This is a genomic window from Acidovorax sp. Leaf160, assembly GCF_001424265.1.
GTDB lineage: Bacteria > Pseudomonadota > Gammaproteobacteria > Burkholderiales > Burkholderiaceae_C > Paracidovorax.
Genome location: NZ_LMOV01000012.1, coordinates 453,337 through 670,038 on the forward strand (window position 1 = coordinate 453,337; position 216,702 = coordinate 670,038).

The window sequence follows — 216,702 nt, forward strand, 5'->3', positions numbered from 1 at the left end:
AGGAAGACGAGCGGCACCTTGGCCACCAGGGTGACGCCCTGCAGGTCCTTGCGGGGGTCGAAGTTGACCTTGCGGTACAGCGTCTGGTTGACGGCCATGGCACTGCCCGCCATCACCAGGGTATAGCCGTCGGCCTTGGCGCGGACCGCCTGCTCGGTGCCGATGTTGCTGCCGGCGCCGGCCTTGTTGTCCACCACGATGGGCTGGCCCAGGCGCGGCCCGAGCTTCTCCGCCAGGGCGCGGGCGAAGATGTCGGTGGCCTGCCCCGGCGGGAACGGCACGACCAAGGTGATGGGCTTGTCGGGCCAGGCGGCCAGGGCGGCGCCGGACAGGGCCAGCAGCGCGGCCGGCAGGCAGAACTTCAATCGCATAGGAAATGTCTCCGTTATCGGGGTCCTGCACTCTGGCATGCGCAGCCGGGTGGCGCAGATGGACGGGTGGATCTTAGGAGGGCTTGGGAAACCTCTGCGCGATTGGAGTGGAAAGTGAGCGCTGAGGGCCTGAAAGCGTCTGCAGCGCGCAGAGGCCCCGGGCCCCCACAGATGGACAGGGCGCGGCGACCCGTGCAGACGGTCGCCAGCCCGAGACCACAAGAAAAAAAGCCGCGCAGCCCTTCCGGTACCTGCGCGGCCCGCTACTGATTCAGTAGCAAGTTGAGTTGATCAACTCATTTCTTCTGCGGCGGAACGTCCGTGCAGCTGCCGTGCGCGATCTCCGCCGCCATGCCGATGCTTTCGCCCAGCGTGGGGTGCGGGTGGATGGTCTTGCCGATGTCCACCGCGTCGGCGCCCATCTCGATCGCCAGGGCGATCTCGCCGATCATGTCGCCGGCGTGGGTGCCCACGATGCCGCCGCCCAGGATCTTGCCGTGGCCATGGGCCTCGGGCGAATCGTCGAAGAGCAGCTTGGTCACGCCTTCGTCGCGGCCGTTGGCGATGGCGCGGCCGGAGGCGGTCCAGGGGAACAGGCCCTTCTTGACCTTGATGCCTTGCGACTTGGCCTGGTCTTCGGTCAGGCCCACCCATGCCACTTCGGGGTCGGTGTAGGCCACGCTCGGGATCACGCGGGCGTTGAAGGCGGCCAAGGCCAGTTCCTTGTTGCCCTGCAGTTCACCGGCGATGACCTCGGCGGCCACATGCGCTTCATGCACCGCCTTGTGCGCCAGCATGGGCTGGCCCACGATGTCGCCGATGGCGAAGATGTGCGGCACGTTGGTGCGCATCTGCACGTCCACGTTGATGAAGCCGCGGTCGGTCACGGCCACGCCGGCCTTGTCGGCGGCGATCTTCTTGCCGTTGGGCGTGCGGCCGACGGCCTGCAGCACCAGGTCGTAGACCTGCGGCGCTGGCGCGGTGCCGCCCTCTTCCGCCGCGGCGAACGTCACCTCGATGCCTTCGGGCGTGGCCTTGGCCCCCACCGTCTTGGTCTTGAGCATGATGTTGTCGAAGCGCTTGGCGTTCATCTTCTGCCAGACCTTGACCAGGTCGCGGTCGGCGCCCTGCATCAGGCCGTCCATCATCTCGACCACATCGAGACGCGCGCCCAGCGTGGAATACACGGTGCCCATTTCCAGGCCGATGATGCCGCCGCCCAGGATCAGCATGCGCTTGGGGACTTCCTTGAGCGCCAGGGCGCCGGTGGAATCCACCACGCGGGGATCGTCGGGCATGAAGGGCAGGCGCACTGCCTGCGAGCCGGCGGCGATGATGGCCTTCTTGAAGGCAATGACCTTCTTGGTGCCCGTCTTCTCCTGGCCCCCGCCGGTGGTTTCCTCCACTTCCAGGTGGTTGGCGCCCACGAACGCGCCGTAGCCGCGCACGGTGGTCACCTTGCGCATCTTGGCCATGGCGGCCAGGCCGCCGGTCAGCTTGCCGATGACCTTTTCCTTGTGGCCGCGCAGCGTGTCGATGTCGACCTTGGGTGTGCCGAAGTCGATGCCGGCTGCCTTGAGATGGCTGGCTTCGTCGATCACGGCCGCCACGTGCAGCAGCGCCTTGGACGGGATGCAGCCCACGTTCAGGCAGACGCCGCCCAGCGTCGAATAACGTTCGACGATGACGACCTTCAGCCCCAGGTCGGCCGCGCGGAAGGCGGCGCTGTAGCCGCCGGGGCCACCGCCGAGCACGAGCACGTCGCACTCGATGTCGGCGCTGCCGCCGAAGCTGGCCGCTTCCACTTTAGGAGCGTCAGGCGCAGAGCTGGCGGGCGCCGCAGCCTGTTTTGGCTCGGAAGCCGCAGCAGGCGCGGGGGCCGGCGCAGCCGGGGCGCTGGCCGCGTCGGCCGCCTCCAGCGTCAGCACGACACCGCCTTCGGCGATCTTGTCGCCGACCTTCACCTTTACCTCCTTGACCACGCCGGCATGGCTCGAGGGGATTTCCATCGATGCCTTGTCGGATTCGACGGTGATGAGGCTCTGTTCCACCTTGATGGTGTCGCCGGCTTTCACCAGCACTTCGATCACGCCCACTTCGGCGAAGTCGCCGATGTCGGGCACCTTGATGTCGATCACTGCCATGTCAGTTTCCCCTTCACAGCACGATGCGGCGGTAGTCCGCCAGAACCTGGCCCAGGAACGCGTTGAAGCGCGCGGCAGCGGCGCCGTCGATCACGCGGTGGTCGTACGACAGCGACAGCGGCAGCATCAGGCGCGGCACGAACTGCTTGCCGTCCCACACCGGCTTCATCTGGCCCTTGGAGAGGCCCAGGATGGCCACTTCGGGCGCATTGACGATGGGGGTGAAGTGCGTGCCGCCGATGCCGCCCAGCGAAGAGATCGAGATGCAGCCGCCCTGCATGTCCGCCGCGCCCAGCTTGCCGTCGCGCGCCTTCTTGGCGAGTTCGCCCATCTCCTGGCTGATCTGCATGATGCCCTTCTTGTCGGCATCCTTGAGCACCGGCACCACCAGGCCATTGGGCGTGTCCGCCGCGAAGCCGATGTTGAAGTACTGCTTGTAGACCAGGGTGTCGCCGTCCAGGCTAGTGTTGAACTCGGGGAACTTTTTCAGCGCCGCGACCAGGGCCTTGATGACGAAGGCCAGCATGGTCACCTTGACGCCGGACTTCTCGTTCTCCTTGTTGGTGGATACGCGGAAGGCTTCCAGCTCGGTGATGTCGGCCTCGTCGTTGTTGGTGACGTGGGGGATCATCACCCAGTTGCGGTGCAGGTTCGCGCCGCTGATCTTCTTGATCCGCGACAGGTCCTTGCGCTCGACGGTGCCGAACTTGGCGAAGTCCACCTTCGGCCAGGGCAGCAGGTCCATGCCCACGCCCGAACCACCGCTGGCGGCCGGAGCCTTGGCGGCCTGCGCCTTGGTCTGTACGCCGCCCGCCATCACCTGCTTGGTGAATGCCTGCACGTCGTCCTGTGTGATGCGGCCCTTGGGGCCGGTGCCCTTGATCTCTTCCAGCGGCACACCCAGTTCGCGAGCGAACTTGCGCACCGAGGGCGATGCGTGCGGCAGGCCGACGGGCGCGGCGCCAGGAGCGTGCGGCGCGGGTGCCGCGGCGGTGGCGCTGGCCGGCGCCGAGGCGGGCGCAGCAGCCGGTGCCGGGGCGGGCGCCTGCGATTCCGTCGGGGCCTGGGGCGCAGGAGCGGCCGCAGGCTGGGCGGCCGGTGCGGCGCCTTCCAGCACGGCCACGAAGTCGCCCACGTTGACCGTGTCACCGACCTTGATCTTCAGTTCCTTGACCACGCCGGCAGCGGGCGACGGGATCTCCATCGACGCCTTGTCGGACTCGACGGTGAAGAGCGACTGCTCCTCCTTCACCGTGTCGCCCACCTTCACCAGCATCTCGATGACGGCGACGTCCTTGAAGTCGCCGATGTCGGGCACGCGCACTTCCAGCGGGCCGGCCGCGGCCGGTGCTGCGGCGGGTGCGGGTGCGGCAGCAGCGGGTGCTTCCGATTTGGTAGCGGCAGGCGCTGCTTCCGCTGGCGCCGCTGCCGGTTTGGGCTCCGCAGAGGCGCCGGCGTCGGCCGACTCCAGCACCACGATCACTGAACCCTGCTTGACCTTGTCGCCGATGGCGACCTTGATCTCCTTGACGGTGCCGGCGTGGCTCGATGGAATCTCCATCGATGCCTTGTCCGACTCGACCGTGATCAGCGATTGTTCGGCCTTGACCGTGTCACCGGCCTTGACCAGCAGCTCGATCACGCCCACTTCGTCGAAATCCCCGATGTCCGGGACCTTGATGTCTACCAATGCCATGTCTGTCTCCGGCTCGGGTTATGCGTACAGCGGGTTGATCTTGTCGGCGTTGATGCCGTACTTCTGGATGGCTTCGGCCACCTTGGTGGCGGGCAGCACGCCGTCTTCGGCCAGGCCCTTGAGCGCGGCCACCACGATGTAGTGGCGGTTGATCTCGAAGTGCTCGCGCAGCTTGCTGCGGAAGTCGCTGCGGCCGAAGCCGTCGGTGCCCAGCACCTTGTACGTGCGGCCCTTGGGCACGAACGGACGGATCTGCTCGGCGTAGGCCTTCATGTAGTCGGTGGACGCCACCACCGGGCCGCTGGTCTTGGACAGCTGCTCTTCGACGTAGGACACGCGCGGTGCATCGGTCGGGTGCAGCAGGTTCCAGCGCTCGGCTTCCTGGCCGTCGCGGGTCAGCTCGTTGAAGCTCGGGCAGCTCCACACCGAAGCGGCCACGCCCCAGTCCTTCTCCAGCAGTTCCTGGGCGAAGAACGATTCGCGCAGGATGGTGCCGCTGCCCAGCAGCTGCACGGTGGGCGCATCCTTGGGCAAGGCAGGCGCCTGCTTGCAGATGTACATGCCCTTGATGATCTGCTCTTCGGTGCCGGGCTGCAGGCCGGGCATGGCGTAGTTCTCGTTGAGCAGCGTCAGGTAATAGAAGACGTTCTCCTGCCGCTCGACCATGCGCTTCATGCCGTCGTGCATGATCACCGCCACTTCGTGCGCGAAGGTGGGGTCGTAGCTGATGCAGTTCGGGATGGTGCCCGCCAGGATGTGGCTGTGGCCGTCTTCGTGCTGCAGGCCTTCGCCGTTCAGCGTGGTGCGGCCCGAGGTGCCGCCCAGGAGGAAGCCGCGCGCCTGCATGTCGCCGGCGGCCCAGGCCAGGTCGCCGATGCGCTGGAAACCGAACATCGAGTAGTACACGTAGAACGGCACCATGATGCGGTTGTTCGTGCTGTACGACGTGGCGGCCGCGATCCAGCTGCTCATGCCGCCGGCTTCGTTGATGCCTTCCTGCAGGATCTGGCCGGCCTTGTCTTCCTTGTAATACATGACCTGGTCCTTGTCGACCGGGGTGTACTGCTGACCGTGCGGGTTGTAGATGCCGATCTGGCGGAAGAGGCCTTCCATGCCGAAGGTGCGGGCTTCGTCCACCAGGATGGGCACGACGCGCGGGCCCAGCGCCTGGTCGCGCAGCAGCTGCGTCAGGAAGCGCACGTAGGCCTGGGTGGTCGAGATCTCGCGGCCTTCGGGCGTGGGCTCCAGGATGGCCTTGAACGTCTCGAGCGCGGGCATCGTGAAGCTCTCGTCGGCCTTGGTGCGGCGGTGCGGCAGGTAGCCGCCCAGGGCCTTGCGGCGCTCGTGCAGGTACTTCATTTCCGGCGTGTCGTCGGCCGGTTTGTAGAACGGCAGCTCGGCGATCTGGCTGTCGGGGATCGGGATGTTGAAGCGGTCGCGGAAGGCCTTGATGTCCTCGTCGCTCAGCTTCTTGGTCTGGTGGACGGTGTTCTTGCCCTCACCGATCTTGCCCATGCCGAAGCCCTTGACGGTCTTGACCAGCAGCACGGTGGGCTGGCCCTTGTGCTCGTTGGCGGCGGAGAAGGCTGCATAGACCTTCTGCGCGTCGTGGCCGCCGCGGCGCAGGTTCCAGATCTCGTCGTCGCTCATGTGCTCGACCATCTTCAGCGTGCGCGGATCGCGGCCGAAGAAGTTCTTGCGCACGTAGGCGCCGTCGTTGGCCTTGAACGACTGGTAGTCCCCGTCGTTGCACTCCATCATGATCTTGCGCAGCGCGCCATCCTTGTCGCGCGCCAGCAGGTCGTCCCAGCCCTTGCCCCAGAGCAGCTTGATGACGTTCCAGCCGGAGCCGCGGAATTCGCTTTCCAGCTCCTGGATGATCTTGCCGTTGCCGCGCACCGGGCCGTCCAGGCGCTGCAGGTTGCAGTTGATGACGAAGATCAGGTTGTCGAGGTTCTCGCGGGCGGCCAGGCCGATGGCGCCCAGCGATTCGACTTCGTCCATCTCGCCGTCGCCGCAGAACACCCACACCTTGCGGTTTTCGGTGTTGGCGATGCCGCGGGCATGCAGGTATTTCAGGAAGCGGGCCTGGTAGATGGCCATCAGCGGGCCCAGGCCCATCGAGACCGTGGGGAACTGCCAGAACTCGGGCATCAGCTTGGGGTGCGGATAGCTCGACAGGCCCTTGCCGTCCACTTCCTGGCGGAAGTTCAGCAGCTGCTCTTCGGACAGGCGCCCTTCCAGGTAGGCGCGGGCGTAGATGCCGGGCGACACGTGGCCCTGGATGTACAGCAGGTCGCCGCCGTGGTTCTCGCTCTCGGCGTGCCAGAAGTGGTTGAAGCCGGCGCCGAACATGTTGGCCAGCGAGGCGAAGGAGCCGATGTGGCCGCCCAGGTCGCCACCCTCGGGCGGGTGGTGGCGGTTGGCCTTGACCACCATGGCCATGGCGTTCCAGCGCATGTAGGCGCGCAGGCGGGCTTCGATTTCCAGATTGCCGGGGCAGCGCGCTTCCTGGCTGGTTTCCAGCGTGTTGACGTAGCCGGTGTTGGCGGAAAACGGCGTGTCGATGCTGCTCTGGCGGGCGTGCTCCAGCAGCTGCTCGATCAGGAAGTGCGCGCGCTCGGCACCCTCCTTGTCGATCACCGCCGTGAGCGCGTCCATCCACTCACGGGTTTCCTGCTGGTCGGTATCTGCGGGGGTCGAAGCGGCGCTGGCCGCTTGCTGCTCGGTCTTTCCTGACATGCCTTGTCTCCTCTGGGATGGTGCGACGGTGATTAACGATCGGCGCGGAGTTTCTCATAAATCAAACCGATTTCAAATCGTGCTTTTCATTTTCATGATGCGATATTTTGCTGCAGGCGCACATATTTTCTTGTCGTGAAATTCGCCTTCGGCATGCCCAGCGTCGTCCCGGAAGAACGGCTGCGCGACACGCGACCTACACTCCCGGGATGGATCCCTCGGCCCTTCACGTCAGCCCCGTCGCCGCCATCAAAACCCCTGCCCGCTGGTGGCGCAAATGGTGGCGCAGCCTTTCGCCCACCCGGCAGGACCGCTATGCCGCCGTGGCGCCGCTTGCGGCGGTGATGATGTTCCTGGCGGCCATCGTCGCGGCTTTCTGGTATTTGCGCATGGAGGAGGTGGAACGCGAAAAGGAAGCCCTCAAGCGTGACGTGGAATATGCCCAGCAGCGCGTGCGGCTGCGGCTGTTGGAGCGGCAGGAGCAGATCATGCGCATCGCGCGCGACCTCTCCAACCAGGACATGGAACGCGCGGACTTCTCCGCGCGGGCGGAGGCGCTGATCAGCCAGTACCCGGAGCTGCAGGTCATCACCTGGGTGGACGAGCGCCGCCGCATCCGTGCCAGCCATTCGGCGCCCACCGTGCCCACCAGCCAGTTGCGCGTGGCCGGCGAGGTGCTGAAGACCGGCGACGCCGCCGACACCTTCAGCCTGGCCCGCGACCTCCAGCAGCCGGTGTATTCGCAGCCCGCCAGCGCCGACGGCGAAAGCGCCCCGTTGCTGCAGTTGCAGGTGCCCCTGGCCGTGCAGGGCAAATTCACCGGCGTCGTGATGAGCGAGTATTCGGTCGACAGCCTGCTGCGCTACGGCACCCCGACCGAGGTGCTGGCCCGGTACGCGGTCACCCTGCTGGACGGCAACAACAAGGTGCTTGCGGGCACGCCGCTGGCGCCGCGCAGCGCCGGCCTGCTGCCCTGGCCGACCCGCGCCAACGAATACGAGGTGCCGGTGTCGCCGGTGGGCAACGGGCTGGTGCTGCGCGCGCAGGCCTACCGCACGTCGCTGGGCCTGGTGGGCAGCGGGCTCTTCTGGCTGGTGGGCACGCTGAGCGCCATGACGGCCTGGCTGCTGATCGCCACCTGGCGCCACACCCGCCGCCGCATGCAGGCGCAGCAGGCGCTGGTGGCGGAAACCAACTTCCGGCGGGCGATGGAGAACTCCATCCTGACCGGCATGCGGGCTCTGGACATGCAGGGCCGCATCACCTACGTGAATGCCGCGTTCTGCCAGATGACCGGCTGGAGCGAAGCCGAACTGGTGGGCCAGCTGCCTCCCTATACCTACTGGCCCGAATCCGACCACGAGGCCCTCCGGGCCAAGCTGCGCGACGAAATGTCGGGCAAGCACTTCGCCGGGGGCTTCCAGGTGCGGGTCAAGCGCCGCAGCGGGACGCTCTTCGACGCGCGGCTCTACGTGTCGCCGCTGATCGACGCCCACGGCGTGCAGACCGGGTGGATGACGTCGATGACCGACATCACCGAGCCCAACCGCGTGCGCGAGCAGCTCTCCGCATCGCACGAGCGCTTCACCATCGTGCTGGAGTCGCTCGATGCCTCGGTGTCGGTGGCGCCGCTCGGCAGCGAGGAATTGCTCTTCGCCAACAAGCTCTACCGCCAGTGGTTCGGCTCGCAAACCGCAGGGCACCTGCAATTGGTGGCGCAGGCCGGCGTGCTGCCGGGCGCCGACCCGCACCACTCGTCGGGCATGGACGACGAGGACGGCCTGATGGGCCTGCCGACCGATCCGCTGACCACCGCCCGGTCGGAAAACGCCGAGATCTACCTGCCCGATCTCGGCAAATGGCTGGAGGTGCGCTCGCGCTACCTGAACTGGGTGGACGGCCGGCTGGCGCAGATGGTGATTGCCACCGACATCACCCCGCGCCGCCAGGCGGAGGAACAGGCCGCCCGCCAGGCGGAGCGGGCCCAGTCCGTCAGCCGGCTGATCACCATGGGCGAAATGGCATCCAGCGTGGCCCATGAACTGAACCAGCCGCTGACCGCCATCAGCAACTACTGCAGCGGCATGGTGTCGCGCATCCAGAACGGGCAGATCACCGAAGAGGCGCTCCTGTCGGCGCTGCAGAAGACGGCCCACCAGGCGCAGCGTGCCGGGCAGATCATCCAGCGCATCCGCGCCTTCGTGAAACGCAGCGAGCCCAACCGCGCGCTCGCCGACGTGCCGGGCATGGTGGGCGAAGCGGTGGAACTGGCCGATATCGAGCTGCGGCGGCACAACGTGCGGCTGTCGCACTACGTGGCGGCCCGCCTGCCCAAGGTGATGGCGGACACCATCCTGATCGAGCAGGTGCTGGTGAACCTGATGAAGAACGGTGCCGAGTCCATCGCCCACGCCCAGCGCCCGCCTTCGCGCCGCAGCGTGGAGCTGCGCGTGGTCCCGCGCAACGTGGAAGGCCGGGACGTGATCGAGTTCTCCGTGCAGGACACGGGCAAGGGCCTGGCCCCGGAGGTGCTCGAACACCTGTTCGAAGCGTTCTATTCGACCAAGCAGGAAGGCATGGGCATGGGGCTCAACCTCTGCCGGAGCATCGTCGAGTCGCACCAGGGCCGGATGCAGGCGGAGAACATCTACAATGGGACGGATATCGCCGGCTGCCGGTTCTCCTTCTGGCTACCTCTCGCCCAGCCTGCGGATGCCACTACGAATTCAATAGCAAACACGCCCAACCCAAGGACGACTGCATGAGCTTGATTCCGAAAAAAGGCACGGTCTACGTCGTTGACGACGACGAGGCCGTCCGCGACTCCCTGCAATGGCTGCTGGAAGGCAAGGACTATCGCGTACGCTGCTTTGATTCGGCCGAATCGTTTCTGTCGCGCTACGACCCGCGCGAAGTGGCCTGCCTCATCGTGGACATCCGCATGGGCGGCATGACCGGGCTCGAACTGCAGGACCGCCTGCTGGAGCGCAAGTCGCCGCTGCCCGTCGTCTTCATCACCGGCCACGGCGATGTGCCGATGGCGGTGAACACCATGAAGAAGGGTGCGCTCGACTTCATCCAGAAGCCGTTCAACGAGGAAGAACTCGTCGGTCTGGTCGAACGCATGCTCGAACATGCTCGCGAAGCCTTCGCCGGCTACCAGCAGGCCGCAAGCCGCGACGCCCTGCTCTCCAAGCTCACCAGCCGCGAAGCGCAGGTGCTCGAGCGCATCGTCGCCGGCCGCCTGAACAAGCAGATCGCCGACGACCTGGGCATCAGCATCAAGACGGTCGAGGCGCACCGCGCCAACATCATGGAAAAGCTCGGTGCCAATACCGTGGCCGACCTGCTGAAGATCGCCCTGGGGCAGAACGCACCGAAGGCTTGACGCGTCGAGCCTTCCCTTGCTCACTTTCCGATAGCTGTCAGCGCTTATACACCGGGCGCTAGACAGCTTTTTTACTTGTAAATTCCATTCCTACGATGACTGCCCAACTGATCGATGGCAACGCCCTTTCCCGCCAACTGCGCACCGACGTGGCCCAGCGTGCCGCTGCCTTGAAGGCGCGGGGCGTCACCCCCGGCCTGGCCGTGGTGCTGGTGGGCGACAACGCCGCCAGCCAGGTGTATGTGCGCAACAAGGTCAAGGCCTGCGAAGACAGCGGCCTGCATTCGGTGCTGGAGAAGTACGACGCGGGCATGACCGAAGCCGAACTGCTGGCGCGGGTGGAGGCGCTGAACAACGATCCGGCGATCCACGGCATCCTCGTGCAGCTGCCGCTGCCCGCGCACATCGACGCCCAGAAAGTGATCGAGGCCATCTCGCCTGCCAAGGACGTGGACGGTTTCCACATCGCCAGCGCCGGCGCGCTCATGACGGGCTCGGCGGGCTTCTGGCCCTGCACGCCTTACGGCTGCATGAAGATGCTCGAATCCATCGGCTACGACCTGCGCGGCAAGCATGCGGTGGTGATCGGCCGCAGCAACATCGTGGGCAAGCCCATGGCGCTGATGCTGCTGGGGCAGGACGCGACCGTCACGGTGTGCCATTCCCGCACGGCGGACCTGAAGGCGCAGACCCTGCAGGCCGACGTCATCGTCGCCGCCGTGGGCCGGCAGAACGTGCTGACGGCCGACATGGTCAAGCCCGGCGCGGTCGTGATCGACGTGGGAATGAACCGCAACGCAGAAGGCAAGCTCTGCGGCGACGTGGACTTCGCCGGCGTCAAGGAAGTCGCTGGATGGATCACGCCGGTGCCCGGCGGCGTGGGCCCCATGACCATCACGATGCTGCTGGTGAACACGCTGGAGGCGGCCGAGCGCGCAGCCACGGGCGCCTGACCGCGCGCCGCCGCGGCTTGGCGGATCGCCGTCATTGCAAGGTTCTATCGTTCCCTCATTGAAACCGGACAGCCCGGCCGCAAAATGATTCGCATGAGCAACCCCCTTCTCGAATTCACCGACCTCCCCCTTTTCGACCGTATCGCACCGTCCGACGTGGCGCCTGCCATGGACGTGCTGCTCGCCCGGGCCAAGACCGCGCTGGAGACAGTCACTGCGCCGGCCTTCCCGGCGCAGTGGGACGCCATCTCGCGCGTGCTCGACGTGGCGACCGAGGAGTTGGGCCGCTCGTGGGGTGCCGTGAGCCATCTCAACAGCGTGGCCGACACGCCGGAACTGCGCGCCGCGTACAACGAAGCGCTGCCCCGCGTGACCGAGTTCTGGACGCGCCTCGGTGCGGACGAGCGCCTCTATGCCAAGTACAAGGCGATCGACCCGGCGGCCCTCAGCGCCGAGCAACGCAGGGCCTGGGACAACGCGATCCGCAACTTCGTGCTGTCGGGCGCCGAACTGCAGGGCGGAGCCAAGGAGCGTTTCGCGCAGATCCAGGAACGCCAGGCCGAGCTGAGCCAGAAGTTCAGTGAAAACGCCCTGGACGCGACCGACGCCTTCGTCTACTACGCCAAGGCAGAGGAGCTGGATGGCGTGCCGGCCGACGTGCAGCAGGCAGCACGCGCGGCGGCCCAGGCCGAGGGCAAGGACGGCTTCAAGCTCACGCTGAAGATGCCCTGCTACCTGCCGGTCATGCAGTTCGCCCGCAGCAGCGCGCTGCGCGAGACCCTCTACCGCGCCTATGTGACCCGCGCTTCCGACCAGGCCGGCGGTGACGCGACGCGCTTCGACAACGGTGCGCTCATCCGAGAGATTCTGGCGCTGCGCAAGGAAGAGGCGCAGTTGCTGGGCTACGCCAACTTCGGTGAGGTCTCCGTCGTGCCGAAGATGGCCGATTCGCCTGCGCAGGTGGTCAGCTTCCTGCGCGACCTGGCCGTGCGCGCCCGTCCCTACGCCGAGAAAGACGTGGCCGACCTGCGCGCCTTCGCCGCCGATCATCTGGGCCTCACCGCGCCTCAGGCCTGGGACTGGCCTTACGTGTCGGAGAAGCTCAAGGAAGCGCGCTATGCCTTCAGCGAGCAGGAGGTGAAGGAATACTTCACGGCGCCGAAGGTGCTGGCGGGGCTCTTCAAGATCATCGAAACCCTGTTTGACGTCGCCATCCGTCGTGATGCCGCGCCTGTCTGGAATCCTGCGGTCGAATTCTTCCGCATCGAGCGCGATGGCCAATTGGTGGGGCAGTTCTATCTGGACCAGCCCGCGCGGGTCGGCAAGCGGGGCGGCGCCTGGATGGACGACGTGCGTGCCCGCTGGCTGCGACCCGACACGGGCGCACTGCAGACGCCGGTCGCCCATCTGGTCTGCAACTTTGCCGAAGGTGTCGACGGCAAGCCGCCGCTGCTGACGCACGACGACGTCATCACGCTGTTCCATGAATTCGGCCACGGCCTGCACCACATGCTGACCCGCGTCAACGAGCGCGACGTGTCCGGCATCAGCGGCGTGGAATGGGATGCGGTCGAACTGCCCAGCCAGTTCATGGAGAACTTCTGCTGGGAATGGGACGTGCTCAAGCACATGACTGCCCATGTGGAAACGGGCGAGCCCTTGCCGCGCGCGCTGTTCGACAAGATGATTGCCGCGAAGAACTTCCAGAGCGGCATGGCCACCCTGCGGCAGATCGAATTCTCGCTGTTCGACATGCTGCTGCATACCGACCACGACCCGGCCGCGGACTTTATGCCGCTGCTGGAGCAGGTGCGCGCCGAAATCGCCGTGCTGCAGCCGCCGGCCTTCAGCCGCACCGCCCATACCTTCAGCCACATTTTTGCCGGCGGGTACGCGGCCGGTTACTACAGCTACAAGTGGGCTGAAGTGCTGAGCGCCGACGCCTATGCCGCCTTCGAGGAATCGGCCGGCGCCGACGGGCTCCCCGACCCGGCGGTGGGCCGTCGGTACCGGGAAGCGATTCTGGAGGCGGGCGGAAGCCGGCCTGCGATGGAATCCTTCAAGGCCTTCCGGGGGCGCGAGCCTCAGCTGGACGCACTGCTGCGCCACCAGGGCATGAGCTCCCCTGCCGCCTGAGCCCCCGCGCCCTTTGCATCTGCCGAAGCCGACCGACGCAGTACCCGACAGCCCACAGGGAGAATCCAAGCATGAACACAGCCATTGCCCCGGCCCTTGCCGTTTCGTTCGCTGCGCTGGCCCTGATCGGTGCGCCGGTGCAGGCGCAGCAGGTCTACAAGTCCGTGGGGCCCGACGGGCGGGTGACTTTCTCCGATCGCTCGCCGGTGGATTCCCTTGCCCCACCCACCGGCGCACGCACCACGACGTCGGTCAGTGGAGGCCCGGCCCTCCCCTACGAGCTGCGTCAGGTGGCTGCGCGTTTTCCGGTCACGCTCTACACCGGCGGCGACTGCGCGCCCTGCGCCAGCGCACGGAATCTGCTGGTCGCCCGGGGCGTGCCGTTCACGGAACGCACGGTCAACACTAACGAGGACATCGACGCGCTCAAGCGCCTGAGCGGTGCCACCAGCCTGCCCTTCGGAACGATCGGAGGCCAGCAGCTCAGCGGTTTCTCGGACGTGGAATGGACTCAGTACCTGGATGCGGCGGGGTACCCCAAGCAGTCTGCGCTGCCCGCCGGGTACCGCCAGCCCGTTGCCGCACCGCTGGTGGTCGTGCAGCCGACCGCACCCGCGCCCCGGGCTGACGTGGGCGCCGCGCCGCGCGCACGCGCGGCATCACGCCCGGCCTCGCCGCCCGCCAACCGGGCCAGCAACCCGGCCGGTATCGTGTTCTGACGCGTCCGCCCGCAACCGGCTGCAAAGGCTCCCGCAGCCTGGTCCGCATGCGAACCCTGCGGCGAAGGGCCCTGCGGGATCAGAACTTCAAAGTTTCCACACCCTGAGCGGTGCCCAGCAGGCAGATGTGGGCCCGCTGGTGCGCGAAGACGCCGACGGTGACGACACCGGGCCACTGGTTCACTGCGGTTTCGAACGCGAGCGGATCCTTGATCGCCAGGCCCTTCACGTCCAGGATGTGCTGGCCGTTGTCGGTCACCAACGGGGCGCCGCCCTGCATGCGCAGGCTCACCTCGCCACCCTGCGCCTGAAACCGCCGTTGGATGTGCTCGGCGGCCATCGGGATGACCTCCACCGGCAGCGGGAAAGCGCCCAGCACGTCCACGCGCTTGGAGGCATCGGCGATGCACACGAACCGCGTTGCCAGCGCCGCCACGATCTTCTCGCGAGTGAGCGCTGCGCCGCCGCCCTTGATCATGTAGCCGCTGCGGTCGATCTCGTCGGCACCGTCGATGTACACCGCAAGCGAAGTCACTTCATTCGCATCGAACACCGGAATGCCGAGCTGCTTCAAGCGCTCGGTGCTGGCTACCGAACTGGATACGGCGCCCTTGATCTGGTCCTTCATCGTGGCGAGCGCGTCGATGAATTTGTTGACCGTGGAGCCGGTGCCCACCCCCACGATCTCGCCAGGAACCACGTATTGCAGCGCGGCTTGGCCCACCAGGGTCTTGAGTTCGTCTTGCGTGAGAGAGGCAGGTGTCGTCATGGGAGAGAATCGGAGTGAATCCCGGATTATCTCCATGCCGCTCATTCCCTATTCGATCGCCCGCCCCTTTCTTTTCAGCCTCGACGCGGAGGCCGCCCACGACCTGACCATGGACATGCTGGCACGCGGCCAGCGCACGCCGCTGCAGCATGCGTGGAGCGGGCCGCTGATCCAGGATCCGATCGAGCTGGCTGGCCTCACGTTTCCGAACCGGGTGGGCATGGCGGCAGGTCTCGACAAGAACGCCCGCTGCATCGACGGGCTGGCTGCGATGGGTTTCGGTTTCGTCGAAGTGGGCACCGTGACACCCAAGGCGCAGCCGGGCAACCCCAAGCCGCGCATGTTCCGCCTGCCCGAGGCGCGCGGGCTGATCAACCGCCTGGGGTTCAACAACGAAGGGCTGGACGCATTCGTCCGCAACGTGCAAAAGGCCCGCTTTCGCGACAGCGCAGGCGCGAATCCCATGCTGCTCGGGCTCAACATCGGCAAGAACGCCACCACGCCGATAGAGAACGCCACCAGCGACTACCTGACCTGCCTGGATGGCGTGTACCCCTACGCCGATTACGTGACGGTGAACATCAGCTCACCCAATACGCAGAACCTGCGCGCGCTGCAGAGCGACGAGGCGCTGGATGGCCTGCTGGGCGCCATTGCCGAACGCCGTGAGCAGCTGTCGAGCAGCCACCGCGGCCCGGGCGGTGCCGCCAGGCGGGTGCCCGTGTTCGTGAAGATCGCGCCGGACCTGGACGAAGCGCAGGTGGAGGTGATTGCCGCCACCCTCCGGCGCCACGGCATGGACGGCGTCATCGCCACCAACACGACCATCGCGCGGGATGCCGTGCAGGGCCTGAAACACGGCGCCGAGACGGGGGGCTTGAGCGGCGCGCCGGTACTCGCGGCGAGCAACCGGGTCATCTCGCAGTTGCGCGGCTCGCTGGGGCCTGCGTTCCCGATCATCGGCGTGGGGGGCATCCTGAGCGCCGACGATGCGGTCAGCAAGATTCGCGCGGGCGCCGACGTGGTGCAGATCTACACCGGTCTCATCTACCAAGGCCCGGGCTTGGTGGGCGAGTGCGCGCGGGCTATCCGCGATCTGCGGTCGAAGCGTTGAAACCCCGAAGCGCTGGAGCGCTGAAGCGGTGCACTAAAAACAAAAAGGGCTGAACAGCCCTTTTTTGTTGGATGGAGAGCGCAGCGCCGGCAGCCGGCGACGCGCACAGGATCGGCTTCGCTGACCTATCGCCGCAACCGGCTCACCAGCGGCATCACCACTCCGGCCCACCGCACCAGGCGCGACGGTCCTGCGACCATCGCCACGGCTGCGGCAGCGGCAACCGCCATCGGATGCATGCGGGCAAAAGCCAGCAGCCGCACGGGCAGCGGCGCGTCGGGGTCGATCGCCTGGTTCTCTTCCCGCAATGCAACAACCTGTCGGTAGGCCGCACTGCGGGCGTGGATGCGCTCGCGCTGCTGCGCTATACGCTCCAGAATCTTTTGCTGCTCCGCACTCGGGGCGGGCACGTTGTCTGGAAGATCTACGGGCTTGGGCATGTTCACAGCCGCTCCTTGATGGCGCGCCAGTCCTGCGCCAGTTCGCGCCGCGTCAGAGCGAATGCATTGCCGGCCTTCTTGCCGACCGAAATGATCGCGGCCAACACGATGCCCCAGACCAGCAGCCAGCCGCCAGCGACCAGCCACGCCACCATGGCCCGCTTCGGGGAATCCCAGAATTGGACAATGATGGCGAGGGACAACAGGGTGAGCGCCACGATGGTGATGCCCAACAGCGCCACCGCAAAAACGGCCATCATGCCGACCAGGCGTTTCTCGTCGGCCCACTCCAGGCGCGCCAACTCGATGCGGTCTTCGGCAGCGATGGCCCCTTCGATGATGTTGGCGCGCCACCGCGAAATCCAGCCTTCGATTCCCAGAAGGGAGATCCAGTTCATGCGGTGGGCTCCTGATTCATCGTGTGGCGCTTTCTAAAGTCGTTGCGCAATCTTGCGATCAACGGCGAGCCAGCAGAAAGCCCACCAGTGCGCCCGCAGCCAGTGCAGCGCTGGCAACGCGCCAGGGTTCGTCGTGCGCGTAGCGGTCTGCAGCCCGCGCGGCTTCCTTGGCCTGGTACGAAGCGTCCTGCGCGACGCGCACGGCGGAATCACGGACCGAGTGGATGCCGTCGTCCAGGCGCTGGCGCAGGGCCTTGATTTCGGGCACGCTGTCCAGATCCTTGCTCGAAAGCAGACCCTTCAGGTCGTTGACGAGCTTGTCCAGTTCACGTTGAGCGTTCGAGACGGTTGCGGAAGCAGAAGACATAAACAAACCCTTTCTTTTAGTAGGCGCCAACGGTAACCCGCCACCGGGCCGGGCCCTGTAGGCGGAGGTCCTATCTTAGCCACGGGAGACCTTCATCACGCCTTCAGCCGCGCGGCCTGGGGAATGTTCACAAGGCGCTTCGGGTGCTCATGCTGAGGCCGGCACTCCATCTGCGACCAGCGCTCCCAACGCAAGCGCGCTCGTCAGGCCAGGGGACTCGATGCCAAACAGATTGATCAGTCCCTTCACTCCATGCACCTCCGGTCCCTGGACCACGAAATCAGCCGCCGGCTCGGCCGGGCCATGGATTTTGGGCCGCATTCCGGCGTAGCCCGGTGTCAGTGCGCCGTCTCGCAACGCGGGCCAGTACTTGCGCACCTCGGCGTAGAAGCTGTCGCCCCGCGCGGGGTTCACGACGAGGTCGGTGGGGTCGTCGACCCATTCCACGTCCGGGCCGAACTTCGCCTGGCCACCCATGTCGAGCGTCAGGTGCACGCCGAGCCCGGCCGCCTCCGGCACCGGGTAGATGAGCCGCGAGAACGGCGCGGCTCCGGACAGCATGAAGTAGTTGCCCTTGGCGTAGCGCGGCGTCGGCACGTGGCGAGGGTCGAGCCCCAGGCACTCGCGCGCCAGTTGGGGCGCCGCGAGGCCGGCGGAATTGACCACCAGCCCTGCCAGTAACTCAGTGCCGTCCTGCGTCTCCACCACGATGCCGCCGTCCGCCACCCGCATCGACCGGACGGGCGAATGCAGGGCCACCATGCCTCCAGCGTGTTCCAGATCACCCTGGAGCGACAGCATGAACGCATGGCTGTCGATGATCCCTGTGCTGGGGGACAACAACGCGGCGCTGCAATGCAGGGCCGGTTCCAGCGCGCGGGCCTGCTCGCCGTCGAGCCACTGCAGATCCGTCACGCCGTTGGCGGCGGCATGCTGCTGTACACGGCGCAAGGCGCCCGATTGATCTTCCGAGGTGGCCACCACCAGCTTGCCGCAGCGGCGGTGCGCGACATGCCGTTCTTCGCAATACGCATAGAGCTGCTGTCTGCCTTGCACGCACAGCTGCGCTTTCAACGAGCCTGCGGGGTAATAAAGCCCCGCATGAATGACTTCGCTGTTGCGCGAACTCGTGCCGGTCCCGATGGCGCCGGCTGCTTCGAGCACGAGCACTTCCCGCCCGCGCAGCGCCAGGGCCCGCGCCACCGCCAGCCCCACCACCCCCGCGCCCATCACAACGACATCACAACGTTCCATCTGCTCCATCTCCGAAGGGTTGAGCAGGCATTGTCGCTGCGGCCATCACCACGATGCAGCAGAGGCCGAAAAGCAAAAAAGCCCTTGCAGGCAGAACCTGCAAGGGCTTTGATATCTGGTGGGTGATGCAGGGTTTGAACCTGCGACCCCTGCCGTGTGAAGGCAGTGCTCTACCGCTGAGCTAATCACCCGAAAACTGAACGCTGACCTGAAAACCAGCCAGCGTTGTGAAAACTGGTGGGTGATGCAGGGTTTGAACCTGCGACCCCTGCCGTGTGAAGGCAGTGCTCTACCGCTGAGCTAATCACCCGATTTGTCTTGCTGACAAGCCCATGATTATGGCACAGCTTTTCACACCGCCGATTCAGCTTTCCAGATTGTTTTTCCGCCGCTCGCCTTGTCGATCTGCGCGAGCGTGGCTTGGTGCTCGGCCAGTTCCTCGTCACTGGCGCGCAGCACCTGCAGCACGATACGGCTGAGGTCGATGGCCGGGATCGCCACACCCCCCTCGTCGGACTGCGATTCGTCGGCGATCAGCAGCGCGTCCTGCCCGCGCGTCAGGTTGATGTAGACATCGGCCAGCAGCTCGGCGTCGAGCAAGGCGCCGTGCAGCGTACGGCCAGAGTTGTCCACGCCCAGGCGGTCGCACAGCGCGTCGAGCGAGTTGCGCTTGCCCGGGTACATCTCCTTGGCCATCGCGAGCGTGTCGGTCACGCTGCTGACAAAGCTGCGGAACGGCGGCTGGCCCACCAGCTCGAGTTCCTTGTTCAGAAAGCCGACGTCGAAGGCCGCGTTGTGGATGATGATCTCGGCGCCCTGCAGGTACTGCAGGATGTCGTTCACCACATCAGCGAACTTCGGCTTGTCGCGCAGGAATTCGTTGCTGATGCCGTGCACCTTCAGCGCGTCTTCATGGCTGTCCCGTCCGGGATTGAAATACAGGTGCAGGTTGTTGCCAGTGAGCTTGCGGTTGAGCAGTTCCACGCAGCCCAGTTCGATGATGCGGTCGCCGCCCTCGGCTGACAGGCCGGTGGTTTCCGTATCCAGAACGATCTGGCGCGACATCAGTGGTTTTCCTTGGCGTGGTTGATGGTGTATTTCGGAATTTCCACCGTCACGTCGGTCTGCGCCAGGATGGCCTGGCACGAGAGACGGGACTGCGGCTCCAGGCCCCAGGCCCGGTCCAGCAGGTCTTCCTCTTCCTCTTCCGCTTCGTTGAGCGATGCAAGCCCTTCGCGCACGATCACGTGGCAGGTCGTGCAGGCGCAGCTCATGTCGCAGGCGTGCTCGATCTTGATGCCGTTGTCCAGCAGCGCTTCGCAGATCGAAGTGCCTGCGGGTGCAGAAATCTCGGTGCCGGAAGGGCAGTACTCGGCGTGGGGAAGGATCTTGATGACGGGCATGGGTCGAAAGTGGGGGCGTTGTAGGTGGGGAATGCGCGTGCCGGTTGCCGGCGCCGTTCAGAAGCTCTGCACGTTCTTGCCGGCGAGGGCCTCGCGAATGCCGCGATTCATGCGCTGGGCCGCGAAGCTCTCCGTGCCCTTGGCCAGGGCCTGGGTCGCTGCTTCCAGGGCGGCTGCGTCGTCGGACGTGGCATGCAGCGACCGCAGACTCTGCACAAGCGCGTCGATGCTGGCGCGCTCGTCCGCCATCAGCACGTCTCCGTCGGCCGCGAGAGCCGTGTCGGTGGCCATCAGCATCCGCTCAGCATCCACCCGCGCTTCCACCAGCGCGCGGCTGCGCATGTCCTGCTGCGCGGTCGCGAAGCCGTCCTGCAGCATGCGGGCGATATGGTCGTCCGACAGGCCGTAGCTCGGCTTGACGTCGATGCGGGCCTGCACACCGCTCGTCTGCTCCTTGGCTTCCACGCTCAGCAGCCCGTCTGCATCCACCGTGAAGGTCACCCGGATGCGCGCCGCGCCGGCGGCCATGGGGGGAATGCCGCGCAGCTCGAAGCGCGCCAAGCTGCGGCAATCGGCCACCAGATCGCGTTCGCCCTGGACGACGTGCACGGCCAGGGCGGTCTGGCCATCCTTGAAGGTGGTGAAGTCCTGCGCCTTGGCCGTGGGAATGGTTTCGTTGCGCCCCACAATGCGCTCGACCAGGCCGCCCATAGTCTCGATGCCCAGCGACAGCGGAATCACATCCAGCAGCAACAGGTCGCCGTCGGCATTGTTTCCGGCCAGCTGGTTGGCCTGAATGGCAGCTCCCAGCGCGACGACTTCGTCGGGGTTGAGATTCGTCAGCGGCTCGCGGCCGAAAAACTCCGCCACCGCATGCCGGATCTGGGGCATGCGGGTCGAACCGCCCACTAGAACCACGCCCTGCACGTCCTCTCGCTGCAGCTGCGCATCGCGCAACGCCCGGCGCACCGCGCCCATGGATCGGGCAGTGAGCGCCGCCGTGGCAGCGTTGAAGTCATCGCGGCTCACGCCAAAATCGACGCTGGCGCCTGCGATATCTGCGATGAATGCTGCAGTTTCGGTAGCGGTCAACGCCTCCTTGCAGCGGCGGGCCGCCATGCGCGCGCTGGCTTTGTCCTGGGGCGTGAGCGTCTGGATACCCACTTGCGCGAGTACCCAGTCCGCCAGCGCAGCGTCGTAGTCGTCACCGCCCAGGGCGGAATCCCCGCCCGTGGCGATCACTTCGAACACACCCTGCGTCAGCCGCAGGATGGAGATGTCGAACGTGCCACCACCCAGGTCGTAGATCGCGTAGACCCCTTCCGACGCGTTGTCGAGCCCGTAGGCGATCGCTGCGGCGGTGGGTTCGTTGATCAGGCGCAGCAGGTTCAACCCCGCCAGGCGGGCCGCGTCCTTGGTGGCCTGGCGCTGCGCGTCGTCGAAATAGGCCGGCACGGTGATGACGGCACCGTACAAATCGTCGTTGAAGGTGTCTTCCGCACGGTAGCGCAGCGTGGCCAGGATCTCCGCGCTCACTTCCACCGGCGACTTGGTGCCGCCTGCCGTGGCCAGGGCCACCATGCCCCCGCTCGCAGGTTGTGCAGCGCCTTCCTGCGACATGCCGTCCACGAGGGTATAGGGCAGCTGGTCGCGTCCCGCGATGTCCTGCAGACCCCGGCCCATGAAGCGCTTGACGGACGCGATGGTGTTCACCGGATCCTGGGCTTGCGCGGCCAGGGCGTCCGCGCCGATCTGCCGCTTGCCGTTCTCGAGATAACGCACCACGGAGGGCAGCAGCACGCGGCCTGCGTCGTCCGGCAGGCATTCGGCGACGCCATTGCGTACCGAGGCCACCAGCGAGTGGGTGGTGCCCAGGTCGATGCCGACGGCGATGCGCCGTTGGTGCGGGTCAGGGGATTGGCCGGGTTCGGAGATCTGCAGCAGCGCCATGGAATCTTTGGGTAATGGAGTAAGCAAGCCGCCCGCAGCGGGCGGCCGTTCGAACGGCGGGTGCGGGGGGTGCCCGGCCCGCCACGCTCGCGCCGAGAGCGGAGGCGCTATTGTCCCAGCGCGTCCCGCCGGGCTTCAACGTCCTGGGCAAAACGCTCGATGAACATGAGGCCTCTCACCTCGTGCGAAGCCGCCGGGAAATCGGCCTGCGCGTCGATCAGCCGTTCGATGCGCGCCAGCGCAGCCACGCGCGCAGCTTGCACTTCGTCGGCCAGCGCCTGGAGCGCGGCGTCGCTCTGCGCATCATCGAGCGACTCCCGCCATTCCATCTGCTGCATCAAGAAAGCAGCCGGCATGGCGGTGTTGTCCTCGGCGCGGATCGGCGCGCCGTGCAGCTCGCACAGATAGGACGCCCGGCGCAGCGGGTCTTTCAGGCGCTGGTACGCCTCGTTGATGCGGACCGACCATTGCATCGCCACCCTCTGCGCAGCGCCGGCCTGCCCCGCGAACCGGTCGGGATGGGCTTCGCGCTGCAGCGCCTTCCACCGCGCATCCAGCGCGGCACGATCCTGGGCGAACCGGCGCGGTACGTCGAACAGTTCGAAGTCGTCGGATTGAAGATTCATGGCATCAAGAAAAAACCGCCAGCGCGGCGGGCGTTGGCGGTCGCAGGGGTGAGCGGCCCGGTCGCGGTCAGACCCGGAAGCTTTCACCGCAACCGCAGCGGTCGCGCTCGTTGGGGTTGTTGAACCGGAAGCCCTCGTTCAGCCCTTCGCGCACGAAGTCGAGCTCGGTGCCGTCGATGTAGGCGAGGCTCTTCGGGTCGATGAGCACCTTCACGCCATGGTTTTCAAAGACCACGTCTTCCGGCTCTTCGGCATCGACGTATTCCAGCTTGTAGGCCAGACCGGAGCACCCCGTGGTCTTCACGCCCAGCCGCACGCCCACGCCCTTCCCGCGCCGAGACAGGTAGCGGTTCACATGCCGGGCAGCGGCTTCCGTCAGGGTGATGGCCATGGCGTCAGGCCGCCTGCGCGTCGGCAGCCACTGCCGCGTGCTTGGTCTTGTAGTCCAGCACGGCGGCCTTGATGGCGTCTTCCGCGAGGATGGAGCAATGCACCTTGACGGGCGGCAGGGCGAGTTCCTGGGCGATCTCGCTGTTCTTGAGCGCAGCGGCTTCGTCGAGCGTCTTGCCCTTGACCCATTCCGTCACCAGCGACGACGACGCGATGGCCGAGCCGCAGCCGTAGGTCTTGAACCGGGCGTCTTCGATCACGCCGGTCTGCGGGTTCACCTTGATCTGCAGCTTCATCACGTCGCCGCAGGCGGGAGCGCCGACCATGCCGGTGCCCACCGATTCATCGCCCTTGTCGAACGAACCCACGTTGCGGGGGTTTTCGTAATGGTCGATCACTTTGTCTGAATAAGCCATGATGTTTACCTCTTCAATTCTTCAGTGTGCAGCCCACTGGATGGCGCTGATGTCGATGCCATCCTTGTACATGTCCCACAGCGGGCTCAGCTCGCGCAGCTTGGCCACGTTGTGCCGGATGGTGGAGATGGCGTAGTCGATCTCTTCTTCGGTCGTGAAGCGACCGATGGTCATGCGCAGGCTGCTGTGCGCCAGCTCGTCGCTGCGGCCCAGGGCGCGCAGCACATAGCTGGGCTCCAGGCTGGCGGACGTGCAGGCTGAGCCGGACGACACGGCCAGGCCCTTGATGCCCATGATCAGCGACTCGCCTTCCACATAGTTGAAGCTGATGTTCAGGTTGTGGGGCACGCGCTGCTCGAGGTCGCCGTTGATGAACACCTGCTCGATGTCCTTGAAGCCGTCCAGCATGCGCTTTTGCAGGGCGACGGCCTTGGCCCGGTCCTGCGCCATCTCTTCGCGGGCGATGCGGAAGGCTTCGCCCATGCCGACGATCTGGTGCGTGGGCAGCGTGCCGGAACGCATGCCCCGTTCATGGCCGCCGCCGTGCATCTGCGCTTCGAGGCGAACGCGCGGCTTGCGGCGCACATACAGGGCGCCGATGCCCTTCGGACCGTAGGTCTTGTGCGAGGCCAGGCTCATCAGGTCGATGGGCATGGTGGCCATGTCGAGTTCGATCTTGCCGGTGGCCTGAGCCGCGTCGACATGGAAGATCACACCCTTTTCGCGGCACAGGTTGCCGATGGCAGGGATGTCCTGGATCACGCCGATCTCGTTGTTCACGAACATCACGCTCAGCAGGATGGTGTCGGGACGGATGGCTGCCTTCAGCACCTCGAAATCGAGCAAGCCGTTTTCCAGCACGTCGAGGTACGTGACCTCAAAACCCTGGCGCTCCAGCTCGCGCATGGTGTCGAGCACGGCCTTGTGCTCGGTCTTCACCGTGATCAGGTGCTTGCCCTTGCCTTTGTAGAACTGCGCGGCGCCCTTCAGCGCCAGGTTGTTCGATTCGGTGGCGCCGCTGGTCCAGACGATCTCGCGCGGATCGGCGCCGATGAGTTCCGCCACTTGCGTGCGCGCCTTCTCCACCGCCTCTTCCGCCTCCCAGCCCCAGGCGTGGCTGCGCGAAGCGGGGTTGCCGAAATGCTCGCGCAGCCACGGAATCATGGCGTCGACCACGCGCGGGTCGACGGGCGTGGTGGCGCCGTAGTCGAGATAGATGGGGAAATGCGGTGTCATGTCCATGGCTGGCTCAATCAAGGATTCGGGCTGGCAAGGTCAGCGTTCGGTCGATGGTGGTGGCGAAGGGCGGGCCGGGTGTCTCTCCCTGCCCCGCCTGGGTTCAGGATGTGGCGAAGGCGTTGCAGGGCATCACGACTTGGCGAATGCATTGCCCAGGGCGAACACCGAGTTGGGTGCGTTCACGCGGATCGGTTTGACCACCGGCGTGGTGGAAATGGCGCGGCGCACGACCGGTTTGTCTTCGATCTGCACACCCTTGGCCAACTGGTCGTCCACCAGCTTCTGCAGGGTGACGGAGTCGAGGAACTCCACCATGCGCTGGTTGAGCGACGCCCACAGCTCGTGCGTCATGCAGCGGCCGGCTTCGCCCAGACAGTTTTCCTTGCCACCGCACTGGGTGGCGTCGATGGGTTCGTCCACCGACACGATGATGTCGGCGACGGTGATGTCGGCCGCCTTGCGGGCCAGCGTGTAGCCGCCGCCGGGGCCGCGGGTGGATTCCACCAGCTCGTGGCGGCGCAGCTTGCCGAACAGCTGTTCCAGATAGGACAGCGAGATCTGCTGGCGCTGGCTGATGGCCGCCAGGGTGACAGGACCATTGTTCTGGCGCAGGGCCAGATCGATCATGGCGGTTACCGCAAAACGGCCTTTGGTAGTGAGACGCATCGCAAGCTCCTAAAATTCAGGCTTGTTCGTTGTAGAAACACCGAAGGGTTTTACGAAAAACCGACCTCGGCACCGTCTCCGCCCCCTGCCCCGACACAGGCACCTGAACCCGGTGGAGCCCCTGTTTCATCCTGGGCTTTATTAGTTGACTCTTTCAGGAGAGTATAGCACAAATCCCTATTGTTTTTGTCGGGTAACAATACCACGCACTTCCCTTTGTGCATGTCTGCTAGCGGCCGCGTTGAGACCGGCACCCGCTGACAGCTACAGGGAGACCCGGTCACCCCCGGATGCGCCAAAGGCCTGGTCTTTGAGCCGGGTCAGCTGATCGCGGGTGCGGGCCGCCTGCTCGAATTCCAGGTTGCGCGCGTGATCGAGCATGAGCTTTTCCAGTCGCTTGATCTCGCGTGCCACGTCCTTTTCCGACATGTCTTCCACTTCAGCGCGACGCATAGACTCCATTTCCAGCCGCTCGGCTTCCTTGCCGGTCTTTTCGCTGTAGACGCCGTCGATCAGGTCTCTCACCTGCTTGACGATGCTGCGGGGCGTAATGCCCTCGGCCGCGTTGTGTGCGATCTGTTTGGCGCGGCGGCGTTCCGTTTCATCGATGGCTTTTTTCATCGAATCGGTGATCCGGTCGGCGTACAGGATGGCCATGCCGTTCATGTTGCGGGCCGCCCGGCCGATGGTCTGGATCAGGCTTCGCTCGGCGCGCAGGAAGCCTTCCTTGTCCGCGTCCAGGATGGCCACGAGGGAGACTTCCGGAATGTCCAGGCCCTCGCGCAGCAGGTTGATGCCGACCAGCACGTCGAAGGCGCCCAGCCGCAGGTCGCGCAAAATTTCCACCCGCTCGACCGTGTCGATGTCCGAGTGCAGGTAGCGCACCTTCACGCCGTTGTCGGTCAGGTAATCGGTCAGCTGCTCGGCCATGCGCTTGGTCAGGGTGGTGATCAGCACACGCTCGTTCTTCTCGACGCGGATGCGGATCTCCTGCAGCACGTCGTCCACCTGGTGGGTCGCCGGGCGCACCTCGACAATGGGGTCAACCAGGCCGGTGGGCCGCACCAGCTGCTCGACCACCTTGCTCGCATGCGTCTTCTCGTAGTCCGCAGGCGTGGCGGACACAAAGACCACCTGCCGCATGCGCTTCTCGAACTCGTCGAACTTGAGCGGCCGGTTGTCCAGCGCCGAGGGCAGGCGGAAGCCATAGTCCACCAAGGTGGTCTTGCGCGCCCGGTCGCCGTTGTACATAGCGCTCAGCTGGCCGATCATCTGATGGCTCTCGTCCAGGAACATGACCGAGTCGGGCGGCAGGTAATTGGTCAGCGTCGGCGGCGGATCGCCCGGCTGCGCACCGGAGAGGTGCCGGGTGTAGTTCTCGATGCCCTTGCAGTGGCCCACCTCGCTCAGCATCTCCAGGTCGAACCGGGTGCGCTGCTCCAGGCGCTGGGCTTCCACCAGCTTGCCTTCCGAGACGAACTGCTGGAGGCGGTCTGCCAGTTCCAGCTTGATGCTTTCCACCGCGGCGACCACCTTGTCGCGCGGCGTCACGTAGTGGCTGCTGGGGTAGATGGTGAAGCGGGGAATCTTCTGCCGAACCCGTCCGGTGAGCGGGTCGAAGAGCGAGAGCGACTCCACCTCGTCGTCGAACAGCTCAATGCGGATGGCCAGTTCGCTGTGCTCGGAAGGAAACACGTCGATCGTGTCGCCCCGCACGCGGAACGCCCCGCGCGAGAAATCCTGCTCGTTGCGGGTGTACTGCATGCGGATCAGCCGGCCGATCACGTCGCGCTGGCTCAGCTCGTCGCCCACGCGCAGGATGAACCGCATCTGGGTGTAATCCTCGGGGGCTCCGATGCCGTAGATGGCGCTCACCGTCGCCACGATCACCACGTCGCGCCGCTCCAGCACGCTCTTGGTGGCCGACAGGCGCATCTGCTCGATGTGCTCGTTGATGGCCGAGTCCTTCTCGATGAACAGGTCGCGCTGCGGAACGTAGGCCTCGGGCTGGTAGTAGTCGTAGTAGCTGACGAAGTACTCCACCGCATTCTTCGGAAAGAACTCCCGGAATTCGCTGTAGAGCTGTGCGGCCAGCGTCTTGTTGGGTGCGAACACGATGGCCGGGCGGCCCAGGCGGGCAATCACGTTGGCCATGGTGTAGGTCTTGCCCGAACCCGTCACACCCAGCAGCGTCTGGAAGACCTCGCCGTCTTCCACGCCTTCCACCAGCTGCTCGATGGCCGCGGGCTGGTCGCCCGCCGGCGGGTACGGCTGGAAGAGCTCGAACGGCGAGCCGGGAAAACGCACGAACGTGCCCTCTTGCGAGGACGGCATGGCTTCAATGGGTTTTGGCATGGGTGGGCGGAGAGTGGAACCCTTAAACTCGGGCCGACCCGGCAGACTACAACAGCCCGGTCGTTCGCTTTGACATCCTTTGTCGCTATTGCTCTAGGAAAGAACTCCATGTCTCTCTTCACCGCCGTCGAAATGGCACCGCGCGACCCGATCCTGGGTCTGAACGATCAGTTTGCTGCTGATACCAACCCGAACAAGGTCAACCTGGGCGTGGGCGTGTATTTCGACGACAACGGCAAGCTGCCTTTGCTGCAGTGCGTGCAGGCCGCTGAAAAGGCCCTGATGGAGAAGCCGACCGCTCGCGGCTATCTGCCGATCGACGGTATCGCCGCCTACGACAACGCCGTGAAGACGCTGGTGTTCGGCGAGGGCAGCGAGCCGCTGACCTCCGGCCGCGTCGCCACGGTGCAGGCCATTGGCGGCACGGGCGGGCTGAAGGTCGGCGCCGACTTCCTGAAGAAGATCAGCCCCGATGCCAAGGTGCTGATCTCCGACCCCAGCTGGGAGAACCACCGCGCCCTGTTCACCAACGCCGGCTTCACGGTGGACACCTACGCCTATTACGACGCGGCCAAGCGCGGCGTGAACTTCGAAGGCATGTTCGCCAGCCTGAAGGCTGCCGCGCCCGGCACCATCGTCGTGCTGCATGCCTGCTGCCACAACCCCACCGGCTACGACATCACGCCCGAACAGTGGGACCAGGTCATCGCGGTCGTCAAGGCCCAGGGCCTGACGCCGTTCCTCGACATGGCTTACCAGGGCTTCGGCCACGGCATCCAGGAAGACGGCGCCGTGATCCAGAAATTCGTCGCCGCTGGCTTGAACTTCTTCGTCTCGACGTCGTTCAGCAAGAGCTTCAGCCTGTACGGCGAGCGTGTGGGCGGCCTGTCGGTGCTGTGCAGCGACAAGGAAGAAGCGGCCCGCGTGCTGAGCCAGTTGAAGATCGCCATCCGCACCAACTATTCCAACCCGCCCACGCACGGTGGCGCGGTGGTGGCGGCGGTGCTGGGCAACGCTGAGTTGCGTTCGCTGTGGGAGAAGGAACTGGGCGAGATGCGCGTGCGCATCAAGGCCATGCGCCAGAAGCTGGTGGACGGCCTCAAGGCGGCGGGGGTGAAGCAGGACATGTCGTTCATCACCGACCAGATCGGCATGTTCAGCTACTCCGGCCTCTCCAAGGACCAGATGGTGCGCCTGCGCAATGAGTTCGGCGTGTACGGCACCGACACCGGCCGCATGTGCGTGGCCGCGCTCAACAGCAAGAACATCGACTACGTCTGCCAGTCGATCGCCAAGGTGGTGTGACGGGGCCCTGCCCCTTGGAGCAACCACCCGTGGGCGCAATGCCGCTCAGTGGACTCGTTCGCCCTGAGCCTGCCGAAGGGCTACGCCATTGGCGTGCCCTGGCTTCTGCAAGCTCAGCCCGAACGGTGTCGGATGGACTGGCGGTCAGGGGCTCAAGGGACTTTTCTTGAAGTCTTTTTGGCCTGCGGCGCTGGATACATCTGGGCGGGCAGCTATCGTTTGGATAGCGTAGCCCTTCAACTCGGCGCTGGCTCGCGGTTCGTGTAGCTGGCGTTGCCCAGGCCCGTACCCACCGTCAGCACGGCCCAGCGCTTCACATCCTGTGTGAACGGCAGTTCCGACAAACCCTGCACCACCGCGTCGTTGTGCAGGCACACCTGGGTGCGCCCTCCGCTGATGGTCGGCAGCCGCTCTGCCAGGTCGCGCGGCAGGTGGAAGCGGGTGCTTTCCCAGTTGCCGGGCAGGTTCTGCGTGCCTCCGGCAATCGAGCCGTCCTCGCAGATCAGCCCAGGGCAGGCCACGCCGATGAAGGGCGCCACGCGGATGCCCTTCTTCTCGGCATACTCCAGCAGCTTCTCCAGCATGGCGGCGATGCCTTCCACCAGTTCGTCGCGCTTGGGCTCATCGCCCGCGTGGCTCCATTTGTCCCGCCGCACCACCTCGGCGCACGACATGTCGGGCGTTTTGTGCAGGTGGGTGAGGACGATGCCGCAGCGCGCATTCGTGCCGCCGATGTCCACCGCCAGGATGGCGTCGTAGCTCTGCAGCAGCGCCGTCGGCGCCAGATGCACCCAGCCGATCAGACCGCCCTCATCGGCATGGTGGTGCAGCGTACGCAGCTCCACCGCCACCTTGTCCTTGACCAGCAGCTCGGCCGCGCGCCCGATGGCGCCCTCGCCCACCTCGCTCTGGTGAAAGCCGCCGCCCACGATCACCCGCTTGACGCCCTTCCAGCTCTTTTCCTTCAGGAAGCGCTGAACCACGTGCGACAACTGGAGCGCATAGTCTTCCTGCGCCGCGCGGATGGCGGCCGCGGCCGGTCCGTCTTTCTCCAGCAGCTCGTCCAGCCGGTGCTTGCCGATGTCCTGCGTCGGCTTGGCGCCCAGGGGGTCCTTGCCCGCCATCTCGAAGAACACCTCGCGCCAGGCGTGCAGCATCTTGCGGAACGCGGTACGGCTGGCGGTGTCGCCGATGAACTGGTCGTCCTCACGCAATTCGAGGCTGTATCCGTCGATGGTGACCGAGGGCAGCTCCAGTTCCCCGTGCGGGCCGAGCGTGGCCAATTCCAGCTGGGCGCGTTGCTCGCGCTCGCTGGGCGTGTTGGTTTTGGCGTTCTTGGAGCGGGTGTCTTCAGAATCGTCGTGCTTGTCGGCCATGCAATCCTTCGTAGCGAGCCCACCTCGGGCGATGCGCGGATGATGGAGTGGACTGCGTCGGCTGCGCGTCAGCCAAAGCCCTGTCCTGGGTGGATCCGTAGTCGGCGCGGGGGCTTTATGCTATAAATATAATAGCAAAAGGTGCGAGAAAACCGGGCGCAGGACGGCGAAAAGGCTTGAAGTGACAAGGCTTCAGGTGATCGAGGCCGCGCCTCGGTCGGCGTGCCAGCGCACTGCAGCCAGGCCGATGCCCACCGCCGTGAACACTGCGGCCCCGAACACCCAGCCCGACAGCGCCCCCACCATGCCGCCCGACAGCAGCGTGCCGATGGTGCAGCCCAGACCGGTCATCGCGCCCCAACCCAGCAGTACACCGCCGCCCAACCCCCGGGCAGCATCGCGCCAGGTGGGCCACCGTGGGGCGAACTGCCGGCTGGCCAAAGCCGCCGCGAAGGAGCCGGCCACGATACCCGCCAGCAGCAGGGCATTGGGCGTGAGCCAGCTGGCCGGCACCGCAGTGGCGCAGCCCGCGAAGCCGTCCAGCCCGTTCAAGCGATCCGGGATCCATCCCTGCCGCTCGGCGGCGGACCGCGCTGCGCTGCCCAGCGTGGCGGTCACGCCCAGGGGACGCATGCGCACGATGACCAGAGCGCCGATGAGCCCTACCGCCCACCCGCCCACCCAGTAAGGCCAACGCCCGGTCCAGAGCCTGCGCCAAACGGCGCCCAAGGTCGGCACGCGGCCGTCGCTCGTCGCTGGAGCCGAGCCGGACTGGTGGCTGAAGCCGCGCCACAGCCAGGTGGACAGCGCAGCCAGCAGGCCAAGCTGCAGCGCCAGCGCGCCGCCGTACCCCAGATGCGCCGGCAGCCAGATGACGGGCGCATCCGCCACCTGCCAGCTGTAGAGCGCGTTCCAGGTCTTGAAGCCCAGTACGAAGCCCAGGGCCGAACCGGCCAGGGCGAAGGGCGACACCGCTGAGCCCTCGGCCAACCGGTACCAGTGGGCGCTGATGCACGAGCCTGACACGACCATTCCTGCGCCGAAAGCCAAACCGGCGGCCACCAGCACCCAGCTGACCGGCCCGATGTGCATGTCCGGTGGCAGCTGGCCCGGTACCGGTTGCGGCACCCACCCGCCCAGCACCACGGTGGAGCCGACCGACCCCACCGCCAGCGCCAGCACGATGGCCAGCAGGCCCCGCGGGTCGCGCCGGTCGAACCAGTCGCGCGCGTGGCAGTAAAAGCAGAAGCGGGACCGCTGCAGCACCAGGCCCAGCACCGCGCCTGCCAGCAGCGCGAAGGCCAGGGTGCGGCCGCCCCCGGCTTGGGCCTGCAACCGGTAGGCGAGCCAGATCACAGCGCCGGCCAGCGACGCACCGATCCAGGGAAAAACGAAAGACATGCCGCGAACCCTTCCATCGCCGAGTCCGCTTGCCTGACCCTGCCAAGGCGAGCGGCGGCTGACCGACAAAAAACAGCCCGCGCGAAGCGGGCTGAAAACGGAGACCCCCTACCAACCAGGTGGTGCACGGCCCGCCCCGCGCGCGGCGGGCGGGCCGGCGCTCATTTGGCCGCCCAGACCGTACCCGACGGGTTGATGATGGGTACGCCGACCGCGTTGCCGTACTCGGTCCACGATCCGTCGTAGTTCTTCACCGAGTAGCCCAGGATCTTGGACAGCGCGAACCAGGTGTGGCTGGAGCGCTCGCCGATGCGGCAGTAGGTGATGACGGGCCTGGTGCCGTCGATGCCCGCAGCGGAATAGAGCTTCTTCAACTCTTCCGGCGACTTGAAGGTGCCGTCCTCCTTCACGGCCTGGCCCCAGGGCACGTTCGCAGCCCCGGGGATGTGGCCGGCGCGGATCGAAAGCTCCGGCACACCCGCCGGAGCGAAGACCTTGCCGCTGTATTCGTCGGCCGAGCGGATATCCACCAGCTTCGCGTCGCTCCGGCCCTCGGCGGCGGCCAGGGCGTCGGCCAGGCGGGCACGCAACTGGGTGTTGACGGCCTGCACCCGGTAGGTGGTGGCGGCGTAGTCCGGCGCACGGTTGTTGAGCGGCCGGTTCTCGGCCTCCCATTTCTTGCGGCCGCCGTCCAGCAGCTTGACGTTCTTCACCCCGTAGATGTCGAACACCCAGGCCCCCCATGCGGCGAACCAGTTGTTGGTGTCGCCGTACAGCACTACGGTGGTGTCGGGCGTCACGCCGGCTTTGGAGAGCAGCGCCTCGAAGGCTTCCTTGCCGACGATGTCGCGCCGCACCTTGTCGTTCAGGTCGTTGTGCCAGGACAGGTTCACCGCACCAGGGACATGGCTGCGTTCGTAGAGCCCGGGATTCACGCTGACTTCGATGACGCGCACCTTCGGATCGGCCAGGTTCTGCGCCAGCCACTCGGTGGTGACGAGGACGTTGGATGCGCCCGAGGCTGCGGCCGACGGCGCGGGGTTGGCGAACGCCGCACCGGCCCAGACCAGCGCCGCCAGCGCCAGCCCGGCTGGTACGCGGCCCGTCGCCAGCCGAATGCCTCGCGAATATCGTGTTGCTGCCATATGGATAACCCTCCGTGGATGTGTGGAACGCATGGTGAGCGTGTGGTGAAGTCACCGGCAAGGGCCCCGGCGCGGCGCCCATGGCATGCAATGTAGATAGCGCAGCGCCCGCCTCCAACTGCGGAAATCGCAGCTGCTTATGCACCGAACAACCGAGCCCGTGCCTCGTAGGCCAACACCGCAAAAGCACGGGCGACCGGTGCGATATCGGCCATGCGCGGATGCCCCGGGTAACATCCCGCACCATCCGCAGCCCGGGAACGACTCCCTACACCGCCATGCCACAGCACGCCGCTCATTCGTCCGCTACCCTGCCCCGCGCCGCCTGGCGCCTGGGCGCCGTCGCCGCCGCCGCGCTGCTCGCTGCGTGCGGCAGCACGCCGTTGCCGCCATGGCCGGCAGGCGGGCCGCAGGCCGCGCCTGCCCAGTCCACCGCCACCCGCACGGTGCCCCCGCCGCTGGGTACCCAGCGGGCCGAAGTGATCTCCACGCCGATCGCGCAGAGCCCGCTGCCGGGGACCGTGGTGGATGCCCCCTCTCCTCCCGGACCTGCCAGCTCCGCTGCGGGGGAACCGCTCCCCTACAGCGACGCTGTGGCCGCGCGGTTCCCGGCGCCCTCGGTGCGTTACGACACGCCTGGCCTGGCGGAGGGCCGCCGCGCCTTCACCACCAATGCCGAGCTGGCCGACTGGCTGCGCGGACTGGCCACCTCGGCGAAGGGCAGCACCCGCGCGGCGCTGCTGGACCTCGGCGCGTCGCAACGCGGCATGCCGCTGCATGCCCTGGTCCTGAGCCGCGCTGGCGGCACCGACGTGGCCGCGCTGGAAGCCAGCGGCCGTCCCACGGTGCTGCTGATCGGCCAGCAGCACGGCGACGAACCCGCGGCCGGCGAGGCCATGCTGGTGCTGGCCCGCGAGCTGTCGCAAGGACTGCTGGAGCCGCTGCTCGACCGCATCAACGTGATCGTCGTGCCGCGTGCCAACCCCGACGGCGCCGACGCGGGCACCCGGGTGACGGCCAACGGCATCGACATGAACCGGGATCACCTGCTGCTCAACACGCCCGAAGCGCAGGCGCTGGCCAAGCTGGTGAGCAACTACCGCCCCGTCGCGGTGCTCGACGCGCACGAATACACCGTGGTCGGCCGCTTCCTAGAGAAGTTCGGCGGCATCCAGCGCTACGACGCGCTGCTGCAGCACGCCACCACCGCCAACGTGCCGGAGTTCATCAACAAGGCCGCGCTGGAATGGTTCCACCAGCCGATGGTCGCCGCCCTCACGGCGCAGGGCCTGACCAGCGAGTGGTACTACACCACCTCGACCGACCTGAACGACCGACGCGTGTCGATGGGCGGCACGCAGCCCGACACGGGCCGGAACGTCAACGGCCTGAAGAACACCGCCAGCCTGCTGGTGGAAACCCGGGGCGTCGGCATCGGCCGCACGCACATCCAGCGCCGGGTGCACACGCAGGTGACGGCACTCACGGCCGCGCTGCGCAGTGCGGCGGAACGCGCCTCCAACCTGGAACAGGTGCGGTCCTTCGTTGCCCGTGACGTGGCGGCGCAGGCCTGCCGCGGGCAGGTGGTGATCGAGGCCGGCCCCACCGCCACGCAGCGCGACCTGATGATGATCGACCCGCAGACCGGTGCGGACCGGTCGTTGCCCGTCGAATGGAATTCGGCGCTGGAGCTGCGCTCGCTCAAGACCCGCGCCCGGCCCTGCGGCTACTGGCTGGCGGGCACGGCCGCCCCGGCGGCGGACCGGCTGCGCATGCTGGGCCTGCAGGTGATGCGGGTGGCCGAGCAGGGTTCGCTGCTGGCCGACGTCTACCAGGAGACGAGCCGGGACACGTCCGCCCGCCAGGACGTTCGCGGCACCGTCGCGGGCAGCGGCCAGATCGTGCGGGTGCAGGTGACCCCCGCCCGCAGCGCCATCGACGTGCCGGCCGGCAGCTTCTACGTGCCTCTGAACCAGCCGCTCGCGAATGTCGCGGTCGCCGCGCTGGAGCCCGACACGCAGAACAGCTATTTCGCCAACGGCGTGATCGGCGGCCTCACGGAAACCGCCCGCGTCATGGCGCCGCCATCGGTGGTGTTCGAGGAAGACTGAGCCGGGCAGGCCGAGGGCTGCGACTCTGGCTGGAGGATTCCGGGCGGCCCCTGATCAGGGACCGCACCACCCTGCAAAGCGTCGGAAGGCTGGCTGGCAGGCAAGCGATTTGCTATGTTATTAATAGCAAACCGGCAGGGCGGGACAAGCGCTAGTCGCCCAAATCGCCTTACGTCGCCGTCGACCCACTTGAATCATGCGCGGTGCTCGTGCAGAGCTCCGGGCGCCGTCGCCTGTGCGTGGCGCTGGTCGGCGCAGTCCAGCACATGGGCGGTCATGGCCACGGCGAGCGCCTCTTCGCCCAGGAAGACCTTGCCGACGCCGTCCTGCTCCAGCAGGCGCGCCTCTTCCTCGTTGTGGCTGCGCACGACGGTGGCAATGCCGGGGTTCAGGGTGCGCGCTGTCTCGACAATCTGGCGCACGTTGAGCGTGTCCGGAGTGGCGATCACCAACATGTGAGCGCGGGCGATGTGGGCCTGGATCAGCACGGAGGGCTCCACCGCATCGCCATAGACGGCGGCGATGCCCTGCTCGCGCAGCATCTCGACCAGGTCACGGTTCTGCTCGGCGACGACGAAGGGAATGTCCTGCCCGGCCAGGGCGGAGGCGATGCGTTGCCCTACACGCCCATAGCCCACCAGCACCACCTGGCGCGCCAGATAGCGTTCGTCGGTGCTCATGGGCAGCTCCGCCAGCGGGTCGTCGCGCTGCTCCAGGCTGCGCGCCCAGGCCGACTTGGCGCGCAGCCACTCCTGCAGCGGTGCGATGGCGCGGAACAGCACCGGGTTGACGGCGATGGAGATCAGCGCCCCGGCCAGTACCAGGCTCGCACCCTCGGGCGGCAACAGGCCCAGCGACGCGCCCAGCCCCACCAGAATGAACGAGAACTCGCCGATCTGCGCCAGGCTGGCCGACACCGTGAGGGCCGTGTTGAGCGGGTACCGGAACGCCAGCACCAGGGCTGCCGCCGCCAGCGTCTTGCCGAAGATGATGACCGCGACCACGGCCAGCACCTGGAAGGGCCGTTCGAGCAGCACCCAGGGGTTGAACAGCATGCCGACCGACACGAAGAAGAGCACCGCGAAGGCGTCGCGCAGCGGCAGGGATTCCTGCGCGGCGCGGTGGCTGAATTCCGATTCGCGCATCACCATGCCGGCGAAGAAGGCGCCCAGGGCGAACGACACGCCGAACAGCGCCGCCGAGCCGAAGGCAATGCTGACGGCGGCGGCCACCACGCAGAGCGTGAACAGCTCGCGCGAACCCGTGCGCGCCACCTGCCAGAGCACCCAGGGGAACACCCGGCGCCCCACCACCAGCATCAGCACCACGAAGGCCGCCACCTGCGCCAGCGTGATGCCCACCGTCCTCAGCACGCTGCTGGCGGGCTCGTGCGCTCCCGCCGAGTCCGGCCCGCCGAGCCAGCCGGCCAGCGGCGGCAGCAGCACCAGCACCAGCACCATCGCCAGGTCTTCCACCACCAGCCAGCCGACCGCGATCCGCCCGGTGTACGAATCCAGGATGCCCTGCGTCTCCAATGCGCGCAGCAGCACCACCGTGCTGGCGACCGAGAGCGACAGGCCGAACACCAGCGCCCCGCCCAGACCCCAACCCCACCAGGTGGCCAGGCCCATGCCCATCAGGGTGGCCACCACCATCTGCACCACCGCGCCAGGCAAGGCGATGCGCCGCACCGCGAGCAGGTCGCCCAGCGAAAAATGCAGGCCGACACCGAACATCAGCAGCATCACCCCGATCTCGGCCAGCTGGCTCGCCATCTCCTTATCGGCCACGAAACCGGGCGTGAACGGCCCGATCACCACGCCCGCCAGCAGATAGCCCACCAGCGCCGGCAGCTTGACGCGCGTGGCCACGAAGCCGAGCACCAGCGCCAGACCCAATGCCGCGGCGATGGTGTTGATGAGCGGCAGGCTGGCGTGCATGGGCGATGAAGGTTGAGCGTGTTTGAGAGAAAAGAGTGCGCGATACGCGCCGGCGCAGCGGCATCGGAGCCGTGGTGAACCGTTATAACCGCAACGCCCCCACCACGCAAAAACGAGGCCAGCGTATGACGCCGGCCTGCCCGACGCTCCCGGGCCGGGTATCATTCAGGCCCTCGCGCGTGCCGCGAGAATGGCGTCACAAGCACTTCCGGGCGACGGAAGCTGCCTTGGCTGGCGCCCCATCTGCCCGTAGCTCAACTGGATAGAGCAATTGCCTTCTAAGCAATAGGTCGGGGGTTCGAGTCCCTCCGGGCAGGCCATGCATCGCACGGTAAAGCCACTCGTCAGCGCAAGATCGCGCCCTCGCCTCAGGCGTTTCCGAGCACCCACCATGGGTCGACATCGATGCGGGCGGTGGGGCTCAGGCCTTGCAGTCTGCGGCGATCCGCAGCCTCCTCCCGCTGCTCGCTGCATGCAGGTGTTCCAGAGCCTTCCAGGGCACAGCGAATGGTCTGCGCCCTATCGGAAAGCCCCATGTTGGAACCCCGGCGGCTTTCTGACGCGTTGGAGCGTTCGATCGCAGTCGGTCAGCAGCTGTTCGCGCTGGGCGGCCAGCCATCCCACTGCGAACCAGGCTCTTGGATCTTCCGCAGCGATGGTCCGGTAGAGCGCCTCTGCCACCTGGTGATCGTTGAGCGCACCGAGCGCTGACTGGGCAGGCTTGAGGCGCTTGAGAAAGGACTGGTGGCCATGCTTCATCGCCGGCCCCAAAAACTCAGCGAGGTAGCGCAGCCTCTTGAGGCGCTTGCGAACCCGGTGCTGGTGTTCCGGCGCCCATTCCTGGAACCCGACGATATCGCGGGTCGCTCGCTTGAAAAGGCGCTTGACCCTTTTCGCAAGGGCGCGCCTCGTCGCGTTGGGGCTGAGGCTGGAGTCTTCTGCAATCCCTTCGTCGGTCGTTGCAGTGAAAGCCAGCAGTTGGACCAGGGTCTGCTGGAAGTCGGCGCTCCGGATGATCTCGGCTGCGGACATGTCTGCGCTTTTGAGGCGTGCCATGGGAGGCGCGCCGGCATCCCGCAACCGGTGGCCGAACCGCTCCAGCGCCTGACCCCGGTCGCGCAATTCGCCGAGACGCCTGAACACCCGCTTCAGCGGCGCTTCCCACCGCGGGTCGAAAGATCCGTCGGCCAAGCCCGCAAGCTCACGCAACGCCGTCCGCAACCTGCGCAGGCCCACCCGCAGCTGGTGAACGTGTGCATCGGTGCCTCCCCCCTCCGCCAGCTCGCTGGCGTTGCTCATGACCTGGTGGAGGCAATGGCCCACCACCAGCTTCTGCAGTTCCCGGCCGGCGGGAAGAGCGCCGTGGTCTGCAGTCAGCGGCTTTGCTTTTTCAGCGGGCCGGCCCCAGTGCGCTGCCAGCAGCCGCTCACCGCGTTCCGCCTTGGAAATGGTGCTGAGGAAGAGCCCGTGCCGGGCGATCCAGTCGATCGCCGTCTGCACAACTGCCTGGAGCTCGCCTTCCTTGACTTCCATCTCCAGCTCGCGGACGGGGGCGCTGTTTCCCTTGGACGGACCGCCGTGGGTTTGCACCAGGCCATTGTCCAGCGCAAGCTCCACGACGCCGCCCACAAGCGGAATGTCACGGGTGATGCGTTCGATCTTGGTGTGGTAAATCTCCACCAACGTTTCCGCTGACGCATCCAGCGCTTCGAGCAGGAGATCGCCCGCCACCGAGCCGTGATGCAGGCTGGTATCAGGCACGGGCCCGGTTTCGGCAAACCCGTGGACCTCCACGTTGTGCTCTTCCCGCGCCACGAGGCTGTGCCCCATGGCCTTCACGGTCTGGATCCAGCGGTCCCCTTCCTTGCGGAGCCGAAGAGCGATGCCGCGCGATGCCAGCGCCTTGCCGGGCGTGTCGAAATAGTGCGCCTGCATGGAAGTGACCTTGAACTCTCCCTGCTTGACAGCGGCCTCTACCGCATCGAAGCGCTCTTCCGGAACGACGAATTTCAGTTCTATTTCCATGCTCTCTCCCGCGATCTGGCAGGGGTGTACTTTACGTTGGCAGCATCGCTCCGCCCGGTAGGAGCGTGGCGCGCGCAGTGGTCACGTATCGGCTATCGCGCGCTACGGGTGGAGCACCGGGTGGGCTTGCGGCGCCGGCATCCCCGGTGGAATCAGATCTCCGGTGCTCTGCGGAAGCGCAGTGGGCGCAGAAAGGTCGTTGAACTGCGATCCGCTTGGTCCGCACTGCTCAAGCACCGCCCGCCTCGCTCAGGTTTTCAGCGGAAGCATTCCTTCGCGCAGCATTTCCACGCCCAGCTCATAGACGCCGTCCCAGACGATCTGAACGCCCAGGCACAGCAGGATGAAGGCGGACAGCCGCAAGAAGATCACCGAGCCGGCCTCGCCGAGGGGCTTGAGCAGTTGTTGCGCGTAACGGAAGGCGAGGTACAGCAGCACGCTGACGGCCAGGAGCGCCAGCACGCCGCCGCCCATCCGCGCCAAAGAGATCGACAGACGGGCATCGGCCAGGGACACGCCCACGGTGATGGCGGCTGCCAGCGAACCAGGCCCGCAACTGACCGGAAAGGTCAAGGGATAGAAGGCCTGGCGCCGCGCCATGTCGGGGGTGAAGCTCTCGGCCAGCTCGGTGCGGCTGTCCACGGTGGCCTGCGTGGCCGTGAGCAACCGCCAGGCCGTGGCTGCGACGATCATGCCGCCGCCCACGCGCACGATGGGCAGCGATATGCCGAAGAACTCCAGCACATAGGAGCCGACCAGCATGGCCCCCAGAAGCAGCCAGAACATATTGCGCGCGATGCGGCGCGCCAGCAGGACGCGCGTGGCCGACGACGCGCCTTCGGTCAGTCCGAGGAAGATGGGCGCCGTCGCGGCCGGATTCAGTATCGGAAGCAGCGCGGCGGTGACGAAGAGAAAGCTCTTGCCGAAAGCGCCTAGAAGTTCAAGTGTCAAGACATTCCTCTGTCATGCGGCGGCACAGCCGCGCGCATCTTTCCATGGCCGTTGCATCGGCAGCACCTGCACCGCCCGCAGCATTCGCCTGCGGGGGTCATTCGCGCAGGTCGTCATCGCTGAAACCGAATTCCGAAGGACTGCAGATGGAGGGCGTCAGAAATACCGGGCCCGTCGTCTGGCAGTGGCCGGTGTAGTACCGGGTGGGAGCGGACCCATGGTTCAAGCGGGCCGAGAACACGCCGTACTCGTCCACCTTCAGATCGGTGATGCGGTAGGCGGTCCCGGACCCCGCCCAGTCCCCGCCATTGCTGCAGGTAGCGGTGCCCGTCGAAGCGAACGTGTCGCCGGTCGCGCGCAGGTCACCGTCCAGGTTGCATGAAGTCGAATTGCCGCTGGCGTCGACCTTCGACTCTTGAATGAGCAACCTGTCTCCCTGGACCTGCAGGTACAGCCGAACCCGGGCCATGCCGCTCATATAGGGGTTGACCAGCACCTGACCCGCAAAACTGCGTCGGATCCGCACCGTGTGGTCCTCGTACTGGAAGCGCGCAAACCGCTGCGGCGCCTCGCCCGGCAACGTGATGGTGCCGGAGGTGGATGTATCGAACTCCACCCTCACCGGGCCGGCGACCTGGGCCACCTCGCCGCTTCGCGTGGGGCCGCCCAAGGCGGGCCCGTTCCTGAACTCGGTCAGGTCGCCGGAAAACGATTTGCCGTCCGTCATGGCCCCACTGGCCTGCATGAAGGTCGCGCTGCCGTCGGCGCGGTAGCCGAAGTAGGTCAGGATCAACACCCGCCCACCCTGCCGGTCGATCTGGACGCCGCGGCCTGGCCTGCCGTTCAGTTCCGATCCGATCGTCCACATCCCTTGTTGGGGAAAGAGGGCAAACGCGGGAGCGGCCCCGAAGATGGCCATGGCGGCGATGGCCGCACGGGTGGGTGTGAGCATGCTGGTCTCCTACAGGTTGGACAGCGGACGTTTCAGCCCGAAACGCCTCAATATACCCAGACGCCTGGCCACTGCCAGGTAGGTTGGCCGGGCATCACCGCCTGGGCTGTGCGTTTCGGCCCTCATCCGACGGCCCGCAGCAGATCCAGCCGGGTAGGCTTCATCCGCGCGGCTTCGGCTCGCCGCCCTCCTCCGCCATGGGCAGATTCGCGTTCGCGCCGGTGGCGTCGGCCTGGGTGGCCGTGCCGATGGCGGCGCCCCCCAGCGCGCCCGCAATGCCTCCGGTGATTCCACCCACCACCACGCCGACGGGTCCGGCTGCGGCCACGCCAAGCGCCGCCCCTGTAGCGGCGCCCGCCATCACGCCGCCGCCCATCAGAACGGATTGGGACTCGCGCCGGGCCTCGGCCGGCGTCAGCGGATCCTGCGCGGCCAGCGTGGGATCTTGTGACGGCACGCCGTGTCCCGGGTGGGCCTGCTGTGCCAGGTCCGGATCGACGGGCGCAGTAGTGATCGGGGTGGTCGCTTCGTTCGCATTCATGGGGTGCTCCTGGTTGACGGCGCCGCAACATCGCGGCCGAAGCACCGTTGTAGGTCGCGGCTCCATCAGCGTTCGGCAAGCCGATGGGCGCCCGGTCTGTCGGACAACACCCGCACCCCGCGATTTGCTTGATCGACGTCATGGGCGGGTGAGCAAGCGTTCATTCCTGCCCCGGCACCGCTGGAGCCGCCGCAGCCCGGGTCGATCCGCTGGCTGGCCCGCGCTGAAGGCCCTGCAACAACGAGAAGGCCAGCGAAGGACGGATGCCTTCGCGGGCCTGGATCTCAGTGATTCGCGGGGAACAGCCTGCGCCCGAACCGCGCGCGGCAGCGGTAAGCGACTCGCTGGCTTCTGGGTCAGCCAGCCGAGGGCGCTGCCGACGCCTCGGCAGCGGCGCGCTCGCGCACGGCGTCGGCGTGCAGCGCCTCGCTCAGCTGATCCACCGTCAGGGCCCAGGGCGCGTCCGCCTTCCACTGCTCGACCAGGAACTGGCGCTGCGCATCGTTCCAGAAAGGCGCCTCCGACAGGCTCACATCCGTCGGCAACTGATGCTCCCGGATGAACAGGTCGATAGCTTCCGCGCTTTCGTCCAGGCCCAGTTGCAGAAACAGGTTGGTCATCGTCGGGTCGGTGGTGATCATGCATGGCTCCTATGAAAGATGGAGCGGAAGGTAGCGTGTAAATCGCGCATGCCGCGTCAGACAAAGCTGCCAACACCGCCTGGGCCGGTCCACCTCGCGGCGTGGCCGCATCCAGAGACATCGGCACCCCGTGGGAAACCACCCCTCAGTTTTGAACTTGCGTCAATCCGGCGGGCCCCATCGACGGCTGCCGTTGCGACCGCGCATCAGTGCCATCCTGCCGTGCCAAGCGCGTGCTAGGCTGCGGAATCATCCAGTTACGGGAAGCAGCATGGCCATCGCAACCACCACCGCAGCAGCGCGTCAGGGCGAACTACGCGCAGCGCTACCGCGTATCCAGAGCCTTCTGCGCAGCAATCAGGCCGGCCAGATCGGCGACGACGTCATCGACGAGCTGGTGGACTGCTGCTGGATGGAGTGGGACGGCGGCGCACTGAAGCTCACGGCCACCGGGCTCAACATCTGCCGCCAGTCGGTTGTGGAGGCGCAGCAACGCGCCGTTTGAGCGGCGCGTCCGTCTCACTATCCTGCCCCTGCCCGCCTGCCAATGAGGCGGTCAGAGGCAGTCGCCAGAACAGAGCCGACGTCAGTTCGGCAGCAGCACCTTGTCGACCACGTGGATCACGCCGTTCGACTGGTACACGTCCGGGATGGTCACGGTGGCCGAGCCGCCCTTCTCATCCATCAGCATCACCTTGCCGCCCGACGACTTGGCGGTCAGCGTATTGCCCGCCACGGTCTTGATGGACGCCGAGCCCTTTCCATCGGCAATCATCTTGGAGATGGCGGCCGCATCCCACTTGCCGGCGACCACGTGGTAGGTCAGCACCTTGGTCAGCGTGGCCTTGTTTTCAGGCTTGAGCAGGGTGTCCACCGTGCCTGCGGGCAAGCCAGCAAACGCGGCGTTGGTGGGGGCGAACACCGTGAACGGTCCGGGGCCCTTCAGGGTTTCGACCAGCCCGGCGGCCTTCACGGCAGCCACCAGCGTGGTGTGGTCCTTCGAATTCACGGCGTTGTCGATGATGTCCTTGGTGGGCAGCATGGGCGCGCCGCCGACGGTGACCTGCGCCAGCGCCGGCAACGCGGCAGCGGACAGGGCGAGGGACAGGCCGGCAGCGGCCAGACGGGCAGAGATGCGGGAAGTCATGCGTATTCTCCTGAAGTGAAGGGAACCTGCGCCGCCCGACCTTCGGGCGACTGAAGGCTCATACGCCGCTGGCCCCGATCTGGATCGGCCGCCGAAGGCTTCTTGCGCGACCACCGCGCACAATCAGGTCTCCGCCTACAAGGCCGTAGCCCGTCGGCCGACCTGGGCGGCGTGATCGCCAAATCTGGATAGAATGCCGCACCGGCCTGCAGTCACAGCAGGCAAGGTGTCCGGCCCGCCTCGCTGCGCGGCTGACAACGCGGGTGTAGTTCAATGGTAGAAATCGCCTGCCTAGGGAAATGCCCTTTTCCCCGCAATACCTACGCCAAAACCTACGCTCGCTTTACCGCTGTTGCTGCGACCGATTTCGCTCGACCCTTTGACGCGGATGGATATACTGTACGCATGCACAGTGTTCCATCCATCCACGAAGTTGCATCCGCGAGTGCGTGGGTCGAACTCTTCCTGCCCCTCGCTGGATCTAGCGTACATGCCGGCTTCCCATCTCCCGCCGCTGACTTCGGTGAAACGCGCATCGATCTGGTAGCCGAACTAATCACACACCCCCAGGCCACCTATCTGCTGCGTGTGCGGGGTTTGTCCATGGTCGAGGCCGGCATCGACGATAACGACATTGTGGTGGTGAATCGCGCGCTGAAGCCAGCCAGCGGCCACATCGTGGTCGCTGTGGTGGACGGCGAGTTCACCATCAAGCATCTTCTGCTGCGAGCGGGGCGCGTAAAGCTGAAGGCGGCCAACCCCACCTTCCCCGATATCTCGTTCCGGGAAGGTCAAACGGTCGAGGTCTGGGGCGTGGTCACCTCGTGCATCAAACAGTTCGTTCGGTGAGGGCGCTGATCAGTGCACATCTATGTTCGCTCTTGTCGATGGAAACAACTTCTATGTATCGTGTGAGCGAGTCTTCCGACCAAGCCTGAACGGCCGGCCGGTCGTGGTGCTCAGTAACAACGATGGGTGCGCCATCGCGCGGTCGAACGAGGCGAAGGAACTGGGCATAAAGATGGGCGCGCCCTGGTTCCAGATTCGCCACATGGAGGAAACGCACGGGCTGGTGGCCCTGTCTGCGAACTTCGTCCTGTACGGCGACATGTCGGACAGGATGATGAGCCTGGCGGCCGGGCTGGGCCCGGCGCAGGAGATCTACAGCATCGACGAGAGCTTCGTCAGCGTGGCCGGGGTGCGCGGCGATCTTGTGAAGCGTGGCCACGCCATCCGCGCTCGCATCCTGCAGTGGACCGGCATCCCCTGCGGCATCGGCATCGGCGCTACCAAGACCCTGGCCAAGCTGGCCAACCACATCGCCAAGACCAGCGAACGCAAGCCGGGCAGCTACCCCGGCGAGCTGGCGCAGGTGTGCAACTTGGCCACCTTGCCACCGGCCGCACTGGAAAGCGTGCTGCGCGGCACTGCGGTGACCGAGGTGTGGGGCGTCGGCCGTAAGATCGGCGCCCAGCTGATCGATGCCGGCGTGCATACCGTGTGGGACTTGACCCAGATGGACCCCGCGCTGGCCCGGCGGCGCTGGAATGTGATGTTGGAACGCACCGTGCGCGAGCTGCAAGGCTTTCCGTGCATCCAGCTGGAAGACGTGCCCCCGCCGAAACAGCAGATTGCCTGCACGCGGTCGTTCGGCCGGCCGATCACCGACCTGCCGCCGCTGATCGAAGCCGTGAGTGAATACGCCACGCGCGCCGCAGAAAAGCTGCGCGAGGAACAGAGCCTGGCCGCGCAGCTGCTGGTATTTGCCCATACCTCGCCGCACCGCGAGGGCCCCAGGTTTTCGCGCTCGCTGGTGGTGCCGCTGCGCCGGCCGACCGCAGACACAGGCCAGTTGGTAGGCGCTGCTGTCGCCGGCATCCGTCGCATCTACGAACCGGGCTACCAGCTCATCAAGGCCGGCGTGATGCTACTGGACCTGCAGCCCAACACGGTGCACCAGTGCGAGCTGCCGCTGGAGGAAGAAACTGGGCGGGACAAGTCGCGGCTGATGTCGGCGCTAGACGCAATCAATGGTCGGTACGGCAAAGGCACGCTGCACGTCGGCGCTACCGGCATCGCCGACTGCCGACGCGAGTGGATGATGCGGCAAGAGCGGCGCACACCGCGATACACGACAAAGATGAACGAACTTCCAGTGGTACGAGCTTAGCCAAGCCCCTGACGCCCCACTCACACCGCAACTGACTATTGCTCCCAAGCCACCATGTTCTCCAGCGGTGGGCGTCCAGACTGGGACAGCGTCACGCGGATTTTGTGGATGTCAGGGGCGTTTTGGAACGGGCCCGACGAGTCATGCCATCGTTGAGTAAGTGTGACCGTGTCGCCACGGTCGTCGGTATAGATGCTATTGGTAAGTGTCTGAGGATCGCTGCTTTCCCGATCGACAAAACCTAAAGCCAAGGCTCTTTGGTGCGCTGCAGCATCAGACTCACACTTTCGGCATCCATCGAGTTCCGCAGATACCAATTCGAACGCTTCAGCGGCGGACAGTTTCATGACTTTGCTCCTATGGGTTGAACACCGCTTTGCAGCGTTTGCAGACAGCTGTGACCGTGATCTCATCGTACATAGCACCTAAGAATTCGCCGTCGATGCGATCTACGCGTCGGTCTGGGCTCCGCATGTATGGGTGATTGTCTTCTGAAGCATGAAACACGCCTGTCTGCCCGCATTTCGGACAGACTACATCAAAAGAGTACCGGTCTCTCGCCGCCAATTGTCTCTCCCTCGAGATGCCGCAACATGCAATGATCATAGCCCCCGTTTCGGTTTAGTCGTCCTGATCCTCCATAGCATCTTCCCTAGGTAGGACTGTATAGCTTCCAAGCTATCTTATAGTCAACGGCCCACTTGCCCGAGACGCCTTGCTACTAGGGTTAAGGTCGTTAAATTAGCTTCGCTTGGGCAAGCTAGCATTTTTACTTGATAGAGTCCATATTATGATTTATTGGGAAAGTCCAGAGTTCAGGGCTGCAGGCAACGATGTGGCTAGCACGGCTTCCAAAGAAATTAATTCCGGAAACAGAATTCTTACTATCGGCCACCTTCCGTCCTACGTCATTTGTTTGAGCGACAATTGTGGACATGAATGGTTAGGGAACAGATCAAACCCTGGGACCGTCACTACAGCATCGAATAAGGCTGTAATAATTCGCTGTCCAGTATGTGACGTACGCGCGGGAGCAGATCGCGTTGCTGCGTGGAATGATCCACAATGAATTGTGGTTTACCAACAATCGCGATGATTACAAATCATAAGGTGTGATTTATGAGCAGCGCCTCTGACTGGAAAAAATTATCAAGCCCAACTGCGTCACCATTGATAGCTGGAGGTGTCGCTGCATTGACGACAGCCGCGACGGCCGCCTCGTCGGGTGAATCTCTCGCTCTCTTAGGGATTGCCTCGTTGGTGGGTGTGCCTATGCTTGCAGACTTGGTGAAGTGCATCCCCGCGCAAAGGGCCGCTGACAGAACTGCAGAAACTTTGAAGAAACTACAGGACGATCTGGATGCACTACATGTGCAAATGGATAGATGGAGCGATCAGCAATATCAATTCGTCTCGGACATGGTAAAGAACATTATTGCCACTGGCGAAACAAAGAAGCTCGAATTCTTCAAGCGGGCGGCTTTGAACGTTGCTTTGAACGATGCACTGGTACGAGTTGGTGGTGCCTTCCTTGCGCGCACACTAAGGGACATCACAACGCCTGAGTTAATTTATCTCGTGCAAAATTTCGAACGCAAAATTCTTTTTCCCGAGCATGACGAAAACGAAGACCACTGTGCCTCCGATTTGGAGACTGCTGAACGGGAAGGAATGACGCTGGCTGGAACCGAAAATGACCGGGAGGTCGTTACCGGTCTCCGGACTTTAGGGCTTCTGCGCCGCTCTGGTCAAAGATGGGGAAAAGAAGACTTGGCTTGGACCATGACGGCGGGAAAAATACTTGCCCTGGTCCTACCTCCAGCAGCCGCACCTTCGTGATGACCGGAGCTCTACTCTCGTAGTAAGAGTTGTGCAAACACTATCTGTGGATTGGCGTCCGGCACATCTTCAGCGCAGCCAGCAGCTCCCCCTCATACCCTTCGCGCCGCTCGATCTCGGCCATCGCCGCGCGCGCAAAGTCGTCCAGCGACGCACCCGGCCGCAGGGCCTCGGTCGGCATGACCGGCCGGGCCGGGACCGGCTCGCGGCATTCCACCGGCACCGGCACGCTCACCCGCTGCACCTCGACGCGCGGCGCGGCAGCGCATCCGGCCAGCAGCAGGGCCGGCAGCAATAGCGCGGCCCTCATGGCCCCGCCCTCCCCTTCAACCACTCGTCCACCCTGACTTGCGCGCTGGCGCACGAATCGCCCGGCACGGCCGGCGGCGCGGCCAGGATCAAGTCCGCTCGTTGGTTGTGGCCCTCTGCTCGCTTGGCCGCCGCGCGCCGCGCCTCGTCGGCCTCCTTGGCTCTGCGGTCGGCGAGGGTGCGGAGATCGTCCACCGCATCGCTGCAGGCGCTGGCCGCCTCGCGCGCGCCGTCGCGCTGGCCCCGCATGTCGTGCAGCGCCGTCTCGGCCACGGCGGTGGCGTCGCGCTGACCCAGGTAGGCCCAGCCCACCAGCGCGTTCACCGCCAGGCTCGTGCCCGCCAGGATCTGGCCGGGCGTCATGGCTGCAGCCCTCGGCGGCAATAGGCCGTCTCGCTGGCGCGGCGGTTCGCCAAGCCCTGCACGTAGCGCATGCTGCCGTCCTTGTTGCGCACGAACGACCAGACCGGCCGGCCGGCATCCGACAGGCCCAGGCGGCGGCAGCCCAGCGACCAGTCGCCCACGTTGAACGCCCGCATGGCTTGGCTGCTGCACGTGGCGGCGGCGCCGTTGTTCCAGGCGTGGCTGCTCGCGGCGTCGAACACGGCCTGCGGCACGTCGGGACGCGTGAAGCACCGGGCCAGCTGCTGCTGGACCTGCACCACCGCCTGCGCTTCCTCCTGGTCGCACTTCGCGGCACTCCAGCGCTCGCCCACCACCACGGGGGTGCTGGTGACGTGCCGGGTGATGCCCTTGCAAACCGTGGGCAAGCCCGCGGCGAGCTGGTCGGCGTAGACCAGGCCCGGATCGCGCTTGTCTGGCTCCCACTGGCCGAGCAGCGCCATGACGCCGGCGGATGCTGCCAGCAGGACGGCGCCGCCGGCGGTGCGCACGGTGCGCGGCGGCACGCGGGGCAGGTTCTGGACAGCGTCAGGCGTCGGCATCGCTGTACCCCTGCTTGACGATGCGGCTCGCGGCCACGGCGAAGTTGAGCGCCACCGCCGGGATCGTGATGTAGAGCGGCGTGCCGTAGATGCGGTACGCCCACCACGACGCCCAGGCCGTGAACGCGGCGGCGAGCAGCGCCAGGCGCACGCTCCACGCCCGGCGCAGTACGGTGCGCCAGTCCTGGACGAGCTTCATTTGCGGCTCCCCGGCTCGGCTGCCCGGCCGCGCAAGATGGCCAGGGATTCTTTGATGTCCTGATTGCTCTTGGCGAGATCAGCCACCTGGCCCTCGATCTTCTTGAGCGACTCCCTGGTGCTATCGCGGTCCTTGTCGGCCAACGCTTCAACCATCGCAATGCGCCCGTCCTGCTTCACCTGGTCCTCGCGGTAGCCGCCGTAGGCCGTGGCCACGCCGATGATGAAGACCAGGGTCTGGATGATGGTCCCGGTGCTGACGGTGGGGTCGAATTTCATGAAGCGTCCGGGTTCTTTGGGGGTGGGTGTGCGGGTCATGGCAGCTCCTGCGGCAACACCGGGCCGTCCACGATGGCATCCGCGTCGATCTGGTGCCCGGCCGCCTGGATGATCGCCAGGCCCGCGGGCAGGTCGTCGTTGTCCAGGTCGATGAACTTGCGCACGCTGGCATCGCGCACCACGGCGCGGACCTGGGCGGACTCGTCGGCAAGGATGGCCCACTTAGCCGGCCCGAAGCGGTCGAAGAAGGCGCCTACGCTGATGTGACGTGGACTCTGCGGCGAAGGCGTGAGGGGAAGCTGCTCGGCCATAGGCATGCCTTTGTCATCGATGCCGAGGAATTTTTGCCCCAGGAGGTTGAAGTCAGGCGGGCCTGATAACCGGACATAGCCTTCTGCTGTAATTTCACCTGCTGCACTTTGAATGCCGCGAATGATGCTGTTGGTATCCGTGACGATGTAATGAAACCCCATGATTTTCCTTTAATAGTATTCGACTACTTCAAACGAAAGGAGCTGATTGCCACCAGTGCCAGTCGTGCCAGGCGGAAACGTGTACCGGACGACAGTGGCGGAAATAAACTGGAACATTCCAGTGATTCCAAAGTAATTTGTCCCGCCGCCGCCCTGCCCGGAATAGCCCAGCGGAACGATTACGCTTTTATTGACGTCAACGGCGGCGATGGTCGTGTCCCAGGTAGTGGCGGATGGGGCGGCTTGGAGATAGGCGCGCTGGATGCTTTTGATCGTTCCGGGCTGAAAGGCCGAAGCCTGTGCGTTAGCCATTACAGGTACTCCGTGATTTTCAGTGACATATAGATTCGATAATTGCTAGCGACGCCGAATCCGCGAGTGGCGATGCGGACAGCGCTAGCGTTTAACAAGGTCACGATCAAGCCTGAAACGTCAGACGAGCCGCCTGTGCTGGTGCTGTAGAGGCCACCTTGAAGCTCAAGCCGCGTCTTCGCGGTATTGACAGCGGAAATCGGAATATCTCGATAAAACAAATTCCCCGATGCGGCAGTCAGGGCGTAATCACCCACCAAAATCTGCTGGACGCTTTTCACACGCCCTTTGCCCATTTGTGACGCGTTTGCGTTTGGCATGAGTTACCCCGCGAACCAGTTGTTATGGTCTTTGTGGAAAGTGAACTGATAGGCTGTATAAGGCATATCCAGACCCAGCGACTCACCCTCGTTCACAATCACTTCACCAGTGCGAATTGACACACCACCGATTGGATAGAGTCGGTTGTCGGCACGAGCATTGGTGATCACGATGCAAACATCACCATCGACCGGAGGTGTGGGCATGTACTTATTGCAGGGAGCACCATTCAGGGAACCCGAAATAATATTTCTGCGATTCAGACCGCTGGCGCCACCTGTGTCATACATGTGATTGCCGTCTGTCGTGATGATGCTACTCGGCAAGCCACCGCGTGGACGCCAAGCACCCCAGGTGCCGTTTTCACATGTACGCAAGAACGACAAACCCACGCCAGAGTTATTACTGGACAGAGCCGGCGTAGCTGTCTGGGTCTTATACAGGGTGTCAAAACCAACGGTTTCAACGATCCAGGGAATGTTGAAACTCCACCCACTTGAGGCGGAATTGGCAATAAGGCAAGGCAGGTTCTTTGCAGCGTAGGTAGAGGTGACAGCGTTGATTCGCGTGATCGAGTTATTCGGCAGATCGTTGCAATTCGTGATCGTGTCGGGCGTCACAATAGAAATGCCTGGCATGCCACCCGGGGAGCCGAGCGCAAAATCCCAGTCACTGAAATTCGTAGTCGGGCCGGACACCTCGGAAACGGCAATCTTTGCCGCGCCCGTGCTGGCGCTGTATTCGGTGACATAGCCGCCGTTTTTGGCGTTCGGAGTGGCACGCGATGCGCCACGCAAAAAGGTGACGTTGGGGATGAACGCTTTTCCCGCCGTGAGGACTAGTGTCTTCACTCCCAACGAATTGGCGAACTCGGTGGAACTTGTGGCCACCAATGTCGAGCCGGCCTGAGCGGCGGCGGCAACAGCAGTGTCGCGCGCTGAAACGGCTTGATCCCGCGCCGGCACCGCCTGCTGTGCAGCGGCGACAGCTTCATTGCGCTTTGTGGTGGCGGTGCTGGCGGCGTCGGTGGCGATGCCGGCCTGCTGCCCTGCCGTGGTTGCCGCGCTGCTCGCCTGGTTGCGGTAGCCCATGGCGGCGTCGGCCTGGACGGTCGCCGCAGCAACAGCGCCATCCGTGCCGTCTTTCGCTGACTTCGCCGCCAGCGCGTTGGCTTCGACGTTTTCGGCGAGGGCATTGATCTCAGGCACGAACGGCCCGGGCCCGCCCATGTGCGCACCGAAGGCGTAGGCCTTCCCGTTGTAAGTGCCCGCTGCACGGTCTGAGAGCGCCGGGAATTCCGGGATCGGCGAGAGCTGGGCGGCTGGTTGGACTGCCATCAGATATTGCCCTTCACGTTGAGAGAGATAGAGGCCGCGCCCCAAGAATCCGGGCCGATGTCGCCCGAGACGAAGCCGAGGGTGTTGAGGTAGCCGTAGCGCGGCAGGTTGGAGGCTTCGAAGGGCACCGCCACGTCGATGATTTCGCCCAGAATGGCGTCGGCATACATGGCCTGGTCGGCGTCCAGCTTGACGGTGCAGTTGACGTCGCGGGCGTTGCCGCGGGGCAGCTGTCGGTAGGTGCCGTCGTAGTTGTATTCGCGGTAGGTGTAGGACTTGCGGGCCGCGCGGGCGCCATACTCCACGCCGCCCCAGCTGGCATCGCCGATGAGCTGGCGCCAGTCGCCGACCTTGATGTCGCCGATCGCCACCGCGCCGTTGCTGGGCGAGGTGACCGTCACGGTCACCTCGGCATTCGGCGCGATGGGGATCTCGTCCAGGCTGATCTTCTCGACCGCCGGCAGCGGACTGAAGAGCAACTCCCAGAAGCCGGCGGCTTGCTCGAACAGGTCGCCCGTCTTCTCGCGGATGACGGCTCCGCCTGGGGCCTCCCGAACCACGATGGAGTAAAAGGCCCCCTCCGGGCCGTACACACTCACCCCGTTGATAAAGCCGGGCGTGAGCACGAACTTGATCGAGCCGGTGGCGCGGGCCTTCGTGGACGAGTAGTCATCGAAGGGCGCGCGCCGGTCGCTCGGGCCATTGCGGTTCCAGTAGCCGTTGCCCGCGTCCACCTCGGGCAGCGCGCTGCGGCCGGAATGCGCCCGGGCGCACTTCCACACCGACCCATTGGACGTGCGCAGGTCACCGACGGCGTAGGTGCCGCCGGACACCCAGGCGATCTCGCCGCCGGCGGTGTTGGGCTCGGCAATGGAGGTGCCTGCGGCGATCATCGCCGGGACGATCTTGACGGGCACCATCACGCGGACGGAAGTCTTCATGCAGCGAGCTCCTCGGCCAGCGCCTTGGCGAGGGCCTTCACGTTCATGATTTCGACGCGGTTGGCGTTACCGCCTTCGGTGACGCTGTCGGTCTGCTCCGCCAGCTGGCCCGTGCTCTCTGCACTGGCTGCGGTCGATGCGCGCACGGCGGCCAGCTCGGCCTTCACTGCGCGGAGTTCGGCCACCACCTCTGCCATGGCGCTGCTGTTGCCGGCGCCCATCGCATACACACCCAGCCGGCCGCCCACGTTGGCCAGGGGCATGACGGCCTCAGGGCCCGCCTCGCCCATCTGCGCCATGGAGAAAGCCGTAGGGCGCGTGACGATCCCATTGGTGAACGCGCCGCCGTTCGCGAATGCGAAAGCGGGGGACGGCGTGCGGCGGCCGTGGTTCGGGTTGTTCTTCGCCCAGACCCAGTTGCCGTTGGCATCGACCCAGCCGTCGCGCGCTGGGCCGACGCTGCCGTCGCTGTAATAGGCGCGACCGTCGTCGTCGATGCGCAGCACCTGCAGCGGGTTGGCGGAGCCCGGGCCCATGGAGCCGCCCCAGGCCGTGCCGCCCGTGGGCGCCACATAGGCAGGGGGCACGTAGGGCGTGGTGCCGGTGCCCTTGCTGGTAGCGGTGCCACCAAAAACAGGCTGGTCACCCGAGGTGCCGGTCGCGCCCGTGCCGCTGGTCGCCGTGCCGGGCGTGTTGCCGGACAGCAGCGCGTAGATGTTGGCCAGCGCCTGCGCAACCGTGATCGCGGCGTTGTAGGTGCCGTTGGCGATATCGACCTGGCGCTGGATCAGGTCGTATTCCTTCTGCTGGTCCTTGATCAGCTTGTTGATGGCGTCGGTCTGGCTGTCCAGGGCGTCCAGCTGCTGCTGGGCGGCCGTCTTCTGCGGGCCAGCGATCTCTTCCAGCGCCTTGAGCTGGCCGGCCAGCACCAGGCGGGCGAAGTCGGCATCCACCTGGCTGCTGTACTGGGTGGCGCCCAGGCCTGCGCGCGCGCCGGTGATGGCCTGCTGCAGGGCCTCCTGCTCAGGCAGGTAGCCGGTGCGCTGCGCGGTGGCCAGCGCCTGGGCGATGAACGCGTTGCCCTGCGCGGCCTGCATAGCGGCGGTGGATTGCACCTCGCCGTACAGCTCGCGGGCGTTGCTGCGCACCAGCTCGAAGATGCCGGTGATGAGGCCGAGCGCCTCCTGCTGCACCTGGCGCTGGGTGTCGATGGCTTCGAGCTGGCCTTCCCAGATCTCACGCTGCCGGCCCATGGCGTCGGCCAAGTCGCGCATGGCGTTGCCGCGGGCCGTCTGCGCATCGGCCACAGCCTGGGCGGCGTCTTCCAGCTCCCAGACCTTGGCGATCATCTTGGCGAGCGCAGGGTCGAGTTTGTAGAGGGCGTCGTACTCCTGCTTGCGGCGCAGGTCGAGCGCCTCACGGGTGCGGCCCTGGGCGATCAGCAGGCGCTGTTCGACGTCGAATTGCTTGGAGGCAATGGCGGCGGCATCCTCGAGCGCGTAGATCTTCGCGATCAGCTTGGCGAGCTCGGGATCGAGCTTGTAGAGCGCGTCGTATTCCTGCTTGCGGCGCAGGTCCAGCGCGCCTCGGTCGTCGCCCTGGGCCACCAGCAGGCGCTGGTCCAGGTCGAGCTTTTTCGCGGCGATGGCCGATGCGTCTTCCAGCGCATAGATCTGCGCCACCAGCTTCGCCAGGGCCGGGTCGAGCTTGTAGAGCGCGTCGTACTCCTGCTTGCGGCGCAGGTCCAGCACGCCCCGGTCATTGCCCTGGGCGGCCAGCATGCGCTCGTCGAGGGTGGCGCGCTGCTCGGCCACGCGGCGGATCCGCTCGTCGGCGTCTTCCGCTGCCGGCGTGATGGCCGCGAAACTGCCGGCCAGCTGCAGCAGCATGGCAGCGAGTTTGCGGCCCTGCTCGCTCTGGTCTTCCAGGGCGGCGTTGACCAGCGCGCGGTACTGGGCCCGGGCGTCGGTGGCGTCGATGTCGGGCAGCTTGACGTTCAGTGTGCCCAGCTGCTTCTCCAGCTGGCGGCGCATCGCTTCACGCTGCTCGTCCTGGCTATAGAAATTCTGGAAGTAGGTGCCGGCCGCGGCGCCGAACTTGTCGGCCCCGCCGAACAGATCGACCAGGCTGCTGGCCATGTCTGCCCCGGCCAGACTGGACTGGTACAGCGTGACGCCGAGATTCTCGAAAACGCTGTTGACCGCCGTCAGGCTGCCCGACAGGCGGGTAAGCGCCTCGACGGAGGATTCGCCCGCGCGGGTGTATTCCGTGGTCCCCAGCGTGGCCGACGCCAGCGTTTCGGCCACCTTGTCCAGCTCTTCCTTCAGCGCCTTCTGGATGCCCGCTTCGTCCAGGCCGTTGAAGCTGACCTTGATCGATGCGGTGAAATTGTCGATCGCGTCGGTGCCCAGGCCCAGCACTTCGGCCATCGCGGCCGTGCCCACGCGCATCGTGTTGAACTGGTCGCCCAACGCCGCGCGCAGCTCTTCGTCCAGCTCGCCGTACTTGGTCTTGTTCGAACGGAACAGACCGCCCTTGTAGAACTGGTAGGTGCGCCCCTCGAAGCCGCTCTCGCCGCCGAACTCACCCTCGATGCCCATGTCCTTCAGCTTGCGGCCGAAGAGGCGGTTGATGGCGCCGGTGATGACGCCCGCGATGGGACCGATGCCGGGGATGGCCGAGGCGATGCCGCCGATGCGGTCCATCCAGGGATTGACCTGGTAGCCGTTGCTGATGAGCTTGCTGATGCCGTAGCCGCTGAAACCGTTCAGCACGGAACCTGCGATGGCGCCAGCGAACTGTGCGCCACCAGCTTCGAACGCGCCCTGGAACCCGGACCAGGTGCTCGCGTCCATCATTCCGTAGCGAAACGAATCGACCATCTGGCCGACGTTTTCGAGGCCGTATTTATAGGCCATGTCGGCCAGGCCCATGAGGCTGTTGCCCCCCATGCCCGCAACGTTCAAGCCGTTGCGGATGAGGCTGGAGGCGCCCGACACCATGTCTCCGACGCCGCCGCCTCCGCCCCCCAGCGCGCCCAGCATGCCGCCGCCGCCCGACATGCCCATGAACTGGCCCACCACCCGCACCACGAACGGCTGCAGGAACATCTTGTAGATCTGGTCCGCCACCGTGGTTTTGAACGTGGTCACCAGCGAGCGCGTGAAGCTCTTCCAGCCGGCCTGCCCGTTGTTGAGCATGTCGGCGAAGCCTTGGCGGAAGATGTCGTCGTACTGCTTGACGGACTGCTGCCACTCCTGGAGGAAGACCTTGCTGCTGGCGTTGGCCTTGGCGATGGCGGCCGCTGCGGTGAGTTTGGCAATCTCTTCGTTGCGCTGATCCTGGTTGAAGCCGCTATTCGTGTTCACTTCACGGATGCGGCGCTTCAAATCCAGCTCAATGCGGTACTGCTCGAGCGCGGTCTCGCGAGATTGCTGCGACAGGCCCATCAGCGACAGCTCGAATTCCAATGCCTGATTAGATTCCTCGATACCTTTGACGTAGTCGATGACGCCCTGGCGCCCCGCCTCGCGCAGGCGACTTTCCTCCACGTAAGCCGCATTCACCTCCGCCTGGATCTCGGCGCGCTGCTCCATGTAGACGCGCTCGGTCGCCAACAGCCTCTGCTGGCGCTCCAGCACCGCCAACTCGTCGATGGCAGCATTGACGCGCGCTTTGTCTGCGGCCGTGAGCTTGAGCTTGCCGGTGGCCAGCTCCTCCACCATCTTGATGCGGATGCGGTCGCTCTCGGCGAGCCTCGCAGCGCCGTTCAGCTCCGCCTTTTCCTGCGCGATCTTGACCCTGATCGACGTTATCAGACCTTCGTAAGCGTTCTGTTCCTCTTTCAGCGCCTTGGCGGCGCCATCGTCCTTTTTGTAATTCTTCTTCGCGAGCTCACCGACGAGCCGCTGGTATTCCGTCAGGGTAAGCCGCCCATCCTCATACTGCTTGTGCAACTTGGTGAGCGTGGGCAGGTAGTCCTTGTTGACACCGGAAAGCTCGCGGGTGATCTCAGCAATTTCCTTGTCCGCCTTGATCTGATCGCGTTTCTCCCTCGTCATCCGAGCGAGTCGCGCGTCTTCAGCCGAGGTGTCCACCACCTCACCGGACACCTCTGGCCGCTTCAAGATGTTGCCCTGAGCTGCATCCAGCCGCGCGCGAGCAGCCACCCCGTCTGCAATCAGTTCCTGGCGAATGACGCCTGCGCCCCTAAAGTCCAGACGAGCGATGGCTGCCGCCTGAGCCGCGATGCCGCCAAGTTCACGACCCATCGCAGCGAAAACGAACGCGATATCGTTGTAAAGCACCCGCAGCGTCTCTCCCGCTGTCCGCAGGATTTCGAAAACGCCCGTGTTCTCACGCAGGGCGTCGATGCCTGCCGTCACGTCGCCGATGGCACCTGCGAACAACGCCGTGGCGCCGGTCGCCGCATCGATATCTCCGACAGCCCGGACCGAAGAGTTTTTCAGGTTGGTGAAGGCCTGGCCTACGGTCATCACCGCGCCCTCGACCTCGGTGCGAAGCGCCCCTGCCTGCGACTCCAGCGCCTTGATCACCTGCTCGGCCGTGATTTCGCCCTGCGCGCCCAATGCGCGCAGCTCACCTCGGCTGATGCCCAGGCCATCCGCCAGCGCCTTCGCGAGGCGGGGCGTCTGCTCCATCACCGAATTCAGCTCTTCACCTCGCAGGGTGCCGCTGGCCAGGCCCTGGCCCAGCTGCACCAGCGCGGCCTGCGCCGCCTGCGCGCCGGTGCCGCTGATGGTCACGGCGTTGCCGATGGCTTCCGTCACGGTGAGCAGCCTCTGCTGGCTGACGCCGAGATCGGCGGCCGCAGTGCTGATGCTGGCAAAGGTGGTGCCCAGTTCGATGAAGCCGGTGCGGGAGCGCTGCGCGATGTCGTACAGCGCGGTGTAGGCAGCCGCAGCCTGCTGCGCCCCACCCGTCGCCAGCTTCAGCTGGTTCTGCAGACCGGTGACGGCGTCGGCGGCCTGCACGAATTCGCGCACGCTGATGGCGCCGGCAAAGGCCGCCCCAAGGCCGCCCACCGCGCGCTGCAACACACTGGCCGAATCGCCGACCGTGTCCATGGCACCGCTGACGCGGCGCAGGCCGGTTTCTACCTCGCGCTCGCCGTTGAGGCTGAGCCGAATGCCGATGGGGGTCATGCGGTGGTACCTGCCCTATTTCTGCTGTTCGCGCCGCCGCTCGTCGGCTGCGCGGCGCTCTTCCCAGGCTTCCAGGCTGGCGGCTTCGGCTGCGCGAATGCAGTCGAAGAGTTCGCGCCGCTCGTCGCCCGGCTCAATGCACTGTTCGTCGAGATAGGCGCGCACGCCGGCGTAGTCGAGGCCGGTGGTACCCGCCATGCCGGTGCGCCACTGGGTGCGCAGGCCTTGCCAGTGGGCCCACGCGTCAACGCAGTCGGGCCACAGGTAGACGGGGTCGCCTTCGTCGTCATCGGGGTCGCCATCGCCGCAGTCAGCCTCGGCTGACTGCGCAGAAGCAACCGCAGCGGCCCAGGGCGACGCTGCGTTCTGCGCGAAGGACTGCGTGGGTGCATGGCTCAGCTCGATGACGCTGCGGGCGACCTGGGCTAGTTTTTTGGCTTGGCGCCCGCTTCGTTCACGTACGCTGCGAAGATGACGTGGCCCACGCCCTGGATGCGGCACAGCTGGCGCAATGCCTCTTCGCTGTACGGCACCGGCTTGTTGTCCTCGTCGCGCACGCCGTCCCAGTCTTCCGTGACGCTGGCCAGGAAATCGACGATGGGCTGGCCGTTGCTCTCCTGCAGCAGGTCGCGGAAGGCGTCTTGCTCCAGGCGCTGGCACTTGATCTTGAAGTCGAACGACTCAGGCCGGCCGTCTTCCCCGTTGATGGTGCCGCGCACCTTGAATGTGACCTTGTTGGCGACGACGATCTTGATTGCCATGTTGTTACCCGATGAATGTGTGATGGGCCCGAGGAATGCAGGAGTGCGTGGCTGCCCGCTCGGGCAAAGACAGGCCGGCGCGCTCTAGAGCACGCCGTGCCACGCACAAAACCGATGGAGATGGTTGGAGGCTTACGCGCCTGCGTAAGTGATGAAGCGGCCCAGCAAGCTGATGCTGCAAGGCACGGAATTGGCCTGGCCCTTGGTGAGGTTGGGCATTTCCGAGACGGCCATGTAGCCGTAGCCGTAGCCAACGGCGCCGCCGGAAATGATGATCTTGAAGCCCACCCGGCCCAGCACCCGGCTGACGTCGAGCATCTGCTGGTACGCCGGCAGGCTGGCATCGTGACCCAGCGTCAAGGTCAGCGACATCGGGTTGAAACCCACAGGCACGTTGATCGCGTTGCGGCGCGACAGAGGGTCAACGGTGTTGAACTTCGGATCGCCACCGTTGCCCTGAATGTTCAGGACCTGAGGGATCTCGACCCAGCCGCCCACCTTCTGCAGGGTGCCCGTGCCACCACCCGCTGGGAACATGTTGGTGCTGGACGCGTTCAGGCCTTTGATGTCCACCGTGTTGGCGGCAACGGCGCCTGCACGCCAGATGGTGTCCGATGCGTCTTCCCAGCCACTGGTGAAAAGGAGCTCATCGTTCTGGGCGTAACCGTGGGCATTGCTGCTGGCCTGGGCCGGGTTGGTGTTGGTCACTGCGGAGACGCCCTTGGCCGTTTCAAACACAGTGGCGAATTGAAAGCGCGAACCCTCGGGGAAGTAGTAAGCCATGGTGAGCTCCAGTTAAAAATGGGTGCCGGCGGTGCGATGCCGGGCGATGAAAATCAGGGTGGCGCACCCCGTGGCTTCGGCGTCGATGTCGAAGTCATAGGAGGCGCCGACGAAACGCAGATGGCTGACCGCGCCGCCGAGAGTTGGGTCGGCCAGCAAGCGGGCGATCACGGATTCGGCAAGAGAGTCGACAACGACGTCGGTGGTCTCGGCAGCCGTGGCGCGCCCGTAGCACTCAATGCCGATCTGCGAGCCGTACTCGACCGGCAGACCGGCCATATCCGACTCGCCGACCTCCGTCTGCACGGGCTTCACCACCACGGCCGTGTTCTGACCCGACTGGATGGGACGCAGGCGCAGGCGCGACACTTGTGGCGAGATGCCGGCAAGGGCCAGCATCGTTGCGCTGATGGCGACATTGAGCGAACTCACAGCACGTTCTCCAGCAGCAGGCGCATGGCACCGGCTCCATCCGGCTCTGCTGCGCCGATGACGTAGGACGTGCCGTTGACCACTAGCTGCATGCCAACGGATTCATGCGGCACCAGTGCCATCGGAGCCACCACCACCGGCTGCGTGGACGCCATCCCCAGCGCTCCTACCGCGCCCGTGGCGTAGGCATCCTCGAAGATGCCGCCGAACGCGGGGCCGCCTGCGATGCTTACCTGAGCATTGGCAAGACGCGCGAACGCGACACCGTTGACGCGGGCTTCGATGGCAGCGAAGGGAGCGAGGGACATGGCCGTGCGTCGCTCAAGCGTTGAGGTGCAACCACACCGTGCTGACGCCGTTGCCCGCAGGCTTGGCGGCGTAGCCGGCCAGGACGTTGCCGCTGGCGGTGGTGGTCAGGCGGGAGTTGGTGGCGTCCCAGTACAGCAGCGCGCCCTGGGCGACCACGTCGGTGCCGAGCTTGGCCAGTTCCACCACCCCCTTGACGCGCAGCGCGCCGAGGGTGTTGGCGGGGATGTCGGCCACGACGATGCCGACGCGCGCGCCGATCACGGCGACCGCGCCGCTGACTACGGCCGCGGCGGGCGTGAAGTCGAGCACGTCGCCGATCTGAACGAAGTTTTTCATGATGACGGTTCCTAGAAGATTGAAGGTGTGGGGTGCGGGCGGGCGCGGTGGCGCCCTGCCCTGTCACATGCCGCCGATCAGGCGCCGGGGTTCTTGGCCAGCGCCTTCCAGTCGAGGGCGCTGACGCCGGCGTCGATGCGCACCTTGAATTCGGTGCCGTCCACATTCCAGCCCTGGCGCTGTTCCAGGTAGGGCTGGTCGTTGCCGTCGAGGTAGTTGACCTCCACGGTGTCATGCATCTGCGCGCCACCCGCGCCGTACCAGGCCGTGCTGGAGGCGGCGTCCAGGCGGGCATCGCTGATGACCTCGAACGTGTCGCGCACGCTGTTGGGGATGGTGTTGTTCTTGGTCGAGCCGACTTCGAACTCGCTGGCGCGCACCACGTTGGCCACGCCGCGCAGTGCACGCGGCACCAGCAGGTACTTCATGCCGATGTTCAGGATGGCCTGGCCCTGCTTCTGCAGCGCCATGGCGGATTGCATGGCGTCCACGCTGGCGGTGGTGATGGGAGCGGCTGCCAGCAAGTTGCCGTGGTCCGCATGGAACAGCGTCTTGCCGTCGGCCATGACCGGGTTGCCCGTGAGAATGGCGTACGCCAGGTCGCCCACGGTGCGGATGGCAGCGCGGCCCATGATGCGCGGCACGCGGGTGAAGGCGTCGAGGTCGTCGTTGATGATGGCCTGGCGGGTGATGGAGAACAGCTCGCCGTAGGTGGCCAGCACCACGGGCGCGCCGCGCTCGCCTACCGTGGCGTACTTGTACTCGGCGCCCTCGGCGACCTTGCGCAGGCTCGGGAACATGTTCAGGTCCACACGGCTGCCGGGCTTGAAGTCGGGCAGCGTGCCGGCGCGGGTCCAGAGCTGGAAGGTTTCTTCTGCCTCCTGGTAGCCGGTCAGCAGCGCCTTGTTGGCGACGTTGGCCAGCAGGCCGGGGAAGTCGCTGGTGCTGTGGGTGAAGGCGGCGCCGATGAAGGTCATCTTGTCCATGCCTTCGGACTTCAAGCCAGCGCGCGTCAGGCTGGCGCGGGCCAGTTCGGACAGGGTGTAGCCCCGGAAGGGGTTGGCACCTTCCGCCTTCGCCAGGCCTGCGCGGGCCATCAGCGCGCCCTCGGCCGCACGGCGGTGCTTGTCGGCTTCGTCTTCCACGGTGGTGACCACGTGGCCGCCCGCGACGGGACCGGCACCGGTTGCCAGATGAGCCAGCAGCTGCGCGCCAGCCGCTTCGACGGTGACGCTGTGGTCGTTCTGCAGGCGCGCCATCAGCTCGCCGACGCCAGGGCGGTCGGTGAACGCGCGGAAGCTGGCGGCGATGCCGTTGCGACGCGTCTGGTCTGCGGCCAGCACAGCGGCAGCATCGACGGCGGGAGCAGCAGGCGCGGCGGCGCTTCCGCCACCGCCTGCCACTGCACCAGCAGCGCCGACGGCGTTCTGCAGCACATGGGTACGGAATTTCTTCATGGAGTCCTCTTCAGCGGAAGGTGCGGCGGCGGCCGCGGGAGTGCCACCGGCCTGGGCTTGCGCCGCGGGCAGTGAGCGGTAGCGGGAAATGGGCATGTCGCGGGCGGCGGACGCGGCGACGGGGTTGGCGTCGGTGATGGCGTCGATGAACTTGGCATCGAGCGCTTCCTGCGCCGTGAAAAAGTGGTCCTTGCCGTCGGTCAGCAGAGCCAGCGCCGCGGGCTGGTCGCCCGAGCGCGCGGCATAGCTGGTGGACATGGCGGCGGCCCAGGTGTCGAGCTGGTCGGCCAGTTCGCGCAGTTCGGCGCTGTTGCCGTAGGCCACCGTCCAGGGCGCGTGGATCATCAGCAGCGCGTTGCTGGCCATGTGCACGATGTCACCGCCCATGGCGATCAGGCTGGCTATGCTGTAGGCGATGCCGTCCACCTCGACGGTGATGGTGGCGCGGTGGCGCTTCATGGCGTTGTAGATGGCCATGCCATCGGGCACGCTGCCACCCAGGCTGTTGATGCGCACCGTGATGGCATCGACGTCCAGCTCGGAGAGCTCTCGCACGAAGCTGTTGGCGCTGGTGGTTTCTTCGTACCAGCTTTCGCCGATGTCGCCGTAGATCAGGATCTCGGCGGCGGCCGCCACACCGATGGCAGCGGCTGCGATGGCGTTCTTGCGGCGGATGGCGTACCAGGGTTGTGCGGGCTTTGACATGTGCTGAGGGCTCTCGAATGGAGAGCCCTCAGTGTCTGGATTTGCCTGTCCGGTTTCTACCCAAGAAACCGGACTATCTTCACGCGCCGCCCGATTCTTCTTCCTCGCGAGCGCTGCCGCCGCGACGCGGCAGCTCATCGTCATCGGCGCCGGCCTCTGCGGCGGTACCGAAGCCCACCCCGCCCTGCGTGGCTGCGTTGCTGGAGAACACGAGCTCCTTCTCGGCGGCTTCGCGGCGGAACGACTCCACCTGCTCCAGCACGTCGCGCGGGTTGCCACCTCGGCGGCGGATCACCTCGACCTCGCTCGCGAACCCGGCCTTTACCAGCGTCTCCCACGCGTTGGCTTCGTGCACGGGGTTGATCCACGGCATGGACTGGCCGACGAAGAGCGCATCGTCTGCGCTGCCCTCGCGCAGGTCGGCTGGCATGCGGACGATGCCGCCCAGGTGAGCGGCCTGCACGAACGACTCCCAGACCGGCTGCACGAACATGCCGACGAACTCGTCGGCCAGCACAGCGTAGTGCACCCACTGCTCGACCAGCTCCTGCCGCTGCGCGCTGTAGGTGCCGTTGTAGTCGCGGCTGACACTGGAGTAGCTGGCACCGATGCCGGCAGCGAACGCCCGCAGCTGGCCCGACCGCCAGGTCACCAGGTTGGGATTGGGCCGGTTGCTGTCGATCATGCCGATCTCTTCGCCGACCTGCAGGGTGTCGATGACCATGCCGGGCTGCATGCGGAGATCGCGGGGCAGCGGGTTGCCATCGGCATCGCGTTGCGGTGTGGGACCGGCGCCTTCATAGCCGTTGGGTTCATTGCGCTTGACGAAGGCCGTCATCGAGGCCGCGACCTTCGCGGCGACACGCTCGCTTTCTTCGTAGTCCTTGAGATCCTCCAGCCGGGTGATGACGCTGGCAAATTCCGAAACGCCGCGCTGCTGGTGCAGCCGGTCGAGGGTCGCCATGTGCAGCACCCGCTCAGCGGGGATCGTCTTCAGGGCGCCCTGGTCGCGCAGCACCATGAAGTCGCGTGGGTCGCCCTTGTAGACCAGGTAGCCGGTGGCCTGGCCCCAGGCGTTGGACTGGATGCCCTGGCGGATGCCCTTCGACACGTCGTCATAGTCGAGCGGCACCAGGTCGGGCTCGAAGAGCTCGAGGGAGTAAGGCACGCGAGTGCCATGCTGCAAGTAAGGCACCGGCCCGACGAGCTCCTGGGCAAAGGCCTCGCCGTCACGCAGCCAGGTGTAGGCCATAAGCCGCTGGGCCAGCGGCCACCGGTACCGGCCGGTCACCTCGGGCTTGCGCTGCCAGTCGCGCCAGGCCTCGCGCAGCGCGGCAGCGTACTCGGCATGGATGGTGCCGTCGGCGCGGCGCGGCTGCGGCTCGATGCCGATGCCTGTGGGTCCCACCACGTTGTTCACCAGCACCCGCAGCGCGCCACGAGACAGGTCGTGGTTGCGCTCGAGATACCGGGCGTGGGCACGCAAGGCTGCGGCGCTAGATCCCACCAGCGTGTTCGGGCTGCTGTTGTCGGTGCGGTTTTTGCGCTGGCGGTTAGGCTTGGCACCTTCGTAGTGGGCCAGGGTGTGCCGGGCGTGGGCGCGGCGGAGCCCTTGCACGGGATTGGCCCAGGCAACGAGGCGATCGACGATGTTCATGGGGTAAGGCCTGCGGTGTTGGTGAATGGGCCCGGCTCAGCGGTCCAGGCCGTCGAAGCGGGCCACGGAAAAGCCGAGGCCTCCCATCGATGGGCCGGCGCTGGACTCGGCCGCCGCCCGGCGTTCCCATTCCTGCCGGCCCTTGCGGATCTCGGAGAGGTTTTCGACGGTGAGGGTGCGGCCTCCGAAGGAGACCGTTTTGCCGAGCAGGAGGTTGGTTTCGGCGTCCAGGTACTTGGCCACCATTTCAGTTGCGACAGTCATGCGCGGCACCCTACGCGGAGCGCTGTCCGGTTTCTAGGGGAAAAGGCGGATTCTTCACACCCTGGCGCGATATAGCGCCGCAGATCTCGTAGATCCGCGTGCGGCTCAGGCCGTGCTTGCGCATCACCTCGTCCATGTTGCAGCCGTTGAACTCGCGCCGGATGGCGGCGTCGCGTTCGCTGCGGTCGGGCGCCGGGATGTACAGCTCCTGCCCGCCCATGCGGCTGCGCAGACCGCTGACCAGCGCCTGGGCGAAGACGCTGGCCAGCCGGTCGTGCATGCCAATCTCCTGGCGCACGATGGCGAGGAACTCTCGCTCGAGCTGAATGGCGGCATCTTCTGCCTGGGCTGGACTCTGAGGCGTGCCCTGCAGGTCATCAAAGTGGATAGGGGTCATAGGCTGCTGCTCCATTCTTCGGACGCGAAAGATGATCGATAGGGGGTGTGGACGGGTGGCGGCGCGGGCATGGCTTCAGGCACGAGGTGCGGCGGTGCGGCCTGATCAGAGGTGCGCACTGCGGGCATGTCGGCCGCGGCGCTGAACAGGTCCACGGGCGGCTGCACCGAGGCCTCGAGGCGAGCCCATTTCTCGTCGGTGTGCTTGTGCAGGCCCAGGCCGTAGGCGGCATGCAGGGCGTAGTTGCGGTTGTCGAGCTGCTCGTTGCGCAGGCGCCGCTTGATCCAGCGGAAGGCGTCGCGGCCGTTGACCTTGGCCAGCACGCGCTGCTCGGCAGTCAGCTGCTCGAAGAACTCGCGGGGCAGCTCGTCGCTGAAGTGCACGTAGCCGGGGCCGGGGTTCTCGATGGCGAGCTGGCCCAGCAGCAGGTCCTTGGCGGCATCGACGCCGACGCGCCAGAGCTTGATGCCGCGGTTGACCTTCTTGCCGCGCCAGTTCACCTCCTGCAGGCTGCTGGCGCCCAGGATGTTGACGGCCTCGTTGCCATCGCCCTTGATGGAGCGCAGCTGCGGCAGCACATGCTGGGCCTTGGCCACCCAGTTGTAGACGGCCTGGGTCTGGTCGGACGAGTCGATGCTGATCGCGCTCAGGCCCAGGCTGCCGCCGTGCCATTCCTGGGCGTACCGGCGCTGCAGCTGCTGGGTGACGGCATCCCATTCTTCGTCGACGGCCGGGTTGCCCTCGATCACGGTGGCGTCGATGACCCAGGACTCCATGCCACGGCCCCAGGCGTAGACGGTGATTTCCCAGCGGTTGCGCTGCACGTCGACGCCGGCGGTCAGCACCAGGCCTCCCTTGGGCACGGTGCACAGCTTGTAGGGTTCGGCGCGGGCCTGCAGGGCATGCTCGTCGGTGCGCTCGCCGGCCAGCTCCCAGGTCTCGCCCAGCGTCTCGTTGACGAAGGCCTGCATGGGCCCGACGTTGCCGGCCTCGTACGCCTTCAGGGCGTTTTCGAATTCGGTGACGATGTCCGACCAGGCGCGCTGCGGGCTGTAGGCCGTCCAGACATGCACGCCCAGACGGCGCGGCGGGCTGCAGGGCATGCCCTTGCCGTCGCGCCACACCCGGTCCTGCCCCATGCGCTTCGCCGTCTTGTCGCAGACCCAGGCGCCTGGCATGGGCTCGCCACCCTTGAGGTAGTCGGCCTGGGTGATGGACTGGCGGCAGTGCGGGCAGACGTGGTGCACCGTCTCGGGCTGGCCGCGCGTCCATTTGAAGCCGTGGGCCAGTTTCTTGCCGCCCCAGATCAGGGGATGGTCGTTGCCGCAATGCGGGCAGTCGATGTGGAAGCGCACCATGCCATCGGCGTTGCCGCAGGCGGTCTCGACGTGGCACAGGCCTTTCAGGCGCGGCGTGGAGCCGCCCACGAACTTCGGGTAAGGGGCGCCCTCGAGGCGGCCCTTTGCCAGGCCGCCCGGGTCGCCAGACTTCTCGATCTGCTGGTCGAAAGCAGACCACTCGTCGAGGATGGCCACGGCCACCGTGATCCGGCGGTAGGCCCGTGCGGCCTTGCCACCCAGCAGGTGCAGCACGCTGTCGCGGAAGGGCTTGAACTTGATGGTCTCTTCGATGCCCTTGCCCTGCTTGCGCGCCTTGTGGATCGCGGCCACGCCTGTGAGTGGGTCGAGCAGCGGGTCGATCTCGCTCTTGACGTAGCTGTCGCGGTCGTCGTCGGTGGGCTGCCAGAGCGCCTGCTTGCGCCGGCGGTGGGCGATGTTGTAGGCGACGAAGGCGGTGACCATCTTCGTGTAGCCCACGCGCTTGGCTTTCATGACGTACAGATCTTCGATCCGGTCATCGCTCATGAAGTCGAGGATGCCGACCTGGAACGGCCAGGCGTGCCAGTCGCCTTTCTGGTGGCTGCTCTCGCCGGCCAGCTTGAAGTGGTCGCGGGCCCAGTCGCCCAGCCGCTGGGGTGGCTCGGCGCGCAGGCTGTCCATGCCCATGCGCACGGCGGCCTTGATGGCCTCGGCGGTTTCCCGGTGCAGTGTCGGCGGCATGGTCGTCATGGCGCGTCCGACTCCGTGAAGGCGGGCGCGTCGTCGCCCAGGCCATCGTCCTGGGCCAGGGCGTCGATGGCGTCGGACACCAGCCGGTCGGTGCCGGCGATCCACTGGTTGCGCGCCTTGGCGAGGACGGCCATCACCGTGGTCTTCGCCTCGTCGGGCAGGTCGGGGCACGCCTTCTTCAGCAGGCCCTCCAGCTGCTCGAAGCAATCGACCACGGCGCTGCCGGCTTGGCCGAGCACGTCGGCCAGCAGCCCGACCGGCGCGTATTCCTTGCGCGCCACGGCGTTCTTGATCTCCTGGCCGATGCGCTGCTCCCGGGCTAGGGCGGCGCGCTCCTGCACCAGATCCAGCCCGAGGCTATCGCCGAGGCGCCCGGCCGCTTGGTCGCGTAGGCGCTCGCAGTAACCGACCAGCCACGCATGCGCGGTGTCGCCGCGCACCATCACGCCGTCGCTGATGAGCTGCGACACGCGGGCTTCGCTGACCCCCACCATCTGCGCAAACTCTGCTTGCGAAATGATAGCGTCCAAATGAGGCAGCACCTTCACTTAACCCCCTTAGGATGGTTCGTGAACAGTTGGACATCGCGGCTCGAATTACCCGCACGCAGAGGTCGGGGGGAGGACCCGTTTCGATGTTGCATCCATGCAACACCCACCCGAAACCGTTGTGAAATGGCAACATTCTTCGAAGTCATCGAGGCACCTCACTATCGGTCACCCGACGTGCGCCAGCCGCCATGGCCCGGACGGTAGGCGACACCTGCTCGCCCCGGGCGCTGCGCGTCATCACCGCCTCGGCCCAGCCTCGGCCGCGCACACCAATGCCGCCCTGCCCTCGCAGCCGGTCCAGCAGATCACGCATCGCGGCTTTGCCCTGCGCGCTGGTGGCAGGCGCGGGCAGCGGCTGGTAGGCGGGCCGTGGGCCTGCTGCGCAGAGGTGGCGGAAGTCGTTGGCCGTCGGCACCTGGTCGGGCAGGTTGTCCAGCGCGTGCATCACGCTCGACGGGCTGTGTGCGTAGTCCCGCAGCTGGCGGCGCCAGTCGGCCCGCACCAGCTCCATGTCCAGGCCTGCCCACATGGCAAGCCACCGTCGCCCATACCGCACGGCCAGGGCCGAATGAATCTGCACCACGAAGTCTTCGTGCGTCATTGCATCACCTCCAGCGCGCGGCTCTGGCTCTCCGCGGCCCTTTGGAAAAACGTGTATCCCTCCGCCGCAGGCGGGGCAGCGCTGGCCGGGCCGCGCGAGGCAGCGAGCGGCGCCGCCTCCTGCATCCGGGCCCGAGCTGCTGCCTCCTGCCGCGACTCGGTGGCAGCGCCCGATGAGATCGACGCCAGCACCCTGTCGACGTAGGCCGGCAGGTAGACGATCACCTCCGTCGCCTCGGCCTGCGCTCGCATCACCGCTGCCCGCATCTGGCCGACCGTCAGATCCTTTTGCACCCAGCCGGCAGCCAGCGGCCAGAACTTCCTGCGGGCGTTCATGTCGCCGGGCGAGACCTCGACGCCGAACTCGTCAGCGAACACCACCGACCAGGCGGCGGGCGTGGCTGGCACCGTGCCGGCATCGGCCTTGACCACCGCATCGGTCACCAAAGCCGCTGCATCGCCGTCGCGGCTTTTGGAAGGCGAAGCCTTCTTTTCTTCTTCTTGGTTCTGGTTCTGGTTCTGGTTGGTTGAACGGTCGTTCAACGGGCGTTGCGCGGTCGATGCCTTTCCGTTCGAACGCGCACCGGTCGCCCGCCCACCTTCACCAGTACCAGAGTCGCCGCCCTCGCCCTGCCCTGATTTGCCCCTGCGTTTGGCTGCAGAGGCACGCCCGGCGCGGCTTTGCTGCTCTTGTTTTTCATGGAACGCATCGATCTCGCGGTCGCACCGGTCGTTGTGCCAGCCCGTCTCGCGCAGGTCGAAGAACTCTTCCAGCACCGTCTGCAACGCCTCGCGCTGCTCGTCGGTGTTCGCCAACACGCGGCGCGCCAGCTTCGTTGCATCGGCGTTCAACGGCCGTTCGGTGTCGTAATACAGATCCAGCAGTTCCCGGTACAACGCCCGTTCAACGAACGTTAGATGGCGGGTCGCGTTGTTGAAGTCGCCGATGTGGTGGGGGTAGTGGTTCATGGCTTACACCCCCGCCGCATCACGGATGTGCTTGCGCATGCGCTGCGCCAGGTATTCCTGCGTGGCCTGGCTCTCGCCCAACGACTTGAAGTCGAGGCGCGGCTTGTAGGTGCCGCGGAGCACGAACATCACCACCGGCTTCACCACCGCGCCCGAGGCACCCAGCACAGCCCAGATCCCCGCCGGCAGATTGCTGGCCCGCTGGTCCGGCTCTCCCTTGCGGGTCACCCGGGCACCGCCGCGCGCCTTGCCGTAGGACACGAAGTAACGGCGGCCCAGCGTGGGGCCCGCCACCTTCGCCAGGCGCGACGCCGTACCGCCCCGGGCCAGGTTGCCCCGCGTGCGGTCGGTCATGTTGGCCCGGTAGCCCTGCTCGCCGAAGGCCTGGAAGTAGCTGATGAGCTGCACAAGGAACGGCCCCCGCAGGTTGCCGTACGCATCCGCGCTGCCGGGAAATGGCGTGGCAGGAATCGCCAGCTGCATGCCTCGGGGCAGGATACCCACCCGCGCCAGCGCCACCTCGCTGCGCTTGTCGCGCCGCTGGCCGCCCAGCTCCTGCGCTTGCAGCACCTGCTGTGGGTCCACGCCTATCTTTCCGCCGACCGTGCCCAGCTCACTTCGATAGGTGGGCGCCACCGTCACCGCCAGGTTGTCCGGCGTGGCCGGGAACACCTTCGGCGCCCGGGTGATGAACGGCGTGGGCCGGTCGAACTTCTGCGCCATCTGCTGCTGCATCTGGCGCCGAACCTGAAAACCCGTGTCCGTCAGCGCCTTCGCCATGGCACCGCGCAGCTGCGGCCCACCCAGGCGGGCCATTTCGGCGCGCACTTTCTCCAGCCCGGTCACCTGGGCGCCCAGCCTCAGCATGCGTCACCTCCTGGCGCTGCCCGCATGCGGCCGCGCAGCGTGGCCAGCAGGTGGCCCACCGCTGCATGCACCTCCTGCGCGTGATACTCGACGCGGCGAATCTCGTTCCCCGTGGTCTGCTGGCCCGGGTCGGCCGCCATCTTCGCTATCGGCTCGCCCGCTGCGCGCATTAGGTCGGCCCACTGCACGCTCGCCAGCACCAGCGCCTCGGTCGGATTGCCGCCGGCCTGGTCGGGCGTGGCCTTGTGGACCACGTACCCCAGCGCCTGGGCCATGGCATGCAGGATGGCCGCGTTGCCGCTGGCCACCTGCATATCCACCGCCTCATTCAGCGTCAGGCGGTGCGTGGCGGTGTTCGGGTTGACCTTGTGCGTCAGCGTGTTCGAAGACACGCCCATGCGCAGCGCCAGCGCGGCGATGCCGCCCGGAAAGCTGTGCGCCAGGTGATAGGCCGCCAGGGCCACGTCGTGCGCCGGGCGCCTGGAGCCCAAGGCCTCATCGGCGCCATAGCCGATGCCGGCCGGAATTGAGACAGTTACCGACATGACGAATCACACCCCCTGCCGCGCAACGGCGGCCGCTGAAAACACTGCAACCCAGGCACTCACCCACCGCGTTGCCGCGCTGGAGCTGCTGGTGCAACAACTGATCTTTGTGATGGACGCCCAGGGCACGCTGGACGCCGACGCGCTCGACCGCTGGCTCACCACCTGCACCGACCGCATGCGGGCCACCGGCAGCGTGCCGCCTATCGAAGTGGCCGCCCTGCGCGCACTGCACGCCAAGGTGGCGCAGTGATCGGCGCCGTGGCATCCAGCGGCCAGAGCCGGCCCGCTGAAGAAAACCCGCGCACCACCCCGCCGGCCCAACAGCCGCGCGCCTTGTTTCACGCGGCAGGCATTGCAGGGATGGGAGACGACACCCCGAGCCAGCCGGCGGCGTGGACGGTGGTGCGCGATGGAAAAGGTCCGGCGGCGGCCATCGCCGACAGGGTGAGGGGCGGCCGGAGCACCCATGCAAGAATGGAAGTACCACCCACCACTCGCAGCACAGGGCCCGGCCAAAAATGCTTGCTGAAATTTCATCGCTCACCACCGCCCTCGCCGCTGCGAAGGAGCTCGGCGCGGCCCTGCTCAAGGAACGCGACAGCCAGAAAGCGACGACCATCCAGGTCGACCTCACGGACAAGATCGTGCAAGCTCAATTGCAGCTCACGCAGATACTCGGCAGCGTCATCGAAAAAGACGGGCGTATCCAGGCCCTTACTGAGCGAGTACGCGTACTGGAAGGCGAGCAAAGCGAGAAGGCTCGTTACCGACTTGCCAAAGTGGGAACGATCGGAGAGTTCTTCGCCTACCAACTGCGCCCTGCGGCCGAACTCACCGAGCGCGCCGACGAGCCCACACACTTCCTGTGTCAGCCGTGCTTTGATGGAGGCAAGAAGAGCGTGCTGCATAAACTCGACTTGTTGGTCAAATGCTCCGTATGCAGCAGCACCACCCAAGTCGAACCTGCCCCACCGAGTCAGCCCATCCGTAGGACGCGCGGAAGATCGGTCGGTGGCTGGTAGGTCGCTAGGCTCAACCATTGGCCACCTCGTCTTCAGTGGCAGTCACCAGCTTTGCACTAGCTTCTGCCAGGGAGAGCGCCTCGCGCAACCGCGCTACCTCATACGCGGCAACGTCTGGCGAGTGAAAGCTATGGTCGAACTCCGCGAGGAGATTGCCCTTCTTCGACCAGTACTGGTGAACAGGCCGTTGGCACACATCCCCCGGACCGACGCGGTCGAAAGAGACCACCACCACTTCCATCAGTTCGACACGCACAGGATCACTCATGACCACCTCCAAATGGACTACGGCCCTCGCAGCCTGCGACGAACTGGATGCTCTGCTCGCTACCGCTTACCCGGCGGCAAATCCTGGGCTGCTGGCCAAGATCAGAAAGGTGGTGGCCACACTGCAAGGAACCGGTCTGCCGTACGTCCAAACAAAAGCCGGAATGATCGCCAGCCGAGCAGAGATCTACCTGAGCACCCAGCGCCATACCAAAGCGCCGGGCGGAGCGGATGGCCTGATGCAGGAAATGCGATACAGGTTGTTGAGCGGCATCCGCGAGGAGTTGCGGGTTGCACAGGATCAGGGCGGCAGCTGACATCACACTACCTCCCGCCCTGTGCTTCAGTGATGGCTGACGGAATTCCAGACAGCGAACCCACCGCGAACACTGCGCCTGGCAGAGCCGCAGGGGTAGGCTCGCACTTCGGCTGCAGCACCACATCGAATCGCTCGAGCTGGGCCGACACCGCCGCGCCGTCGCCGGCACGGAGGATCCGCACCACCTTCAGCACGAGTAACTCAGCGCCCACGCAGGTCAGGGTGAAGTTGGTCACGGTTGCCGGGTCGATGCCGAGCGCACGCAGCACCTGCCCGCCCAAGTTTGGGGCTTTTTCGAGGACCGTTCGCTCAACCATGAGCTACCTCGGTCGCTTTCGAATCCATAGCGACACACACCGGAGGCTCAGCCTGCCCAATCACCTTCGACGCTGCGATCGCACCTCCGTAGCGGTAGCCGAGAACCAGCCGCCAGGGACGTGGCAAGCCACGCTTTCGCCAGTTGCTCACAACGCTCTGACGAACGCCGAGTGCTTCAGCCAGCCTGCCTACGCCGTCTTCGGCCGCGATTGCTGTGTCGAGGATGTCCATCATCCAATCATCACTCAAGTGATTGATTGAGTCAACACCTGAGTGATTCACAAAAGTGATTGAATCTGCGCCATGGAATCGATAGCAGAACGCCTCAAGCGACTTCGCGTCGCAGCAGGCTTGTCCCAGGCAGCTTTGGCCCAAAGAGTGGGCATGAGCCAAGGCACCATAGGCAACATAGAAGCTGGCACGCGAGGCTATGGCGAGAGCATCGTGGACATCGCTGCGGTGTTAAAGGTCTCGCCCGCTTACCTTAGGCTTCAAGACGAGGCGTCTGAGGCACAGGTTATTGCAGCGGAGAGCGAGCCAACGCCCTATATGTCGGCAGACTTGACCATCCATCAATATGAAACTGGCGGCTCAATGGGCCATGGTTTCAATTTGACGGACCATCCCCCAGGCCTCATAAAGAGTTGGAACGTAAGCCATGACTGGCTTAGACAAAACGTACCCGTTCATACAGGCATTCACAATCTGAAAATAGTTACCGGCTTTGGACCCTCTATGAGACCCATGTATAACCCCGGCGATCCCTTGCTTGTGGACATTGGCGTCAAACACATCGATCATGAAGGCGTTTACTTCTTTCGAGTAGGAGAAGAGGGCTACATTAAAATACTGCAGCGAATTCCTGAATTCAATGGACCAGGATTTTCATTTCGAGTCATCTCAAAGAATCCAGATTACGCACCTTACGACTTGTCCCCAAAGAATCCTCATTTCGAGGTCCTTGGTAAGGTTCTCACCGTATGGCGAAGCGAACAGTTTTAATAAATCTTCTCGACATCACTAGTGGGCTGCGTAATCTTTCACTGAGATTTATTGCAGTTAGTTGAATGATGCGCGAAGCGCCGGATGGCTGCTCTTGCGGCCCTTTCGCACCAGAAGAGTTGTCGCGTTAGATCAACAGAAGCCTGAAGTAGATGCTTCTTTGGGGTACGAGAGCTTGCGCAGGTTGACAATTGTTAACAGAATCGTAGAGCGCCTTCTCGGGCGGCCGGAGCCTACGTCTCCACCCTCTACTTTCTATGTCTGCATCTTCTATGTCCTCATCGGCTCTGCGCCAATTTCGTCGGCGTCCTCATTCCAAGAGTCGCCTCTGGGCTAGTTTTGGGTGGGCTCTGGTCGCGCTGGCGACTTGGAGCAGTCCTGCAGACGTGCTGGCCGCTTCCCAGACTTTCGAATTCACGGCCGGCGTGGATGGAAACGATGGGGGAAGCGGTTTCGCCACCACGTGGACGACATTGGGTACTCCCTCCTATACCCTGCAATTTTCCGTCAGCGGCGCCGCCCCAGGTGAAGTCTATGGAAGCGCGGGTTTCAGCGGTGACAGCTATGGCATTGGCAACAGCAGAGCTCCCGGTGGCACGATTACCGCCGTGATCTCGCTGCGGGGCTACACATTCGACCTCACATCCCTGAAGCTGGCGCAACAGGACACCGGCGGCTCGGCGTCCTACGTGATCACTACGCCGGCCTCTGGTTCCCAGTCGGGCAGCCTTACGGCCGGCGAGGGCTTCTACCAGAACATCGCCCCCAGCGGCGGTGGCTTCGCGTCGATCTCGTCCTTCACGGTCAGTTACACCGCCGGGTCCGGTTCCAGCCAAAGCGGCTTCTCCCTCGACTCGCTGGTCCTCGACAACATCGTGGCTACGAGCGCCACACCGACGGACGCCCGCATCTCCATCGCCGGCGCCACCGGCAACGGCGGCGCCTACCGCATTGGCGATACTGTCACTGCCACCTGGAACAACACGGCCGCCACGGGCGACAACCTGCCGGGCGTGACCGGCGTCACGGTCGATTTCAGCCAATTCGGTGGTGGTACGGCAGTGGCTGCCACCAATGCCGGTGGCATGTGGACGGCCAGTTACACCATCACGGCAGGCAGCATCAACGGCACGGCGGGCCGCAACGTGTCCATCACCGCCACCAACGGCACCTGGTTCGCAACCACCGCCGATTCGACCAACGCGGTGGTCGACACCATGGTGCCCACGGTGTCCTCGATCTTGCGCTCGGGGGGGACGGCCGCCATCAGTAACGCGGCGACCGCCGAATACACCGTGACTTTCGCCGAGGCCGTGACTGGCGTCGGTGCCGGCTCGTTCATCTTGACCGCCACGGGGACCACGAGCGGCACCGTCGGTACCGTTACGGCGGTCAGTTCGACGGTTTACACGGTGGCGGTAAGCGGTATCACCGGCGAGGGCACGCTGCGGCTGGACCTTAAGTCGAGTGGCTCCGGCGTGACCGACGCAGCGGGCAATGCCGCGCGCGGCTTCAGCGCTGGCAACGTCTACATCTTCGACCACACCGGCCCGGCCGTTGGCAGCACGGGCGTGCCGCCAGGCGCGACCTATGTGGCAGGCAGCGCCCTGGATTTCACGGTCACCTTCAACGAGAGCGTCACCGTTAACACTGCTGGCGGTACGCCCTCTGTGCCGGTCACCTTGAACACGGGCGGCACCGTGCAGGCGGCCTACGTGTCGGGCAGCGGCAGCAATACGCTGACTTTCCGCTACGTCGTGGCGGCAGGCAACAACGATCCGGACGGCATCGTGGTCGGCACGGCCATCAGCACCAATGGCGCAACCCTGCGCGACGCAGTCGGGAACAATGCCACGCTGAGCGGACTGTCGTTCGGCAGCACTGGCGCCGTGCGGGTCGATGCCGTAGCGCCCACGCTGGCGATTACCAGCGACGTGGCAACCCTCAAGAGCGGCCAAACCGCCACCATCACCTTCACCTTCAGCGAGGATCCTGGCAGCAGCTTCACTGCGGGCAGCGTAGCGTCCAGCGGCGGCACGCTGGGCGCCATCGTCGGCAGCGGCCTGACGCGCACGGCCACCTTCACCCCGACGCCGGCGATCAACAGCGGCACTGCCAGCATTACCGTGGCCAGCGGCGCCTACATCGATGCCGCAGGCAACAACGGCGGTGCCGGTACGACACCCATGCTGACGTTCGACACCCTGGCGCCGGCGGCGCCCGGCACCCCAGTGCTGAACACAGCCAGCGACACGGGTGTGTCCAACTCCGACAGGATTACATCGGCCACCACGCCGACGATCACCGGCACGGCCGAGGCCAACACCACCGTCACGCTGTATGACACCGACGGCACGACGTTGCTGGGGATCACCACGGCCGACGGCTCTGGCAACTGGTCCATCACCAGCAGCAGGCTAGCGCCGCGCGCCCATACTCTCACGGCCAAGGCGACCGATGCGGCCGGCAACGTGTCGCTTGCGTCTGCCGGGCTGACGGCCGTCATCGACACGACCGCGCCGCAGATTTCTTCGGTGAGTGTGCCGGCGTCGGCCACTTACGGCACGGGCAGCCCCCTGGAATTCACCGTCAGTTTTACTGAAGTCGTGACGGTCGACACCACGAGCGGCACCCCAAGTATTGCCCTGGTGGTTGGCGCTAACACCCGTTCAGCCACGTATATATCCGGGTCGCAATCGTCCAGCTTGCTCTTCCGCTACATCGTTGCGGCCAATGATGAAGACAACGACGGCATCTCTCTGGGCGCGTTGCAGGCCCCAGGCGGTGCAATGCGTGACGTCGCAGGCAATAGTGCCAACCTGGTCCTCAACGGCGTGGGCAGCACCACAGGCGTGCTGGTCGGCCGCGCGGCCGCCGTGCCTGCCGCACCAGTGCTGAACCCCGCCACGCCGGGGGACGGCCAAGTCACGCTGTCGTGGGTGGCGCCGGCTGACAACGGCAGGCCCATCACCGGCTATACCGCCATCGCGTACACCACTTCTCCGGGCGCCCCTTTGGGTACCTGCAGCACGACAGCTGCTACGGCCACCACCTGCACGGTGCTGGGGCTGGTCAACGGCACGACCCACTGGTTCACGGTAACGGCGACCAATGCGATCGGGGGCGGCGCAGCCTCCGCTGCCGTGACCGCCACCCCAGTCAAGAAGGAGGCGGTCGGCACCATTGCCGGTATGACGGGCATGGCAACGGTAGAGATAGGTGGCGGCAGCCTGACCTGCACGCTGGCGTCCTCAGACTTCAATACAGCTCTGCCGGCAGGCGCACCGGCCGGCTCCACGCAGCCTGCAGGCGTGTTTGGCTTTCGCACTACGGGGTGCCCCGGCGACCAGCTTACGGTGACCCTGAACTACCCGCAGCCTTTGCCCAGCGGTATCCGTTTCTTCAAGTTCGGGCCACGCGTTGCAGGCCAGAGCGCTGAATGGTTTGAGCTGGCGTCCGGCGCTGTCAGCCTGAGCGGGGACCGCCGCACAGTGAGCTACTCCATCACCGACAACCAGGCCGGCGATTCCAACGCTGCGGTGGGCGTCGTCGAAGACCCCTTTGCCCCCATGCTCCTGCAGGCAGTCGCGCCCGCGGGTACGACCAGCATACCCACATTGTCGGATGCGGGGCTTGCTTTGATGAGCGCGCTGGTGGGTTTGCTGGCGTGGCGCCGGAGGCGGTTTGGTGGATAGCGTGTCCAGTGTCGATATGGGTAGCAGGGCGTTACGCAGGCACAGCGTTACCGGCCCATGATGACCAGCTTGCCGTGGCTGCCTGGCGCCACGGCATGCGGCAGTCCGGCCGGCACGATGACTAGGCGGCCGGCCTCCACCCGCTGGATGCGGCCTTTCAATTCAAGCAGCAGGCAGCCGTCGATCCCCGGCTTCGTCGAATTCGTGCACTCGGTCAGGCCTGTCGTCTATGTGTAGCACCTTGACCCGCAGGCCCGCAGCGCCGCCATCGAAGGTTGACAGTCAGGAGTCGGGCACATCAAAGGCGATGCGTAGAGGTGGGTGATGCGGATGGTCGGGCGGGCGGGTTCGGCTGAGTAGCGAGAGTGAACGGTCAGGTAGGGCGGGCGATTGATTAAAACGGCAACTGCAGTTCGTTATATTCAAACACTAGTGTGTTGACAGAATCAATCACTTGAGTGATTATTCGCTTCATCGCGCCAACCGGCGCCATGGAGTGAACATGCAGATAGTTCCCGGCACAGACCGCGCCACTTTCACCCTTAAGGTCGAAACGGAAGCGGATCGAGAATTCCTCGACGCAATCGACCACCGCGGCGCACACGCCATCACCCGCACGGCGTGCAGTCGTGTTCCGGGCCAAGGCGGTTACATCAACGACAGCGCAACGCTGCTCGTCGACCGCAAGCAACCCCAGGTCTTAGAACGCGAGGCGGGCCGTCAGGTCCTGCGCGCCGCGCGCGAATTCCTCAGCCTGTGCTTGTGTGAGAACGCACTCGACCGCCATGTCGGCGCCCACGCCACCGATCCAGACGCGCAGCACAAGCTCGCCGCTCAGCTCGACAAGCTCCAGCTCGTGCTGCAGACCTTCCGTATTGCGATCACGCACCCGGAAGCTGTCCCGCAAGAAGTTGACTCCACCCATATCGACACCCCTCATGGCTGCAATTGCGCGATTGTCGCGCCCAGGGCCGAAGTGGGGGCAGCATGATGGACGGCAACATTCACCTGCTGCGCAGCTACCGCGCAACGCTGGTGCCCGAAGGCACCCCGGCTGACCAGCTCGAAGTCAAAGCCGACGAGGGCACCCTGCCCACCATCCAGGTCAAGGCGCGCAACACTGCCCGCGCCGAGGCCGCAGCCCACCACCTGACGGGCCGGCCCATCTTCCGCATCGAGCGCATCGAAGAGCAGGTGGCGGCATGAGCGCCGACGCCACCCTGACGGCACTGCGTAAGCGCCTGTCGCGCTGGGAGCTGGATCACCTGCGCAGCCACTGCGCTGAGCTGGCCACCAAACTCGATTCAGCACTCGAGCGCATCGAGCAACTCGAAGCCGAGAATGCCCGCGCCTGGGAAGTCGCCGATTCCTGGTACCGGGATGCCATGCAGTTGGTCGACGAGCTGAACGACGAGGGCAAAGCAGTCGGGCTTACGGTCTCCGGTTCTCTGGTTGTGATGCCACCCATCGAAGAGCAGGTGCCAGCGTGATCGCCAACAAGCCCACTGCCGCCGCTGTGCTGGCGCAGGCCCAGGCCGCCAGCGCAGCCCTGCAGGCCGCCATCAAAGCCGCCAACCACGCCGCCGACTCCACGCCCCTGGCCTTCCGCCAGCGCGCCGCTGAAAAAGAGGCCAGTGCCCAACACCTGCTGCGCGCCTACGAGCAGCGCTGCAAGACCTACCCGCACACCCGCTTCACGGCGCCCGTCGTAGCGCTATGGGAAGGCCACTTCGCCCTGCGGGAACAGGCCAGCGCCCTGCTCGCCCAGGCCGACCGCGCCGAGGCCAACGCTGCCGGAGGCAGCGCCGCGCCCGCCATTCACACCCTCACCCACCGCGCCACTGCGGCCGCCTGATCATGAACAGCACGCCCAACACGATGACGCCCGGCCAACTGCTGGAGCTGTTCGCGAGCCCCAATGATCTGCGACGCCAACTGCGCAAGCCCTGGCGTGAAGGCGATCACGTCTTCGCCGCCAACGGCCACTGGGTGGTGCGTGTGCCGCTCGCAGAGGTGGACCGCCCAGATCTCATTCCAGACCCCACCGGCATGCCAGTTGGTGCTCGGTTCGCATTGGCCGACTGGAGCCAATTGAAACCTATGGGATTGCTCGAGCACGCGATCTGCGACACCTGCGACGGCGCAGGACGGGTGTTCCAAAAGACCTGCGAAAGCTGCAAGGGCCAAGGCGAGTTCACACACTTCGGCCAGCAATACGAATGCCAGCTGTGCGACGCCAGCGGGTACGCGCAGCACATCGGCACCGCGGCTCATCCTACCGATGCCCAATGCGATTGCTGCAGGGGCACTGGCTTCGAGCTCAACGGCTTGGTCATGCACATCACGCCTTTCCGCGGCGCGTGGTTCCAGAAGGCCTATCTGGCGCGCCTGAGCCGCCTGCCCGGCATCGAGTTCGGCGTGAAACCCACACGCCCGTACGACCCCGAAGTCGTTGGCACGTTTCGGTTCGACGGCGGCGACGGCCTGCTCATGCCCTGCCGCGCCCCGCACGAGTCGGAGGCTTGACCATGCTGCGCACCTACATCGTCACCGCCGGCGCCCTGCAGGTCAGCCTGTTGGCCACGGGCGAATGCGACGCCATCTGCCGCGCCATGGCGCTGGGCGTCCACGCCAGCACAGCACGCAGGGCCGCCTGATGCGCCGCGCCACCGCCTTCTTCGCGCCCGTGCTGGCCGACCGCACCCGCCGCCTGCCCGCGCCTGCCGAGCTGCCACGCATCTCCGACACCGCCGCCCGCGCGTGGTCGCGCGGCTGGTGGGCCGGCATCACCGTGGGCGCCGTCAACGGCATGGCCGTGGCCGTGCTGGCCGGGTGGCTGCGATGAGCGCACGCGACTTCGCCCTGGCAGCGCTGGCCGGCGTGTGGCTCTGCCTCACCGGCCTCTGCATCGCCACCGCCTGCCAACTGGCCGCGCTCTGACGCCGCCGCACTGAAAGCCCGCCATGCCACTGCAACACACCGGCTTCCTTTTCCTGAGCAAGACCAAGCCCGAGGCGCGCACCGAGGGCGGCGAATTCCTGCTGACCCTGCGCGCCCTCGACGTGCTGGGCGCCATGAGCCGGGAGCCCTACGTGCTGACCTGGCGCGGCCCCGAGGCGCAGGCCTTCTGGGCCGCCCACCAAGCCGACCTGCAGCCCGGCGCGGTGATCGACGTGAGCCTGACCCATGTGCGTGCAGCAGCAGGCACCACCCGGCCCATCTTGCCGGTGCTGGAGGCACGCGTGCAGCGCATGGTTTTCTGCCCCAAGCGCCCGACTGATGAGCGCGGGCAGCTATGGAAACAAGAGCAACCCAACCCCCAACCTGCGGCAGCCGCCGCCTGAACCGCCACCACAGGAGCCATTCATGCCCTCGATCAGCAACACCCCCCAGCGCGCCCCCACCGGCAAGAGCGCCAAGCCTTCCGCACCCATGCTCGCAGCCGTCGCCCACGCAGCGCCCTCCAGCCGGCCCGTCACCGCGCACGACGTACTCACCGCCGCCAGCGCCACCATCAACCAGCGCGGCGCGCAGCGCGACAGCACGGGCACCAACGCCCGGCAAGAGCGCAGCATGGCCGCCACCGTGGCCGCCTTCAACGCCATTGAGGGCACCAACCTGACCGAGCGCCAGGGCTGGGCCTTCATGCAGACCCTGAAGCTGGTGCGTGGCGCAGCCACGGCGCGCAATGGCGGCCACAACCCGGACGACGCGCTGGACGGCGCGGCGTATGCGGCGCTGGGCGGCGAAGCGGCTGCTGCAGCTGCGGGGATGACGGTGCAGCCATGAGCCCAACCCCCTCCCAGCTGCCAGAGGCGCTACTGCCCTGCCCCTTTTGCAATGCTGCCGCGCACTTCGAATCGGACGCAGACGGCTGGCACTGGATCGAGTGCAAGGGCTGCGCCATGCAAGGCAATCGCTCCGCGTCGCTGATGGAAGACTGCCAGCCTAAGCTGCGCGAGGCTTGGAACACCCGGTCCGGCGCGCCGACGAGAGGCCTCACCATCGACTTCAAGCAGGCGACCGAGCTGCTGGAACTTTTCGGTGACGAGATGGGTGAAATCTCTCTCATGAAAGGCGACGGTCACTCTGGCCCTGGCCTCTATGGCGTGTGGACCGCAGACCCAGATGGTGCGTTCTACTTAGGGCAGACCGATGAAGAGGCGGTGCCGGACGCTACCCCTCAAGCAGCGCCGCCCGGCGCGGCCATGCCGAACAGCTGGAAGCTGGTACCGGTGAAGCCGACGCGCGCCATGCTGAATGCTGGCTCCGACGATCTCCGTCTTGGAGACGTGATCGGCACATTGACACGGGCGGGCGAGTGCTGGCGCGCCATGGTGGCCGCCGCCCCCGCCGCCTCCGGCGGGCAAGTCCCAGCTGATGAGGCGACGACTGCCGATTTCGAGCACCGCCGCGCTATGCGCGAAGCGCACGAGATTGGCGCCAGCGATGCCTACTTCGCTGCGCGCCCTGCGATCGACTGCAATGACCGCCGCAAGGTTTTCACCTCGGGTTTCGAGCGAGGGTGGGACGCAGCAGTCTTGGCCGATCCGCGCCACACAGGCGGTGCAGCATGAGCAACTGGATGCTTCTCTCCGACGGACGAGAGCACTACCTATCGGGCATCGACGCGCTGCAGAACACCTTCAGCCTGCCATCCATCGCCCACCACCTGTCCATCATCAACCGCTTCACGGGCGCCACCAAGCGCCCCTACAGCGTGGCCGAGCACAGCCTGCTGTGCGCCGACATCTCCGAGCAGGCCGGCCACCCGCCGCATCTGCAGCTGGCATGCCTGATGCACGACGCCCACGAAGCCATCACCGGCGACATGAGCAGCCCGGCCAAGTGGACCGTCGGCGACGCCTGGCGCGCTTTTGAGCAGCCGCAAGCCCGCGCACTGCGCCGCCACTTTGGCCTGCTGACGGCTTTCACCGCCCACGCGCCCAGCATCCACCAAGTGGACCTGATCGCCCTGGCCACCGAACGCCGCGACCTCATGCCCTACCGGGCCGGCACGCACGCGCCATGGCCCATTCTTGACACGCCCGGCAACGAGGTGCCCACCGTGTCGATCAGCCTGACCGCGCCAAAGCGAGAGCAGACGCATTGGACCGAGTGGCGCGACCTGTTTGTTCAGCGGTTCTGCAGACTTGACGAGATAACTCGAAATACCTTGCAGCAGATTAAAGGCCCGGGATCAGACGTCGTAAGCCGAAAAATTACCGGCCGCTCAGTGTTTCAGTAAATGGTGACGCCTTGAACACGCACAGCGCATTACTCACCTTCTGGTATGCCGTCGCCCTCTTCGATCTGGAAGCGAATTGGATTGTAGGTACGGCCGCCGAACGAAAACGCCATGGAAGGCATATGCCCACGCCTGGAGTGAAGCCAGTCCGAGAAAAACAGCTCAGTCAGTTCCGCCCACTCAATCAGCATTTGTACGTCTCTCGCATCGACGTGAGTCTCACCTGCCACGGGCGGAACTATGAAGCTGGCGACCCTGTCAGGGTGGAACTGATTACGACTCATGACCATTCGACCTGCGTACCCCTGAACCTTCGAAGTGGGAAACGCGAGCGGGTCAATCTTCCGAAGTTCACCGAGCCAATAGAACACTTGTTGCACGTATGGTTCGACCCCAGGGATACCCAAATATGCACGAACCTGCAGCGCCGCGATTCGGCACTGAAATACGAGCGTGCTGATCAGCTTGGCTTCGTCGATTTGCTTATCAATCGACTGTTTTCTCTGGCGGTTGAGCTGCCAAAGAAGCCCCACCACGGCAGCAACGATGGCTCCGATCGAGCCCCATGCCTGCACCCAGGCCGCGCACTCAGATCGGCTCAACCCAATGTCGACCAGCATGCATGTTTCTCTATAACCCATTTCCTCGTCTCCAGCTTTTTTGGGAGTATGGAGCATCCGGTAAGAGCTGCTAAGCGAACTCTCACGGTGGTCCGCCATGAAGCGTGACACTTTCACTCTTCCCCTTGCCTTCCCCGGCGAGCTGATCGTGGACAACTTCGCCGGCGGCGGTGGCACCAGCACCGGCCTGGAGCGCGCCTTCGGCCGCCCGGTGGATATCGCCATCAACCACGACCCCGAGGCGCTAGCCATGCACGCGCTGAACCACCCGCACACGCAGCACCTGTGCGAGTCGGTCTGGGACGTGGATCCTATCGAGGTGACCCGCAACCAGCCGGTGGCGCTGGTGTGGCTGTCGCCCGACTGCAAGCACTTCAGCAAGGCCAAGGGCGGCACGCCAGTCGCGAAGCACATCCGAGGCCTCGCCTGGGTGGGGATGCGCTGGGTGGCGCTCTGCAAGCCGCGCGTGCTGATGCTGGAGAACGTCGAGGAATTCCAGACCTGGGGCCCGCTGCTGGTGGGCGCCGACGGCCTGGCCCGGCCCGACCCCGCGCGCAAGGGCAAGACGTTCCAGTCGTTCGTGCGCCAGCTGCGCGGCCATGGCTACACGGTGGACTGGCGCGAGCTGCGCGCCTGCGACCACGGCGCACCCACGATCCGCAAGCGCCTCTTCCTGATCGCGCGCCGCGACGGCCTGCCCATCGCCTGGCCTGAGCAGACGCATGCCGAGCCCACCGACCGCCGTGTGCTGGCGGGCAAGCTGGCGCCCTACCGCACGGCGGCCGAGTGCATCGACTTCGAGCTGCCCGCAGAGAGCGTGTTCGGCCGCAAGCGCCCGCTGGTGGACAACACCATGCGCCGCGTGGCGAAGGGCCTGATGCGCCATGTGCTCANCTTCGAGCTGCCCGCAGAGAGCGTGTTCGGCCGCAAGCGCCCGCTGGTGGACAACACCATGCGCCGCGTGGCGAAGGGCCTGATGCGCCATGTGCTCACCAGCGTTAGCCCGTTCATCGTGGGCGTCGGCGGGCGCATGGGCCAGAGCCCGGCGCGCAGCGTGAACAGCCCGGCACAGACCATCACGGCCAAGGCCGACAGCTGCGTGGCCCAGCCGATCCTGACGCCATACATGGGCGCGCACCTGGTCACGGTGGGCTACGGCGAGCGCCCTGGCCAGGATCCGCGCACGCAATCCATCGAGCAGCCGTTGGGCACGGTGGTGGCGGGCGGCGTGAAGTCTGCGGTCGTGGCGGCCCACTTGACGCACCTGACTCACCACGGCGAGCGCAGCGGGCACGATCCGCGCGAGCCGCTGCGCACCGTGACAGGAGCGCACCGCGGCGAGCAGGCTCTGGTAGCGGCCCACTTGGTGGACATGGGCCACGGCGAGGGCAAGTGCGGCACCAAGCGTTTCAGCCACGGCATCCGCAGCATCGAGATGCCGCTGAACACCGTGACGGCCAGCGGAGCGACCAGCGCCCTGGTGGCCGCCTGCCTGGAGCAGGCCAACGGCGGCTTCTACGACGGCGACGGCCGCGCGGCGGATGCACCGATGTCCACGATCACCGCCGCCGGCAGCAACCAGCGCCTGATATACGCCTACCTGGTGAAGTACTACACCGAGGGCGGCACCGACAGCGCCTGCAGCGCCCCGATGCACACCATCCCCACCAAGGCGCGCATGGGCTTGGTCGAAACGGTGCAGATGCCGGCCGCCGCGCTGGCGCCCGAACACTCCGAGCGCGCCCGCCAATGCGCCGAGCTGCTGCACCAGCACCTGCCCGCCGACTTCCCCGAGCCGGCCGACATGGTGCTGATGCATCACGCGGGCCAGTGGTGGGTGCTGGTGGACATCACGCTGCGCATGCTGAAGCCGCGCGAGCTGTATCTNCCCGAGCCGGCCGACATGGTGCTGATGCATCACGCGGGCCAGTGGTGGGTGCTGGTGGACATCACGCTGCGCATGCTGAAGCCGCGCGAGCTGTATCTGGCGCAAGGCTTCCCGGCCGGCTACCAGTTTCAGGAGATCCCCGACCCTGCCCTGCTCTTCGCCGACGGCAAGCAGGCCACGGACTTACCGCTCGCCGTGCCGCGCATCCCGCTGAGCACCACCGCCCAGGTTCGGATGTGCGGTAACAGCGTCAGCCCGCCGATGTCGGAAGCGCTGGTGCGATCGAACTTCGCGCACGAGATGGCCTGGATGGCCGCCGCCTGACTTGCCAATCCTCAACAAATCACGACACCGCTACGCCGGGAGCAACCCATGACCGCCCCCAAGAAACCACGCACCATCGTCACGATCTCCCCTATGTACCTGGCCAAGCCAGACGCCGCCGCCTACCTCTCGATCTCCGAGAGCATGCTCGACACGCTGGTCAGTAGTGGCGAGCTGCCACGCCCTCGCAAGCTCAGCACGGGCCGGGTGGCGTGGCTGGTGAACGACCTGACCGAGTGGGGCCAAGCCCGGCCCGTGTCGGACCTGCTGCCGCCCATCAACTCGGGCTACGGCCGGGCCGGCGCACCGTCATCAGCGGCCGCGGTGGCCTGCGTTTCCAGGTGATCGCTCAGCCGCTGCAGCCACTGCACGCGCTCGGCGTCATAGCTGTAGGCGTTGTAGGTGTCGATGATCTCCGCCGGCATGTGGCCCACGATCGCCTCGCCGATCTCGTTCGGGCAGCCGAGGCTGGCCAGCAGCGTGCGGGCGGTGCGGCGCAGGTTGTGCGGCGTCCAGTTGGTGACGGGCAGCACCAGGCCATCGCCCTGGCGGTCGGCCACCTTGCTGGCGTAGGGCTGCAAGTTGTAGATGTAGGTCGAAAAATCGTGCTGCACGTATTGGTCACCGCGCACGTCCTCGAACAGCCAGCCTGAGCGGCCAATCGCAGCCAAGCGCCGCGCGACAACCTCCCGGGCCCGCCCGAACAGCGGCACACGCAGATCCACCGCATAGGCACGCAAATGGTTCTTCGTCTGGCTTTTCGGAACCGTCCACCATAACGCGCCCTTCTCCGCTTTCACGTTCTCGGCTCGCATCCCCAGAAACTCGACCCCGCGCGTGCCCGTCCAGAGGTACATCACGACGCTGTCCCGCCCCAGATCGTGCATGTTGGGCAACCAGGCCACCAGGCGCCCCACCTCTTCCGCCGATAGCACCCGCCGAGCGCCCGTGACGTGCTTGCCGCCCACCACCTTGCCCTTGCTCTTAAGCTGACCACGCATCACCAGGCGCCACCAGTTGGCCGCGCCGTCCGGCAGGCGGCCTGAGTCCAAGGCGTGATCCCAGGCCGTCCCCAGCATCGAGCGTAGCTTTGCAGTCGCCGTCGGCGTAGCTTTGCGTCGCGCCAGCACGTCGAACGCCTGAGCGCGCGTCACCTCGGCCGCCGGAGTGGATGCGAAGTCGGCCTCGTCGCTCAGAAGCCGCAGCAGCGCCCGCTGGGCGGCCTGCCCCCCAGCTTCCTTGCGGCTGGGAAGCAGCACCCCATCGATGTACTCCGACACGACCCGCTCGACGGTCATGACCTGCGCAGGCTTGACGACCGCGCGGCGTTCATCGCGGACTGCCTTCCGCGCGGCCGACGGGTCATTGCCGGCGGCGCGCTGCTCGCGCAGCTTTTCCCAGGCACCCACAGCCTGCTGGACGCTCACCGCGGGCCAGTGGCCGATCGCCACCTGTTTCATCCGGCCGTCGGCCACCGACTTGTAGCGGTACGTCCACGTCTTGCTGGTGGCCGTAGCCACCAGTCGCAACCCCGAACACCCGTCGATCACCATGTGCTGGCCGGCGGCCAAAAGCTTCGCAGCGCGCGCATCGAAATGCATGACCCTTATACTCGCAGCAATCGCCACCCCCACAGCGGGGGTGACCGACGAAGCGGCGGCGTAGCCTGACTCCAGACCTACGCCAAAGCTTACGCCTCGGTGCCAAGTGTATTAGGGTTCGGTTGGGTCAATGTGGGATTGACTACAACGTGTAGACAGAGCGCAAACCCGTTGCTGACAGGCACTTAGGACGGAAAAGCGTTATAGATCAACGCTGATAGTGCATGCGGGTGTAGTTCAATGGTAGAACGGCAGCTTCCCAAGCTTCATACGAGGGTTCGATTCCCTTCACCCGCTCCAGCATCCTGCAGATGTCTGGCCTCCCCCGTTTTCTGATCATCCAGACTGCGCACCCGCCTTGGCGCAAGCTCTGACAGCGCAAGCAGCTGGCGTTGGCTGTCGAAGCACCGCTCCTCGCCGGTCACGGGATCGACGAATTCGAGACGGCGCGCCAGAAGCTGCAAGGGCCGCGAATAGTCGCCGGGCGGCGGATCGTTGACTTCCGGATAGAACGCGTCGCCCCAGAGTGGCAGGCCCAGGGCAGCCATGTGTACACGCAGCTGGTGGCGCTTGCCGGTCACGGGCGCCAGCCGGTAGCGTGCCCAGCCGCCCGCTTGCTCCAGCACCTCCATGTGCGTGCGGGTGTTGGGCTCGCCCGGCACTTCGTGCATGCGAAAGAACTGCGGGCTTTCTTCCATGCGGCTGACGTGCTCCCGCGGGAACGTGATGTCGGGTCGCCAGGGCGCGTTCGCTTCGTAGACCTTGCGCACGGTCCGGTCGCGGAACAGGGCCTGGTATGCGCCCCGCGTGGCGCGCTGGGTCGAGAAAAGCACCAGCCCGGCCGTGTCCCGATCGATGCGGTGCACGGGCGACAACTCCGGCAGCCCGAGCCGGCGTTTGAGCCGCACCAGCAGCGTGTGGTGCAGATAGGCTCCGGTCGGCACCACGGGCAGGAAATGCGGCTTGTCCGCCACCAGCAGGTGCTCGTCCTGGTAGATCACCGACTCTTCGAACGGAATGGCAGGCTCGCTCGGCAGGCTGCGGTAGTAATAGAGCCGCAGACCGGGCACGAAGGGACGCTCGGCCGTGGCGGGCACGCCCCACTCGTCGACCACCTCCCCTGCCTGCATCCGCCGTTGCCAGTCGCTGCGAGGCACCAGCGGCAACCGGGCGGCGAGGAAGTCCAGCAGCGTCCCGGTGCCCTGGGAGGGCAGCACCACGCAGCTGGGCCCTACCCCGTCCCGCACGGGCAAAACCTGGGGATCCTTGCGGTTGTACATGCATGCGATTGTAGGCTGACGCCTCATCTTCTCCACTATTGAAAACGTAGCACACTCTGGCGGCCTGGCGGGCGCAAGCCGCGTTTTAAATGGGCCCGCGTCGGGATCGCAGCCGGGTTGTAGGACAACTGCGGCAAAGCCGTCTGGAGCGGCTCCAAACAGGCGCTGCAGCACTAGCATCCCTTCATCGCGCACCGCGCTCCACTCAACCGGGCCGGCCGCCATGCAATGCGCTTCGTCGTCCTGGTGATCCGATGCGCGCAGGGGGCCATGGCCTGTGCCTTCCATGCCCAGTTCCTCGATCGGCCGTCTGGCCCCAGCCGCCCCCACCACCCCTGCCCGCCGGCAATCGGGGCGCGCCCTGCGCTGGGTCCTGGCCCTCGTCGGCACCCTGGCCGCGCTGGTGATCGTGGCGCTGATCGTTCTCACGCACTGGGACTGGAATCGTCACCGGCCCTGGGTGAATGCGAAAGTCAGCGAGGCGACCGGCCGGCATTTCGCCATCGAAGGAGATCTGTCGGTGGACTGGCACTGGCCCCAGCCGCTGGAGACGGGCTGGCGGCGCTGGGTGCCGGGCGTGACCGTGCAGGCCCAGCAACTGGTAATGGACAACCCGGATGGCTTCACCTTCGCCGAAGAACCCGCGAAGGGCGACAAGACGCTACCGGCGCTGCCGCGCAAGCCGCAGCCGATGACCGAGCAACAGGTCGCGGCTGCCGAGGCCACCAGCAAGAAACTGAAGGCCGCTGCCCGCGCCGAACCCGCTTCCGCGCCCGCGACCGTCGCTTCGTCAGCCAGCGCCGCAGCACCCCGCGCGTCCGAGCCGGCCACGGCGCAGGCTGCACAGGCGCAGGCCTCGGATGCCGCCCGCGCACTGGCGCTGGAGAAGTCGAACGCGCCCACGGCGCAGGCGCCCGAGCGCGGGCCGCAGACCATGGGCACCCTCGCCAGCGCCAGCGCCACACTGCGGCTCTGGCCGCTGCTGGCGCGCAAGGTGGTGCTCGACACGGTCGTGCTCACCTCACCCGACATCGCGCTGGGCCGCAAGGCCGATGGAACCAACAACTGGACCTTCAAGCAACGTGACGACGCGAAGGACGACCCCGAGAAGTCCGACAACCCCTGGGATCTGAGCGTGGGTCAGCTCATCATCCGCGGCGGCTGGCTGGGTTACGTGGATGGCACCAAGGACCTGGCGCTGCGCGCTCGCGTGGACACGATCGACACCGACGCGGCGCCTGCAACATCCGGCCCGGGCGCAAGTCCCTATGGCGTGCGCATGGCGCTGCAGGGCCGCTACGGCAAGGCGCGCATACAGGCCACGGCCCAGGGCGGTTCCGTGCTGTCGCTGCGCGAGCAGGTGGTGAACTACCCCCTGCAGTTCAAGGCGCGGGCGGGCAGCGTCCAGGCAGAGGCCGAGGGGATTCTGGCCAATCCGGCGGCCTTGTCGGGCCTGGACTTCCAGGTGGCGCTCCAGGCGGCCAGCATGGCGGACCTGTTCGATCTGACCGGCATCGTGCTCCCCAACACCCCGCCCTTCCAGACGCGCGGCCATCTGATCGGCAGCCTGGCGCCCGAGCGCGCGACCTGGGAATACCGCGACTTCCGCGGCACCGTGGGCGAAAGCGACCTGCAGGGCAGCCTGACCTACACCTCCGCCCAACCCCGTCCGCAGCTGAAGGGCACGATGAAGTCTCGCCAGTTGCGCCTGGCCGATCTGGGGCCGGTGGTGGGTGCACCCACGGGCGATGGCGCCCAGGAAAAGGGCACGTCCAAGCGCGCCGGCAAGGTGCTGCCCGATGCCGCCTTCGCCACCGACCGCTGGAACGCGATGGACGTGGACCTGACGTTCGCCGGCGAACGCATCGTGCGGCCCGACAGCCTGCCCATCGAGAACCTGAGCGTGCATGCCAAGCTGCAGAACGCCGAGCTGACGCTCGAGCCGCTGCGTTTCGGCGTCGCGAAGGGCAAGATCGATTCGCGCGTGGTGCTGGATGCGCGCGACGGGCCGCTCAAGACGCAGTTGCGCGGTTCGGTCGAAGGACTGCAGCTGTCCGCCCTTTTCCCCAAGGTCGAGCTGATGGAGAAGAGCTTCGGCCGGCTGGATGGCGGGGTGGCTCTGTCGGCCACCGGCAACTCGGTGGCGCGCATGCTGGGCAGCAGTTCCGGCGAGGCGCGGCTCTACATCCGCGATGGCACCTTCAGCAAGCAGATGCTCGACCTGGCCGCCCTCAATGTCGGCAGCGTGGTGGTGTCGCGCCTCTTTGGCGAGAACGAGGAAGTGAAGCTGCGCTGCGCGGTGGCCGACTTCGCGGTGCGCGACGGGGTGGCAGAGACACGCTCGGTTCAGCTCAGCACCGACGAAGCCCTGGTGGAAGCCGTGGGCACCGTGGATCTGCGCAACGAACAGATGAACCTGCGCATCAAGCCTGAATCGCTGAAGTGGAAGTTCCTGTCGCTGCGCACGCCGCTCTACGTGCGCGGCACGTTCTCCGACCCCAAGGTCGGCCTGGAAGCGGGCCCGTTGCTGCTGCGCGCGGGTGCCGCTGTGGCCGCCGCCGCCGTGGCGCCGGTCGCCCTGGCGCTGGTACCGATCACCGTGCCCGCGGCGGAGGACGACTCGCGCTGCAACGAGCTTCTGGCCCGGTCCCGTCAGGCCGTGAAGGCGGGCAAGGCAGGTGCCGCGGCGCCCGCGCCCCAGAATCAGCCACAACGCTGAAATTGGGCCTAAAAATGCCTCGCGCGCCCTTCCAATAAGAGTATGCAGCTATACTTATCATAGCAAAATGGGGTGGCGGCCCGGTTGGGCGCAGCCCGCGCCCCACCCCAGCGTGCACGTCAGCGCGGCTGAGGGTCGGGCACGGTGACGCACACGCAAAGCCCCTGGCCCCCCTCGCCCGGCTCCAACGTCAGCCGGGCCCCCGCCGTGCGCGCACGCCGATCCATGCCGGCGATGCCCTGGCCTGAGAACCTGCCGGGCGAGGCCGGCGGTTCGTCGGAAAGGTGTGGCGCCAGCCCGCCCGCCCGGGCCAGCGGGGCCGTGGCGTCCGGTAGCTGCGCGAGCCCCTTCCCGTTGTCGCTGATGCGCAGCACCCACGCGCCTTCGGAGCCGTCCGCGCCGGTCAGGGAATCGTGCCTGAGCGACACCCTCAGCCGCGTGGCACCCGAATGCTGCAGCGCATTGCTGATGGCTTCCCGGGCGATGTAGGTCAGCTCGAGTGCGCTGCCGCCCACCGGCATGCCAGCGTCGGGCCAGGCTTGCACGTCCCACTCCAGGTGCATGCCGCGCCGGTCGAGCACGGGCTGCACCCGGTGACGCAGGCGCGCCAGCCGGTCGACCAGCGTATCGTCGTGGCCGTCCATCGAGTCGACCAGCAGGCGGACGTCGAGCATGCACTGCTCCAGCGCTGCCAGCGCGGGCTTCTGGGCCGGGTCGTTGGCGTCCAGCAGGGCCATCGCGGTGACCAGTTGCAGGCCCACCTGGTCGTGCAGGTTCCGGCCGATGCGCTCGCGCTCGTGCTGAACCTCGGGGCTGGGCCGGGCGCTGAGCCGCGGGCGCCAGCGCAAGGCGCGCGGCAGTTGCAGCACGAGCAGCACCCCCAAGCCCACCGTGCAGGCCAGATTCAGCAGATGCCAGGCGCGCAGGTCGGACGGTGGCTGGGCGGCGCCGGCATCGAGCCGGTGGTACATCGCCAGGTCCAGCACGCATTGCAGCCCCCAGAGAAGGACGCAAGCCAGCGCATAGGCGGGCGGACGGGTACGAAACACGATGGGGCCAATGGGTTCGCGATCAGAACAGTCCGCGCAGCGATGCGAACCGCACCGCCTGCGCACGGGTGCGCACCTGCAGCTTGCGGTAGATGTTCTTGATGTGGGTGTTCACGGTCAGCCCGCTGATCTCCAGGCGGGTGCCGATCTCTGCGCTGGTGTAGCCGCTGGCGACCATGCGCAGCACCTCTTTTTCCCGCAGTGACAGCCGCTCGGGCTCGCGTTCCCGATCGGCCTGCGCACGCACGGGCAAGCCGCCACCGGGCAGGCCGGCGCTCGACGCATCGAAGCGCTGGAGAAGTCGGCGCGCCAGATTCGGCGTGATGGACGCGCCGCCGTTGACCACCTGCAGTACGGCCTGGGGGTAGTTGCCGAACCAGGAATGCTTGACCAGGTAGCCCGTGGCCCCCAGTTCAAAGGCACGCAGCACCTGGTCGTCGTTCTCCATGATGGACACCATCACCGCCTCCGCGGTCGGACGCGCGCTCTTCATGTAGTCGATGAGCGTGAAGCCCTCCCCGTCGCCCAGGTTGAGATCCACCAGCATCACGTCGAACTCGTGCTGCTTGATGGCCCTGCGGCCCTCCCGAACGCTGGTCGCCTGCGCAACGAGCAGGGTTCGCGGGTCCGCCATGAGCTCCTGCGCGATGACGCGGCGCATATGGGTGTCGTCGTCCACCAGCAGCACACGGACGGGCTTGTCCACCTGGCCGGACAGGAATTCGGGCCAGACGCTGGAGGGCCCCATGGCCGCCGCTGACCGGTCTACCGGGGCCGCAGCTGTGCCTTCCGCGCGGTCGGCGACCGCGCTGTCCGTCTCATAGATGCTCGACATCTGACTCCTCCGCCCTGCATTACACGCAGCATTTATTGATCCGTGACCCAAGGCCGTCACGGGGTTGGCGAAAGGTATCGGAAATGCAAACAAATATCCACAGCTGTATCCGGAAGTAGTGTCCGGCAACTAAAGACACATTTGGATACTACCCAGACGAGGGTAGGCCTGGGCTTTCTTTTTACTTGAACTTGGACCTCCGTCGGCGATGCGGGCAACGTTCCAGCGGCCGCCGTAAGTGTTTCGGCGCTGACCGGCGCCGCCAGCGCCGGCCTGCATGGCGCTGAGGGAAGGCCAACGCTGGTAGCAAGGTAGAGAAAATGACTTGTTGCGATGCTTACACATTGACACTACCCCATCGAGCGATTTCGGTTGCGTGCTCGGCACACCGTGCGGATGCCGGCTGTAGGAGAAGAAGACGACTCGATGCGGCGCTGGCAGCAGCTCCGAGTACGAGGAAATGGGTACCCCATCGGGGCGATGGGCGAAGGCGAGGGGTGGCGGGACACTGCATCCAGACGCAGACGAAGGGCCGCAAACAAGCAACCCGGGTCTGGGTCGAATCCCGCCAAGGGGGCCGAAATCGGTCGGAACCCAGCGGTTTTTCCTCAATTCAAGGAGCGTGTCATGAAGAAGCTTGCAATCATTTCGTTGAGCCTGGTCGCTGCATCTGCCTTTGCTACCGGTTACGGCCATCCAGAAATCAACATCGACGCCGCCAGCGTGCAGGTGACGTCGCTGGCCAACAGCGCCGTGACCAACACGGCCACCGGCGGCGGCGAGGCCCGTCAGAACCTGGCCAGCAACGCAGGCAACGTGTACATCGGCGCAACCTCGATGCAAATCGTGGCAACGCAGAACACCGGCATCGCGAACAGCGCCTCCGGCCAATACGCAGCGGCCACCCAGAGCCTGGCAACCAACCTGGGCAAGGTGAACGTGGATGGCCTGCAGGTGCAGATGGTGGCCGCCAGCAACTCCTACATCGGCAACTCGGCGGCCGGCTACTCGAAGGCGGTGCAGAACGTGTCGACCAACAACGGTTGCCAGGCCTGCAACTGATCGGCTGACCGATCCACCCCGGCTTGTGCGGAACAGGCATGGCCCAAGCGCCCGGTGCGCGAGGCCAGGCCGTTTCGCACGGCCCCACTGGAGCCGACCCCATGATCAGGACTTCCACACTCGTGCCGAACACCCGCCTGCGCCCACGCCTCGTGCTGGGCTGGCTGTGCACGGCTGGCTGCGTCGCTTCGGCCTGGGCGCCTGCCTTGGCCGCGCCGGGTGAAGATCCGGTCGTGCTGCGCGGACCCATCCAGACTCTGTCCCTGCCCGTCGGCAATGCGCCGAAGTCCCAGGGGCTGGAAACCATGGACGAAATGCCGTCTTCGCTGCGCGCCAAGGTGGCCCGCTACACGGCGAAGGCCTATTCGGCCGACACGCAGGGCATCGCCACCGACAGCGACGTCGTGACCACCGCCAGCAGCGATGGCTTCCGCAAGACCTGCGTGCAGGACGTAGGCAGCAACACCACCAGCAGCAACTCGGCCTTCGGTCGCTACGGGCCCGGCAAGCAGGACCAGGTGGTCGTGCTGCGCGGCGACCTCGTCAACGTCTGTCGCTGAAGCAGAGCGCTCCGCGTCGCTGCGCACCCACGCACCGCCCACCGGCCCACCGGCCCACCGGCCCACCGGCTGACAGACTGACCTGACCAGCCCGCCGATCCGCGAACGAACGCCACCACAAAAACACAAGACAGCGCGGCCGTGCCACTGCCGGCACCTGGCTGCCGCCTGCACGCCTGCCGAGGGACCAGCGCATGACCACCACCATCCACCTTCCCGGGACGGCCCGCGGCCGGCAACTGCGGCTTGCCTGCATGTCGCTGTGCTGCGCAGCCGCCGCCTTGCTGGCGGGCTGCGCCGCCCCGCTCAACGCACGCGAAGACGCCGAATTCCAGTCGCACAGCTATGCGGCCGACCGGCCCACCGTGCGGCCGGTGCGCTCCCTCTCCAGCTTCTCCGATTCGCTGATGTGCATGGATCACCTCTTCCGGGCGACCCAGATGCCCACGGTGCTGATCAGCAGCAAGCAGATTCCCGACTTCTCGGGCCGCGTCGCCGTCGCCACCAAGGATATGGTGATCACGGCGCTGTCGCAGATGTCGCGCCTGTCGAATGCCTTCCGCTACGTGGACTACGAAGTGGACATCGCCCGGCAGGACACGGTGCAGAACCTCACCACCATCCTGCTCAACAACAACCAGATCCAGCTGCAGCGCCCGGCGCTCTACGTCTCCGGTGCCATCGCCTTCGTGGACCAGAACGTGCTGCGCAACAACGCAGAGGCGGGGACCTCCGCCAGCCGGCTGGAGGTGGGCTACAGCCGCACCCGCAACACGACCGTCATCGGGCTGGAGATGCACCTGGGCGATTTCCGCACGCGGACCATCATCCCGGGGCTCGATTCCGCCAACGAGATCGTCATCGGCACCAGCGGCCAGGGGCTGGACCTGGCCGGCCGCATCGGCAGCTACGGCGTGCAGTTCAGCGTGGGGCGCGACTATGCCCAAGGCTCCGGGCCCGCCGTGCGAACGCTGGTCGAACTCGCGATGATCGAGCTGGTGGGCAAATGGGCACGCGTGCCCTACTGGCAGTGCCTGACGCTGGAGCAGACCCACCCGGACTTCCAGCGGCAGCTGCGCGACTGGTACGACGAGGGCGACGCCGTTTCGCAACGCCAGCTGGTGCGCGGATCACTCATCAGCCGGGGCTACCTGCCGGCCGGCGCCACGGGCGACGGGCCTGCCGACCTGGCACGGCTGCGCGAGGCGCTGGCGCGGTTCCAGGCCGACCAGGGCATGGTGGTGACGGGTGTCGTCGATTTCGCCACCTATGAACGGGCCATGCGCAGCTTCGTCGGCCTGGGAGCGGACGGCCGGCTGGTGCGGGTCGGCTGGGAAACGCGCAGCGGCATGGCCGTCGCCGCGGCGGCCGACGCGCCCGTGCCCGTGCCGCTCGTGGCTGCTGCGGCAGATGCCGGGGGCCACGCCGTCGCGCAGCTGATGCAGACCCAATACGGCGCCGCCGCGCCCGACCGCCGCATCGACCTGCAGATCGAGAACGTGCTGCTGGACCGCAAGGCGTTCGAGGTGGGCGAGCAGATCTTCATGTCCGCGACCGTGTCGCGCGCCTCCTACCTGTCCTGCTACATGGGCGGTGCCAACGGATCGGTGATTCGGCTGCTGCCCAATGCCACCAACACATCGGGCTGGGTGACCGGTGGGCAGGCCGTGCGGATTCCGGACTGGATGAGCCCGCTGCCCGGGTTCGTGATGGACGCAGGCAGCCCCGGCACCGAAGGCCTGGCGTGTTTCGCCACCGACGAAGACATCACCGCCCGCCTGCCCGAATCGCTGCGCGGCCCCGCCTTCAAGCCGATCGCTGGCATGACCACGCTCGACAGCGTGAACACGGCCATCGCCGCCGCCCTCGGCCCCGACCGTTACACCGGCCACGCCACCTACTGGCAAGTGGTGCCCCGGCGCGCGGCTGCAGCACCGGCAGCGCCCGCCGCAGCGCCCAAGGCTGCGCCGCCTGCGAAGTGAGCCCGCCCGTGCGCCGGTGCCCTGCTCCCCCGCCCATCGCGCGCCCCGTGCGCGCGGCGCTGGCTGCAGCGTGCGTGGCCCTTGCGGGTGCCCCGCCGGTCGCGCAGGCTGCCGCCAGCTTTGTGGCGCCAGCGGCGCAGGCGCAGGGGCCGGTGATCGGGCCCGACGCGGTGACCCCGGCTTCGCCCGGGCTGCCGGGCAGCGGCGCGGCGGCGCCCAGCCCGGCCACCCAGCGGCTGCGGGCCCTGGCAGAAGGTTCCGGCGCGGCCCTTGCCGAGCCCGATGGCAGGCCCGGCCCCCCGGCGCCCGTTCGCCGAGGCGGGGGCACCCTGCAGCCGGCCTCCCCGGCGCAGCGCGACGCGGCATGGACGCTCGGCCTGCTCGCGCTGCACGGCATCGGCATGCCGGCCGACGCCGCCCAGGCCCGGCACTGGTTCGACAGGGCCCGCCAAGCCGGCCACCCGCTGGCTGCCGCAGGCCTGGCCTGGTGCGACATCGATGGCTGCGGCGGCCCGCCCGACCCGGCCGCAGCGCGGCCCTGGATCGCCCAGCTGCGGACGGCCGACCCGGCCCTGGCGCTGTACCTGGAATGGTTCGTGGCCACACGACTGGCGCCCCTGCCGACGGCACGCCCGCAGGGCCCGCCGGGTGCCGCGCCCACCGAGGAGGCCGCGCCGCCGCACCAGGCGCTGCTAGCGCGGGCCGCGCGGGCCGGCAGCGCCGGTGCGCAGAACGAGCTGGCGCTGGAGAACGTCGCGCGGGGACGCACCCGCGCAGCCCTGGAGCTGCTGCGCAGCGGGGCGCCCCGCTCGCCGGCTGCGGCCGCCAACCTGCAGCGCCTGTCCAGCCGCCCGGCGGACGACGCAGCGCCTGCGGCTTCCGCGCGCACGGTGCCGGCGCCGCCGCGGGCCTCGGCGCGGGCCGTCGCCGCGCAGCCGGGGGACAGCGAGGTGGACACGCCCGAACCGCAGACCGTCGCGGAACTGTTCCAGCAGGCGCAGCGCTTCCACCGGGGCATGGGCGTGCCCTCCAACTATGCCGAGGCCATCCGTCTCTACCAGCAGGCCGCCGCCCGGGGTTCGGCGCCCGCGCGGCGCATGCTGGAACTCATCTATTCCCGCCCGGCGGCCGGTGGCGGCGTCGACATTGGCTGGATGCAGCAACTGGCCCGCTTCGACGTGAGCCAGCCGGGCGAACTGCTGCCCGTCCTGCCAGCGCCGGGGCCGCAGCCGCTGCTGCGGGACCCGTCGCCACTCTACGAGCTGCTGCCCTCGCCCTGGCGGCCGACCGGCCCTCCCTAGGCAGGCTTGGCTTTGATGGCAGTGCAGCCTCGGTGGTCGGGCACCGGGAAGGGGCAAGCCCTGGGACTGGCTTCAGTGAAAGTCCCGACTGCCGTCCAGCGCCTGGGCCATGCGGCCCAGCAGGTCGGTCAGGTCGCGAAAGCGCTGCGCCACCAGGTGGCGCACCGTCGTCTGGCTGCCCGCGGGCGTGATGCTCTGCCAGACGCCTTCCACCGCCAGCAGCCGCGCCCGCAGAAGCGGCGCCCGCCAAGTCTCTACCAGCGCGGGCCAGACGATGACGTTGACCGAGCCGGTCTCGTCTTCCAGCGTGACGAACATGGTGCCCTTGGCCGAACCCGGCCGCTGCCGCACGGTGACGATGCCGCAGGCGCGCACCCGGTCGCCATCGCCCGCGCTCTGCAATTGCAGGGTGGTACGCAGTCGCCAGCGGTCCAGCCGCGGTCGCAGCAGGGCCAGCGGATGGCGGCGCAGCGTGAAGCCCGTGGCGGCGTAGTCGAACAAGATCTCCTCGCCCTCTTCGGCCTCGGGCATGTCGAGCGGAGCCTCCTCCACGGGCGCGTCGCGCAGCAGTGGGGGCGCCCGCAGCTGCGCGGCGGCGTCCCAGGCCTGCTGGCGGCGGTGGCCCGACAGGGAATGCAGCGCATCGGCGGCGGCCAGGGTCTGCAGGTGGTGGCGTTCCAGCCGGGCGACCAGCGCCAGTTCCTGCGTGGAAGCGAAGGCCGGCGTCGATGCGTCGCCAGTGGCCTGCCGGCCGAGCCGCGCCTGCACCACGCGCTCGGCCGCCGCCGAGTCGAGCCCGGCCACCAGCCGCAGGCCCAGCCGCACCGCCGGCTGCGGCAGATCCACCTGCGGCAGCGGCAGCAGCTCGCCTTCCAGCGTGCTGTCCACCTCGCTGTGCGACACGTCGATGGGCAGCACCCGCACCCCGTGCCGGCGGGCGTCCTGCACCAACTGGGACGGGCTGTAGAACCCCATGGGCTGCGAATTCAGCAGCGCGCAGAGGAAGGCCGCCGGCTCGTGCCGCTTGAGCCAGCTGCTGGAATAGGCCAGCTGCGCGAAGCTGTAGGCGTGGCTTTCCGGAAAGCCGTATTCGCCGAAGCCCAGAATCTGCTGGAAGATGCGATCTGCGAATTCGGCCGGGTAGTCGCGCTGGCGCATGCCTTCCTTGAGCAGCCCCTCGAAGCGGTGCACGCCGCCCTTGCGCCGCCAGGCCGCCATCGATCGGCGCAGGTCGTCCGCCTGCCCGGCGGTGAAGCCGCCCGCCTGCATGGCGATCTGCATCACCTGCTCCTGGAAGATCGGCACGCCGAGGGTCCGCCCGAGCGCGCCCCTCAGCTTTTCGTACTCGATGGGCAGCGGACCTTCGTTGCCGGCCGCCACCCACTGGCGCTGGCGTTCGCGCGCCTCCAGGTAGGGGTGCACCATGCCGCCCTGGATGGGGCCGGGCCGCACGATCGCGACCTCCACCACCAGGTCGTACAGCGTGCGCGGCTGCAGACGCGGCAGCATGCTCATCTGCGCGCGGCTCTCGATCTGGAACACGCCCACGGTGTCGGCACGGCAGATCATCTCGTAGGTGGCCGGGTCCTCGTTGGGGATGGCCTGCAGGTCCCAGCGCTCGCCGCGCAGGGCCGCACGCGCGTCCAGCCCGCGGCGCAGCGCGCTCAGCATGCCCAGCGCCAGCACGTCCACCTTCAGCATCTGAACGACGTCCAGGTCGTCCTTGTCCCACTGGATGATCGAGCGGTCCTTCATGGTGGCCGGCTCCACGGGCACCAGCCGGGTCAGCGGCCCCTGGGTGAGCACGAAGCCGCCGACGTGCTGGCTCAGGTGGCGCGGAAAGTCCTTCAACTGGCGGGACAGCTCCAGCCACAGCGCGGTCAGGTGCGCCGGCAACGGCACGCCGCAGGCATCGGCCAGCTCCTGCAGCCGCTCCTCGGCAATGGCTTCGTCGAACCAGTGGTGGTCCTTGGCGAAGGCGTCGATCAGCTCGGGCGGAACGCCCAGCGCCTTGCCCACGTCGCGCAGCGCGCTGCGGGTGCGGTAGCAGGTCACCACGGCGGTGATGGCGGCGCGGTCGCGGCCGTACTTGGCGTAGATGTACTGGATGACCTGGTCGCGCCGGTCGTGCTCGAAGTCCACGTCGATGTCGGGCGGCTCGCTGCGCTCCTTGCTGATGAAGCGCTCGAACAGCAGATGCGAGGTGGCCGGGTCCACCGCCGTGATGCCGAGGTAGTAGCACACCGCCGAGTTGGCCGCCGAGCCGCGCCCCTGGCAGAGGATGCCGACGCTGCGCGCGAACCGCACGATGTCGTGCACCGTGAGGAAGTACATCTCGTACCCCCGGTCGGCGATCAGGTCCAGCTCCTTGTGGATCTGCGCCTCGATCCGGGGCGGCACGCCTTCCGGGAAGCGGGCCTCCACGCCCTGCCAAGTGAGCCAGGCCAGGGTTTGTTGCGCCGTCATGCCGGGCAGCACGCTTTCCAGCGGGTAGCGGTAACGGATTTCGCGCAGGTCGAAGGTGCAGCGGCTCGCCACCTCCAGCGTGGCGGCCAGCAGCTCGGGCGGGTAGGTGCCCGCCAGCCGCACGCGGGGACGCAGGTAGCGCTCGGCATTGGCCTGCAGTTCGAAGCCGCATTCCGCCACCGGCCGCCCCAGCCGCACGGCGGTGATCACGTCCTGCAGCCGCTTGCGGTTGCGCTGGTGCATGTGCACGTCGCCCGCGGCCACCAGCGGCAGGCCCAGTTCGGCGCCCACGCTTTCGAGGGTATGCAGCCAGAGGTTGTCGTCCTGCAGCAGGTGCAGCTCCACCGCCAGCCAGGCGCTGCTCGCGTCCAGCTGCGCCAGGGCGGCCTGCAGGCAGCCGCGCAGCGCCGGCAGGTCGCCCGCGTCGGTGAAGTGGGCACGCTGCGGCGCGATCAACACCTCGCAGCCCTGCAGCAGGTGGAACGGCGACATCGCATCGACCCGGTACTGCCCCTTGGGCACGCCCTGGCGGGCGGCGGTGATGAATTCGCAGAGGTTGCCCCAGCCTTCCAGGTCACGGGCCAGGGCGACCAGGGTGAGCGGGCCGAAGGCGAACTCCGCGCCCAGGATGAGCCGCAGGCCCTGCTGCACCGCCGCGACATGCGCCCGCACCACGCCCGCCACAGAGCATTCGTCGGTGATCGCCAGCGCCTCGTAGCCCAGGGCCACGGCCTGCGCCACCAGCTCGTGCGGATGCGAGGCCCCACGCTGGAAGCTGAAGTTGGAGAGGCAGTGCAGCTCCGCGTAGTCGGGTAGTTGGGGCAAGGCGCGCTCGGAGATGGAGAGAAACGGGCGGTTTGGCCAGGCGCTATTGTCGGGGCGCGATTGCTATCCCTTTGATAGCGACGAGCGCAATATGAACGGGCATATCAAGCCGATTCGCCTTGAAATGCCCGCAGCGTCTGCGCACTCCGCTATGAACTTGGAAGCACGGCCCGGCGGGCGGCCTTTGGGCCGGGGCCCAAAAAAGCAGGAACTTCACTGGCACGGGTTTCTCCACCGGGGTTCGCTTTCCTGCGCGCCCTCATCGGCGTGCCCTCTTCCATCCTCTCGATCCAAGGAGTTCTCGCCCTGTGCCCGATTTGACCCCAGCCCAGACCCATGCCCCCCACACCGCCCACTGCCCTGCCGTTGGCGACACCCGCTCGCCGCTGCCGCGCAGGGCGCTGGCCGCCCTGCTCTCTGCCGGTCTGCTGCTCACTGCGGCCGCCACGGCCAGTGCGCAGAGTTTCGTCAGCATCAAGGGCTCGAGCGTCAACGTGCGCGAGACGCCGTCCACCCGGTCCGACACGCTCTGGGAACTGGGGACCGGCTACCCGCTGCAGGTGACGCAGCGCAAGGGCTCATGGCTGCGCGTGCGCGACTTCGAATCGACGCTGGGCTGGGTGTACGCCCCGCTCACCGCCCGGACGCCGCACATGGTGGTGACCGGCTCCAGCGCCAATCTGCGCGCCGGCCCCGGGCCGCGCCACAAGGTGGTGGGCAAGCTGCAGCATCTGGAGGTGGTGCGCACGCTGAAGAAGACCGATGGCTGGGCGCAGGTGCAGCGCGAGGGCGGCCAGAAGGGCTGGGTCGCCCGCCGGCTGGCCTGGGGTTGGTGAGGCGCCGGGCCTCGGCCGGGCCCGGCCCCGGTCAGCCCAGGATATGCTGCGCGACCGGCGCATGGCCGTGGTTCAGCGGCCCGTGCCCGCGGCCGGTGCGCACGTCGGCCCCCGCGGCGATCGCCGCAAGGATGTAGGCCCGCGCGGCCCGCACGGCGGCGGCCAGCGGCAGGCCCAGCGCCAGGTGCGAGGCGATGGCCGACGACAGCGTGCACCCCGTGCCATGCCCGTTGTGCGTGACGATGCGGGCGGACTGCAGCCGCTCGTGGCCCGCACCGGGCGAGTCGCCCGCGCCGGCCAGCACGTCCACCACCCAGTCGCCCGGCAGGTGGCCGCCCTTGAGCAGCACGGCACGTGCGCCCAGGGCCAGCAGATCGTCGGCGGCGGCATCGAGGTCGTCGATGCCGCCAATGGTGCGGCCCAGCAGCCAGCCGGCTTCGTCCAGGTTGGGCGTGACGAGCGCGGCCAGCGGAAACAGCTCGCCCACCAGCGCGCCCACCGTCTCGGTAGCGATGAGCCGGTCGCCGCTGGTCGCAACCATCACCGGGTCGAGCACCACATGCGGCAGGCCGTGCGAGCGAATGGCGTCGGCCACCACGCGGACCACCTCGGGCGAGTGGAGCATGCCGATCTTGACCGCATCGACGCCGATGTCCTCCACCACGGCGTCGATCTGCGCGCGCAGCATCGCGGGCGGAATGCCGTGGATGCCGCGCACCCCCATCGTGTTCTGCGCCGTGATGGCGGTGATCGCCGTCATGCCGTAGCAGCCGAGCGCGCTGAAGGTTTTCAGGTCGGCCTGAATGCCGGCGCCGCCGCCGCTGTCGGAGCCGGCGATGGAGAGCACGCGGGCATAGCGCCGGCCACCCGGTGCAGGCCCGGGAGCGGTTGCAGGCGCAGGCGCAGGCGCGGGTGCGACACCGGCCGGCGAATTGTGGTCGTGGACGTTCATGGCAAAAATTATCGAGCATGCCGCACGGCCGTCGGCGCGTGGCTTCGTCGCCCGCCCCTAGCAAGCAAGCAAGCAGGCAGGCAGGCAGGCAGCTCCACGCCCACCGCAGGGCTTCGGTCGATGTGCTGTAATTCGCGGCACGGACGAAACAGGGGTGTCCTGCCCACCCGGCCCTTCGGGGGACGGTTCAGGCGGCGACTGAGAAATACCCTGGGGCCTTTGACCGACGCCCTGGCGCTTGCAGCGCCGCGCGGCAGGCCCCGCCACCCGATCCAGGTCATGCTGGCGTGGGGAGTTTCAACATCGGAACCACCCGTTTTGTCTGCCTTCCCTCCAGCCTGGCCTGACCGACGACGGACGACGATGTTCCCCCTGCTGCAATCCCCTTCCTCCATCACCGTGCTGGGCGCGGGCCTCATGGGCCGGCTGCTGGCCGTGGCGCTGGCGCGCGAGGGGCACCGCATCGACCTGTACGACGCCGCCGGCCCGGGCGCGGAAGGGTCGGCCGCGCGGGTGGCGGCGGCCATGCTGGCGCCCCTGGCGGAATCTGCCGTGACCGAGCCCGGCGTGGTGCGCATGGGCCAGCACGCCCTGGGCCGCTGGCCCGAGCTGCTGGCTCCGCTGGCCGCGCCCGTCTATTTCCAGCAGAACGGCACGCTGATCCTCTGGCACCGGCAGGACGCTACCGATGCGGCCCGGCTGCGCGGCACGCTGGAGCGCAACCAGGCCGCGCTGCCCGACCTTCCCGCCATGCAGGTGTTGGACAGCGCCGGGGTGGCGGCACTGGAGCCCGCTGTGGCGCACCGCTTCGCGCAGGGCCTTTACCTGCCGGGCGAGGGCCAGCTGGACAACCGCCAGCTGCTGGCCGCGCTGGAGGCGACGCTGGCGGAATTGCCGGTCACGCTGTACTGGCACAGCGCACGCGGCCCGGAAGACTTCCGCCCCGGACAGTCCGGCCAACCCGACTGGGTGATCGACTGCCGGGGCCTGGGCGCGCGCGGCCAGTGGCCGGCGCTGCGCGGCGTGCGCGGCGAGGTGGTGCGGCTGCATGCGCCCGAGGTCACGCTGCAGCGGCCCACCCGCATCGTGCACCCGCGCTATCCCATCTATATCGCGCCGAAGGAAGACCACCTCTTCGTGATCGGCGCCACCGAGATCGAGTCGGACGATTTGTCGCCCGCCAGCGCGCGCTCCACCCTCGAACTGCTGAGCGCGGCCTACGCCGTGCACAGCGGCTTCGCCGAGGCGCGCATCATCGAGATCGCCACGCAGTGCCGCCCCACCCTGCCCGACAATCTTCCCGCCGTCCGCCGGACGGCCGAGCGGGTGCTGGAGGTCAACGGTCTCTACCGGCACGGCTTCATGATCGCCCCGGCGATGCTCGACGTCGTGCTGCAGGTGCTGCACACCGGACAATCGCCCCTTGCCTCCCGGTTTGACCTAGCGCTGCAGCTGCACCCCGCGCAGCAGGCGGCACCGGCCTCCGATTCCTGCACTGTCCCATGAACATCCTCATCAACCAGGCCGCCGCCGAGCTGCCACCCGCCGCCACCGTGTCCGATGCCATCGCCCATGCCGGTGCCCGCCCGCCTTTCGCCGTGGCCGTGAACCTGCAGTTCGTGCCCAAGGGCCGCTACGAACAGCACGCGCTCGCCGAGGGCGACCGGGTCGAGATCATCGCACCCGTCACGGGCGGCTGAACACGCTCGACCATCCCGCTTCACCAGACCCATCTCCATGCCGCTTCCATCTCCCTCCCCGACTGCCGACAGCGCCGACGCGCTGGTGCTCTACGGCCAGACCTTCCAGAGCCGGCTGCTGCTGGGCACCGCCCGCTACCCGTCGCCCGCCGTGCTCGAAGCCGCCGTGCGCCGCGCGCAGCCGGCCATGGTGACCGCGTCGCTTCGCCGCCAGGGCAGCAACGCGGCCGAAACCGGCAGCAGCTTCTGGGAGCTGCTGCGCCAGCTGAACGTGCCGGTGCTGCCCAACACCGCCGGCTGCCACAGCGTGCAGGAAGCCATCACCACCGCGCAGATGGCGCGCGAGGTGTTCGACACGCCCTGGATCAAGCTCGAGCTCATCGGCGACGACTACACGCTGCAGCCCGACACGCTGAACCTGGTGTCCGCCGCCGAGCAGCTCATCCGCGACGGCTTCCAGGTGCTGCCGTACTGCACCGAAGACCTGGTGCTCTGCCAGCGCCTGGTGGACGTCGGCTGCCAGGCCGTCATGCCCTGGGCGGCGCCCATCGGCACCGGCCGCGGCCCCGTCAACCCCTACGCGCTGCAACTGCTGCGCGAGCGGCTGGACGTGCCCATGCTGGTCGATGCCGGACTGGGCCTGCCCTCGCATGCCTGCCAGGTCATGGAATGGGGCTATGACGGCGTGCTGCTGAACACGGCCGTAGCCCTGGCCACCGACCCGGTCGCCATGGCCGGCGCTTTCGCCGACGCCGTCAGCGCGGGCCGCGCGGCTCGCACCGCCGGCGCCATGACCGCGCAGGACGCGGCCCAGCCCAGCACGCCGGTGCTGGGCACCCCTTTCTGGCACCACGACCATGGCTGATTCCGCACCCCTCTCCCTGGCCGATGTCGACTCGCTGGCGCGGTCCATCCGGGCCCACCACGGCGCCGACTACGCCGACTTTCCGGCGCAGCCGGTGACTGCCGACGCCGCAGCCGGCCTGGACGACCCGGTCGCGCAGACCGCCTTCCGGGCCTGCAGCGCGCTGGGCTTCATCGCACACGACGCGCGCGCGCTGGCACGGGCCTGGGCCGCGCAGACGCGCCGGCTGGGCCGCTTCGACGCCGCCCGCTGGCCCGACGAGCCGGCGGACTTCGGGCTGCAGCCGCGCCCGCATGCACGGGCCTTCCCGCCCTGCCCTGACGCGCTGGGGCTCTACGCGGTGCTGCCGGACGCTGACTGGGTCGGTCGCATGGCGCGGGCCGGCGTGCCCACGGTGCAGCTGCGCTTCAAGTCGGGCGATGCGGCGGCCATCGACCGCGAGGTGCGCGCTGCGGTGCAGGCCGTGCGCGGCACCTCGGCGCTGCTGTTCATCAACGACCACTGGCGCCAGGCCATCGAAGCGGGCGCCTACGGCGTGCACCTCGGCCAGGAAGATCTGGACGCGCTGGCGCCCGATCAGCTGGAGGCCCTGCGGAGCGCGGGACTGCGCCTGGGCGTCAGCACCCACGGCTATGCCGAGATGGTGCGCGCCGATGCCGCGAGCCCGAGCTACGTGGCCATGGGTGCGGTGTTCCCCACCACCCTCAAGAAGATGGCGACGGTGCCGCAGGGGCTGGCGCGACTCGCCGCCTACGCCCGCCTGATGCGCGGCTATCCGCAAGTGGCCATCGGGGGTATCGGCCTGTCGCAGTTTCCCGACGTGCTGGCCACGGGAGTGGGCTCCATCGCCGTGGTACGGGCGCTGGTCAACGCGCCCGAGCCGGAAGCCGCTGCGGCCGAACTGATGCGCGCGATGGCCCCGGCCTGAACGCAGCTGCCGCGAGCAGCAAGGCCGCCGCGCGCGCGGCCGCCTCCGGGCGCTGGGTCCAGGCGGCGGGCCCAGGCGTTGGGCCATGCAAAAAGGGGCATCGCTGCCCCTTTTTGACGTTCAAGCACCCGTTCCATCCGCGTCTATTCGGGTTTGGGCCGCTTTTGCTGTTCTTCCAGCTCGAAGCTGACTTCGAACCGGTCGCTGGCGGAGCCGAAACCTGCCGGCTGGGTGGTCGGCGAGGACGGCGCTCCCGCAAAGCCCGGTGCGTTGCCGCCGGCCTGGGGGGTGGGCTCCGACAGGTCCAGGTCGAGATCGAGATCGAAGGAATCCACCACCAGCCCTGGCGCGGGCGCGGGTGGACGCGGCGGCGTGGCGGGCAGGTCGCCGAACGACGAATCGAACGACAGGTCCGGCAGCATGTCGATGGCAGGCACCGCAGCCACCGCACTGCCGCCCAGGGCGGCGGCACCGGCCGGATAAGCGCCGGCGTCGCCCGCCAGCGGGGTCGTGCGTTCACGCGGCCCCGGCGCACCACGGTCCGAAGGCGCCGTGGTCTGGGCGATCGACAGCAGCAGCAGCAAATCCTCGAAAGCGGCCAGATCGAAGGGCTCTTCGCACACGGTGCCCTCGGTGAGGAACACGCAGTTGGCGATCCAGTCGATCACTTCGGGCGTCGGCCAGATGGCTTCGATCCGCGCCAGAGTGTCCGGGTATTCGAGCAGCGTGCGGCCGGGCCGGTGGAAGGCGGTGAAGTCGGGCACGCGCGCATTGAAGAACGCCTGGAAACGCTCGCTCAGCTCGTTGAACGCCTCGGCCCGGCTCAGCGTGTGGAAGAGGCGCAGCAGCTCCAGGTAGGCAGACGGCGAGGTGCTGCCATGCGCTGCAATGAACTTCTGCAGCACGCCGATGGCCTGGTCGTGCTCGCCGACGGAGACGAAGAATTCAGCCTGCTGCTGGACGTCGAACAGCGCTTCGGGACCGGGTTGCCGCTCGTCCCGCGCAGCCGCTGGGTGGGCGACACCGCCCGACGACTTGGCGGCCAGCACGGCCGAGGCGCCGGCAGCGGCGGCCACGGCCGCAGCCGAGGCTGCTGGCTCCATCGCCGCAGACGGCTTCGCGGCAGACGCGGCGGTCAAGGGGGGCTTCTGGCGACTGGCAGCCGTGGCGGCAGCAGCGGCTGCGGCAGTTGCGGCGGTTGCGGGCACGCTGGCCGCCGGCTGCTTGGCCCAGCCAGGCGCGGGCGATGGAGACACGCTGATCGGCGCATCCCAGCGGTCTGCGTCTGAGGGGCGGCTCTGGAGCGATTCCGCGCCCTCGGCGCCTTCGAGGATCACCCCCTCGCCCGGCCGGTTGCTGGCTTCGACCGAATGCATCCAGCCCGTGGCGGCAGCGCGCCGCGAGCGGCTCCAGAGCCAATAGGCGAGCGCCACGGCGATGAGCAGCAGCGCAATCAGCGCATAGACGATCACGGCGGGGAAGCGCTCGGATTCCGCGGCCTCCAGGCGCTGGCGCAGATCGGCGGCGGCGGCGCGCTCAGTGCCTGCCTGCGCGCGCTGGGTGGCGGCATCGGCCTCCAGCTGGGTGATGCGGCCGGCTGACTTCTGCACCTCCTCGGGTGGCGTGTTCAAGGCACGCCAGAGGGCAGCGGCCTCTGCGCGCCGGGCGTCGCTGGCGGTGGCGGCCGGTGCGGGCAGCTCCTGCGAACTGCGCAGGGTCAACGGCGATTCGAGCCAGACTTCCAGCGGTTCCATCACCAGGCGCGGCTTGGGTGCCTCGGCCGGGGCCGCAGTGGCCGAAGCCGCTGCCGCGCGCGTGCGCGCCGGAGCCGCACGCGATGCGGCTGCGGCGTTCCGGTTGGCGGGAACGGCACGGCGCGCCGGCGTGGCGGCGGCGGCGTTGGTGGCTGGCGCCGGGGCGCGCGCACCCGCCGTATCGCCAGCCGTGCCGCGCGCTGCTGCAGCCGCCGCTGCGCGCGAAGCGCCAGCGCCGTCAGCGGGGGCACCGGCCGGGGCGCCCTGCGCGAGCCTGCCCAGATCCACCGGGCGGCTGCCACCACCGGCGGCAGCGTTGGCCGCTGCGGTCTCGGGCAGTTCGGCGAGAAAGGTGTATTGGCGGGTGATGGCGCCGGAGCAGCCGCCCGTCAGCGTGGCCGTGAGCACCGGCTCGTCGGCGGAGATGAAAGCCCGCACGCGGACGCGCGGGGTGCCGGCACCCTGCACGGGCGTGACTTGCACCTTGGAATCTGCGATGGGCGTGGAGCCCGAGACGAGCTTCGCAGTGATGCATGACGACGCCACGTCGCTGCCCGGGTCAGGCGTCACATCGAAGGTCAGGTCCACGGGTGCGCCGAGCACCACGGCGCCGCGGCTGTTACCCAGCGACAACGCGCCAGCGCTGCATGCAGCGACCGACAGCCCGACTCCCAAGATGGCGTTACTGATTTTCACAATAGTTTCTTTTGTTGCTGCGTGATTCTTGCACAGGTCGCCCCTATGGGGCCCCTCCATAATGGCGCCCCATGACCAAGACATTCAGCACGGTGGGCCTTGTGGGAACGGGCGCCATGGGGCGCGGCATCGCGCAGATCGCTGCCCAGGCGGGCAGCCGGGTGAAGCTTTTCGACACTCGCCCAGGAGCCGCATCTGCGGCCCGCGAAGACCTGCGCCAGCAGTGGCTGCGCCTCGTGGCCAAGGGCCGCATCGAACAGGGCGACGCGGACCGCTGGCATGACCAGTTGGTCGCGGTGGACGGCCTGCCAGACCTGGCCGACGCGCAGCTGGTGGTGGAAGCCATCGTCGAGCAGCTCGATGCCAAGCGAGATCTCCTTCGTCAGTTGGAATCCATTGTTGCAGCAGATGCAGTGCTGGCAAGCAATACGTCCTCGCTTTCCATCACCGCCCTGGGTGCTGCACTGCAAAATCCTGAGCGGCTGGCGGGCTTTCACTTCTTCAATCCGGTGCCGCTGATGAAGGTGGTGGAGGTGATTGCAGGGCTGAAGACCGCCCCGGAGGTGACCACCCGGCTGTCCGAGTTCGCGCGGCAGATGGGACACACGCCGGTCAGCGCGCAGGACACGCCCGGCTTCATCGTCAACCATGCCGGCCGGGGCTTCGGCACCGAGGCGCTGCGGATCGTGAGCGAAGGCGTGACCGATTTCGCGACGGTGGACCGCGTCCTGCGCGACCAGGTCGGCTTCCGCCTGGGGCCTTTCGAGCTGATGGACCTGACGGCGCTCGACGTGTCCCACCCGGTGATGGAGTCGATCTACCACCAGTACTACGAAGAGGCGCGCTTTCGCCCCAGCGTCATCACCGCGCAACGCCTGGCCGGCGGCCTGCTGGGCCGCAAGACGGGCGAAGGCTTCTACCGGTACGCCGACGGCGTGGCGCAGCTGCCGGCCGAGTCGCCCGTGCCCCAGGTGGGCGAGATGCCGCCGGTGTGGGTGTCGCCGCGCGCCTCGCGCCGCGCGGAGCTCTACCAGTTGCTCAAGGACCTGGGCGCCCGCATCGAAACCGGCGCCTCGCCCTCCTCCACCGCCATCACGCTGGTGGCGCCGCTGGGCTTCGACGTGACCACGGTGGCCGTGGTCGAGCGGCTGGACCCCGCGCGCACCGTCGGCATCGACATGCTGGTGGACGATGCCGCCACCCGCCGCCGCGTGCTGGCCACCAACCCGGCCACGCGCAACGACATCCGCGACGCGGCGCATGCCCTCTTCGCCCGCGACGGCAAGGCGGTGAGCGTGGTCCGCGACAGCGGCGGCTTCGTCACGCAGCGCGTGGTGGCCACCATCATCAACATCGCCAGCGACATCTGCCAGCAGCGCGTGTGCACCCCCAAGGACCTGGAAACCGCCGTGACCCTGGGCCTGGGCTATCCGCTCGGCCCACTGGCCATGGGCGACCGCTGGGGGCCGACGAACATCCTCGAAGTGCTTTTCAACATGCAGACGGTGTATGGCGACACGCGCTACCGGCCGAGCCCCTGGCTGCGCCGCCGCGGCGCCATCGGCCTGAGCCTGACGCACGTCGAAGACTGAAACCCAGCCCACCCGCCCGCCCGCCCATGCCCGCAGAACTCCTCAGCACCAGCCAGGGCAAGACCCTGATCCTCACCCTGCGCCACCCGGATGCGCGCAACGCCTTCGACGAATCGCTCTATGCCGCTGGGGTGGAAGCGCTGAGCGTGGCCGAGCGCAGCGACGATGTGCGCAGCGTGGTCATCACCGGCGCGGACGGCGACTTCAGCGTGGGCACCCATCTGCAGCAACTGCAGGCCCGCCGGCAGCAGGGTGCCGAAGCGCAGGCGATGGCGGTCGAGGGCCTGCACAGCTGGATCGAGACGATCCGCACCTATCCCAAGCCCGTGATCGCGGCGGTCGAAGGTGCGGCCACCGGCAGCGGTTTCTCGCTCGCGCTGGCCTGCGACCTGCTGGTGGCTGCGCGCAACGCGGCATTCGCTTTCCCAAACAGCCGCATGGGCCTGTCGGCCGATGGCGGCGCTTCGTGGGCCCTGCCGCATTCCGTGCCACGGCAGCTGGCCTCCGAATGGCTGATGCTGGGCGAGCGCGTCGATGCCGAGCGCCTGCATGCGCTGGGTATCGTCAACCGTCTGGCCGAGCCGGGGCGCGCCCTGCACGAGGCGCTTGCGCTGGCCCAGCTGCTGAACGAACGCGCCCCCCACGCGCTGGCCAGCACGAAGGAGTTGCTGAGCGAAGCGCCCGCGCAGCCGCTCACGGCGCACCTGGCGGCGGAGCGCGACCATTTCGTGCGCAATGCCCAGCATCCGGCCACGGGCGAAGCCATCGCTACGTTCCTGGAAAAACGCCCGCACCGCTATCCATGAGATAGCGGAAAGCGCTTGACTGGCAAGCGCCTGAGGCTGATTCGGCTTGAACCGTTTCGCCGCCTGCTCTGAGCGGCCCGTCGCGCCGCGCGCGGCCGGCGGGCACGCCCAGGCCGCTGCGCAGCCGCGTCACCGCATCCCGTGCCGGCCCTTGCCGGCGCCTGTCTTGCCGCTTTGACACGCAAGTGACAACCCTCGCCAGGAGGGCCGGTCCCGCACGCGACAATGGCCTTCAGACCAGTCACGCAAACGACAGAACATGGACGACCCCATTCTTACCATCGACGAACGCGAGGCGATCAATACCGGTCGCTGGTTTTCCTCACTCTCTCCCTCACTTCGGCACGACATACTTCGATGCGCTTACGTCAAACGCTTCAAGGACGGTGGACTGATCGCCGCGCGCGGCGACCCGCCCGAGGAGTGGATTGCCTGTGCCAAGGGTGCGGTGCGCGTCAGCTCCACCTCCATCTCGGGCAAGCAGATCACGCTGACCTATGTGGAGCCGGGCATCTGGTTCGGCGACGTGGCGATATTCGACGGAGACCGGCGCACGCACGATGCCTATGCCCATGGCGACACGACGATCCTGTGCGTGGCCAAGGCCGACTTCCGCAAGATCCTGGGCCTGCACACCGAGCTGTACGAGGCCATGCTGCGGCTGCATGCGCGGCGCATTCGCCAGCTGTTCGGGCTGGTGGAAGACTTGAACACCCTGCCCCTGCGATCGCGGCTGGCCAAGCAGCTGCTGCACCTGGTGCGCAGCTACGGCATTCCCAGCCTGTCGCATGGCACCGAGATGCGGATCGGCCTGCAGCTGGCGCAGGAAGAGCTGGCCCAGCTGCTGGGCGCCTCGCGCCAGCGGGTGAACCAGGAGCTGAAGGCAATGGAGCGCGAGGACATCATCCGCATCGAGCCGGGCGGCCTGGTGGTGAGCGACCGCGACGCGCTGCTGCGCATCGCCGAGTCCGACACCTGAGCCGCGCCTTCCGCCCCGACGCCCCGGGGCCCGCCACGCCATGGGAGGGATCGCGCTGGCGGGGCAGCCCGAAGGGAGCGACCCCTTCCACAGCGTTAACAGGCCCTAGCCACCCATGAGCAACTTCGACCACTTCATCGGCACCCGCCCCGTCTCCGAGCAACATGCTTTCGACACGGGGGCGCTGCTCACGTGGCTGCAGGCGAACGTGCCGGGCTTCGCGGGCCCGCTCACGGTGGAGATGTTCAAGGGCGGGCAGTCCAACCCCACCTACAAGCTGGTCACGCCGGGCCAGAGCTATGTGATGCGGGCCAAGCCCGGCCCCGTCGCCAAGCTGCTGCCGTCGGCCCACGCCATCGAGCGGGAGTTCGCGGTGATGAGCGGCCTGGCGGGCACCGAAGTGCCCGTGCCGCGCATGTTCGCGCTGTGCGAGGACGAGTCGGTCATCGGCCGCGCCTTCTACGTGATGGAGTTCATGCAGGGCCGCGTGCTGTGGGACCAGTCCCTGCCCGGCATGGCGCCGGCCGAGCGCGCCGCGATCTACGACGAGATGAACCGCGTGATCGCGGCGCTGCACAGCGTGCCGTTCGCCGACCGCGGCCTGGCGGGATACGGCAAGCCCGGCAACTATTTCGACCGGCAGATCGGGCGCTGGAGCAAGCAGTACGTCGCCTCCATCACGCAGCCCATCGAGGCGATGGACCGGCTGATGGAATGGCTGCCCGCGCACATGCCGGCCAGCGCCCGCGACGAGCGGCGCGTCTCCATCGTGCATGGCGACTTCCGGCTCGACAACCTGATGTTCCACCCGACCGAGCCGCGCGTGATCGCCGTGCTGGACTGGGAGCTGTCCACCCTGGGCCATCCGCTGGCGGACTTCAGCTACCACTGCATGGCCTGGCACATACCGCCGGGCGCGTTCCGGGGCATCGGCGGGCTGGACCTGACCGGCCTGGGCATTCCCAGCGAGGACGAGTACATCCGCCGCTACTGCGAACGTACGGGCCAAGCCACGCCCGAGGAGCTGCGCCGCGACTGGAACTTCTACATGGCCTACAACCTGTTCCGCCTCGCCGCCATCCTGCAGGGCATCGCCAAGCGGGTCGAGGCAGGCACGGCCTCCAGCGCGCAGGCGCGCTCATCCGGCGAAGGCGCCCGTCCCCTGGCCGAAATGGCCTGGCGCTTCGCCCAGCAGGGCTGACCGCCCCCGCGCGCCCCGCCCACGGGGCACGCTCGCCCCGCCCCCCGATTTCAAACGGAGACCCCATGGACTTTGACTACTCCCCCAAAACGAAGGACTTGCAGGCGCGCCTGCTCAAGTTCATGGACGACCACGTCTATCCCGCCGAGCCCGCTTACGCCGCCGAACTGGCCGCCAACACCGCCGCCGGGCGCCGCTGGACCGCGCTGCAGACCATCGAAGACCTGAAGCCCAAGGCGCGCGCCGCGGGCCTCTGGAACCTGTTCCTGCCCGTGGACAGCGCCGCTGCGTCGGGCTACGACGGTGCGGGCCTGACCAACCAGGAGTACGCCCCGCTCGCCGAGATCATGGGCCGCGTGCCATGGGCCAGCGAGGTGTTCAACTGCTCTGCGCCCGACACCGGCAACATGGAAACCATCGCCCGCTACGGCAGCGAGGAGAACAAGCAGCGCTGGCTCAAGCCGCTGCTGGAAGGCAAGATCCGCTCGGCGTTCGCCATGACGGAGCCCGCCGTCGCCTCCAGCGACGCCACCAATGTCGAGACACGCATCGAACGCCAGGGCGACGAATACGTCATCAACGGCCGCAAGTGGTGGATTTCGGGCGCGGCCGACCCGCGCTGCGCGGTCTTCATCACCATGGGCAAGACCGACCCCGATGCCCCGCGCCATTCGCAGCAGAGCATGGTGCTGGTTCCGGCCGACACTCCCGGCATCACTGTGCTGCGTCCGCTGAACGTGTTCGGCTACGACGACGCCCCGCACGGCCACGTCGAGATGACCTTCGAGAACGTGCGCGTTCCGGCCGGCAACATCCTGCTGGGCGAAGGCCGCGGCTTCGAGATCGCCCAGGGCCGCCTGGGCCCCGGCCGCATTCATCACTGCATGCGCCTGATCGGCCTAGCCGAGCGCGCGCTGGAGCTGATGTGCAAGCGCGCCTCCTCGCGCGTGGCCTTCGGCAAGACGGTCGCGCAGCAGACGGTGACGCAGGAGCGCATCGCCGAAGCCCGCTGCAAGATCGACATGGCCCGCCTGCTCACGCTGAAGGCCGCCTGGCTGATGGACATGGCCGGCAACAAGGTCGCGCGCACCGAGATCGCGATGATCAAGGTGGTCGCACCCAGCATGGCCTGCCAGGTGATCGACTGGGCCATGCAGGTGCATGGCGGCGGCGGCATGTGTGACGACTTCCCGCTCGCCTACGCCTACGCCAACGCCCGCACGCTGCGCTTTGCCGACGGCCCGGACGAAGTGCACCGCAACGCCATCGCTAAGTGGGAATTGGGCAAGTACGGCAGCTACGGACGCGACGCCGGCGTGCCGGTCACCCGGGGCGGCTAGGCCACAACGCCAGGGGGAGAGGGCCCCGCGCGCGGGTCTCTCCCATTACTCCAGGCAATCCCATGCGCCATGCGCCATGCGGAGGATGGCTCGCCGGGCCAGAGACTTCGCCCGCCGGCGTGAGCGCGCTGCTCCGGTGCGGCCGCCGGAGCTACCGCCTGGGGCCGGCGCGCTCGTTCACGCGCCCGCTGCGGGATGGCTTCGCGATGCCACCTGATCGACGGCGGCAGCGATCCGATCGAGCATCGCATCGTCGGTCCGCGCGATGTTGAGACGCACGCGCGCATTCCCGGTGTGGCTCACGAAAACGATCTCGCTGGCGACCCTCACGCCGTCCGCGCGCAGCACCTCCCAGACACCCTGGGCATCCACACCATCGCCGAGCGACACCCAGAGGTACATGCCTGCCCCGGCGTCCCCGGCCTGCCAGCCCCGGGCCCGGATTTTTGCCAGCAGCGCCTTGCCGCTTGTGGCCAGCTTCTTGCGCAGCTTCTCGCAATGCACCTCGTAGCCGCCTTCGACGAGCGCGTGGTGCACGACCTGGTCGGAGAGCAGCGACGAATGGATGGAGCCGACCGATCGCCTCAGCAGCATGGGCTCCAGACGCTGTCCGCTGGCCGCCAGGAACCCGGCCCGCAGGCCGGGCGAGAGGGTCCTGGAAAAGCTGCCGATGTGGATGACGCGCTCGAAGTGGTCGAGGGCGGCCAGACGTGTGACAGCGCCCTGCTGGGCGCGCGGGAGCAGATCGCCGTAGGAATCGTCGTCCACGATCCAGAAATCGTGTTGCTCGGCAAGCTTGAGCAGTTGGTGGGCCTTGCGCGGCGACATGCTCGTGCAGGTGGGGTTCTGCAGTACCGAACTGCAGAAGAACGCCTTGGGCCGGTACTTCTCGGCCAGTTCCGCGAGTTGCTCCAGATCGGGGCCGTCGTCCAGGCGGCGAACGCGCAAGATCCAGAGGCCGCTGGCCAGGAGCCGCTGGGTGTGGATGAAGGGGCCCGGCTCCTCCACCAAAACGTACTGGGCGGGGTAGAGGAACGACCAGACGACCAGGTCCAGCGCATCGGTGGCACCGGCGGTGGTCACGATCTGGTCGGCCGTGGCATGGATGCCGGCCCTGTGAAGCCGCGCTGACAGGGCTTCGCGCAGCGGCAACCACCCCCGTCCATCGGCGTATTCGAACAGGCTCGTGGGCGGCCGGGCAGCCAGTGCCTGCATGGCACCGGACAGCATTTCGGTGCCGATCCACTCGGCGGGCAGCGTTCCGAGCGCAGACGCGCCATAGGGGCTTCTGGCATGCAACAGATGGTCCCAGGTGTAGGGCGCCGGCGGCGCGCTCCAAGGATGCGACTCCGCGGGCTTGCCCACCTGCAGCGCCTGTGGCGACACATAGAAACCCGAACCACGGCGTGCTTCCAGATAACCGGCAGCCGTCAGCTTGTCGTAGGCGCGCAACACGGTTTCATTGCTGATGCCCATCTCGGCCGCCATCGCCCGCACCGACGGCAATCGCGCGCCGAGATCCAGCGTCCGGTTTTCGACGCGACCCTTGACGTCTTCGAAGATGCGGTCGATCAGAGCTCCGTTGGCGCGGGGAACGGAGGAGGCTGCCTGTTTCTTGGCGCGGGTATCGAACTTCTGCGAAGGGGTGGGTGCCATGGAGGATGCGCGTGTCGGACGGACTTGAAGAAGGCGGCCACGGATGATAGACCGCCTCGAACGCAGCACCTCCGCGCGCCATGAATTGATACATACAGCCCTGAGGAATCTCCAGGGCAGCGCCGCCCCTGCCCAGCAAACGTCGCAGGGCACCGTCCTGGGGCATGCCCGTCGTGCCGATGCACCTCCATGCGACCGAGGAGGGGGTCGCTCCCCTACCAGGTGCATGCACATCGTGGCTTTACGAACCGGTCCTCGGTGTAATCCCCGATCCTGGGGTGGAAAAGGCGTGCAAGAATTCAACTGTACCAAACACTTTTAAAGTGACAACGTCACGACAATAGCCGTGGCGGCGCCCAAAAGGCTCGCGAAGGCTTAGCCAAGCAAGCCGCGCAAAAGGCGTATGGAACACTAATTGCATCTGTTGAGAGCGATTTCGCTAACCACGTGCCCCCAGAGGATTCCGCCATGCCGTTCACCAAGTCCCCGATGCTCCGCCCGGCCCCTTTCCGCTCCACCGCGGTGTGTGCCGCACTCGCACTCGCCCTTCCGGCGGCCGTGCATGCCCAGCAGGCAGGGCCCGCCCCTGCCACCGCTCAAGCCGTGTCGGAGGGCACGGAGTTCAATATCCCTGCAGGGCCTCTCTCTGCCACCCTGCAGGCCATCGCGAAAACCAGCGGAAAGCGTGTCCAGTTCGAAGAGGCTGACGTTCAAGGACTCAAGGCTCCCGCCATCTCCGCGAAAACCAGCTCGCAAGGCGCCATCCAGGCCGCCATCTCCGGCAGCGGCCTGACCATGAATACCGGCCCGGACGGTTCGATCCGCGTGTTCGTGCAGCAACTGGCGGCAGTGGCCGTCACCGCCAAGCGCGACGAGGCGGAAACCGGTTTCCGCGCCTCCAGTTCCTCCACCGCGACGCGCGGCGGCGCCGACCTGCTCGACGTGCCGCAGTCGGTCACGGTGCTGACGGCCAAGGTGCTGGAGACCCAGCAATCCGCCTCGGTCGAAGATGCACTCAGGAACGTGGCGGGCGTGGTGACGATACCGGCCACGCAGGGCGGCAGCGGGTTCAACATCCGCGGCTTCGCAACGACCGCCGCCACGCTTTCCAATGGATTGACCGATCCCGACTCCTATAAGACCAACATCGCCGGCGTGGAGCGCATCGAGATCCTCAAGGGACCGCAGGCCCTGCTCGCCGGCGCGAACAGCCTCGGCGGCACCTTGAACATCGTCACCAGGAAGCCGACGACCGAGCGCATCCGCGACGTGTCGGTCAGCTACGGCAGCCACGCCGAACGCACGGGAACCATCGACCTCGCGGGTGCCATCAACGACAGCAAGGAGTTCAGCTACCGCGTGATCGGATCGGCCACGCGCGCCAACGGCAGCGACGCGGGCTACGACGGCCGCTCGCAGGACTATGGATTGGGAGAACTGCGCTGGAAGAATGCGGACACGGACGTCATCTTCGGCGCATCGGCCTCCAAGACACACACGCCCCTGGGCCGGTACACGGTCGCGATCCGGGGCTTCATCGAACCGGTTCCGTCCACCCTGCCCGGCAACCGAAGCGATGGCGTGGATACCGAAACCCACTCGGTGTTCTACACGCTGCAGCATTCGTTTTCCGACAAGCTGCAGTTCACCAGCCGCATGCAGCGCGCCAGCACCGATCAGGATCTGAACCTGTGGACGCCCCAGTTCCCGGTCAGCGTTCCCAACCTGCTGCTGAGCTACAGCGGCACGATCAACCGCTCGAACCAGACCACGACGAGCGGCGACCATTACCTGAGCTACAAGTTCAAGACCGGGCCGCTGGACCAGAACCTCGTGGCAGGTGTCAACCATACCGACTATTCGTACGACCTGACCCAGTACACGGGCCCCAGGGTGTCCGTGCCGTTCAGCCAGCCCACGCAATACCCCTTCCCGGCGCTCGAGCGCAGCGATGCCAGCCGGTCGTTCGGCAGCTACGCGCCGCAAACCCAGCGCGGCCTCTACGTCCAGGACACGGTGAAATGGGACAAGTGGACGCTGGTGGCAGGCCTGCGCCACTCGAGCATGGACCTCGGCCCGGGCAGCACCGTCGTGTACGCGACACCGCCCACGACGACCACGTCCGCCCAGAGATCGTTCAGCAAGAACACCGTCAATGCCGGGCTGATCTACAACCTGGACTGGAACACGTCGATCTACGGCAGCTATGCTGAAGGCTTCACCCCGCTTTTCTCGGACCTGTCCATCTGCGGCACCAACTCGACTGCGACCCCGCCCACCCTGTCGAAGAGCAAGGAACTGGGCATCAAGAGCAACGTGGACGACCGCTTCTCCTGGTCGGCCGCCGTGTTCCAGCTCGATCAGACCAACCTCCTGCGACGCAACCGCCCGCTCAACTGCAATGACCTGATCGACGGGCAGAGATCCCAGGGCGTGGAACTAGAGGCGTCGGGCCAACCCATGCGCGGGCTCAACCTGATCTTCAACTACTCCTACAACAAGCGCAAAAGCCTGTCGGATCCTACGGCACGGCCCGGCCTGGGCCCCGACAGCCAGGCCAGCGTGTGGAGCACCTACGACTTCCAGTCGGAGCCACTGCGCGGCGTGGGCCTCGCCTTCGGCATCAGTGCCTGGGGCGATTCCCGCATGGGATTCACCGACTCGGCCACGCGCCTGCCGGGTGGCGCCCGTATCGACGCCGGAATCTCCTACACGCAGCCCGAATGGTCGCTGCGGCTGGGCGTGAAGAACCTGGCGGACCGCACGCTGTACGCGACCACGTCCTCCACCATGTACGTGCCCCTCTACGACAGGCGCACGTACACGCTGACCTACCAGCACAAGTTCTGAGGCTTCTTTCACCAGGAGGGCGCGCGGCAACGCCGCGCTGCCCTGCCCGCCCGCCCTGCCAGCGGCCGCATCCATTCCGAGGTTCTATCCGTTCATGAGCGCCCACAGCCACCGTCCCCGACTGCGCGACCTGATCCTGCCCTACTGGACTTCGCGCGAGAGCTGGCGCGGCTGGATCCTGCTCGCGATCAAGCTGACGCTCATGTTCACCAGCGTCTACCTGGCTATCTGGAGCAACAAGCTCCAGGGCCTGGTGGTGGACGCCCTGGTGAAGCGGGAGTGGGACGGCATCTGGCACAGCCTGGGCCTGTCCTGGGTGGCCGGCATGTTCACCATGCTGGTGTCGATGGTGCTTCTCTTCGTGGTGGGGGAGTTGATCCAGTACGAATGGCGCACCGCCATGACGCGCCGCTACCTGGCGGCCTGGACGGAGCGGCGCGCGTACTACGCGATCGAGCGGGACGGCCGCCTGAGCAACACGGACCAGCGCATTTCGCAGGACGTGCCCCGCTTCATCGAACTCACGCTGTTTCTGTTCCTCAATCCGATCCACGTGCTGGTCTCGGCCATCTCGTTCACCGTCGTGCTCTGGAATCTTTCCGGCACGCTGCAGTTCACGCTGTGGGGCATCGATTTCTCGATCCCCGGGTACATGGTCTATCTGGTGTATGCGTACTCGGCCGGCGCCCTGCTGGTGTCGCACCTCACCGGGCGCCCACTGATCCATCTGTTCAACCTGCGCCAGACCGTGGAGGCCAACTTCCGCTACCGCGGCATGCAGTTGCGCGAGAACGCCGAGCAGATCGCCTTCTACGACGGCGGCGCGCAGGAGCACAAGCGCCTGGACGATTCGTTCGAAGAGGTGCGCGCCAACTGGCGGGACATCATCGTTCGCAATGCCAAACTGATCCTGGCGCGCGAGACCTACACCCACACCTTCTCCACCCAGCTCCTGCCGACGGCCGCGGCACTGCCGCGCTACCTCTCCGGCGCCATCACCCTGGGCGACGTGACGCGCGTGGGCGGCGCCTTCACCGCCGTCAGCAGCAGCCTGGTCTTCTTCAGCCACGCCTACGTCACCTTCACCGAGTGGTGGGCGCTCGGCAACCGGCTGCGCGACCTGCTGGGCGCGCTCGAGGAAGCGAACGAGCGGCCGGCGGGTATCCAGGTCTCCCGCACGCCCGAGCCCGCCATCGAGGCGCATGACGTCGCGCTGCAAAAGCCCGACGGTGCACCGCTCGCCGCGATTCCCCCCCTGCACATGCGCAAAGGCGAACGCTGGCTGGTGCGCGGCGCCTCGGGCGCGGGCAAGAGCACGCTGCTGCGCGCCGTGGCCGGCATCTGGCCCTACGGCGAGGGAGAAATCCGCCAGCCCGGAGACGGCCGGATGATGTTCCTGCCGCAGCGCAGCTACATCCCCCAGGGCACGCTGAAGGCAGCGCTGTGCTACCCAGGCCAGCCCGAGGATTTCGACGACGGACGCGTGCGCGAAGTGCTCCACGAGGTCCGCTTGCCGGCGCTAGCCGACCGGCTCTACGAGAGCGACCGCTGGCAGCACAAGCTCTCCGGCGGCGAGCAGCAGCGGCTGGCGATCTGCCGTGCTCTGCTGCACCGGCCCGACTACCTCTTCCTGGACGAGGCGACCAGCGCGCTCGACCCCGACACCGAGCGGGCGCTCTACCAGGCCCTGGTGCATGCGCTGCCTGACAGCACCCTGATCAGCGTGGCGCACCGCGAATCGCTGACCGCCTACCACGACCACGTGCTGGACCTCACGCCGAAGCGCAGCGAAGACGCAGGCCAGGGCGGCAGCGGCTCCTGGCCCTTCCCGGTCCACGCCTGAATCCACCGGCCCCATTCCCATCCACTTTCCGACCCCTTACAGAAACCGAACCATGTCCTCCAACGTCATCCCGCTCACCAACGCGACCTTCGCAGAACACGTCCTCCAATCCTCCGGCCCTGTCCTGGTGGACTTCTGGGCCGAATGGTGCGCACCGTGCAAACAGCTGCTGCCCATCGTGGACGACATCGCCGAGGAATACGCCGGCGAAGCCCGCATCTGCAAGATCAACGCGGACGAAAACAAGGAAACCATGCAGCAATTCCAGGTGCGCGGCTTGCCCACCATGATCCTCTTCGTGGACGGCAAGGAAAAGGCCCGCCTGGTGGGCCTCGTCTCCAAGACGCGTATCGCCCAGGTCATCGACGAAGCCCTGGAAGCCTGACATGACCCTGCACGCATACCATGGCGACCCGCAACTGCGCCAGCAGGTGATCGACCAACTGCAATCCCTGGAAAAGGCCGGCCGATGGGAGCACAGGCCCCTCTACTGGAACGGCGACGTCGGCAGCTTCGTCGGCAGCCTGCTGCGAGGCGATGACCTGGACCGCTGGGAAGCCGATTACGGCCTGCCGAAGTGGCTCGCCCTCACGATCGATTCGATGGTCGCCGCCAATTCGACGCTCGGCGTCTCCTGGGGCATCCACCTGATGCAAGGCATTCAGCCCGGCATGGCGATGGACACGGTGGGTAGCCGCAGCCTGCTGGAACTGCTCAAGGGCAAGACCCTCGGGCTGAACGGCCTGGAGGCGGCAGCGGGTTTGTCCGAGGCGCTGGACGGCGTGGCCGCGCTGCATGCGGCACGTCTGGCGGGCCAGGACATCGACAACGCCAGCTGGCGCAAAGCCCGCCGCGAAGCGGTTGCGCAAACCAACGCCCAGACGCCCGAGTCCGTGGCCGCATCCGTGGGTACGTGCATCGAGTCCGCTGCCTGGGACCCGATGCAGTCCCGCAGCGCCGTGTCGGACACGCTGCGTGGCTGGATGAACGCGCACATCGCCGCGAACATGGCCCTCTATCCCTGGGGCAAGGCGGACGACGAAGAGATGAAGCAGTTGCTGGAAGCCCTCCATGCGGAAGACATGGTCGGCCGCGAGCCAGGGGCAACCGACTACACCAATGTCTTCCTGCTGCTGGAGCAAAAGCATCCCGAGAAAGCCAAGCGGCTGAGGGCTTTCTACCGGTACCAGAGGAGCCAGTACGGCAAGCAATGGCGCCGGGCAGCCGTGGCGATGCAGAGCATCCTGCATGCGGCCGACGGTGACGCGGCCGCAGCGCTCATCCCCCGCAAGCACCTGTTCGCCAACCCGGCACGCGCGGCCATGAGCATCAGCCCGGACGGCCAGTGGCTGGCCTGGCTGGCCGACGGCGATGGCGTGATGAACATCTGGGCCGCTCCCAGCAGCAACCCGCACGCGGCCCGGCAGATCACCCACGACACGCGGCGCGGCATCCAGAGCTTCAACTGGACCTACGTTCCGGGCATGCTGCTGTTCTCGCAGGATCGCGATGGCGACGAGAACTTCCAGCTCTTCGGCGCCGACCTCGCAGACGGTTCCCTGCGCGCCCTGACGCCCGCCGCGCCCGGCGTGCGCACCGGCGTGCAGAGCATCAGCCGGCAACGGCGCGAGGAGATCGCGATCGTCTCGAACGCGCGGGACGCACGCTTCTTCGACGTGCACGTGCTGCACCTGCGCACCGGCGACATGCAGTGCGTGCAGCAAAACACGGGCTTCGCCGGCTTCCTGCTGGACGACCAGTACGAAGTGCGGCTGGCCGTGCGCAACACCCGGGACGGCGGCAGCGAATGGCTGCGGCGCGATGCAGCGGGAGCCTGGCAGCCCTGGCAGGTCTTCTCGGCAGAAGACGGGCGCAGCTCGGGCCCGTCCCACTTCGACGTCGAGGGCCGCACGCTCTACGCCTACGACAGCCGCGGGCGCGACACCGCCGCGTTGGTCACGATCGACTGGGAAACGGGTGCTGCCACCGTGCTGGCCGAAGACCCGCGCGCCGACATCGGCGGCATGATCACCGACGCCGCGAGCTATCGACCCCTGGCCTACGGCGTGACCTACGAGCGCTTCAAGCTGCACGTGCTGGACGATGCCATCGCGCGGGACATCGAAACGCTCGACGGCCATGCCGGAGACGGCGAATGGCGCCTGACCTCGCGCACCGAAGACGACCAGCAATGGGTCGTCGCCCTGTCGTCCGACACCCGGCCGTCCTCCACGTGGCTGTACGACCGCAAGGCGAACGTGATGCGGCACCTGATGGATCTGCGGCCCGAACTCACCTGGGCTCCGCTCTCGCGGATGCAGCCGGTGGTCATCCCGGCGCGCGACGGCCTCTCGCTGGTGTCCTACCTCACGGTGCCCATGGGCTCCGAGGCGGGCGACCTGCGCACGACCGCGCCGCTGCCGCTGGTGCTGCTGGTGCATGGCGGCCCCTGGTCGCGCGACGGCTTCGGCTTCAACTCCATGCACCAGTGGCTCGCCAACCGGGGTTACGCCGTGCTGAGCGTCAATTTCCGTGGCTCGACCGGCTTCGGCAAGCGCTTCGTCAACGCGGCGGACGGCGAATGGGGCCGCAAGATGGACGAAGACCTGGAAGATGCGGTGGCCTGGGCCGTGGAACGCGGCGTCGCCGACCCCCAGCGCCTGGCCATCTTCGGGGCCAGCTACGGCGGCTATGCGGTTCTGTCGGCCCTCACGCGGTATCCATCGCGCTACGCCTGCGGCATCGACGTGGTGGGCCCGTCCAACCTGGAAACGCTGCTGGCTTCCATTCCTGCCTACTGGGAGGCAGACCGCGTGCGCCAGCACCGTGCGATGGGTAACCCCGGCACCCCGGAGGGGCTGGCCCAGCTGCGCGACCGCTCTCCGCTGCACCGCGCCGCGCAGATCCGCGTTCCGCTGCTCATCGCCCAGGGCGCCAACGACCCGCGCGTGAAGCAGGCGGAATCCGAGCAGATGGTCGCCGCCCTGCGGCAGAGCGGCATCGCGGTGACGTATGCGCTTTACACGGACGAAGGCCACGGCTTCGTGCGGGAGGCCAACCGCATGTCGTTCAACGCGCTGTGCGAAGACTTCCTGGCCCGGCATCTGGGAGGACGCGCCGAGCCCTGGTCGGGCACGGACTATCCGGGCCACTCGCTGCAACTGGCGGAACACGCCGCACGCCAGGTCGCATGATGGACGCCGCCGCTTTGCCCCTGCAAGCCCCCCTGCCCGGCAGCCAACGCACCCGGCAGCGCGCCTGGGAGGCCGAGTGCATTGCCCGGATCGAGGCGGACTTCAGCCGCTCGGCCGACACGCACCTGATTCCGGTGCCGCTGCCCGGCTACCCGGGCATCGACGCGTACTTCAAGGACGAATCGAGCCACCCGACCGGCAGCCTGAAGCACCGCCTCGCGCGGTCGCTGTTCCTTTATGCGCTTTCCAACGGCTGGCTGCGCGAGGGCGCGCCGGTGATCGAGGCATCCAGCGGATCGACGGCAGTGTCGGAGGCGTACTTCGCGCGCCTGCTAGGGCTGCCGTTCATCGCCGTCGTGCCGGCCTCCACGTCGCCCGAGAAGATCGCGGCGATCGAATTCCACGGCGGGCGCTGCCATCTCGTGCAGCGGGCCTGCGACCTGCACGCGGCGTCGCTCGTGCTGGCGCGGGAGAGCGGCGGCCATTTCATGGACCAGTTCGTCTACGCCGAGCGGGCCACGGACTGGCGCGCCAACAACAACATCGCCGAATCCATCTTCCGCCAGATGCAGCGGGAGCCCCATCCCGTGCCCGAGTGGATCGTGTGCAGCCCCGGCACCGGCGGCACCTCCTCCACGCTGGGCCGGTACGTGCGCTACCGGCAGCATCCCACCCGCATCCTCTGCGCAGATCCGGAGACGTCGGTGTTCTTCGACTACTACGCCGGCGTGCAGCGCGGCCAGGCCGATCTGACGATGACCGAAGCCCAGGGCTCGCGCATCGAAGGCATCGGCCGCCCGCAGGTCGAGCGCAGCTTCATCGCCCACTGCGTCGATGCCATGGTCAAGGTGCCCGATGCCTTGTCGCTGGCGGCCATGCGGCACGTTTCGCAGGTGCTGGGCCGGCGCGTAGGCGGCTCCACCGGCACCAATTTCATCGGCCTGCTGTACGCGGCCCAGCAGATGGCTGCCGAGGGCCGTACCGGCTCGATCGTTTCGATCCTCTGCGACAGCGGCGAGCGCTATGCCCGCAGCTACTACGACAGCGGCTGGTACGAGCGCAGCGGCATCGACATCGCCACGGCGGACCGGCAGTTGCGTTCCTTCCTGGGCGGCGCGCCGGTCGCGGCGGCGCTGCGCCGCGCCGCAGCGGCTGCATGACCGATCCCGGCAGCATCGTCATCTTCGCAAAGCCACGAGCGTCCCTAGACACCGCACAGCAAGGCCGGACACCATGAACAGAAAGCCCCCGAAGAAAGAACTGCGCGACCGAGTGCCAGGTCTGGCGGCCGTCGTCGCCCTGCACCTAGGCCTGGCCTACGTGCTGGTGACCAGCACCGACCTGCTACCCAAGAAAGAGCCGGAAAAGGATGCGCTGCTGGTGACGCTGATGGCCGAAAAGCGCGCGGAGCCGCTCATCCAGGCACCGCCGCCGGCACCGACGCCCCCACCGCCACCCACGCCCAAGCCCCCGCCGCCAGCGCCGACGCCACCGCCTCCTGCGCCCAAGCCGCCGCCCCGGCCTGCGCCGGAGCCCAGGCCGGCCCCGGTGGTGCCGCCAGCTCCGCCCGTGCCACCCGCACCGGCAGAGCCTCCCGCACCCGCGCCAGCGCCCGTGCCTGCACCGGCGCCTGCCCCCGTGGCCGCGCCAGTTGCCCCGGCCCCCGCACCGGCACCAGCAGCGGCTCTGCCCGTGATGGCTTCGGTCGAACTGGTCTGCTCCAACTACGCCGCCGTCCGCGATGCGGTCGGCTATCCGTCGCGCGCACGCCGCCAGGGCCTGGAAGGCACGGTGGTGGCCGAATTCAACGTGTCGCCCAGCGGTTCGGTGCAGGACCTGCGCATCGCCAGCTCCAGCTCGGAAATCTTCAACGGGCCGGTGCTGGAAGCCATGCGCGATCTGCGCTGCGCCGGCCAGGGCCAGCCCGTGCGGGTGCGCGTTCCATTCAGTTTCCGCCTGAACTAGCCCTGCCCCGCACATTCCTTCGTCCACCCGTTTCCCGCACAGACCACCGGAGAGCACCATGTCCCAACGCCCGTTCCACACCACGTTCCTGCGCGGCCTCGTCGCCGCTCCGCTCGTCGCCCTGTCGCTGCTGGCAGCCCCGCTGGGCGCCGTCGCACAGACTTCGGCAGCGACCAGCCCTCCCGCAGCAGCAGCGCAGAGCGCACAGCCCGGCGGAGATGCCTCCGCTGCCAGCGCTGTGCCCTCACCCGCCGCCGCCACGGCGCAAGCCGCCCCGCGCAAGGCCAGCGAAGACAACCCCTATGGCTTCAAGGCGATGTGGGAGCACGGTGACATGGTGTCCCGCGGCACCCTGTTCATCCTGCTGATCATGTCTGCCACCAGCTGGTACGTGATCGTCTCCAAGCTGCTGGAGCAGCGCCGCGTGCACCGCCACGCCCAGCTGGTGCAGCTCGACTTCTGGCGCCAGAGCGACCTGCGCGGCGCCGCCAAGGCCCTGCCTGATGCCAGCGTGTTCCGCTACGTGGCCGAGTCCGGCCTCGTCGCCCAGCAGCAATACGAAGGCCCGCTCACCCAGCAGGTGGACCGCAACAGCTGGCTGAGCCAGTCGATCATGCAGGCCATCGACGCGATCGGAGAGCGGCTCCAGAGCGGGCTGGCAGTGCTGGCCACCGTCGGCTCGACGGCACCGTTCGTGGGCCTCTTCGGCACCGTGTGGGGCATCTATCACGCGCTCACGGCCATCGGCCTGGCCGGCCAGGCCAGCATCGACAAGGTGGCCGGCCCCGTGGGCGAGGCGCTCATCATGACCGCCATCGGCCTGGCCGCCGCCGTGCCTGCCGTGCTGGGCTACAACTGGCTGGTGCGCCGCAACAAGGCGGCTCTGGACGAGGTGCGCGACTTCGGCACGCATCTGCACACGGCCCTGCTCGGCGGCAAGCCCGCCATCACGCTGGAGGCCTGACCATGGCGATGAACGTCGGCCAGGACGACGGCGATCCGCTGGTCTCATCCATCAACACCACGCCGCTGGTGGATGTGATGCTGGTGCTGCTGATCATCTTTCTGATCACCATCCCCGTGGCCACGCACACGGTTCCGGTCGCCCTGCCCAAGGAGACCAACGACCCGCGGCAGGCGAAGGTGGACGACATCAACCTGTCGGTCACCCGCGACGGAACCATCTACTGGAACGCGTCGCCCATCAGCCCGCAGACGCTGCAGCAGCGCCTCTCCGACGCCGCCTCGCGCAAGCCCCAGCCCATGGTGCAGGTCTATGGCGACGCCTCGGCCACCTATCTTCCGGTGGGCCGCATCGTGCGGGCGGCGCAGGACGCCGGCATCCAAAAGCTCGGCTTCGTGACAGAGCCGGTCCACAACCCCTGAACGGAGAACCGCCATGGCATTGCCGAGACGGGGCAAAAAGCAAGACGCCGCCCTGATGATGGAGATCAACACCACGCCGCTGATCGACGTGATGCTGGTGCTGCTCATCATGCTGATCATCACCATCCCGATGCAGCTGCACACGGTCGAGCTGGATCTGCCCGTGCCCGCCGACAGCCCGCCGCCGCCGCCCAAGGAGCCGCGCATCGTGAGCATCGGTATCGGCCCACAGACCGCCATCCAGTGGAACGGCCAGACCATCGATCTGACCGTGCTCAATGAGCGGCTCGCCGCCGCGGCTATCCAGCCCGACCAGCCCGAACTGCATGTGCGCCCCGACGCGCTGGCCAGCTACTCCACCGTGGTGCATGTGATGGCTTCCATCAAGCAGCGTGGGCTGACCAAGGTCGGGCTGACCGGCCAGGAACAGTTCAACTGACCGTTGAAAAAGACAAGCACAAGCAAAGCATCTCTTCCATGAAATTCCAACTGCAAACTTTTGCCAACCCTGCCCGGCTGCTGGAAGCCGATTGCGACTGCCTGGTGGTGGGCTTCGGCGGCCAGAAGCTCAAGGGCCTGGCCAAGGCCATCGACCAGGCCACCGGCGGCCTGCTGGCACGGCTGCGCGGCGAGGGCGAAATCACCGGCAAGGCGGGCCAGACCCTGCTGCTGCAGGCCGTGTCCGGCCTGAAGGCACGTCGCCTGCTGCTGGTGGGCACCGAGCCGCCCGCCACCGGCTCCGGCCCCGATGCCGCAGCCCTGGCGCGCGCCGCCGCCAAGGCCCTGGCCGCCACCCGCGCCGCGCACGTGATCTGGGCGCTGGGCGAGGATGAAGGCGCCTGGACACACGCCCTGCTGGAGATGCAGCAGGCCGACTACCGCTTCGACGCCTATCGCACGGGCGAGCAGCCCCCGGCCCCGCCCGAGCGCACGCTGAGCTTTGCCACGGCGGACGACAAGCGCCACGGCGCCATGCACGCCCGCCTGGCGCAGGCGCAGGCCATCGCCCATGGCGTGGCGCTGACGCGCGATCTGGGCAACACGCCGCCCAACATCTGCACCCCCGCCTATCTGGCCGACGTGGCCGGCACGCTGGCCAAGGACTGGGGCCTGGAAGTGGAAGTCCACGACCGCGCCGGCATCGAGGCGCTGGGCATGCAGTCGTTCCTCGCCGTGTCCCAGGGCTCGACGCAGGAGCCGCGCCTGATCGTTCTGCGCTACCAGGGCGACAAGGCCAAACGCGCGCCGGTGGCGCTGGTCGGCAAGGGCGTGACCTTCGACTCGGGCGGCATCTCCATCAAGCCCGCCGAGGCCATGGACGAGATGAAGTACGACATGTGCGGCGCCGCCAGCGTGCTGGGCACGCTGCGCGCCTGCGCCGAGATGCGCCTGAAGATCAACCTGGTGGGTGTCATCGTGGCTTGCGAGAACATGCCCGCAGGCAACGCCCTCAAGCCGGGCGACGTGGTCCGGTCGCTGAGCGGGACCACCATCGAAGTGCTGAACACCGACGCCGAAGGCCGCCTGATCCTCTGCGACGCACTCACCTACGCCCAGCAGCGCTTCCAGCCCGATGAAACCATCGACATCGCCACGCTCACCGGCGCCTGCGTGATCGCGCTGGGACATGTGCGCAGCGGGCTCTACGCCAACGACGACGGGCTGGGCCAGGCGCTGCTGGCGGCGGGCGACAAGGTCTCCGACCCGGCCTGGCGCATGCCGCTGGATGCGGCCTATCACGAGTCGATCAAGTCGCGCGTGGCAGACCTGGCCAATATCGGCGGGCGTGCGGGCGGCAGCGTGACGGCGGCCTGCTTCCTTTCGCGCTTCGTGCAAGGCCGCTGGGCGCACCTGGACGTCGCCGGCACCGCCTGGAAAAGCGGTGCCGACAAGGGCGGCACGGGCCGCCCGGTGCCCCTGCTGGCGCAATACCTCATCGACCGCGCCGCATCGTGAGCCCACCCTACACCGCCGCGGTGGATGCCACTGCCACTACCACCGCCACCGCCGATGCAGGCACACCCCTGGCCCGGCTGCGCCTGCACCTGCGCGCCAACGGCCTGCACGCCTGCCTGGTGCCCTCCGCCGACCCGCACCTGTCCGAATACCTGCCCGCCCACTGGCAGGGCCGCCGCTGGCTGAGCGGGTTCGACGGCTCGATGGGCACGCTGCTGGTCGGCCTGCAGACGGCGGAGCTGTGGGTGGACAGCCGCTACTGGGAGCAGGCTGAGCGCCAGCTGCAGGGCAGTGGCGTGACCATGCGCAAGACCCTGCCCGGCGCGCCAGGCGAATATCTCGACTCGCTCTGCCGCCTGGCGGGGCGCGGCGGCGCGGTGGCCGTGGATGGCGACGTGATCGCTGCCGCCACCCTGCGGCAGCTCGAAGCCGTCTGCGAGACGCACGGCAACCGGCTGCGCACCGATATCGACCCGCTGGCCGGCGTGTGGGAAAGCCGACCCGCCCTGCCCGCCGAACCCATCACCGCGCTGCCCGCCGGCGTGCAGGGCCATGAGCGCGCCGACCGGCTGGGCCTGCTGCATGGCCGGCTGCAGGCCTTGGGCGCCGACTGGCACTTCATCTCCAGCCTGGACGACATCGCCGGGCTGCTGGGCCTGCGCGGCAGCGACGTGCCCTACAACCCCGTCTTTCTTGCCCACCTGCTGGTCGGCCCGCAAGGCACCACCCTGTTCGTGGATACGGCCCGGCTGCCTGCCGACGTGCGGCGGGCGCTGGCGGCCGAAGGCATCGCGATAGCCCCCTATGGCGATGCCAAGCGCGTGCTGCGCTCCATCGGCCCGGGTGCCCGCGTGCTGATCGACCCCAAGCGGGTGACCGCAGGCCACGCGCAGGCGCTGCCGCCGAACGTGGTGCTGGTGCAGGCCACCAATCCCTGCGTGCTGTTGAAGTCGCGCAAGAGCCCTCAGGAGGCCGAAGCCATCCGCCGCACCATGGAGCAGGACGGGCTGGCGCTGGCCGAATTCTTCTCGGAGCTGGAAGACCACTTGAAATGCGGCGCGGCGCTCACCGAGCTCGACATCGACAGTCGGCTCACCGCCGCCCGGGCGCGTCGGCCGGGCTTCAAGGGCCCGAGCTTCGCCACCATCGCCGCCTTCAACGCCAACGGGGCCATGCCGCACTACGTGGCCACGCCTGCCGCGCATGCGCCCATCGCCGGCGACGGGCTGCTGCTGATCGACTCCGGCGGGCAGTACGCGGGCGGCACCACCGACATCACCCGCATGTGGAGCGTGGGCCAGCCCAGCCATGCGCAGCGGCGCGACTGCACGCTGGTGCTCAGGGGCCTGATCGCCCTGTCGTCGCTGCAGTTTCCGCAAGGCACGCGCGCACCCATGATCGACGCCGTGGCCCGTGCGCCGCTCTGGCGCGAGAGCATCGACTACGGCCATGGCACCGGACACGGCGTGGGCTGGTTCCTCAACGTCCACGAAGGGCCGCAGTCGATCTCGGTACGCGGCGACGCGAGCGAGGACTCGGTGCTGCATCCCGGCATGGTCACTTCCATCGAGCCCGGCATCTACCGCCCAGGCCGCTGGGGCGTGCGCATCGAAAACCTGGTGCTCGCCGTGGATGCCGGAGCCAGCGCTTTCGGGGCCTTCATGGCGTTCGAGACGCTGACGCTGTGCCCCATCGACCTGAACTGCCTGTGCCTCGATCTGCTCACGGCCGAAGAGGTCCGCTGGCTCAACCGCTACCACGCCACGGTGCGCGATGCCCTGCTGCCCGCCCTGGAAGCCGGCGAACACGCACGCACGCGCCAGTGGCTGCTGGACCGTACCCAGCCCGTGCTCATCTAGCTCGGATCGACCCGCCCCTCCCGGCGTCCTCGCCGCCAGCGGTACGAGTCCGTACCGCCGGCTCCGCGCCCCCGGGCCGCCTTCCACCGCTTTCCCTGCTTGCCATGTCCCACACGCCCGCTACCCCAACCCCTGTTGCATTCACGGGAATCGACCCCGAGACAATTCCCGCCTCCATCGCCGAGCGCATCGCCAGCGCCCGCCAAGCGCTGCACGCCTTGCTGGAGATGCCCACCGTGGACTGGGCGACGCTGGAGAAGGTGCTCGGAGCACCCATGGACCGGCTGGGCCTCGACTGGAACGTGGTGCAGCATCTGGCCTCGGTCGGCGACCAGTGCCGCTACCAATTCAGCGCGCGCGGCGTCAAGCTGCACTCCCGTATCCGGTCGCGCTCCAGAACCTGTTCCGTCTGGCAGAGCGGCTTGTCGGCATCTCCATCCACGCGGTGCCCGGCGAAGGCTGGCACCCGGCGATATCGCACCACTGCATCGAGCGCGCAGGCAAGGCGCTGGGCCACTTCCATCTGGACCCGTTCGTGCGCCCCGGCACGCGTGGCGGCGCATGGATGAAGTGCACCGCACCGCCACCGCCAAGTGGGAACTGGGCAAGTACGGCAGCTACGGACGCGACGCCGGCGTGCCGGTCACCCGGGGCGGCTGAGCACCGGCTGGAAACGGTCGATGAAGCGGGCCCTGCGGGCCCCGTTGTCATTGGACGGCAGCTTGCCGCGCTGTCCTGCATCGTAGCCTCGTGCCGAGCGCGTAGCATGAGCGGATGCCCCGCTTTTCCTTCGCCCCTGCTGACTTGGCCGATCGCCGTACCGCCCTGGTCTGGCTGTCGTGCGCGCTGCTGGCGGGCGGGGCTCACGCGGCGGGTGCTTCCGCCGGATACCGCTGGCCCGAGGGCGCCTCGCCCGACGCCGCGCAGCTGGTGCGGTGGGTCCTGCACTCGGGCGACGCGCAAGGCCAGCCCTTCGCCGTGATCGACAAGCCGGACGCGCGGCTGCATGTGTTCGATGCGGGCGGGCGCTGGCTCGGCAGCGCTCCGGTGCTGCTGGGATCGGCGCTGGGCGACGCCTCGGCGCCAGGCGTGGGCGACAAGCCGCTTTCTTCGCTGCGCCCGGAAGAACGCACCACCCCCGCAGGCCGCTTCGCCAGCGAGCCGGGCCGCAACACGCGCGGCGACGACCTGGTGTGGATCGATTACGACGCCGCCGTCTCGCTGCACCGCATCCGCAGCGTGCATCCACGCGAACGTCGGCAGGAGCGCCTGGCCAGTCCCCTCGCCAGTGAACGGCGCATCTCCAACGGCTGCGTGAACGTCGCCAATCTGTTCTACGACCGGGTCGTGGCGCCGACGCTCGGGCGCACGCCCGGCGTGGTGTACGTGATGCCGGACACGGCGCCCTTCGCCGCGTTCTTCGCAGCGGCGACCGCCGAGCGGTAGCAGCGGACTTGGGTCACGCCGGCTGCACACCATCGAACCGGCCATCTATTTTGCTATCAATATAATAGCTACTGGCGCTTGTAAATCAAGCGCCCGGGGCCTTTTTCCCCTGAAAAACGGGCTGCAGAAGCGCGGCTATCATGCAGGCCAGCCCTTCGCTTTCCGCTCGCCTTCGCCACCTCCACCAGGATGCCGCCATGACCGATACCGCCCTGCCCACGTACGACGACGTTGCCGCCGCAGCCCAGCGGCTGCAGGGCGTGGCCCATCGCACGCCGGTGCTGCAGTCCAGCACGGCCGATGCACGGCTGAGCGCCCACCTGTTCTTCAAGTGCGAGAACTTCCAGCGCATGGGCGCCTTCAAGTTCCGGGGTGCGTACAACGCACTCCGCCAGTTCAGCGAAGCGCAGCGCGAAGGCGGCGCGCTGGCGTTCTCGTCCGGCAACCATGCCCAGGCGATCGCGCTGTCGGCGCGGCTGCTGGGCATGCCGGCGCTCATCGTGATGCCGGAAGACGCGCCCGCCGCCAAGATCGCCGCCACGCGGGAATATGGCGCGCAGGTGGTGACCTACGACCGTTTCACCGAAGACCGCGAAGCCATCAGCCAGCGGCTGGCCGCCGAGCGCGGCATGATCCTGGTGCCGCCCTTCGACCATCCCCACGTCATCGCCGGCCAGGGCACGGTGGCGCTGGAGCTGCTGCAGGAGGTGCCCGACCTCGACTATCTATTCGTCTGCCTGGGCGGCGGCGGGCTGCTGTCGGGGTGCCTGCTCGCGGCGCGGGCGATGGCACCGCAGTGCCAGGTGATCGGCGTGGAACCGGCCGCCGGCAACGACGTGCAGCAGTCGCTGCGCGCCGGCCGCATCGTGCGCATCGAAACGCCGCGCACCATCGCCGATGGCGCGCAGACGCAGGCACCCGGGCAGATCACCTTCCCCATCATCCAGCAGGGCGTGGCCGACATCGTCACCGCCACCGACGAGCAACTGGTGGAGGCGCTGCGCTTCTACGCGGAGCGCATGAAGATCGTCGTCGAACCGACAGGCGCGCTGGCGCTGGCGGGTGCCCTGCACGGCGGCCTCGAACTGCAGGGCAAGCGGGTGGGCATCGTGATCAGCGGAGGCAACGTGGACATGGAGCGCTACGCGCGTTTCCTCTCCGCCTGATCGACTCGGATCGTGCCGGGCGGCTGCGGCGCCCGGCCGGCACGCAGGCGACGCCGCTGGACGCCGAGGGGCGCCGCTGAACCCTGCGGAACGCACCTGGACCCCGCTGCGCGAAGCAGCAGAGCGGGCACCCGGCCGCACGTGGGCGGGCTACCGGGAGGCGTGGGAAAATCAGGGCACTCTGGCAGGTGACTGCCCTTCCCATCGTTCACGCATACCTCCCATCCTTGCCATGACCAACGTCCACGTCATCACCCACCCCCTCGTGCAGCACAAGCTGACCCTGATGCGCCGCAAGGACGCCAGCACCAACAGCTTTCGCCGGCTGCTGGGCGAACTCAGCACACTGATGGCGTACGAGATCACGCGCGACATGCCTCTGCAGGACATCGAGGTCGAAACCCCGCTGGAGACCATGACCGGCAAGGTCATCGACGGCAAGAAGCAGGTGCTGGTGTCCATCCTGCGCGCCGGCAACGGCTTTCTCGACGGCATGCTGAACGTGATTCCGGGCGCCCGCATCGGCCATATCGGCCTCTACCGCGACCCGCAGACGCTGCAGCCGGTCGAGTACTACTTCAAGATGCCCTCGGAGATGGAAGAGCGCGACATCATCGTGGTGGACCCGATGCTGGCGACGGGCAATTCGGCCGCTGCGGCCGTGGACCGACTGAAGAAGCTGAACCCCCGCTCGATCAAGTTCGTCTGCCTGCTGGCCGCGCCGGAAGGCGTCGCCACGCTGCAGAAGGCCCACCCCGACGTGCCGATCTACACCGCCGCCATCGACCGCGAACTCAATGACCACGGCTACATCCTGCCGGGCCTGGGCGACGCCGGCGACCGGATCTTCGGCACCAAGTAAGGGCAGTCCGCAGGCGCTCGCCCAGCCCGCGGGCGCGTTTTTGCTGGCATGCATCTTGCCGGTGTCAGGCAGTCGATCCACCATTTTGATTCCTGCACCTTATGGAACCCGCCATGTTCAACCGCCGCCTCTTCACCGGCCGACTGCTCTGCACGTCACTGGCCATCTCCGCCACGCTGGCGCTCGCGCCTGCGGCGGCTCAGGTGCAGGCCGCCGGCAAGATCAAGGTGGCCGGCATCTACACCGTGCCGTACGAGCAGCAGTGGGTGAGCCGCATCCACAAGGCACTGAAGGCGGCCGAGGCGCGCGGCGAGATCGAGTACAAGAGCAGCGAGAACGTGGCCAATGCCGACTACGAGCGCGTCATGCGCGAGTACGCCAACGGCGGCAACCAGCTGATCTTCGGCGAGGTGTTCGGCGTCGAATCCGCCGCCCGCAAGGTGGCCAAGGACTTTCCCAAGACCGCCTTCGTCATGGGCTCGTCGGGCAAGCCGCAGGCACCCAACTTCAGCGTGTTCGACAACTACATCCAGGAGCCTGCCTACCTCACCGGCATGATCGCGGGCGGCATGACCAAGACGAACAAGATCGGCATGGTGGGCGGCTTCCCGATCCCGGAGGTCAACCGCCTGATGCATGCCTTCATGGCCGGCGCGAAGGAGGTGAACCCGAAGGTGGAATTCACCGTCACCTTCATCAACAGCTGGTTCGACCCGCCGAAAGCCAAGGAAGCCACCTTCGCCATGATCGACAAGGGCGCGGACGTACTCTATGCCGAGCGCTTCGGGGTGAGCGACGCGGCCAAGGAAAAGGGCAAGCTCGCCATCGGCAACGTCATCGACACGCAGCCGCAGTACCCCGACACAGTGGTCGCCTCGGCCCTGTGGCACATGGAGCCCAGCGTGGACCGCGCCATCGCTGCGGTGAAGGCCGGGAAGTTCGCGGCCGAAGACTACGGCCCCTACTCGATGATGAAGCACAAGGGCTCGTCTCTCGCACCCTTGGGCACGTTCGAGAAGAAAGTGCCGGCCGAGCTGGTGGCCAAGGTGAAAACGCGCGAGGCCGAGATCCTGTCCGGAACCTTCACCGTGAAGGTGGACGACAGCCAGCCGAAGTCCACGGCGAAGTAAGGCGGCGCACCCCCTCGCCCCATGTCCGCACCGCCACCGGCCGCCGCGCCGGACACCGTGCTGCGCCTATCCGGCATCACCAAGCGCTTCGGCAGCCTGGTGGCCAACGACGGCATCTCGCTCACGCTCGCGCGCGGGGAGGTGCTGGCGCTGCTGGGCGAGAACGGCGCGGGCAAGTCCACGCTGATGTCCATCCTGTTCGGCCACTATGTGGCGGACGCGGGCAGCATCGAGGCCTTCGGCCGCCCTTTGCCGCCCGGCCAGCCGCGCGCGGCACTGGCGGCAGGCATCGGCATGGTGCACCAGCATTTCACGCTGGCCGACAACCTGAGCGTGCTGGACAACGTGCTGCTGGGCAGCGAGCCGCTGTGGCAGCCGTTCTCTCGCCGCAGCGCCGCACGTGCGCGGCTGCTGGAGGTCGCCCAGCGCTTCGGACTGCCCGTGGTGCCCGATGCGCGCGTGGGCGACCTGTCCGTGGGCGAACGCCAGCGCGTGGAGATCCTCAAGGCCCTCTACCGCGGGGCGCGCATCCTGATCCTGGACGAACCCACTGCCGTGCTCACCCCGCAGGAAAGCGAAGCGCTCTTCGCCACGCTGGGGCAGATGGTGGTCGAGGGACTGGCGATCATTTTCATCAGCCACAAGCTGGGCGAGGTGCTGCGCGTGTCGCAGCGCGTGGCCGTGCTGCGCCAGGGCCGGCTGGTGGCACAGGCCCCGGCGCATGGCACGACGCAGGCGCAGCTCGCCCACTGGATGGTCGGCCATGCGGTGGAGCGCGCCGAACGCCGCCCGGCCCGCCAAGTGGGAGCAGCGGTCTGCACGGTGGACGATGTCCACACGGGCGGAGGGCGTGACGCCCTGCACGGCGTACATCTCACGCTGCGTGCAGGCGAGATCACCGCCATTGCCGGCGTGTCGGGCAACGGCCAGGGTGCGCTGGCCGATGTGCTGTGCGGCGTGCGCATGCCGGTGCAAGGCCAGGTCATGCTGCGGGGCCAGCCGCTGCCCGCCCATCCCCAGCGCCTCGTCGCCCAGGGCGTGGCGCGCATCCCCGAAGACCGGCATGCGGTCGGCGTGGTGGGCGATCTGCCGGTCTGGGAAAACGCCGTCTCCGAACGCCTGGGCAGCCGCTGGTTCTCGCACCCCTGGTTCACCGCCGGCTGGATCAAGCGCGGCCGGGCTCGCCAGCATGCGCGCCGCGTGGCCGAGACCTTCGACGTGCGCGGCGGCGGGCCGGACGTGCCGGCGCGGTCGCTGTCGGGCGGCAACATGCAGAAACTCATCCTCGGCCGGGCGCTGATGCCGCCCGATCCGGCCTCGCCTGACACACCCCGGCTGATCGTGGCCCACCAGCCGACCTGGGGGCTGGATGTCGGCGCCGTCACTTTCGTGCAGCAGCAACTCGTCGACGCGCGCGACGCGGGCGCGGCCGTGCTGCTCATCTCCGACGACCTGGATGAAGTGCTGCAGCTGGGAGACCGCGTGGCAGTGATGCACGGTGGGCACCTGACCGAAGCGCTGCCCACGCAGGCATGGACACGCGAGGCCATCGGCCTGGCCATGGCGGGCGGAAGCTCCGGTTCCGCCGTTGCCGCCGTTGCCGCCGGTGCCGGTAAGGGACTGGGCGCAGCCGGCACCGGGCCAGCACGGGACATGTCATGAGGCTCGAAAAACGCCATCGGACTTCGGCGGCAGCCTATGTCGCCGCGCCGGTCGGCGCCGTGGCCTTCACGCTGCTCGTCTCCGCGCTGCTGGTGCTGTGGGCCGGCGCGCCCGTGGGCCGCACCTATGCACTGCTGGCGCAGGGCGCGTTCGGCTCGGTCTTTGCGCTCACCGAGACGCTCACCCGCGCCACGCCGCTGATCCTGACCGGGCTCGCCGCCGCCGTGGCCTTCCGCGCGCGCCTCTTCAACATCGGCGCCGAAGGGCAGCTCTATGCCGGCGCGATAGCTGCCGTGGCGGTGGGCGGCATGCATGGCGGCACGGGCCTGGAATGGTCCCCGTGGGTGCTTTTTCCATTGATGCTGCTGGCTGCCGCCCTGGCCGGCGCCGCGCTGCTGCTTGGCCCGGCGCTGATGAAAGCGCGGCTGGGCGTGGACGAGGTGGTGACCACGTTGCTGCTGAACTTCGTGATGCTGCTGCTGGTGTCGGCCCTGCTCGACGGCCCGATGAAGGACCCGCTGGCGCTGGGCTGGCCGCAGAGCGTGGCGCTGCAGGGCGAGCTGGAACTCTCCCGCCTGGTGACAGGCTCGCGCCTGCACACGGGCCTTCTCATCGCGGTGGGCCTGGCGATGTTGCTCTGGGCACTGCTGGCACGCACGGTGCCGGGTTTCGACATCCGCGCGGCCGGTGCCAATCCACGGGCCGCCGCGTTCGCGGGCGTGCCGGTCACCCGCACGGTGGTGTTGGTGGCCTTGCTCTCGGGCGGGCTCGCGGGCCTGGCCGGTGCGATCGAGGTGGCGGGCCGCACAGGGTATGTGACGCTGGACATGTCGCCCGGCTACGGCTACAGCGGCATCGTGATCGCCATGCTGGCCGGGCTGCATCCGCTGGGCGTGGTGGTGGCGGGCATCTTCGTGGCGGGCGTGCTGGTGGGCGCGGACAGCATGAGCCGCGCCGTGGGCGTGCCTACCTACATTGCCGACGTGATCGTCGCCACCTCCCTCATCGCCGTGCTGGTCGCCGGACTGCTGGCGCAATACCGGGCCCGCTGGAAATGACCGAATTGCTCGACATCCTGGCCCAGCCGGCCTTCTGGATCGCGACGCTGCGCGTGGCGACGCCGCTCGTCTTCGGCACGCTGGGCGTGCTGCTCTGCGAACGCGCGGGCGTGCTGAACCTCGGCATCGAAGGCATTCTGGTCGCAGGCGCCTTCACCGGCTGGCTCACCGTGTATGCCGGGCACGGCCTGTGGACGGGCGTGGCGGTGGCGGCACTCACCGGGGCGGGCTTCGGTCTGCTGCACGCCTGGCTGACCGTGGGGCTGGCTCTGTCGCAGCATGTCTCGGGCCTGGGCATCACACTGCTGGCCACGGCGCTCAGCTACTACGGCTACCGCGTGGGCTTTCCGAAGGTCAACACGCCGCCCACCATCACGCCGTTCGCGCCGATGGACTGGCTGGGCGTGCCGATTCTTTCGGCACAGACACCGCTGACCCTGCTCGCCCTGCTGCTGGCGCCGTTGCTGGCCTGGGCGCTCTATCGCACGCCCCTGGGCCTGGCAGTGCGCATGGTGGGCGAGAACCCTCAGGCGGCCGAGGGTCAGGGCATCTCGGTGGCCGCAACCCGCACGGGCGCCCTCGTGGCGGGCTCGGCCCTCATGGGCGTGGCGGGCAGCTTCCTCACGCTGTCGGCGTTCAACGCGTTCTTCTTCAACATGGTCAACGGGCGCGGCTGGATCTGCGTGGCCCTGGTGGTGTTCGCCTCCTGGCGCCCCGGCAAGGCGCTGCTCGGCGCGCTGCTGTTCGCGTTCTTCGATGCGCTGCAGCTGCGCTTGCAGCAGTCGGGCGACGCGTGGCTGCCCTATCAGGTGTACCTGATGCTGCCGTACCTGCTCTCCATCCTGGCGCTGGTGCTGGTGGCCCGCAACGCCGCCTACCCGCAGGCGCTGATGAAGCCGTATCGCAAAGGGGAGCGATAGGCTTTGATAGCTGCGGCTAGCATGGACAGATGTTTCAGCCCTTGAGCGCAGGCACGCCGCCACCCCTGCCCCACCCCATCGATCCGGCCCTGCTGTGCTCGCCCCGCTTGCGCCTGCGCCAATGGACGGCAGCAGACCGCGCGCCCTTCGCCGCGCTCAATGCCGACGCAGCGGTGATGGAGCATTTCCCGGCGCCGCTGGACCATGCCCAGAGCGATGCGATGGCCGATCGCATCGAGGTGCTGATAGAGCAGCAAGGCTGGGGATTCTGGGCGGCCGAACTGCTCGAAGGCCCAGGCGGCGCGGGCACGCCAAGTGGCGCCTTCCTGGGCTTCATCGGCCTGCACCGGCCCACGGCACCGCTGCCGTTCGCGCCCTGCGTGGAGATCGGCTGGCGCATCGCCCGGCCCTTCTGGGGCCGTGGCCTGGCCACGGAGGGCGCACGTCTGGCGCTGCGGCTCGGGTTCGAGGCGCTCGGGCTGGAAGAGATCGTCGCCTTCACCGCGCAGCGCAACCGGCGGTCGCAGGCGGTGATGGCGCGCCTGGGCATGCGCGAATCGCCGGCGGAGGCGTTCGAGCACCCGTCCGTGCCCGAGGGCCATCCGGTGCGCCCGCACCTGCTCTACCGGCTCACCCGCACGGCGTGGCGTGCATCCCGGCAAGCCGCCTGAACACCATCGGGCGCGCAGCGTCTCTACCCGGCTGCACGGGCGTGCACAGCTCCACCAGCACGCCGTCACCGTCCTCTACATACGCGATGGTCTGGCCCCAGGGCATGCGCTCCGGCGCGCGCAGCTGCCTAGCGCCGGCGGCCACTGCGCGCTCCAGGGCAGCGGGAACGTCGTCCGTCGTCAAGGCGATCTCGAAGCTGGGCGCGTCCGCACTTGCGCGCCGCGGGTTCTTGCCCAGTTGCGCCATGAGCTGGTGTGAAGAGAACGCCAGCGTGGTGGCGCCCGTCTCCAGTTCGCCGTAGTCACCGCCCTCGTGCAGGAAGCGCCGCTGCAGGCCGAAGGCGGCTTCGTAGAAGCTGATGGACCGGGCAACGTCCTCGACGTAGAGGATGGTGTAGGCGAATTGCATGGCGGCTCGAATTCCCGAGAGGTATGGAGCGCACTGGGCGCGGGAAAGGATGCAGGATGCACTGAGCTTAACGGGCGCGCCGACATGGGTGATATACCTGCATCCATGACCGGAAACCCCATCACCCTGGCTGCCGTGCAACCCGACGACGTTGCCGATTTCAAGACAGAACTGCAAAGTGCCTTTGCCGTCGCAGTGGCCGATGAATTCGGATCGCTCCCGGATGGGCCGATCCCGTCCGACCAGACCCTGGACACGGCGATGAGTGCCCCGAACGCCGTGGCGCTGCGCATTCTCCGCGGTGGTCGGAAGGTCGGCGGTGCCGTGCTCACGATCAACGCCGACCACCACAATTCGCTCGATCTGTTCTTCGTGAAAGTGGGTGAGGAAGGCCGCGGAATCGGGCTCAGGGCCTGGCATGCGATCGAGCAGCAATATCCCGAGACCATCACCTGGCAGACACACACCCCGTACTTCGAGAAGCGCAATATCCACTTCTACGTCAACAAGTGCGGTTTCAAGATCATCGAGTTCTTCAACCGGCACCATCCAGACCCCCACCCACCGGAGGAGAATGACCTGCCCGGGGACGACGACGAAGCCTTCCAGTTCGAAAAGATCATGCGGCAGGCATGAGAACGTGTTGGCGGTCTCAGCTCCCAAAGCGGGGAGCGGGGGCGCAGTCCACGGCCCAGCGATGCCTTATACGGGGGCACAATGAATCACGCTGCAAATCCGCATGGGTGTCGCGGCCTCTTGCCGATGACTTCCCGCCCCACCCCCTTTTTCTTCTTGTGACCCCATGCTCGACCTGCTGATCCACGACGCCACCCTGCCCGACGGCCGCACCTGCATGTCGGTGGCGGTTCAAGGCGGCCGCATCACCGAAGTCACCGAAGGCCTGCGCGCTCCTGCGCACCAGACCGTCGATGCCGGCGGCCTGCTGCTCTCGCCACCGTTCGTCGATGCGCACTTCCACCTCGACTCCGCCCTCAGCTACGGCCAGCCGCGCGTGAACGAGAGCGGCACGCTGCTGGAAGGCATCGCACTGTGGGGCGAGCTGAAGCCCACGCTCACCCACGAAGCCATCGTGGAACGGGCGCTCAACTACTGCGACTGGGCCGTGGCGCGCGGCCTCCTGGCCATCCGCAGCCACGTGGACACCAGCGACCCCAGCCTGCTGACCGTGCGCGCCCTGCTGGACGTGAAAACCCGTGTGGCGCCCTACCTGGACCTGCAGCTGGTCGCCTTCCCGCAGGATGGCGTGCTGCGCCAGCCGGGCGGGCTGGACAGCCTCACGCGGGCGCTGGACCTGGGCGTGGAGGTGGTGGGCGGCATCCCCCATTTCGAGCGCACCATGGCGCAGGGCGCCGAGAGCGTGCGCCTGCTGTGCGAGCTGGCGGCCGAGCGCGGCCTGCGGGTGGACATGCACTGCGACGAAACGGACGACCCCCTGTCGCGCCATGTGGAGACCCTGGCCGCCGAAACCGTGCGCCTCGGCTTGCACGGCCGGGTTGCCGGATCGCACCTCACGTCGATGCACAGCATGGACAACTATTACGTCAGCAAGCTGATCCCGCTGATGGCCGAGGCGCAGCTGGGCGTGGTGGCCAACCCGCTCATCAACATCACGCTGCAGGGCCGGCACGACACCTATCCCAAACGGCGCGGTATGACCCGCGTGCCCGAGCTGACGGCGGCCGGCCTGACGGTGGCCTTCGGCCATGACTGCGTGATGGACCCGTGGTATGGCGGCGGCAGCGCGGACCTGCTGGAATCGGCGCACATGGGCCTGCACGTGGCGCAGATGACCAGCCAGGCCGGCATGCGCCAGTGCTTCGATGCGGTGACGATCAACCCTGCCCGGCTGATGGGGCTGGAGGGCTACGGCATCGCGCCGGGCTGCCATGCCGACCTGGTGCTGCTGCATGCGCGCAACCCGGGGGAAGCCATTCGTCTGCGGGCCGCGCGGCTGGCCGTCTGGCGGCGCGGTCGGCAGGTGGCCAGCAGCCCGGCGCCCGTTGCGCAGTTGACGCTGCCGGGCCGGCCGCCGCAGGTGGGGTTCCTCGGCAGCTGACGCCGGTCCACCGGACCAGCCCCAAGTTTCAAGGGAAAATAGCCGCCAGGCCTTGGTGTACCTGGGCAGGCAGCTATCGTTTTTGATATCTTGCGCAAGGCGTGCCGCCACCCTCCCACCGCCGCCGGCGCCGCCAGCGCAGGGCCAGTAAGGTCAGCAGTGGAAGCCGGCCGCGTCGCGGCAGTTGGCCAGGCCGCCCCGGGGCGTCGTCAACCCTTCAGGCCGACGAACATTTCCTGCACGTCGTCGTGCGCGTCGATCGCGGCGAGGAAGGTTTCCACCTCTTCGAGCGCCTCTGCGCTCAGATTCGCTGGGTCGACCGGGTTCTTGGGCTGGTAGCCCAGCTTCGCCGACAGCACGGTGAAGCCCTGGGCGGGCAGCGCGCGGCTCACCACGTCCAGGTCGGCCGGGTCGGTGATGAACAGCGTTGCGCCGTCCTGTTCACCGGGCTCGAAGTCCTGCGCGCCGGCCTCGATGGCGGCCACTTCCGCGTCTGCGCCCGCGTGGCCCGGGGTGGGCTCGGCTTCGATCAGGCCGACATGGTTGAAGTCCCACGACACGGAGCCGGACGTACCGAGCTGCCCCTTGCGGAACAGCACGCGCATTTCGGGCGCGGTGCGGTTCACGTTGTCGGTCAGGCATTCGACCATCACAGGCACCTGGTGCGGGCCGAAGCCTTCATAGATCACGCGCTGATAGTCCACCGCGTCGGCGCCCACGCCGGACCCTTTCTTGATGGCGCGCTCCAGCGTGTCCTTGGGCATGGAGGCCTTGCGGGCCTGTTCCACCGCCAGCCGCAGGCGCGAGTTGCCCGCCGGATCGGCCCCGCCGCGCGCGGCCACGATGATTTCCTTGACCAGCTTGCCGAACAGCTTGCCCTTGGCGTCGGCAACCTGCGCCTTGCCCTTTGCTTTCCATTGCGCACCCATGGTGGCGCCTCCTGCGAATTGGTGATGGAGGCGCCGTGCAGCGATACGCGCAGCGCCATCCGTGCGGCCTCCGCCCACCGGGCAGGAGTGCCGTTCTCTCCCTGGCGGCGAGCGCCAGAGTGCAGCCGCCGATTCTAGGCGCGCAGGCCCGGTGGCAGATGTTCCCGGGCTGGCACAGGAGGCACGTCGCGCTGCCCCGCGCCCGACCGAGCGCGGCGGCGACAGGCCTCGGCTGCGCAGATCGGAAAACAAAGCGGCTTGTCCGCCCAACCCCTCTGCGCCCCTTGCTACGTATTCCATAGCAAACAACGGGGTGTTCCGCCCCTGTGCAGAAACGGAACACTTGGAACACACCCCGGGGCTCCATATCGCAGCAACCCCGGGCCAGAACGGAGGCCCGCGCTGGCTTGGCAGAGCACCCGCAACCGCCCGGGTCAGGGAGGCGGACTGCAAAGCAGGGCGGGCCGGCAGCACAAGAGCGGCTGGCACGCGATTTGCCCCTGAGTGAGTCGCCGCGCCGCACCGGCCGGTGGCACATCACGGCTATTCCAACCAGGAGACACGCACCATGAACATGGCAGAAATCGCCAACCTCGGCATCGCGAACCCCTACAAGAAGCAGTACGGCAACTACATCGGCGGCCAATGGGTGCCGCCGGTGGACGGGCAGTATTTCGAGAACAGCTCGCCCATCAACGGCCAGGTGTTCACTTCGATCCCACGCTCCAACGACAAGGACGTGAACGCCGCGCTGGACGCCGCGCACAAGGCCAAGGCAGCCTGGGGCAAGACCTCCACCACCGACCGCGCCAACATCCTGCTGAAGATCGCCGACCGCATGGAAGCCAACCTGCTGACCATCGCCGTGGCGGAGACCATCGACAACGGCAAGCCGCTGCGCGAGACCATGGCGGCGGACATCCCGCTCGCCATCGATCACTTCCGCTACTTCGCCGGCGCCGTGCGGGCGCAGGAAGGCGGCATCAGCGAGATCGACCACGACACAGTGGCCTATCACTTCCATGAACCGCTGGGCGTGGTGGGCCAGATCATTCCCTGGAACTTCCCCATCCTGATGGCCGTCTGGAAGCTGGCACCCGCCCTGGCCGCCGGCAACTGCGTGGTGCTCAAACCCGCCGAGCAGACGCCGGCTTCCATCCTCGTGCTGCTGGAGATGATCGGCGACCTGCTGCCCCCAGGCGTGGTCAACGTGGTCAACGGCTTCGGTCTGGAGGCCGGCAAGCCGCTCGCCTCCAGCAGCCGCATCGCGAAGATCGCCTTCACGGGCGAGACCACCACCGGCCGGCTGATCATGCAGTACGCCAGCCAGAACATCATTCCGGTCACGCTGGAGCTGGGCGGCAAGAGCCCCAACATCTTCTTCGAGGACGTGCTCTCTGCCGACGATGCCTTCTTCGACAAGGCGCTGGAAGGCTTCGCCATGTTCGCGCTGAACCAGGGCGAGGTCTGCACCTGCCCCAGCCGCGTGCTGATCCAGGAATCGATCTACGACCGCTTCATGGAACGCGCGCTGAAGCGGGTGGCCGCCATCACCCAGGGCCATCCGCTCGACAAGGGCACCATGATCGGCGCGCAGGCCTCGCAGGAGCAGTTGGAGAAGATCCTTTCGTACCTGGACCTGGGCAAGCAGGAAGGCGCCGAATGCCTGATCGGCGGTGAACGCAACCTGCTGGGCGGCGACTTGGCCGGCGGCTATTACGTCAAGCCCACGGTGTTCAAGGGCCACAACAAGATGCGCATCTTCCAGGAAGAGATCTTCGGGCCGGTGGTGTCCGTCACCACCTTCAAGACCGAGGAGGAAGCGCTGGAGATCGCCAACGACACGCTGTACGGGCTGGGCGCCGGCGTGTGGAGCCGGGACGGGGCGCGCGCCTTCCGCATGGGCCGCGGCATCCAGGCCGGCCGCGTGTGGACCAACTGCTACCACGCCTACCCCGCGCATGCGGCCTTCGGTGGCTACAAGCAGTCGGGCATCGGCCGCGAGAACCACAAGATGATGCTCGACCACTACCAGCAGACCAAGAACCTGCTGGTGAGCTACAGCCCGAACAAGCTGGGCTTCTTCTGAGAGTGCGGACGCTGCGGCGGCCAGGGCGGCACGGCATCGGCCGCCCTGGGTTGGCCCACATTGGTACCTGGCCGGGACACGTTGCCAAAGCCACGTTGTCCCACTCAAAGATAGGAGCACTGCATGCCCTCCGAATCCGTCGCTTCGGCCCCTTTGCCTGCCGCGCGCGCTGCGCCTGCTGCGGCAACCCGTGTCTCGGCCACACGGGCGGCCGAAGCATTGATTGAACGGCTGCGTTCGCAGCACGGCCCGCTGATGTTCCATCAGTCGGGCGGCTGTTGCGATGGCAGCGCGCCCATGTGCTTCGCGCTCGGGGAATTCATGCTGGGCGGCTCCGATGTGCTGCTCGGCGAGATCGCCGGCACGCCCTTCTACATGAGCGAATCGCAATTCGCATACTGGGAACACACGCACCTGATCATCGACGCCGTGCCCGGCAACGGCGGCATGTTCTCGCTGGAGCGTCCCACCGGTTTGCGCTTTTTGACCCGTTCACGGCTTTATGGCGAAGCGGAGTGGGCAGCCGTCGAGGCGCTGGGGCCGCCGCAGCGCGGACCCGGCTGAGCGCAGCGATCTGCCGCCCACTCGGGCTCGGGCCGGGCCTACACCGCCAGCAGCCGTGGCATCCTCGGGCTTTTGCCAGACTTGTGACGATGCGCCATCTCCTCGGCCTGGTCGGCCTGGCCGTTGCACTGGCGGGCTGGACGGTGCTCCTGCGGCTCGCCAGCGGCGGACTGCCCTATCTCGACAAGGACGCGGGCGCCGTGATGGGCTGGCTGCTGTTCAGCCCAGGGGTGCTGTGCCTGCTGCCGCTCGCCTGCAGATGGCTGCCGCGCAATGCCGTGGTCGCCATCTGGCTCGTCGCCCTGGCGCCGGTGGCGGGTGCCGCCAACTTCCTTGCAGCGGTCTACCTCGGTGCGGCCGCGCCGGAATCGCGGCTGGTAGTCTGGGTGCTGTCCGCCTGCTGGGCCTCGCCCCTGGCCGCCCTGGCGTGGCGCGCCTGGCGCCCGCCGGTCCCGTCCCGCGGCGGTGGCCCTCCGTCTCAGTGACGCACGGCCCGCGCGTCCATCGCCCTCACGCGGCGGTAGACCGTGTTGCGGGAGACACCGAGGGCCCGCGCCACTGCGGACACGTTGCCAGCATGCACCGCCAGCGCATGGCGCAGAGCGGCATCAGCGGTGTCCTCCCACGACTGCACGGCAGCGGGTGGCACCGCCCGGAGAGTGCCGGGCCCGGCCTGTGGCGGCTCGCCGGCGGGCGGGTGGACCACGCCGCCCGGATCGAGGTGCCTCCCAGAGCCCGAGCCCGAGCCCTGCCGGGCGTCGGAAGAGGCCTGCCCCCACCCCTCGTCGTCGAACAGATCCTCCGGCAGATGGTCGATGTCGATGGCCTCGGCATCGCCCGCCATCAGCGCGGCGGTCCGAAGGGCATTGGACAGCTGGCGCAGATTGCCCGGCCAGCGGTGAGCCAGAAGGCACTGCATGGCGCGGGCCGACAGGCGCAGCGGCGTGGTCCGGGCGGGTGGCTGCCGCCCCTCCGGGTTGCCTGGCCGGGATTCGCTGCCGCGCTCCAGCGCCTGCAGCAGCCGCTGGACGATGACGAGCAGGTCGGAGCGCTCGCGCAAGGCTGGCAGGCGCACGACCAGGCCGTTCAGCCGGTAATAGAGATCGTCGCGGAACAGGCCGCGCGCCATCATCTCGCGCAAGTTGCGATGCGTGGCGCACAGCACCTGGACATCCACCGGGATCTGCCGGGTCGAGCCGAGCGGCACCACGGTGCGCTCCTGCAGCACCCGCAGCAGCCGCGCCTGCATGGCCAGCGGCATGTCGCCGATTTCATCGAGAAACAGCGTGCCCCCGTGGGCCTGCACGATCTTGCCCGGGCTACCCTTGCGCCGCGCGCCGGTGAAGGCGCCCTCCTCGTAGCCGAACAGCTCGGCTTCCATCAGGCTCTCCGGGACCGATGCACAGTTCACCGCCACGAAAGGCTGGCCGGCGCGCGGGCCGTCGTGGTGGATCGCCTGGGCCAGCAGCTCCTTGCCGGTGCCGGTTTCCCCGAGGATCATGGTCGGCACGTCGCGCCCCAGCACCCGCGTGACCCGGTCGATCACCTGGGCCAGCTGGGCATCGCCAGTGTCGAGGTAGCGCAGGCTGGAGAGCCGGCCGGCTCCTGCCGGGCGCTCGCCCGAGGGCGGCGACGGCGGCAGTCGGGACCCCTGGCCCCCTTGGGCTGCAGGCACAGGGGCCTGCCGGGAGCCGCCGGCCAACGGGGTGACCAGCCCTGCGTGGCGGGATCGGAACTCGACCTGCGCCACCACCGCCACGCCCCCGTGCAGCCACAGCGACAGGCGGTCGGGCACCGTGGCGCGGGCGTGGAGCAGCAGCGCGCTCATCGGCATGCCGAACAGTGAAGAGAAGGTATGCGCCTGCAGCGACGTGGCCGACAGGCCCAGCTGGAACTGGCCGCTGCGGTTGGCCGCGAGGAAGCGGCCATCAGGCGTGAACGCGGCAAGGCCCTCGACGAGGGTGCCGAGGAACTCTTCCCGCGCATGGAAGCGCAGCAGCACGGCTTCCTCGAACACCTTGCCGAACAGGTGGTTCTCCACCATCTGGGCGGACATGCGCACCAGCGCCATGGTGTGCGGGCTGCGGCCCCGGTGGTCGCCGCTCACGTCCAGCGCGCCGATGATGTGGCCTTGCGGGTCGTGGATGGGCGCGCAGGAGCAGGTCAGGAAATGATTGGCCTGCAGGTAGTGCTCGCTGCCGTGGACCTGCAGCGCCTCGCCCAGCGCCAGCGCAGTGCCGATGGCGTTCGTGCCCTTGCTGCGCTCGGACCAGGTGGCCCCCGGCCGCAGCGCAACGCGGCTGGCGCGGCCCAGAATTTCGTCATCGCCCAGCGCGTGAAGCACCACGCCCGTGGCGTCGGTGAGCAGGACCATGCTCTGCGTGCCGGCGATCTGCGCGGACAGCGTTTCCATCACTGGCCGGGCATGAACGCACAGCGCCTCGTTGCGCGCCACGGTCCAGGCCAGCGCATCGGGCTGCAGCGGAGCGAAGTCGGCCTCGGCGTCACGGCGCAGTCCGAAAGCGGCGGACCTTTCGTGCGCATGCTGGATCCGAAGCGCGCCGTCGTCCGCCGTCTCCAGCCAGTCGGCCGGGTGCGAAAGCGGCCTCGCAGCGCGCGTCGGGGGTGGCTGGTGCATGACGTCTCCTCTGCTCTGCGGGCATCGTTGTCGTGCGGAGCGGCCAGGCGCTCCGGGGGTTCAAGCCTTTGCGCACGATATCACCGTTGCCGGAGGCACCCCTGCCGAGCGCCCTGCGGCGCGGTCGCCACCCACCCGGTTCAGGGCCCGCCGCGACGCCCGATCAGCCCAGCGAGGCGACTGCCGACGCCAGCACGGCGCCCACGTCGGCGGAAACCTTCAGGGCGAACAAGGCGTCCGCGCGGGTGCGTCCCTGGTTGACGGCGGCAATGGGCAGTCCGGCGTCGGCTGCGGCCTGCACGAAGCGGAAGCCCGAATAGACCATCAGCGACGAACCCGCCACCAGCATGGCGTCGGAGCGCTGCAGGGCCGCACGCGCGGCGGCCACCCGCTCCGCCGGCACGGCTTCGCCGAAAAACACCACGTCGGGTTTGAGCAGACCCTGCCCGCAGGCGGCGCAGCCAGGCACGACGAACCCGGAAAAATCGAGACCGTCCAGATCGGCATCGCCGTCCGGTGCGGCTTGCGCATGGAGGGCTGCCCAATCGGGGTTGGCGTGCAGCAGCCGCTGCTGCAGGTCGGCCCGCGGCGTGCGGGCTTCGCAGTGCATGCAGCGCACGGTATCGATGCGGCCATGCAGGTCGATGGTGCGCGCACTGCCCGCAGCACTGTGCAGGCCGTCGACGTTCTGCGTCAGCAGCAGCTCGATTCGCCCCCGCGCTTCCAGGTCAGCCAGCGCCCGATGGGCTGCCCCTGGCAGGGCGTGGCCCATCACCCGCCAGCCGATCATGCTGCGCGCCCAGTACCGCTGGCGCGTCGCCTCCTCGCCGATGAAGGCCTGGAAGGTGACGGGCTGGGGCCGCTTCCACTGCCCGTCCGTGTCGCGGTAGTCCGGAATGCCGGATGCCGTGCTGCAGCCTGCGCCGGTGAGCACGAAGACGCGGCGATGGCTTCGCAGAAAGTCGGCCAGTGCGCGGGCGTGCGCCGCAGGCTCGGCAGCAGATGGGGCTTCGGGCGGGTTCTGCACGAGGGGTGGCAGAGCGGAGGACATGGTCGGTACCGCCTACATCGCTGGCGCAATGCTCTCGGCGTAGTCGTAGAGCGCGCCAAGAATCGCCTCGCCGCGCTCGTCCGCCTCGCCGCCCAGCTCGTCCAGACGGGCGAACAGTTCGTCGAAGGTGAGCGCCCCGCCCTGGCCCTCCATCAGGCAGGCAACGCGGTGGGCCTCCCAGCGCTCCAGGTCCTCATCGGTCAGGGTGTGGGGGAAGTTGCGCGCCCGGTAGCGCCACACCAGCTCCTCCAGCCGCTCGTCGTCGAAGCTGGGGCGTGCATCCGCGAGCTTTTCGGCGGGCATGCTGAGCAGGCGTTCGAGCTGGCGCCGGTCCTCGTTGCCGACGAACCCGCCGTAGAGGTCCTGATCCACATCGGCCGCCGGGCCGCCTTCTTGCTGCGGGCGGGAGAACACCTGCGCCCAGATGGCCGTGAGGTCCGGCAGCGCCCGCGCCTTCTCGGCATGGAGCGCCGCCTGCTCCAGATCGATGCCCCAGCGCTCGGCCGCCTGGCGGGTGAGCGTGTTGACGTTGCCCACCACCATGGGCGACTTGTTCAGGTGCACCGTCTTGATCGGCAGGCGCGACACGCCTTCGGGCAGCTCGTCGCTGCGGGTGAACATGCGCTGGCGGATGGTGTCCGCATCGAGCAGCGCCAGTTCGGCCGGGTCCTGGGACAGGTCCCAGGCGATCAGCTCGTTGCGGTTCGTGGGGTGGCTCGCCAGCGGCCACATCACGCCCAGGCAGCCGCGCTCTGCCGGGAACATGCCCGACACGTGGAGGAACGGCCGCGCCGTGTCGGTGGTGGTGGGCAGGCGCAGTTCCGCGGCCACGCGGTCCTTCTTGTGCAGGCCGAGGGCGAAGCCGAACAGCTTGGGCTGCTGCTGGCGGATCAGGCGTGCCAGCGCGATGGTGGCACGCACGTCCGAGAGCGCGTCGTGCGCTGCCTCATGCGCCAGCCCGTTGGCCCTGGACAGATGCTCCAGCTTGAAACTCGGCGAGCCGTCTTCCTTGCGCGGCCATTCGATGCCCTGTGGACGCAGCGCGTAGGTCATGCGCACCACGTCCAGCAGATCCCAGCGGCCACACTGGTTCTGCCATTCGCGGGCGTACGGATCGATCAGGTTGCGCCAGAACATGAAGCGGGTGATCTCGTCATCGAACCGGATGGTGTTGTAGCCCACCCCGATGGTGCCGGGGCGGGCCAGTTCGGCCTCGATGCGGGCAGCGAATTCGTGCTCGGGCACGCCGCGCTCCAGACAGACCTGCGGCGTGATGCCGGTGATCAGGCACGACTCGGGGTCGGGCAGGTAGTCGGGCGCCGGCCGGCAGTAGATCATCATCGGCTCGCCGATCTCGTTGAGTTCGGCGTCGGTGCGGATGCCCGCGAACTGGGCGGGCCGGTCGCGCCGCGTGTTGGCACCAAAGGTTTCGTAGTCGTGCCAATAAAAGGTGTGCATGGAGTCGCTGCCGCAGGGAACGCAAAGCCGCAAGTATGCCGGGGCCAACGACAATGGCGCATGCACTCCACAATGACCCGTGATTTCCCGGCGCAGCCGCCTGCTGTGCCACGCCTGCCGTCGCCCTGGCCTCTGTCACTGACCTGTCTGGCGCTCACCGTGGCCGGTTGCGCCTCGACTCCCCCGGCGCCCACAGCCGGGCCAGGCGTGGTGACCGCTGCGGCCCCTGCGGTCGCAGCCGCGCCCCCCGCTCCGGCGGCTCAACCCCCTGCTGCCAGCGCCCCCCCGGCAGCGGCGCCAGCCGATCCCCAGGCCAATCCCTCGGCTGCGGCCGAGCAGGCCAGTTTCGCGGCGTGGGTCTCGGCTTTCGGTCGCGATGCCCAGGCTGCAGGCGTGCGCGCATCCACGGTCGACCAGGTGCTGGGCAGCGCACGGCTGCTGCCGCGGGTGATCGAGCTCGACCGCGCCCAACCCGAATTCACCCGCACCCCCTGGGCGTATCTCGACAGCGCCGTTTCGGCGCAACGGATCGCCGCCGGCCGCGCCAAACGGGCCGAGTACAGCGCGCCGCTGGCCGCTGCCGAGGCGCGCTACGGCGTGCCCGCCGCCGTGATCACCGCCATCTGGGGCATGGAGAGCAACTACGGCGGCAACTTCGGCAGCTTCCGCGCCGTGGATGCGCTGGCCACGCTCGCCTTCGAAGGCCGGCGCCGCGACTGGGCCCGCAGCGAATTGCTGGCGGCCCTGCGCATCGTCGATCAGGGCGACATTGCGGCTGACCGGATGGTGGGGTCTTGGGCTGGCGCCATGGGGCACACCCAGTTCCTGCCGTCGGTCTTCCTGGCCCATGCCGTCGATGCCGATGGGGACGGCCGGCGCGACATCTGGGGCAGCATTCCCGACGTGACCGCCTCCACCGCCAACTATCTGGCCAGTGCGGGCTGGCGGCGCGGCGAGCCGTGGGGCGTCGAGGTGCGCCTGCCCACCGGCTTCGACCACGCACAGGCCGAGCTGTCCGTGCGCCAGCCTTCGGCGCAGTGGACGGCACGGGGCGTGACGGCCGTCGACGGGCAACCGCTGCCCGCGTTCGAAGCCGCCTCGGTCATCGCGCCAGCGGGCGCCCGGGGCCCGGCATTCCTGGTCGGCCCCAATTTCCGCGCCATCCTCCGCTACAACAATTCGGTCAACTACGCGCTGGGCGTCGGCCTGCTGGCCCGCCAGCTCGACGGCGGCGCGGGCGTGACGGCATCCTGGCCTCGCGATCTCCAGCCCCTGAACCGCAGCCAGGTGATGGATCTGCAGAACGGCCTGAACCGCAAGGGCTTTTCGGCAGGCACAGCAGACGGAGTCTTCGGCCCGGCCACCCGCGCCGGCCTCCGGCAGTTCCAGCAAAGCCAGGGGCTGGAGGCCGATGGCTACCCCACGCTCGAGCTGCTGCAGCGGCTGACGAGCGGCGGCTGACCGGGCATAGCGCCGGCCACGCGCCGGGCCGGGGCCGGCCTGCGCGACCTCCCTGCCATCGCGCGGCGGTAGGCAACGCGCGGCAAGCCCCGGAGGCTGCCTTCCCAAGTCAACCGGGTAAGGGCGAAGCAGACGGACAAAAAAAAGACCGCAGCCGAAGCTGCGGTCTTTGCTCATTTCGGCCCGAAGGCCGCGGCGCCGGCCGGGGTTCAGTCGGCAGTGGCCTCTTCCGGCTCCGCAGGTTCCGAGCGGGCCGAGCGGTCCTTCTTGGGCAGCGCCTGGATGTCGAGCTTGACCTCGGCGGTCTCCGCACCCTTTTCGTCCGTGGTCAGGTCCACGTCCACCGTCAGGCGACCACCGTCGGTCAGGCGGCCGAACAGCAGTTCGTCGGCCAGTGCCCGGCGGATCATGTCCTGGATCAGGCGCTGCATAGGGCGCGCGCCCATCAGCGGATCGAAGCCCTTCTTGGCCAGGTGCTTGCGCAGCTTGTCGGTGAAGGTGACTTCCACCTTCTTCTCCGACAGCTGCGTTTCCAGCTGCAGCAGGAACTTGTCCACCACGCGCAGGATGACCTGCTCGTCGAGCGCCTTGAAGTTGACGATGGCGTCGAGCCGGTTGCGGAATTCGGGCGTGAACAGGCGCTTGATGTCGGCCATTTCATCGCCCGCCACGCGCGGGTTGGTGAAGCCGATGGTGGCCTTGTTCATCGTCTCGGCACCCGCGTTCGTCGTCATGATGATGATGACGTTGCGGAAGTCGGCCTTGCGCCCGTTGTTGTCCGTCAGCGTGCCGTGGTCCATCACCTGCAGCAGCACGTTGAAGATGTCCGGATGTGCCTTCTCGATCTCGTCGAGCAGCAGCACGGCGTGCGGCTTCTTCGTGACGGCCTCGGTCAGCAGCCCACCCTGGTCGAAACCGACATAGCCGGGAGGCGCACCGATCAGGCGCGACACCGCATGCCGCTCCATGTACTCCGACATGTCGAAGCGGATCAGCTCGATGCCCATGATGTAGGCCAGTTGCTTGGCCGCCTCGGTCTTGCCGACGCCCGTGGGGCCGCTGAACAGGAACGAGCCGATCGGCTTGTCGCCCTTGCCCAGGCCCGAGCGCGCCATCTTGACGGCGGAGGCCAGCACTTCCAGCGCCTTGTCCTGGCCGAACACCACGCTCTTCAGGTCGCGCTCGATGGTCTGCAGCTTGCTGCGGTCGTCGTTCGACACGTTCGCGGGCGGAATGCGCGCGATCTTGGCGACGATTTCCTCGATCTCGGCCTTGCCGATGGTCTTCTTGCGCTTGCTGGCGACCTGGATGCGCTGGGCGGCACCGGCTTCGTCGATCACGTCGATGGCCTTGTCCGGCAGATGGCGGTCATTGATGTACTTGGCCGACAGCTCCGCTGCCGCCTGCAGTGCGGCTGCAGCGTACTTCACGCTGTGGTGCTCCTCGAAGCGGCTCTTGAGCCCCTTCAAGATGTCCACCGTTTCGGACACCGTCGGCTCGACCACGTCGACCTTCTGGAAGCGCCGCGACAGGGCCGCGTCCTTCTCGAAGATGCCGCGGTACTCGGTGAACGTGGTCGCACCGATGCACTTCAGCTGGCCGCTGGAGAGCGCCGGCTTCAGCAGGTTGGACGCGTCCAGCGTGCCACCCGATGCCGCACCGGCACCGATCAGCGTGTGGATTTCATCGATGAACAGGATAGCGTTCGGCTTGTCCTTGAGCGACTTGAGCACGCCCTTCAGGCGCTGCTCGAAGTCGCCGCGGTACTTGGTGCCGGCCAGCAGCGCGCCCATGTCGAGCGAATACACGATGGCCTCGCCCAGGATCTCGGGCACGTCGCCCTGCGTGATGCGCCAGGCCAGGCCCTCGGCAATGGCCGTCTTGCCCACGCCGGCCTCGCCCACCAGCAGCGGGTTGTTCTTGCGGCGGCGGCACAGGATCTGGATCGTGCGCTCGACCTCGTAGTGGCGGCCGATCAGCGGATCGATCTTGCCTTCCTTGGCGGCGACGTTCAGGTTCTGGGTGTACTGCTCCAGCGGCGAAGCCTTCTCGCTGCGCTCGCCGCCGTTGCCACCTTCGTCACCGTCGGCCGGGCTGTCGGCCTTGGCAGGCTCAGGCGGCTCGCCCTTCTTGATGCCGTGAGCGATGAAGTTCACGACATCCAGGCGCGTCACGCCCTGCTGGTGCAGGTAGTAGACGGCATGCGAGTCCTTCTCGCCGAAGATCGCCACCAGCACGTTCGCGCCGGTGACTTCCTTCTTGCCGTTGCCGGTGGACTGCACGTGCATGATGGCGCGCTGGATCACCCGCTGGAAACCCAGCGTGGGCTGCGTGTCCACCTCGTCCGCACCAGCGACCTGGGGGGTGTTGTCCTTGATGAAGTTGGCCAGCGACGAGCGCAGATCGTCGATGTTGGCCGAGCAGGCGCGCAGCACTTCGGCTGCGCTGGGGTTGTCCAAAAGTGCCAGCAGCAGGTGTTCCACGGTAATGAATTCGTGGCGCTGTTGGCGGGCCTCGACAAAGGCCATGTGCAAGCTGACTTCCAGTTCCTGGGCAATCATGTGAACTCCTTTGTGCTTGCTTGGAAGGGATTACTGTAGATCGGGGCCAAAGGCCATTTATTCAACAGGTTCACTCACGCACTGCAGCGGATGGCCTGCCTTGTGCGCAGCCTCGAAAACCTGTTCGACCTTGGTTGCGGCGACGTCGCGGGAATACACCCCACATACGCCTTTGCCGTCCAGATGGATCTTGAGCATGATCTGGGTCGCAGCCTCGCGATCCTTGCTGAAGAATTCCTGCAGAACGACGATCACGAACTCCATGGGCGTGTAGTCGTCGTTGAGCATCACCACCTGGAACATCTGGGGCGGCTGCGTGCGCTGCGTGCGTCGCTCCAGCACTACCGATCCGCCGTCGTCCCGCGCGGGAGCTCGGGTCGGAGGGGCCGGTGTCTTGGGAGGTGGGTTCGTTGCCATGAATTTCATTCTAGCGAGCCGCGCCCCGGGGCGCAGCCTGATCCATCTGGTGTTACACCGGGCGTTTTCAAGCGGTCAGCCTGCGTCGTACACGACCGACACCGTGCCGCTGCCCGCCTGGGCGCTCCAGGCCGCGAGCGCCGCATCTGAGGGGAAGAACCGGCTGGCCTCGCCCAGCTGGATTTCCGCCGTGGCAGCGCCCTGCTCCGCCTTGCAGCGCAGGCCCATGCGCACCCGCAGTCCGTGGACCAGGATGTCGCCGTGCTCGGTTTCCTCGCGCTTGGCGGGAAACTCCCGCACCAGCCGGTTCACGTCCGGCACCGCATCGCCCACCGCCACCTGCAGGTAGCGGCCATATTTCGCCCGCGCGCCGGCCAGGTCCCAGGCCTGCTGCACCTTCACGCGCAAGCCGCCGCTGAAATGGTCCAGCTGCACGCGGCCGCTGATGACGACGAACTCGTCGTCCTTGAGCACGTCCCGGTGGGCGTTCAGCACGCCCTCGTCGGCCGACGCTTCGATGGTGGCGGTCTTGTCATCCAGCTTGAAGAGGGCCAGCCTGCCGCGCTGCCCGTTGATGACGCGCAGGTCGCTCACGATGCCGGCCAGGATCTGCGGCTCCCGGCTGTCGCCCATCTCGTCGAGCCGCGTGCGCACGAAGCGGCGCACTTCCAGGGCCACCTCATCGAACAGGTGGCCTGACAGGTAGTAGCCGATGGCCGTCTTCTCCTGCGTGAGCCGCTCCTTGATGCCCCAGGGCGTCACTTCCACCAGATCGGGCTCCTGCGTGCTGGAGCCGTGGGCGTCGTCACCCATCATGTCGAACAGGCCGCCCTGATTGGCGTTCGCGTGGGTGGCCGAGGCGAAGTCGAACGCCCGGTCGAGCGAGGCGGAGAGCGCCGCCCGATTCATCTGCAGGCCGTCGAACGCGCCGGCCTTGATCAGCGCGTCCACCGTGCGCTTGTTGATGCGCGCCCGGTCCACCCGCACGCAGAAGTCGAACAGGCTCTTGAACGGCCCGACGGTGCTGCCCTGGGGGCCCTCCCCGCGCCCTTCCCGGGCCGCGATGATGGCCTCGATCGCCTGCTGCCCGGTGCCCTTGATGGCGCCCAGCCCATAGCGGATCACCTTGTCCGTCACCGGCTCGAACCGGTACATGCCCCGGTTCACGTCCGGCGGCTCGAACGTCATGCCGAAGTTCTTGACCGCATCCTCGTACAGCACCTTCAATTTGTCGGTGTCGTCCATTTCCACCGTCATGTTGGCGCAGAAGAACTCGGCCGTGTAGTGCACCTTCAGCCAGCCGGTGTGGTAGGCCAGCAGCGAGTAGGCAGCGGCATGCGACTTGTTGAAGCCGTAGCCCGCGAACTTCTCCATCAGGTCGAACACCTCGTCGGCCTTGTTCTGGTCGATGCCCTTCTCGGCCGCGCCCTTGCGGAAGATCTCGCGGTGCTCGGCCATCTCCTCGGCCTTCTTCTTGCCCATGGCCCGGCGCAGCATGTCGGCGCCACCGAGGCTGTAGCCGCCCAGCACCTGGGCGGTCTGCATCACCTGCTCCTGGTAGACCATGATCCCGTAGGTCTCGGCCAGCACGGGCTCCACCAGCGGGTGCGGGTACTCGACCGGCTCCTTGCCGTGCTTGCGGTTCACGAAGGTGGGGATCAGGTCCATCGGACCGGGGCGGTAGAGCGCGTTCAGGGCGATCAAGTCTTCCAGCCGGCTCGGGCGCGCCTCCTTCAGCATGCCCTGCATGCCGCGCGATTCGAACTGGAACACGGCTTCGGTCTTGCCGTCGGAGAACAATCGGTAGGTCGGCGAGTCGTCGAGCGGGATGTTCTCGAAAGCGAAGTTCTCCTGCCCCTTGTGGCGCTTCATGATGAACTCGCGGGCGATCTCCAGGATCGTCAGCGTCGCCAGGCCCAAGAAGTCGAACTTGACCAGGCCGATGGCTTCCACATCGTCCTTGTCGTACTGGCTCACGGCCGACTCGCTGCCCGGCTGCTGGTAGAGCGGGCAGAAGTCGGTGAGCTTGCCCGGCGCGATCAGCACGCCCCCGGCGTGCATGCCGATGTTGCGGGTCATGCCTTCGAGCTTCTGCGCCATCTCGATGACGGTCTTGACGTCCTCTTCCTTGCGCACGCGCTCATACAGCATGGGCTCCAGTTCCAGCGCGTAGTTGTTCTTGTCGCCTTCTTTCTTCACCTCGGGCGGATAGGCCAGCGTGTACGACATGCCGGGCTTGCCGGGCACCAGCTTGGAGATGCCGTCGCAGAAGGTGTAGCTCATGTCCATGACACGGCCCACGTCGCGGATCGCTGCCTTGGCCGCCAGCGTGCCGAACGTGGCGATCTGGCTCACGGCGTTCTTGCCGTACTTGTCCTTCACGTAATCGATCACCCGGTCGCGGTTGGACTGGCAAAAGTCGATGTCGAAGTCGGGCATGGACACCCGTTCCGGGTTGAGGAAGCGCTCGAACAGCAGGTTGTACTGCAGCGGATCGAGGTCGGTGATCTTGAGCGCGTAGGCCACCAGCGAGCCCGCGCCAGACCCCCGGCCCGGCCCCACCGGGCAGCCATTCTGCTTGGCCCACTGGATGAAGTCGCCCACGATCAGGAAGTAGCCCGGGAACCCCATCTTCAGGATGGTGCCCAGCTCGAACTCCAGCCGCTCCACGTAGCGCGGGCGCTGCTTCGCACGCTCGGCCTCCTTCGGGAAGATCTGCGCCAGCCGCTCCTCCAGGCCCTCGTACGACGCATACCGGAAGTATTCGTCGATGGGCATGCCGTTGGGCGTGGGGAAGTCCGGCAGGCGGGGTTTGCCCAGCACCAGCGTCAGGTTGCAGCGCTTGGCGATTTCCAGCGTATTGGCGATGGCCGTGGGAACGTCCGCGAAAAGGGCCTCCATCTCGGCGCTCGACTTGAAATACTGCTCGCGCGTGAACTTGCGTACCCGGCGCTGGTTGGCCAGGATTTCCCCCTCGGCGATGCAGATGCGCGCCTCGTGGGCCTCGTAGTCCTCGGCCGTGGCGAACTGCACCGGGTGCGTGGCCACGACCGGAAGGTTCAGCCGTGCCGCCAGCTGCACGGCGGCGACGACGTGCGCCTCATCGTCCGCACGGCCAGCCCGCTGGATCTCCAGGTAGAAGCGGTGCGGAAACATGGAGGCGAGCTCCAGTGCCATGTCGGCCGCGCCGGCACCATCTCCGCGCATCAGCGCCTGGCCGACCGGCCCGGCCTGCGCGCCCGCCAGCAGGATCAGCCCGGCATTCAGTTCGCGCAGCCATTCGAGCGTGCAGACCGGCACGTTCTTGACGATGTTGCGGGTCCAGGCGCGGGCCAGCAACTCGGACAGGTTCAGGTATCCCTGCATGTTCTGCACCAGCACGACCATGCGGCACGGGCCGCCCGTCGTGGACGGCACGTTGATCTCCGCGCCCAGCAGCGGCTTGACGCCCTTGCCGCGGGTTTCCTTGTAGAACTTGATGGCGCCGAACAGGTTGTTCAGGTCGGTGATGGCCAGGGCCGGCTGGCCGTCCTTGGCGGCGGCCTTGGCCACCTCGTCGATGCGGTTGGTGCCGTCTACGACGGAAAATTCGGTGTGCAGGCGCAAGTGGACAAACATCCCCGCATTGTAGAAACCCGGCGGCGATGACCACGCTGGAGGGATGATGGCCGCCTGCGGCGCGCTCCGGCGGCTCGCTACAATGCCCGTCTCCAGGCCCAGGTGCCGGACGACGCCATGACCCCTGTCGTGGCGGCGCCCCGCCGGCGCCTCGCCCCCAGTCCCATGACGACGAGCATCCTCTGCCAGAAAGCCGCCACCATGTCGCGTATTTCCGCCCCCCTTCTGTCTGCTTTGCTGGCCGCCGGTCTGCTGGCGGGCTGTTCCAGCACGCCGGAGGACAAGACCGCCGGCTGGACCACTGACAAAATCTATTCGGAAGCGCGTGACGAACTCAACGGCGGCGCCTACGACAAGGCCGTCCCGCTGCTGGAGAAGCTGGAAGGCCGCGCGGCCGGCACGCCCCTGGCGCAGCAGGCGCAGCTCGACAAGGCCTACGCCCAGTACAAGGGCGGCGAAAAGGCCCAGGCCATCGCCACGCTGGACCGCTTCCTGAAGCTGCACCCGGCCAGCCCGGCCTACGACTACGCCCTCTACCTGAAGGGGCTGGTCAACTTCAACGACAACCTGGGGCTCTTCTCCTGGATCTCGCGCCAGGATCTGTCCGAGCGGGACCAGAAGGCCGCGAAAGACTCTTTCGAGTCGTTCCGCGAACTGGCCACCCGTTTCCCCGATTCCCGTTACGCGCAGGACGCCCGCCAGCGCATGACCTACATCGTGAATTCGCTGGCGCAGTACGAGGTACATGTCGCGCGTTACTACTACGAGCGTGGCGCGTACGTGGCTGCCATCAGCCGCGCCCAGATCGCACTGGCTGACTACAAGGACGTGCCTGCGCTGGAGGAAGCCCTCTTCATCCTGATCAAGTCGTACGACGCGCTGGGCATGACCCAGCTGCGCGACGACGCCCAGCGGGTGATGCTGGCCTCCTATCCCCAAAGCCAGCTGCTGAGCCAGAACGGCCTCAAACCGAAGACGGGTCCGTGGTGGAAGGTCTGGTGAGCTCGTCCAGCGTCTGATCGAAAGCTTCCTGCGTTTCCAGGCGCTTCATCGGGGGCAGCGCGCGCAGCAGGCGTTTGCCGTAACCCATGGTGATCAGCCGCGTGTCGGCCACCACCAGCACCCCCGTGTCGGTTTCGCTGCGAATCAGCCGGCCCGCCCCCTGTCGCAGCGCCATCGCCGCTTCGGGCAGGGCGAACTCCCGGAAGGCGCTGCGGCCCGCGCGGTCGAGTTTCTGCCCCTGCGCCTGCGCCTCGACCAGAGGATCGCCCGGCGGCGGAAACGGCAGCTTGTCGATGACGACCAGTTGCAGGGCGCTGCCAGGCACGTCGAAGCCTTCCCAGAAGGATGCCGACGCCACCAGCACCCGGCCCTGTCCGGCCAGCCTCGCGTCGTCTTCCTCCCAAGCGCCGTCCTCATGGCTTTCGTTGCGGAAGCGATCCATCAGTTCCCGCTTGGTCCCCTGGCCCTGCACCAGCACCTCGATGCGGCCGGAAGCGCCGAACCGCTGCTGGAGCCGCGCGCCGATGGTGCGCAGCGCGCGCAACGTGGTGGTCAGCACCAGCGTTCGGCCGCCCAGCCGGGCAATCGCGTCGCCTGCCCAGTCGGCCAGACGGTCGGAGTGCCGGGGATCGGATGGTGCCGGCAGCTGCGGCGGAATGAACAGCGCGGCCTGCGCCGCATAGTCGAAGGGACTGCCGACGCGCAGCACCCGCGCGTGTTGCAGCCCGCATGGCTCGGTGAACCAGGTCAAGGCATCGTCCGTGCCCAGGGTGGCCGAGGTGAAGATCCAGGCCCGTTGGCGTGCGGCCACAGGAGCGGCAGCCGCCGGCTCCTGCGGATCGTCCTGTTCATCCCAGGCGCCGGGTTCGCTGGCCGGCCCGCTCCAGAGCGTCTGCAGTCGGGGAGCGATGTCGAGCGGCGACTCGACCAGCCGCAGGTGCAGCGCGGCGTCGACCCAGCGGGTGGCGTCATCGGGGCAGGGCTCGGACAACTGCACCAGCCGTTGCATGGCGCTCAGGGCGCGTTCGTGCAGGCGGGCGAAGTCGGCCGCGCGTTCGGTGACCGAGTCGATGCCTTCCAGTGCGCCGCGCAGCGCCCACTCCAGCGCGTGCATGGCGGCCGCCCACTGGCGCTCATCGACCCCCTCGGGCGCGGCATCGGCCCAACGCAGCCGCCCGCTCACGCCCGCAGTTTGTACCGCTGGTGCGGCCACCGTGGCTCTGAGGCCATCCGCGGCGTCGCGCAGCGCCTTGGTCAGCACCGGCCAGTCCACCAGGCCCCGCGCATGTTGCAGGCCCGCCTGCAGCACGTCGCGCGCCAGGTCGTGCACCTGCCCGGTGCCGAACTGCATGCCGAGAAACTGCACACCGGTGGCATTCAGCTGGTGCGCTTCGTCGAACACCACCACCCGCACGGTGGGGAGCAGTTCCGCCATGCCCGACTCACGCACCGCCAGGTCGGCGAAGAACAGGTGGTGATTGATCACCACCACGTCGGCAGCCAGCGCCTCGCGGCGGGCGGCATTCACGTGGCAGGCGCGGAACTGCGGGCATGCTGACCCCAGGCAGTTCTCGCGCGTGGACGTCACCAGGCCGATGACCGGCGATTTCTCGTCCAGCCCCGGCAGCTCTGCCAGGTCACCCGTGCGGGTGCCCTGCGCCCAGACTTCCACGCGGGCCAGCATGTGCTGCGCCCCCCGTTCGCCCGCCAGGCCATCGTGGCGGGCCTGCTCCAGCCGGTGCAGGCACAGGTAGCTCGATCGCCCCTTGAGCAGCGCTGCGCGCAGCGGCAGGGCCAACGTCTCCAGCAGGCGAGGCAGATCGCGGGCGAACAGCTGGTCCTGCAGCGACTTGGTGGCGGTGGATATCAGGACGCGCTCCCCGCTCAGCAGGGCGGGCACGAGATAGGCGTATGTCTTGCCCACGCCGGTGCCGGCTTCCACCACCAGCGCCCCGCCCTGCTGGATGGTGTCCGCCACTGCCAGCGCCATGCCCAGCTGACCGGGCCGTGCGTGGAAATGGGGCAGCGCCCGTGCCAGCGTGCCGTCGGGTGCGAAGGCTGCATCGACCCAGGCGGTCAGCGACATGGCGCTCCTTTCGGCCGGCGCCGCGCCCGGACTTCGGCTCCGCACGGCGGCAGGGAGGACCGCTGGCCGGGCTGCGGCGAGCCGTTGGCAGAGCCCATGCGCTCGCAGCCCGGAGCGACCCGTGATAATGCCGTTTTGCCCCAGACTGCGCCGCGCCGTTCCACCTCATGACCCAAGCGTTTCGCCTCATCGCCGCCACCGGCATCCACCGTGGAGACCGCGAATATCAGCAGGATCAGGTCGCCCTGATCTCGCATCCACGCTTCAACGGCTGCGTGCTGGGGGTCGTCGCCGACGGCATGGGCGGCCGCAGCGGCGGCCGCAAGGCGTCCGACCAGGTCATGCTCACCGCCCGCCAGCTCTTCGAGCGGTACTCGCCCGAATCGGACGATGCGGCTGCGCTGCTGAAGCATCTGGTGCACGAGGCGCACATCGTGATCCGCCTGACGGCCATCTCGGCCGAGCAGGAACCCCACAGCACCGTTGCCGCCTTCATCATCAACCCCCAGGGCGACTGCCACTGGGTGCATGCGGGCGACTCCCGCATCTACCACTTCAGCGGCGCCCGGCTGATGTTCCGCACCAGCGACCATTCCTACGTACAGGCGCTGGTGGACCGGGGCGAGATCACCGAAGCGGAAGCCACCAACCACCCACGCTCCAACGTGCTGGTGGGCTGCCTGGGGGCGGATGCCGATCCGCCCGCCGCCACGCACCACATCAACCGCTTGCGGCCGGGCGACGCGCTGCTGGCCTGCACGGATGGCCTGTGGCATTACTTCACGCCGGAAGAGCTGGCCGCAGCGGTCCACACGCTGGGCCCGCGCGAAGCGTCCGAACTGCTCATCGACAAAGCCCGGTCGCGTGCGCGCGGGGGCGGCGACAACTTGTCGCTGATCGTGGTGAAGATCGAGGTGCTGGCGCAAGACGATGACTCCGCAAGAAAGCCCGAACGTCGTGACGTGCGGATGGGGGCGGGCCGCTGATCTGGAGCAAGAGCGCATGCCCTCGCACTGACCGGCTGCCCAGGCCAGCCAACTGGCCGTGGTCGCGGCCAGGGCGCGTCCCCTGGGGATGCGTGTGCGGCCTGTGCGCACGCGGCGCGGACCCTCAAGGCGCCGCAGACGACGCTGCGGGACGCGGCGGAAGAGGTGCCGCCCGCTTGCGGCCAGACGTTTCCGCCTCCTCGCGCGCCTTATCGTGCTTGGCCCGCCGCTCCGCGGCGGCCTGCTGCTTGGCCTCGTAGCGGGCCCGTGACTCGGCGATCCGGTTGGGCTCGGTGGCCTCGCGTTGTTGCTGCTGCTCACCGTGGCTGCTCTGGCGCGCCCGTTGCTGTTCGGCACGCTGGCGCGCCTGGGCCGTCTTGTCGTCGGTGTCGGCCTGGCGGGCTGCGGGTTCAGCCGCCTTGGGCCTGCCGGCCGCCTGCGCCTCTCGCGCCTGCTGCTGCGCCCGGTTCTCTTCGACGGTCCGCAAACGATCCGCCGCTTTTTCGCGGCGCTCGGCGTCGTTCAGGACGACCTCGCGCGCGCGCAGGGCCTCTTCCGTTGCCCGCACCTGGGCACGCACCTTCTGCAGGCAGCTCTCGACCACGAAGCGCTGATAGCACTGGGCTTCGTCCACCAGACGATGGCCTTCCAGTGCCGCGCGGCGCTGCTGGATCTGCGCGCGTTCCCGGTCGCGCTCCGACTCCGCGGCAGCGGTGGCGTCCTGGGCAGCAGGCACCGGAGCAGCACCTCCTGCGGGGGGTGCAGCAGTCTGCGCCGCGGCGGCCAGCGCGGAACCTGCCAGCGCCAGGGCGGCGGCGCGGCGCCAGGGAGTCCAAGCCGTGTGTTGCATCAAGTCAGTCCCGTATCGACCATTCGGCGCTCCAGCGCCAGGAATTCCTGCGACTGCATTTCGTTCAGCCGCGACACCGTGCGCGGGAACTCGTGGGCCAGCGGGCCTTCGGTGTAGAGCTCCTCGGGCGGCACGGCAGCGGACAGGATCAGTTTCACGCGCCTATCGTAGAGCACGTCGATCAACCACGTGAAGCGGCGGGCCGGCGACGCCATGGCGACCGGCATGTAGGGCACGTCGGAGAGCAGCACGGTGTGGAACTGCGTCGCGATCTCCAGGTAATCGTTCTGCGAGCGCGGCCCGCCGCACAGTTCCCGGAAGTCGAACCAGGCCACTCCGCCGGCCTTGCGCCGGGCCCGGATCTCCCGTGCCTCGATATGCAGCACCGGATCTTCGTCGCGCACCTCGGCCAGCCGGTCGAAGGCTTCGCTCATCGCCGCGTCGGCCACGGGCCCTAAGGGCGTGTGATAGAGCTGCACCCGTTCCAGCGTGCGGCGCCGGTAGTCGGTGCCGTTGTCCACGTTGACCACTTCCATGCGCTGGTTGAGCAGGGCGATGGCGGGCAGGATGCGGTCCCGGTGCAAGCCCCCCGGGTACAGGCCATCCGGCTCGAAATTGGAGGTGGTGACAAAGCCCACGCCGTTGTCGAACAGCGACTGCAGCAGCCGGTGCAGGATCATGGCATCGGTGATGTCGGCCACATGGAACTCGTCGAAGCAGATGAGCTTGTAGCGCTTGGAGATGCGCGCGCCCAGCACGTCGAGCGGGTTCACGGTGCCCTGCAAGCCTGCCAGCTCCCGGTGCACCTCGCGCATGAATTCATGGAAGTGCAATCGCACCTTGCGCTTGATCGGTACGGCGTTGAAGAAGCAGTCCATCAGGAAGCTCTTGCCGCGCCCCACCCCGCCGTACATGTAGACACCGCGCGGAACGGGCGGCCGGTGGATCAGCTTCTTGAGCGCATTCGAGCGGCGTTCCTTGTAGTCAGCCCACTCGTCGGCGCAGCGCTGCAGGGCGTCCACCGCGCGCAGTTGCGCCGGATCGCTCTTGAAGCCCTTCTCCGCCAGTTCCGCCTCGTAAGCCTGCCTTACTTTCACGCCAGCACTCCAATGCTATAAAAACAATAGCTGCATGCCCTTACTGAACAAGCGCATGCAGCCTTTTTCACTACAAATCGGCCCCTCTCGCAGCGCGCACCGCCCGGGGCGGGCGGCGCGCCGGCTCAGGCTCAGGCTCAGAAGTTGAGCGTGCGCTTGTCCACCGCCAGGGCGGCTTCCTTGGTGGCTTCGCTCAAGGAGGGGTGGGCGTGGCAGATGCGGGCGATGTCCTCGGCGCTGGCCTTGAACTCCATCGCCACCACGGCTTCGGCGATCAGCTCGCTGGCCATCGGGCCGACGATGTGCACGCCGAGGATCTCGTCGGTGGTGGCATCGGCCAGGAACTTGACCATGCCGGTGGTGTCGCCCAGAGCGCGCGCGCGGCCGTTCGCGAGGAACGGGAACGTGCCGGCCTTGTACTTCACGCCGTCGGCCTTGAGCTGCTGCTCGGTGCGGCCCACCCATGCGATCTCGGGGTTGGTGTAGATCACCCAGGGGATGGTGTTGAAGTTCACATGGCCGTGCTGGCCGGCGATACGCTCGGCCACGGCAACGCCCTCTTCCTCGGCCTTGTGCGCCAGCATCGGGCCACGCACCACGTCACCCACCGCCCACACGCCCGGCAGGCTGGTCTTGCAGTCGGCGTCCACCACGATGGCACCGCGCTCGTCCAGCTGCAGGCCCACGGCTTCGGCATTCAGGCCGATGGTGTTGGGCACGCGGCCGATCGAGACGATCAGCTTGTCCACGTCGAGCGAGACTTCTTCGCCCTTGGCATTGGTGTAGGCGACGCTCACGCCATGCTTGCCGTTCTTGATCTCGCCGACCTTCACGCCCAGTTCGATCTTCAGGCCCTGCTTGTCGAAAGCCTTCTTGGCTTCCTTGGCGATCTGCTCATCGACCGCGCCCAGGAAGGTGGGCAGGCCTTCCAGCACCGTCACTTCAGCGCCCAGGCGGCGCCAGACGGAACCCATCTCCAGGCCGATCACACCCGAGCCGATCAGGCCGAGTTTCTTGGGCACGGAACCGATGCGCAGGGCGCCGTCGTTGGAGAGGATGTTCTCTTCATCGAACGGCGTGCCGGGCAGCGCGCGGGCGTTGGAGCCGGTCGCGACGATGATCTGCTTGCCGGTCAGCGTCTCGGTGTCCTTGCCGGCGACCTGGATCTCGTAGCCCCCTTCGGCAGCCTTCACGAACGAGCCGCGGCCATGGAAGAAAGTGACCTTGTTCTTCTTGAACAGGTACTGGATGCCGTCGTTGTTCTGCTTCACGACGGTGTCCTTGCGCGCAATCATGCGGCCCACGTCCATCGACAGGTCCTTGAGCGAAATGCCGTGGTCCGCAAAATGGTGGTGCGCCTGGTCGAAATGTTCCGACGACTGCAGCAGCGCCTTGGACGGGATGCAGCCCACGTTGGTGCAGGTGCCGCCGAGCGCCGGGCCGCCCTTGTCGTTCTTCCACTCGTCGATACAGGCCACGTTGAAGCCCAGCTGGGCGGCGCGGATGGCGGCGATGTAGCCGCCAGGGCCGCCACCGATGACGATCACGTCGAATTGTTTGCTCATGAGGTACTCGCTTGTTCCGTTGAAAAAAGACCCACCGGCGGGCGCGGCCGTCGGGCCAGCCACGCGGGTGGGTCGATCGAGAAGTGCTTAGATATCGAACAGCAGGCGCGAAGGATCTTCCAGCGCATCCTTCATGGCGACCAGGCCCAGCACGGCTTCGCGGCCGTCGATGATGCGATGGTCATACGACATGGCCAGATAGTTCATCGGGCGCACCACGACCTGGCCGTTCTCGACCACGGCGCGGTCCTTGGTGGCGTGAACGCCCAGGATGGCCGACTGGGGCGGGTTGATGATGGGGGTGGACATCATCGAGCCGAAGGTGCCGCCGTTCGAGATGGAGAACGTGCCGCCGGTCATCTCCTCGATGCCCAGCTTGCCTTCGGCCGCCTTCTTGCCGAACTCTGCGATCTTCTTTTCGATGTCGGCGAAGCTCATCTGGTCGGCGTTGCGCAGGATGGGCACCACCAGGCCACGGGGCGAACCCACGGCGATGCCGATGTCGAAGTAGCCGTGGTAGACGATGTCGTTGCCGTCCACGGAGGCGTTCAGCACCGGGTACTTCTTGAGCGCATGCACTGCCGCCTTGACGAAGAAGGACATGAAGCCCAGCTTCACGCCGTGTTCCTTGGTGAAAGAGTCCTGGAACTTCTTGCGCAGGTCCATCACCGGCGCCATGTTGACTTCGTTGAACGTCGTCAGGATGGCGTTGGTCGACTGCGACTGCAGCAGGCGCTCGGCCACGCGGGCGCGCAGGCGGCTCATGGCCACGCGCTGCTCGGGGCGGTCGCCCAGGTCCTGCTTGGCGGCGGGGGCGGCCACCTGGGGCAGCGCCTTGGTCGGCACGCCGGTCGGGATGGCGCTCGGCGCAGCCGAAGGCTTGGCACCGCCGGCCACGGCCGACAGCACATCGCCCTTGGTCACGCGGCCGTCCTTGCCGGTGCCGGCCACGGAGCCGACCGACAGGTTGTTGTCGGCCAGCAGCTTGGCGGCGGCGGGCATGGCCACGTCGCTCTTGGAGCCACCGGCAGCCGGTGCAGCGGCAGGAGCCGCCGCGGCGGGCGCGGGCGCTGCAGCAGCGGCTGCCGCAGGCGCGGGGGCAGCGGCGCCAGCCTTGCCTTCGGTGTTGATCTTGGCGATCAGCTGATCGGACGCCACGGTGGCGCCGTCGCCTTGCACGATCTCGGCCAGCACGCCAGCGGAGGGCGCGGGCACTTCCAGCACGACCTTGTCGGTCTCGATCTCGATCAGGATCTCATCGACCGCGACGGCTTCGCCGGCCTTCTTCTTCCAGGTGAGCATCGTGGCTTCCGCCACGGATTCGGACAGTTGGGGAACCTTGACTTCTACGATAGCCATAACAATTCTTTCGGGGTTGTCTGTGTTTGTTGTGCGTACGGGTGGCCGGCCTTACTTGGACAGGACAAACCCCTTGAGCTTGGCGAACGCGCCATCCACCAGCGCCTTCTGCTGTTCCTGGTGCAGGTGCGAATAGCCCACCGCAGGCGACGCGGAGGCGGCACGGCCGGAATAACCCAGCTTCTGGCCGTCCAGCATGTTCTCGTGGATGTAGTGCTGCACGAAGAACCAGGCACCCTGGTTCTGCGGCTCGTCCTGGCACCACACGATGTCGGTGGCGTTGGGGTACTTCTTCAGCTCGGTGGCGAATGCCTTGTGCGGGAAGGGATAGAGCTGCTCGACACGGATGATCGCCACGTCGTCGGCTTCCTTCTCCTCGCGCTTCTTCACCAGGTCGTAGTACACCTTGCCCGAGCAGGCGATCACGCGCTTGACCTTGTCGGCCCGCTTGTCGATGGCCTCGTTCTGCTCCGGAATCACGGTCTGGAAGGCGCCCTTCGTGAACTCGGACAGCGGCGAGGTCGCGTCCTTGTTACGCAGCAGCGACTTCGGCGTCATGATGATCAGCGGCTTGCGCAGGTTGCGCACCATCTGGCGACGCAGCACATGGAAGATCTGGCTGGCCGTGGTGGGCTGCACGATCTGCATGTTGGCGTCCGCGGCCAGCTGCATGAAGCGCTCCAGGCGTGCGGAGCTGTGCTCCGGGCCCTGGCCTTCGTAGCCATGCGGCAGCATCAGCGTGATGCCGTTGACGCGGCCCCACTTCACCTCGCCCGAGGCGATGAACTGGTCGATCACGACCTGCGCGCCGTTGGCGAAGTCGCCGAACTGCGCTTCCCAGATCACCAGCGTGTTGGGGTCGTTCGATGCATAGCCGTACTCGAAGCCCAGCACCGCCTCTTCCGACAGGATGGAGTCGATCACGACGAACGGAGCCTGGTTCTCGCTCACGTTCTGCAGCGGCAGGTAGGTGCCCGTGTCCCACTTCTCGCGCTTCTGGTCGTGAATCACGGCGTGGCGGTGCGTGAACGTGCCACGGCCGCAGTCTTCGCCGGACAGGCGCACCGGGAAGCCGCTAGCCACCAGCGAGGCGAAAGCCATGTGCTCGCCCATGCCCCAGTCCACCGGAATGTCGCCACGGCCCATCGCTGCGCGGTCGTCATACACCTTCTTGACCAGCTGGTGCGGCGTGACGCTTTCAGGGATGGTGGTGATCTTCTCGGACAGGCGCTTCCACTCGGCGAGCGGAATGGCGGTGTCGCCGGCATCGGTCCACTTCTTGCCCAGGAACGGGCTCCAGTCCACCGCGTACTTGCTCTTGAAGTTGGTCAGCACCGGATCGACCGTGTGCTTGCCCGCCTCCATCGCGGCGCGGTAGGCCTTGAACATGTCGTCGCCCAGCGTCTCGCCCATGCCCTGCGCGGCCAGCTTGTCTGCGTACAGCTTGCGGGTGCCGGGGTGCGCGCCGATCTTCTTGTACATCAGCGGCTGGGTCAGCGCAGGCGTGTCCTGCTCGTTGTGGCCCAGCTTGCGGAAGCAGATGATGTCGACGACCACGTCCTTCTGGAATTCCATGCGGAATTCGAGGGCCAGCTGCGTGGCCAGGGCCACGGCTTCCGGATCGTCGCCGTTCACGTGCAGGACCGGCGACTCCACCATCTTGACGATGTCCGTGCAATACAGCGTGGAACGCGCATCGCGGGGGTCGGACGTGGTGAAGCCGATCTGGTTGTTGATGATGATGTGCACCGTGCCGCCCGTGGAATAGCCACGGGTCTGGGCCAGCGCCAGGGTTTCCTGGTTCACGCCCTGGCCGGCGAAGGCCGCGTCGCCGTGCACCAGCACCGGCAGCACCTGCTTGCCATGCGGATCGGCGCGGCGGTCCATGCGGGCACGCACGGAGCCTTCCACCACCGGGTTGACGATTTCCAGGTGGGACGGGTTGAACGCCAGCGACAGGTGGACCGGGCCGCCAGGGGTGGACACGTCCGAGCTGAAGCCCTGGTGGTACTTCACGTCGCCGGAAGGCAGGTCTTCAGGGGCGGTGTGGTCGAACTCGGCGAACAGGTCCTTGGGCATCTTGCCCAGCGTGTTCACCAGCACGTTCAGGCGGCCGCGGTGGGCCATGCCGATGACGATTTCCTGCACGCCCTTGGCGCCGGCCGACTGGATCAGCTCGTCCATGGCGGCGATGAAGCTCTCGCCGCCTTCGAGCGAGAAGCGCTTCTGGCCGACGTACTTCGTGTGCAGGAAGCGCTCCAGGCCTTCGGCTGCGGTCAGGCGGTCGAGGATCTGCTTCTTCTTTTCGGGGCCGAACGAGGGCTTGCTGCGGATGGTTTCCAGCTTTTCCTGCCACCAGCGCTTCTGGTTCTGGTCGGAGGCGTACATGTACTCGGCGCCGATGGTGCCGCAGTAGGTCTCGCGCAGGGCGTTGATCAGCTCACGCAGCGGCATGGATTCCTTGCCGAAGAACGTGTTGCTGGTGTTGAAGACGGTTTCCTGGTCGGCGTCGGTGAAGCCGTAGAACGAAGGCTCCAGCTCGGGAATGGCCGGGCGCTCGGTGCGCTTGAGCGGGTCGAGATCGGCCCAGCGCTGGCCCACGTTGCGGTAGGCGGCGATCAGCTGCTGGACGGCGGTGCGCTTGCGGCCCAGTTCCGAATCGGCGCCGGTGGCGACGACGACCTTGGTGCCACCCTGCTTGGCGCGTTCCGCGAAAGCATTGATGACGGGAAGATGGGGGACATCCTTGGCGTTGCTGCCGTCCACCGCGGGCACGTGCTGGAGTGCGTCGAAGTAGTCGCGCCAGCTGTCGGGCACGCTGCCCGGATTGGCCAGGTAGTTTTCATACATCTCTTCGACATAGGGCGCATTGCCGCCGAAGAGATAGGTGTTGCCTTGGTAGGCTTGATAGACGGACGTCGTATCGCTCATTGTTCCGCTGACCTCTGTCTCCCTGAGGGAAACGTTAGCTGGTTGGTAAACCTTCCGCGACACGGCTGAACCGGTTGGCGGATGCGACTGTGGCTGGGGAAGGGCCGGGGGTTGCGACCGCCATTGTGCCATCGAACCTTTTTCGGCGGCGCAGTCGGCCTGATGTCCGACGCGCAACGCATCGCAAGATCGCGTGGGGCTCGCTTACATTTAGCGGAAGTTTCCACGGTACGTGTTCATGAATCTTCCTACGCTCCAGAGCCGCACGCTGCTGCTCCTGCTGGTGGCCGTCACGGTCGCCTTCTTCGCCATCCTCTGGCCGTTCCACGGCGCGGTGTTCTGGGGCATGGTGCTGGCCATCCTGTTCACGCCGCTCTACCGCAAGCTGCTGCGCCGCATGCCGCAGCGCCCGAACACGGCCGCGCTCGCCACGCTGGTGCTGTGCCTGGTGGTGGTGATTCTTCCCAGCACGCTGATCGGCATCTCGCTGGTGCAGGAAGCCGGGCTGGTGTATGAGCGGCTGCGTTCCGGCCAGCTGAATCTGGGCGCCTACGCGCAGCAGGTGATGTCCGCGCTGCCGAACTGGGTGCTGTCGCTGCTCGATCGCTTCAACCTGACCTCGATGGCGGACGTCCAGGCACGCCTGTCCACGGTGGGCGTGCAGGCCGGCCAGGCCCTCGCCACCCGCGCGCTCGACCTGGGGCAGAACACGCTGCAATTCCTGGTGAGCTTCGGCATCATGCTGTATCTGCTTTTCTTCCTGCTGCGCGACGGCGCGGCGCTCGGCAAGCGCATCGGCGACGCCATTCCGCTCGACGAGGGGCACAAGCGCCAGCTGATCACCAAGTTCACCACGGTGATCCGCGCCACGGTCAAGGGCAACATCGTGGTGGCGGCGGTCCAGGGCGCGCTGGGGGGCATCGCCTTCTGGGTGCTGGGCATCCAGGGCCCCGTGCTGTGGGGCGTGCTGATGGCCTTCCTGTCGCTGCTGCCCGCCGTCGGCGCCGGGCTGATCTGGGCGCCTGTCGCCATCTATTTCTTCGCCACCGGCGCGGTGATGCAGGGCACCATGCTCACGGCCTACGGCATCTTCGTGATCGGCCTGGTGGACAACGTGCTGCGTCCCCTGCTGGTGGGCAAGGACACCAAGATGCCCGACTACGTGGTCCTGATCTCCACCGTGGGCGGCATGGCCTTGTTCGGGTTGACGGGTTTCGTGATCGGTCCGGTCATCGCAGCGCTCTTCATCGCGACGTGGGAGCTGTTCGCCCCGCCCCGCACGTCCAGCGCCGCCACCTCCCCGACCCCCCGGCCCTGACGGGCCCGGAGCGCGGCTGCAGGCAGAGCCGCTGGCCTCCCATCCATCCGTCCGGCACATGATGCCGGATGCACTGACTGTCTGTCGATGATGCGCCCTCTTCCGGTCCGTCGGTACGCAGCCCTGGCGCTGGCACTGTCGGCCGCCATCGCCGCCCTCTTCACGCAGGCCATCCTGACCCTGCGCGACGAGCGCTGGATCCATGTGCGCGAGAACAACGCCACGCTGGTCCATACCATCGAGCAGAACGTCGGCCGCACGCTCGACGGCTTCACCCATTCGCTGGAAGGGGCCGTCACCGGCCTCAACCGACCCGATCTGGGCACGCTGCCGCCTTCCGTGCGGCATGCAGTGCTGTTCGACAGCTCCCTGCGGCTGCGCGGACTGGGCTCGGTCCTCGTGCTGGACCGGGCGGGCAACATCGTTTTCGACTCCACCTCCGAGCGGCCTCGCGAGGGCAACTTCAGCGACCGCGATTACTTTCAGGTGCATGCGCAACGCAGCGTGCGGGGGCTCTACATCAGCCAACCCGTGCTCTCACGCCTCTCCAGCGGACAGCCCAGCCTGCCGCTCAGCCTGGCCTACTACGACGCCGACGGCGCGTTTGCCGGCGTGGTGGTGGGCGCCATCCGGGTCGCCTACTTCGAGGAACTCTTTGCCTCGGTCAACACCGACTCCGCGAACCGGGTGGCGCTCTGGCGCACCGACGGTCTGCGGCTGGCCACCGTGCCTGCGGACACGGCACAGCCGGGCTCCCTGGCGGCCGACCCCGCGCTGGTGCAGCGCATGACGGGGGCGGACCACGGCACGTTCGTGGATACCGCCGGGCACGACGGCACGGAGCGCCTGCATGCCTATCGTTGGGTGCAGGCCCACCCGCTGGTGGTGGAGGTGAGCCAGCCGCTGGGCGCGATCCTGAAGAGCTGGCGCCGCAGCGCCTGGCTGCTGGGCAGCTTCGCCACGCTGCTGGTCTTGTCCAGCCTGGGCCTCGCCTGGCTTTTCATGCGCGAGCTGCTCCGCCGCCAGACCATCGGCGCGCAACTCAGGCAAGCCGAGCACGATCTCAGCACCATCCTGCACAACCTGCCGTCCATGGTGGCCTACTGGGACAGCAGCCTCCACAACCGCTTCGCCAACCAGGCCTACCTGCAGTGGGCCGGAGTGACCGCCGAGCAACTGCGCGCGCAGCGGCTGGACGAAGCGGCAGAACCCCAGTTCTACGCCCAGGTCCGCGACCATGTCGAGAAGGCATTGCAGGGTCACCGCCAGGTGTTCGAACGCACGCTGCGCCTGCCATCGGGCGAGAAACGCCATGCCGTGGTCTCCTACATCCCCGACGAGGAACACGGCGTGGTGCGCGGATTCTTCGTGCAGATCGACGACCTGACCGAGCGCAAGCAGATGGAGGACCTGCTGTTCGAGGAAAAGGAACTGGTTCGGCTCACGCTGCAGGCCATCGGCGACGCGGTGATCTGCACCGACGCGCAGGGCAAGGTCACCTACCTCAACCCGGTGGCCGAACGCATGACGGGCTGGCAGGCGTTCGACGCAGCGGGCCAGCACGTGGACCGCGTGGCACCGTTGCAGCTGCCGGGCGACGCCGCAGCGGGCGCCAGCCCCATCCAGCGCGCGCTCACCGAAGGCACCAGCCAGACGGCCCAGCGCGGCGTCACGCTGCGCCGGCGCGACGGCAGCGCCGTGGAAGTGGAAGAGTCGGCCAGCCCCATCACCGACCGGCACGGCGCGGTGACCGGCGCCGTGATGGTGCTCCGCGACGTGACCGAGGCGATGGAGCTGTCCCGCCGGCTGACGCGGCTGGCGCAATACGACGCCCTGACCGGGCTGCCCAACCGCATGCTGCTGCAGGACCGGGCGCAGCAGGCCATCGCGCGGGCCCGGCGCGACAAGCGAAGCCTGGCGCTGATGTTCATCGACCTCGACGGTTTCAAGCAGGTCAACGACACGCTGGGACACGAGGCCGGCGACGCCCTGCTGATCCAGATGGCCCGGCGCTTCACCGCCGCGGTGCGCCAGTCGGACACCGTCTGCCGCCAGGGCGGCGACGAATTCGTGGTGCTGCTGCCCGCGCTCGACAGCGCGGAGCAGGCGCAGGTGGTGGCCGAAAAGCTGATGGCCGCCTGCGCAGAGCCTTTCGCGATGGACGGCCACGCCCGGCAGATCTGGCTGAGCGGGGGCATTGCCCTCTACCCGCAGCATGGCGAGACATTCGAGGCGCTCGCCCGCAGTGCCGATGCCGCCATGTACGCGGCCAAGCGCTCGGGCCGCCGCCAATTCCGCCTCGCGCGGTCGCCCGGACAGCCCGGCGCGCAGCCGGCAGAATCGCGCAGCGACCCGGACGCCCCTGGCGCGTAGACGCTGGGCCGCCCGGGCGGCGTGGCGGTGGAACCTGCACCGCACACCGCACCCGCACACCGTTTCGCTATTTTTTTAATAGCATCAAATGCAGCACCAACAAGCGCTGGATGCCAAATTCCCTCGAAACGGCATCACCGGCACGGGCGCGGCCCGTCAGGGCAACACCACCTGCTGGCGCGCCTTGGCCACGATGGCGTCGGCATCGCGCTGCAGCAGCAGGCGCTCGCGCACCAGGTCGGCTGCCGCCTTTTCCACGGCCGCCACGTAGCCGGCCTGGGTGCCGTACAGCTCCTGCAGCGAGGGCCGCGCGTCGCCGGCCGCAAGCCGCGCGGCCCGGGTCGTGTGGAACGGGATGAAGCTGCCCGAGAGGTTCGACAGGTCGGTGATGCCGGGCGTCGCCACGTAGTTGAACTCCAGGCTGGTGCCCAGGGGCACGCGCGCCTCCACGCTGCGGATGCCCGCCCGGGTCAGCCCGGTGCTTGCATCCACCTGGGGAACGAGGATGGCGTACTGCTGCGCCGCAACCCGCGGCGGCTGCAGTGTGGCGATGCCGGATTCGTCCTCGGGGACGTACTGCGGCCCGAAGTCGAGCAACGGGAAGCCGTTGTAGAGCCCGCGGTAGTCGAAGGCGGGAATGGCCGTCTGCGTGCCGCCCACGTTCCAGGTCAGGCCGCGCATCGCCGGAAAGGCCATCTGTTCGGGCCGCGTCAAAGTGCCGTCCGCGAGGCGAGGCACCTGGCTGGCCGGCGGCTCGGCACCACGCACCACCCAGTCTTCCAGGGTGAGGAACAGCGCCCGGAAGGTGTCGTTGAAGTGCACCACCGTGCCGGCCGGGTACACGTTGCGGGTGGGCGCGAAGCTGATGCTTTCCGTGCCGCCGGCGCCGCCATGCTGCGTGCTCGCGTAGTAATAGATGCGGGCATTGGCGGGCTGGGCGATGTCGCGCTGCCCACGGGCGTCGGTCAGCACCGGCGAGCCCTGCAGCTGCCAGAACTCGGTGCCCGACAGGCCCAGGTAGAACTTCGGGCAGGTGTCCGTCGCCGCGCAACGCTTCATCACCCCGCCCTGGCGGCCGCTCAGCTCGTCCACATAGTCCTTGTCCAGGCCGCGTGGCGCGGTCTGGCCGAACGCGGTGTGGTCGGTGCGCAGCCCGCCGCCGCCGCCCGGCACGGCGAAGCGCGTGTTGACGTTCGTCTGGCGCGCCGCCACGTGGGCGAACACGCCGTCGAACACCCGGCCGCCGTCCAGCCGCTGGTTGAAGCCCAGGTGCAGGAAGGTCTTCATGGCGTTGCCCGACTGCGACGTGCCCTGGCCGATGGTGTGGCTGATGCGCCCGGCCAGCGGGTTGGCGCGCCCGTCGGCATCGGCCGTGGCGCCACGGAAGAAGCTCACCGTGTCGCGCAGCGCGGCCAGGCCCACGCCCATCACCTTCGGGTCCTTGGCCACATAGATCAGCTCATACAGGTACTGCGGATCGAACCCGCCGCGCAGGCACACGCTGGCGCCGTTGGGCGTGCCGGGGAACGGGTTGGCGCCGGCGTCGCAGGTGGCGAACTTCCAGTCGCCGGCGGGCACGGGCTCCCGCGCATCGGTTTCGTTGCGCCGGCGCGTGAGCGAATACCCGGGCTGGGTGTTGTCCAGGCTGGCGGGCGCATACGGGATCATGGTGCCGTTGAACACGCCGCCCGGCAGCGCCATGGCCGGCACCGCGGAGAAAGGCACGAGTTCGGTACGGTACGGGCCGGTGATGCTGCTGCCGTCGGCATGGCGTGCCACGGGCACCGAGACGGTGAGCCGCGCCGGGCTGCTCTTGGGCACGTCGCCCTGCCAAGCCGAATACAGCATCACGTACCCGCGCTCGAAGTAGACGGCATCACCCGGGCTGGCCGTCAGATTGGGCTGGGTCAGGATGTTGCCGCGGTTCGGCGCGTCGTAGCGCAGCACGCCATTGGCCTCGGCCATGTTCTTGGGCTTGAGCATGACGAAGTCGGCGCTGTACTCCACCATGCCGCGCGCATTGCGGGGCGCCAGCTGCAGATCCTGGATCACGGCGTTCTTCGGATCGGCCGGGTCCACCTCGCCCTGCAGGGTGCCGGTCACCTTCTCGTAGGCGCCCACCCGGCCGAAGCTGCCGGGGTAGTCCTCCGTCGCGGTGACCGACAGCCGCATCTGCGGCCCCGCGCTGGCGGGTGAACCACCGCCTCCGCCGCCGCATCCGGCCACCCAGACCGCTGCTGCCGCGCAGCCGAGCAGCGCGAAACGGTGGTGGGGAGGCCGATGAAGCGGGCGCGGCTCCGGGCGGCCGGCCGGCGATGTCGCCGTGGGTGATGCGGAACGCAGGACCGAAGGCCCGTCGAGGGAATGCGATGGCATGGTTTGTCTCCTGAAGAAGCGGCCTCCGGGATTGGAGGGGCAAGGACCAGAACCCGCCCTGAAGCCCTGGCGCGGACCTGCGCGGGAGGCTTCACGAGGCGTGTTTCGCCGCGCGCGCCGTGCATGGCGGCACGCGTCGGCTTTTCCGGCGCCGCCAGGGCGGCTGCCGTGAAATGGAAAGGAAGGGGATGCTCCCGCGCAGACCGGCCGCGGGGAGTGCACCCAGGGCGGGTGCAGCGCTGAAAACCCGAAGGCCCCGCAGCGCTGCTGGCGCGACGCCTCAGTCGGCCATCATCATTCCGGCTCGATACCCGCCGCCTTGATGACCTGGCCCCACTTGCGCGTCTCGGCCGCCTGGAACTGCGCCAGCCCCTCCGGCGTGGTGGTCCAGGCTTCGGAGCCGGCCATGTCGTAGAACGAACGCGCGGCGGGGCTCTTGGTCGCCGCGGTCAGCAGTTCGTTCAGGCGCGCCACCACCGGCGCGGGGGTACCCGCCGGCACGTAGGCCGCGAACCAGTAGCCCATGTCGTAGCCCTTCACGCCTGCTTCGGCGATGGTCGGCACGTCGGGCAGCTGCGTGCTGCGCTGCTGCGTGGAATAGCCCAGTGCGCGGAGCTTGCCCGCCTTGATCTGCGGCACGCCGGTGGAGGTGTCGGTGATCATCAGGTCGATCTGCCCGCCCAGCAGGTCGGTGATGGCGAGCGGGTTGCTCTTGTAGGGCACATGCAGGATGTCCACGCCCGCCAGCTGCTTAAGCATCTCCCCCGCCATGCGGCTGGACGAGCTGCCGCTGCCGAACGAGAGCTTGCCCGGGTTCTTCTTGGCGGCGGCCAGCAGCTCGCCCACGCTCTTGAAGGGCGCGCTGGCATTCACGACCAGCACCTGTCCGCCCTTGCCCAGCCCGGTCACCGGCACGAAGTCCTTCACCGCGTCGTAGCCCGGCTTCTTGTACAGATGTTCGTTGGCCGCGTGCGTCGTGTTGGTGGTGATCAGCACGGTGTAGCCGTCGGGTGCCGCCTTGGCGACCGACTGGGCCGCGATCATGCCGCTGGCGCCGGCCTTGTTGTCCACCACCACGGGCTGCTTGGTGTCGGTGTTGACGGCCTGCCCCAGGGCGCGGGCCAGCTGGTCGGTCGCGCTGCCGGCGGCGAATGGCACCACGAAGGTGATCGGCTTGGCGGGATAGGCCGGTGCCTGGGCGCTGGCCGTGCCGGCGATGCTCAGGCCCAGCAGGGCGGCGGCGGTGGCCAGCACATGGCGGCGTGCGCGTCGGTCCGGGGTGGCGGGCGGGAAGTGTGCGTTCATCTTGTCTCCTGGCTGTTGAATGTGTGTGGGGAAGAACGGAAAGGGAAAGGGAAAGCAAAACGTGAAGCGAACCGGAACAGGGGCGCGGGCAAGGTGCGGGCGGGTCACTCCCCGGCAGGCCCGGCGAGCCGGTTCATGAGCGCCGCGGGTACCTGCACCGCCATGCCGAGCAGCAGGAACGAGAGCGCCTTGCCGTGGCTGTCGAGGTTCAGCGCATCGTTCACGCCGCCGTCCAGCACGTCGTCGATGACGAAGTTCATCGCCTGCAGCTGAGGCAGCAGGTAGCGCGTGACCTGCTTCGGGCGGCGCGCGGCGAAGTGCCGCGCCACTGCGGCTTCCGTCACCCCGCCGACCAGCACCTCCCACAGATCGGGGTGCCAGGCGATCACGCTGATGTTGGAGCGGTTGCCCTTGTCGCCGGTGCGGCTGTGCGCCAGGCGGTAGAGGGGCACCGCGTGCTGGCTCGGCAACGGGCTTTGCGGGGTGGAAACAGGTGGAACGGTTTCAGGCATGAAGGGAATCTTTCTTGCGACGCGGGCCGTGGCTCAGTTCAGCTCAGCTCAGTTCAGTTCAGCCAGTCGAATCCGGTCGCCACGGCTTCGCGGGGCACCAGGCAGGAAACGGTGCCCAGGCGCGGGCGCATGGCGGTGCGCACGCCGCCGCCGCCCGCCGGGCCGCAGCAGTAGAGCGCCGTCACCTCGCGGACCAGGCGCTGCGCGGTGGCATGGTCGCGGTGCTGCCAGGCTACGCGCAGCCGCACGTCCTGGGCCTCATCGCCCTGCCCCGCCATGCCGGCGTCCAGCCGCCAGCCGCTGTCGTCGCCGGCGAACACGCTGGTGACGCCGATCAGGTCGATGCGCAGCGGTGCCACGCCGGCCAGCCGTTCGTGCAGCACCTCGCCGGCCAGCCGGGCCCGCGCACCGGCGCGGGGGCCGGCGTAGGAAATCTCGCCTTCCGCGAACCAGCCCGACTCGAAGCACACATTGACCTTCAGCGTGGCCGGCTGGGCGTGGCCGAGCACGCCTTCCAGGCGCACCCGGTCCGGCCCGTCCTGCGTGACGCGCGCCTGGGTGATGTCGGCCACCACGTCGGGCGTCAGGTAGGCCGCGGGGTCGTGCAGTTCGTAGAGCAGCTGCTCCTTCACCGTGCGCTCGTCCACCCGGCCGCCGGTGCCGGCCGGCTTGGTGATGGTGCAGTTGCCGTCGGCATCGATGCGGGCGATGGGATAGCCCAGCCGCGCAAGTCCCGGAACGTCCTTGTAGCCGGGGTCGGCGAAGTACCCGCCGGTCACCTGGGAGCCGCACTCCAGCAGATGGCCGGCCATGGTGGCGCGGGCCAGCCGGTCCCAGTCGTCCGGCGCCCAGCCGAAATGCGCCAGCGCCGGGCCCAGCACCAGCGACGGGTCGGCCACCCGGCCGCACACCACCACGTCGGCACCGCCACGCAGCGCCTGGGCAATGGGCTCGGCGCCGATGTAGGCATTGGCGCTCACGATGGGCTCGGCTGGCAGCGCCGCGCCCAGGGCGGACTGCAGCAGCGCCCGGTGCTCGGGCCCGCTCAGGTCGTCGCCACGCACCACGGCGATGCGCGGCGGGCGGGCCCCCAGGTCCTGCGCCAGCGCGGCAATGCGCCGGGCGGCGCCCCAAGGGTTGGCGGCACCGAAGTTGCTGACGATGCGCACGCCGTGCCGGAGGCACTGCGCCAGCACCGGGCGCAGCAGGTCGTCCAGCAGCGGCTCGTAGCCCGCCTCGGGCTGCGTGCGGCGGGCCAGCTGGGCGAGCGCCAGGGTGCGCTCGGCCAGGGTTTCGAAGATCAGCACCGAAGGCTGGCCGCTGGCGATCAGCGCGTCTACAACGGGCGCAGCCGCGTCGGTGCGGTCGCCGGAGAAGCCGGCGGCGCAGCCGATGAGCAGGGAGGGTGGGTTCGCCATGGTCGTGTCTTTTGCAGTCTTCGCAGGTCGCAGCGTTTCGGCCGGCGGGTGGCCCGAGAGGCCGTGTCGTGTCGTGTGGTGTCGTCTCCAGCCCAATGTAGGCGCCCGCACACCGTCTGTGAAATAGATAATCAAGATCAATTCATCTGGAAAACGAATGAATATCTCTACCCGCCAGATCGACGCCTTCCTGGCGCTTGCCGCACAGCGCAACTTCACGCGCGCCGCGGCGCAGTGCCACCTGTCGCAACCCGCTTTCAGCGCGCTGGTGCGCGCGCTGGAAGACGACCTGGGCCTGCGCCTCTTCGACCGCAGCACCCGCCATGTGGACCTGACGCCCGAGGGGGCGAACTTTCTGGAGTCGGCCCGGCGCATCCGCGCGGAGGTGGATGCGGCCCTGGAGGGCGTGCGCGATGCCGTCACCCTGCGGCGCGGCCGGGTGGCCGTGGCGCTGCTGCCGTCGCTTGCGGCGGGCTGGCTGCCGCAGGTGCTGGCCACCTATCGCGCGGCACACCCGGGGGTGGAGCTGGACATCGCCGACGTGCTGTCCGAGCCCTGCATCGAGCAGGTGGCCGCCGGCAAGGCCGACTTCGCGCTGGCCGCCATTCGCGCCGACACGCCCGAGCTGCGCGCCGAGGCCTTCTGCACCGACGGTTTCCATCTCGTCTGCCGGGAAGACCACCCGCTGGCGCTGCGGCCCGGGGCGCGCGGCCGGCGGGCCGCCGTGTCGCTCAGCGACCTGGCCGCCTGGCCCTTCATCCACCTGGCCCGCACCAGCAGCGTACGGCAGTACCTGGAAGCCGCGTTCCATCCGCAGGTCATGCACACGCTGATGGAGGTGGAGCAGCTGGCCACCGTGATGGGCATGGTGCGCGCGGGGCTGGGCATCAGCGTAGTGCCGACCCTGACCCTGTTCCACTTCGAGCAGCCCGGCCTGGTGACCCGGCCGCTGCGGCTGCCCGGGCTCACGCGCCAGATCTATCTGGTGCGGCGGCGCGACCGAGGCCTCTCCCCCGCCGCCCAGGCGCTCTACACGCTGGTGATGCAGCAGCGCCCCAGCACCTGATGCCCCTGACTGACGCACCCCACCCGACGCACCCACCCGACGCACCCGGCGCGGCACAACCACGGAACCGCACCGCCCTGCAACCAGGACATGGTTCAGGGGCATCTGACACGCGGCCGTCATCGATCGATTTCTAGACTGCGCGGCGACCGCTGGTCCCCTCTGGCGTCCCTGCGCGTCCCTGCGTGCCACCCGTGCGTCCAGGACCCGGGACGGTGTTTCTTCCGCCATCACCCTCCACAAGCCCCATGAGCCAATCCACTTCCGATTCCGCCGTCCGCAACACCAGCGCCAACGAGCCCTTCAGCGCCATCCTGGAAAAGTCCCTCTCGCGCCGCACCCTCGCGCGCGGCAGCCTGGGAGCCGCCCTGGCCGTCATGACCGGCAGCGTGCTCAGCGCCTGCGGCGGCGGTGGCAGCGACGACAGCCCTGCGGCCGGACAGCCCGGCGCGGGTGGCGGGGGCCAGTCGCTCAAGCTGGGCTTCCAGTCGCTGCCCAACAGCATGACCGACGCCTGCGTGGTGCCGGCCGGCTATGTCGCGCAGGTGCTCGGCGCCTGGGGCACACCGTTCGACGACATCGCCCAGCCCTGGAGCCGCGATGGCAACAACACGTCCAACGACCTGCTGCACTCCACCGGCATGCACCACGACGGCATGCACTACTTTCCGCTGCAGGGCTCGTCCACCGAGGGCCTGCTGGCCGTCAACCACGAATACATCGACGAGAACGCCCTGCACCCGGCCGGCCCCACGCAGGTGAACGGCAAGCGCCCCGCCGAAGAAGTGCGCAAGGAAATCAACGCGCACGGCGTGTCCATCCTGCACATCCGGCTGCAGAACGGCCGCTGGTCCATCGTGAAGAATTCGCGCTACAACCGCCGCTTCACCGCCGCCACGCCCATGGCGCTGGCCGGCCCGGTGGGCGGCAGCGCTGCGGTACGCACGCCCTTCTCGCCCAACGGCACGCAGGTGCGCGGCACCAACAACAACTGCGGCAATGGCTTCACGCCCTGGGGCACCTACATCACGGCCGAAGAGAACTGGGCCGCCTGCTTCGTCAATACCGCCACGCAGACGCGCGACCAGAAGCGCGTGGGCGTGCAGGCCGCCAAGGGCCGCTACCTGTGGGAGACGGCGGCCGGCGACGCCACCGAGCAGCTGGGCGAGTTCGCCCGCTTCAACATCACACCCAAGGGCGCCGACGCCACGCAGGACTGGCGCAACGAGGCCAACGGCTTCGGCTACCTGGTGGAGATCGACCCCTACGACCCCAGCAGCATCGCCACCAAGCGCACGGCCATGGGCCGCTTCGCGCATGAAGGATCGGCCTACGCGCCACCCGTGGCCGGCAAGCCCTTGTCGTTTTACAGCGGTGACGATTCCCGCTTCGAATACCTCTACAAGTTCGTGTCCACCGCCGTGTGGGACCCGAAGGACGCCGACCGCGCCGACCGGCTGGCCGTGGGCGCCAAGTACCTCGACCAAGGCACGCTGTACGTGGCGCGCTTCGACGCCAGCGGCAAGGGCGAATGGCTGGCGCTGGTGGAAGGCACGAAGAACGCCGCCGGCCGCACGCTGAAGGAAGAGTTCGGCGGCATCGACCAGATCCTGCTGAACACGCGCGGCGCGGCCGACTTCGTGGGCGCTACGCCCATGGACCGCCCCGAATGGACGGCCGCCCACCCCACCAGCGGCGAGGTGTACGTCACGCTGACCAACAACACCTCGCGCAACGCGTCGCGCGGCACCAACCCCGCCAACCCGCGCCTGAACAACGTCAACGGCCACATCGTGCGCTGGCGCGACCAGCCGGACAGCAACGTCTTCCAGTGGGAGATCTTCGTCTACGGCTCCGAAGCAGGGGCCGATGCCGACACCAACCGTTCGGGCCTGACGGCGCTCAACCAGCTGGCCAGCCCCGACGGCCTGTGCTTCGACGGCCGGGGCATTCTCTGGGTGCAGACCGACAACGGCATCGACGGGGGCCGCAACAATGCGGTGGCCAAGACCACCAATGACCAGATGCTGGCCGTCATTCCGCCGGCCATGGGCGCCACGCCGGCCACCGGCCCGGTCATCAACGGCGGCAACCAGGGCGACCTGCGCCGTTTCTTCGTGGGGCCGAACGAGGCCGAGATCACCGGCTTCGCCTTCACGCCGGATCACAAGACGGTCTTCCTGAACGTGCAGCACCCGGTGAACTGGCCGGCCTACGACAGCGAGGACGCCACGGCCGTGCCTTCGGGCAAGGTGCGCCCGCGCTCGTCCACCGTGGTCATCCAGCGCAAGGACGGCGGCGCCATCGGCGTCTGAGGAAACGGGCCGCACCGCTCGGGGCCCGGCGGGCATGCGGCGCGGCTCCATCGATGCCCCAGCGGGCATCAGCTATGAAAGAAATAGCGCGCAGCCCTTGTGGATCAGGGGCTGCGCGCTTTTTCGATTCACATATCCGTCAGGCAGCAGCGGGCTTGTCTTCCACGCCCTCCTGCAGGAAGGGCAGCACGGCGGCCAACAGGGCTTCGGGCGCCTCCTCGGCCACGTAATGGCCGCAGGGCAGCGCCATGCCACGCAAGTCGTTCGCCACGCGGCGCCATTCGCCCAGGGCGTCGAAGCAGCGCTCGATCACGCCGTCGCGCCCCCAGAGCACCATCAGCGGCATGTCCAGCCGGCGGCCCGCATCGCGGTCGGCACGGTCGTGTTCCAGGTCGATGCCGGCGGCGGCGCGGTAGTCCTCGCACAGGCCGTGGGCGGCACCGGGCAGCGACAGGCAGCGCACGTATTCGGCCATGGCCCGAGGGTCGAACGGCGCCAGCCCCGCGCTGCGTCCGCCCATCACGTCGCGCAGATAGGCGGCCGGGTCGGCTTCGAGCAGCCGCTCGGGCAGCGGCTGGCGCTGGATCAGGAAGAACCAGTGCCAGTAGGCGCGGGCGAAGCGCTCGTCGGTCTGCTCGTACATGGCAAGCGTGGGCGCGATGTCCAGCAGCGCCAGGCGGCGCACTGCCTGCGGATGGTCGGCCGCCAGGCGGTGGGCCACGCGGGCGCCCCGGTCGTGCGCCAGCACGCTGAAGCGCTCGTGGCCCAGCGCGCGCATCACGGCCAGCATGTCGGCGGCCATGGTGCGCTTGCTGTAGTTGGCGTGGTCGGCCTCGCCTGGGGGCTTGGAGGAATCGCCATAGCCGCGCAGGTCGGCCAGCACCAGCGTGAAGTGGCGCGCCAGCGTGGGCGCCACCTTGTGCCAGATGGCGTGCGTCTGCGGGTGGCCGTGCAGCACCAGCAGGGCCGGACCGCTGCCGCCTACGATGGCATGGATCTGAACGCCAGGGGCGACCGTGAGGTCGTGCGCGGCAAAGCCGGGGAACAGGGCATCTTTCTCGGAAGGCATGGGGCTCCTTGGGGGACTATTCGGGCAGGCGATGGCGGATCTTGCCAGCTGGCGGCATGGGGTACAGGACTCAATTCGGACTTCAGTCGCCAGGGCGGAGGCCGATAATGCCGGCATGCAAATATCCCGCACTTCCTCCACCGCGGCCGTCGCGCCGGCGTCCCAGGGCGGAGCCTCCGGCGGCTCCAGCGACACGGCCGCACTGCAAAAACAGCTGCGCGACCTGACGGAAGAGCTCAAGCAGACCAGCAGCGACACCGCCATGGAGGCCAAGGCCCGCGAGCAGAAGACGCGCCTGCTGCAGGCGCAGATCCAGGCGGTGCAGGCGCAGATCGCGGCCGTGCAGCGCCAGCAGCAACAGGAACAGATCGAACGCCAGGCACAGAACGCCGGTGCCAGCGACACGGGTGCCGCAGCGGGCAGGGATGGCCTGGCCGCCAGCCCCAAGGCCGCAGCCGCCCAGGGCCTGGGCGCCAACGTCGATACCTACGCCTGAGCCTTTTTCAGGCGGGCGCTGGCGCCGGCTCCAGCGCTGCCGCGGTGACGAGCTTGCGCGTGTAGGGGTGCTGCGGTGCATCCAGCACCTGCGCGACGGGGCCGGCTTCCAGCACCCGGCCTTCCTGCATCACCATCACCTCATGCGCCATGGCGCGGATCACGGCCACGTCGTGCGTGATGAGCAGGTAGGAAAGCCCCCGCTCCTTCTGCAGCCGCTGCAGCAGCGCCAGCACCTGCTGCTGGATGGTGACGTCGAGCGCGCTGGTGGGCTCGTCCAGCACCAGCAGCTGCGGCTGCACGATGAGCGCGCGGGCGATGGCCAGGCGCTGGCGCTGGCCGCCGGAGAACTCATGCGGATAGCGCGCCGGCAGTCCGGGGAACTGCGCCTCGCTCAGTCCCACGTCGGCCAGTGCGGCCTGCACGCGGGCGCGGCGCACGGGCAGCGGCAGTCCGGGTTCGTGCACCTGCAGCCCTTCGCCCACGATCTCCTCCACCGTGAGGCGCGGCGAGAGCGAAGAAAACGGGTCTTGGAACACCACCTGCAGGCGGCGGCGCAGCGCCTGGTTGGCCGGCGTGTTGCGCTGCGCGGGCAGCTGCCAGCCTTGGCCCCCGATAGTCAGGTGCCCCTGGTGCGGCAAGAGGCCCAGCAGGGCCTGCGCCAGCGTGGACTTGCCCGAGCCCGATTCGCCCACCACGCCCAGGGTGCGCCCGGGGGCGAGGCTGAAATCGGCGCCCTCGACGGCCACGAACTCGCCGCGCCGGAACCAGCCGCGCAAGCCGGGCAGCGGCGTGGCGTAGGCCACGCGCAGGGCCTGCGCCTCGGCAGCGGGTACCGCGTCCGCAGGCACGGGGGATTCGTCCACGTCGCGCACCGGCACGCTGCCGATCAGGCGCTGGGTGTAGGGGTGGCGCGGCGCGGAGAACACCTCGGCCACGGCGCCCTCCTCCACCAGCACGCCCTGCTCCATCACGGCCACTCGGTCGGCGAACCGGCGCACGAGGTTCAGGTCGTGCGTGATCAGCAGCACCGCCATGCCGGTCTGCCGCTGCAGGTCGGACAGCAGATCGAGGATCTGGCCGCGCAGCGTCACGTCCAGCGCCGTGGTGGGCTCGTCGGCCAGCAAGAGGCGCGGCCGGCTGGCCAGCGCCATGGCGATCATGGCGCGCTGGCGCTGCCCGCCCGAGAGCTGGTGCGGAAAGGAACGCGCGCGCCGCGCCGGGTCGGGAATGCCGGTGCTCGCGATCAGCTCGATCGCTGCCTGCGCCGCTTGGGCACGGGTCAGCGCCTGTTTCAGCTCCAAGACCTCGGCCACCTGGTCGCCCACGGCCATGAGCGGGTTCAGCGCCGTCATGGGCTCCTGGAACACCATGGCGATGTCGCCGCCACGGACGCCCCGCAGTTCGCGCTCCGTCAGTGCCAGCAGGTCGCGCCCGCCCATGAAGGCTTGGCCGCTGACCTCGGCCTCGCCCGCCAGCCGCAGCAGCGACAGCGCGGTGATGGTCTTGCCCGAGCCCGATTCGCCCACCAGCGCCAGCTTTTCGCCGGCGTCGATGTGGAAGCTCACGCCATGCACGACCTCCTTGGGGCCGAAGCGCACGCGCAGGTCCTGCACGCGCAGCAGGGGTTCCGCGTGGGCGCTGGCTGCAAATGACGGCATGTTCGGGTCGCTCATCGGTCGGCCTTGCGGGGGTCGAGGGCATCGCGCAGCGCATCGCCCATGAAGGTGAGCAGCAGCAGCGTGCCGACCAGCACGCCGAAGGTGCTGAGCGATATCCACCACGCGTCGATGTTGTTCTTGCCCTGGCTCAGCAGCTCGCCCAGGCTGGGCGTGCCCGCTGGAACGCCCAGGCCCAGGAAGTCGAGCGAGGTGAGCGACAGGATGGCCGCGCTCATGCGAAACGGCAGGAAGGTAACCACCGGCGTCAGGCTGTTGGGCAGGATGTGCCGCCAGATGATCTGCCGGTTGGGCACGCCCAGCGCGCGGGCGGCCTTGACGTAGTCGAGCTGGCGGTTGCGCAGGAATTCGGCCCGCACGTAGTCCGACAGGCCCATCCAGCCGAAGAGGCTCAGCAGGATGAGCAGCAGCGACAGGCTGGGCGAGAACAGCGCGCTGAAGATGATGAGCAGGTAGAGCTCGGGCATCGAGCCCCAGATCTCGATGAAGCGCTGGAAGGCCAGGTCGGTCCTGCCGCCGAAGAAGCCCTGGATGGCGCCCGTGAGCAGCCCGAGCAACGTGCCGGTGAAGGTCAGCGCCAGGCCGAACAGCACGCTCACGCGAAAGCCGTAGAGCAGCTGCGCCACCATGTCGCGGCCCCGGTCGTCGGTGCCCAGCCAGTTCTCGGCCGTGGGGGCGGAGGGGTTGGGCGACTTGGCGAAGTAGTTGACGGTGTTCGGGCCGTAGGGGTTCAGGGTGTAGAGCGCCCAGTTGCCGCCGGCCCGCAACCGGTCCCGGATGAACGGGTCGAGGTAGTCGGTCGGCGTGTCGAAATCGCCGCCGAAGGTCGTTTCCGGATAGGTCTTGAACAGCGGAAAGTAGGTCTGCCCCTCGTAGCGCACGATGAGCGGCCGGTCGTTGCTGACCAGTTCAGCACCCAGGCTGATGGCGACCAGCACGCAGAAAACGATGAGGCTCCAGAAGCCCAGCCGGTTGCGCTTGAAGCGCAGCCAGGCGCGCCGCGAGGGCGACAGCGAGGGTGCGGGCGCTGGCGCTGCGAGGGACGCGGCGGGGACGGGGGACGGCGGCGGCATCGTCGCGTTCATGGGGTCGGGTCAGTCGAACTTCACGCGCGGGTCCACCCACACGTAGCACAGGTCGCTGATGAGCTTGGTGACCAGCCCGATCAGCGTGAAGAGGTAGAGCGTGCCCAGCACCACGGGGTAGTCGCGGCGGATCACGCTCTCATAGCTGAGCAGGCCCAGGCCGTCGAGCGAGAACAGCGTCTCGATCAGCAGCGAGCCGGTGAAGAACGCGCCGATGAAGGCGGCCGGAAACCCGGTGACGATGGGGATCAGCGCGTTGCGAAAGACGTGCTTCCACAGCACCTGCCGTTCCGACAGGCCCTTGGCCTGCGCCGTCAGCACGTATTGCTTGCGGATCTCTTCCAGGAAGGCGTTCTTGGTCAGCATGGCCGTCACGGCGAAGCTGCCCGCCACCATGGCCGTCACCGGCAGCGTGATGTGCCAGAGGTAGTCGGCGATGCGCGCCCCCCAGCTCAGCTGGTCCCAATTGGACGAGACCAGCCCGCGCAGCGGAAACCACTGCAGCTGCCCGCCGAAGATGACAAGCAGCGCCACACCCAGCACGAACCCGGGAATGGCGTAGCCCACCAGAATGATGAGCGTGGTCACCAGATCGAAGCGCGAACCCGCCCGCACCGCCTTGGCCACGCCCAGCGGCACGGCCACCAGATAGCTGATGAAGAACGTCCAGAGGCCCAGGCTGATGGACACGGGCAGCTTTTCCTTCACCAGCTCCCACACGCTCTTGTTCTGGAAGAAGCTGCGGCCCAGATCGAAGCGGGCGAACTGGCCCAGCATCTGCCAGAACCGCTCGGGCGCAGGCTTGTCGAAACCGTAGAGCGCCTTGATCTGCTCCAGCCGCTTCGGGTCCACTCCCTGGTCGCCCCGGTAGCTCATGCCGCCCGACTCCAGCCCGCCGCCCTTGCCTGCGGCCGTGCGCGCTTCGGCCAGGTATTGCTCCACCGGGCCGCCGGGCACGAACTGGATCACCACGAAGGTCAGCAGCAGCACGCCCAGCAGGGTGGGCAGCATCAACAGAATGCGTTTGGCGATGTAGGCAAGCATGTCAAGGCTTCCGGCTCCACCAAGTGGACATGGCCCACTCCTCGGCCTTGGCGTAAGGGGGCATCGGCTCGCGGTAGTCCAGCCGCTGCTGGTTGTAGACCGCGCGGTGCGACGACAGGAACCACTGCGGGATCAGGTAGTGGCTGTGCATGATGACCCGGTCGAGCGCACGGCATGCGGGCACCAGCTCGTCCTTCGACCGGGCGCGGGTCAGGGCCTTGACGAGCGCATCCACCGCCGGGCTCTTCACGCCCGCATGGTTGCTGCCGCCTTCCACATCGGCCCGCTGGCTGCCGAACAGCTCCTGCATTTCCTGGCCGGGGTTGTAGGTGCCGGAATAGTTCAGCGTGATGATGTCGAAATCGAACTTGTCCATGCGTTGCAGGTAGAGCGCGAAGTCCACCGATGAAAAGCGCAGCGTGATGCCCAGCTTCTCCAGATTGCGGATCCAGGGCGTGACGGTGCGCGCGCCGGCTTCCTTGCTGTCCACGTATTCGAGCACCATGGGCTCGCCCTGGGCATTGCGCAAGGCACCGTCGCGGTAGGTCCAGCCGGCGTCGGCCAGCAGTTGGCGGGCTCGGCGCAGATTGTCCCGCAGCGAATGTCCTTCGCCTTCGGTGGCGGGCGGCTGGTACATGGGGCCGAACACGGTGTCGGGTACCTTGCCGCGCCAGGGCTCCAGCAGCGCCAGTTCTTCGGGGCCGGGCGTGCCCTGCGCCTGGCAGTCGGTGTTGCCGAAGAGGTCGGTCACGCGCGGGTAGCCGCCGTAGAACATCTGGCGGTTCATCCAGTCGTAGTCGATCGCCAGGCCCAGCGCCTCGCGCACGCGCACATCCTTGAGCAGCGGCCGGCGCGTGTTCAGCACGTAGCTTTGAAACCCCGCCGGCAGCTGGTGCTTGAATTCCTTCTTGACCAGCACGCCCTGCCGGAACAGCTTGCCGTCGATGCGGCGCGCCCAGTCGCCGGCCGAATACACGGTCATGAAATCGAACTCGCCCGCCTTCATGGCCTCCAGCCGGGCGGTGTTGTCGCGGTAGATCTTCACGGTGATGCGGTCGAAGTTGTATTCGCCCCGGCTCACGTTCAGATTGCGCGCCCAGTAGTTGGGGTCGCGCTGGTAGGTGATGTCGCGCCCGAAATCGACCGGCCCGATGCGGTAGGGTCCGCTGCCGATGGGCGTGTCGGTCACGATCTCGTCGAAGCGCTTCGTCTTGCCATCCGCCTGCCGCCCCCAGGCCCGGCTGAAGATGGGCAGGCTCCCCACGGTGAGCGGCAGCTCGCGGTTGGACTGCTTGAAGCGAAAGCGCACCGTGCGGCGATCCAGCACGTCCACCCCCTCCACGTCCTGCAGCAGCGTGGCGTAGCCCGGCGAGGCGTGAGGGCCGGTGAGCGCGTCGTAGGTGTGCTTCACGTCCGCCGCCTCCACCGGGCTGCCGTCGTGGAAGCGCGCCTCGCTGCGCAGGCGGAAGGTGGCGCTGCGGTGGTCGGGCGGCACCTCGACGTCTTCGGCCAGCAGGCCGTAGCCGGAAGCCGTTTCGTCCATCGACCCCGTCAGCAGGGTGTCGAACAACAAGGAGGAGAGATACGCCGGCGGCGAGCCCTTGATGGTGAACGGGTTGTACTTGTCGAAGGTGGAGTAGCGCAGGTTGCTCACCAGCCTCAACTCGCCGCCCTTGGGGGCGTCGGGGTTCACATAGTCGAAGTGGGCGAAGCCCGCCGGGTACTTGAGATCGTCCCACAGAGCGTAGCCATGCGCGGCCCATGCCGGCAGGGCGCAGAGAGAGCTTCCGAAGAGCAGACAGATCGCCAGGAACCGCATGCGACAATTCTGCACCACGGCGGCGCCGGGCCAGCGCTGTCGGGACACATTTCCCGCCGGCGCGCCCGGCCACCCTTCCCTCGCATTTCCCTTGGAGAGAATTACAAATGGGTTTTCTGACCGGCAAGAAGCTGCTCATCACGGGCGTTTTGTCCAACCGTTCCATCGCCTACGGCATCGCCAAGGCCTGCCATGCGCAGGGCGCCGAGCTGGCCTTCAGCTACGTGGGCGAGCGCTTCAAGGACCGCATCACCGACTTCGCGGCCGAGTTCGATTCCCAGCTGATCTTCGACTGCGACGTGGGCAGCGACGAGCAGATCGAGCGCATGTTCGCCGACCTGTCCCAGACCTGGCCGAAGTTCGACGGTTTCGTGCACAGCATCGGCTTCGCGCCGCGTGAGGCCATCGCAGGCGACTTCCTCGAAGGCCTGTCGCGCGAATCGTTCCGCATCGCGCACGACATCAGCGCCTACAGCTTCCCCGCGATGGCCAAGGCCGCCCTGCCCTACCTGAACGAGAAGGCCGCCGTGCTGACGCTGAGCTACCTGGGCGCGCTGCGTGCGGTGCCCAACTACAACACCATGGGCCTGGCCAAGGCCAGCCTGGAAGCCAGCGTGCGGTATCTGGCCGAATCGCTGGGCCCCAAGGGCATGCGCGCCAACGGCATCAGCGCCGGCCCGATCAAGACGCTGGCTGCCAGCGGCATCAAGGATTTCGGCAAGCTGCTGGGTACCGTGGCAGACGCTTCCCCCCTGCGCCGCAACGTCACCATCGACGACGTGGGCAATGCCGCCGCCTTCCTGCTGTCGGACCTGGCGAGCGGCGTGACCGCCGAGATCATGTATGTCGACGGCGGCTTCAGCCAGACCGGCGGCATCAGCCGGGACAGCGCCAACCTGGCCTGACTGCCGGGTGGGCACAGGCGTCAGCGCCTGGCTTCACTCGCATGGAGGCTCTGGGCGGGCGGTGGCCAGCTCACCCAGGCGCAGGCCCCGTGCGCCGGCAACGGCCGCGCCACGCCACAGGGCGCCGGCTGGCGCTCCATCGTTTTCATGGCCTGGGCACGGCGGCCGTTCGACGAGCGGTGGCAGGCGCTGCCGCACCCCAGACGGCAGCCGTCCGGCCCGCAGCCCGCTAGCGGTGCGGCTCACCGCGCGGCTTCGGTGCCCAGTTCCGCAGCGCTGCCCGCGTCGCTGCCTCCGCGCGACACCGCCTGCGAGACATGGCCGCCCGCCGGCACGTCGTGCGTCAGCCAGACGTTGCCGCCGATCACGGCCCCGCGGCCCAGCGTGACGCGGCCCAGCACCGTGGCGCCGGCATAGATCACCACATCGTCTTCCACCACCGGGTGGCGCGGCAGTCCCTTCTGCAGATGGCCTTCGGCATCGGTCGGAAAGCGCTTGGCGCCGAGCGTGACGGCCTGGTAGACGCGCACCCGCTCCCCGATCACCGCCGTCTCGCCGATGACGACGCCCGTGCCGTGGTCGATGAAGAAGCCGGCGCCGATCCGCGCGCCCGGATGGATGTCGATGCCGGTCTGGCCATGGGCCAGCTCGGCCGCGATGCGGGCCAGCAGCGGCAGGCCCAGCCCGTAGAGCTGGTGCGCGATGCGGTGGTGGATCATGGCGAGCACGCCCGGGTAGCACAGCAGTACCTCGTCCACGCTGCGGGCGGCCGGGTCGCCCCGGTACGCGGCGAGCACGTCGCTGTCGAGCAGGCGGCGGATCTCGGGCAGCGACCGGGCGAACGCCTGGATCGCCTGCTGTGCCTGAGCCGGAATGTCCACGTCGGTCGGCAGGTGGAGCTGGCGCGCGCTGGTGCGCAGCTCCAGCTGCGCCTGGGCCATCAACGTGTGCAGCGCCAGATCGAGCGTGTGGCCGACGTAGAGGTCTTCGCTTTCCTGGCGCAGATCGTGCGGGCCCAGCCGCATCGGAAAGAGCGCGCCCTTGAGCTGCTCCAGCGCCTCGGCCACCGCGTCGCGCGACGGCAGCTCGCGGCCCCCCGGCTCCTGCGAGCGGTTCTGCGACTCGCGCCATTCGCGGCGTACCGCGTGCAGCGACTGCACCAGCTGATCGATCTCGAAATGGGCCATGAAACGGTTCCTTGTGTCGGATGGCACGGTCTGGCGGCAACGCCTCTTGGCGGCCGTTGCCCGCAAACAAACAAACAAATACACAAACAAAAAGGCCTGCGGTGGGCGCAGGCCTTGTGGATGCTGCCGGGCTCGCAGCAGTATGCGCGCGCCGGGGTGGCCGATGGGTCAGCCAGGGTGCCGCTTACCAGCCGGCCAGCACGGCGCCCTTGAACTCCGTCTGGATGAACTGGCGGGTGTCTTCCGACTGGTAGGCCTTCACCAGCTTGGCGACCCAGGGCTTGTCCTTGTCGGACTCGCGCACGGCGATGATGTTGACGTAGGGGCTCTTGGCGCTTTCCTGCGCGATGGCGTCCTTGCCCGGGTTCAGCCCGGCCGACAGCGCGAAGTTGGTGTTGACGGCAGCGGCATCCAGGTCGTCGAGCGAACGGGCCAGCTGCGCGGCATCCAGTTCCACGAAGCGCAGCTTCTTGGGGTTGCTCGTCACGTCGAGCGGCGTCGCCTTCAGGCCCGCGCCCTCTTTGAGCTTGATGAGGCCCTTGTCCTGCAGCACCAGCAGCACGCGGCCACCGTTGGTCGGGTCGTTGGGAATGCCGAAGCGGGCGCCTTCCTTGAGGTCTTCCAGCTTCTTGACCTTCTTCGAGTAGAGGCCGATGGGGAAGTTGACGGTGTAGCCGACCGACACCAGCTTGTAGCCCCGGTCCTTGACCTGCCCGTCGAGATACGGCTTGTGCTGGTAGCTGTTGGCGTCCAGGTCGCCGGCGGCCAGGGCTGCATTGGGCTGCACGTAGTCGCTGAACTCGACGATCTGGATCTTCAGGCCGTCTTTTTCGGCCGTCTTCTTCACGTTCTCGAGGATCTGGGCGTGCGGGCCCGCCGTCACGCCGATCTTGATCGGCTTGTCTTGCGCCAGGGCGGGGGCAGCCAGGCTGGCGGCAACGGAGAGAGCGAGGGTGGCACGGAGCAGGAAGCGCTTGTTCACGAAAAAACCTTTATGGATGACTGTGTGGTGATCGTAGGGGTTTGCGGCCCTCACCGGAACGAATGGTTGTTCATGTCGTTACAACCAATCGGGTATATCGAGCGGGCCCAGCAGCCGCACCTGCGGCAGGGCAGCGGGGTCTCAGACATGCGCGAGCTTGAACACGCTCACCACCTGGGCCAGGTGGGCCGCCTGGTTCTTGAGGCCGTCCGCGGCACCGGCGCTCTGCTCCACCAGCGAAGCGTTCTGTTGGGTGGCGCGGTCCAGCTGCGTCACCGCATCGCTGACCTGGGCGATACCGCTCGTCTGCTCGATGGTCGCGGCGCTGATCTCCGAGATCAGATCGGCCACGCGCTGCACCTGCGTGACGATGTCGTTCATGGTGGCGCCCGCGGCGCCCACCAGCCGCGAGCCCTCTTCCACCTTGCCCACGCTGCTGTCGATCAGCGCCTTGATCTCCTTGGCTGCAGCGGCGCTGCGCTGCGCCAGGCTGCGCACCTCCGCCGCCACCACGGCGAAGCCACGGCCCTGCTCGCCCGCGCGGGCGGCTTCCACGGCGGCATTGAGCGCCAAGATGTTGGTCTGGAACGCAATGCCGTCGATCACGCCGATGATGTCCGCGATCTGCCGGGAGCTGGCCGTGATGCCGTCCATCGTCGCCACGACCTGCCCGACCGCCGTGCCCCCCTTCGCCGCGGTGGCGCTGGCCGACGCGGCCAGCTGCGTCGCCTGGCGTGCGGAGTCGGCGTTGTGCTTCACGGTCGCGGTCATCTGCTCCATCGAAGCCGCCGTCTGCTGCAGGCTGGCAGCCTGCTCCTCGGTGCGTTGCAGCAGCCCGCTGTTGCCGTTGGCGATTTCCAGCGAATCGGATGCCATGGCCTGGGAGGCCACGCGCACCTTGTCCACCACCGTCGCCAGGCTGGCCTGCATCGCAGCCAGCGACGCCATCACGCTGCCTTGCCGCAGGCGCCCATCGCCCGCCACCCGGACCGGGCTCAGATCGCCCGACGCGACCTGGCTGGCCACCTCGGCCAGCGCCTGCGGCTCGGCACCCAACTGATGCACGATGCTGCGCGACACCCACCAGGCCACCGCCACACTCAGCAGCAGCGCCACCAGCAATGCCGTCAGCATCACGAATAGGAAGCCGCCGGCGTGGCGCAGCGCGGTCTGGTTCTCGGCCTGGATGCGGGCTTCCTCGAAATCGATGAGCCGGTTGATGGCCGCCAGCCACTGCACATACTGCGGCTTGGCCTGCGTCCACAGCGCCTCTCGCGCAGCGGCCATATCGCCTGCCTCGGCCCGGGCGACGATCACCCGCGTGGTGTTCACGGCCTGCGCTTCGATCTGGCGGATATCGGCGTAAAGCCGCGCGAGTTCCGGCGCAGCGCCGGGCCGGGCGATCAACGTTTCGAGGGGGCCGGCCGACTGCGCATAGAACCCGGCCAGCGATGCGATGGTGTCCACCTCGCGCTGCCGCTCGGCCGCAGTGGCGCTCAGCACCACGTCGCGCACTGCAATGGACCGGTCGTGCGCGGAGCCGCGGAAGTTGATGGCATAGCGCTGGACCAGCACATGCTCCTCGCTGTTCGCGCGCAGCGCGTCGTTCACCCACTGCACCTTGGTGAGGGCCACGCCCGTCACCACCACCAGCACTGCCAGAATCACCCCGAACCCGAGGTAGAGCCGCTTCGCCACCGTCAACTCGGAAAACCGCATGGAATCGCCTTGTAAACAATTGTTGCGGCGATTCTAGGGTTTGCTCCCTATGCGCGCGGTGCAGTGCTGCGATATCCCTTCAATCCACACGAAGCGGCGGGCTCGGAGGGCAGCCGGCATCTTCCGCTGCGTCGATCTGTTTCCTGAGAACGCCTATGGCCGGCCCGGCCATGCCCTCGCAGGGGTTGAATTTCGTTGCAGCAGCGAGCCACGTGCTGTGGAGCTGCCTTTCCGGCCGGGCCTTGCTGCCCCGGTCTGCGGGCTGCAGGTGGCCTTCCCGGTGGGCTCGGGAAAGCCTGCGGGTCTGCTGCCCTCTGAGGATGGCCGGTGGGCAGGTGGTGAACTTCCCCTCTGAACCCGCCCGATATTTCAAAAGTCAACGAATCTAAGATCTGGCCGCGCAAACCGGTCAGCGAAATAAAGTGTGACGTCAAAAAAAGACGGGAGGGAATATGAAGATAGTTTTGATGGTTTCGAAGGCGCCGCAGCAGATTTTTACAGGCACACCCGTTTTTCTAGGTCGCATGTTTTTCTGTGGGGTGGCAATCGCTGCTGGGGCGATGCCGACGCTTGCGCCCGCCAGCGAAAGCGGCACTTCCAAGCCCTCGGATTCATACCAGGAAGCTGGAAGCGCGGCGAAGCCAAAGAGGTATTTCTTCCCTCACTTCGCCCTACCTTCCTACAGCGAATCTTTTTCTGTGCGCGAAAACCGAACCATGCCCACCCCCCGTCTCAGGGAAACGGCGGACAACGGGTTGGCGCGATTTTCAGAGGGTCGAGCCACGGAATCTGGTGTGCAGGACGCAGCCCAGCGCCTCCAGCGTCTGAAAGCCACCATCTCAGCCGAAGCCCAAAAAGCCCAGTTGCGCAGCGTCATGGGCGTGCACGCGGACGAACGGGACAATCGAGTCTTGGTCGCAACCACCTCAAGATACGCGGAGACGTTGGAAACCTGGTTGGAAACGCTGAATATCGATAGGGATCGCGTGCAACTGGTCTACGAATGGGACCTCAGTCCAGGGTCGCCTATCGAAGTCGTGTGTTATTCCGACTGTGATCAGCCGTAGTCGGCGGCGAGCCGGAAGCGCGCCACCGGGCGGCCCCAGCCGCCCGGCTGCGCTGGCAGCCTGGTCAGCGGTGGCTGAGTCGCCGCACCGCCCAGTCGCCCAGGCTTTGCACGGCCTGCACGAAGAAGATCAGCACCACGACCACGGCCAGCATGATGTCGGGCAGGAAGCGCTGGTAGCCGTAGCGGATGCCCAGGTCGCCCAGGCCACCGCCGCCGATGGCGCCGGCCATGGCCGAGTAGCCGGTCAGGCTGACGAAGGTGATGGTGAGGCCGGCGACGATGCCGGGCAGCGCCTCGGGCAGCAGCACCTTCCAGACGATCTGGCCGGTGGTGGCGCCCATGGCCTGCGCGGCCTCGATCAGGCCGTTGTCCACCTCGCGCAAGGAGGCTTCGACCAGCCGCGCGACGAAGGGCGCGGCGGCGATGGTCAGGGGCACGACGGCGGCGGCGGTGCCGATGGACGAGCCGGTGATGAAGCGCGTGAACGGAATGATCGCCACCAGCAGGATGATGAACGGCGTCGAGCGCACCGCGTTCACGATCCAGCCCACCGTCTTGTTCACGGCACCGTTTTCCAGCACGCCGCCCTGGTCGGTCAGCCGCAGGAAGACGCCGAGCGGAATGCCGATCAGTGCGCCGGCCAGGCCGGAGATGCCGACCATGATGAGCGTCTCCCAGAGCGAGGTGACGAACAGCTCCAGCATCATTTCAGAAAAGTTTTCGAACATCGCGTTCAAGCCTCCACGCCGTCGGCGCCCGCAATGGCGGACACCTTGACTTCATCCACCACCACACCCTCGGCGCGCAGCTGCGCCACGGCCGCCGACAGGCGCGGTCCCTCCCCGCTCACATAGACCGCGAGCGAGCCGAAGGTCTGGCTCTGGATCTCGTCGATCTGGCCATGCAGGATGGACAGGTCCAGCCCGTGCTCGCGGATCAGCCGCGAAAGGATGGGCTGATAGGCGCGCTCGCCCGAGTAGGACAGGCGCAGCAGCTCGCCGGTTTCGTGCGCGGGCAGCTGCGCGGCCAGCTGGCGCACGTGGTCCAGCACGCTGGCGGGCAGCTCCTGCGGCAGGATTTCGTCGATCAGGCTCTTGGTGATGGCCTGCTGCGGGCGCGTGAACACCTGCAGCACCGGCCCCTGCTCGACGATGCGGCCGGCGTCGATCACCGCCACACGGTCGGCCACCTGCTTGATGACCTGCATCTGGTGGGTGATGAGCACCACCGTCAGGCCCAGCTCGCGGTTGACCTGCCGCAGCAGCGCCAGGATGGAGCGCGTGGTCTCCGGGTCCAGCGCCGACGTGGCTTCGTCCGACAGCAGCACCTTCGGCCGGCTGGCCAGCGCCCGGGCGATGCCCACGCGCTGCTTCTGCCCGCCGCTGATCTGCGCGGGGTAGCGGTCCGCCAGGTGCGACAGGCCCACCAGTTCGAGCAGCGGGTTGACCCGCTCACGGATGGCGGCACGGTCCATGCCGGCCAGCTCCAGCGGCAACGCGGCGTTGTCGAAGACGGTGCGCGAGGACAGCAGGTTGAAGTGCTGGAACACCATGCCGATGCCCCGGCGCGCCTCGCGCAGTTGGGCGTCGTTCATCTGCACCAGGTCGCGCCCGCCGACGATCACCTGGCCCGTGGTGGGCCGGTTGAGCAGGTTGATCACGCGCACAAGCGAGCTCTTGCCCGCGCCGCTCTTGCCGATGATGCCGAACACTTCGCCCGACTCGATGTGCAGGTCGATGCCGCGCAACGCCTCCACGGGGCCTTGTGGGCCCTGGTAAATCTGGGTGATACCCCGTAAATCGATCATGTGATGGGAAAAATCAGGACGCTGCGGGACGCATGGGGCGATGGCGATGCCGACGCCGGCTGCCGCAGACAAAAGGGGTGGAATGTACGAGCCCGGCGGAGATGCGGCAACGACCCAATAGTTGGTTGGATAGAAGCCGGCGTTATGTGCGGCGTCATGTGCGGCGTGCCGGACCGGCCCCACAGAAGGCCGGGCGCCTTCACACGGCGGACTCGAATGCTATTCTTATTATAGCTACATGGGCCGCAGCCACCGGCGCTGCGGGCTGGAATGGCGTGAAACGCGATGGTGCGGCGGCGCTGGCGAGGCCCGGCACCAGGTTCTGCCGGGCTGGCGGCACCCGCTGCGCCGCGCCGCGCACCGGCTTCGTCAGGCGCCGACCGAACAGGGCTTCCCGGGCGCCGGCCCGCCCGGGCCTGCAGTCAGGACAGCGGGTACAGCCCGCCCGGAATGGTGTCCTGCTCGGCCGGCGCCCGCGCACTCTGCGCGGGCGGCATGGTGCCCATCACCGCCCGCACCTTGGACACCAGTGCCTGGGCGTCGAACGGCTTGACCAGCAGTTCCATCTGCGCGCCCAGGAAGTTCGGGTTCATGGCGGCCTGTTCCGCGTAGCCCGTCATCAGGATCACGCGGATGTTCGGCAGCTTCTCGCGGGCAAAGTCCGCCACCTGCCGGCCGTTGGGGCCCGGCAGCCCGACATCGGACAGCAGCAGATCGAAATGCAGCGCGCCGGAAAGCAGGGCCATGGCCTCGGTGCCGCTCGCCGCCTGCATGACCTGGAAGCCCATGTCGCGCAGCAGTTCGACCGCCAGCGACCGCACGGTTTCGTCGTCTTCCACCACCAGGGTGGAGTCGGGGCGCTTGTCGGCAGGCTGGCTGTCGAGGAATTCGGACGGCCGCGGCTCGCCGGACGCCTCCGTGCGCACGAAGTAGAGATGCACCTGGGTGCCCTCGCCCACCTGGCTTTCGATCACGGCCAGCCCGCCCGTCTGGCGCATGTAGCCGTAGATCATCGACAGGCCGAGGCCGGTGCCCTGCCCGATGGGCTTGGTGGTGAAGAACGGATCGAACGCCCGCTCGATCACGTCGCGCGGCATGCCCGTGCCGGTGTCGGCCACGGTTACGCAGACATAGTCGCCCGGCTCCAGGCCCTGGTGCAGGCTCGCCTGCTCGACACCCAGCGAACAGTTGCGCACGGAAATGCGCAGCTCGCCGCCCTGGGGCATGGCGTCACGGGCATTGATGGCCAGGTTCAGGACGGCGCTCTCGAACTGGTGCGCATCGGTCAGCGCGCGCCAGCACGCCGGGGCCACGTCCATGGACAGGCCGATGTTTTCGCCGCAGGTGGTGCGCAGCACCGCCTCCAGGCTGTGCAGCGATTCGCCCAGGTCGACGGCTCGGGAGTCCAGCGGCTGGCGGCGCGAGAACGCGAGCAGCCGCTGGGTGAGCGAGCCGGCCCGGCGCGCGGACGACAGCCCCGCATCCACATACCGGGGAATGTCGCCGTAGCGCTGCTGCGCCACGCGCTGGCGGATGAGCTGCAGCGGCAAAACGATGCCCTGCAGCATGTTGTTCAGATCGTGGGCGATGCCGCCGGTGAGCTGGCCCACGGCTTCCATCTTCTGGCTCTGGCGCAGGCGCTCCTCGGCGTCGTGCAGCGCGGCCGTCTGCGCTCGCTCCTGCGTCACGTCTCGGCCCACCCCTTGCACGAAGCCGTCGGCCGGCACCGCCGTCCAGGCGATCCACCGATCGCTGCCATCGCGGTGGCGATAGCGCTGCGTGGTCTGGCTGCGCGTGGCGCCGCCCTGCAGGCTGGCCAGCTCGGCCAGCACGTTGCCGGCCTCTTCGGAGTGCGCGAAGGACAGCACATGGCGGCCGACGGTCTCCTCTTCCGACCAACCCAGGGTGGCCGTCCAGGCGGGGTTGACCGTGACGATCACGCCGTCGAAGCGCGTGACGATCAACACGGCTTCGGAGCTCTGCCAGAGACGGTTGCGGTCGGCCGTACGCGCGGCGACCTGGGTCTCCAGCGACTGGTTCTGCTCGCGCAGCCGGCGCTCCACCCGCACCTTGCCGGTGGTCTCCAGCACCGTGTCCAACACCCCGACGACCTTGCCGTGCTCGTCGCGCAGCGGGCTGTAGCAGAAGGTGAAGAACGCCTGCTCGGGCATGCCGTAGCGGTCGATCTCCAGCTCCCAGTCCTCGATGTAGGTTGACTTGCCGGCGTGCGTGGCCTGCACCAGCGGAAGGATCGATGGCCAGATCTCGCGCCAGACCTCGCGCGTGGGCTGCCCCAGGGCTTCCGGCTTGTCGCCCAGGATCACGCCGTAGGCGTCGTTGTAGAAAAAATAGCTTTCGTCGCCCCACAGAATGCAGCTGGCGATATGGTTGGCCAGGATCGACTCCAACGCGAGACGCAGCGCCACCGGCCACTGGGCGCAAGGGCCCAGGGGGTGACGGCTCCAGTCGTGCAGGCGCACCTTTTCACTCATGCGGCCTGGGGCCCTGGGAAAGTCGGATGCGGCGACGGGGGAAACGGACATGGAACAGAGAGCTGCGGCCGGGAGACAAGAAGAGAGGGCGCCAGTCGAAGCACGCCAGCCCGAAAGTCTAAAGGCGAATGGGGCCGCGACCCGTGAAGTCCCTGCGGCCGGCCGGCTGAGCGCACCAGCGCACACCGCCTGGCCATCGCCAGGCCAGCGCCCAGGCGGCAGCGTGGGCACGCCGGTGCGAGCCTCAAGCCCGGGGCGGCATCAGCCGGACCAGCAACGCCGCGCCGGATGCAGCGCCCGACAGCGCCACCACGCCCCGCCACCCCGCGTGCGACAGCACCAGGCCACCCAGTGCGGCGCCGGCCGACATCCCGGCGAACATGCCGGTGAACAGCAGGGCGTTCAGCCGGCTGCGGGCGGCTGGCTCCAGGCCGTAGACGATGGTCTGGTGCGCCACCAGCGCCGCCTGCACCCCGAAGTCGAACCCCACGGCGCCCGCGACGATGAGCGCCAGCTGGGTCGTTGGCGGCAACCCGGCGGCCAGGCCCATGGCGGCGAACGACAGGGCAGCCAGCGCAGCGCCGCAGCGCGTGACGATCTCCGGGCCGCGCCGGTCGGCCAACCGGCCGGCGAGCGGCGCCGCCAGGGCGCCCGCTGCACCCGCCAAGCCGAACGAGCCCGCCGCGGCCGTGCCCAGCTGGAATTCACCGTGCAACATGACCGCCAGCGTGGACCAGAAGGCGCTGAAGCCCAGCGCCAGCAGCCCCTGCGACAGCGCGGCCCGGCGCAGCGTTCCGTGGCGGCGCCACAAATCCCAGAGCGAGCCCATCAGCGCGGGCCAGCCCAGCTGCGTCGTCGGAGCGAAGCGCGGCAGGCCGCGCCACACGGCGAGCGCCATGACCGCCACGGCCCCGGCCGCGCCCAGATAGACCGCCCGCCAGCCGAAGGCCTGCGCGCCGAATCCGCTCACCACCCGCGACAGCAGAATGCCGAGCAGCAGGCCGGTCATGACCGTGCCGACGACGCGCCCGCGCCGGTCCGGCGGCGCCAGCGTGGCGGCTGCGGGCACCACGTCCTGTGCCAGCGTCGCGGCCAGCCCGACCGCCAGGCTGGCGCCCAGCAGCGCGCCGATGCCCGGCGCCAGCCCGCTCCACACCAGCGCCGCCACCAGCGCCGCCGACTTCGCCAGGATGATGCTGCGCCGGTCGTACCGGTCCCCCAGCGGCGCCAGCAGCAACAGCCCGAGCCCGTAGCCCAGCTGCGTCAGCGTGGGCACCAAGCCCACCGTCGAAGGCGCTGCCCGCAGGTCGTCGCCGAGCACGCCGAGCATGGGTTGGCTGTAATAGATCGAGGCCGCGCCGAGGCCGGCCGTGGCCGCCAGCAGCATCAGCAGGGGGTGTGCCGATGGGCTTCACCTCCGCCGTCGCGGGCGGAGCCGTGGCATGCGTGGGTTGAATGGAAGAAGATGGGGATGTCATGGGGTTTGCCTGCGGTTGCCGGGGTGATTTCCAGCGGATGGGACCGATTCTGGTGGAGATGACCCCACCGTGGTAGTCGCTCGGCGCGAAGATTTGCTATACGCTTGGCGCATGAAAACCTCCCTGCCCTCCGGAGCCGACCGGCTCGATCTGCTGCAGACCTTCGTGCGCATCGTCGAGTCCGGCAGCCTGTCGGCCGCCGCAGTGCAGCTGGGCACCACCCAGCCCACGGTCAGCCGCAGGCTGCAGACGCTGGAGCGGACCATGGGCGCACGCCTGCTGCAGCGGTCCACCCATGTGATGAAGCTCACGCCCGATGGCGAACGGTGCTTCGCCCATGCCAGCGCCCTGCTCGAAGACTGGCAGGCGATGGAGGCCGACCTGCGAGGTGCGCGCGACGTGCCGCGTGGCACCCTGCGGGTGGTGGCACCGCATGCCTTCGGGCAGGAACAGCTGGTCGCCCCCCTGGCCGACTATCTGCGGCGCTATCCGGAGGTGTCCGTGCAGTGGCTGCTGCACGACCGCAGGCCGGACTTCATCGCCGAAGGCATCGATTGCGCGATCCAGGTGGGTGAGGTGGACGACCCGTCCGTCGTGGCGATCCTGCTCGCCGAGGTTCCTCGCATCGTGGTCGCAGCGCCCGGCGTGGCAGAGGCGCTGGGCGATCCCGTGCAGTCCGATGCGCGCGGGCTGCAGGCCCTGCCCTGGCTGGCGCTCAACCCCTACTACCAGCGCGAAGTCGCCCTGCACCACCAGTCCACGGGCGAGGCGCTGCGGTTTGCCATTGCGCCACGCCTGGCGACGGACAGCCTCTACGCCATGCGCAGCGCCGCGCTGGCCGGGCTGGGCGTGTGCGTGTCCTCCGCGTGGCTGGTGCAGGACGATCTGCGGCAGGGCCGGCTGGTGCACCTGGCGCCGGACTGGCAGGCCGTGCCGCTGCCGGTGTCACTGGTCTATCCGCCTGCGCGCCACTATCCGGCGCGGCTGCGCAGCTTTCTGGAACTGATGCGTGCTGCCATGCCCGGTCTGATCGGGTTGCGGGCGCCGGGCCTCCCCCAGCGCAGCGGTTGACCTGGCGGGCTTGCGTTCCGCGGCGGGGCCGTGCTGGTGGTACGCCTGCCAGGGCGCGAACGCCCACCGCGTCAGACAGCCACACGACGCATCGATCGACACCCCTCCGGCCCATGCGACACGCGCCACCGCTCGCCGCTGTTCGAAGCCGAGTGGCGCCATGTTCTGCCGCCCCTTGCGTGCCGATGCGCCCTCGTCCGACGGGCTCCGCGCCACGGTCGTGCAATGCTCGGCGCCATCGTTTTGAGAAGGTTTTCCATGAAGCTCGCACACACCCTGATCGCCACTGCCGCGCTTGCCGCGTCCGCCCTCGCCCATGCACAGCCCGCCAGCCAGGAAGACTGCAATTTCCAGCATGAACGCCTGACCAGCGAAATGGAGAAGGCCAAGTCGGCCGGTGAAGACGCGCGCATGCTGTCCCTGGAGCGGGCGCGGGGCGAGCTGGCGGTGAGCTGCTCCGAACCCGGCGCCCGCACTATGAAGGAACGCCGCATCAGCACGCAGGAGAAAAAGGTCACGCAGATGCAGAAGGCGGTGGACAGCGCCGAGAAAGACGGCAAGGGCGACGCCACCAAGGCACGCGCCAACCTGAAGGAAGCCCAGGCGGAGCTGGAGCGCATGAAGCGCGAAGCCCCCAAGAAGACGGCGCAGCAAAAGGGCGCCCAGACGCCGGAGCAGGCCCGTGCGCAGGCCGAGGCGCAGCCCAAGGCCCCGCAGAACAACTGAATTACCCCAGTGCCGGCCGCCCGGACACGGCAGCTGGCGCTATGAAAAAAAGAGCATGCTGCGCCGTCACCACGGGCGCTGCATGCTTTTTTCATTCAGAATCGGGAACCCACCGGCTACCGGGCGGCTTCCGCCTGACCCCATGCCGCGCGGTCTCTGGGGCGGGCCCGCCATCCCCTGCCTGATCCGTGCCCTGCAAACCCATGCCCATCCTGCACCCTCCGCTGCGCACCGGCATCGCCACCCTGGCGCTGGCGGCGCTGGCGGCGTTCGCGGGGCTGGCAGGCACCGGCGCTGCGGCGGCCGAAGCCTCGCAGCCGGTGGGCGCGGCCCTGGCGAAAGACAAGGGGTGCTTCAGGTGCCATGACGGGGTGCGGCACTTCGTGGGACCTGCGTTCACGCAGGTGGCGGACCGGTACCGTGACGACGCCACCGCCGCCGAGCGGCTGGCCGGACGCATTCGCCAGGGCAGCGTTGGCGAGTGGGGCCGGGTGATCATGCCGCGCCAGCCACAGGTGACGGCAGCAGACGCAGCCGTGCTGGCCGACTGGGTTCTGTCCCAACGATCCGCCCGCTGACCTGGGGCAATCGCCCAGGTCCAGGCCCCTGGCTCAGCGTTTGCGCACCACCGGTTTGCGGCGCGCTCCGGCACGCGCGGCCGGCACTGCCGGCGACGCCGCATGCACCTGCTCCAGCCACAGCAGCGCATCCACGTGCGCAACGAAGTGCTGCAGATAGTCCGGCGAAATGGCCTGCATGCCGACCAATGCGCGGTGCAGCAGGTGCAGCGCGTTGAGCGGGCCGGCCTGGGGCGGCACCTGCGCGAGGGTCTGGCGCAGCCGCTCATCGGCCGAAAGCCGCGACCAGGTGCCCCGAAACCGCTGCACCGAAGCCAGCTCCCGCGGCGCGCCGGCCGGCGCGGCGTTGCCGCCACCCAGCGACGCGCTCGGCAGCGTTCCCGCAGGCACGTCCACCGCCGCGATGCCGCGTGGGGTAGCGGGCTTGCCCGAGCGTGAGCCAGGCGCCGCGCGTCGGCCGGGCGCGGGTTCGGCGAACTCCATCAGCCGGTGCGTGACTGCGCCGTCGGCGATGTCCGCATGCCCGGCCACCGCATCGGCCAGACGGCCCAATTCGCCCCGTGCGGGCGCGGCAGGCGCCGGCCGGGCGGCTGGCGCTGGTGCGTGGGGCGGCGCATCCGGCGCCGCCCCGTCCTGCCCCGCCGGCAGCACCCCACGGCCCGCCAGACGCAGGCGGAGGTCGGCCACCAGTGTGTCGAGCCGCGCGTCGAGCCAATGGCGCGCGGCGCCCTCGTGCGCGCCGGCACGTCGCGCCAGCGCCTCCACCAGCGCAAAGCGCACCGGCTCCGCCCGATGGCCGCCCAGCGCATGCCATTCGGCCAGCAGCACCGCGAGCTCCGTGGGCGCCGGGAGGGCCGGAAGCGCGGATGACGGGGAAGCTGCGGGCTCGGCCATGTCCTGCGATTCAGCGGGCCGGGTCGGCGGCATGCGTGCCGGAGGCTGCCGCCACGCCGCTGCGGGCGGAGCGGGGCATCGGCGCCATTTCCACCCGGCGGTTGCGCGCCCTGCCCGCTGCATCGGTGTTGGGTGCCACGGCCTGCTCGGCGCCAAAGGCCGCTGCGAACACCGACGAGGACGGCACCCCGGCCTCGATCAGCGCCCGCGTCACCGTCAGCGCCCGCTGCGCCGACAGCTCCCAGTTGTCGGCAAAGCGGTTGCCGCCGCGCACCGGCTGGTCGTCGGTGAAACCGCTGACCATCAGGATCTCGCTGCGAGCGCCGAGATAGCTGGCCAGCGGGCCGGAAAGGCTGCGCAGCAGTTGCCGGCCCTCGGGCTGCAATTCGTCGGAATTGAGTGCGAACAGCACGTTGCCGCTGATGCCGATGCGTCCATCGACCAGCGTGACCCGGCCGCCGGCCAGCGGCCCGGCCAGCGCCTGCTCCAGCGTCTGCAGGCGCTGGGTCTGCGCCTCGCGCTCCCGCTGCTCGGTCTTGAGCTGCTCGGTCAGGTCCATCTGCATGCCCAGCGCCGCCACCAGGATCAGCGCAAAGGCACCCAGCGCGCCCGCCATCAGGTCGCCGAAAACGGCCCACACGGGCACGTCGGCATCCAGGCTGGTGCCGGCTTCCAGTTCGTCGTGGCCCAGCATGGGGTCAGGCCCCCGCGCTTTCGGCCACCGCCGGCGCGCGGGCGACCGCGGCCACCTGCTGCAGGCCGTCCATCACCTGCTTTTGCGCGCCCACGCTCAGCTCGATGACTTCGCGCGCCTGGGCGACGTAGTAGTCGAGCTGCTCGTCGCTGCGTGCCAGCGACTTGGAGAGGGCCGCCTCGATGCGCTGCAACTGCGCCACCAACTGCTCGTTGGCATGGCCGAAGTGCTGCACCGCCGCGCCGAAGGCCTCGCCCAGGCTGGCGACTTCCACCGCGCTGCCAGTGAGCTGCGCGGCGACTTCGTCCATGCGCCCGGCCTGCGCATCCAGCGTGGCGGCGAAGCGGTCGCCGGCCTGGTGCATGGCCGTGGTGGTGCCGTCCAGCAGCGCGTCGATGGCGCCGCGCTGGCGCTCGGAGGTGGCCTGCACCGTATCCATCAGCGTGGACAGCGTTTCCAGGATGCGGCTGCGCTCCTGCAGCATCTCGTTGTCGCGCGCCATGCCGTCCTCCAGCTTGCGGCGCAGCTCGCCGATCACCTCGGCCGCTGCGCGCGGCGCCTCGGACGCCGTCTGCACCAGCGTGCCGATTTCACCCAGCGTGCGCTGGGCATGCGCGTCCAGCGCCTCGGTGATCTCGCCCGTGCTGCGGGCCAGGGCGGCGCTGGCTTCATCCCAGCGGGCGGCAGTGGCGGCGCCCGCCTGCTGCCATTCCCCGCGCAAGGTGCCGGACAGCGTCTTCAGCGATTCAGCCCAGGCCGCCTGACGCGCTTCGTCCCGTGCCGCACGCTGGTCGATCTGTTCCAGCGCGTGGCTGGCCTGCTCTGCCGCACGGGTGGCGACGGTTTCGGCGGTGGTCGCCAGCACCTCGCCCAGCTGGTGCCACTGGCCGGTCGATTGCAACTGGGCGGCCTGCCATTCGGCGCGCAGGCTTTCGGCCACGGCCTGCAGCGACTGCGTCCAGGCGCTCTGGCGCGCTTCGTCCTGCGCGGCGCGCTGTTCGATCTGGGTGAGCAAATGGCTCGCCTGCTCGGCGCTGCGCTGGCTGATGCCGTCGGCGGTGGCGGCCAGCACCTCGCCCAGCTGATGCCACTGGCCGGTGGATTGCAACTGAGCGGCCTGCCATTCGGCACGCAGGCTTTCGGCCACGGCCTGCAGCGACTGCGTCCAGGCGTGCTGGCGCGCTTCGTCCTGCGCTGCGCGGTGTTCGATCTGGGTGAGCATATGCGTGGCCTGCTCGGCGCTGCGCTGGCTGATGCCGTCGGCGGTGGCGGCCAGCACCTCGCCCAGCTGATGCCATTGGCCGGTCGATTGCAGCTGGGCGGCCTGCCACTCGGCGCGCAGGCTTTCGGCCACGGCCTGCAGCGACTGCGTCCAGGCGCTCTGGCGCGCCTCGTCCTGCGCGGCGCGCTGTTCGATCTGGGTGAGCAGATGGCTCGCCTGCTCGGCGCTGCGCTGGCTGATGCCGTCGGCGGTGGCGGCCAGCACCTCGCCCAGCTGGTGCCACTGGCCGGTCGATTGCAGCTGGGCGGCCTGCCACTCGGCGCGCAGGCTTTCGGCCACGGCCTGCAGCGACTGCGTCCAGGCCTTCTGGCGCGCTTCGTCCTGCGCTGCGCGGTGTTCGATCTGGGTCAGCAGGTGTTCGGCCTGCTCGGCACTGCGCTCGGCGATGCCCTGCGCCGTGGTGGCCAACTGTTCGGTCAGCCCGCGCCACTGCGCCGTGGCGCCCGCCTGCGCGGCTTGCCAGTCCTGCTGCAGGGTGCTGGAGATGGCGCGCAAAGCGTCGTCCCATGCCTGTTGCCGCGCCGCGTCGCGCTCGGCCGCCTCGGTCTGCAGGCGGGCCTGGGCTTCCTGCACGCTGGCGTGCAGTGTGGCGGCATGGCGAGTCCACTGGTCGGCCGCAGCCTGCAGGGCCTGGTCGTGGCGCGCTGCCTGCTCGGTGGCATCGGCGGCCTGGCGGCCCTGCGCTTCGGCCCACCGGGCGGCCAGGGTGTCGGACTGTTGCGACAAACGACCCGCCAGGTCGTCGGCCAGCGCCGTGCTGCGGGTCTCGAAACGCTGGCTGAAGCCATCCAGCGTGTCGCGCAGCGCCTGGGCGGTCGCGTCATTCGTCTGGCGGTGGCTGGCCAGGGCGTCAGTCCACTGGGCGGTGACGGCGCCGGTGGCAGCGGTGAACTGGCCCGCCATGCCATCGAGCTGGCGGCGCACCTGGTCGGCCAGCGCGGTCTGCAGTTGCGCACTCTCGCGGCCCAGGCCGGCCAGCGCGGCCTCCACCGCCGGCTGCAATGCGGCACCGGCCAGGCGCGCGCTCTCGGCCGTGCTGGCCGTCAGCGTGCGTTCCACTGCGGCGGCCAGTCCGGTGTAGGCGGCTTCGGTTTCGCGATAGAACCGGGCCTGGTCGGTCTGCAGGCGCTCGGCCCATGCCGCCTGGCCCCGCTCCATGGCCGTCATGGCCTCCGTGATGCGCTCGACCAGGGCTGGCATCAGGCCGGCCTGCTGCTCCAGCAGCCGCAGCGAGGTTTCGCGCTGGTGCAGCGGGGTATAGGCGCGCAGTGAGGTGGGCAGCAGCGCGTCCAGCTGCTGGCCAGCCTGCAGCCGCTCGCGGCGGGCGAGCGCTGCCATCAGGCCCAGCATGGCCGATGCAGCGACGCCGGCAACCGAGGTGCCGAAGGCGAGGCCCAGGCCGCGCACGGGGGCGGACAGCGCATCGCGGATGGCGCCCAGCCCGTCGGCGCCCGACAGCGCCGCGCCCGTGCCCTGCAGCGTGACGACCATGCCCAGGAAGGTGCCCACCATGCCCAGCAGCACCAGCAGGCCGGTCAGGTACGGCGCCAGCACCGGGGCCGGCAGGCCCGCCCTGCCCCCTTCGACGCGCTGGCGCACCGCATTGCGCAGGCCGGCAGGCAGCTGGCCCAGCCAGCCGGCCAGCGACCCGGAGGCGGCACCGGCCGGCATGGCCTGCAGCGCCTTGGCCAGCGCCCGCGTGTCGCGCCGGTAGCCCTGCAGCTCGCGCGCGCCCAGCAGATAGAAGAACGCGATGGCCACGGTAATGGCCAACGCCAGCGCATGGCCGATGCCGTAGCCCACGGCCACCCAGGCGATCACCGCGAGCCCGGTGGCGAAGGCGGCGGAGAAGGCCGCCGTGGCGCCCATGCCCGGCTGGCCGGGGGTGCCTGCGTCCGCCGAAGGCGCCGATGGATTGTGCATAGCGTTGTCGTTGTGTTGCGTCATGAACCACCTTGGGTGGAATGGTGGCGCAGGGCGGCGAGCAGCCCCAGCACCGGTTGCAATCGAAGTTCCAGCTCGGCCAGCAGCAGCGCTTGCAGGTCGAGGCGGAACCAGTCGCGGTGGGTGTCCGCCTCAGCGGTGCCGGCCACGGCTGCGTCTTCTTCCCCCGCCGGCAGTGGATCGGACGGGCCCGCCTCCGCAGGCACCGCCGCGCAGAGGCGCTCGAAATGGCGGCCCAGCATCGGAGCCAGGGTGGCCAGCAGCCGGCGCTCCTGCGCGGCCAGCACCTCGGCCATCACCGCGTCGACGGCGGCCAGCCGCGCGGCTTCGCCACCGCAGTCGGCCAGCGCCCCGCGCACGCGCTCGCGCAGCGGGCCGATGGCGATCTCCATCGCCTGCTGGCGCGATTGCAGGCAGTGGCGAAACGGCGCGAAGCCCATGCCGGCATCGAGCGGCCCGCGGCCGGCCGCGTCGACCTCGCGTGCGATGGCCTGCGCCAGCAGCGCGCGCACGCGGTCGTACTCGGCCGTGCACTCGACCAGGCGGCCTGGCGCGTCGCCCGGTGCGGCGGGCAGCGGCGCTGCAGCCAGCGGGCGGTCGAGGGCCTTGGAGAGAGCGATGGACTCGGTCCAGCCCGTCCATTGATTCAGGGCGTCGGCGAACGACATCCTGGAGTCGTGCACCCGCTGTTGCGGGTCGATGAGCCCCGCCAGCAGGCGGACGAGCGTGGAGCCGGTCAACGGAGTGCGATCAGGTCGCTGCGCCATGGATACCGGTGGAAAAAACCGCGCAGTCTACACGGGCGGCCTCGCCGGCTCGCATGCGCAGGCCTGGCCGGCGCTCCCCGCCCGCGAGCCGCGTGGCAGCCGGCAGGCAGGAAGGCCGCCGCGTGGCGACAGGGCCGCAGGCTTGTGGAATGCTTCGCTTTTGATAGCAAAAGAACGTGATGGGTCTAGCGCAAAAGCCCGAAAACACACTAAATCACCACGGCAGCATCCACGCCACCCCACCCACCCGTCCACCTAACCACCCCGCGCGCGCCCCGGTCAATGCGCCGGAAACGCCAGCAGGTACTCGTAGCTCAACGAGGTAAAGCGCGCATCGCCCTCCACTGGCGCGCGGCGGATGGCCGTCAGCTGGTTAGGGCCTGCCACCGGCGTGACGGTGGCGGTGCCATCGGCCGCGGTGGTGACCGGCGTGCCCTGCTCTCCCCAGCTCAGGCGGATCCCTTCGGCGGGCTTGCCGTCCAGCAGCACCTGCACGCGCAGCGGCTGGCCGGCATGCGGGGTTTCGTGCGCCAGGGGCACGACCTCGAAGGGCTGGCCCAGCGGCCTCTTGGCGACCACGCCCCACTGGATGATGCTCTTGTGGTACTTGAGCGCATGCACGCCGCTGGTGGCGCCGGGCTGCTGATCCATGGGCTTTTCCAGCATGGGCCCGTCGTCCACGCGGCTGAAGATGCCGTTGTCGAAATGCGCCGCCAGCAGGGCCGCCTGCCGCGCCGGCTGCACGCGCACGCCACCGGCCACGGGGACGACGGCCACGTCGATGGGCCGCCCGCGCCGGTCGAAAGCCTGCACGCTCTTGAGCTTGGCCGCGTCGAAGGACTCGCGCTGGCCCGCATGGCCGCCGAACTGCACCAGGTAGCCGCCCGCCGCATCGGGCTCCAGCCAGACGTTGTGCGCCCAGGCGACGGGCGTTGCGGCCAGGGCCACGGCCAGCAGGGCCTTCCCGCGGCAGTGGGAGGCGAGAAAACGAGCGAGGCGCATGGCGGGGTGAAAGCGGAAGGTCATCAGAAAGACCCCTGCACGCCGACCTTGAAGGTGCGCGGCGCGCCGGGGGCGTAAAGCGTCTGGCCGGCGATGGCGGCGGCCGAGGTGGCGTACGCCTTGCCCGACAGGTTGGCGACGGTGGCGTAGAAGCGGTGGCGCGTGCCCGCAGGCGCGTAGCTCAGGCCCAGGTCCCAGGTCGCATAGCCGCCGTAGACCACGCTGTTGTCGGCGTTGACCGCATACCGGCCCACGCGGCGCCAGGTGGCCGTGCCCTCCCAGCCCGCCACCGGCCGCCACGCGACGCCCAGCGTGGCGCTGTAGCGCGGTACCCCCGCCACCTGCCGGCCGACCAGCGCCGGATTGCCGTTCTGCGTGACGCGGGAATGGGCGCTGCCCCAGGCCAGCGTCAGGTCCAGGTCGCGGCGCGCCGCCCAGAGCGCGCTGGCTTCCACGCCGGTGCGGCGGGTGGAGCCGTAGTTCTCGTAGAGGCCCGGGGCCACGGTGCGGATCTCGCCGGACGACCGCAGCCGGTAGGCCGCCACGTCCAGCACCAGGCCGTCCAGCGGCTGCATCTGCGCGCCCAGCTCGGTCTGGCGGAATACGTTGGGATCGAGCTGCGCCGCGCCCAGCGCGTACTTGGCGAAGTTGCTGGCCAGCGCGAAGCCTTCTGACCCGCTGGCACGCAGCAGCAGCCCGGGCAGAACCTGCGAGCGCACGCCCAGCTTGGGACTGGCGTGCGAGGTGCGCGCCATGGGGCCGCAGGGGTCGCTACCCGTTTCCGGGCCGTTCGGACGGCAGGCGCCGCTGAACCGGTCCCAGCGCAGGCCGGCCGACGGCTGCAGCAGCGGGTGCAGCGGCGCGTCCAGCTCGGCGAAGGCGGACACGCTGTTCAGGCGCGCCTCGCGGTCATAGCCCGCCGTGCCGGTGCGCGCGCGGCGGTTTAGCCCGTCATGGAACTGGTAGTCGGTCGATTCGCGAAAGGCCTCCACGCCCGCCACCCAGTTCAGCGGGGCCCCGGCCAGCGCGCTGCGGCCGTTCAGGCTGGTGCCGGCGCCCTGCACGGTGCGGTCGTAGGATTCCTCCCGCTGGCGCCAGGCGGCGGCGCTCACCGGCCGGCTGAACCAGCGCGTGAAGTCCTGCTGCGTGGCGTAGCCGAAGCCCAGCCATTTCAGGTCGGGCGCGATCTCGTACTGCACGTCGGCGCGCAGGGTGGCGAAATGCTTTTTCGCCCCATCGTTCATGGCGCGCGGGTCACGGCCGTAGGGGTCGGTGGCGAACTGAGCGGCGGTGATGTATGCGGGCGAATCGCCGCTCGCCTCGTGCAGGCGTCCCGACAGCGCCACCTCCAGCGTGGGCGCGATGCGGTGGCTCCAGCGGGCGGCCAGCGTCGTGCGCTCGGCCCCGGATGCGCTGCGAAAGCCGTCGGTGCGGGCATGCTGGGCGGCCAGATTCAGCGAATCCGCCTCGCCCAGCTTCAAGCCCAGCGCGGCCTGCGCATCCAGCGTGCCGTGCGACGCGGCACTGACGTCCACGTCCTGGTAGGGGCCGCCCTTGCGCGTCTGCAAGGCGATCAGGCCGGCCCGGTTGAAGTTGCCGTACAGCGCGGAGACCGGGCCTTTGTAGACGGTCAGGCTGTCGATCTCCAAGGGCACGATGACATTGAAATCGACGTAGCCGTCGGCATGCGACATGGCCTCGTTGAGCGGGATGCCGTCCAGCACCACGCCCACATCGCCACCATGCCCGCCCGCGCCGAAGCCGCGCATGACGATGGCATTGCCCACACCCGACAGCTGGTAGTCCTGCACGTTCGTGCCGGGCACCTGGCGCAACAGCTCCTCCGGTTGGCTGACGTGCCGGGCCTGGACGTCCTGCGTGTCCAATCGCGTCGTCGAATAGGCGGCATCGGCGCCGCGGGCCGCCTGGCCCTTGACCTCCATCGCACCGAGCGTGGGCAGGTCGGCCTGAGAATCGGCGGTTTGCGCACCCGCCGGGAGCGCACGCAGCACCAGCATGGTGAGCGCCGCACCGGAAAGGGGCCAGCGGCGACAGGGAACGGCGGAGGATGGACGGGAGGAAGCGGTGGATTGCATGGGGACTTGCTTTGTATGAAGAAAAAAGCAAATTGCATACCCGTGGTCCCGGCCACCCCAGCGCCCCAGGGCGTATCCACTCCCCCGCTCCGACCTCGCCGGTTCAGCCGTGCGGATGCGGGTGGGAATGCGTCGCCGCCTCGGCCGATGCCGGGGCCAGCGTGCCCACCATCACCACGTTGAGCTGGCCGTGGTGCACCCCGCGCTCGGCCATCAGGCGGTCGGCGAAACGGCGCACCTCGCTGGCCGGGCCCTTGAGCAGCACGGTTTCGATGCACTGTTCGTGGTCCAGGTGCACGTGCGTGGTCGCCAGCGTCATCGCGTGGTGGCCGTGCTGCAGCCGCGCCAGCCGGTCGGACAGGTCGCGCTCGTGGTGGTTGTACACATACGAGAGATTGGCCACGCAGGGCCCGTCGGCGTGGCGCCCTTCCTGCAGCCGGGCCAGATGCACCCGCAGCACGTCGCGCACGGCCTCTGAGCGGTTGCCGTAGCCGCGCTCGGCGATCAGGTGGTCGAAGGCGTGCGCGAGGTCGTCGTCCAGCGAAATGGTGAAGCGTTCCATGGCCGGCATTGTGGCCGGTCGGAGAGCCTGGTGGCCGTGCTCACCAGCCGGCGGCCCTGGCGGCAGATCGGTGCGGCACTGGCGCTGCAGATAGCCCGCCAGGTGCGCGAGGGCCGGGTCATCGCGCAGGAAGAGCTGTTGCGCCCTTTGAGGCAATTGCCCCGCGTCGGAGCCTCCGCCGCCCGCCGTGCGCCTGTGTCAACGCGCCCGTTGCCGAGCTCGATTGCGCTCCAAACCCATCCCGCGTGGTCTCGCCAACACGGTCGAAGAAGCTGTGCATCCTGCACGCCCTGCAGCCCCTGGAAGACTCCCTGCATGCGCTGGATCTTCCCGTCGGAATGTCGGATTTCATTGGGAACATTGACGGTCAGCGTCGGAGGTGGCCGTGAGGGATTAAAGAAGCTGGAGTTCGCAAGTTGCAGTCACAACCGAAAAACTCCCGAGTCAATAATCAGTTGCAACGCGTTCGTTCGTCTTGAGATCGATGTACCACCCAAGGCGCAAGACTTGGCCGTTGAATCTATTGGCTTTTTGGCTGAGGTGGATGGTTCCGGTCGATTTTAGGAATCAGTACCGCCTGCTGTACCGCTCGCCGTTGACAGCCACTCCGCCCAAGGTGCCTGCGTCTTCCAGCAATACGCCGCTGCGGCGTTTGTAGAGACGTTCATATTCTTTATCGTCATCCCGAATGCCCAGCCGCACTTCGGCCTGTGCGGTCTTGCCGATCAACGGCTATACAGATCAAAAATCCGTCTCGATCCGCTCACCGGTCTTGGGGTGGATATACCAGCCCATCCGCACCGCTTTGCCGTTGAATATTTCGGCTTCCCGAAAATCCCCTCCTACAAAGGTGTGCACCGGGGCTACGTAGGTCGGATTGCCATATTGGTTTCTCTTCTTGGGGTCGTACCCAGGCCGGCGCTCTATATCCCAGCCGATCAGCACTCCATCGTCGTGCAATCGGATCTTGAGACGGAAGACGCCTCGGCTTTGACGCAAATCCTGCAACAATTCGTGGGGAATCCGGCTCGCTACGGGGGACCGTGTAGTCGCCGGCGATAACGCCTCCACCCATCAAGCTATTGGCCTGCATCCGGACGTCATCGCCAGTGCGCCAGGTGACGTGTAAGGTTTTAGGGACGCCGAAGCGGGCGCCGTACGACATCCGCGTGGTCCCCCGTCCCAACAGAGCTTTGGAAAAGAAGTAACGTCCATTTTCGTCAAAGATGTTCACGCCCTGCTGCAGCGAAGCCGAATTCACGATCAATTCACCCCCTCGCAGCACAGAAAATTTCGCCGCCAGTGCTTTGTCCTCGTCAGACAACGGTGGGCGTACAGGTGCCGGCGGTGGTTGTGTGCAGGCGCTGAGTTGCCATGCACACAGCCCTGCACCCATTGTTTGCACCAGCTGACGGCGGTTAACTTTCATAAATCCTCTTTAAGTCGAATCGCATATCGCTGCGCTGGCGCCTTGAGGCACGCGAATTAGTCATCCATAGTCGCCATGCAGGTCGCCATGCAGGTCGCCATCAGGACTATATTCGCTCGAACGACAGCAGCAGGTCCCGAAGTGTTTACCGGGACCTGTGTGCACCATTGGATCGGCGCTGAATTTTCCCCATATGCACGCTGCCGACTCACGGATGCTCAAGGCGGTAATCCACTCCTTCTCCACCGGTAGCTTGCTGCGCTTAGAGCGTGTTATGAACTTTGCTCCCTGATCACGAAGCCAAGGGTAGAGTTTGCAGATGCCCCGCAAGCCCTACCCGACAGATGTCAGCGACGAAGAATGGAGCTTCGCTGCGCCGTACCTGACCCTGATGGACNTAGAGCGTGTTATGAACTTTGCTCCCTGATCACGAAGCCAAGGGTAGAGTTTGCAGATGCCCCGCAAGCCCTACCCGACAGATGTCAGCGACGAAGAATGGAGCTTCGCTGCGCCGTACCTGACCCTGATGGACCAGCACGCGCCCCAGCGTGAGCACGATCTGCGCGAAGTCTTCAAYGCCCTGCGCTGGCTGGTGCGCGCGGGAGCGCCCTGGCGGATGCTGCCCAACGATCTACCGCCTTGGGAGGCGGTGTACCAGCAGAGCCGTCGGTGGCTGGACGCTGGCTGCTTCGAGGCGATGGTGTCGGACCTGCGCTCCATCATCCGCGTGGCCCAAGGGCGCCAGGGCCAGCCCAGCGCCGTGGTGATGGACGGGCGCACACTGCAATCGAGTTGCGAGAGCGGCCCACGCGCAGGCTACGACGGCTACAAACGCAAACGCGGCAGCAAGGTTCACATGGCCGTGGACACGCTGGGCCATCTGCTGGCGGTGCATGTCACGCCAGCCGACGAGCAGGAACGCGCGCAGGTGCACAAGCTGTGCGAAGCAGTGCAGCAAGCCACGGGCCACTCGGTGCAATGGGCATGGGCGGACCAAGGCTACACGGGTGAAGCGGCATCCAAAGCAGCGCAGGGCAACGGCATCGATCTGCAGATCGTGAAGCTGCCTGAAGCGAAGAAAGGCTTTGTACTGCTGCCTCGGCGCTGGGTGGTGGAGAGAAGTTTCGGCTRGCTGGCGAGGTTCCGCAGGCTCTCGCGGGACTATGAGCGGTTGCCCGAAGTGCTCGGTGGACTGCATTTCCTGGTTTTCGCAGTGCTCATGTTGCCCGCTGCCGTACGGGTGCTGACTTCGGCGGGAAGTTCATAACACGCTCTA

At 67.7% G+C, this 216,702-nt stretch carries 192 protein-coding genes and 4 tRNA genes (1 of these 196 only partly in view); 87 read left to right on the forward strand and 109 right to left on the reverse strand.

Annotation, left to right across the window (positions count from 1 at the left end; all coding sequences use genetic code 11):
• The 4 genes from ASF94_RS08605 to aceE all read right to left on the reverse strand — a co-directional run.
• Positions 1-371, reverse strand: partial view of a tripartite tricarboxylate transporter substrate binding protein gene (locus tag ASF94_RS08605; RefSeq protein ID WP_056664350.1) — the 5' end (the start) only. Its footprint begins 595 nt before the window's first position; 371 of the gene's 966 nt are visible here — the first part of the coding sequence; it begins with the start codon at positions 369-371; its stop codon lies beyond the left edge, outside the window.
• Positions 372-667: 296 nt separating this feature from the next.
• Positions 668-2,515, reverse strand: a complete 1,848-nt coding sequence (lpdA, locus tag ASF94_RS08610) for a dihydrolipoyl dehydrogenase (RefSeq protein ID WP_056664351.1) — start codon at positions 2,513-2,515, stop codon at positions 668-670.
• Between the two features lie 13 nt (positions 2,516-2,528).
• Complete coding sequence (gene aceF / locus ASF94_RS08615; protein ID WP_056664354.1) at positions 2,529-4,211, reverse strand: dihydrolipoyllysine-residue acetyltransferase; 1,683 nt, start codon at positions 4,209-4,211, stop codon at positions 2,529-2,531.
• Between the two features lie 18 nt (positions 4,212-4,229).
• Complete coding sequence (aceE, locus tag ASF94_RS08620) at positions 4,230-6,953, reverse strand: pyruvate dehydrogenase (acetyl-transferring), homodimeric type (RefSeq protein WP_056664357.1); 2,724 nt, start codon at positions 6,951-6,953, stop codon at positions 4,230-4,232.
• A 209-nt stretch (positions 6,954-7,162) separates the two neighbouring features.
• On the opposite strand from aceE, the gene ASF94_RS08625 reads away from it, so the two are divergent.
• The 5 genes from ASF94_RS08625 to ASF94_RS08645 all read left to right on the forward strand — a co-directional run bounded on the left by ASF94_RS08625 (position 7,163) and on the right by ASF94_RS08645 (position 14,149).
• Positions 7,163-9,718, forward strand: a complete 2,556-nt coding sequence (locus tag ASF94_RS08625; protein ID WP_056664360.1) for a PAS domain S-box protein — start codon at positions 7,163-7,165, stop codon at positions 9,716-9,718.
• Positions 9,715-10,341 (forward strand): response regulator transcription factor, encoded by a 627-nt coding sequence (locus ASF94_RS08630; RefSeq protein ID WP_056664363.1) that lies wholly within the window; start codon positions 9,715-9,717, stop codon positions 10,339-10,341. Before ASF94_RS08625 ends, ASF94_RS08630 begins: the two co-directional genes overlap by 4 nt.
• Before the next feature lie 95 nt (positions 10,342-10,436).
• Complete coding sequence (gene folD, locus ASF94_RS08635; RefSeq protein ID WP_056664366.1) at positions 10,437-11,294, forward strand: bifunctional methylenetetrahydrofolate dehydrogenase/methenyltetrahydrofolate cyclohydrolase FolD; 858 nt, start codon at positions 10,437-10,439, stop codon at positions 11,292-11,294.
• Positions 11,295-11,387: 93 nt separating this feature from the next.
• On the forward strand, positions 11,388-13,430 hold the full coding sequence (locus ASF94_RS08640; protein ID WP_056664369.1) for a M3 family metallopeptidase: 2,043 nt from the start codon (positions 11,388-11,390) through the stop codon (positions 13,428-13,430).
• Between the two features lie 71 nt (positions 13,431-13,501).
• Positions 13,502-14,149 (forward strand): DUF4124 domain-containing protein, encoded by a 648-nt coding sequence (locus ASF94_RS08645; protein ID WP_056664372.1) that lies wholly within the window; start codon positions 13,502-13,504, stop codon positions 14,147-14,149.
• Between the two features lie 79 nt (positions 14,150-14,228).
• Here ASF94_RS08645 and rpiA read toward each other — a convergent pair whose 3' ends face one another.
• Complete coding sequence (rpiA, locus tag ASF94_RS08650; protein ID WP_056664375.1) at positions 14,229-14,918, reverse strand: ribose-5-phosphate isomerase RpiA; 690 nt, start codon at positions 14,916-14,918, stop codon at positions 14,229-14,231.
• 34 nt (positions 14,919-14,952) lie between these two features.
• On the opposite strand from rpiA, the gene ASF94_RS08655 reads away from it, so the two are divergent.
• The gene (locus ASF94_RS08655; protein WP_056664378.1) at positions 14,953-16,032 is read left to right on the forward strand and encodes a quinone-dependent dihydroorotate dehydrogenase; all 1,080 of its coding nucleotides are present in this window, start codon (positions 14,953-14,955) and stop codon (positions 16,030-16,032) included.
• 125 nt (positions 16,033-16,157) lie between these two features.
• On the opposite strand, the gene ASF94_RS08660 is transcribed toward ASF94_RS08655, so the two are convergent.
• The 15 genes from ASF94_RS08660 to uvrB all read right to left on the reverse strand — a co-directional run bounded on the left by ASF94_RS08660 (position 16,158) and on the right by uvrB (position 27,536).
• Entirely contained in the window at positions 16,158-16,472 is a 315-nt protein-coding gene (locus ASF94_RS08660) for a hypothetical protein (protein ID WP_056664381.1), read from the reverse strand.
• A 2-nt stretch (positions 16,473-16,474) separates the two neighbouring features.
• On the reverse strand, positions 16,475-16,870 hold the full coding sequence (locus ASF94_RS08665; RefSeq protein WP_056664383.1) for a phage holin family protein: 396 nt from the start codon (positions 16,868-16,870) through the stop codon (positions 16,475-16,477).
• A gap of 58 nt (positions 16,871-16,928) precedes the next feature.
• Positions 16,929-17,237 carry a YqjD family protein gene (locus tag ASF94_RS08670; RefSeq protein WP_056664386.1) on the reverse strand — a complete coding sequence of 103 codons (309 nt, stop codon included), beginning with the start codon at positions 17,235-17,237 and terminating at the stop codon, positions 16,929-16,931.
• Between the two features lie 147 nt (positions 17,238-17,384).
• A complete protein-coding gene (locus ASF94_RS08675) occupies positions 17,385-18,491 on the reverse strand; it encodes an NAD(P)/FAD-dependent oxidoreductase (protein ID WP_056664911.1) in 1,107 nt (368 codons plus the stop codon).
• A 116-nt stretch (positions 18,492-18,607) separates the two neighbouring features.
• A tRNA-Val gene (locus tag ASF94_RS08680) sits at positions 18,608-18,682 on the reverse strand.
• A gap of 44 nt (positions 18,683-18,726) precedes the next feature.
• A tRNA-Val gene (locus tag ASF94_RS08685) sits at positions 18,727-18,801 on the reverse strand.
• Between the two features lie 41 nt (positions 18,802-18,842).
• A complete protein-coding gene (gene dnaQ / locus ASF94_RS08690; protein WP_056664390.1) occupies positions 18,843-19,556 on the reverse strand; it encodes a DNA polymerase III subunit epsilon in 714 nt (237 codons plus the stop codon).
• Positions 19,556-19,894 carry an ISC system 2Fe-2S type ferredoxin gene (gene fdx / locus ASF94_RS08695; RefSeq protein WP_056664393.1) on the reverse strand — a complete coding sequence of 113 codons (339 nt, stop codon included), beginning with the start codon at positions 19,892-19,894 and terminating at the stop codon, positions 19,556-19,558. Before fdx ends, dnaQ begins: the two co-directional genes overlap by 1 nt.
• A gap of 57 nt (positions 19,895-19,951) precedes the next feature.
• Positions 19,952-21,844: a Fe-S protein assembly chaperone HscA gene (gene hscA / locus ASF94_RS08700; protein ID WP_056664397.1), complete on the reverse strand. Its 1,893-nt coding sequence runs from the start codon at positions 21,842-21,844 to the stop codon at positions 19,952-19,954.
• Positions 21,845-21,951: 107 nt separating this feature from the next.
• The gene (hscB, locus tag ASF94_RS08705) at positions 21,952-22,470 is read right to left on the reverse strand and encodes a Fe-S protein assembly co-chaperone HscB (protein ID WP_056664401.1); all 519 of its coding nucleotides are present in this window, start codon (positions 22,468-22,470) and stop codon (positions 21,952-21,954) included.
• Positions 22,471-22,537: 67 nt separating this feature from the next.
• Positions 22,538-22,861: an iron-sulfur cluster assembly protein IscA gene (gene iscA, locus ASF94_RS08710; RefSeq protein ID WP_056664404.1), complete on the reverse strand. Its 324-nt coding sequence runs from the start codon at positions 22,859-22,861 to the stop codon at positions 22,538-22,540.
• A gap of 4 nt (positions 22,862-22,865) precedes the next feature.
• Positions 22,866-23,276 (reverse strand): Fe-S cluster assembly scaffold IscU, encoded by a 411-nt coding sequence (gene iscU, locus ASF94_RS08715; protein WP_056664407.1) that lies wholly within the window; start codon positions 23,274-23,276, stop codon positions 22,866-22,868.
• 21 nt (positions 23,277-23,297) lie between these two features.
• Positions 23,298-24,518, reverse strand: coding sequence for an IscS subfamily cysteine desulfurase (locus ASF94_RS08720; RefSeq protein ID WP_056664410.1), 1,221 nt, complete (start codon positions 24,516-24,518; stop codon positions 23,298-23,300).
• 126 nt (positions 24,519-24,644) lie between these two features.
• The gene (gene iscR / locus ASF94_RS08725; protein WP_056664413.1) at positions 24,645-25,181 is read right to left on the reverse strand and encodes a Fe-S cluster assembly transcriptional regulator IscR; all 537 of its coding nucleotides are present in this window, start codon (positions 25,179-25,181) and stop codon (positions 24,645-24,647) included.
• Positions 25,182-25,445: 264 nt separating this feature from the next.
• Positions 25,446-27,536 (reverse strand): excinuclease ABC subunit UvrB, encoded by a 2,091-nt coding sequence (uvrB, locus tag ASF94_RS08730; protein WP_056664416.1) that lies wholly within the window; start codon positions 27,534-27,536, stop codon positions 25,446-25,448.
• A 108-nt stretch (positions 27,537-27,644) separates the two neighbouring features.
• Here uvrB and ASF94_RS08735 point away from each other — a divergent pair, with 108 nt between their 5' ends.
• Entirely contained in the window at positions 27,645-28,841 is a 1,197-nt protein-coding gene (locus tag ASF94_RS08735) for an amino acid aminotransferase (RefSeq protein ID WP_056664418.1), read from the forward strand.
• Positions 28,842-29,077: 236 nt separating this feature from the next.
• Here ASF94_RS08735 and ASF94_RS08740 read toward each other — a convergent pair whose 3' ends face one another.
• From ASF94_RS08740 to ASF94_RS08750, 3 genes are all read right to left on the reverse strand, one after another.
• Positions 29,078-30,217, reverse strand: a complete 1,140-nt coding sequence (locus ASF94_RS08740; RefSeq protein ID WP_156382454.1) for an ROK family protein — start codon at positions 30,215-30,217, stop codon at positions 29,078-29,080.
• Between the two features lie 192 nt (positions 30,218-30,409).
• Positions 30,410-31,618, reverse strand: coding sequence for a YeeE/YedE family protein (locus ASF94_RS08745; RefSeq protein ID WP_056664421.1), 1,209 nt, complete (start codon positions 31,616-31,618; stop codon positions 30,410-30,412).
• A gap of 161 nt (positions 31,619-31,779) precedes the next feature.
• Positions 31,780-32,763 (reverse strand): sulfurtransferase, encoded by a 984-nt coding sequence (locus ASF94_RS08750; protein ID WP_082493090.1) that lies wholly within the window; start codon positions 32,761-32,763, stop codon positions 31,780-31,782.
• Positions 32,764-33,041: 278 nt separating this feature from the next.
• Between ASF94_RS08750 and ASF94_RS08755 the strand changes: the two genes are divergently transcribed.
• On the forward strand, positions 33,042-34,874 hold the full coding sequence (locus ASF94_RS08755; RefSeq protein WP_056664424.1) for a M14 family metallopeptidase: 1,833 nt from the start codon (positions 33,042-33,044) through the stop codon (positions 34,872-34,874).
• Positions 34,875-35,068: 194 nt separating this feature from the next.
• Here the strand turns inward: ASF94_RS08755 and ybaL are convergent, their stop codons facing one another.
• Positions 35,069-36,814 carry a YbaL family putative K(+) efflux transporter gene (gene ybaL / locus ASF94_RS08760; protein ID WP_056664427.1) on the reverse strand — a complete coding sequence of 582 codons (1,746 nt, stop codon included), beginning with the start codon at positions 36,812-36,814 and terminating at the stop codon, positions 35,069-35,071.
• A gap of 243 nt (positions 36,815-37,057) precedes the next feature.
• On the opposite strand from ybaL, the gene ASF94_RS08765 reads away from it, so the two are divergent.
• Positions 37,058-37,134 (forward strand) — tRNA-Arg (locus ASF94_RS08765).
• A gap of 199 nt (positions 37,135-37,333) precedes the next feature.
• On the opposite strand, the gene ASF94_RS08770 is transcribed toward ASF94_RS08765, so the two are convergent.
• From ASF94_RS08770 to ASF94_RS08790, 5 genes are all read right to left on the reverse strand, one after another.
• Positions 37,334-38,839: a CYTH and CHAD domain-containing protein gene (locus ASF94_RS08770; protein ID WP_056664430.1), complete on the reverse strand. Its 1,506-nt coding sequence runs from the start codon at positions 38,837-38,839 to the stop codon at positions 37,334-37,336.
• A 249-nt stretch (positions 38,840-39,088) separates the two neighbouring features.
• Positions 39,089-39,790, reverse strand: coding sequence for a MarC family protein (locus tag ASF94_RS08775; RefSeq protein WP_056664433.1), 702 nt, complete (start codon positions 39,788-39,790; stop codon positions 39,089-39,091).
• A gap of 97 nt (positions 39,791-39,887) precedes the next feature.
• Complete coding sequence (locus ASF94_RS08780) at positions 39,888-40,742, reverse strand: hypothetical protein (RefSeq protein ID WP_056664435.1); 855 nt, start codon at positions 40,740-40,742, stop codon at positions 39,888-39,890.
• A gap of 160 nt (positions 40,743-40,902) precedes the next feature.
• On the reverse strand, positions 40,903-41,283 hold the full coding sequence (locus ASF94_RS08785) for a hypothetical protein (RefSeq protein ID WP_056664438.1): 381 nt from the start codon (positions 41,281-41,283) through the stop codon (positions 40,903-40,905).
• 356 nt (positions 41,284-41,639) lie between these two features.
• Complete coding sequence (locus ASF94_RS08790) at positions 41,640-41,924, reverse strand: DUF2789 domain-containing protein (RefSeq protein ID WP_056664441.1); 285 nt, start codon at positions 41,922-41,924, stop codon at positions 41,640-41,642.
• 271 nt (positions 41,925-42,195) lie between these two features.
• On the opposite strand from ASF94_RS08790, the gene ASF94_RS08795 reads away from it, so the two are divergent.
• Complete coding sequence (locus ASF94_RS08795) at positions 42,196-42,429, forward strand: hypothetical protein (protein WP_056664444.1); 234 nt, start codon at positions 42,196-42,198, stop codon at positions 42,427-42,429.
• Between the two features lie 81 nt (positions 42,430-42,510).
• Here ASF94_RS08795 and ASF94_RS08800 read toward each other — a convergent pair whose 3' ends face one another.
• Positions 42,511-43,071 (reverse strand): fasciclin domain-containing protein, encoded by a 561-nt coding sequence (locus ASF94_RS08800; RefSeq protein ID WP_056664446.1) that lies wholly within the window; start codon positions 43,069-43,071, stop codon positions 42,511-42,513.
• A 405-nt stretch (positions 43,072-43,476) separates the two neighbouring features.
• Here ASF94_RS08800 and ASF94_RS08805 point away from each other — a divergent pair, with 405 nt between their 5' ends.
• Together ASF94_RS08805 and ASF94_RS08810 are read left to right on the forward strand one after the other, a co-directional pair.
• Positions 43,477-43,920, forward strand: coding sequence for a LexA family transcriptional regulator (locus ASF94_RS08805; protein WP_056664449.1), 444 nt, complete (start codon positions 43,477-43,479; stop codon positions 43,918-43,920).
• 22 nt (positions 43,921-43,942) lie between these two features.
• On the forward strand, positions 43,943-45,241 hold the full coding sequence (locus tag ASF94_RS08810) for a Y-family DNA polymerase (RefSeq protein ID WP_056664452.1): 1,299 nt from the start codon (positions 43,943-43,945) through the stop codon (positions 45,239-45,241).
• A gap of 35 nt (positions 45,242-45,276) precedes the next feature.
• On the opposite strand, the gene ASF94_RS21160 is transcribed toward ASF94_RS08810, so the two are convergent.
• Positions 45,277-45,588 (reverse strand): hypothetical protein, encoded by a 312-nt coding sequence (locus ASF94_RS21160; protein ID WP_156382455.1) that lies wholly within the window; start codon positions 45,586-45,588, stop codon positions 45,277-45,279.
• 772 nt (positions 45,589-46,360) lie between these two features.
• Here ASF94_RS21160 and ASF94_RS21165 point away from each other — a divergent pair.
• Positions 46,361-47,080, forward strand: coding sequence for a hypothetical protein (locus tag ASF94_RS21165; protein WP_156382456.1), 720 nt, complete (start codon positions 46,361-46,363; stop codon positions 47,078-47,080).
• A 40-nt stretch (positions 47,081-47,120) separates the two neighbouring features.
• Here the strand turns inward: ASF94_RS21165 and ASF94_RS08815 are convergent, their stop codons facing one another.
• From ASF94_RS08815 to ASF94_RS08930, 27 genes are all read right to left on the reverse strand, one after another.
• Positions 47,121-47,390 carry a hypothetical protein gene (locus ASF94_RS08815; RefSeq protein ID WP_056664920.1) on the reverse strand — a complete coding sequence of 90 codons (270 nt, stop codon included), beginning with the start codon at positions 47,388-47,390 and terminating at the stop codon, positions 47,121-47,123.
• Positions 47,387-47,752, reverse strand: coding sequence for a hypothetical protein (locus tag ASF94_RS08820; RefSeq protein WP_056664455.1), 366 nt, complete (start codon positions 47,750-47,752; stop codon positions 47,387-47,389). The genes ASF94_RS08815 and ASF94_RS08820 overlap by 4 nt, the downstream gene beginning before the upstream one ends.
• The gene (locus ASF94_RS08825) at positions 47,749-48,333 is read right to left on the reverse strand and encodes a lysozyme (protein ID WP_156382457.1); all 585 of its coding nucleotides are present in this window, start codon (positions 48,331-48,333) and stop codon (positions 47,749-47,751) included. The genes ASF94_RS08820 and ASF94_RS08825 overlap by 4 nt, the downstream gene beginning before the upstream one ends.
• Positions 48,320-48,532 (reverse strand): hypothetical protein, encoded by a 213-nt coding sequence (locus tag ASF94_RS08830; RefSeq protein ID WP_056664458.1) that lies wholly within the window; start codon positions 48,530-48,532, stop codon positions 48,320-48,322. Before ASF94_RS08830 ends, ASF94_RS08825 begins: the two co-directional genes overlap by 14 nt.
• Complete coding sequence (locus ASF94_RS08835; protein ID WP_056664460.1) at positions 48,529-48,849, reverse strand: hypothetical protein; 321 nt, start codon at positions 48,847-48,849, stop codon at positions 48,529-48,531. Before ASF94_RS08835 ends, ASF94_RS08830 begins: the two co-directional genes overlap by 4 nt.
• Complete coding sequence (locus ASF94_RS21170; protein ID WP_156382458.1) at positions 48,846-49,283, reverse strand: hypothetical protein; 438 nt, start codon at positions 49,281-49,283, stop codon at positions 48,846-48,848. Before ASF94_RS21170 ends, ASF94_RS08835 begins: the two co-directional genes overlap by 4 nt.
• Positions 49,284-49,292: 9 nt before the next feature.
• Positions 49,293-49,595, reverse strand: a complete 303-nt coding sequence (locus ASF94_RS21175) for a hypothetical protein (protein WP_156382459.1) — start codon at positions 49,593-49,595, stop codon at positions 49,293-49,295.
• A complete protein-coding gene (locus ASF94_RS21180; RefSeq protein WP_156382460.1) occupies positions 49,595-49,915 on the reverse strand; it encodes a hypothetical protein in 321 nt (106 codons plus the stop codon). Before ASF94_RS21180 ends, ASF94_RS21175 begins: the two co-directional genes overlap by 1 nt.
• A gap of 3 nt (positions 49,916-49,918) precedes the next feature.
• Entirely contained in the window at positions 49,919-51,253 is a 1,335-nt protein-coding gene (locus ASF94_RS21185; protein WP_156382461.1) for a hypothetical protein, read from the reverse strand.
• Entirely contained in the window at positions 51,253-52,194 is a 942-nt protein-coding gene (locus ASF94_RS08845) for a hypothetical protein (protein WP_056664466.1), read from the reverse strand. Before ASF94_RS08845 ends, ASF94_RS21185 begins: the two co-directional genes overlap by 1 nt.
• On the reverse strand, positions 52,191-57,359 hold the full coding sequence (locus ASF94_RS08850; protein ID WP_056664469.1) for a tape measure protein: 5,169 nt from the start codon (positions 57,357-57,359) through the stop codon (positions 52,191-52,193). The genes ASF94_RS08845 and ASF94_RS08850 overlap by 4 nt, the downstream gene beginning before the upstream one ends.
• Positions 57,360-57,374: 15 nt before the next feature.
• Entirely contained in the window at positions 57,375-57,860 is a 486-nt protein-coding gene (locus ASF94_RS20750) for a DUF1799 domain-containing protein (protein ID WP_162244633.1), read from the reverse strand.
• Complete coding sequence (locus ASF94_RS21465) at positions 57,785-58,120, reverse strand: hypothetical protein (protein ID WP_056664475.1); 336 nt, start codon at positions 58,118-58,120, stop codon at positions 57,785-57,787. The genes ASF94_RS20750 and ASF94_RS21465 overlap by 76 nt, the downstream gene beginning before the upstream one ends.
• A 132-nt stretch (positions 58,121-58,252) precedes the next feature.
• Positions 58,253-58,903: a phage tail tube protein gene (locus tag ASF94_RS08865; protein WP_056664478.1), complete on the reverse strand. Its 651-nt coding sequence runs from the start codon at positions 58,901-58,903 to the stop codon at positions 58,253-58,255.
• A 12-nt stretch (positions 58,904-58,915) separates the two neighbouring features.
• The gene (locus tag ASF94_RS08870) at positions 58,916-59,335 is read right to left on the reverse strand and encodes a hypothetical protein (RefSeq protein WP_156382462.1); all 420 of its coding nucleotides are present in this window, start codon (positions 59,333-59,335) and stop codon (positions 58,916-58,918) included.
• Entirely contained in the window at positions 59,332-59,643 is a 312-nt protein-coding gene (locus ASF94_RS08875; RefSeq protein WP_056664485.1) for a hypothetical protein, read from the reverse strand. The genes ASF94_RS08870 and ASF94_RS08875 overlap by 4 nt, the downstream gene beginning before the upstream one ends.
• Positions 59,644-59,656: 13 nt before the next feature.
• Positions 59,657-59,980 carry a DUF2190 family protein gene (locus ASF94_RS08880; protein ID WP_056664488.1) on the reverse strand — a complete coding sequence of 108 codons (324 nt, stop codon included), beginning with the start codon at positions 59,978-59,980 and terminating at the stop codon, positions 59,657-59,659.
• A gap of 77 nt (positions 59,981-60,057) precedes the next feature.
• Positions 60,058-62,142: a ClpP-like prohead protease/major capsid protein fusion protein gene (locus ASF94_RS08885; protein WP_056664491.1), complete on the reverse strand. Its 2,085-nt coding sequence runs from the start codon at positions 62,140-62,142 to the stop codon at positions 60,058-60,060.
• Positions 62,143-62,221: 79 nt separating this feature from the next.
• Entirely contained in the window at positions 62,222-63,799 is a 1,578-nt protein-coding gene (locus ASF94_RS08890; protein WP_082493095.1) for a phage portal protein, read from the reverse strand.
• Positions 63,800-63,835: 36 nt separating this feature from the next.
• Positions 63,836-64,063: a hypothetical protein gene (locus ASF94_RS08895; RefSeq protein ID WP_056664925.1), complete on the reverse strand. Its 228-nt coding sequence runs from the start codon at positions 64,061-64,063 to the stop codon at positions 63,836-63,838.
• A 10-nt stretch (positions 64,064-64,073) separates the two neighbouring features.
• Positions 64,074-64,460, reverse strand: coding sequence for a Mor transcription activator family protein (locus tag ASF94_RS08900; protein WP_082493097.1), 387 nt, complete (start codon positions 64,458-64,460; stop codon positions 64,074-64,076).
• A complete protein-coding gene (locus tag ASF94_RS08905; protein WP_235505303.1) occupies positions 64,457-66,529 on the reverse strand; it encodes a phage terminase large subunit family protein in 2,073 nt (690 codons plus the stop codon). The genes ASF94_RS08900 and ASF94_RS08905 overlap by 4 nt, the downstream gene beginning before the upstream one ends.
• Positions 66,526-67,059, reverse strand: coding sequence for a hypothetical protein (locus ASF94_RS08910; protein ID WP_235505304.1), 534 nt, complete (start codon positions 67,057-67,059; stop codon positions 66,526-66,528). Before ASF94_RS08910 ends, ASF94_RS08905 begins: the two co-directional genes overlap by 4 nt.
• 163 nt (positions 67,060-67,222) lie before the next feature.
• Positions 67,223-67,681: a hypothetical protein gene (locus ASF94_RS08915; RefSeq protein ID WP_056664494.1), complete on the reverse strand. Its 459-nt coding sequence runs from the start codon at positions 67,679-67,681 to the stop codon at positions 67,223-67,225.
• Positions 67,678-68,649 carry a YdaU family protein gene (locus ASF94_RS21190; protein ID WP_056664498.1) on the reverse strand — a complete coding sequence of 324 codons (972 nt, stop codon included), beginning with the start codon at positions 68,647-68,649 and terminating at the stop codon, positions 67,678-67,680. Before ASF94_RS21190 ends, ASF94_RS08915 begins: the two co-directional genes overlap by 4 nt.
• A 3-nt stretch (positions 68,650-68,652) precedes the next feature.
• Complete coding sequence (locus ASF94_RS08925) at positions 68,653-69,516, reverse strand: hypothetical protein (RefSeq protein ID WP_056664501.1); 864 nt, start codon at positions 69,514-69,516, stop codon at positions 68,653-68,655.
• Positions 69,510-70,061 (reverse strand): phage regulatory CII family protein, encoded by a 552-nt coding sequence (locus ASF94_RS08930; RefSeq protein WP_082493099.1) that lies wholly within the window; start codon positions 70,059-70,061, stop codon positions 69,510-69,512. The genes ASF94_RS08925 and ASF94_RS08930 overlap by 7 nt, the downstream gene beginning before the upstream one ends.
• On the opposite strand from ASF94_RS08930, the gene ASF94_RS08935 reads away from it, so the two are divergent.
• Together ASF94_RS08935 and ASF94_RS21195 are read left to right on the forward strand one after the other, a co-directional pair.
• Positions 70,060-70,314, forward strand: coding sequence for a hypothetical protein (locus tag ASF94_RS08935; protein WP_056664508.1), 255 nt, complete (start codon positions 70,060-70,062; stop codon positions 70,312-70,314). The two genes, ASF94_RS08930 and ASF94_RS08935, sit on opposite strands and share 2 nt — an antisense overlap.
• Positions 70,315-70,582: 268 nt before the next feature.
• Positions 70,583-71,086, forward strand: coding sequence for a hypothetical protein (locus tag ASF94_RS21195; RefSeq protein WP_156382463.1), 504 nt, complete (start codon positions 70,583-70,585; stop codon positions 71,084-71,086).
• A 10-nt stretch (positions 71,087-71,096) separates the two neighbouring features.
• Here ASF94_RS21195 and ASF94_RS08945 read toward each other — a convergent pair whose 3' ends face one another.
• Positions 71,097-71,354, reverse strand: coding sequence for a hypothetical protein (locus tag ASF94_RS08945; protein WP_056664513.1), 258 nt, complete (start codon positions 71,352-71,354; stop codon positions 71,097-71,099).
• Here ASF94_RS08945 and ASF94_RS08950 point away from each other — a divergent pair.
• On the forward strand, positions 71,353-71,670 hold the full coding sequence (locus ASF94_RS08950; RefSeq protein WP_056664516.1) for a hypothetical protein: 318 nt from the start codon (positions 71,353-71,355) through the stop codon (positions 71,668-71,670). The genes ASF94_RS08945 and ASF94_RS08950 overlap by 2 nt on opposite strands.
• A 7-nt stretch (positions 71,671-71,677) precedes the next feature.
• Here ASF94_RS08950 and ASF94_RS08955 read toward each other — a convergent pair whose 3' ends face one another.
• Both ASF94_RS08955 and ASF94_RS21200 read right to left on the reverse strand, forming a co-directional pair.
• Complete coding sequence (locus tag ASF94_RS08955; protein ID WP_056664519.1) at positions 71,678-71,989, reverse strand: hypothetical protein; 312 nt, start codon at positions 71,987-71,989, stop codon at positions 71,678-71,680.
• A complete protein-coding gene (locus ASF94_RS21200; protein WP_156382464.1) occupies positions 71,982-72,224 on the reverse strand; it encodes a hypothetical protein in 243 nt (80 codons plus the stop codon). Before ASF94_RS21200 ends, ASF94_RS08955 begins: the two co-directional genes overlap by 8 nt.
• 69 nt (positions 72,225-72,293) lie before the next feature.
• Here ASF94_RS21200 and ASF94_RS20760 point away from each other — a divergent pair, with 69 nt between their 5' ends.
• From ASF94_RS20760 to ASF94_RS09015, 13 genes are all read left to right on the forward strand, one after another.
• A complete protein-coding gene (locus ASF94_RS20760) occupies positions 72,294-72,992 on the forward strand; it encodes a S24 family peptidase (RefSeq protein WP_082493100.1) in 699 nt (232 codons plus the stop codon).
• Between the two features lie 386 nt (positions 72,993-73,378).
• Positions 73,379-76,687 carry an IPTL-CTERM sorting domain-containing protein gene (locus ASF94_RS08960; protein WP_156382465.1) on the forward strand — a complete coding sequence of 1,103 codons (3,309 nt, stop codon included), beginning with the start codon at positions 73,379-73,381 and terminating at the stop codon, positions 76,685-76,687.
• A gap of 502 nt (positions 76,688-77,189) precedes the next feature.
• On the forward strand, positions 77,190-77,678 hold the full coding sequence (locus tag ASF94_RS21205) for a hypothetical protein (RefSeq protein WP_162244634.1): 489 nt from the start codon (positions 77,190-77,192) through the stop codon (positions 77,676-77,678).
• Positions 77,675-77,893, forward strand: coding sequence for a hypothetical protein (locus tag ASF94_RS08975; protein ID WP_235505305.1), 219 nt, complete (start codon positions 77,675-77,677; stop codon positions 77,891-77,893). The genes ASF94_RS21205 and ASF94_RS08975 overlap by 4 nt, the downstream gene beginning before the upstream one ends.
• Positions 77,890-78,177, forward strand: coding sequence for a hypothetical protein (locus ASF94_RS08980; protein ID WP_056664529.1), 288 nt, complete (start codon positions 77,890-77,892; stop codon positions 78,175-78,177). Before ASF94_RS08975 ends, ASF94_RS08980 begins: the two co-directional genes overlap by 4 nt.
• On the forward strand, positions 78,174-78,542 hold the full coding sequence (locus ASF94_RS08985) for a hypothetical protein (protein ID WP_056664532.1): 369 nt from the start codon (positions 78,174-78,176) through the stop codon (positions 78,540-78,542). The genes ASF94_RS08980 and ASF94_RS08985 overlap by 4 nt, the downstream gene beginning before the upstream one ends.
• Positions 78,543-78,544: 2 nt before the next feature.
• Complete coding sequence (locus tag ASF94_RS08990; RefSeq protein WP_056664535.1) at positions 78,545-79,213, forward strand: hypothetical protein; 669 nt, start codon at positions 78,545-78,547, stop codon at positions 79,211-79,213.
• A gap of 2 nt (positions 79,214-79,215) precedes the next feature.
• Entirely contained in the window at positions 79,216-79,344 is a 129-nt protein-coding gene (locus ASF94_RS21885) for a hypothetical protein (protein WP_255355231.1), read from the forward strand.
• Positions 79,344-79,532: a hypothetical protein gene (locus ASF94_RS08995; protein ID WP_056664539.1), complete on the forward strand. Its 189-nt coding sequence runs from the start codon at positions 79,344-79,346 to the stop codon at positions 79,530-79,532. The genes ASF94_RS21885 and ASF94_RS08995 overlap by 1 nt, the downstream gene beginning before the upstream one ends.
• A gap of 118 nt (positions 79,533-79,650) precedes the next feature.
• Entirely contained in the window at positions 79,651-80,031 is a 381-nt protein-coding gene (locus ASF94_RS09000) for a hypothetical protein (protein ID WP_056664542.1), read from the forward strand.
• Positions 80,032-80,053: 22 nt separating this feature from the next.
• A complete protein-coding gene (locus ASF94_RS09005; protein WP_056664544.1) occupies positions 80,054-80,476 on the forward strand; it encodes a hypothetical protein in 423 nt (140 codons plus the stop codon).
• Complete coding sequence (locus tag ASF94_RS09010; RefSeq protein WP_056664547.1) at positions 80,473-81,264, forward strand: Lar family restriction alleviation protein; 792 nt, start codon at positions 80,473-80,475, stop codon at positions 81,262-81,264. The genes ASF94_RS09005 and ASF94_RS09010 overlap by 4 nt, the downstream gene beginning before the upstream one ends.
• On the forward strand, positions 81,261-81,935 hold the full coding sequence (locus tag ASF94_RS09015) for a hypothetical protein (protein WP_200933043.1): 675 nt from the start codon (positions 81,261-81,263) through the stop codon (positions 81,933-81,935). Before ASF94_RS09010 ends, ASF94_RS09015 begins: the two co-directional genes overlap by 4 nt.
• A gap of 29 nt (positions 81,936-81,964) precedes the next feature.
• Here the strand turns inward: ASF94_RS09015 and ASF94_RS09020 are convergent, their stop codons facing one another.
• Positions 81,965-82,555 carry a hypothetical protein gene (locus ASF94_RS09020; protein ID WP_056664549.1) on the reverse strand — a complete coding sequence of 197 codons (591 nt, stop codon included), beginning with the start codon at positions 82,553-82,555 and terminating at the stop codon, positions 81,965-81,967.
• 97 nt (positions 82,556-82,652) lie between these two features.
• Between ASF94_RS09020 and ASF94_RS21780 the strand changes: the two genes are divergently transcribed.
• Positions 82,653-83,448, forward strand: a 796-nt coding sequence (locus tag ASF94_RS21780; RefSeq protein WP_235505306.1) for a DNA cytosine methyltransferase, incomplete at its 3' end; no start/stop codon positions are given.
• A gap of 1,367 nt (positions 83,449-84,815) precedes the next feature.
• Complete coding sequence (locus ASF94_RS20765) at positions 84,816-85,112, forward strand: AlpA family transcriptional regulator (protein ID WP_082493102.1); 297 nt, start codon at positions 84,816-84,818, stop codon at positions 85,110-85,112.
• Here ASF94_RS20765 and ASF94_RS09030 read toward each other — a convergent pair.
• A complete protein-coding gene (locus tag ASF94_RS09030) occupies positions 85,055-86,368 on the reverse strand; it encodes an integrase family protein (protein WP_056664555.1) in 1,314 nt (437 codons plus the stop codon). The two genes, ASF94_RS20765 and ASF94_RS09030, sit on opposite strands and share 58 nt — an antisense overlap.
• Before the next feature lie 226 nt (positions 86,369-86,594).
• On the opposite strand from ASF94_RS09030, the gene ASF94_RS09035 reads away from it, so the two are divergent.
• Positions 86,595-86,668, forward strand: a tRNA-Gly gene (locus ASF94_RS09035).
• On the opposite strand, the gene ASF94_RS09040 is transcribed toward ASF94_RS09035, so the two are convergent.
• The gene (locus ASF94_RS09040) at positions 86,635-87,648 is read right to left on the reverse strand and encodes a pseudouridine synthase (RefSeq protein ID WP_082493103.1); all 1,014 of its coding nucleotides are present in this window, start codon (positions 87,646-87,648) and stop codon (positions 86,635-86,637) included. The two genes, ASF94_RS09035 and ASF94_RS09040, sit on opposite strands and share 34 nt — an antisense overlap.
• A gap of 286 nt (positions 87,649-87,934) precedes the next feature.
• Here ASF94_RS09040 and ASF94_RS09045 point away from each other — a divergent pair, with 286 nt between their 5' ends.
• Positions 87,935-90,367 (forward strand): AsmA family protein, encoded by a 2,433-nt coding sequence (locus ASF94_RS09045; protein WP_056664558.1) that lies wholly within the window; start codon positions 87,935-87,937, stop codon positions 90,365-90,367.
• A 119-nt stretch (positions 90,368-90,486) separates the two neighbouring features.
• Here ASF94_RS09045 and ASF94_RS09050 read toward each other — a convergent pair whose 3' ends face one another.
• Positions 90,487-91,416, reverse strand: coding sequence for a sensor histidine kinase (locus ASF94_RS09050; RefSeq protein ID WP_200933044.1), 930 nt, complete (start codon positions 91,414-91,416; stop codon positions 90,487-90,489).
• A gap of 22 nt (positions 91,417-91,438) precedes the next feature.
• Entirely contained in the window at positions 91,439-92,164 is a 726-nt protein-coding gene (locus ASF94_RS09055; RefSeq protein WP_235505321.1) for a response regulator transcription factor, read from the reverse strand.
• Positions 92,165-92,878: 714 nt separating this feature from the next.
• Here ASF94_RS09055 and ASF94_RS09060 point away from each other — a divergent pair.
• The 4 genes from ASF94_RS09060 (at position 92,879) to ASF94_RS09075 (ending at position 97,156) form a co-directional block, all read left to right on the forward strand.
• Complete coding sequence (locus ASF94_RS09060; protein WP_056664563.1) at positions 92,879-93,313, forward strand: hypothetical protein; 435 nt, start codon at positions 92,879-92,881, stop codon at positions 93,311-93,313.
• A 101-nt stretch (positions 93,314-93,414) separates the two neighbouring features.
• A complete protein-coding gene (locus ASF94_RS09065) occupies positions 93,415-93,873 on the forward strand; it encodes a hypothetical protein (RefSeq protein WP_156382467.1) in 459 nt (152 codons plus the stop codon).
• Between the two features lie 254 nt (positions 93,874-94,127).
• On the forward strand, positions 94,128-95,855 hold the full coding sequence (locus ASF94_RS09070) for a DUF4384 domain-containing protein (protein ID WP_156382486.1): 1,728 nt from the start codon (positions 94,128-94,130) through the stop codon (positions 95,853-95,855).
• Between the two features lie 74 nt (positions 95,856-95,929).
• Positions 95,930-97,156: an SEL1-like repeat protein gene (locus tag ASF94_RS09075; protein WP_235505307.1), complete on the forward strand. Its 1,227-nt coding sequence runs from the start codon at positions 95,930-95,932 to the stop codon at positions 97,154-97,156.
• Between the two features lie 72 nt (positions 97,157-97,228).
• Here ASF94_RS09075 and ASF94_RS09080 read toward each other — a convergent pair whose 3' ends face one another.
• Positions 97,229-100,447, reverse strand: coding sequence for an error-prone DNA polymerase (locus ASF94_RS09080; RefSeq protein ID WP_082493105.1), 3,219 nt, complete (start codon positions 100,445-100,447; stop codon positions 97,229-97,231).
• 386 nt (positions 100,448-100,833) lie between these two features.
• Between ASF94_RS09080 and ASF94_RS09085 the strand changes: the two genes are divergently transcribed.
• Positions 100,834-101,283, forward strand: a complete 450-nt coding sequence (locus ASF94_RS09085; RefSeq protein ID WP_056664946.1) for an SH3 domain-containing protein — start codon at positions 100,834-100,836, stop codon at positions 101,281-101,283.
• Between the two features lie 31 nt (positions 101,284-101,314).
• On the opposite strand, the gene thiD is transcribed toward ASF94_RS09085, so the two are convergent.
• Positions 101,315-102,235: a bifunctional hydroxymethylpyrimidine kinase/phosphomethylpyrimidine kinase gene (gene thiD, locus ASF94_RS09090; protein WP_082493106.1), complete on the reverse strand. Its 921-nt coding sequence runs from the start codon at positions 102,233-102,235 to the stop codon at positions 101,315-101,317.
• Positions 102,236-102,598: 363 nt separating this feature from the next.
• Here thiD and ASF94_RS09095 point away from each other — a divergent pair, with 363 nt between their 5' ends.
• From ASF94_RS09095 to ASF94_RS09110, 4 genes are read left to right on the forward strand one after another with little or no spacing between them, the layout of a single operon-like run.
• A complete protein-coding gene (locus ASF94_RS09095; protein ID WP_056664572.1) occupies positions 102,599-103,741 on the forward strand; it encodes an FAD-dependent oxidoreductase in 1,143 nt (380 codons plus the stop codon).
• Positions 103,738-103,935: a sulfur carrier protein ThiS gene (gene thiS / locus ASF94_RS09100; RefSeq protein WP_056664575.1), complete on the forward strand. Its 198-nt coding sequence runs from the start codon at positions 103,738-103,740 to the stop codon at positions 103,933-103,935. Before ASF94_RS09095 ends, thiS begins: the two co-directional genes overlap by 4 nt.
• Positions 103,936-103,972: 37 nt before the next feature.
• Entirely contained in the window at positions 103,973-104,800 is an 828-nt protein-coding gene (locus ASF94_RS09105) for a thiazole synthase (protein ID WP_056664578.1), read from the forward strand.
• Complete coding sequence (locus tag ASF94_RS09110; protein ID WP_056664581.1) at positions 104,793-105,728, forward strand: thiamine phosphate synthase; 936 nt, start codon at positions 104,793-104,795, stop codon at positions 105,726-105,728. The genes ASF94_RS09105 and ASF94_RS09110 overlap by 8 nt, the downstream gene beginning before the upstream one ends.
• Positions 105,729-105,871: 143 nt before the next feature.
• Here ASF94_RS09110 and ASF94_RS09115 read toward each other — a convergent pair whose 3' ends face one another.
• Entirely contained in the window at positions 105,872-108,178 is a 2,307-nt protein-coding gene (locus ASF94_RS09115; RefSeq protein WP_235505308.1) for a hypothetical protein, read from the reverse strand.
• A 71-nt stretch (positions 108,179-108,249) separates the two neighbouring features.
• On the opposite strand from ASF94_RS09115, the gene ASF94_RS09120 reads away from it, so the two are divergent.
• The 5 genes from ASF94_RS09120 (at position 108,250) to ASF94_RS09140 (ending at position 114,096) form a co-directional block, all read left to right on the forward strand.
• Positions 108,250-109,770 (forward strand): 3-hydroxyacyl-CoA dehydrogenase, encoded by a 1,521-nt coding sequence (locus tag ASF94_RS09120; protein ID WP_056664586.1) that lies wholly within the window; start codon positions 108,250-108,252, stop codon positions 109,768-109,770.
• A 26-nt stretch (positions 109,771-109,796) separates the two neighbouring features.
• Positions 109,797-110,576 (forward strand): oxepin-CoA hydrolase, alternative type, encoded by a 780-nt coding sequence (locus ASF94_RS09125; protein WP_056664589.1) that lies wholly within the window; start codon positions 109,797-109,799, stop codon positions 110,574-110,576.
• Positions 110,577-110,835: 259 nt separating this feature from the next.
• Complete coding sequence (locus tag ASF94_RS09130) at positions 110,836-111,555, forward strand: Crp/Fnr family transcriptional regulator (protein ID WP_056664592.1); 720 nt, start codon at positions 110,836-110,838, stop codon at positions 111,553-111,555.
• A 115-nt stretch (positions 111,556-111,670) separates the two neighbouring features.
• Positions 111,671-112,756 carry a phosphotransferase gene (locus ASF94_RS09135; protein WP_056664595.1) on the forward strand — a complete coding sequence of 362 codons (1,086 nt, stop codon included), beginning with the start codon at positions 111,671-111,673 and terminating at the stop codon, positions 112,754-112,756.
• 65 nt (positions 112,757-112,821) lie between these two features.
• A complete protein-coding gene (locus tag ASF94_RS09140; RefSeq protein ID WP_056664598.1) occupies positions 112,822-114,096 on the forward strand; it encodes an acyl-CoA dehydrogenase family protein in 1,275 nt (424 codons plus the stop codon).
• Positions 114,097-114,273: 177 nt separating this feature from the next.
• Here the strand turns inward: ASF94_RS09140 and ASF94_RS09145 are convergent, their stop codons facing one another.
• Positions 114,274-115,752 (reverse strand): PLP-dependent aminotransferase family protein, encoded by a 1,479-nt coding sequence (locus ASF94_RS09145; protein ID WP_056664600.1) that lies wholly within the window; start codon positions 115,750-115,752, stop codon positions 114,274-114,276.
• Between the two features lie 468 nt (positions 115,753-116,220).
• Between ASF94_RS09145 and ASF94_RS09150 the strand changes: the two genes are divergently transcribed.
• From ASF94_RS09150 to ASF94_RS09245, 20 genes are all read left to right on the forward strand, one after another.
• Positions 116,221-118,602, forward strand: a complete 2,382-nt coding sequence (locus ASF94_RS09150; RefSeq protein WP_056664602.1) for a TonB-dependent siderophore receptor — start codon at positions 116,221-116,223, stop codon at positions 118,600-118,602.
• Positions 118,603-118,696: 94 nt separating this feature from the next.
• Positions 118,697-120,445: an ABC transporter ATP-binding protein/permease gene (locus tag ASF94_RS09155; protein WP_056664605.1), complete on the forward strand. Its 1,749-nt coding sequence runs from the start codon at positions 118,697-118,699 to the stop codon at positions 120,443-120,445.
• A 52-nt stretch (positions 120,446-120,497) separates the two neighbouring features.
• Entirely contained in the window at positions 120,498-120,830 is a 333-nt protein-coding gene (gene trxA, locus ASF94_RS09160; protein ID WP_056664607.1) for a thioredoxin, read from the forward strand.
• Between the two features lies 1 nt (position 120,831).
• The gene (locus tag ASF94_RS09165) at positions 120,832-123,639 is read left to right on the forward strand and encodes a S9 family peptidase (protein ID WP_200933046.1); all 2,808 of its coding nucleotides are present in this window, start codon (positions 120,832-120,834) and stop codon (positions 123,637-123,639) included.
• Positions 123,639-124,799 (forward strand): PLP-dependent cysteine synthase family protein, encoded by a 1,161-nt coding sequence (locus ASF94_RS09170; protein ID WP_056664610.1) that lies wholly within the window; start codon positions 123,639-123,641, stop codon positions 124,797-124,799. The genes ASF94_RS09165 and ASF94_RS09170 overlap by 1 nt, the downstream gene beginning before the upstream one ends.
• Before the next feature lie 73 nt (positions 124,800-124,872).
• Positions 124,873-125,604, forward strand: coding sequence for an energy transducer TonB (locus tag ASF94_RS09175; protein WP_056664613.1), 732 nt, complete (start codon positions 124,873-124,875; stop codon positions 125,602-125,604).
• 58 nt (positions 125,605-125,662) lie between these two features.
• Entirely contained in the window at positions 125,663-126,568 is a 906-nt protein-coding gene (locus tag ASF94_RS09180) for a MotA/TolQ/ExbB proton channel family protein (protein ID WP_056664616.1), read from the forward strand.
• A 2-nt stretch (positions 126,569-126,570) separates the two neighbouring features.
• Positions 126,571-126,990 carry a biopolymer transporter ExbD gene (locus tag ASF94_RS09185; protein WP_056664619.1) on the forward strand — a complete coding sequence of 140 codons (420 nt, stop codon included), beginning with the start codon at positions 126,571-126,573 and terminating at the stop codon, positions 126,988-126,990.
• 13 nt (positions 126,991-127,003) lie between these two features.
• Complete coding sequence (locus tag ASF94_RS09190) at positions 127,004-127,429, forward strand: biopolymer transporter ExbD (protein ID WP_056664622.1); 426 nt, start codon at positions 127,004-127,006, stop codon at positions 127,427-127,429.
• 38 nt (positions 127,430-127,467) lie between these two features.
• The gene (locus ASF94_RS09195; protein ID WP_056664625.1) at positions 127,468-128,946 is read left to right on the forward strand and encodes a leucyl aminopeptidase; all 1,479 of its coding nucleotides are present in this window, start codon (positions 127,468-127,470) and stop codon (positions 128,944-128,946) included.
• A 20-nt stretch (positions 128,947-128,966) separates the two neighbouring features.
• The gene (locus ASF94_RS09200; RefSeq protein ID WP_056664955.1) at positions 128,967-130,805 is read left to right on the forward strand and encodes an aminopeptidase P family protein; all 1,839 of its coding nucleotides are present in this window, start codon (positions 128,967-128,969) and stop codon (positions 130,803-130,805) included.
• 104 nt (positions 130,806-130,909) lie between these two features.
• Positions 130,910-131,374, forward strand: a complete 465-nt coding sequence (locus tag ASF94_RS21565) for a hypothetical protein (RefSeq protein ID WP_056664629.1) — start codon at positions 130,910-130,912, stop codon at positions 131,372-131,374.
• Positions 131,375-131,609: 235 nt separating this feature from the next.
• Entirely contained in the window at positions 131,610-132,251 is a 642-nt protein-coding gene (locus ASF94_RS09210; RefSeq protein ID WP_235505310.1) for a hypothetical protein, read from the forward strand.
• A 197-nt stretch (positions 132,252-132,448) separates the two neighbouring features.
• On the forward strand, positions 132,449-133,417 hold the full coding sequence (locus ASF94_RS09215; protein WP_056664637.1) for a threo-3-hydroxy-L-aspartate ammonia-lyase: 969 nt from the start codon (positions 132,449-132,451) through the stop codon (positions 133,415-133,417).
• Between the two features lie 232 nt (positions 133,418-133,649).
• Complete coding sequence (upp, locus tag ASF94_RS09220; RefSeq protein WP_056664640.1) at positions 133,650-134,279, forward strand: uracil phosphoribosyltransferase; 630 nt, start codon at positions 133,650-133,652, stop codon at positions 134,277-134,279.
• 113 nt (positions 134,280-134,392) lie between these two features.
• Positions 134,393-135,409, forward strand: coding sequence for a BMP family protein (locus ASF94_RS09225; protein ID WP_056664958.1), 1,017 nt, complete (start codon positions 134,393-134,395; stop codon positions 135,407-135,409).
• A 21-nt stretch (positions 135,410-135,430) separates the two neighbouring features.
• Entirely contained in the window at positions 135,431-137,071 is a 1,641-nt protein-coding gene (locus ASF94_RS09230; RefSeq protein WP_235505311.1) for an ABC transporter ATP-binding protein, read from the forward strand.
• Entirely contained in the window at positions 137,068-138,129 is a 1,062-nt protein-coding gene (locus ASF94_RS09235) for an ABC transporter permease (RefSeq protein ID WP_056664643.1), read from the forward strand. The genes ASF94_RS09230 and ASF94_RS09235 overlap by 4 nt, the downstream gene beginning before the upstream one ends.
• Positions 138,126-139,049, forward strand: coding sequence for an ABC transporter permease (locus tag ASF94_RS09240; protein ID WP_056664646.1), 924 nt, complete (start codon positions 138,126-138,128; stop codon positions 139,047-139,049). Before ASF94_RS09235 ends, ASF94_RS09240 begins: the two co-directional genes overlap by 4 nt.
• 29 nt (positions 139,050-139,078) lie before the next feature.
• Positions 139,079-139,720, forward strand: a complete 642-nt coding sequence (locus ASF94_RS09245; RefSeq protein WP_056664649.1) for a GNAT family N-acetyltransferase — start codon at positions 139,079-139,081, stop codon at positions 139,718-139,720.
• Here ASF94_RS09245 and ASF94_RS09250 read toward each other — a convergent pair.
• Positions 139,680-140,129, reverse strand: coding sequence for a VOC family protein (locus ASF94_RS09250; protein WP_056664652.1), 450 nt, complete (start codon positions 140,127-140,129; stop codon positions 139,680-139,682). The two genes, ASF94_RS09245 and ASF94_RS09250, sit on opposite strands and share 41 nt — an antisense overlap.
• A 105-nt stretch (positions 140,130-140,234) precedes the next feature.
• On the opposite strand from ASF94_RS09250, the gene ASF94_RS09255 reads away from it, so the two are divergent.
• A complete protein-coding gene (locus ASF94_RS09255) occupies positions 140,235-140,765 on the forward strand; it encodes a GNAT family N-acetyltransferase (RefSeq protein ID WP_056664655.1) in 531 nt (176 codons plus the stop codon).
• Between the two features lie 166 nt (positions 140,766-140,931).
• Positions 140,932-142,206: an amidohydrolase family protein gene (locus tag ASF94_RS09260; protein ID WP_056664658.1), complete on the forward strand. Its 1,275-nt coding sequence runs from the start codon at positions 140,932-140,934 to the stop codon at positions 142,204-142,206.
• 209 nt (positions 142,207-142,415) lie between these two features.
• Here the strand turns inward: ASF94_RS09260 and ASF94_RS09265 are convergent, their stop codons facing one another.
• On the reverse strand, positions 142,416-143,135 hold the full coding sequence (locus ASF94_RS09265; protein ID WP_056664661.1) for a YebC/PmpR family DNA-binding transcriptional regulator: 720 nt from the start codon (positions 143,133-143,135) through the stop codon (positions 142,416-142,418).
• Between the two features lie 568 nt (positions 143,136-143,703).
• On the opposite strand from ASF94_RS09265, the gene adh reads away from it, so the two are divergent.
• The 3 genes from adh to ASF94_RS09280 all read left to right on the forward strand — a co-directional run bounded on the left by adh (position 143,704) and on the right by ASF94_RS09280 (position 146,273).
• Positions 143,704-145,224, forward strand: a complete 1,521-nt coding sequence (adh, locus tag ASF94_RS09270; RefSeq protein WP_056664961.1) for an aldehyde dehydrogenase — start codon at positions 143,704-143,706, stop codon at positions 145,222-145,224.
• A gap of 123 nt (positions 145,225-145,347) precedes the next feature.
• Positions 145,348-145,788, forward strand: coding sequence for a DUF779 domain-containing protein (locus ASF94_RS09275; protein WP_235505312.1), 441 nt, complete (start codon positions 145,348-145,350; stop codon positions 145,786-145,788).
• Between the two features lie 89 nt (positions 145,789-145,877).
• Positions 145,878-146,273, forward strand: a complete 396-nt coding sequence (locus ASF94_RS09280) for a hypothetical protein (protein ID WP_056664667.1) — start codon at positions 145,878-145,880, stop codon at positions 146,271-146,273.
• Here ASF94_RS09280 and ASF94_RS09285 read toward each other — a convergent pair.
• The 3 genes from ASF94_RS09285 to sbcB form a co-directional block, all read right to left on the reverse strand.
• Positions 146,267-148,426: a sigma-54-dependent Fis family transcriptional regulator gene (locus tag ASF94_RS09285; protein WP_056664670.1), complete on the reverse strand. Its 2,160-nt coding sequence runs from the start codon at positions 148,424-148,426 to the stop codon at positions 146,267-146,269. The genes ASF94_RS09280 and ASF94_RS09285 overlap by 7 nt on opposite strands.
• Positions 148,427-148,589: 163 nt before the next feature.
• Positions 148,590-149,477 carry an NAD-dependent protein deacetylase gene (locus ASF94_RS09290; RefSeq protein ID WP_056664673.1) on the reverse strand — a complete coding sequence of 296 codons (888 nt, stop codon included), beginning with the start codon at positions 149,475-149,477 and terminating at the stop codon, positions 148,590-148,592.
• 12 nt (positions 149,478-149,489) lie between these two features.
• Complete coding sequence (gene sbcB / locus ASF94_RS09295; protein WP_056664676.1) at positions 149,490-150,935, reverse strand: exodeoxyribonuclease I; 1,446 nt, start codon at positions 150,933-150,935, stop codon at positions 149,490-149,492.
• A 72-nt stretch (positions 150,936-151,007) separates the two neighbouring features.
• Here sbcB and ASF94_RS09300 point away from each other — a divergent pair, with 72 nt between their 5' ends.
• Positions 151,008-152,396 carry a lytic murein transglycosylase gene (locus ASF94_RS09300; RefSeq protein WP_369818655.1) on the forward strand — a complete coding sequence of 463 codons (1,389 nt, stop codon included), beginning with the start codon at positions 151,008-151,010 and terminating at the stop codon, positions 152,394-152,396.
• 209 nt (positions 152,397-152,605) lie between these two features.
• Here the strand turns inward: ASF94_RS09300 and clpA are convergent, their stop codons facing one another.
• The 3 genes from clpA to dnaE all read right to left on the reverse strand — a co-directional run bounded on the left by clpA (position 152,606) and on the right by dnaE (position 158,992).
• Positions 152,606-154,957: an ATP-dependent Clp protease ATP-binding subunit ClpA gene (gene clpA / locus ASF94_RS09305; RefSeq protein WP_056664682.1), complete on the reverse strand. Its 2,352-nt coding sequence runs from the start codon at positions 154,955-154,957 to the stop codon at positions 152,606-152,608.
• Between the two features lie 57 nt (positions 154,958-155,014).
• Positions 155,015-155,383 carry an ATP-dependent Clp protease adapter ClpS gene (gene clpS / locus ASF94_RS09310; protein WP_056664685.1) on the reverse strand — a complete coding sequence of 123 codons (369 nt, stop codon included), beginning with the start codon at positions 155,381-155,383 and terminating at the stop codon, positions 155,015-155,017.
• A gap of 66 nt (positions 155,384-155,449) precedes the next feature.
• Positions 155,450-158,992, reverse strand: a complete 3,543-nt coding sequence (gene dnaE / locus ASF94_RS09315; RefSeq protein WP_056664688.1) for a DNA polymerase III subunit alpha — start codon at positions 158,990-158,992, stop codon at positions 155,450-155,452.
• A 201-nt stretch (positions 158,993-159,193) separates the two neighbouring features.
• On the opposite strand from dnaE, the gene ASF94_RS09320 reads away from it, so the two are divergent.
• Positions 159,194-159,994 carry an outer membrane protein assembly factor BamD gene (locus ASF94_RS09320; RefSeq protein ID WP_056664964.1) on the forward strand — a complete coding sequence of 267 codons (801 nt, stop codon included), beginning with the start codon at positions 159,194-159,196 and terminating at the stop codon, positions 159,992-159,994.
• Here ASF94_RS09320 and ASF94_RS09325 read toward each other — a convergent pair.
• Positions 159,957-162,080, reverse strand: coding sequence for an ATP-dependent DNA helicase (locus ASF94_RS09325; RefSeq protein WP_056664691.1), 2,124 nt, complete (start codon positions 162,078-162,080; stop codon positions 159,957-159,959). The two genes, ASF94_RS09320 and ASF94_RS09325, sit on opposite strands and share 38 nt — an antisense overlap.
• Before the next feature lie 167 nt (positions 162,081-162,247).
• Between ASF94_RS09325 and ASF94_RS09330 the strand changes: the two genes are divergently transcribed.
• Complete coding sequence (locus tag ASF94_RS09330; RefSeq protein WP_056664694.1) at positions 162,248-163,066, forward strand: PP2C family serine/threonine-protein phosphatase; 819 nt, start codon at positions 162,248-162,250, stop codon at positions 163,064-163,066.
• Between the two features lie 124 nt (positions 163,067-163,190).
• On the opposite strand, the gene ASF94_RS09335 is transcribed toward ASF94_RS09330, so the two are convergent.
• The 5 genes from ASF94_RS09335 to ASF94_RS09355 form a co-directional block, all read right to left on the reverse strand.
• Entirely contained in the window at positions 163,191-163,802 is a 612-nt protein-coding gene (locus ASF94_RS09335; protein ID WP_156382469.1) for a hypothetical protein, read from the reverse strand.
• Positions 163,803-163,915: 113 nt separating this feature from the next.
• Positions 163,916-165,013, reverse strand: a complete 1,098-nt coding sequence (gene zapE / locus ASF94_RS09340; protein ID WP_056664700.1) for a cell division protein ZapE — start codon at positions 165,011-165,013, stop codon at positions 163,916-163,918.
• 137 nt (positions 165,014-165,150) lie between these two features.
• Positions 165,151-166,578, reverse strand: a complete 1,428-nt coding sequence (gene lpdA, locus ASF94_RS09345; protein ID WP_056664703.1) for a dihydrolipoyl dehydrogenase — start codon at positions 166,576-166,578, stop codon at positions 165,151-165,153.
• Between the two features lie 87 nt (positions 166,579-166,665).
• Positions 166,666-167,937, reverse strand: a complete 1,272-nt coding sequence (odhB, locus tag ASF94_RS09350; RefSeq protein ID WP_056664706.1) for a 2-oxoglutarate dehydrogenase complex dihydrolipoyllysine-residue succinyltransferase — start codon at positions 167,935-167,937, stop codon at positions 166,666-166,668.
• Positions 167,938-167,988: 51 nt separating this feature from the next.
• Entirely contained in the window at positions 167,989-170,868 is a 2,880-nt protein-coding gene (locus ASF94_RS09355) for a 2-oxoglutarate dehydrogenase E1 component (RefSeq protein WP_056664709.1), read from the reverse strand.
• A 238-nt stretch (positions 170,869-171,106) separates the two neighbouring features.
• Between ASF94_RS09355 and ASF94_RS09360 the strand changes: the two genes are divergently transcribed.
• Positions 171,107-172,186, forward strand: coding sequence for an AI-2E family transporter (locus tag ASF94_RS09360; RefSeq protein WP_056664712.1), 1,080 nt, complete (start codon positions 171,107-171,109; stop codon positions 172,184-172,186).
• An 87-nt stretch (positions 172,187-172,273) separates the two neighbouring features.
• Positions 172,274-174,559: a diguanylate cyclase domain-containing protein gene (locus ASF94_RS09365; protein ID WP_369818651.1), complete on the forward strand. Its 2,286-nt coding sequence runs from the start codon at positions 172,274-172,276 to the stop codon at positions 174,557-174,559.
• Between the two features lie 156 nt (positions 174,560-174,715).
• On the opposite strand, the gene ASF94_RS09370 is transcribed toward ASF94_RS09365, so the two are convergent.
• From ASF94_RS09370 to ASF94_RS09385, 4 genes are all read right to left on the reverse strand, one after another.
• The gene (locus tag ASF94_RS09370; RefSeq protein WP_235505313.1) at positions 174,716-176,935 is read right to left on the reverse strand and encodes an alpha/beta hydrolase domain-containing protein; all 2,220 of its coding nucleotides are present in this window, start codon (positions 176,933-176,935) and stop codon (positions 174,716-174,718) included.
• Between the two features lie 294 nt (positions 176,936-177,229).
• Entirely contained in the window at positions 177,230-178,240 is a 1,011-nt protein-coding gene (locus ASF94_RS09375) for a tripartite tricarboxylate transporter substrate binding protein (RefSeq protein WP_056664715.1), read from the reverse strand.
• A gap of 104 nt (positions 178,241-178,344) precedes the next feature.
• A complete protein-coding gene (locus ASF94_RS09380; RefSeq protein ID WP_056664716.1) occupies positions 178,345-178,752 on the reverse strand; it encodes a hypothetical protein in 408 nt (135 codons plus the stop codon).
• Positions 178,753-178,805: 53 nt separating this feature from the next.
• The gene (locus tag ASF94_RS09385; protein WP_056664719.1) at positions 178,806-180,170 is read right to left on the reverse strand and encodes an acyclic terpene utilization AtuA family protein; all 1,365 of its coding nucleotides are present in this window, start codon (positions 180,168-180,170) and stop codon (positions 178,806-178,808) included.
• 157 nt (positions 180,171-180,327) lie between these two features.
• On the opposite strand from ASF94_RS09385, the gene ASF94_RS09390 reads away from it, so the two are divergent.
• Both ASF94_RS09390 and ASF94_RS09395 read left to right on the forward strand, forming a co-directional pair.
• Positions 180,328-181,236: a LysR family transcriptional regulator gene (locus tag ASF94_RS09390; RefSeq protein WP_056664723.1), complete on the forward strand. Its 909-nt coding sequence runs from the start codon at positions 180,328-180,330 to the stop codon at positions 181,234-181,236.
• Between the two features lie 248 nt (positions 181,237-181,484).
• On the forward strand, positions 181,485-183,551 hold the full coding sequence (locus tag ASF94_RS09395; protein ID WP_056664728.1) for a PhoX family phosphatase: 2,067 nt from the start codon (positions 181,485-181,487) through the stop codon (positions 183,549-183,551).
• A gap of 139 nt (positions 183,552-183,690) precedes the next feature.
• Here the strand turns inward: ASF94_RS09395 and ASF94_RS09400 are convergent, their stop codons facing one another.
• The gene (locus ASF94_RS09400) at positions 183,691-184,620 is read right to left on the reverse strand and encodes an alpha/beta fold hydrolase (RefSeq protein WP_056664729.1); all 930 of its coding nucleotides are present in this window, start codon (positions 184,618-184,620) and stop codon (positions 183,691-183,693) included.
• A 115-nt stretch (positions 184,621-184,735) separates the two neighbouring features.
• On the opposite strand from ASF94_RS09400, the gene ASF94_RS09405 reads away from it, so the two are divergent.
• Positions 184,736-185,116: a FlxA-like family protein gene (locus ASF94_RS09405; protein WP_056664733.1), complete on the forward strand. Its 381-nt coding sequence runs from the start codon at positions 184,736-184,738 to the stop codon at positions 185,114-185,116.
• 7 nt (positions 185,117-185,123) lie between these two features.
• Here ASF94_RS09405 and ASF94_RS09410 read toward each other — a convergent pair whose 3' ends face one another.
• From ASF94_RS09410 to ASF94_RS09425, 4 genes are read right to left on the reverse strand one after another with little or no spacing between them, the layout of a single operon-like run.
• Positions 185,124-186,791 carry an ABC transporter ATP-binding protein gene (locus tag ASF94_RS09410; protein ID WP_235505314.1) on the reverse strand — a complete coding sequence of 556 codons (1,668 nt, stop codon included), beginning with the start codon at positions 186,789-186,791 and terminating at the stop codon, positions 185,124-185,126.
• Positions 186,788-187,867 (reverse strand): ABC transporter permease, encoded by a 1,080-nt coding sequence (locus ASF94_RS09415; RefSeq protein ID WP_056664976.1) that lies wholly within the window; start codon positions 187,865-187,867, stop codon positions 186,788-186,790. Before ASF94_RS09415 ends, ASF94_RS09410 begins: the two co-directional genes overlap by 4 nt.
• Before the next feature lie 21 nt (positions 187,868-187,888).
• On the reverse strand, positions 187,889-188,923 hold the full coding sequence (locus ASF94_RS09420) for a microcin C ABC transporter permease YejB (RefSeq protein ID WP_056664736.1): 1,035 nt from the start codon (positions 188,921-188,923) through the stop codon (positions 187,889-187,891).
• A gap of 1 nt (position 188,924) precedes the next feature.
• Entirely contained in the window at positions 188,925-190,742 is a 1,818-nt protein-coding gene (locus tag ASF94_RS09425; RefSeq protein ID WP_056664738.1) for an extracellular solute-binding protein, read from the reverse strand.
• A gap of 107 nt (positions 190,743-190,849) precedes the next feature.
• Between ASF94_RS09425 and fabI the strand changes: the two genes are divergently transcribed.
• Positions 190,850-191,647, forward strand: coding sequence for an enoyl-ACP reductase FabI (gene fabI / locus ASF94_RS09430; protein ID WP_056664741.1), 798 nt, complete (start codon positions 190,850-190,852; stop codon positions 191,645-191,647).
• 242 nt (positions 191,648-191,889) lie between these two features.
• Here fabI and epsC read toward each other — a convergent pair whose 3' ends face one another.
• The 3 genes from epsC to ASF94_RS09445 form a co-directional block, all read right to left on the reverse strand.
• Positions 191,890-192,834, reverse strand: a complete 945-nt coding sequence (epsC, locus tag ASF94_RS09435; RefSeq protein WP_056664744.1) for a serine O-acetyltransferase EpsC — start codon at positions 192,832-192,834, stop codon at positions 191,890-191,892.
• Positions 192,835-193,018: 184 nt separating this feature from the next.
• The gene (locus tag ASF94_RS09440; RefSeq protein WP_056664746.1) at positions 193,019-193,816 is read right to left on the reverse strand and encodes a MetQ/NlpA family ABC transporter substrate-binding protein; all 798 of its coding nucleotides are present in this window, start codon (positions 193,814-193,816) and stop codon (positions 193,019-193,021) included.
• 141 nt (positions 193,817-193,957) lie between these two features.
• Positions 193,958-195,535 (reverse strand): methyl-accepting chemotaxis protein, encoded by a 1,578-nt coding sequence (locus ASF94_RS09445; RefSeq protein ID WP_056664749.1) that lies wholly within the window; start codon positions 195,533-195,535, stop codon positions 193,958-193,960.
• A 452-nt stretch (positions 195,536-195,987) separates the two neighbouring features.
• On the opposite strand from ASF94_RS09445, the gene ASF94_RS21210 reads away from it, so the two are divergent.
• A complete protein-coding gene (locus tag ASF94_RS21210) occupies positions 195,988-196,602 on the forward strand; it encodes a hypothetical protein (protein WP_156382470.1) in 615 nt (204 codons plus the stop codon).
• A gap of 64 nt (positions 196,603-196,666) precedes the next feature.
• Here ASF94_RS21210 and ASF94_RS09455 read toward each other — a convergent pair whose 3' ends face one another.
• The 4 genes from ASF94_RS09455 to ASF94_RS09470 all read right to left on the reverse strand — a co-directional run bounded on the left by ASF94_RS09455 (position 196,667) and on the right by ASF94_RS09470 (position 202,290).
• On the reverse strand, positions 196,667-197,332 hold the full coding sequence (locus ASF94_RS09455) for a methionine ABC transporter permease (protein ID WP_056664756.1): 666 nt from the start codon (positions 197,330-197,332) through the stop codon (positions 196,667-196,669).
• Between the two features lie 5 nt (positions 197,333-197,337).
• A complete protein-coding gene (locus ASF94_RS09460; RefSeq protein WP_056664758.1) occupies positions 197,338-198,411 on the reverse strand; it encodes a methionine ABC transporter ATP-binding protein in 1,074 nt (357 codons plus the stop codon).
• 422 nt (positions 198,412-198,833) lie between these two features.
• Positions 198,834-200,954, reverse strand: a complete 2,121-nt coding sequence (locus ASF94_RS09465; protein WP_235505315.1) for a PAS domain-containing sensor histidine kinase — start codon at positions 200,952-200,954, stop codon at positions 198,834-198,836.
• A 193-nt stretch (positions 200,955-201,147) separates the two neighbouring features.
• On the reverse strand, positions 201,148-202,290 hold the full coding sequence (locus tag ASF94_RS09470; protein ID WP_156382471.1) for an MFS transporter: 1,143 nt from the start codon (positions 202,288-202,290) through the stop codon (positions 201,148-201,150).
• Positions 202,291-202,492: 202 nt separating this feature from the next.
• Here ASF94_RS09470 and ASF94_RS09475 point away from each other — a divergent pair, with 202 nt between their 5' ends.
• The 3 genes from ASF94_RS09475 (at position 202,493) to ASF94_RS09485 (ending at position 204,756) form a co-directional block, all read left to right on the forward strand.
• A complete protein-coding gene (locus ASF94_RS09475; RefSeq protein ID WP_056664760.1) occupies positions 202,493-203,452 on the forward strand; it encodes a LysR family transcriptional regulator in 960 nt (319 codons plus the stop codon).
• 258 nt (positions 203,453-203,710) lie between these two features.
• Positions 203,711-204,178 carry a DUF1090 family protein gene (locus ASF94_RS09480; protein ID WP_056664762.1) on the forward strand — a complete coding sequence of 156 codons (468 nt, stop codon included), beginning with the start codon at positions 203,711-203,713 and terminating at the stop codon, positions 204,176-204,178.
• A 203-nt stretch (positions 204,179-204,381) separates the two neighbouring features.
• Positions 204,382-204,756 (forward strand): c-type cytochrome, encoded by a 375-nt coding sequence (locus ASF94_RS09485; protein ID WP_235505316.1) that lies wholly within the window; start codon positions 204,382-204,384, stop codon positions 204,754-204,756.
• Positions 204,757-204,789: 33 nt separating this feature from the next.
• Here the strand turns inward: ASF94_RS09485 and ASF94_RS09490 are convergent, their stop codons facing one another.
• From ASF94_RS09490 to ASF94_RS21570, 9 genes are all read right to left on the reverse strand, one after another.
• The gene (locus tag ASF94_RS09490) at positions 204,790-205,650 is read right to left on the reverse strand and encodes a DUF2894 domain-containing protein (protein ID WP_162244636.1); all 861 of its coding nucleotides are present in this window, start codon (positions 205,648-205,650) and stop codon (positions 204,790-204,792) included.
• A gap of 10 nt (positions 205,651-205,660) precedes the next feature.
• Positions 205,661-206,344, reverse strand: coding sequence for an OmpA family protein (locus ASF94_RS09495; protein ID WP_056664766.1), 684 nt, complete (start codon positions 206,342-206,344; stop codon positions 205,661-205,663).
• 4 nt (positions 206,345-206,348) lie between these two features.
• Positions 206,349-209,549: a DUF802 domain-containing protein gene (locus tag ASF94_RS09500; RefSeq protein ID WP_156382472.1), complete on the reverse strand. Its 3,201-nt coding sequence runs from the start codon at positions 209,547-209,549 to the stop codon at positions 206,349-206,351.
• 20 nt (positions 209,550-209,569) lie between these two features.
• Positions 209,570-210,337 (reverse strand): DUF3348 family protein, encoded by a 768-nt coding sequence (locus tag ASF94_RS09505; RefSeq protein ID WP_056664768.1) that lies wholly within the window; start codon positions 210,335-210,337, stop codon positions 209,570-209,572.
• A gap of 279 nt (positions 210,338-210,616) precedes the next feature.
• Positions 210,617-211,339 (reverse strand): DUF4198 domain-containing protein, encoded by a 723-nt coding sequence (locus tag ASF94_RS09510; protein ID WP_056664982.1) that lies wholly within the window; start codon positions 211,337-211,339, stop codon positions 210,617-210,619.
• 23 nt (positions 211,340-211,362) lie between these two features.
• Positions 211,363-213,435: a TonB-dependent receptor gene (locus tag ASF94_RS09515; RefSeq protein ID WP_056664771.1), complete on the reverse strand. Its 2,073-nt coding sequence runs from the start codon at positions 213,433-213,435 to the stop codon at positions 211,363-211,365.
• 103 nt (positions 213,436-213,538) lie between these two features.
• Entirely contained in the window at positions 213,539-213,997 is a 459-nt protein-coding gene (gene nikR / locus ASF94_RS09520; protein ID WP_056664985.1) for a nickel-responsive transcriptional regulator NikR, read from the reverse strand.
• A gap of 567 nt (positions 213,998-214,564) precedes the next feature.
• Positions 214,565-214,726 (reverse strand): hypothetical protein, encoded by a 162-nt coding sequence (locus ASF94_RS21215; protein ID WP_156382473.1) that lies wholly within the window; start codon positions 214,724-214,726, stop codon positions 214,565-214,567.
• Positions 214,727-214,738: 12 nt separating this feature from the next.
• A complete protein-coding gene (locus tag ASF94_RS21570; protein ID WP_200933047.1) occupies positions 214,739-215,008 on the reverse strand; it encodes a hypothetical protein in 270 nt (89 codons plus the stop codon).
• A 737-nt stretch (positions 215,009-215,745) separates the two neighbouring features.
• Between ASF94_RS21570 and ASF94_RS21995 the strand changes: the two genes are divergently transcribed.
• Both ASF94_RS21995 and ASF94_RS09525 read left to right on the forward strand, forming a co-directional pair.
• A partial coding sequence (locus ASF94_RS21995) for a transposase (RefSeq protein WP_369818642.1) occupies positions 215,746-215,823 on the forward strand: 78 nt, incomplete at its 3' end.
• Between the two features lie 57 nt (positions 215,824-215,880).
• Positions 215,881-216,693 (forward strand): IS5 family transposase, encoded by an 813-nt coding sequence (locus ASF94_RS09525; protein ID WP_056664987.1) that lies wholly within the window; start codon positions 215,881-215,883, stop codon positions 216,691-216,693.
• Positions 216,694-216,702: the final 9 nt, after the last annotated feature.

Bases quoted from the DNA above. Each gene is read 5' to 3' on its own strand.
- lpdA (WP_056664351.1), bottom strand. From the start codon at position 2,515: ATGGCAGTGATCGACATCAAGGTGCCCGACATCGGCGACTTCGCCGAA.
- aceF (WP_056664354.1), bottom strand. From the start codon at position 4,211: ATGGCATTGGTAGACATCAAGGTCCCGGACATCGGGGATTTCGACGAA.
- aceE (WP_056664357.1), bottom strand. From the start codon at position 6,953: ATGTCAGGAAAGACCGAGCAGCAAGCGGCCAGCGCCGCTTCGACCCCC.
- ASF94_RS08625 (WP_056664360.1), top strand. From the start codon at position 7,163: ATGGATCCCTCGGCCCTTCACGTCAGCCCCGTCGCCGCCATCAAAACC.
- ASF94_RS08630 (WP_056664363.1), top strand. From the start codon at position 9,715: ATGAGCTTGATTCCGAAAAAAGGCACGGTCTACGTCGTTGACGACGAC.
- folD (WP_056664366.1), top strand. From the start codon at position 10,437: ATGACTGCCCAACTGATCGATGGCAACGCCCTTTCCCGCCAACTGCGC.
- ASF94_RS08640 (WP_056664369.1), top strand. From the start codon at position 11,388: ATGAGCAACCCCCTTCTCGAATTCACCGACCTCCCCCTTTTCGACCGT.
- ASF94_RS08645 (WP_056664372.1), top strand. From the start codon at position 13,502: ATGAACACAGCCATTGCCCCGGCCCTTGCCGTTTCGTTCGCTGCGCTG.
- rpiA (WP_056664375.1), bottom strand. From the start codon at position 14,918: ATGACGACACCTGCCTCTCTCACGCAAGACGAACTCAAGACCCTGGTG.
- ASF94_RS08655 (WP_056664378.1), top strand. From the start codon at position 14,953: ATGCCGCTCATTCCCTATTCGATCGCCCGCCCCTTTCTTTTCAGCCTC.
- ASF94_RS08660 (WP_056664381.1), bottom strand. From the start codon at position 16,472: ATGCCCAAGCCCGTAGATCTTCCAGACAACGTGCCCGCCCCGAGTGCG.
- ASF94_RS08665 (WP_056664383.1), bottom strand. From the start codon at position 16,870: ATGAACTGGATCTCCCTTCTGGGAATCGAAGGCTGGATTTCGCGGTGG.
- ASF94_RS08670 (WP_056664386.1), bottom strand. From the start codon at position 17,237: ATGTCTTCTGCTTCCGCAACCGTCTCGAACGCTCAACGTGAACTGGAC.
- ASF94_RS08675 (WP_056664911.1), bottom strand. From the start codon at position 18,491: ATGGAACGTTGTGATGTCGTTGTGATGGGCGCGGGGGTGGTGGGGCTG.
- dnaQ (WP_056664390.1), bottom strand. From the start codon at position 19,556: ATGTCGCGCCAGATCGTTCTGGATACGGAAACCACCGGCCTGTCAGCC.
- fdx (WP_056664393.1), bottom strand. From the start codon at position 19,894: ATGCCCGTCATCAAGATCCTTCCCCACGCCGAGTACTGCCCTTCCGGC.
- hscA (WP_056664397.1), bottom strand. From the start codon at position 21,844: ATGGCGCTGCTGCAGATCTCCGAACCCGGCCAATCCCCTGACCCGCAC.
- hscB (WP_056664401.1), bottom strand. From the start codon at position 22,470: ATGAATCTTCAATCCGACGACTTCGAACTGTTCGACGTACCGCGCCGG.
- iscA (WP_056664404.1), bottom strand. From the start codon at position 22,861: ATGGCCATCACCCTGACGGAAGCCGCTGCCCGGCATGTGAACCGCTAC.
- iscU (WP_056664407.1), bottom strand. From the start codon at position 23,276: ATGGCTTATTCAGACAAAGTGATCGACCATTACGAAAACCCCCGCAAC.
- ASF94_RS08720 (WP_056664410.1), bottom strand. From the start codon at position 24,518: ATGGACATGACACCGCATTTCCCCATCTATCTCGACTACGGCGCCACC.
- iscR (WP_056664413.1), bottom strand. From the start codon at position 25,181: ATGCGTCTCACTACCAAAGGCCGTTTTGCGGTAACCGCCATGATCGAT.
- uvrB (WP_056664416.1), bottom strand. From the start codon at position 27,536: ATGCCAAAACCCATTGAAGCCATGCCGTCCTCGCAAGAGGGCACGTTC.
- ASF94_RS08735 (WP_056664418.1), top strand. From the start codon at position 27,645: ATGTCTCTCTTCACCGCCGTCGAAATGGCACCGCGCGACCCGATCCTG.
- ASF94_RS08740 (WP_156382454.1), bottom strand. From the start codon at position 30,217: ATGGCCGACAAGCACGACGATTCTGAAGACACCCGCTCCAAGAACGCC.
- ASF94_RS08745 (WP_056664421.1), bottom strand. From the start codon at position 31,618: ATGTCTTTCGTTTTTCCCTGGATCGGTGCGTCGCTGGCCGGCGCTGTG.
- ASF94_RS08750 (WP_082493090.1), bottom strand. From the start codon at position 32,763: ATGGCAGCAACACGATATTCGCGAGGCATTCGGCTGGCGACGGGCCGC.
- ASF94_RS08755 (WP_056664424.1), top strand. From the start codon at position 33,042: ATGCCACAGCACGCCGCTCATTCGTCCGCTACCCTGCCCCGCGCCGCC.
- ybaL (WP_056664427.1), bottom strand. From the start codon at position 36,814: ATGCACGCCAGCCTGCCGCTCATCAACACCATCGCCGCGGCATTGGGT.
- ASF94_RS08770 (WP_056664430.1), bottom strand. From the start codon at position 38,839: ATGGAAATAGAACTGAAATTCGTCGTTCCGGAAGAGCGCTTCGATGCG.
- ASF94_RS08780 (WP_056664435.1), bottom strand. From the start codon at position 40,742: ATGCTCACACCCACCCGTGCGGCCATCGCCGCCATGGCCATCTTCGGG.
- ASF94_RS08785 (WP_056664438.1), bottom strand. From the start codon at position 41,283: ATGAATGCGAACGAAGCGACCACCCCGATCACTACTGCGCCCGTCGAT.
- ASF94_RS08790 (WP_056664441.1), bottom strand. From the start codon at position 41,924: ATGATCACCACCGACCCGACGATGACCAACCTGTTTCTGCAACTGGGC.
- ASF94_RS08795 (WP_056664444.1), top strand. From the start codon at position 42,196: ATGGCCATCGCAACCACCACCGCAGCAGCGCGTCAGGGCGAACTACGC.
- ASF94_RS08800 (WP_056664446.1), bottom strand. From the start codon at position 43,071: ATGACTTCCCGCATCTCTGCCCGTCTGGCCGCTGCCGGCCTGTCCCTC.
- ASF94_RS08805 (WP_056664449.1), top strand. From the start codon at position 43,477: ATGCACAGTGTTCCATCCATCCACGAAGTTGCATCCGCGAGTGCGTGG.
- ASF94_RS08810 (WP_056664452.1), top strand. From the start codon at position 43,943: ATGTTCGCTCTTGTCGATGGAAACAACTTCTATGTATCGTGTGAGCGA.
- ASF94_RS21160 (WP_156382455.1), bottom strand. From the start codon at position 45,588: ATGAAACTGTCCGCCGCTGAAGCGTTCGAATTGGTATCTGCGGAACTC.
- ASF94_RS21165 (WP_156382456.1), top strand. From the start codon at position 46,361: ATGAGCAGCGCCTCTGACTGGAAAAAATTATCAAGCCCAACTGCGTCA.
- ASF94_RS08815 (WP_056664920.1), bottom strand. From the start codon at position 47,390: ATGAGGGCCGCGCTATTGCTGCCGGCCCTGCTGCTGGCCGGATGCGCT.
- ASF94_RS08820 (WP_056664455.1), bottom strand. From the start codon at position 47,752: ATGACGCCCGGCCAGATCCTGGCGGGCACGAGCCTGGCGGTGAACGCG.
- ASF94_RS08825 (WP_156382457.1), bottom strand. From the start codon at position 48,333: ATGCCGACGCCTGACGCTGTCCAGAACCTGCCCCGCGTGCCGCCGCGC.
- ASF94_RS08830 (WP_056664458.1), bottom strand. From the start codon at position 48,532: ATGAAGCTCGTCCAGGACTGGCGCACCGTACTGCGCCGGGCGTGGAGC.
- ASF94_RS08835 (WP_056664460.1), bottom strand. From the start codon at position 48,849: ATGACCCGCACACCCACCCCCAAAGAACCCGGACGCTTCATGAAATTC.
- ASF94_RS21170 (WP_156382458.1), bottom strand. From the start codon at position 49,283: ATGGGGTTTCATTACATCGTCACGGATACCAACAGCATCATTCGCGGC.
- ASF94_RS21175 (WP_156382459.1), bottom strand. From the start codon at position 49,595: ATGGCTAACGCACAGGCTTCGGCCTTTCAGCCCGGAACGATCAAAAGC.
- ASF94_RS21180 (WP_156382460.1), bottom strand. From the start codon at position 49,915: ATGCCAAACGCAAACGCGTCACAAATGGGCAAAGGGCGTGTGAAAAGC.
- ASF94_RS21185 (WP_156382461.1), bottom strand. From the start codon at position 51,253: ATGGCAGTCCAACCAGCCGCCCAGCTCTCGCCGATCCCGGAATTCCCG.
- ASF94_RS08845 (WP_056664466.1), bottom strand. From the start codon at position 52,194: ATGAAGACTTCCGTCCGCGTGATGGTGCCCGTCAAGATCGTCCCGGCG.
- ASF94_RS08850 (WP_056664469.1), bottom strand. From the start codon at position 57,359: ATGACCCCCATCGGCATTCGGCTCAGCCTCAACGGCGAGCGCGAGGTA.
- ASF94_RS21465 (WP_056664475.1), bottom strand. From the start codon at position 58,120: ATGGCAATCAAGATCGTCGTCGCCAACAAGGTCACATTCAAGGTGCGC.
- ASF94_RS08865 (WP_056664478.1), bottom strand. From the start codon at position 58,903: ATGGCTTACTACTTCCCCGAGGGTTCGCGCTTTCAATTCGCCACTGTG.
- ASF94_RS08875 (WP_056664485.1), bottom strand. From the start codon at position 59,643: ATGTCCCTCGCTCCCTTCGCTGCCATCGAAGCCCGCGTCAACGGTGTC.
- ASF94_RS08880 (WP_056664488.1), bottom strand. From the start codon at position 59,980: ATGAAAAACTTCGTTCAGATCGGCGACGTGCTCGACTTCACGCCCGCC.
- ASF94_RS08885 (WP_056664491.1), bottom strand. From the start codon at position 62,142: ATGTCAAAGCCCGCACAACCCTGGTACGCCATCCGCCGCAAGAACGCC.
- ASF94_RS08890 (WP_082493095.1), bottom strand. From the start codon at position 63,799: ATGAACATCGTCGATCGCCTCGTTGCCTGGGCCAATCCCGTGCAAGGG.
- ASF94_RS08895 (WP_056664925.1), bottom strand. From the start codon at position 64,063: ATGACTGTCGCAACTGAAATGGTGGCCAAGTACCTGGACGCCGAAACC.
- ASF94_RS08900 (WP_082493097.1), bottom strand. From the start codon at position 64,460: ATGACCCCTATCCACTTTGATGACCTGCAGGGCACGCCTCAGAGTCCA.
- ASF94_RS08905 (WP_235505303.1), bottom strand. From the start codon at position 66,529: ATGACGACCATGCCGCCGACACTGCACCGGGAAACCGCCGAGGCCATC.
- ASF94_RS08915 (WP_056664494.1), bottom strand. From the start codon at position 67,681: ATGACGCACGAAGACTTCGTGGTGCAGATTCATTCGGCCCTGGCCGTG.
- ASF94_RS21190 (WP_056664498.1), bottom strand. From the start codon at position 68,649: ATGAACCACTACCCCCACCACATCGGCGACTTCAACAACGCGACCCGC.
- ASF94_RS08925 (WP_056664501.1), bottom strand. From the start codon at position 69,516: ATGCTGAGGCTGGGCGCCCAGGTGACCGGGCTGGAGAAAGTGCGCGCC.
- ASF94_RS08935 (WP_056664508.1), top strand. From the start codon at position 70,060: ATGACGAATCACACCCCCTGCCGCGCAACGGCGGCCGCTGAAAACACT.
- ASF94_RS08930 (WP_082493099.1), bottom strand. From the start codon at position 70,061: ATGTCGGTAACTGTCTCAATTCCGGCCGGCATCGGCTATGGCGCCGAT.
- ASF94_RS21195 (WP_156382463.1), top strand. From the start codon at position 70,583: ATGCTTGCTGAAATTTCATCGCTCACCACCGCCCTCGCCGCTGCGAAG.
- ASF94_RS08950 (WP_056664516.1), top strand. From the start codon at position 71,353: ATGACCACCTCCAAATGGACTACGGCCCTCGCAGCCTGCGACGAACTG.
- ASF94_RS08945 (WP_056664513.1), bottom strand. From the start codon at position 71,354: ATGAGTGATCCTGTGCGTGTCGAACTGATGGAAGTGGTGGTGGTCTCT.
- ASF94_RS08955 (WP_056664519.1), bottom strand. From the start codon at position 71,989: ATGGTTGAGCGAACGGTCCTCGAAAAAGCCCCAAACTTGGGCGGGCAG.
- ASF94_RS21200 (WP_156382464.1), bottom strand. From the start codon at position 72,224: ATGATGGACATCCTCGACACAGCAATCGCGGCCGAAGACGGCGTAGGC.
- ASF94_RS20760 (WP_082493100.1), top strand. From the start codon at position 72,294: ATGGAATCGATAGCAGAACGCCTCAAGCGACTTCGCGTCGCAGCAGGC.
- ASF94_RS21205 (WP_162244634.1), top strand. From the start codon at position 77,190: ATGCAGATAGTTCCCGGCACAGACCGCGCCACTTTCACCCTTAAGGTC.
- ASF94_RS08975 (WP_235505305.1), top strand. From the start codon at position 77,675: ATGATGGACGGCAACATTCACCTGCTGCGCAGCTACCGCGCAACGCTG.
- ASF94_RS08980 (WP_056664529.1), top strand. From the start codon at position 77,890: ATGAGCGCCGACGCCACCCTGACGGCACTGCGTAAGCGCCTGTCGCGC.
- ASF94_RS08990 (WP_056664535.1), top strand. From the start codon at position 78,545: ATGAACAGCACGCCCAACACGATGACGCCCGGCCAACTGCTGGAGCTG.
- ASF94_RS21885 (WP_255355231.1), top strand. From the start codon at position 79,216: ATGCTGCGCACCTACATCGTCACCGCCGGCGCCCTGCAGGTCAGCCTG.
- ASF94_RS08995 (WP_056664539.1), top strand. From the start codon at position 79,344: ATGCGCCGCGCCACCGCCTTCTTCGCGCCCGTGCTGGCCGACCGCACC.
- ASF94_RS09000 (WP_056664542.1), top strand. From the start codon at position 79,651: ATGCCACTGCAACACACCGGCTTCCTTTTCCTGAGCAAGACCAAGCCC.
- ASF94_RS09005 (WP_056664544.1), top strand. From the start codon at position 80,054: ATGCCCTCGATCAGCAACACCCCCCAGCGCGCCCCCACCGGCAAGAGC.
- ASF94_RS09010 (WP_056664547.1), top strand. From the start codon at position 80,473: ATGAGCCCAACCCCCTCCCAGCTGCCAGAGGCGCTACTGCCCTGCCCC.
- ASF94_RS09015 (WP_200933043.1), top strand. From the start codon at position 81,261: ATGAGCAACTGGATGCTTCTCTCCGACGGACGAGAGCACTACCTATCG.
- ASF94_RS09020 (WP_056664549.1), bottom strand. From the start codon at position 82,555: ATGCTGGTCGACATTGGGTTGAGCCGATCTGAGTGCGCGGCCTGGGTG.
- ASF94_RS20765 (WP_082493102.1), top strand. From the start codon at position 84,816: ATGACCGCCCCCAAGAAACCACGCACCATCGTCACGATCTCCCCTATG.
- ASF94_RS09030 (WP_056664555.1), bottom strand. From the start codon at position 86,368: ATGCATTTCGATGCGCGCGCTGCGAAGCTTTTGGCCGCCGGCCAGCAC.
- ASF94_RS09040 (WP_082493103.1), bottom strand. From the start codon at position 87,648: ATGTACAACCGCAAGGATCCCCAGGTTTTGCCCGTGCGGGACGGGGTA.
- ASF94_RS09045 (WP_056664558.1), top strand. From the start codon at position 87,935: ATGCCCAGTTCCTCGATCGGCCGTCTGGCCCCAGCCGCCCCCACCACC.
- ASF94_RS09055 (WP_235505321.1), bottom strand. From the start codon at position 92,164: ATGGGGCCCTCCAGCGTCTGGCCCGAATTCCTGTCCGGCCAGGTGGAC.
- ASF94_RS09060 (WP_056664563.1), top strand. From the start codon at position 92,879: ATGAAGAAGCTTGCAATCATTTCGTTGAGCCTGGTCGCTGCATCTGCC.
- ASF94_RS09065 (WP_156382467.1), top strand. From the start codon at position 93,415: ATGATCAGGACTTCCACACTCGTGCCGAACACCCGCCTGCGCCCACGC.
- ASF94_RS09070 (WP_156382486.1), top strand. From the start codon at position 94,128: ATGTCGCTGTGCTGCGCAGCCGCCGCCTTGCTGGCGGGCTGCGCCGCC.
- thiD (WP_082493106.1), bottom strand. From the start codon at position 102,235: ATGAACGTCCACGACCACAATTCGCCGGCCGGTGTCGCACCCGCGCCT.
- ASF94_RS09095 (WP_056664572.1), top strand. From the start codon at position 102,599: ATGTTCCCCCTGCTGCAATCCCCTTCCTCCATCACCGTGCTGGGCGCG.
- thiS (WP_056664575.1), top strand. From the start codon at position 103,738: ATGAACATCCTCATCAACCAGGCCGCCGCCGAGCTGCCACCCGCCGCC.
- ASF94_RS09105 (WP_056664578.1), top strand. From the start codon at position 103,973: ATGCCGCTTCCATCTCCCTCCCCGACTGCCGACAGCGCCGACGCGCTG.
- ASF94_RS09110 (WP_056664581.1), top strand. From the start codon at position 104,793: ATGGCTGATTCCGCACCCCTCTCCCTGGCCGATGTCGACTCGCTGGCG.
- ASF94_RS09120 (WP_056664586.1), top strand. From the start codon at position 108,250: ATGACCAAGACATTCAGCACGGTGGGCCTTGTGGGAACGGGCGCCATG.
- ASF94_RS09125 (WP_056664589.1), top strand. From the start codon at position 109,797: ATGCCCGCAGAACTCCTCAGCACCAGCCAGGGCAAGACCCTGATCCTC.
- ASF94_RS09130 (WP_056664592.1), top strand. From the start codon at position 110,836: ATGGACGACCCCATTCTTACCATCGACGAACGCGAGGCGATCAATACC.
- ASF94_RS09135 (WP_056664595.1), top strand. From the start codon at position 111,671: ATGAGCAACTTCGACCACTTCATCGGCACCCGCCCCGTCTCCGAGCAA.
- ASF94_RS09140 (WP_056664598.1), top strand. From the start codon at position 112,822: ATGGACTTTGACTACTCCCCCAAAACGAAGGACTTGCAGGCGCGCCTG.
- ASF94_RS09145 (WP_056664600.1), bottom strand. From the start codon at position 115,752: ATGGCACCCACCCCTTCGCAGAAGTTCGATACCCGCGCCAAGAAACAG.
- ASF94_RS09150 (WP_056664602.1), top strand. From the start codon at position 116,221: ATGCCGTTCACCAAGTCCCCGATGCTCCGCCCGGCCCCTTTCCGCTCC.
- ASF94_RS09155 (WP_056664605.1), top strand. From the start codon at position 118,697: ATGAGCGCCCACAGCCACCGTCCCCGACTGCGCGACCTGATCCTGCCC.
- trxA (WP_056664607.1), top strand. From the start codon at position 120,498: ATGTCCTCCAACGTCATCCCGCTCACCAACGCGACCTTCGCAGAACAC.
- ASF94_RS09165 (WP_200933046.1), top strand. From the start codon at position 120,832: ATGACCCTGCACGCATACCATGGCGACCCGCAACTGCGCCAGCAGGTG.
- ASF94_RS09170 (WP_056664610.1), top strand. From the start codon at position 123,639: ATGGACGCCGCCGCTTTGCCCCTGCAAGCCCCCCTGCCCGGCAGCCAA.
- ASF94_RS09175 (WP_056664613.1), top strand. From the start codon at position 124,873: ATGAACAGAAAGCCCCCGAAGAAAGAACTGCGCGACCGAGTGCCAGGT.
- ASF94_RS09180 (WP_056664616.1), top strand. From the start codon at position 125,663: ATGTCCCAACGCCCGTTCCACACCACGTTCCTGCGCGGCCTCGTCGCC.
- ASF94_RS09185 (WP_056664619.1), top strand. From the start codon at position 126,571: ATGGCGATGAACGTCGGCCAGGACGACGGCGATCCGCTGGTCTCATCC.
- ASF94_RS09190 (WP_056664622.1), top strand. From the start codon at position 127,004: ATGGCATTGCCGAGACGGGGCAAAAAGCAAGACGCCGCCCTGATGATG.
- ASF94_RS09195 (WP_056664625.1), top strand. From the start codon at position 127,468: ATGAAATTCCAACTGCAAACTTTTGCCAACCCTGCCCGGCTGCTGGAA.
- ASF94_RS21565 (WP_056664629.1), top strand. From the start codon at position 130,910: ATGTCCCACACGCCCGCTACCCCAACCCCTGTTGCATTCACGGGAATC.
- ASF94_RS09215 (WP_056664637.1), top strand. From the start codon at position 132,449: ATGACCGATACCGCCCTGCCCACGTACGACGACGTTGCCGCCGCAGCC.
- upp (WP_056664640.1), top strand. From the start codon at position 133,650: ATGACCAACGTCCACGTCATCACCCACCCCCTCGTGCAGCACAAGCTG.
- ASF94_RS09225 (WP_056664958.1), top strand. From the start codon at position 134,393: ATGTTCAACCGCCGCCTCTTCACCGGCCGACTGCTCTGCACGTCACTG.
- ASF94_RS09230 (WP_235505311.1), top strand. From the start codon at position 135,431: ATGTCCGCACCGCCACCGGCCGCCGCGCCGGACACCGTGCTGCGCCTA.
- ASF94_RS09235 (WP_056664643.1), top strand. From the start codon at position 137,068: ATGAGGCTCGAAAAACGCCATCGGACTTCGGCGGCAGCCTATGTCGCC.
- ASF94_RS09240 (WP_056664646.1), top strand. From the start codon at position 138,126: ATGACCGAATTGCTCGACATCCTGGCCCAGCCGGCCTTCTGGATCGCG.
- ASF94_RS09245 (WP_056664649.1), top strand. From the start codon at position 139,079: ATGTTTCAGCCCTTGAGCGCAGGCACGCCGCCACCCCTGCCCCACCCC.
- ASF94_RS09250 (WP_056664652.1), bottom strand. From the start codon at position 140,129: ATGCAATTCGCCTACACCATCCTCTACGTCGAGGACGTTGCCCGGTCC.
- ASF94_RS09255 (WP_056664655.1), top strand. From the start codon at position 140,235: ATGACCGGAAACCCCATCACCCTGGCTGCCGTGCAACCCGACGACGTT.
- ASF94_RS09260 (WP_056664658.1), top strand. From the start codon at position 140,932: ATGCTCGACCTGCTGATCCACGACGCCACCCTGCCCGACGGCCGCACC.
- ASF94_RS09265 (WP_056664661.1), bottom strand. From the start codon at position 143,135: ATGGGTGCGCAATGGAAAGCAAAGGGCAAGGCGCAGGTTGCCGACGCC.
- adh (WP_056664961.1), top strand. From the start codon at position 143,704: ATGAACATGGCAGAAATCGCCAACCTCGGCATCGCGAACCCCTACAAG.
- ASF94_RS09275 (WP_235505312.1), top strand. From the start codon at position 145,348: ATGCCCTCCGAATCCGTCGCTTCGGCCCCTTTGCCTGCCGCGCGCGCT.
- ASF94_RS09280 (WP_056664667.1), top strand. From the start codon at position 145,878: ATGCGCCATCTCCTCGGCCTGGTCGGCCTGGCCGTTGCACTGGCGGGC.
- ASF94_RS09285 (WP_056664670.1), bottom strand. From the start codon at position 148,426: ATGCACCAGCCACCCCCGACGCGCGCTGCGAGGCCGCTTTCGCACCCG.
- ASF94_RS09290 (WP_056664673.1), bottom strand. From the start codon at position 149,477: ATGTCCTCCGCTCTGCCACCCCTCGTGCAGAACCCGCCCGAAGCCCCA.
- sbcB (WP_056664676.1), bottom strand. From the start codon at position 150,935: ATGCACACCTTTTATTGGCACGACTACGAAACCTTTGGTGCCAACACG.
- ASF94_RS09300 (WP_369818655.1), top strand. From the start codon at position 151,008: ATGACCCGTGATTTCCCGGCGCAGCCGCCTGCTGTGCCACGCCTGCCG.
- clpA (WP_056664682.1), bottom strand. From the start codon at position 154,957: ATGATTGCCCAGGAACTGGAAGTCAGCTTGCACATGGCCTTTGTCGAG.
- clpS (WP_056664685.1), bottom strand. From the start codon at position 155,383: ATGAAATTCATGGCAACGAACCCACCTCCCAAGACACCGGCCCCTCCG.
- dnaE (WP_056664688.1), bottom strand. From the start codon at position 158,992: ATGTTTGTCCACTTGCGCCTGCACACCGAATTTTCCGTCGTAGACGGC.
- ASF94_RS09320 (WP_056664964.1), top strand. From the start codon at position 159,194: ATGTCGCGTATTTCCGCCCCCCTTCTGTCTGCTTTGCTGGCCGCCGGT.
- ASF94_RS09325 (WP_056664691.1), bottom strand. From the start codon at position 162,080: ATGTCGCTGACCGCCTGGGTCGATGCAGCCTTCGCACCCGACGGCACG.
- ASF94_RS09330 (WP_056664694.1), top strand. From the start codon at position 162,248: ATGACCCAAGCGTTTCGCCTCATCGCCGCCACCGGCATCCACCGTGGA.
- lpdA (WP_056664703.1), bottom strand. From the start codon at position 166,578: ATGAGCAAACAATTCGACGTGATCGTCATCGGTGGCGGCCCTGGCGGC.
- odhB (WP_056664706.1), bottom strand. From the start codon at position 167,937: ATGGCTATCGTAGAAGTCAAGGTTCCCCAACTGTCCGAATCCGTGGCG.
- ASF94_RS09355 (WP_056664709.1), bottom strand. From the start codon at position 170,868: ATGAGCGATACGACGTCCGTCTATCAAGCCTACCAAGGCAACACCTAT.
- ASF94_RS09360 (WP_056664712.1), top strand. From the start codon at position 171,107: ATGAATCTTCCTACGCTCCAGAGCCGCACGCTGCTGCTCCTGCTGGTG.
- ASF94_RS09365 (WP_369818651.1), top strand. From the start codon at position 172,274: ATGATGCGCCCTCTTCCGGTCCGTCGGTACGCAGCCCTGGCGCTGGCA.
- ASF94_RS09370 (WP_235505313.1), bottom strand. From the start codon at position 176,935: ATGCCATCGCATTCCCTCGACGGGCCTTCGGTCCTGCGTTCCGCATCA.
- ASF94_RS09375 (WP_056664715.1), bottom strand. From the start codon at position 178,240: ATGAACGCACACTTCCCGCCCGCCACCCCGGACCGACGCGCACGCCGC.
- ASF94_RS09380 (WP_056664716.1), bottom strand. From the start codon at position 178,752: ATGCCTGAAACCGTTCCACCTGTTTCCACCCCGCAAAGCCCGTTGCCG.
- ASF94_RS09385 (WP_056664719.1), bottom strand. From the start codon at position 180,170: ATGGCGAACCCACCCTCCCTGCTCATCGGCTGCGCCGCCGGCTTCTCC.
- ASF94_RS09390 (WP_056664723.1), top strand. From the start codon at position 180,328: ATGAATATCTCTACCCGCCAGATCGACGCCTTCCTGGCGCTTGCCGCA.
- ASF94_RS09395 (WP_056664728.1), top strand. From the start codon at position 181,485: ATGAGCCAATCCACTTCCGATTCCGCCGTCCGCAACACCAGCGCCAAC.
- ASF94_RS09400 (WP_056664729.1), bottom strand. From the start codon at position 184,620: ATGCCTTCCGAGAAAGATGCCCTGTTCCCCGGCTTTGCCGCGCACGAC.
- ASF94_RS09405 (WP_056664733.1), top strand. From the start codon at position 184,736: ATGCAAATATCCCGCACTTCCTCCACCGCGGCCGTCGCGCCGGCGTCC.
- ASF94_RS09410 (WP_235505314.1), bottom strand. From the start codon at position 186,791: ATGAGCGACCCGAACATGCCGTCATTTGCAGCCAGCGCCCACGCGGAA.
- ASF94_RS09415 (WP_056664976.1), bottom strand. From the start codon at position 187,867: ATGCCGCCGCCGTCCCCCGTCCCCGCCGCGTCCCTCGCAGCGCCAGCG.
- ASF94_RS09420 (WP_056664736.1), bottom strand. From the start codon at position 188,923: ATGCTTGCCTACATCGCCAAACGCATTCTGTTGATGCTGCCCACCCTG.
- ASF94_RS09425 (WP_056664738.1), bottom strand. From the start codon at position 190,742: ATGCGGTTCCTGGCGATCTGTCTGCTCTTCGGAAGCTCTCTCTGCGCC.
- fabI (WP_056664741.1), top strand. From the start codon at position 190,850: ATGGGTTTTCTGACCGGCAAGAAGCTGCTCATCACGGGCGTTTTGTCC.
- epsC (WP_056664744.1), bottom strand. From the start codon at position 192,834: ATGGCCCATTTCGAGATCGATCAGCTGGTGCAGTCGCTGCACGCGGTA.
- ASF94_RS09445 (WP_056664749.1), bottom strand. From the start codon at position 195,535: ATGCGGTTTTCCGAGTTGACGGTGGCGAAGCGGCTCTACCTCGGGTTC.
- ASF94_RS21210 (WP_156382470.1), top strand. From the start codon at position 195,988: ATGAAGATAGTTTTGATGGTTTCGAAGGCGCCGCAGCAGATTTTTACA.
- ASF94_RS09455 (WP_056664756.1), bottom strand. From the start codon at position 197,332: ATGTTCGAAAACTTTTCTGAAATGATGCTGGAGCTGTTCGTCACCTCG.
- ASF94_RS09460 (WP_056664758.1), bottom strand. From the start codon at position 198,411: ATGATCGATTTACGGGGTATCACCCAGATTTACCAGGGCCCACAAGGC.
- ASF94_RS09465 (WP_235505315.1), bottom strand. From the start codon at position 200,954: ATGTCCGTTTCCCCCGTCGCCGCATCCGACTTTCCCAGGGCCCCAGGC.
- ASF94_RS09470 (WP_156382471.1), bottom strand. From the start codon at position 202,290: ATGCTGCTGGCGGCCACGGCCGGCCTCGGCGCGGCCTCGATCTATTAC.
- ASF94_RS09475 (WP_056664760.1), top strand. From the start codon at position 202,493: ATGAAAACCTCCCTGCCCTCCGGAGCCGACCGGCTCGATCTGCTGCAG.
- ASF94_RS09480 (WP_056664762.1), top strand. From the start codon at position 203,711: ATGAAGCTCGCACACACCCTGATCGCCACTGCCGCGCTTGCCGCGTCC.
- ASF94_RS09485 (WP_235505316.1), top strand. From the start codon at position 204,382: ATGCCCATCCTGCACCCTCCGCTGCGCACCGGCATCGCCACCCTGGCG.
- ASF94_RS09490 (WP_162244636.1), bottom strand. From the start codon at position 205,650: ATGGCCGAGCCCGCAGCTTCCCCGTCATCCGCGCTTCCGGCCCTCCCG.
- ASF94_RS09495 (WP_056664766.1), bottom strand. From the start codon at position 206,344: ATGCTGGGCCACGACGAACTGGAAGCCGGCACCAGCCTGGATGCCGAC.
- ASF94_RS09500 (WP_156382472.1), bottom strand. From the start codon at position 209,549: ATGCACAATCCATCGGCGCCTTCGGCGGACGCAGGCACCCCCGGCCAG.
- ASF94_RS09505 (WP_056664768.1), bottom strand. From the start codon at position 210,337: ATGGCGCAGCGACCTGATCGCACTCCGTTGACCGGCTCCACGCTCGTC.
- ASF94_RS09510 (WP_056664982.1), bottom strand. From the start codon at position 211,339: ATGCGCCTCGCTCGTTTTCTCGCCTCCCACTGCCGCGGGAAGGCCCTG.
- ASF94_RS09515 (WP_056664771.1), bottom strand. From the start codon at position 213,435: ATGCAATCCACCGCTTCCTCCCGTCCATCCTCCGCCGTTCCCTGTCGC.
- nikR (WP_056664985.1), bottom strand. From the start codon at position 213,997: ATGGAACGCTTCACCATTTCGCTGGACGACGACCTCGCGCACGCCTTC.